General features: G+C 72.8%; 194 protein-coding genes, 1 tRNA gene and 5 pseudogenes (2 of these 200 cut by a window edge). 112 read left to right on the top strand and 88 right to left on the bottom strand.

The window, feature by feature from the left end; translation table 11 throughout:
* Positions 1-100, bottom strand: partial view of an RNA polymerase sigma factor gene (locus Saso_RS29845; RefSeq protein ID WP_189926015.1) — the 5' end (the start) only. The gene continues 1046 nt to the left of window position 1, outside the view; the window shows 100 of its 1146 coding nt (coding positions 1-100); it begins with the start codon at positions 98-100; its stop codon lies beyond the left edge, outside the window.
* An 8-nt stretch (positions 101-108) separates the two neighbouring features.
* Complete coding sequence (locus tag Saso_RS29840) at positions 109-516, bottom strand: YciI family protein (RefSeq protein WP_189925750.1); 408 nt, start codon at positions 514-516, stop codon at positions 109-111.
* Between the two features lie 141 nt (positions 517-657).
* Between Saso_RS29840 and Saso_RS29835 the strand changes: the two genes are divergently transcribed.
* Positions 658-858, top strand: coding sequence for a type II toxin-antitoxin system VapB family antitoxin (locus Saso_RS29835; RefSeq protein ID WP_189925752.1), 201 nt, complete (start codon positions 658-660; stop codon positions 856-858).
* 36 nt (positions 859-894) lie between these two features.
* Here Saso_RS29835 and Saso_RS29830 read toward each other — a convergent pair whose 3' ends face one another.
* Together Saso_RS29830 and Saso_RS29825 are read right to left on the bottom strand one after the other, a co-directional pair.
* Positions 895-1440 carry an NUDIX domain-containing protein gene (locus Saso_RS29830; protein ID WP_189925754.1) on the bottom strand — a complete coding sequence of 182 codons (546 nt, stop codon included), beginning with the start codon at positions 1438-1440 and terminating at the stop codon, positions 895-897.
* Between the two features lie 35 nt (positions 1441-1475).
* Positions 1476-3053 carry a protein kinase domain-containing protein gene (locus Saso_RS29825; protein WP_189925756.1) on the bottom strand — a complete coding sequence of 526 codons (1578 nt, stop codon included), beginning with the start codon at positions 3051-3053 and terminating at the stop codon, positions 1476-1478.
* Between the two features lie 504 nt (positions 3054-3557).
* Here Saso_RS29825 and Saso_RS29820 point away from each other — a divergent pair.
* Positions 3558-4676, top strand: coding sequence for a glycerate kinase (locus Saso_RS29820; protein WP_189926017.1), 1119 nt, complete (start codon positions 3558-3560; stop codon positions 4674-4676).
* Positions 4677-4764: 88 nt separating this feature from the next.
* Here the strand turns inward: Saso_RS29820 and pssA are convergent, their stop codons facing one another.
* The 9 genes from pssA to Saso_RS29775 all read right to left on the bottom strand — a co-directional run bounded on the left by pssA (position 4765) and on the right by Saso_RS29775 (position 15745).
* Complete coding sequence (gene pssA, locus Saso_RS29815; protein ID WP_189926019.1) at positions 4765-5583, bottom strand: CDP-diacylglycerol--serine O-phosphatidyltransferase; 819 nt, start codon at positions 5581-5583, stop codon at positions 4765-4767.
* Positions 5584-5605: 22 nt separating this feature from the next.
* Positions 5606-6262, bottom strand: coding sequence for a phosphatidylserine decarboxylase (locus Saso_RS29810; RefSeq protein WP_189925758.1), 657 nt, complete (start codon positions 6260-6262; stop codon positions 5606-5608).
* 170 nt (positions 6263-6432) lie between these two features.
* Entirely contained in the window at positions 6433-7638 is a 1206-nt protein-coding gene (locus tag Saso_RS29805; RefSeq protein WP_189925760.1) for an acyl-CoA dehydrogenase family protein, read from the bottom strand.
* 3 nt (positions 7639-7641) lie between these two features.
* Positions 7642-8148: a MaoC family dehydratase gene (locus tag Saso_RS29800; protein WP_189925762.1), complete on the bottom strand. Its 507-nt coding sequence runs from the start codon at positions 8146-8148 to the stop codon at positions 7642-7644.
* Positions 8149-8153: 5 nt separating this feature from the next.
* Positions 8154-9173, bottom strand: coding sequence for an HpcH/HpaI aldolase/citrate lyase family protein (locus Saso_RS29795; RefSeq protein ID WP_229901446.1), 1020 nt, complete (start codon positions 9171-9173; stop codon positions 8154-8156).
* Positions 9170-11197 (bottom strand): protein meaA, encoded by a 2028-nt coding sequence (locus Saso_RS29790; RefSeq protein ID WP_189925763.1) that lies wholly within the window; start codon positions 11195-11197, stop codon positions 9170-9172. The genes Saso_RS29795 and Saso_RS29790 overlap by 4 nt, the downstream gene beginning before the upstream one ends.
* A 17-nt stretch (positions 11198-11214) precedes the next feature.
* Positions 11215-12558, bottom strand: coding sequence for a crotonyl-CoA carboxylase/reductase (gene ccrA, locus Saso_RS29785; protein WP_189925765.1), 1344 nt, complete (start codon positions 12556-12558; stop codon positions 11215-11217).
* 426 nt (positions 12559-12984) lie between these two features.
* On the bottom strand, positions 12985-13800 hold the full coding sequence (locus Saso_RS29780; RefSeq protein WP_189925767.1) for a TetR family transcriptional regulator: 816 nt from the start codon (positions 13798-13800) through the stop codon (positions 12985-12987).
* Positions 13801-13936: 136 nt separating this feature from the next.
* Complete coding sequence (locus Saso_RS29775) at positions 13937-15745, bottom strand: 3-hydroxyacyl-CoA dehydrogenase family protein (protein ID WP_189925769.1); 1809 nt, start codon at positions 15743-15745, stop codon at positions 13937-13939.
* A 388-nt stretch (positions 15746-16133) separates the two neighbouring features.
* Here Saso_RS29775 and Saso_RS29770 point away from each other — a divergent pair, with 388 nt between their 5' ends.
* Entirely contained in the window at positions 16134-16709 is a 576-nt protein-coding gene (locus Saso_RS29770; protein ID WP_189925771.1) for an adenylosuccinate lyase, read from the top strand.
* 221 nt (positions 16710-16930) lie between these two features.
* A complete protein-coding gene (locus Saso_RS29765) occupies positions 16931-18058 on the top strand; it encodes a tryptophan dimethylallyltransferase family protein (protein ID WP_229901447.1) in 1128 nt (375 codons plus the stop codon).
* A 56-nt stretch (positions 18059-18114) separates the two neighbouring features.
* Here Saso_RS29765 and Saso_RS29760 read toward each other — a convergent pair whose 3' ends face one another.
* The 3 genes from Saso_RS29760 to Saso_RS29750 form a co-directional block, all read right to left on the bottom strand.
* Entirely contained in the window at positions 18115-18510 is a 396-nt protein-coding gene (locus tag Saso_RS29760) for a RidA family protein (protein WP_189925773.1), read from the bottom strand.
* 56 nt (positions 18511-18566) lie between these two features.
* Positions 18567-20156: an alpha/beta hydrolase gene (locus tag Saso_RS29755; protein ID WP_189925774.1), complete on the bottom strand. Its 1590-nt coding sequence runs from the start codon at positions 20154-20156 to the stop codon at positions 18567-18569.
* Between the two features lie 159 nt (positions 20157-20315).
* Positions 20316-21359, bottom strand: coding sequence for an Rv2578c family radical SAM protein (locus tag Saso_RS29750; protein ID WP_189925775.1), 1044 nt, complete (start codon positions 21357-21359; stop codon positions 20316-20318).
* A 212-nt stretch (positions 21360-21571) separates the two neighbouring features.
* On the opposite strand from Saso_RS29750, the gene Saso_RS29745 reads away from it, so the two are divergent.
* The 4 genes from Saso_RS29745 to Saso_RS29730 all read left to right on the top strand — a co-directional run bounded on the left by Saso_RS29745 (position 21572) and on the right by Saso_RS29730 (position 28154).
* The gene (locus Saso_RS29745) at positions 21572-22015 is read left to right on the top strand and encodes an SRPBCC family protein (RefSeq protein WP_189925776.1); all 444 of its coding nucleotides are present in this window, start codon (positions 21572-21574) and stop codon (positions 22013-22015) included.
* Positions 22016-22177: 162 nt separating this feature from the next.
* On the top strand, positions 22178-24604 hold the full coding sequence (locus Saso_RS29740; protein WP_189925777.1) for an MFS transporter: 2427 nt from the start codon (positions 22178-22180) through the stop codon (positions 24602-24604).
* A gap of 140 nt (positions 24605-24744) precedes the next feature.
* Positions 24745-27267, top strand: coding sequence for a SpoIIE family protein phosphatase (locus Saso_RS29735; protein WP_189925778.1), 2523 nt, complete (start codon positions 24745-24747; stop codon positions 27265-27267).
* A 161-nt stretch (positions 27268-27428) separates the two neighbouring features.
* Positions 27429-28154 carry a class I SAM-dependent methyltransferase gene (locus Saso_RS29730; RefSeq protein WP_189925779.1) on the top strand — a complete coding sequence of 242 codons (726 nt, stop codon included), beginning with the start codon at positions 27429-27431 and terminating at the stop codon, positions 28152-28154.
* 122 nt (positions 28155-28276) lie between these two features.
* On the opposite strand, the pseudogene Saso_RS38495 reads toward Saso_RS29730, so the two are convergent.
* Positions 28277-28420 (bottom strand): annotated as a pseudogene (locus Saso_RS38495) (sigma factor); the annotation flags it as partial.
* 201 nt (positions 28421-28621) lie between these two features.
* On the opposite strand from Saso_RS38495, the gene Saso_RS29720 reads away from it, so the two are divergent.
* The 6 genes from Saso_RS29720 to Saso_RS29695 all read left to right on the top strand — a co-directional run bounded on the left by Saso_RS29720 (position 28622) and on the right by Saso_RS29695 (position 34583).
* Positions 28622-29455: a M55 family metallopeptidase gene (locus Saso_RS29720; RefSeq protein WP_189925780.1), complete on the top strand. Its 834-nt coding sequence runs from the start codon at positions 28622-28624 to the stop codon at positions 29453-29455.
* Entirely contained in the window at positions 29448-30752 is a 1305-nt protein-coding gene (locus tag Saso_RS29715; RefSeq protein ID WP_189925782.1) for a M20/M25/M40 family metallo-hydrolase, read from the top strand. Before Saso_RS29720 ends, Saso_RS29715 begins: the two co-directional genes overlap by 8 nt.
* A gap of 14 nt (positions 30753-30766) precedes the next feature.
* Positions 30767-32755: a S9 family peptidase gene (locus Saso_RS29710; RefSeq protein WP_189925784.1), complete on the top strand. Its 1989-nt coding sequence runs from the start codon at positions 30767-30769 to the stop codon at positions 32753-32755.
* Positions 32752-33684, top strand: coding sequence for a S66 peptidase family protein (locus Saso_RS29705; RefSeq protein WP_189925786.1), 933 nt, complete (start codon positions 32752-32754; stop codon positions 33682-33684). The genes Saso_RS29710 and Saso_RS29705 overlap by 4 nt, the downstream gene beginning before the upstream one ends.
* 87 nt (positions 33685-33771) lie before the next feature.
* On the top strand, positions 33772-34017 hold the full coding sequence (locus tag Saso_RS29700) for a LapA family protein (RefSeq protein ID WP_189925788.1): 246 nt from the start codon (positions 33772-33774) through the stop codon (positions 34015-34017).
* 20 nt (positions 34018-34037) lie between these two features.
* The gene (locus Saso_RS29695; protein WP_189925790.1) at positions 34038-34583 is read left to right on the top strand and encodes a GNAT family N-acetyltransferase; all 546 of its coding nucleotides are present in this window, start codon (positions 34038-34040) and stop codon (positions 34581-34583) included.
* On the opposite strand, the gene Saso_RS29690 is transcribed toward Saso_RS29695, so the two are convergent.
* Positions 34561-34908: a DUF6204 family protein gene (locus Saso_RS29690; RefSeq protein ID WP_189925791.1), complete on the bottom strand. Its 348-nt coding sequence runs from the start codon at positions 34906-34908 to the stop codon at positions 34561-34563. The two genes, Saso_RS29695 and Saso_RS29690, sit on opposite strands and share 23 nt — an antisense overlap.
* Positions 34909-34995: 87 nt before the next feature.
* A complete protein-coding gene (locus tag Saso_RS29685) occupies positions 34996-35346 on the bottom strand; it encodes a VOC family protein (RefSeq protein ID WP_189925792.1) in 351 nt (116 codons plus the stop codon).
* 111 nt (positions 35347-35457) lie between these two features.
* Here Saso_RS29685 and Saso_RS29680 point away from each other — a divergent pair, with 111 nt between their 5' ends.
* The 13 genes from Saso_RS29680 to Saso_RS29620 all read left to right on the top strand — a co-directional run bounded on the left by Saso_RS29680 (position 35458) and on the right by Saso_RS29620 (position 43079).
* A complete protein-coding gene (locus tag Saso_RS29680) occupies positions 35458-35958 on the top strand; it encodes a phage holin family protein (RefSeq protein ID WP_189925793.1) in 501 nt (166 codons plus the stop codon).
* A 238-nt stretch (positions 35959-36196) separates the two neighbouring features.
* Positions 36197-36574 (top strand): NAD(P)/FAD-dependent oxidoreductase, encoded by a 378-nt coding sequence (locus Saso_RS39160; RefSeq protein ID WP_189925794.1) that lies wholly within the window; start codon positions 36197-36199, stop codon positions 36572-36574.
* Between the two features lie 57 nt (positions 36575-36631).
* Complete coding sequence (ligD, locus tag Saso_RS29670) at positions 36632-37564, top strand: non-homologous end-joining DNA ligase (RefSeq protein ID WP_189925795.1); 933 nt, start codon at positions 36632-36634, stop codon at positions 37562-37564.
* Between the two features lie 45 nt (positions 37565-37609).
* The gene (locus Saso_RS29665; RefSeq protein WP_229901448.1) at positions 37610-38041 is read left to right on the top strand and encodes a gas vesicle protein GvpO; all 432 of its coding nucleotides are present in this window, start codon (positions 37610-37612) and stop codon (positions 38039-38041) included.
* A gap of 58 nt (positions 38042-38099) precedes the next feature.
* Entirely contained in the window at positions 38100-38531 is a 432-nt protein-coding gene (locus Saso_RS29660) for a gas vesicle structural protein GvpA (protein WP_189925796.1), read from the top strand.
* Entirely contained in the window at positions 38528-39280 is a 753-nt protein-coding gene (locus tag Saso_RS29655) for a GvpL/GvpF family gas vesicle protein (protein WP_189925797.1), read from the top strand. The genes Saso_RS29660 and Saso_RS29655 overlap by 4 nt, the downstream gene beginning before the upstream one ends.
* 7 nt (positions 39281-39287) lie before the next feature.
* Positions 39288-39551, top strand: a complete 264-nt coding sequence (locus tag Saso_RS29650; protein WP_189925799.1) for a gas vesicle protein GvpG — start codon at positions 39288-39290, stop codon at positions 39549-39551.
* On the top strand, positions 39548-40225 hold the full coding sequence (locus tag Saso_RS29645; RefSeq protein WP_189925801.1) for a DNA primase: 678 nt from the start codon (positions 39548-39550) through the stop codon (positions 40223-40225). Before Saso_RS29650 ends, Saso_RS29645 begins: the two co-directional genes overlap by 4 nt.
* Positions 40222-41454: an SRPBCC family protein gene (locus Saso_RS29640; RefSeq protein WP_189925803.1), complete on the top strand. Its 1233-nt coding sequence runs from the start codon at positions 40222-40224 to the stop codon at positions 41452-41454. Before Saso_RS29645 ends, Saso_RS29640 begins: the two co-directional genes overlap by 4 nt.
* Entirely contained in the window at positions 41451-41798 is a 348-nt protein-coding gene (locus Saso_RS29635; protein WP_189925805.1) for a gas vesicle protein, read from the top strand. Before Saso_RS29640 ends, Saso_RS29635 begins: the two co-directional genes overlap by 4 nt.
* Positions 41795-42613 (top strand): GvpL/GvpF family gas vesicle protein, encoded by an 819-nt coding sequence (locus Saso_RS29630; RefSeq protein WP_189925806.1) that lies wholly within the window; start codon positions 41795-41797, stop codon positions 42611-42613. The genes Saso_RS29635 and Saso_RS29630 overlap by 4 nt, the downstream gene beginning before the upstream one ends.
* A complete protein-coding gene (locus Saso_RS29625) occupies positions 42610-42798 on the top strand; it encodes a gas vesicle protein (RefSeq protein ID WP_189925808.1) in 189 nt (62 codons plus the stop codon). Before Saso_RS29630 ends, Saso_RS29625 begins: the two co-directional genes overlap by 4 nt.
* Positions 42795-43079, top strand: a complete 285-nt coding sequence (locus Saso_RS29620; RefSeq protein ID WP_189925810.1) for a gas vesicle protein K — start codon at positions 42795-42797, stop codon at positions 43077-43079. The genes Saso_RS29625 and Saso_RS29620 overlap by 4 nt, the downstream gene beginning before the upstream one ends.
* Before the next feature lie 80 nt (positions 43080-43159).
* On the opposite strand, the gene Saso_RS29615 is transcribed toward Saso_RS29620, so the two are convergent.
* Complete coding sequence (locus tag Saso_RS29615; RefSeq protein ID WP_189925812.1) at positions 43160-43330, bottom strand: hydrophobic protein; 171 nt, start codon at positions 43328-43330, stop codon at positions 43160-43162.
* Between the two features lie 92 nt (positions 43331-43422).
* Entirely contained in the window at positions 43423-44244 is an 822-nt protein-coding gene (locus tag Saso_RS29610) for a methyltransferase domain-containing protein (RefSeq protein WP_189925813.1), read from the bottom strand.
* A 350-nt stretch (positions 44245-44594) separates the two neighbouring features.
* On the opposite strand from Saso_RS29610, the gene Saso_RS29605 reads away from it, so the two are divergent.
* The 3 genes and pseudogenes from Saso_RS29605 to Saso_RS29595 all read left to right on the top strand — a co-directional run.
* Complete coding sequence (locus Saso_RS29605; protein WP_189925814.1) at positions 44595-45254, top strand: histidine phosphatase family protein; 660 nt, start codon at positions 44595-44597, stop codon at positions 45252-45254.
* Positions 45255-45320: 66 nt separating this feature from the next.
* Positions 45321-46940, top strand: a complete 1620-nt coding sequence (locus Saso_RS29600) for an ABC-F family ATP-binding cassette domain-containing protein (protein WP_189925815.1) — start codon at positions 45321-45323, stop codon at positions 46938-46940.
* 177 nt (positions 46941-47117) lie between these two features.
* Positions 47118-47354 (top strand): annotated as a pseudogene (locus Saso_RS29595) (DUF6158 family protein); the annotation flags it as partial.
* A gap of 224 nt (positions 47355-47578) precedes the next feature.
* On the opposite strand, the gene Saso_RS29590 reads toward Saso_RS29595, so the two are convergent.
* The 3 genes from Saso_RS29590 to Saso_RS29580 all read right to left on the bottom strand — a co-directional run bounded on the left by Saso_RS29590 (position 47579) and on the right by Saso_RS29580 (position 50469).
* Positions 47579-48121, bottom strand: coding sequence for a type 1 glutamine amidotransferase domain-containing protein (locus Saso_RS29590; protein ID WP_189925816.1), 543 nt, complete (start codon positions 48119-48121; stop codon positions 47579-47581).
* A 74-nt stretch (positions 48122-48195) separates the two neighbouring features.
* Positions 48196-48576, bottom strand: a complete 381-nt coding sequence (locus Saso_RS29585) for a DUF2795 domain-containing protein (protein WP_189925817.1) — start codon at positions 48574-48576, stop codon at positions 48196-48198.
* 69 nt (positions 48577-48645) lie between these two features.
* Positions 48646-50469: a thiamine pyrophosphate-binding protein gene (locus Saso_RS29580; RefSeq protein WP_189925819.1), complete on the bottom strand. Its 1824-nt coding sequence runs from the start codon at positions 50467-50469 to the stop codon at positions 48646-48648.
* A gap of 253 nt (positions 50470-50722) precedes the next feature.
* Between Saso_RS29580 and Saso_RS29575 the strand changes: the two genes are divergently transcribed.
* The 4 genes from Saso_RS29575 to Saso_RS29560 all read left to right on the top strand — a co-directional run bounded on the left by Saso_RS29575 (position 50723) and on the right by Saso_RS29560 (position 55228).
* Positions 50723-51517 (top strand): RNA polymerase sigma factor SigF, encoded by a 795-nt coding sequence (locus tag Saso_RS29575; protein ID WP_189925821.1) that lies wholly within the window; start codon positions 50723-50725, stop codon positions 51515-51517.
* 178 nt (positions 51518-51695) lie between these two features.
* A complete protein-coding gene (locus Saso_RS29570; protein WP_189925822.1) occupies positions 51696-52442 on the top strand; it encodes a hypothetical protein in 747 nt (248 codons plus the stop codon).
* A 462-nt stretch (positions 52443-52904) separates the two neighbouring features.
* Positions 52905-54155 carry an aminotransferase class I/II-fold pyridoxal phosphate-dependent enzyme gene (locus Saso_RS29565; protein WP_189925824.1) on the top strand — a complete coding sequence of 417 codons (1251 nt, stop codon included), beginning with the start codon at positions 52905-52907 and terminating at the stop codon, positions 54153-54155.
* Positions 54152-55228, top strand: coding sequence for an MBL fold metallo-hydrolase (locus tag Saso_RS29560; protein WP_189925826.1), 1077 nt, complete (start codon positions 54152-54154; stop codon positions 55226-55228). Before Saso_RS29565 ends, Saso_RS29560 begins: the two co-directional genes overlap by 4 nt.
* Here Saso_RS29560 and Saso_RS29555 read toward each other — a convergent pair.
* Positions 55206-55835 carry a DedA family protein gene (locus Saso_RS29555; RefSeq protein WP_189925828.1) on the bottom strand — a complete coding sequence of 210 codons (630 nt, stop codon included), beginning with the start codon at positions 55833-55835 and terminating at the stop codon, positions 55206-55208. The two genes, Saso_RS29560 and Saso_RS29555, sit on opposite strands and share 23 nt — an antisense overlap.
* A complete protein-coding gene (locus Saso_RS29550; protein WP_189925830.1) occupies positions 55832-56605 on the bottom strand; it encodes an MBL fold metallo-hydrolase in 774 nt (257 codons plus the stop codon). Before Saso_RS29550 ends, Saso_RS29555 begins: the two co-directional genes overlap by 4 nt.
* 84 nt (positions 56606-56689) lie before the next feature.
* Here Saso_RS29550 and Saso_RS29545 point away from each other — a divergent pair, with 84 nt between their 5' ends.
* The 5 genes from Saso_RS29545 to Saso_RS29525 all read left to right on the top strand — a co-directional run bounded on the left by Saso_RS29545 (position 56690) and on the right by Saso_RS29525 (position 62755).
* The gene (locus tag Saso_RS29545; RefSeq protein WP_189925832.1) at positions 56690-57100 is read left to right on the top strand and encodes a hypothetical protein; all 411 of its coding nucleotides are present in this window, start codon (positions 56690-56692) and stop codon (positions 57098-57100) included.
* A gap of 83 nt (positions 57101-57183) precedes the next feature.
* Entirely contained in the window at positions 57184-59274 is a 2091-nt protein-coding gene (locus Saso_RS29540; protein WP_189925834.1) for a phage holin family protein, read from the top strand.
* A gap of 111 nt (positions 59275-59385) precedes the next feature.
* Positions 59386-60447: an ATP-binding protein gene (locus Saso_RS29535; RefSeq protein ID WP_189925836.1), complete on the top strand. Its 1062-nt coding sequence runs from the start codon at positions 59386-59388 to the stop codon at positions 60445-60447.
* A complete protein-coding gene (locus tag Saso_RS29530) occupies positions 60444-62240 on the top strand; it encodes a vWA domain-containing protein (protein WP_189925838.1) in 1797 nt (598 codons plus the stop codon). The genes Saso_RS29535 and Saso_RS29530 overlap by 4 nt, the downstream gene beginning before the upstream one ends.
* A gap of 89 nt (positions 62241-62329) precedes the next feature.
* On the top strand, positions 62330-62755 hold the full coding sequence (locus Saso_RS29525; protein WP_189925840.1) for an OsmC family peroxiredoxin: 426 nt from the start codon (positions 62330-62332) through the stop codon (positions 62753-62755).
* 95 nt (positions 62756-62850) lie between these two features.
* Here Saso_RS29525 and Saso_RS29520 read toward each other — a convergent pair whose 3' ends face one another.
* From Saso_RS29520 to Saso_RS29500, 5 genes are all read right to left on the bottom strand, one after another.
* A complete protein-coding gene (locus Saso_RS29520; RefSeq protein ID WP_189925842.1) occupies positions 62851-63258 on the bottom strand; it encodes a hypothetical protein in 408 nt (135 codons plus the stop codon).
* On the bottom strand, positions 63255-65030 hold the full coding sequence (locus tag Saso_RS29515; protein ID WP_189925844.1) for a right-handed parallel beta-helix repeat-containing protein: 1776 nt from the start codon (positions 65028-65030) through the stop codon (positions 63255-63257). The genes Saso_RS29520 and Saso_RS29515 overlap by 4 nt, the downstream gene beginning before the upstream one ends.
* Before the next feature lie 176 nt (positions 65031-65206).
* Positions 65207-66034, bottom strand: coding sequence for an SAM-dependent methyltransferase (locus tag Saso_RS29510; protein ID WP_189925846.1), 828 nt, complete (start codon positions 66032-66034; stop codon positions 65207-65209).
* Between the two features lie 59 nt (positions 66035-66093).
* A complete protein-coding gene (locus Saso_RS29505; protein ID WP_189925848.1) occupies positions 66094-66957 on the bottom strand; it encodes a helix-turn-helix domain-containing protein in 864 nt (287 codons plus the stop codon).
* Positions 66958-67066: 109 nt separating this feature from the next.
* A complete protein-coding gene (locus Saso_RS29500) occupies positions 67067-67909 on the bottom strand; it encodes a helix-turn-helix domain-containing protein (protein ID WP_189925850.1) in 843 nt (280 codons plus the stop codon).
* A 262-nt stretch (positions 67910-68171) separates the two neighbouring features.
* Between Saso_RS29500 and Saso_RS29495 the strand changes: the two genes are divergently transcribed.
* Entirely contained in the window at positions 68172-68477 is a 306-nt protein-coding gene (locus Saso_RS29495; RefSeq protein WP_189925852.1) for a 4a-hydroxytetrahydrobiopterin dehydratase, read from the top strand.
* Between the two features lie 140 nt (positions 68478-68617).
* Positions 68618-69382 carry a class I SAM-dependent methyltransferase gene (locus Saso_RS29490; protein ID WP_189926027.1) on the top strand — a complete coding sequence of 255 codons (765 nt, stop codon included), beginning with the start codon at positions 68618-68620 and terminating at the stop codon, positions 69380-69382.
* A 105-nt stretch (positions 69383-69487) separates the two neighbouring features.
* Here Saso_RS29490 and Saso_RS29485 read toward each other — a convergent pair whose 3' ends face one another.
* Positions 69488-69949 carry a hypothetical protein gene (locus Saso_RS29485; protein WP_229901449.1) on the bottom strand — a complete coding sequence of 154 codons (462 nt, stop codon included), beginning with the start codon at positions 69947-69949 and terminating at the stop codon, positions 69488-69490.
* On the opposite strand from Saso_RS29485, the gene Saso_RS39255 reads away from it, so the two are divergent.
* A complete protein-coding gene (locus Saso_RS39255) occupies positions 69851-70312 on the top strand; it encodes a WCX domain-containing protein (RefSeq protein WP_307822266.1) in 462 nt (153 codons plus the stop codon). The two genes, Saso_RS29485 and Saso_RS39255, sit on opposite strands and share 99 nt — an antisense overlap.
* 37 nt (positions 70313-70349) lie before the next feature.
* Complete coding sequence (locus Saso_RS29475) at positions 70350-72281, top strand: rhamnogalacturonan lyase (RefSeq protein WP_372442508.1); 1932 nt, start codon at positions 70350-70352, stop codon at positions 72279-72281.
* Between the two features lie 45 nt (positions 72282-72326).
* Here Saso_RS29475 and Saso_RS29470 read toward each other — a convergent pair whose 3' ends face one another.
* Together Saso_RS29470 and Saso_RS29465 are read right to left on the bottom strand one after the other, a co-directional pair.
* A complete protein-coding gene (locus Saso_RS29470; RefSeq protein WP_189925854.1) occupies positions 72327-74987 on the bottom strand; it encodes a cellulose binding domain-containing protein in 2661 nt (886 codons plus the stop codon).
* Between the two features lie 293 nt (positions 74988-75280).
* Entirely contained in the window at positions 75281-78196 is a 2916-nt protein-coding gene (locus Saso_RS29465; protein WP_189925856.1) for a glycoside hydrolase family 48 protein, read from the bottom strand.
* A 264-nt stretch (positions 78197-78460) separates the two neighbouring features.
* Between Saso_RS29465 and Saso_RS29460 the strand changes: the two genes are divergently transcribed.
* The 4 genes from Saso_RS29460 (at position 78461) to Saso_RS29445 (ending at position 83793) form a co-directional block, all read left to right on the top strand.
* On the top strand, positions 78461-79963 hold the full coding sequence (locus Saso_RS29460) for a cellulase family glycosylhydrolase (protein ID WP_189925858.1): 1503 nt from the start codon (positions 78461-78463) through the stop codon (positions 79961-79963).
* A gap of 118 nt (positions 79964-80081) precedes the next feature.
* Positions 80082-81806 (top strand): glycoside hydrolase family 6 protein, encoded by a 1725-nt coding sequence (locus Saso_RS29455; protein ID WP_189925860.1) that lies wholly within the window; start codon positions 80082-80084, stop codon positions 81804-81806.
* A gap of 162 nt (positions 81807-81968) precedes the next feature.
* Positions 81969-82922 (top strand): class I SAM-dependent methyltransferase, encoded by a 954-nt coding sequence (locus Saso_RS29450; RefSeq protein WP_189925862.1) that lies wholly within the window; start codon positions 81969-81971, stop codon positions 82920-82922.
* A 151-nt stretch (positions 82923-83073) separates the two neighbouring features.
* Positions 83074-83793, top strand: a complete 720-nt coding sequence (locus Saso_RS29445; RefSeq protein ID WP_189925864.1) for an SDR family oxidoreductase — start codon at positions 83074-83076, stop codon at positions 83791-83793.
* Positions 83794-83860: 67 nt separating this feature from the next.
* On the opposite strand, the gene Saso_RS29440 is transcribed toward Saso_RS29445, so the two are convergent.
* From Saso_RS29440 to Saso_RS29430, 3 genes are all read right to left on the bottom strand, one after another.
* Positions 83861-84697, bottom strand: coding sequence for an aldo/keto reductase (locus Saso_RS29440; RefSeq protein ID WP_189925866.1), 837 nt, complete (start codon positions 84695-84697; stop codon positions 83861-83863).
* Positions 84698-84854: 157 nt separating this feature from the next.
* Positions 84855-86681, bottom strand: coding sequence for an AMP-dependent synthetase/ligase (locus Saso_RS29435; protein WP_189925868.1), 1827 nt, complete (start codon positions 86679-86681; stop codon positions 84855-84857).
* A 269-nt stretch (positions 86682-86950) separates the two neighbouring features.
* Positions 86951-88471: an MFS transporter gene (locus Saso_RS29430; protein WP_189925870.1), complete on the bottom strand. Its 1521-nt coding sequence runs from the start codon at positions 88469-88471 to the stop codon at positions 86951-86953.
* A 124-nt stretch (positions 88472-88595) separates the two neighbouring features.
* Between Saso_RS29430 and Saso_RS29425 the strand changes: the two genes are divergently transcribed.
* Positions 88596-89585, top strand: coding sequence for an Lrp/AsnC family transcriptional regulator (locus tag Saso_RS29425; protein ID WP_189925872.1), 990 nt, complete (start codon positions 88596-88598; stop codon positions 89583-89585).
* A gap of 25 nt (positions 89586-89610) precedes the next feature.
* On the opposite strand, the gene Saso_RS29420 is transcribed toward Saso_RS29425, so the two are convergent.
* Positions 89611-90546, bottom strand: a complete 936-nt coding sequence (locus Saso_RS29420) for a LysR substrate-binding domain-containing protein (RefSeq protein ID WP_229901451.1) — start codon at positions 90544-90546, stop codon at positions 89611-89613.
* A gap of 152 nt (positions 90547-90698) precedes the next feature.
* Here Saso_RS29420 and Saso_RS29415 point away from each other — a divergent pair, with 152 nt between their 5' ends.
* Together Saso_RS29415 and Saso_RS29410 are read left to right on the top strand one after the other, a co-directional pair.
* Positions 90699-91712 carry a bile acid:sodium symporter family protein gene (locus Saso_RS29415; protein ID WP_189925874.1) on the top strand — a complete coding sequence of 338 codons (1014 nt, stop codon included), beginning with the start codon at positions 90699-90701 and terminating at the stop codon, positions 91710-91712.
* Between the two features lie 146 nt (positions 91713-91858).
* Positions 91859-92386 carry an isochorismatase family protein gene (locus Saso_RS29410; protein WP_189925876.1) on the top strand — a complete coding sequence of 176 codons (528 nt, stop codon included), beginning with the start codon at positions 91859-91861 and terminating at the stop codon, positions 92384-92386.
* Between the two features lie 98 nt (positions 92387-92484).
* Here Saso_RS29410 and fdhD read toward each other — a convergent pair whose 3' ends face one another.
* The 3 genes and pseudogenes from fdhD to Saso_RS38975 all read right to left on the bottom strand — a co-directional run.
* Positions 92485-93336 (bottom strand): formate dehydrogenase accessory sulfurtransferase FdhD, encoded by an 852-nt coding sequence (gene fdhD, locus Saso_RS29405; RefSeq protein ID WP_189925878.1) that lies wholly within the window; start codon positions 93334-93336, stop codon positions 92485-92487.
* A 7-nt stretch (positions 93337-93343) separates the two neighbouring features.
* Entirely contained in the window at positions 93344-93499 is a 156-nt protein-coding gene (locus Saso_RS38980) for a hypothetical protein (protein WP_307822356.1), read from the bottom strand.
* A gap of 93 nt (positions 93500-93592) precedes the next feature.
* Positions 93593-93823, bottom strand: a pseudogene (locus Saso_RS38975) (oxidoreductase); the annotation flags it as partial.
* Positions 93824-93949: 126 nt separating this feature from the next.
* Between Saso_RS38975 and Saso_RS29395 the strand changes: the two are divergent.
* The 26 genes from Saso_RS29395 to Saso_RS29270 all read left to right on the top strand — a co-directional run bounded on the left by Saso_RS29395 (position 93950) and on the right by Saso_RS29270 (position 120855).
* Positions 93950-95284: an OFA family MFS transporter gene (locus Saso_RS29395; RefSeq protein WP_189925880.1), complete on the top strand. Its 1335-nt coding sequence runs from the start codon at positions 93950-93952 to the stop codon at positions 95282-95284.
* Positions 95250-95387, top strand: a complete 138-nt coding sequence (locus tag Saso_RS29390) for an MFS transporter small subunit (RefSeq protein ID WP_189925882.1) — start codon at positions 95250-95252, stop codon at positions 95385-95387. The genes Saso_RS29395 and Saso_RS29390 overlap by 35 nt, the downstream gene beginning before the upstream one ends.
* 181 nt (positions 95388-95568) lie before the next feature.
* Positions 95569-96516 (top strand): beta-ketoacyl-ACP synthase III, encoded by a 948-nt coding sequence (locus tag Saso_RS29385; protein ID WP_189925884.1) that lies wholly within the window; start codon positions 95569-95571, stop codon positions 96514-96516.
* Positions 96517-96761: 245 nt separating this feature from the next.
* On the top strand, positions 96762-97439 hold the full coding sequence (locus Saso_RS29380; protein ID WP_189925886.1) for a GntR family transcriptional regulator: 678 nt from the start codon (positions 96762-96764) through the stop codon (positions 97437-97439).
* Positions 97440-97653: 214 nt separating this feature from the next.
* Positions 97654-98835, top strand: coding sequence for an ROK family protein (locus Saso_RS29375; RefSeq protein WP_189925888.1), 1182 nt, complete (start codon positions 97654-97656; stop codon positions 98833-98835).
* A gap of 131 nt (positions 98836-98966) precedes the next feature.
* The gene (locus Saso_RS29370; protein ID WP_189925890.1) at positions 98967-100508 is read left to right on the top strand and encodes a sugar ABC transporter ATP-binding protein; all 1542 of its coding nucleotides are present in this window, start codon (positions 98967-98969) and stop codon (positions 100506-100508) included.
* Positions 100505-101521, top strand: coding sequence for an ABC transporter permease (locus Saso_RS29365; RefSeq protein WP_189925892.1), 1017 nt, complete (start codon positions 100505-100507; stop codon positions 101519-101521). Before Saso_RS29370 ends, Saso_RS29365 begins: the two co-directional genes overlap by 4 nt.
* A gap of 17 nt (positions 101522-101538) precedes the next feature.
* Entirely contained in the window at positions 101539-102597 is a 1059-nt protein-coding gene (locus Saso_RS29360; RefSeq protein ID WP_189925894.1) for a substrate-binding domain-containing protein, read from the top strand.
* 455 nt (positions 102598-103052) lie between these two features.
* Positions 103053-104261 carry a Gfo/Idh/MocA family protein gene (locus tag Saso_RS29355; protein WP_189925896.1) on the top strand — a complete coding sequence of 403 codons (1209 nt, stop codon included), beginning with the start codon at positions 103053-103055 and terminating at the stop codon, positions 104259-104261.
* A 22-nt stretch (positions 104262-104283) separates the two neighbouring features.
* Positions 104284-105291 carry a sugar phosphate isomerase/epimerase family protein gene (locus tag Saso_RS29350; protein WP_189925898.1) on the top strand — a complete coding sequence of 336 codons (1008 nt, stop codon included), beginning with the start codon at positions 104284-104286 and terminating at the stop codon, positions 105289-105291.
* Between the two features lie 64 nt (positions 105292-105355).
* Complete coding sequence (locus Saso_RS29345) at positions 105356-106708, top strand: ThuA domain-containing protein (RefSeq protein ID WP_189925900.1); 1353 nt, start codon at positions 105356-105358, stop codon at positions 106706-106708.
* 106 nt (positions 106709-106814) lie between these two features.
* The gene (locus Saso_RS29340; protein WP_189925902.1) at positions 106815-108035 is read left to right on the top strand and encodes an inositol-3-phosphate synthase; all 1221 of its coding nucleotides are present in this window, start codon (positions 106815-106817) and stop codon (positions 108033-108035) included.
* Positions 108036-108271: 236 nt separating this feature from the next.
* Positions 108272-109309: an SCO3242 family prenyltransferase gene (locus Saso_RS29335; protein ID WP_189925903.1), complete on the top strand. Its 1038-nt coding sequence runs from the start codon at positions 108272-108274 to the stop codon at positions 109307-109309.
* Positions 109306-110385: a sugar phosphate isomerase/epimerase family protein gene (locus Saso_RS29330; protein ID WP_189925905.1), complete on the top strand. Its 1080-nt coding sequence runs from the start codon at positions 109306-109308 to the stop codon at positions 110383-110385. Before Saso_RS29335 ends, Saso_RS29330 begins: the two co-directional genes overlap by 4 nt.
* A complete protein-coding gene (locus tag Saso_RS29325) occupies positions 110382-111074 on the top strand; it encodes an EboA domain-containing protein (protein ID WP_189925907.1) in 693 nt (230 codons plus the stop codon). The genes Saso_RS29330 and Saso_RS29325 overlap by 4 nt, the downstream gene beginning before the upstream one ends.
* Positions 111074-111922 (top strand): TatD family hydrolase, encoded by an 849-nt coding sequence (locus Saso_RS29320; RefSeq protein WP_189925909.1) that lies wholly within the window; start codon positions 111074-111076, stop codon positions 111920-111922. The genes Saso_RS29325 and Saso_RS29320 overlap by 1 nt, the downstream gene beginning before the upstream one ends.
* A 3-nt stretch (positions 111923-111925) precedes the next feature.
* On the top strand, positions 111926-113095 hold the full coding sequence (gene eboE / locus Saso_RS29315; RefSeq protein WP_189925911.1) for a metabolite traffic protein EboE: 1170 nt from the start codon (positions 111926-111928) through the stop codon (positions 113093-113095).
* On the top strand, positions 113092-114552 hold the full coding sequence (locus Saso_RS29310; protein WP_189925915.1) for a nucleotide pyrophosphatase/phosphodiesterase family protein: 1461 nt from the start codon (positions 113092-113094) through the stop codon (positions 114550-114552). Before eboE ends, Saso_RS29310 begins: the two co-directional genes overlap by 4 nt.
* Before the next feature lie 71 nt (positions 114553-114623).
* The gene (locus tag Saso_RS29305; RefSeq protein ID WP_189925917.1) at positions 114624-115670 is read left to right on the top strand and encodes a sugar phosphate isomerase/epimerase family protein; all 1047 of its coding nucleotides are present in this window, start codon (positions 114624-114626) and stop codon (positions 115668-115670) included.
* A gap of 212 nt (positions 115671-115882) precedes the next feature.
* Positions 115883-116338 carry a MarR family winged helix-turn-helix transcriptional regulator gene (locus Saso_RS29300; protein ID WP_189925919.1) on the top strand — a complete coding sequence of 152 codons (456 nt, stop codon included), beginning with the start codon at positions 115883-115885 and terminating at the stop codon, positions 116336-116338.
* Positions 116339-116482: 144 nt separating this feature from the next.
* A tRNA-Leu gene (locus tag Saso_RS29295) sits at positions 116483-116567 on the top strand.
* Positions 116568-116996: 429 nt separating this feature from the next.
* Positions 116997-118163, top strand: coding sequence for a sensor histidine kinase (locus tag Saso_RS29290; RefSeq protein ID WP_189925921.1), 1167 nt, complete (start codon positions 116997-116999; stop codon positions 118161-118163).
* A complete protein-coding gene (locus Saso_RS29285; RefSeq protein ID WP_057601660.1) occupies positions 118160-118561 on the top strand; it encodes a roadblock/LC7 domain-containing protein in 402 nt (133 codons plus the stop codon). The genes Saso_RS29290 and Saso_RS29285 overlap by 4 nt, the downstream gene beginning before the upstream one ends.
* On the top strand, positions 118558-118935 hold the full coding sequence (locus tag Saso_RS29280; RefSeq protein WP_189925923.1) for a DUF742 domain-containing protein: 378 nt from the start codon (positions 118558-118560) through the stop codon (positions 118933-118935). Before Saso_RS29285 ends, Saso_RS29280 begins: the two co-directional genes overlap by 4 nt.
* Positions 118910-119503 (top strand): GTP-binding protein, encoded by a 594-nt coding sequence (locus Saso_RS29275; RefSeq protein WP_028806138.1) that lies wholly within the window; start codon positions 118910-118912, stop codon positions 119501-119503. The genes Saso_RS29280 and Saso_RS29275 overlap by 26 nt, the downstream gene beginning before the upstream one ends.
* 8 nt (positions 119504-119511) lie before the next feature.
* A complete protein-coding gene (locus Saso_RS29270; protein WP_189925925.1) occupies positions 119512-120855 on the top strand; it encodes a cytochrome P450 in 1344 nt (447 codons plus the stop codon).
* Positions 120856-121028: 173 nt separating this feature from the next.
* Here Saso_RS29270 and Saso_RS29265 read toward each other — a convergent pair whose 3' ends face one another.
* The 7 genes from Saso_RS29265 to Saso_RS29235 all read right to left on the bottom strand — a co-directional run bounded on the left by Saso_RS29265 (position 121029) and on the right by Saso_RS29235 (position 128341).
* Positions 121029-122315: a flavin-containing monooxygenase gene (locus Saso_RS29265; RefSeq protein ID WP_189926032.1), complete on the bottom strand. Its 1287-nt coding sequence runs from the start codon at positions 122313-122315 to the stop codon at positions 121029-121031.
* Between the two features lie 201 nt (positions 122316-122516).
* A complete protein-coding gene (locus Saso_RS29260) occupies positions 122517-123218 on the bottom strand; it encodes a GntR family transcriptional regulator (protein WP_189925927.1) in 702 nt (233 codons plus the stop codon).
* A 128-nt stretch (positions 123219-123346) separates the two neighbouring features.
* Positions 123347-124348 (bottom strand): proline racemase family protein, encoded by a 1002-nt coding sequence (locus Saso_RS29255; protein ID WP_189925929.1) that lies wholly within the window; start codon positions 124346-124348, stop codon positions 123347-123349.
* 41 nt (positions 124349-124389) lie between these two features.
* A complete protein-coding gene (locus Saso_RS29250) occupies positions 124390-125373 on the bottom strand; it encodes a dihydrodipicolinate synthase family protein (RefSeq protein ID WP_229901452.1) in 984 nt (327 codons plus the stop codon).
* A gap of 103 nt (positions 125374-125476) precedes the next feature.
* Positions 125477-126883: an NAD(P)/FAD-dependent oxidoreductase gene (locus Saso_RS29245; RefSeq protein WP_189925931.1), complete on the bottom strand. Its 1407-nt coding sequence runs from the start codon at positions 126881-126883 to the stop codon at positions 125477-125479.
* Positions 126876-127175 (bottom strand): (2Fe-2S)-binding protein, encoded by a 300-nt coding sequence (locus Saso_RS29240; protein ID WP_189925933.1) that lies wholly within the window; start codon positions 127173-127175, stop codon positions 126876-126878. Before Saso_RS29240 ends, Saso_RS29245 begins: the two co-directional genes overlap by 8 nt.
* A complete protein-coding gene (locus Saso_RS29235) occupies positions 127172-128341 on the bottom strand; it encodes an NAD(P)/FAD-dependent oxidoreductase (RefSeq protein ID WP_189925935.1) in 1170 nt (389 codons plus the stop codon). Before Saso_RS29235 ends, Saso_RS29240 begins: the two co-directional genes overlap by 4 nt.
* Before the next feature lie 161 nt (positions 128342-128502).
* On the opposite strand from Saso_RS29235, the gene Saso_RS29230 reads away from it, so the two are divergent.
* Together Saso_RS29230 and fusA are read left to right on the top strand one after the other, a co-directional pair.
* Complete coding sequence (locus tag Saso_RS29230; RefSeq protein ID WP_189925937.1) at positions 128503-129207, top strand: nucleotidyltransferase domain-containing protein; 705 nt, start codon at positions 128503-128505, stop codon at positions 129205-129207.
* A gap of 454 nt (positions 129208-129661) precedes the next feature.
* Positions 129662-131749, top strand: coding sequence for an elongation factor G (fusA, locus tag Saso_RS29225; protein ID WP_189925939.1), 2088 nt, complete (start codon positions 129662-129664; stop codon positions 131747-131749).
* 559 nt (positions 131750-132308) lie between these two features.
* Here the strand turns inward: fusA and Saso_RS29220 are convergent.
* Positions 132309-134174 carry a coagulation factor 5/8 type domain-containing protein gene (locus tag Saso_RS29220; protein ID WP_189925941.1) on the bottom strand — a complete coding sequence of 622 codons (1866 nt, stop codon included), beginning with the start codon at positions 134172-134174 and terminating at the stop codon, positions 132309-132311.
* A gap of 232 nt (positions 134175-134406) precedes the next feature.
* On the opposite strand from Saso_RS29220, the gene Saso_RS29215 reads away from it, so the two are divergent.
* The 5 genes from Saso_RS29215 to Saso_RS29195 all read left to right on the top strand — a co-directional run bounded on the left by Saso_RS29215 (position 134407) and on the right by Saso_RS29195 (position 140990).
* A complete protein-coding gene (locus tag Saso_RS29215) occupies positions 134407-135726 on the top strand; it encodes an ABC transporter substrate-binding protein (RefSeq protein WP_189925943.1) in 1320 nt (439 codons plus the stop codon).
* Between the two features lie 19 nt (positions 135727-135745).
* Positions 135746-136741 carry a carbohydrate ABC transporter permease gene (locus tag Saso_RS29210; protein WP_189925945.1) on the top strand — a complete coding sequence of 332 codons (996 nt, stop codon included), beginning with the start codon at positions 135746-135748 and terminating at the stop codon, positions 136739-136741.
* A gap of 7 nt (positions 136742-136748) precedes the next feature.
* On the top strand, positions 136749-137588 hold the full coding sequence (locus tag Saso_RS29205; protein WP_189925946.1) for a carbohydrate ABC transporter permease: 840 nt from the start codon (positions 136749-136751) through the stop codon (positions 137586-137588).
* A 29-nt stretch (positions 137589-137617) separates the two neighbouring features.
* A complete protein-coding gene (locus tag Saso_RS29200; RefSeq protein ID WP_189925947.1) occupies positions 137618-138976 on the top strand; it encodes a GH1 family beta-glucosidase in 1359 nt (452 codons plus the stop codon).
* A gap of 127 nt (positions 138977-139103) precedes the next feature.
* On the top strand, positions 139104-140990 hold the full coding sequence (locus Saso_RS29195; RefSeq protein ID WP_189925948.1) for a discoidin domain-containing protein: 1887 nt from the start codon (positions 139104-139106) through the stop codon (positions 140988-140990).
* 64 nt (positions 140991-141054) lie between these two features.
* Here the strand turns inward: Saso_RS29195 and Saso_RS29190 are convergent, their stop codons facing one another.
* Positions 141055-141447: an SCO5389 family protein gene (locus Saso_RS29190; protein WP_189925949.1), complete on the bottom strand. Its 393-nt coding sequence runs from the start codon at positions 141445-141447 to the stop codon at positions 141055-141057.
* A gap of 92 nt (positions 141448-141539) precedes the next feature.
* Entirely contained in the window at positions 141540-142493 is a 954-nt protein-coding gene (locus Saso_RS29185; RefSeq protein ID WP_189925950.1) for an ATP-binding protein, read from the bottom strand.
* Between the two features lie 126 nt (positions 142494-142619).
* Here Saso_RS29185 and Saso_RS29180 point away from each other — a divergent pair.
* The 4 genes and pseudogenes from Saso_RS29180 to Saso_RS29165 all read left to right on the top strand — a co-directional run.
* A pseudogene (locus Saso_RS29180) lies at positions 142620-143147 on the top strand (GNAT family N-acetyltransferase); the annotation flags it as partial.
* Positions 143148-143304: 157 nt separating this feature from the next.
* A complete protein-coding gene (locus Saso_RS29175) occupies positions 143305-144837 on the top strand; it encodes an ABC transporter substrate-binding protein (RefSeq protein ID WP_189925953.1) in 1533 nt (510 codons plus the stop codon).
* Between the two features lie 4 nt (positions 144838-144841).
* Positions 144842-146641, top strand: coding sequence for an ABC transporter permease subunit (locus Saso_RS29170; protein WP_189925954.1), 1800 nt, complete (start codon positions 144842-144844; stop codon positions 146639-146641).
* Complete coding sequence (locus tag Saso_RS29165; protein ID WP_189925956.1) at positions 146638-147972, top strand: MFS transporter; 1335 nt, start codon at positions 146638-146640, stop codon at positions 147970-147972. Before Saso_RS29170 ends, Saso_RS29165 begins: the two co-directional genes overlap by 4 nt.
* A 205-nt stretch (positions 147973-148177) precedes the next feature.
* On the opposite strand, the gene Saso_RS29160 is transcribed toward Saso_RS29165, so the two are convergent.
* Positions 148178-148933, bottom strand: a complete 756-nt coding sequence (locus Saso_RS29160; RefSeq protein WP_189925958.1) for a CDP-alcohol phosphatidyltransferase family protein — start codon at positions 148931-148933, stop codon at positions 148178-148180.
* A 108-nt stretch (positions 148934-149041) separates the two neighbouring features.
* Here Saso_RS29160 and Saso_RS29155 point away from each other — a divergent pair, with 108 nt between their 5' ends.
* The 5 genes and pseudogenes from Saso_RS29155 to Saso_RS38485 form a co-directional block, all read left to right on the top strand.
* Positions 149042-150031, top strand: a complete 990-nt coding sequence (locus tag Saso_RS29155; RefSeq protein ID WP_189925960.1) for a zinc-dependent alcohol dehydrogenase — start codon at positions 149042-149044, stop codon at positions 150029-150031.
* A gap of 111 nt (positions 150032-150142) precedes the next feature.
* Positions 150143-150541, top strand: coding sequence for a 6-pyruvoyl trahydropterin synthase family protein (locus tag Saso_RS29150; protein ID WP_189925961.1), 399 nt, complete (start codon positions 150143-150145; stop codon positions 150539-150541).
* The gene (locus tag Saso_RS29145) at positions 150538-151734 is read left to right on the top strand and encodes a glycosyltransferase family 4 protein (protein WP_189925963.1); all 1197 of its coding nucleotides are present in this window, start codon (positions 150538-150540) and stop codon (positions 151732-151734) included. Before Saso_RS29150 ends, Saso_RS29145 begins: the two co-directional genes overlap by 4 nt.
* The gene (locus tag Saso_RS29140; RefSeq protein ID WP_189925965.1) at positions 151731-152798 is read left to right on the top strand and encodes a trans-aconitate methyltransferase; all 1068 of its coding nucleotides are present in this window, start codon (positions 151731-151733) and stop codon (positions 152796-152798) included. The genes Saso_RS29145 and Saso_RS29140 overlap by 4 nt, the downstream gene beginning before the upstream one ends.
* Positions 152795-153856: pseudogene (locus tag Saso_RS38485) on the top strand (lysylphosphatidylglycerol synthase transmembrane domain-containing protein); the annotation flags it as partial. The gene Saso_RS29140 and the pseudogene Saso_RS38485, both read left to right, overlap by 4 nt.
* A gap of 95 nt (positions 153857-153951) precedes the next feature.
* On the opposite strand, the gene Saso_RS29135 reads toward Saso_RS38485, so the two are convergent.
* The gene (locus tag Saso_RS29135; protein WP_189925967.1) at positions 153952-154734 is read right to left on the bottom strand and encodes a creatininase family protein; all 783 of its coding nucleotides are present in this window, start codon (positions 154732-154734) and stop codon (positions 153952-153954) included.
* A 38-nt stretch (positions 154735-154772) separates the two neighbouring features.
* On the opposite strand from Saso_RS29135, the gene ribA reads away from it, so the two are divergent.
* From ribA to Saso_RS29115, 4 genes are all read left to right on the top strand, one after another.
* On the top strand, positions 154773-155432 hold the full coding sequence (gene ribA / locus Saso_RS29130) for a GTP cyclohydrolase II (RefSeq protein WP_189925969.1): 660 nt from the start codon (positions 154773-154775) through the stop codon (positions 155430-155432).
* Positions 155433-155544: 112 nt separating this feature from the next.
* Positions 155545-156690 (top strand): NAD(P)/FAD-dependent oxidoreductase, encoded by a 1146-nt coding sequence (locus Saso_RS29125; RefSeq protein ID WP_189925971.1) that lies wholly within the window; start codon positions 155545-155547, stop codon positions 156688-156690.
* A complete protein-coding gene (locus Saso_RS29120; RefSeq protein ID WP_189925973.1) occupies positions 156687-157751 on the top strand; it encodes a saccharopine dehydrogenase in 1065 nt (354 codons plus the stop codon). Before Saso_RS29125 ends, Saso_RS29120 begins: the two co-directional genes overlap by 4 nt.
* The gene (locus tag Saso_RS29115) at positions 157744-158922 is read left to right on the top strand and encodes a saccharopine dehydrogenase family protein (protein ID WP_189925975.1); all 1179 of its coding nucleotides are present in this window, start codon (positions 157744-157746) and stop codon (positions 158920-158922) included. The genes Saso_RS29120 and Saso_RS29115 overlap by 8 nt, the downstream gene beginning before the upstream one ends.
* A gap of 7 nt (positions 158923-158929) precedes the next feature.
* Here Saso_RS29115 and Saso_RS29110 read toward each other — a convergent pair whose 3' ends face one another.
* The 3 genes from Saso_RS29110 to Saso_RS29100 are packed head-to-tail and all read right to left on the bottom strand — an operon-like array spanning position 158930 to position 162268.
* On the bottom strand, positions 158930-160159 hold the full coding sequence (locus Saso_RS29110; protein WP_189925977.1) for a serine hydrolase domain-containing protein: 1230 nt from the start codon (positions 160157-160159) through the stop codon (positions 158930-158932).
* A gap of 58 nt (positions 160160-160217) precedes the next feature.
* Positions 160218-161576, bottom strand: coding sequence for an MFS transporter (locus Saso_RS29105; RefSeq protein ID WP_189926034.1), 1359 nt, complete (start codon positions 161574-161576; stop codon positions 160218-160220).
* 53 nt (positions 161577-161629) lie between these two features.
* Positions 161630-162268 (bottom strand): TetR/AcrR family transcriptional regulator, encoded by a 639-nt coding sequence (locus tag Saso_RS29100; protein WP_189925978.1) that lies wholly within the window; start codon positions 162266-162268, stop codon positions 161630-161632.
* 107 nt (positions 162269-162375) lie between these two features.
* Here Saso_RS29100 and Saso_RS29095 point away from each other — a divergent pair, with 107 nt between their 5' ends.
* Complete coding sequence (locus Saso_RS29095; protein WP_189925980.1) at positions 162376-162825, top strand: TIGR03618 family F420-dependent PPOX class oxidoreductase; 450 nt, start codon at positions 162376-162378, stop codon at positions 162823-162825.
* On the opposite strand, the gene Saso_RS29090 is transcribed toward Saso_RS29095, so the two are convergent.
* Positions 162822-163712, bottom strand: a complete 891-nt coding sequence (locus tag Saso_RS29090) for an NAD(P)-dependent oxidoreductase (protein WP_189926035.1) — start codon at positions 163710-163712, stop codon at positions 162822-162824. The genes Saso_RS29095 and Saso_RS29090 overlap by 4 nt on opposite strands.
* Before the next feature lie 116 nt (positions 163713-163828).
* Here Saso_RS29090 and Saso_RS29085 point away from each other — a divergent pair, with 116 nt between their 5' ends.
* Complete coding sequence (locus Saso_RS29085; RefSeq protein ID WP_189925982.1) at positions 163829-164443, top strand: TetR/AcrR family transcriptional regulator; 615 nt, start codon at positions 163829-163831, stop codon at positions 164441-164443.
* A gap of 57 nt (positions 164444-164500) precedes the next feature.
* Here the strand turns inward: Saso_RS29085 and Saso_RS29080 are convergent, their stop codons facing one another.
* On the bottom strand, positions 164501-165841 hold the full coding sequence (locus Saso_RS29080; RefSeq protein ID WP_189925984.1) for an MFS transporter: 1341 nt from the start codon (positions 165839-165841) through the stop codon (positions 164501-164503).
* 195 nt (positions 165842-166036) lie between these two features.
* Complete coding sequence (locus Saso_RS29075; RefSeq protein WP_189925986.1) at positions 166037-166708, bottom strand: TetR/AcrR family transcriptional regulator; 672 nt, start codon at positions 166706-166708, stop codon at positions 166037-166039.
* Positions 166709-166868: 160 nt separating this feature from the next.
* On the opposite strand from Saso_RS29075, the gene Saso_RS29070 reads away from it, so the two are divergent.
* Positions 166869-167765, top strand: a complete 897-nt coding sequence (locus Saso_RS29070; RefSeq protein ID WP_189925988.1) for a shikimate dehydrogenase — start codon at positions 166869-166871, stop codon at positions 167763-167765.
* A 292-nt stretch (positions 167766-168057) separates the two neighbouring features.
* Positions 168058-169911 (top strand): bifunctional sugar phosphate isomerase/epimerase/4-hydroxyphenylpyruvate dioxygenase family protein, encoded by a 1854-nt coding sequence (locus Saso_RS29065; protein WP_189925990.1) that lies wholly within the window; start codon positions 168058-168060, stop codon positions 169909-169911.
* Here the strand turns inward: Saso_RS29065 and Saso_RS29060 are convergent.
* The 8 genes from Saso_RS29060 to tkt are packed head-to-tail and all read right to left on the bottom strand — an operon-like array spanning position 169898 to position 180246.
* Positions 169898-171355: a translocation/assembly module TamB domain-containing protein gene (locus Saso_RS29060; protein ID WP_189925992.1), complete on the bottom strand. Its 1458-nt coding sequence runs from the start codon at positions 171353-171355 to the stop codon at positions 169898-169900. The genes Saso_RS29065 and Saso_RS29060 overlap by 14 nt on opposite strands.
* 42 nt (positions 171356-171397) lie before the next feature.
* Positions 171398-171991: a histidine phosphatase family protein gene (locus Saso_RS29055; RefSeq protein ID WP_189925994.1), complete on the bottom strand. Its 594-nt coding sequence runs from the start codon at positions 171989-171991 to the stop codon at positions 171398-171400.
* 8 nt (positions 171992-171999) lie between these two features.
* The gene (gene gnd, locus Saso_RS29050) at positions 172000-172881 is read right to left on the bottom strand and encodes a phosphogluconate dehydrogenase (NAD(+)-dependent, decarboxylating) (RefSeq protein ID WP_189926036.1); all 882 of its coding nucleotides are present in this window, start codon (positions 172879-172881) and stop codon (positions 172000-172002) included.
* 18 nt (positions 172882-172899) lie between these two features.
* Positions 172900-174540: a glucose-6-phosphate isomerase gene (gene pgi / locus Saso_RS29045; protein ID WP_203833567.1), complete on the bottom strand. Its 1641-nt coding sequence runs from the start codon at positions 174538-174540 to the stop codon at positions 172900-172902.
* Positions 174533-175468: a glucose-6-phosphate dehydrogenase assembly protein OpcA gene (gene opcA, locus Saso_RS29040; protein WP_189928756.1), complete on the bottom strand. Its 936-nt coding sequence runs from the start codon at positions 175466-175468 to the stop codon at positions 174533-174535. Before opcA ends, pgi begins: the two co-directional genes overlap by 8 nt.
* Positions 175465-177009 (bottom strand): glucose-6-phosphate dehydrogenase, encoded by a 1545-nt coding sequence (gene zwf, locus Saso_RS29035; RefSeq protein WP_203833566.1) that lies wholly within the window; start codon positions 177007-177009, stop codon positions 175465-175467. The genes opcA and zwf overlap by 4 nt, the downstream gene beginning before the upstream one ends.
* Complete coding sequence (gene tal, locus Saso_RS29030; RefSeq protein ID WP_189928613.1) at positions 177006-178151, bottom strand: transaldolase; 1146 nt, start codon at positions 178149-178151, stop codon at positions 177006-177008. Before tal ends, zwf begins: the two co-directional genes overlap by 4 nt.
* A gap of 19 nt (positions 178152-178170) precedes the next feature.
* Positions 178171-180246 carry a transketolase gene (gene tkt / locus Saso_RS29025; RefSeq protein WP_189928612.1) on the bottom strand — a complete coding sequence of 692 codons (2076 nt, stop codon included), beginning with the start codon at positions 180244-180246 and terminating at the stop codon, positions 178171-178173.
* Between the two features lie 168 nt (positions 180247-180414).
* Between tkt and Saso_RS29020 the strand changes: the two genes are divergently transcribed.
* Positions 180415-181317 carry a helix-turn-helix domain-containing protein gene (locus tag Saso_RS29020; RefSeq protein WP_189928611.1) on the top strand — a complete coding sequence of 301 codons (903 nt, stop codon included), beginning with the start codon at positions 180415-180417 and terminating at the stop codon, positions 181315-181317.
* A 36-nt stretch (positions 181318-181353) separates the two neighbouring features.
* On the opposite strand, the gene Saso_RS29015 is transcribed toward Saso_RS29020, so the two are convergent.
* The 4 genes from Saso_RS29015 to Saso_RS29000 all read right to left on the bottom strand — a co-directional run bounded on the left by Saso_RS29015 (position 181354) and on the right by Saso_RS29000 (position 185799).
* On the bottom strand, positions 181354-182745 hold the full coding sequence (locus Saso_RS29015; RefSeq protein WP_189928610.1) for a glycoside hydrolase family 16 protein: 1392 nt from the start codon (positions 182743-182745) through the stop codon (positions 181354-181356).
* A gap of 171 nt (positions 182746-182916) precedes the next feature.
* The gene (locus Saso_RS29010) at positions 182917-184188 is read right to left on the bottom strand and encodes a L,D-transpeptidase (RefSeq protein ID WP_189928609.1); all 1272 of its coding nucleotides are present in this window, start codon (positions 184186-184188) and stop codon (positions 182917-182919) included.
* 387 nt (positions 184189-184575) lie between these two features.
* Positions 184576-185355: an IclR family transcriptional regulator gene (locus Saso_RS29005; RefSeq protein WP_229901619.1), complete on the bottom strand. Its 780-nt coding sequence runs from the start codon at positions 185353-185355 to the stop codon at positions 184576-184578.
* A gap of 18 nt (positions 185356-185373) precedes the next feature.
* Positions 185374-185799 (bottom strand): MarR family winged helix-turn-helix transcriptional regulator, encoded by a 426-nt coding sequence (locus Saso_RS29000; RefSeq protein WP_189928617.1) that lies wholly within the window; start codon positions 185797-185799, stop codon positions 185374-185376.
* Positions 185800-186057: 258 nt separating this feature from the next.
* On the opposite strand from Saso_RS29000, the gene Saso_RS28995 reads away from it, so the two are divergent.
* From Saso_RS28995 to Saso_RS28980, 4 genes are read left to right on the top strand one after another with little or no spacing between them, the layout of a single operon-like run.
* On the top strand, positions 186058-186975 hold the full coding sequence (locus tag Saso_RS28995; RefSeq protein ID WP_307822265.1) for an SDR family NAD(P)-dependent oxidoreductase: 918 nt from the start codon (positions 186058-186060) through the stop codon (positions 186973-186975).
* 3 nt (positions 186976-186978) lie between these two features.
* A complete protein-coding gene (locus Saso_RS28990) occupies positions 186979-187863 on the top strand; it encodes an amidohydrolase family protein (protein ID WP_189928608.1) in 885 nt (294 codons plus the stop codon).
* A 13-nt stretch (positions 187864-187876) separates the two neighbouring features.
* A complete protein-coding gene (locus Saso_RS28985) occupies positions 187877-189382 on the top strand; it encodes an acyl-CoA synthetase (RefSeq protein WP_189928607.1) in 1506 nt (501 codons plus the stop codon).
* Between the two features lie 25 nt (positions 189383-189407).
* On the top strand, positions 189408-189863 hold the full coding sequence (locus tag Saso_RS28980) for a MaoC family dehydratase (RefSeq protein ID WP_189928606.1): 456 nt from the start codon (positions 189408-189410) through the stop codon (positions 189861-189863).
* A 96-nt stretch (positions 189864-189959) separates the two neighbouring features.
* On the opposite strand, the gene Saso_RS28975 is transcribed toward Saso_RS28980, so the two are convergent.
* The 7 genes from Saso_RS28975 to Saso_RS28945 form a co-directional block, all read right to left on the bottom strand.
* Complete coding sequence (locus Saso_RS28975) at positions 189960-191627, bottom strand: histidinol-phosphatase (protein WP_189928605.1); 1668 nt, start codon at positions 191625-191627, stop codon at positions 189960-189962.
* Positions 191628-191646: 19 nt separating this feature from the next.
* The gene (locus Saso_RS28970; RefSeq protein WP_189928604.1) at positions 191647-193491 is read right to left on the bottom strand and encodes a LamG-like jellyroll fold domain-containing protein; all 1845 of its coding nucleotides are present in this window, start codon (positions 193489-193491) and stop codon (positions 191647-191649) included.
* Positions 193492-193530: 39 nt separating this feature from the next.
* Positions 193531-196458 (bottom strand): glycoside hydrolase family 2 TIM barrel-domain containing protein, encoded by a 2928-nt coding sequence (locus Saso_RS28965; protein ID WP_189928602.1) that lies wholly within the window; start codon positions 196456-196458, stop codon positions 193531-193533.
* Positions 196455-197318 (bottom strand): carbohydrate ABC transporter permease, encoded by an 864-nt coding sequence (locus tag Saso_RS28960; RefSeq protein WP_189928600.1) that lies wholly within the window; start codon positions 197316-197318, stop codon positions 196455-196457. The genes Saso_RS28965 and Saso_RS28960 overlap by 4 nt, the downstream gene beginning before the upstream one ends.
* Before the next feature lie 15 nt (positions 197319-197333).
* Positions 197334-198296 (bottom strand): carbohydrate ABC transporter permease, encoded by a 963-nt coding sequence (locus Saso_RS28955; RefSeq protein WP_189928598.1) that lies wholly within the window; start codon positions 198294-198296, stop codon positions 197334-197336.
* The gene (locus tag Saso_RS28950) at positions 198296-199582 is read right to left on the bottom strand and encodes an ABC transporter substrate-binding protein (RefSeq protein ID WP_189928596.1); all 1287 of its coding nucleotides are present in this window, start codon (positions 199580-199582) and stop codon (positions 198296-198298) included. Before Saso_RS28950 ends, Saso_RS28955 begins: the two co-directional genes overlap by 1 nt.
* 93 nt (positions 199583-199675) lie before the next feature.
* A complete protein-coding gene (locus Saso_RS28945; protein ID WP_189928594.1) occupies positions 199676-200695 on the bottom strand; it encodes a carbohydrate kinase family protein in 1020 nt (339 codons plus the stop codon).
* A gap of 156 nt (positions 200696-200851) precedes the next feature.
* Here Saso_RS28945 and Saso_RS28940 point away from each other — a divergent pair, with 156 nt between their 5' ends.
* From Saso_RS28940 to Saso_RS28925, 4 genes are all read left to right on the top strand, one after another.
* Positions 200852-201616, top strand: coding sequence for a DeoR/GlpR family DNA-binding transcription regulator (locus Saso_RS28940; RefSeq protein ID WP_189928615.1), 765 nt, complete (start codon positions 200852-200854; stop codon positions 201614-201616).
* Positions 201613-202950, top strand: coding sequence for a 6-phospho-beta-glucosidase (locus tag Saso_RS28935; protein ID WP_189928592.1), 1338 nt, complete (start codon positions 201613-201615; stop codon positions 202948-202950). Before Saso_RS28940 ends, Saso_RS28935 begins: the two co-directional genes overlap by 4 nt.
* Positions 202951-203067: 117 nt before the next feature.
* Positions 203068-206139 (top strand): alpha-mannosidase, encoded by a 3072-nt coding sequence (locus Saso_RS28930; RefSeq protein ID WP_189928590.1) that lies wholly within the window; start codon positions 203068-203070, stop codon positions 206137-206139.
* 641 nt (positions 206140-206780) lie between these two features.
* Positions 206781-208031: an alpha-L-fucosidase gene (locus Saso_RS28925; protein WP_189928589.1), complete on the top strand. Its 1251-nt coding sequence runs from the start codon at positions 206781-206783 to the stop codon at positions 208029-208031.
* Between the two features lie 276 nt (positions 208032-208307).
* Here Saso_RS28925 and Saso_RS28920 read toward each other — a convergent pair whose 3' ends face one another.
* Both Saso_RS28920 and Saso_RS28915 read right to left on the bottom strand, forming a co-directional pair.
* Entirely contained in the window at positions 208308-209990 is a 1683-nt protein-coding gene (locus Saso_RS28920) for a carbohydrate binding domain-containing protein (protein WP_189928587.1), read from the bottom strand.
* 146 nt (positions 209991-210136) lie between these two features.
* Positions 210137-211297: an ATP-grasp domain-containing protein gene (locus Saso_RS28915; RefSeq protein ID WP_189928585.1), complete on the bottom strand. Its 1161-nt coding sequence runs from the start codon at positions 211295-211297 to the stop codon at positions 210137-210139.
* Between the two features lie 350 nt (positions 211298-211647).
* Here Saso_RS28915 and Saso_RS28910 point away from each other — a divergent pair, with 350 nt between their 5' ends.
* Positions 211648-212508, top strand: coding sequence for a metallophosphoesterase family protein (locus Saso_RS28910; protein ID WP_189928583.1), 861 nt, complete (start codon positions 211648-211650; stop codon positions 212506-212508).
* The gene (locus Saso_RS28905; protein ID WP_189928581.1) at positions 212505-213215 is read left to right on the top strand and encodes a 4'-phosphopantetheinyl transferase family protein; all 711 of its coding nucleotides are present in this window, start codon (positions 212505-212507) and stop codon (positions 213213-213215) included. The genes Saso_RS28910 and Saso_RS28905 overlap by 4 nt, the downstream gene beginning before the upstream one ends.
* 16 nt (positions 213216-213231) lie before the next feature.
* Here Saso_RS28905 and Saso_RS28900 read toward each other — a convergent pair whose 3' ends face one another.
* The 3 genes from Saso_RS28900 to Saso_RS28890 form a co-directional block, all read right to left on the bottom strand.
* On the bottom strand, positions 213232-213492 hold the full coding sequence (locus tag Saso_RS28900) for a hypothetical protein (RefSeq protein ID WP_189928579.1): 261 nt from the start codon (positions 213490-213492) through the stop codon (positions 213232-213234).
* Between the two features lie 391 nt (positions 213493-213883).
* Positions 213884-214414, bottom strand: coding sequence for a toxin-antitoxin system, toxin component (locus tag Saso_RS28895; RefSeq protein WP_189928614.1), 531 nt, complete (start codon positions 214412-214414; stop codon positions 213884-213886).
* A gap of 32 nt (positions 214415-214446) precedes the next feature.
* A complete protein-coding gene (locus Saso_RS28890; protein ID WP_189928577.1) occupies positions 214447-215100 on the bottom strand; it encodes a helix-turn-helix domain-containing protein in 654 nt (217 codons plus the stop codon).
* A 242-nt stretch (positions 215101-215342) separates the two neighbouring features.
* Between Saso_RS28890 and Saso_RS28885 the strand changes: the two genes are divergently transcribed.
* Positions 215343-216011 carry an MmyB family transcriptional regulator gene (locus Saso_RS28885; protein ID WP_189928575.1) on the top strand — a complete coding sequence of 223 codons (669 nt, stop codon included), beginning with the start codon at positions 215343-215345 and terminating at the stop codon, positions 216009-216011.
* 135 nt (positions 216012-216146) lie between these two features.
* Here the strand turns inward: Saso_RS28885 and Saso_RS28880 are convergent, their stop codons facing one another.
* The 5 genes from Saso_RS28880 to Saso_RS28860 all read right to left on the bottom strand — a co-directional run.
* Positions 216147-217100, bottom strand: coding sequence for a PDR/VanB family oxidoreductase (locus Saso_RS28880; protein WP_189928573.1), 954 nt, complete (start codon positions 217098-217100; stop codon positions 216147-216149).
* The gene (locus Saso_RS28875; RefSeq protein WP_189928571.1) at positions 217097-217270 is read right to left on the bottom strand and encodes a hypothetical protein; all 174 of its coding nucleotides are present in this window, start codon (positions 217268-217270) and stop codon (positions 217097-217099) included. Before Saso_RS28875 ends, Saso_RS28880 begins: the two co-directional genes overlap by 4 nt.
* A complete protein-coding gene (locus tag Saso_RS28870) occupies positions 217267-218334 on the bottom strand; it encodes an aromatic ring-hydroxylating dioxygenase subunit alpha (protein ID WP_189928569.1) in 1068 nt (355 codons plus the stop codon). The genes Saso_RS28875 and Saso_RS28870 overlap by 4 nt, the downstream gene beginning before the upstream one ends.
* Positions 218335-218508: 174 nt before the next feature.
* A complete protein-coding gene (locus tag Saso_RS38835) occupies positions 218509-219831 on the bottom strand; it encodes an RICIN domain-containing protein (protein ID WP_189928567.1) in 1323 nt (440 codons plus the stop codon).
* An 86-nt stretch (positions 219832-219917) separates the two neighbouring features.
* Positions 219918-230686, bottom strand: the 3' portion of a protein-coding gene (locus Saso_RS28860; RefSeq protein ID WP_203833565.1) for a hypothetical protein. It continues 3796 nt past the right edge of the window; only the last 10769 of its 14565 coding nucleotides appear in the window; the start codon falls outside the window, past its right edge — the gene reads right to left on this strand; the stop codon is at positions 219918-219920.

Here is a 230686-nt window from a genome sequence, read left to right as displayed (position 1 = left end):
CGTCCTGCACGGCGTCCTCGGCCGCCGCGAAGTCGGCTCCGCGGCGGACGAGGATCCCGAGCACGCCCGGGGTGAGGCTGCGCAGCAGGAGTTCGTCCACCGGGGACGTCACTCCGTGACGGTGGGCGGCGCCGCGAGGAACGGGCGCAGCTCGATCGACTCGTGGATCGGCTTCCCGCCCGCTCCGGGGGCGGCCGACAGCTCTCCGGCCAGCTCGACGGCGCGCTCGTGGCTGTCGACGTCGATCACCATCCAGCCGGCGATGAGGTCCTTGGTCTCGGCGAACGGGCCGTCGGTGACCGGCGGGCGGCCCTCGCCGTCGTACCGGACGAAGGTGCCCTCGGGGGCGAGCGCCTGCGCGTCGACGAACTCGCCGGTCCCCTCCAGCCTGGCCGCGAACTCCTGCATGAACCTGATGTGTGCCGTGACCTCCTCGGGTGTCCACTGGTCCATGGGGACGCAGTTCTGCGCGGCCGGGGCGCCGCGGTAGTGCTTGAGCAGCAGGTACTTGGCCATCGTGGTTCTCCTCGACGCTGGTGCGGCCCATTGTGGCCGCCTTCACCACGGGGACGGAGCGGGCCACGGATTCTCGACATCGCCGCCGAAAGTTTTTTTGCGGCCCTCTCCGGGGTGCCGTGCCGGTGCTACCGTCCCGGCATGGCCAAGGTCGCAGTCCCGCTCGACGCCGAACTCGTCGTCGAGGTCATGGTGCTCACCGGCGTGGGCAACCCCCGGGACGCCGTCGAGCTCGTCGTGCGCGACTACATCGCGCGCGGCCACCGCACGGAGGCGCGGACCGCCGCCCGTGACGAGGTCCTGCGCGACGCCGACGGCACACCGCGCGACGTCCAGGGCTGAGCGCCCCGCGGCCCGGCCGCCGTCAGTGGACGGCCGTCAGTCGACCGGGCGGCCGTTCTCCAGCTCCGCGGTCGTCGAGCCGTCGGCCAGCGCGTCCAGCGCGGCCAGCACCCGGTGTCCCAGCGAGCCGAACAGATGTTCCGTGAGCCGCGCGCGCGGGACCAGCCGCCAGGACAGCAGCTCCGCCTCCTGCAACCGGATCGCGGCGAAGTCGTCCTCCCCGAGGACCCCGCCGTCGTACACGTACGCCACCAGCGGCGGCCGGTCCGGACCGGGCACCCAGTCCACCGCGAGCAGCCGCCCGAGCGGGCGGTCGAGACCGATCTCCTCGAGCGTCTCGCGGCGCGCCGCCTGCCGGGGGCTCTCCCCGTCGTCGGACTCGATCGTGCCCCCGGGCAGGGCCCAGCCCGGCCGGTAGTTGGGCTCGACCAGCAGGACCCGCCCCTCGGCGTCACGGAACAGCGCGGCGGCGCCGGCCAGGACCCGGGGGAGGGTCGCGACGTACGCCGCGAAGTCGGACGCGGTTGGCGCGGCGGGCGTGCCGGAGGCGGCGGGGACGCCGGAGGTACCGGGGATGCTCATCCGGACAGCGTAGGCGGCGGCGGACGGGAAGCGGCTCAGTCCTGCGAGCCCGCGGCCCACAGCACCGTGTCGCCGGACTTGATCACGACGTTCCCGTCGGCCTGGAAGACGAGGACCGCTCCGTCGTGCCCATTGGTCTGCGAGGCCCACAGGGGCTGCCCGCCGCTGTTGTAGACCACCAGGTTGCCGTCCGCCTGGAAGCGGGCGGTGTTGCCCTCACCCGTGGTCCTGGAGGCCCAGCGCGCCGTGTGGTCGGCGTCGTAGATCACCAGGTTGCCGTCCGGCTGGATGACCAGGCTCCGGTTCCCGCCCGTCACCGAGGCGCCCGTCGCCAGTTCCAGCGTGGCCTGCACGACCTTGAGCGCCGTGTCCTTCGCCGGGGACTCCTGAGGCTGCGGGGACTCCTGCTGCTCCTGGGTCTGCCGGGGCGAGGCGGACGCCGTGCCGTCCCCGCCCGCCGGCGCGACGGAACCCGACGCACGGGCCCGCGAGCCGGACGAGGGCGAGGACCCGGAGGACTCCTGCGTACCGACGTACACGGTGGCGGCCACGGCGGCCAGGACCGCGACCGCCGCGACGCCCGCCGTCACCGGCCAGGCGGGCCGGCGGCGGCCGGGCACGGCCGGGACGGCCGGGACGGTGTCGGACCTCGCCGTGCCCGCGACGGCCGTCCGGTCGTCCGGCGCCGCGCCGGACGCGGGCGCCAGGTCGACCAGGGTGCGCGCGGAGTGCTCCGCCTCGGTCAGCTGCCCGCCGAGGAGCGTGGGACAGGCCTCGGGCCAGCCGCCGGTCCGGGCGCCCCGCTCCTCCAGCCAGGCGCCCAGCCGGTCCGCCGTCGGACGGGCGGCCGGGTCCTTGGCGAGGCACGCGGTGAGCAGCGGCGCCAGCTCCGCGGGGACCCCCGTCAGATCGGGCTCCTCGTGGACCACCCGGTACAGCAGGGAGGCCGCGGGGATCTGCTCGCCCGCACGCGAGAAGGGGCTGTGTCCCGTCGCGGCGTACACCAGCACGGCGGCCAGCGAGAACACATCGGCGGGTTCGGCCGCCACCCCGCCCACGGCCTGGTCGGGCGCGAGGAAGCCGGGGGATCCCACGGAGACGCCGAGCCGGGTGTGGCGGCTGTCGTCGGCGGCCCGCGCGACCCCGAAGTCGATCAGCCGGGGCCGGTCGCGTGCCAGCAGGATGTTGCCGGGTTTGACGTCCCGGTGCGCCAGACCGGCCTGGTGCACGGCCCGGACGGCGGCGCACAGCTCGGCGGCGAGCGAGAGCAGCGCGGGCGTCGGCAGCGGACCGTGCGCCGCGACCCAGTCGGCGAGCGACGGCGCGGGCACGTACTCGGTGGCCAGCCACTGCGGGCGCCGGCCCGGAGGGCTGTAGTCGACGACCGTCACCGTCCAGGGCGAGCGGACGCGGTCGCTGCTCTCTATCTCGCGGGCGAACCGCTCCTCGAAGCCGGGGTCCGAGCTCAGGTCCTCGCGGATCGTCTTGAGCGCGAGCAGCCGGCCCGACGCCGTACGGGACAGGTACACCTGCCCCATGCCGCCCGCGCCGAGCCGGCCGAGCAGCGGATAGCCGCCGATGGACGTCGGGTCCGAAGGCTGGAGGTTGTTCATGACGACTGTTCCCCGGAGGTGTGCGTCAGCGCGCGAAGGACGCGCCGGGCCTTGGCTGGCTTCTGGTGGGCAGGGCGGCTCGCGCCCGCAAGTATGGCGGAAGGATCCACCGTTCAACTTTCCGGCCGGCCCGGCGGCGCACCCCGGCGGGCCTGCGCGGCCGGGGGATTCCGGGTGGCCCCCGACCCCGGAATGCGGGAACCCGCCGACGGAACGCCCGCGCTGCTCCGGGAGCGGGCCCGTGCGCACCCGCACGTCTGCCCCGGCGCCCGGCCCTTCCTGCCCTTTCGGTCCCGGCCCCGGGCGCCGGTCCGTCGGGGAGGGCGGTCCTGCGGGCGGGCTCACAGGCGGCGCTCAGGGTCGGTCCAGGCTCCGGTCACCGCATGACGGCGGGGGCGCCTTGCGGTTAAGGTCACAGCGGCGCGACTGGCCCTGACGTGCGCGGGGCCCGGAGAGCAAGGGGATGGCAAGGTGACGGACGCTCCAGCGCGGGGCACCCGACGGGTGCTCGTGGCCGCGGACAAGTTCAAGGGCTCGCTGACGGCCGTGGAGGTCGCCGAGCGGGTGACGGCGGGCCTGCGCCGGGTCGCTCCGCACGTCGAGGTCGAGGCGCTGCCGGTGGCCGACGGCGGCGACGGGACGGTCGCCGCGGCGGTCGCGGCCGGGTTCGACCGCCGGGAGGTACGGGTCGCGGGCCCCCTCGGCCAGGAGGTGACCGCCGCCTTCGCCGTACGGGGTGACACCGCCGTCGTGGAGATGGCGGAGGCGAGCGGTCTGCAACGGCTCCCGGCCGGTGTCTTCGCCCCCCTCACGGCGTCGACGTACGGATCGGGCGAGCTGCTGCGGGCCGCGCTGGACGAGGGCGTGCGCACGATCGTGTTCGGGGTCGGCGGCAGCGCCACCACGGACGGCGGCGCGGGCATGCTGTCCGCGCTCGGCGCGCGGTTCCTGGACGCGGACGGCGAACCGGTCGCCCCGGGCGGCGGCGGCCTCGCCGCACTGGCCCGCGCCGACCTGTCCGGGCTCGACCCCCGGCTGGCCGCCGTGGAACTCGTGCTGGCCAGCGACGTCGACAACCCGCTGACCGGCCCCAAGGGCGCACCGGCGGTGTACGGGCCGCAGAAGGGCGCCTCGCCGGACGACGTCGCCGCGCTGGACGCGGCGCTGGCCCACTACGCGAAGGTGCTGGAGACGGCGCTCGGGTCGAAGGCCGCGCAGTACGCCGCCGCGCCGGGCGCGGGCGCCGCGGGCGGCATCGGCTACGGCGCGCTGCTCGTCGGGGCCCGGTTCCGTCCCGGGATCGAGGTCATGCTCGACGTGCTGGGCTTCGCGCCGGCCCTCGAACGGGCCGAGCTGGTGATCACCGGTGAGGGGTCGCTCGACGAGCAGACCCTGCACGGCAAGGCTCCCGCCGGTGTCGCCGCGGCCGCCCGGGCGGCAGGCAAGGAGGTCGTCGCCGTCTGCGGCCGCCTCGCCCTGCCGCCGGTGGAGCTGGGCCGCGCCGGCATCCGCCGGGCGTACCCGCTGACCGACGCCGAACCGGACATCGCCCGGTGCATCGCCGACGCGGGGCCCATCCTGGAACGGGTGGCGGAGCGGATCGGCCGTGACTTCCTGAGCTGAGGGCGGCCCGCCGCCCGCCGGACACCGAGAAGGGGCCCGAACCAAGTGGTTCGGGCCCCTTCTTCCGTCGTGACGCGCGCGGTCCGCGCTACGGCAGCTGGGCCGCCCGGGCCTCGCGCCGGTTGCCGCGGAAGTTGTTCACCCGGCGCGCCGTGGCGAACAGGGGGATCACCGCGCCCATGACGAGCTGGAGCGCGCAGCCGGTCTGGAGCAGCAGCTGTCCGCTCGGGGCGTCGAACGCCCAGGCGGCCAGCAGGCCCATCGACAGCACGATCCAGGAGAGCATCGCGCCGGCGAGGCGGCCCCGCGGCTTCGGGTACTCGACCCGGCTCACCATCAGCCAGGCGGTGCCGATGATCGCCATCAGCGTGGCGACGAACGGCAGCTCGAGGAGCACGATCGAGACGACCGTCAGTGCTCCGAACGGCGAGGGCATGCCCTGGAAGGTGCCGTCCTTCACGGTGACGCACGAGAACCTCGCGAGCCTCAGCACCACCGCCAGCAGCACCACGATGCCGCCGACCGCCGCCACCCGCTGGTGGGCGTCGTCGGCGACCATGCCGTAGACCAGCACGAAGTAGGCCGGGGCCAGACCGAAGCTGATCAGGTCCGAGAGGTTGTCCAGCTCCGCGCCCATCGGGGAGGAGCGCAGCTTGCGGGCGACCAGGCCGTCGAAGAGGTCGAAGACCGCCGCGCAGAGCATCAGGATGACCGCCGTGGCCGCGCTGTGGCGGGCCATGCCGGATTCCTGGCTGCCGGTGAGGTGCGGGATCAGGATGCCGGTGGTGGTGAAGTACACCGCCATGAAGCCGCACGTGGCGTTGCCGAGGGTGAGCGTGTCCGCTATCGACAGACGCAGAGAGAGGGGCATCTCCTCTTCTTCGTCCACCTCGTCGGCCTCGGGCACCCAGCCCGCCTGGGTCTCAGGGTCAATCACGGTCAATGCGAGTCACCCCTGCCACCGTCTTCTGCCCCACCTCGACCGCGACGTCCACGCCCTCGGGCAGGTAGATGTCGACGCGTGAACCGAAGCGGATCAGGCCGATCCGCTCGCCCTGCTCGACCTTCGTGCCCTCGGGGATGTAGGGGACGATGCGGCGGGCCACGGCTCCGGCGATCTGGATCATCTCGATGTCACCGAGCTCGGTGTCGAAGTGCCAGACGACGCGCTCGTTGTTCTCGCTCTCCTTGTTGAACGCCGGCACGAACCCGCCGGGGATGTGCTCGACCGACGTCACGGTGCCGGCCAGCGGCGCGCGGTTGACGTGGACGTTGAGCGGGCTCATGAAGATCGCGACGCGGGTGCGTCCGTCCTTCCACGGCATGATGCTCTGCACCACACCGTCGGCGGGGGAGATGACCCGGCCCGGGGCGATCTCGCGCTCGGGGTCGCGGAAGAACCACAGCATGCCCGCCGCGAGAGCGGTGGCGGGCACGGCGACGGCCTTGGCGGCACCCGAGCGGCGGGCGCGCAGCAGGCTGACGGCTGCGGTGGCGACGGTCGGCAGGAGCCACGGCGATGCTCCGCGCGCGAGGCGTGCGCCTACCAGGCTGTCGCGGTGTGCAGAGGTTTGGCTGTGGGGCATGGATGACCTTCGTAGCGGATGATGCCGCGCTTCGACGGGGGGACGGCGGCTTTCCGCGATCGTAGCGGTTCGGGGCCACAACTGGGTAAGCAAGGAAGCCGAGTCGACGGCTGAGCGAAGTTGACGGGGTGTGATCTTCTTCTCGAAGAAAACACCCCCAACCCGGACAATCAGCCCTGGAACCGGTACTCCTCGAGCAACCTGCGCCCGATGATCATTTTCTGGATTTCTGCGGTGCCTTCACCGATCAGGAGCATCGGGGCCTCGCGGTAGAGGCGCTCGATCTCGTACTCCTTGGAGAAGCCGTAGCCACCGTGGATCCGGAAGGAGTCCTCCACGACCTCCTTGCAGTACTCGGAGGCGAGGTACTTCGCCATCCCCGCCTCGAGGTCGTTTCGCTCCCCCGAATCCTTTTTGCGTGCGGCGTTCACCATCATGGCATGCGCGGCCTCGACCTTGGTAGCCATCTCGGCGAGCTTGAACTGGATCGCCTGGTGCTGGGCGATCGGCTTGCCGAACGTGTGCCGCTGCTGGGCGTACTGCACGCCGAGTTCGAAGGCACGCTGGGCGACGCCGCAGCCACGCGCCGCCACATTCACGCGCCCAACCTCGACGCCGTCCATCATTTGGTAAAAACCTCGGCCGGTGACCCCGCCGAGCACCTGACCGGCGGGAAGGCGCAGGCCGTCCATGATCAGCTCGGTGGTGTCGACGCCCTTGTAGCCCATTTTGTCGATCTTGCCCGGGATGGTGAGTCCGGGCCGCACCTCGCCGAAGCCGGGCTCCTTCTCGATCAGGAAGGTCGTCATCGACTTGTGGGGAGCGGTGCCCTCAGGGTGTCCTTCGTCACTTCGGACCAGAACGGCCACCAGGGACGACGTGCCCCCGTTCGTCAGCCACATCTTCTGACCGTTCAGGACGTACTCGTCGCCGTCCCGCACCGCCTTCGACGTGATCGCCGACACGTCCGAGCCGAGGGCCGGCTCCGACATGGAGAAGGCGCCGCGGACGTCGCCGGCTGCCATCCTCGGCAGGTAGTGGTCCTTCTGCTCCTGTGTGCCGTGCTGCTTGAGCATGTACGCCACGATGAAATGCGTGTTGATGATGCCGGAGACCGACATCCAGCCGCGGGCGATCTCCTCGACGCACAGGGCGTACGTCAGGAGCGACTCGCCGAGGCCGCCGAACTCCTCCGGGATCATCAGGCCGAACAGGCCCAGTTCCTTGAGGCCGTCGACGATCTGCTGCGGGTACTCGTCGCGGTGTTCCAGCTCCGTGGCGACCGGGATGATCTCCTTGTCCACGAAGTCGCGGACGGTGGAGAGGATCTCCTGCTGGACGTCGGTCAGACCAGCGGTCCGGGCGAGGCGCGCCATCGATCAGCCTTCCTGGAGTTCCGGGCGGCCGGGCTGCTCGCCGCCGCGTTCCTTGATGTACGTCTCGGTCGGCACCATCACCTTGCGGCGGAAGACGCACACGAGCGTGCCGTCCTGCTTGTAGCCCTTGGTCTCGACGTGGACGATCCCGCGGTCGTTCTTCGACTTCGACGGCCACTTGTCGAGCACGGTCGTCTGACCGTAGAGCGTGTCCCCGTGGAAGGTCGGCGCGACGTGCTTGAGGGACTCGATCTCCAGGTTGGCGATGGCCTTGCCGGAGATGTCCGGCACCGACATGCCGAGCAGGAGCGAGTAGATGTAGTTGCCCACCACGACGTTCTTGCCGAAGTCGGTCGTCTTCTCCGCATAGTTCGTGTCCATGTGGAGGGGGTGGTGGTTCATGGTGAGGAGACAGAACAGGTGGTCGTCGTACTCCGTGACCGTCTTTCCCGGCCAGTGCTTGTACGTCGCCCCGACCTCGAACTCCTCGTAGGTGCGTCCGAACTGCATGGCGCTCAGCCCTCCGGGATCTCGAACTTGCCGGTGCGCCGCATGCCGGCGGCGCGCCCCTTGCCGGAGATGACGAGCGCCATCTTGCGGCTGGCCTCGTCGATCATCTCGTCGCCGAGCATCGCCGAGCCCTTCTTGCCGCCCGCCTCGGACGTGTAGTAGTCGTACGCGTCCAGGATCAGCTCGGCGTGGTCGTAGTCCTCCTGCGACGGCGAGAAGATCTCGTTGGACGCCTCGACCTGGCCCGGGTGCAGCACCCACTTGCCGTCGAAGCCGAGGGCCGCGGCGCGCCCGGCGACCTCGCGGTAGCCGTCGACGTTGCGGATCTGGAGGTAGGGGCCGTCGATCGCCTGGAGGTCGTTGGCGCGGGCGGCCATCAGGATCTTCATGAGGATGTAGTGGTAGGCGTCCGCCGGGTAGCCGGGCGGCTGCTCGCCCACGACCAGCGACTTCATGTTGATCGACGCCATGAAGTCGGCCGGGCCGAAGATGATCGTCTCGATGCGCGAGGAGGCCTGCGCGATCTCGTTGACGTTGTTGAGGCCCTGGGCGTTCTCGATCTGCGCCTCGATGCCGATGCGGCCGACCTCGAAGCCCATCGTCTTCTCGATCTGGGTCAGCAGCAGGTCCAGCGCGACGATCTGCTGGGCGTTCTGCACCTTCGGCAGCATGATGCAGTCGAGGTTGGGTCCGGCGCCCTCGACCACCGTCACGACGTCGCGGTACGTCCACTCGGTCGTCCAGTCGTTGACGCGCACGACCCTCGTCTTGCCGGTCCAGTCGCCCTCGTTGAGGAACTTGACGATGGTGTGCCGCGCCTCGGGCTTGGCGAGCGGCGCGCACGCGTCCTCGAGGTCGAGGAAGACCTGGTCGGCCGGGAGGCCCTGCGCCTTCTCCAGGAAGCGGGGGTTGCTCCCGGGGACCGCGAGACAGGAGCGTCGCGGACGCAGACGGTTGACAGAGGGGAGGGGGGCGGCGGAGCCGCTCGCCGGCAGGGCGGCGGTGGGCGACGGGCGGGCGGTCATGCGGGGACCTCCAGGGGGTCGAGCTTGTTCGCTTTCCGGATCTCGTCGACGATGCGGCCGATGATTCCGGTGATGTCGAAGTCCTTCGGGGTGAAGACCGCGGCCACGCCGGCGGCCCGGAGCAGTTCGGCGTCTCCATTCGGGATGATGCCACCGGCGATCACCGGGATGTCTGTGGCACCGGCCACACGCAGCCGTTCGAGGACGTCCGGCACCAGTTGGGCGTGCGAACCGGACAGGATGGACAGGCCGACGGCGTGCACGTCCTCCTCCAGCGCGGCGTCCACGATCTGCTCGGGCGTCAGCCGGATGCCCTGGTAGACCACCTCGAAGCCGGCGTCACGCGCGCGTACGGCTATCTGCTCCGCGCCGTTGGAGTGACCGTCCAGGCCGGGCTTGCCGACCAGGAAGCGCAGCTTGCCCACGCCCATGTCCTTCGCGGTGACCTCGACCCTGCGGCGGACGTCGGCCATGGCCGAGCCCTCCTCCGCGGGCACCGCCACGGGCGCCGAGGAGACCCCGGTCGGCGCGCGGAACTCGCCGAACACCTCGCGCAGCGCCCCGGCCCACTCGCCGGTCGTGACCCCGGCGCGGGCGCACTCCAGGGTGGCCTCCATGAGGTTGGCGGTGCCCTTGGCCGCCTCCTTCAGCTTCTCCAGCGCCTTGCACGGGCGCGGGTGGTTGAAGGGCGGCTGGTAGCGGGTGTCCCGCCAGGTGCCGAGGGAGGCCACGACCCTGGCCTCCACCGCCGGGTCGACCGTCTGGATGGCCGTGTCGAGGTCCGCGGTCAGCGGGTTGGGCTCGGTCGTCTCGAAGATGTTGACGCCGATGATCTTCTCCTGCCCGGACTCGATCCGGGCCCTGCGCTCGGCGTGCGAGGAGACGAGCTGCGACTTGAGGTAGCCGGACTCGACGGCGGCCATCGCGCCGCCCATCTCCTGGATCCGCTCGATCTCCGCGAGGGACTGCTCGACCAGCTCGGCGACCTTCGCCTCGACGACGTGCGAGCCCTCGAACAGGTCCTCGTACTCCAGCAGGTCGCTCTCGTGGGCCAGGACCTGCTGGATGCGCAGGCTCCACTGCTGGTCCCAGGGCCGGGGCAGACCCAGTGCCTCGTTCCAGGCGGGCAGCTGGACGGCACGCGCGCGTGCGTCCTTCGACAGCGTCACCGCGAGCATCTCCAGCACGATCCGCTGGACGTTGTTCTCCGGCTGCGCCTCGGTCAGGCCGAGGGAGTTGACCTGGACGCCGTAGCGGAAGCGGCGCTGCTTGGCGTCCTCGATGCCGTAGCGCTCGCGGGTGATCCTGTCCCAGATACGGCCGAAGGCGCGCATCTTGCACATCTCCTCGACGAAGCGGACGCCCGCGTTCACGAAGAAGGAGATCCGCGCGACGACGTCGCCGAACTTCTCGGCCGGCACCTGTCCGGAGTCGCGGACGGCGTCCAGCACGGCGATCGCCGTGGACATCGCGTACGCGATCTCCTGCACCGGCGTGGCCCCGGCCTCCTGAAGGTGGTAGCTGCAGATGTTGATCGGGTTCCACTTCGGGATGTGCGAGACCGTGTACGCGATCATGTCCGTCGTCAGGCGGAGCGAGGGTCCCGGCGGGAACACGTGCGTGCCGCGGGACAGGTACTCCTTGACGATGTCGTTCTGGGTCGTGCCCTGGAGCCGGGTGACGTCCGCACCCTGCTCCTCGGCGACGACCTGGTAGAGCGCCAGCAGCCACATGGCGGTGGCGTTGATCGTCATCGAGGTGTTCATCTGCTCCAGAGGGATGTCCTGGAACAGCCTGCGCATGTCACCGAGATGGGCCACCGGCACGCCGACCCGGCCGACCTCGCCGCGGGCGAGGACGTGGTCGGAGTCGTAGCCGGTCTGGGTGGGCAGGTCGAACGCGACCGACAGACCCGTCTGGCCCTTGGCGAGGTTGCGCCGGTACAGCTCGTTGGACGCCTCTGCCGTGGAGTGACCGGCGTACGTGCGCATGAGCCACGGCCGGTCCTTCTGACGCTCAGTCATCTATGACCCCGGGTGTCTCAGATGTTGCGGAAGCGGTTGATGGCGTCGAGGTGCAGGGCGCGCTTCTCCTCGTCGCGCACGCCCAGGCCCTCCTCGGGCGCCAGCGCGAGGACGCCGACCTTGCCCTGGTGGAGGTTGCGGTGCACGTCGTACGCGGCCTGGCCGGTCTCCTCGAGCGAGTAGACCTTCGACAGGGTCGGGTGGATCTTGCCCTTCGCGATCAGCCGGTTGGCCTCCCAGGCCTCGCGGTAGTTGGCGAAGTGCGAGCCGATGATCCGCTTCAGGGACATCCACAGGTAGCGGTTGTCGTACTCGTGCATGTAGCCCGAGGTCGAGGCGCACGTGGTGATGGTGCCGCCCTTGCGGGTGACGTACACGGAGGCGCCGAAGGTCTCGCGGCCGGGGTGCTCGAAGACGATGTCGATGTCCTCGCCGCCGGTGAGTTCGCGGATGCGCTTGCCGAAGCGCTTCCACTCCTTGGGGTCCTGGGTGTTCTCGTCCTTCCAGAACCGGTAGCCCTCGGCGTTGCGGTCGATGATCGCCTCGGCGCCCATGGCCCGGCAGATGTCCGCCTTCTGGGGCGAGGACACGACGCAGATGGGGTTGGCGCCGCCGGCCAGCGCGAACTGGGTGGCGTAGCTGCCGAGGCCGCCGCTGGCGCCCCAGATCAGGACGTTGTCGCCCTGCTTCATGCCGGCGCCGTTGCGGGAGACCAGCTGCCGGTAGGCGGTGGAGTTGACGAGCCCGGGGGCCGCCGCCTCCTCCCACGACAGGTGGTCCGGCTTGGGCATCAGCTGGTTGGACTTGACCAGGGCGATCTCGGCGAGGCCGCCGAAGTTGGTCTCGAAGCCCCAGATGCGCTGCTCGGGGTCGAGCATCGTGTCGTTGTGGCCGTCCGAGGACTCCAGCTCGACCGACAGGCAGTGCGCGACGACCTCGTCGCCCGGGTTCCAGGCGTTGACGCCCGGGCCGGTGCGCAGGACGACGCCCGCGAGGTCGGAGCCGATGATGTGGTACGGCAGGTCGTGCCGCTTGCTGAGGTCGCTGAGCCGGCCGTAGCGCTCCAGGAAGGAGAAGGTCGACACCGGCTCGAAGATCGAGGTCCAGACCGAGTTGTAGTTGACCGAGGAGGCCATGACGGCCACCAGGGCCTCGCCCGGTCCGAGCTCGGGAAGGGGGACGTCGTCCAGGTGGATCGACTTGCGCGGGTCCTTGTCGCGGCTCTCCAGGCCCGCGAACATCTCCGCCTCGTCCTTGTGCACGGTGATCGCGCGGTACGACTCGGGGAGCGGCAGGGCGGCGAAGTCCGCCGACGTGGAGTCCGGTGACTGGATCGCGTCGAGAATGGCCTGTGTGGTCACGGTGTCGCCTCCGGCGATGAGCGCCCTGAGGGCGGGGCGCTGAGGGTTACGTCGGTGTGCTGCTGAGGGTGGTGGTGAGGTGCCGTCGGTTCGGCGGGTGTGCTGTTCGGCAGCGCTTTGTGGCGCGGGAGGTTGCCTGTGACGCAGGCGTCCGGGCGCGCAAATCAGGTGCTTGCGGGGACAGCCGGCGTACGCATGGTCTCTGCACGCCGGCCGCCCGGACACCTTCAACGTATGACACCGCGTGTCACCCCGCAAGGCACTGAGTGCCAGAACTTCCACTCAGATGAAATCTTTACGTAACACATGAGCGATGATCGATCGAACGGGCTCCGGATTTCGCGCGAAAAGGTGCCCTGACATGCCAAAACGGCCACCCCGTGGGGGTGGCCGTCGTCACAGCGGAAGGCGGGCGGCGAGCGGTGCTCAGCGCTCCTTGAGGGCCTGCTCGATGGTGCGCATGACCTCGTCGAGCGAGGCGTCGGTCCGGGCGACCGTCACCAGGACCTCGCCGTGCGCCGAGACCGCCGCCGGAGCCTGCCGGGGTGCGCCGGCGCCGCTGCGGCCCGCGCCGATGCCCGTCCCGAAGGTCTTGCGCACGATCGCGAAGGCGTGGTCCAGCTGGCTCTCCACGTCGCCCTGGCCGTCCGCCCGCAGCCAGCGCCGCAGGACGTGGTTGTGGGCGGTGACCACGGCGGACGCGGCGACCTCGGCGAGCAGCGGGTCGTCGTTGGCGTCGTCGTCATGGGCGTGCTCGTCGAAGTGACCGAGCAGGTAGCGGGTGAAGAGGCGCTCGTAGCGGGCCACCGAGGCGATCTCCGCCTCGCGCAGGGTGGGCACCTCGCGGGTGAGGCGGTAGCGGGCGACCGAGATCTCCGGCCGGGCCGCGTACATCTTCATGACCTCCTTGATGCCGCGGCACACGGTGTCGAGCGGATGCTCGTGCGCCGGGGCCGCGTTGAGCACGGCCTCCGCCCGGATCAGGGTGTCGTCGTGGTCGGGGAAGATCGCCTCTTCCTTGGAGCGGAAGTGGCGGAAGAAGGTGCGGCGGGCGACCCCGGCCGCGGCCGCGATCTCGTCGACGGTGGTCGCCTCGTACCCCTTGGTCGAGAACAGCTCCATCGCCGCCGCCGCCAGTTCTCGGCGCATCTTGAGCCGCTGGGCGGCCGCGCGGCTTCCCGCGGCACTCTCCGGCGCGTCGGGCGTGGCTGGTGTACGTGAGGACCTGGCGGGCTGGGGCATGACCCGAACGTACTGCATGTGCGCAGCTCGGTGCGTCTGTCCGCGGTTTCCCCCGACCCGGGCGGGCGGGGGCGCGCCGGTCGGGTCGAGCAGCCCGCCCCAGTCCTCTTCTCCTCGGAACCAGTCGCCGCCGCCGTCAGCGGCGGGCATATTCGCGGAAACCGCGGCCGGTCTTGCGGCCGAGGCAGCCCGCGGCCACCAGGTGCTCCAGAAGCGGTGCCGGAGCCAGGCCGGGGTCGCGGAACTCGCGGTGCAGGACCTTCTCGATGGCGAGCGAGACATCGAGCCCGACGACGTCCAGCAGCTCGAAGGGGCCCATCGGATAGCCGCCGCCCAGCTTCATCGCAGCGTCGATGTCGTCCAGGGTCGCGTAGTGCTCCTGGACCATCTTGATCGCGTTGTTGAGGTAGGGGAAGAGCAGCGCGTTCACGATGAAGCCCGCCCGGTCCCCGCAGTCGACCGCGTGCTTCTTGATCCGGCCGCACACCTCGCGCACCGTCGCGTGGACGTCGTCGGCCGTCAGCACCGTACGGACGACCTCGACCAGCTTCATGGCGGGTGCCGGGTTGAAGAAGTGCATCCCGATGACGTCCTGCGGGCGCGAGGTGGCGCGGGCGCAGGCGACGACCGGCAGCGAGGAGGTCGTCGTGGCGAGGATCGCGCCGGGCTTGCAGACCTTGTCCAGGGCCGCGAACAGCTGCTGCTTGATCTCGAGGTCCTCGGCGACGGCCTCCAGCGCCAGATCGACGTCGGCGAAGGCGTCGTAGGAGCCCGCAGGGGTGATCCGGTCGAGGATCAGGGCGGCGGCCTCGGCGGTCAGCCGGCCCTTGTCGACGGAGCGGGCGAGCGACTTGCCGATCCGGGCCTTGGCGGTCTGCGCCTTCTCCTCGCTGCGGGCGGCGAGGACGACGTCGTAGCCCGCCTTGGCGAAGACCTCGGCGATGCCGGAGGCCATGGTGCCCGAGCCGGCGACGCCGACCGAGGAGACGGCGCGGGAGCCGGTGCCGCCGGCGGCACCGGACAGAGGCGTCAGCGCGTCCGGGACGACCGTCGCGCTGCCGGGCGCCTCGTAGGTGTAGAAGCCGCGGCCCGACTTGCGGCCGGTCAGACCCGCCTCGCTGAGCTGCTTGAGGACCGGCGCGGGGGCGTGCAGCCTGTCGTGCGACTCGGCGTACATGGCCTCCAGCACCGTACGGGCGGTGTCGACGCCGATCAGGTCGAGCAGGGCGAGCGGCCCCATCGGCAGGCCGCAGCCCAGCCGCATCGCCGCGTCGATGTCCTCACGGGAGGCGTACCGGGCCTCGTACATCGCGGCGGCCTGGTTGAGGTAGCCGAACAGCAGGCCGTCGGCGACGAAACCGGGGCGGTCGCCCACCGCGACCGGCTCCTTGCCGAGGTCGAGGGCGAGGTTGGTGACGGCCGTGACGGCGGCGGGCGCCGTCAGCACCGAGGAGACGACCTCGACCAGCTTCATGGCCGGCGCCGGGTTGAAGAAGTGCAGGCCCAGCACCCGTTCCGGGCGCGCCGACTCGGCGGCGAGGCGGGTCACGGAGAGCGCGTTGGTCCCGGTGGCGAGGATGGTCTCGGGCCGCACCAGCCCGTCCAGTTCGCGGAAGATCTGCTGCTTGATCTCGTACGACTCCGGAACCACCTCGATGACGAGGTCGGCGTCGGCCGCCGTGCGCAGGTCGGTGGAGACCCGGACGCGGGCCAGCACGTCCGCGCGCTCCTGCTCGGTGAGCCGGCCGCGCTCCACGGCGCGGGCGGTGGAGGCCTCCAGCGCGGCGAGGGACCGCGCGGCCTGGGCCTCGCTGATGTCGACACCGACCACCTCCCGGCCGGCCTTGGCCAGGACCTCGGTGATGCCGGTGCCCATGGTGCCGAGGCCGATGACGGCGATCGAACGGAGCGGGGACAGAGGGGTGTCGGACAGGGGAGCGGCCATCGCGGGACTCCAGGAATGAGTGACGACTGGGAACGCGCCCGGCGCGCCGGGGGTCTTCGACAGACCTGGGCGCACCGGGGGCGGAGAAGGGTGCGGGTGGTGCCGGGCTGCGAGCGCACACGCCCGGTTCCGTCGCCGCGGGCGCGCACACGCCCGGAGGACGAACGGAGGATTCCGACCGGCCCTGTCCCGTGGCCGGGTCGTACAGCGGTACACGGAGTACCGAACCGACTTCACTCGCGGCGACTGCGTCACCAGGCCACCGCGAGGAGGTGCAGCGAGTGGGTAACTCGCTCGTCTGAGCTTAACCGGTGGGTAACGAGCGCGCCAGCCCCTGTTCCTGTGACGTGGTCCGCATCCGCGCCCGCCCAGGCCCTACGCTCGGCCCATGGACGAAGAGTTGCGATCACTCACGGAGCGCTTACGGCGCGAGGCCGGGGCGACGGCGGCGTTCGAGCGCCTGGCGCGCACCGAGGACCTCGGCGAACTCGCGGGCGTGCTCACCGAGTCGGGGCAGCCGCTGTGGGCGCGCGAGCTGGCCGCGTTCCGGCTGGGGCTGGCCGGCGACCGGCGCGCGTTCGAGGCGCTCGTCCTGCTCCTCAACCACCGGGACCCCCCGCGCTGCTCCGGCGCCGCATACGCGCTGGCCCGGCTCGGCGACCCGCGCACGGCCCGTGCCGCGGCCACCCTGGCCACGAACGAACTGCGGGTCGCCTACGCGCTGCACCCCGTACGGCTGCTGGTGGAGCTGCGCGCGCCCGAATCGGTGCCCGCCCTCATCACGACCCTGCGCCGGCGGCTGCGGCCGCACGACCCCTACCGGCGGGTGGCCCTCGCGTGCGTGGAGGGCCTGGGGACGCTGGGCGACGACCGGGGGCGTCCGGTGCTGGAGGACGCCCTGGCGCATCCGGCGCTCGCCGAGGCGGCCGTCCACGCGCTCGCGCGGATTCCGGGGCAGCGGTGAGCCGGCGCCCCACGCGCCCCGCGGCACGACACTGACGACAAAGGCGCCATTGACCCGCGATTCGGAAGGTGAGTACGTGTCGCTCGTTAGTTCGTGATTCGAATACCTTCACGTGGGGAAGATCGCCCTCCGCCGAACTGCGAAGGCTTGGCGCGCCCGTCGGGCTGCCGAAGTGACCGCGGACGAGGCCGAATTGGTCCGGCTATGGAGGGTGACCGAAAGTGACCAGTGCGCAACTTCCCGACGAGATATCCGACCTGAGCGCACGTCGAGATCCGGACATCACGTTCGGGGGGTTCCTGGAGGAGAAGTGGACCGAGGTCTGCCGCGGCCTCGGAGTGGACCAGTGGGAGACCGAGACCGTCCTGCGCGACCTGCGCGAAGTGATCCACCCCTGGGGCTCCCGTCCCGTCGGGACGCGCTGTGACCCGCCCTCGTTCGTCTCGGCGGACGGATTCCCCGCCGAACTCTCCGTCAGCTGGAAGGGCGGCCGTCCCGAGGTCCGCATCCTGTTCGAGTCGCTCGGCGACGACCGCACTCCGCTCGGCTGTCAGGAGGCGGGCCGGGAGCTGACCCGTCGGCTGGCCGGGAGCCCCGGCACCGACATCTCGCGCTACCTCGGCATCGAGGACCTCTTCCTCACGTCCGCCCCCGACCGCTACCGGGCGACCCTGTGGCACTCCCTGGCCTGGCGGCCGGGCAAGCGCCCGCACTACAAGGTCTACCTCAACCCGCAGGTGCACGGCCTCGACCACGCCTACGACGTGATGGCGCAGGCCATGGAGCGGCTGGGCCTGGCGGACGCCTGGGAGCCGGTGGGCCGGCGCGGGGCCGAACTCGCGCGGCGCGGGCACGAGCTGGAGCTGATGGCCCTCGACCTCGACGCCGGCGACGCCCCCCGGGTCAAGGTCTACTACCGGCACCGGCCGATGCCGATGGACGAGCTGGACACCGTGGCGGAGCTGGCGCACCGCTACGAGCCGGTCCGGGCGGCCCGCGCGCGCGGCGTCATCTACGGGCGGGACGGCGGCACGGTGAGCAACGAGCCGATGACCTGCCTGGCGTTCCGCGAGGACACCTCGGGTCCGCAGGAGGCCAACGTCTATCTGCGGCTGCCGGACAACACCGCCTCCGACGCGGAGGCGGCCGAGCGCATCGCCCGTCTCATGGAACTGGAGGGGATCGACCCGCGTCCGCACGCCGAGATCGTGCGACGGCTGACGGCGGGCAGGCCCGCCGGTGCCGGCGGGTTGCAGGAGCTGTGCAGCTACCGGACGATCTCGCCGGAGATGCCCGCGGACATCGGGGTGTACCTGCGCTTCGGCACCTACGGCGGTCCGGTGCTCTGAGCGGTCCGGCGCCCGGAGCGGTCCGGCGCCGGGAGCGGTCCGGCGTGTGGTGGGCGTCAGCCCACCACCGCGAACGCCTCGATCTCCATCAGGAACTCCGGGCGGACCAGCGCGGCGACCTGGACGGCCGAGGCGGCGGGCAGCCGGTCGTCGGGTATGTGGCCGGCCCGGGCCGCGCGGATCGCCGGCATGTGGGCCATGTCCGTGACGAAATAGGTCAGTTTGACGACGTCGTCGAAGGTCGCGCCGGCCGCGGCGAGGCAGCGGCGCAGGTTCTCGAAGACCTGGCGGGCCTGGGCCCGCGGGTCGCCCGCGCCGACCGGCCTGCCGTCCTCGTCGAGCGGGAGCTGGCCGGCGACGGCCACGAAACGGCCGGTGCCCATGACGACATGGGAGTACTGGGTCGCCGCGGCGACTCCGTCGGGGGCGGTGATCCTGGTCGTTGCGCTCATGCGTCCATGGTGGACCACGGGTGTGACAACGCCCCCGACGGGCGGTGGCCGACGGCTCAGCCGCGGAAGCCCAGCAGCCCGTGCAGCACCGAACCGTGCGTGCGGGACGCGACCTTCGAGGTCGTCGGTACGGGATCGGGCTGCGCCGCGCACACCGCGTCGACCCCGGCGGTCCCGCGCGGCACCGTGCCGTCCGTCAGGTAGGCGGCCAGGTGCTTGTCCAGGCAGGGGTTCCCGCTCAGCGTGATCCCGTGGTTCTGGCCGCCCTCCTCGACGACCAGGCTGGAGCCGCGCAGCAGCGCGTGGACCGTCGCACCGCCCTCGTAGGGGGTGGCCGCGTCCTCCGTCGCCTGGAACAGCAGGACCGGCGGCAGCGCGCCGTTGGTGATGTCGACCGGCCCCACCGGGCGGGTCGGCCAGAACGCGCACGGCGCGTTGTACCAGGCGTTGCTCCAGGTCATGAACGGCGCCTTGGCGTACAACGACCAGTTGTCGGTGCGCCATTCGTCCCAGTCGCGCGGCCAGGAGGCGTCACGGCACTGCACCGCGGTGTAGACGCTGTAGCCGTTGTCCCCGGCGGCGTCCACGGCGGCCAGGTTCTTGTACGCCGCGATCAGCGGGTCGGCGTTCTTGTCGTTCACGTACGCGGCGAACGCCTCGGCCAGCCGGGGCCAGTAGCCGTTGTAGTAGCCGCCGGGCAGGAAGGTGTCCTCCAGCTCCGAGGCGCCCACCTGCCCGCCGGCCGGCTTCGCGCCGACGGCCGCCCGCATCGCGTACCACTCGGTCTCCACCTTCTCGGGATCGGTGCCGAGGCGGTAGGTCTTGTCGTACTTGGCGATCCAGGCCATCAGGGCCCGGTGCCGGTCGTTGAACGCCAGGTCCTGCGTGAGGTTGTCCTCGTACCAGACGCCCGAGGGGTCGACGACGGAGTCCAGGACCAGGCGCCGTACCCGGTGCGGGTAGAGCTTGGCGTACACCGCGCCGAGGTAGGTGCCGTACGAGTAGCCGAAGTAGTTCAGCTGCCGGGCGCCGAGCGCGGCCCGGACGGCGTCCATGTCGCGCACGGTGCTCAGCGTGTCGATGTGGGGCAGCACGTCCGCGTACTTCTTCGCGCAGGCCGCGGCGAAGGACTTCGCGCGGGTGAGGTTCGCCCGCTCGACGGCCTCGGTGTCCGGTACCGAGTCCGGGCGGACGGGTGCGAAGTGGCCGGGCTCGCAGTCCAGCGCGGGCGTGCTCCTGCCCACCCCGCGCGGGTCGAAGCCGATGACGTCGTACTGGGCCGCCACGGCCTTCGGCAGCGCCGAGGCGACGAACCCGGCGAGGCTCAGGCCCTGGCCGCCCGGGCCGCCGGGATTGACGAGCAGCGGGCCCTGGAACGTCTTGGCGGTGTGCGGCACCCGCGACAGCGCGAGGGTGATGCGTCTGCCGTCCGGCCGGGCGTGGTCGAGCGGTACCTCCAGGGAGGCGCACTGGAGCTTCGGCCGGCCGGTGATGCCGCAGCTCTTCCAGTCGAGCCGGGCCGCCGGGGCGGACGGCGCGGGGGCGGACTGCGCGGGGCGTGAGGGGTCCGCGGCGGCGGGTACGGCCGTGACCGTCCCGGCCACGACGGCGGCGGCAGCGCACAGCACGGCTGCGCGTGGGTTCATGGACTGCTCCCGGGACGACGACGAGGCCGCGGACGGCCGGACCGCGCAGGTCACGGCCCTTGCCGCATCGTCCCGGGAACAGCACCGGCCGGAACCTGTTCCGGCCCTGCGTGACCCGTTCGGGCCGCGGGATGCGCTCGAACGCCCCTGTGAGCCCCTCTAGATCAGCGTGAGCTGGGTCGGCCCCGGGCCGGTCGGTTCCTCCACCGGTTCCGGCGGCGGTACCCGGCGTGGCATCCCCGCGCGCGTGGGGCCGATGCCGTACTCCTCCGCCAGCTCGTGCACCTGCCGGGTGATCCGGCGCTGGTACCACTTCGGGGCGTAGGCGCCGTCCGCGTAGAGCCGCTCGTAGCGGCGCACCAGGTAGGGGTGGTGCCGTGCGAGCCAGGCCATGAACCACTCGCGGGCGCCGGGGCGCAGATGCAGCGCGAGCGGTGTGACCGAGGTGGCGCCCGAGGCGGCGATCGCCCGCACGGTCGCGCGCAGCCGGTCCGGCTGGTCGCCGAGGAAGGGGATCACCGGGGCCATCAGGACCCCGCAGCCGATGCCGTGGTCGGTGAGGGTGCGGACGACGTCCAGGCGCCGTTCGGGAGCCGGGGTGCCGGGTTCCACGGTCCGCCACAGCTCGGTGTCGATGAAGCCGACGGACACCGAGACGCCGACGTCGGTCACCTCGGCGCACTGCCGCAGCAGATCGAGGTCGCGCAGGACGAGCGTGCCCTTGGTCAGGATCGAGAAGGGGTTCGCCCGGTCGCGCAGGGCGGTCAGGATGCCCGGCATCAGCCGGTAGCGGCCCTCGGCACGCTGGTAGCAGTCGACGTTGGTGCCCATCGCCACGTGCTCCCCGTGCCAGCGGGTCGAGGCCAGCTGACGGCGCAGCAGCTCGGGCGCGTTCACCTTGACGACGATCTGGGTGTCGAAGCCGGTGCCGGTGTCCAGGTCGAGGTAGCTGTGGGTCTTGCGGGCGAAGCAGTACACGCACGCGTGCGTGCAGCCCCGGTAGGGGTTCACCGTCCACTCGAACGGCATCCGTGAGGCGCCCGGCACCCGGTTGAGGATCGAGCGGGCCCGGATCTCGTGGAACGTGATGCCGGCGAACTCGGGCGTGTCGAAGGTCCTGGTCGTGACCGCGTCCGCGCCGAACAGCGCGGCGTCCGCCGGCCGGTCGTGGCGGGTCTCCACGGTGAGGTTCTCCCAGCGCATGACGCCTCCTCGGTAGCACTGCCCCCACAATAGAACATCTGTTCCCATGATCGTGCGAAGGACTCTTCGGCAGCCGTTTCCGATCGCCCCGCGATCGCTTCCGGGGTGCTTGGGGCACCCCGATTTGGGCGGCCGTGGACCGGGGTGGTTGGCTTGCCCCGAACTTGAGGAACCCCGAACAACCCTGAACGACACGGACCTGGAGGAACCCCATGGCGCAGGTCGAGGCCACCACCGAGCGGGTCGTCGCCGCGGACCCGGAGAAGGTGTTCGACACCATCGCCGACTACAGCGACGCGCGCGGAAAACTGCTGCCCGAGCACTTCAGCGAGTACGAGGTGCGCGAGGGCGGCGACGGCGAGGGCTCCCTCGTCCACTGGAAGCTCCAGGCCACCAGCAAGCGCGTGCGGGACTGCCTCCTGGAGGTCACCGAGCCGACCGACGGCGAACTCGTCGAGAAGGACCGCAACTCCTCCATGGTCACCGTTTGGCGGGTCACCCCGGCGGGCGAGGGCAGGTCCCGCGTCGTGGTCACCAGCACCTGGAACGGCGCGGGCGGCATCGGCGGTTTCTTCGAGAAGACGTTCGCGCCCAAGGGCCTCAACCGGATCTACGACCTGATCCTCGCGAACCTCGCCGCCGAGGTCGAGAAGTAGCCCGGCAGGTCAACCCCTTTGCGGTCCCCGTGCGTTGACCCTTTCACCGGTTCGGGTGGATCTCCCTCGTGACCGGGATGGCGCCGTAACTCGTCGCACTTGCTCACAGTTGTCGCATTGAGCGGCAATTGTGTGGCAGGTGCGACGAGGGGAGCGGCTCACATGGGGGGCATCACGCCGGTGCGGGACGAGCCGGTCACGGCGGCCCCCGCGGAGGACCCGCCCGCCGCGCCGGACACCCCGCGCACACCCGGCCCGCGCGGGGTGCGGCTGGTCTTCTTCTCGCTCGTGCTCGCGCTGCTCCTCGCGGCGCTGGAGCAGATGATCGTCGCCACCGCCCTGCCGAGGATCGTCGGCGAACTGCACGGCGCGGACCGGATGTCCTGGGCGATCACCGCCTACCTCCTCACCGCCACCGTCGGACTGCCGGTGTACGGCAAGCTCGGCGACCTCCTCGGCCGCAAGGGCGTCTTCCAGTTCGCGATCGCCGTCTTCGTCATCGGCTCCGCGCTCGCCGGACGGGCGGGGACCATGGACCAGCTGATCGCCTTCCGCGCCGTCCAGGGCATCGGCGCCGGCGGGCTCATGATCGGCGTGCAGGCGATCATCGCGGACATCGTCCCGCCCAGGCGGCGCGGCCGGTTCATGGGACTCGTCGGCGCCGCGTTCGGCCTGGCCTCGGTCGCCGGGCCGCTGCTCGGCGGCTACTTCACCGACCACCTCTCCTGGCGCTGGTGCTTCTGGTTCAACGTGCCCCTGGGCCTGATCACCCTCGCCGTGGTCGGCGTCGCGCTGAAACTGCCGAAGCCGACGGCGCCGCCCCGCTTCGACGTGCTCGGCGCCCTGCTGCTGGCCGCCGCCTCGACCTGCCTGGTCCTGCTCACCAGTTGGGGCGGCACCGAGCACGCCTGGGACTCCGGCGTCGTCCTCGGCCTCGGCGCGGGCGCGGCCGTCGCCACCGCCCTGTTCGTGGTCGTCGAGCGTATCGTCGCCGAACCCCTCATCCCCCCGCGGCTGTTCAAGGACCCCGTCTTCAACGTCACCGCTCTGGTGGGTCTGGTGACCGGGGTCGCCCTGTTCGGCGCCGCCGGCTATCTGCCGACCTTCCTCCAGATGGTCGACGGCGCCACCGCCACCGGGTCCGGGCTGCTGATGCTGCCCCTGATGGGCGGTGTCGTCGGCGCCTCGGTGCTGTCCGGACAGCTGGTCTCGCACACCGGCCGCTACAAGCTCTACCCGGTTCTCGGCAGCGCCCTCGCCGTCCTCGGCATGGCGCTGCTGTCCCGGCTCGACGCCGACACCCCCCGGCTGCGCTACAGCCTCTGGATGGCCGTCCTCGGCGCCGGCATCGGTCTGGTGCTGCCCGTCCTCGTCCTCGCCGTGCAGAACTCCGTGCGTCCCGCCGACCTCGGCGCCGCCACCAGCGCCACCACCTACTTCCGGCAGATCGGCGGCAGCATCGGCGCCGCGGTCTTCGGCACGCTCTTCGCCGGCCGGCTCACGGACGCCCTGCGCACCGGGCTGCCGGCGCACGCGACAGGAGCCCTCCCCGACCCCGGATCCCTCACCCCGCAGCTCGTCCACGCCCTGCCTCCGGCGCTGCGCGACGCCTACGTCCGCGCCTACGCCGACGCGATGCCGAGGGTCTTCCTCTACCTCGTGCCGGTGCTGGCCGTCGGCCTGCTCATCGCCTGCTTCCTCAAGGAGAGACCGCTGGTGTCCCAGAACGCCGCCGAGGCGGAACCCGCGCCCGGGAACACCCCGCCGCCCCAGGCCCTGCCCCACCGCTCGGGACGGGGGAGGGCCATCTCCTCCCGCTCGCCGCACGCGTCCGGCCTCCCCGTGCGCGGCACCGTCCGGCACCCCGACGGCACCGCCGTGCCCAGCGCGGCGCTCACCCTCGTCGACGGGGGCGGACAGCAGGTCGGCCGGGGCGCCAGCGGCCCGGACGGACGGTACGCGCTGTCCACCCCCGGCTCCGGCGCGTACGTCCTGATCGCCGCCGCGGGCGGCCACCAGCCGCAGGCGGTCTCGGTCACCGTGGGCGAACGCCCCGTCGAACTGGACGTCGTCCTCGGCGGCGCCGGACGGCTGGCCGGCCAGGTGACGACGGCCGACGGCGCCCCCGTCCCGGAGGCCACCGTGACCCTCACCGACGTGCACGGCGAGGTCGTCGCCGGCACCCGCAGCGGACGCGACGGCGGCTACCTCATCACCGAACTGGTCGCCGGGGAGTACACCCTGGCCGCCGCGGCTGCCGGACACCGCCCGGCCGCCGTGCCGGTCAGCGTCCAGGCCTCCCGCGAGACCCGCCAGGACGTCGAGCTCGCCGGCGGCGCCCTGCTGCGCGGCACCGTCCGCGCCCCCGGCGGCAGGCCGGTCGAGGACGCGCGCGTGACGCTCCTGGACGCGGCGGGCAACGTCGTCGACACCCTCACCACCGGGCCCGACGGCACGTTCCGCTTCGTCGACCTGTCGTCCGGCGAGTACACCGTCATCGCCACCGGCTATCCGCCGGTCGCCACCGTCCTGCGCATGGCGGGCGGCGGACGCACGGAACGCGATCTGCGGCTCGGGCACGAGGACTGACCTGCCGGGAAGGGCGGCGTACCCCGGCGCGCCCGGGTGAAACCAATTCCAGGATTGCCCCACATCCCGACGGAAGTGCGCCGTACGGTGGTGACGGCGCGACAGATCTTGCACAGCTCTGGGGAGAGAGGGCCTGGGCCATGGACCGTGGCACCGAGAGGGACGCACCTCCCAGCCGCGGAGCCGACGGCGGCGCGGCCGACGGGCCGGCCGGCGCCGGCCGCGTCCCGCTGGCCGTGGTCGTGGTGGACCGCGAGGGCCTCGTCTCGCACTGGAGCACCGGCGCACGCCGGCTCTTCGGCGTCGCCAAGGAAGAGGCGATCGGCCGGCCCGCGATCGACCTGCTCCCCGTCTCCGGCGCGCTCCCCGATCCCGAGGACGACCTGCCGGACGGCGGCCACGGGGGATACGAGGGGTACGCGGCCTACGACGGTCTCGGCCCCGGTCTCGACTCCTCCCTCGACCGGGGCCTCGGCTACCCGGCCGCCGGACGCGCCCGGCTGAGCGTGCCCGGCGGGAGCGGGAGCGCGGCCCGCGTGCCCGGGGGCCGCGGCGGCAGCGAGCGCGTCGACGTGCTGTGGTGGGCGTACCCGCTGGTCGGCCCGGGCACGGAGCGGCTGCTGGTGCTCGCCGCGGACGCGGCCGCACTGCGGCGCGACGACCCGGCCGACCCGCTCGCCGTGGAACGCATAGCCCCCGCCTTCGCCCTGCACACCGACTTCCCCGGCGCCACGGAACTCGCCCGCCGGCTCCCCGAGATCCTGCCCAGCATGAGCGTCGGCGACAGCGCCCGCATCGTCGGACAGGTCCTCGAACTCGGCTATCCGGTACTGGAGTTCAGTCAGAACGACCGGATCCCCGTGACCCCCGACTGGGGGGTGGCCAGACGCGTCGAGCGCAGGGCGCGCCGTGAGCGGGCCGCGCGTGCGGCCGCCGAGGGCGCCGTCGTGCCCCAGGACCCCGACGACGAGGGCGAGGACCTGGAGTACGTCGCCGTCCGCGAGCGGCTGGAGTTCCTCAACGAGGTCAGCGGGAAGATCGGCACCACCCTGGACCTGTCCCGCACCATCGAGGAGGTCAGCAGGGCCGTCGTCCCCCGCTTCACCGACGTCGCCGGCACCTATCTGCGCGAACAGGTCGTCGCCGGTGAGGGATTCCCCGACGGGGTGCCGGACACGACCACCCTCTGGCACCGCGTCGCGGTCGAGCACACCGACGAGCCGGGCCGCTGGGACGACGTCGTGCCCGTCGGCGAGGCGATGCCGTTCCCCGCGCACACCCCGTTCTTCCAGTGCATGACGACCGGCCTGCCCGTCCTCGTGCCGCGCATCGGCGAGGAGCTGGGCCACGCCATCGCCTCGCAGTTCGAGAAGCGGGACATCCGGCCCCTGATCACCGGCCGTTCCATGCTCGTCGTCCCGCTGAAGGCCCGTGACGTCGTCCTGGGCTTCATGATCCTGCTGCGCCACCCCGAACGCGCCCCCTTCGACGACATGGACCGGGTCACCGGCGCCGAACTGGCCGCCCGCGCGGGCCTGGTGCTCGACAACGCGCGGATGTACACCCACCAGGAGAGCGTCGCCGAGACCCTCCAGGACAGCATGCTGCCGCACATCCCGCCGCGCATGGCGGGCTGCGACATCACCACCCGCTACCTGCCCGGCACCCTGCTCGGGCGGGTCGGCGGCGACTGGTTCGACTCCGTGAAACTGCCGGGTGCGCGCACCGCTCTCGTCGTCGGCGACGTCATGGGCCACGGCCTCAACTCCGCCGCCATGATGGGGCAGTTGAGGACGGCCGTGCAGACCATGGCCGCCCTCGACCTGCCGCCCGCCCAACTCCTGCGCAATCTCGACGACCTGGCCCAGCGACTGGGCGACACCTACCTCGCGACCTGCCTGTACGCCGTCTACGACCCGATCGGGGGCGAGCTGCACCTCGCCAACGCGGGCCACATCCCGCCCGTGCTGGTGCGCGCCGCCGACGGCCGCAGCGAACTCCTGGAGCTGCCCACCGGCGCGCCCATCGGCGTGGGCGGGGTGCCCTTCGAGGCGGTACGCGTGCGGGTGCGGCCGGGCGACCGGCTGGTGATGTGCACCGACGGTCTGGTGGAGGTGCGCGGCGAGGACATCGGAGTGGGGCTCGCGACCCTGTGCGAGTCGGCCGCCCACCCGGCCGCCTCCATGGACGACGCCTGCGACACCGTCATCCGGGCCCTCAACACCCGCGGCGGCCGCAAGGACGACGTGGCCCTGCTCCTCGCCCGGCTCAACGGCATCGCCCCGGACGACGTCGCCGAACGGCGCTTCCCCCGCGCCCCCTCGCAGGTGGGCCCCGCCCGTGCGGTGGTCCGTGAACAGCTGCACGTCTGGGGCCTGGACGAGCTCGCCGACGCCGCAGAACTCATGGTGAGCGAACTCGTCACCAACGCCGTGCGGCACTCCCGCCAAAACCCGGTCGCCCTGCGTCTCGTGCGCGGCGACACCCTGCTGTGCGAGGTCGAGGACGACGACCACGAGCTGCCCACCCTGCTGAGCGCCGGGCCCGGCGACGAACGGGGGCGGGGACTGCGGGTGGTGAGCGCGCTGGCCCGCGAGTGGGGAGCCAGCCGTACCGCCGCGGGCAAGTCCGTGTGGTTCGAACTGGCGCTGCCGCACCGCTGAGCCCCGGCCGGCCGAGGGCGCGCGCAGGCGCGAGAGGCGCGCACGGAGCGCGGACACGGTGTGAAGGAACGCGCGGCCCGCTTGTCGCGCCGCCCCGGGAGCGATAGACCGTACTCGCCCGTCACCCACGGCGGTTCGGTCCGGCGACCAGGGGGTTGTGCATGAGCGTGACGAGTCGGTACCGCGAGGCCTGGGAGGGCTTCTGGCGCGAGGCCCCGCGGGAACCGGGCGGGGTGTTCTGGGACGCCGACCCGAAGGTCACCGCGGCCCTCCACCTGGCCCTGTTCGAACCCCATCTCGCCGACCCGGGGCTGACGTTGCTGGACCTCGGCTGCGGCAACGGCACCCAGACCCGGTACTTCGCCGACCGCTTCCCCCGTGTGGTCGGCGCCGACCTGTCCGCCGCGGCCCTCGATCACGCCCGCCGCGCCGACCCCGCGGGACAGGCGGCCTACCGGCTGCTCGACGCGGCCGACCAGGGCGCGGCCGAGGCACTGCACGCCGAACTCGGCGACGCCAACGTGTACATGAGGGGGGTGCTGCACCAGTGCGAGCCCGCGGACCGGCAGCCGCTGGCGGACGCCCTCGCGGCCCTGGTGGGGGAGCGCGGCCGGGTCTTCCTCGTCGAACTCTCGCAGGCCGCCCGCCCGGTGCTCGGCGCGCTGGCGCAGGGCCCGGCCGGTCCGCCGCCGAAGCTCGCACCGATCCTGCGCCACGGCATAGCCCCCGGCGAGGTCGCCGACGAGGCGGTGCCCGCCCATCTGCGCGCCGCGGGCCTCACGGTGCTGGCCGCGGGCGAACTGCCGCTGACGACCACGGAGTCCGCCCCCGACGGCGGCCGCATCGAGCTCCCCTCGCGGTGGCTGGTCGCCGCCCGCACCGGGTGACGCGATCACATCGAAGAACGGGGCGCGGCTGTCCCACGCGCGCGGCGCGGCGGGTCAGGGGGGTGAAGGAACACCACCGGAACATCACCGACCCCGAGGAGCCGCTGAGATGTCCGTCGACCATCCGCGCGGGCCGCCCTCAGCCAGGTCTCCTGCACGGCGTCCTCGGCCTCGCCGAGCGAACCGAGCATGCGGTAGGCGATCGCGCGCAGCCGGGGCCGGTCCGCCTCGAAGCGCTCCGCCGCCAGGGTGGTGTGCGTGGTCATGAAGGGTCCCCGTTCGTGTCGCCGCGGCGCGGTCCGGCACGCCGGCCGGTGGGCCGGCTCGTCCGCCCCGATCACAGCACGTCGGCGGGGCCGGGCGCACCGGCGTGTCCGGGGAAGCGAGCGCGCGGGAAGGGAGTCGCTCCCGGGGAATCCGGGACGCGGGCCGATAAGCTCGGGTCTCCTCGAGCGGACGGGGTGGACGTGAAGATCCTCATCAGCGCCGACATGGAGGGCGCCACCGGCGTCACCTGGCCGGCCGACGTGCTGCCCGGGACACCGCAGTGGGAACGCTGCCGGTCGATGTTCACCTCCGACGTCAACGCCGCGGCGCTGGGCTTCTTCGACGGCGGGGCGGACGAGGTCCTCGTCAACGAGGCCCACTGGAGCATGCGCAACCTGCTGCTCGAACGGCTCGACGAGCGGGTGCAGATGCTCACCGGCCGGCACAAGGCGCTGTCCATGGTGGAAGGCGTCCAGCACGGCGACGTCGACGGCATCGCGTTCGTCGGCTACCACGGGGGCGCCGGCATGGAGGGCGTCCTCGCCCACACCTACCTCGCCAACTCCCTCACCGGTGTCTGGCTGAACGACGTACGGGCCAGCGAGGGGCTGCTCAACGCGCGGGTCGTCGCGGAGTACGGGGTCCCGGTCGTCCTCGTCACCGGTGACGACGTGGCCTGCGAGGACGCCCTCGGGTACGCGCCCGGGGCACTGAAGGTCGCGGTCAAGGACCATGTCTCCCGGTACGCGGCCGTGTGCCGTACCCCGGCCCGCACCGCCGCCGACATCCGGGCGGCGGCCGAGGAGGCGGCCGGGCTGGCGGTCCGCGGCGAACCGGTGCGCGGGGGGCCGTTCACCGTCGCCGCGGAGTTCGACGCCGAGCACCTCGCGATGGCCGCCACCGTCGTCCCCGGCGTGACCCGGGCGGGCGAGCGCAGGATCGCCTACACCAGCGGCACCATGTACGAGGCGATCCGCACCTTCAAGGCGGTCACCACGATCGTCTCCGCCGCGATCGAGGAGCAGTATGGCTGACGCCCGGGCGTGCGACGAGGTGGTCGCGTTCACCTCCGACCTCATCCGCATCGACACCACCAACCGGGGCGGCGGCGACTGCCGGGAACGCCCCGCCGCCGAGTACACGGCCGCCCTGCTCGCCGAGGCCGGTGTCGAACCGGTCCTCCTCGAACGCACCCCGGGGCGCACCAACGTGGTCGGCCGGATCGAGGGCACGGATCCGGCCGCGGACGCGCTGCTCGTCCACGGTCACCTGGACGTCGTCCCCGCCGAGGCCGCCGACTGGAGCGTCCACCCGTTCTCCGGGGAAGTGCGCGACGGGGTCGTCTGGGGACGCGGCGCGGTCGACATGAAGAACATGGACGCGATGATCCTGGCCGTGCTGCGGTCCTGGGCCCGGGAGGGCGTGCGGCCCCGGCGCGACCTGGTCGTCGCCTTCACCGCGGACGAGGAGGCCAGTGCCGAGGACGGCGCCGGGTTCCTCGCCGACCGGCACCCGGAGCTGTTCGAGGGCTGCACCGAGGCCGTCGGCGAGTCGGGGGCGTTCACCTTCCACGACGGGGCCGGCCGCGAGATCTACCCCATTGCTGCGGGAGAACGCGGCACCGGGTGGCTGAAGCTCACCGCGCGCGGACGCGCCGGGCACGGCTCCAAGGTCAACCGGGAGAACGCGGTGACCCGGCTGGCCGCCGCCGTCACCCGGATCGGCGAGCACACCTGGCCGGTGCGGCTCACCCCGACCGTGCGGGCCGCGCTCACCGCACTGGCCGCGCTCCACGGCGTCGAGCCGGACCTGGACGATGTCGACGCGCTGCTGGCGAAGCTCGGCCCGGCGGCCGCGCTGGTCGAGGCGACCGTGCGCAACAGCGCCAACCCGACCGTGCTGGAGGCCGGTTACAAGGTCAACGTGATCCCGGGGGAGGCCGTCGCCCTGGTGGACGGCCGCTATCTCCCGGGTACCGAGGACGAGTTCCGTGCGACGCTCGACCTCCTCACCGGCCCCGGCGTCGACTGGGAGTTCCACCACCGCGAAGTCGCCCTGGAGGCACCGCTGGACGTCCCGCTGTTCGCCGGAATGCGGGCCGCCGTCGAGGAGTTCGCGCCCGAAGGCCACGTGGTGCCGTACTGCATGTCGGGGGGCACGGACGCCAAGCAGTTCTCACGGCTGGGCATCAACGGTTACGGCTTCGCCCCGCTGAGACTCCCGGAGGGCTTCGACTATCAGGCCCTCTTCCACGGCGTCGACGAACGCGTCCCGGTGCAGGCCCTGCACTTCGGCGTCCGGGTGCTCGACCGGTTCCTGCGGACGGCCTAGGGGAGGGGGAGAACGTGCAGGTCCTGCCGTACGGTTCCTGGCCCTCACCCGTCGACGCCACCCTCGCGGCCTCGCACGACGGGCGCCCCGAGTACGTCGGTTTCGTCGGCGACGAGGTGTGGTGGACCGCGCCCCGGCCCGCCGAACAGGGCCGGCGCACCCTGGTCAGACGGCGCGCGGACGGCACGCAGGAGTCCGTGCTGCCCGCGCCGTGGAACGTCCGCAGCCGGGTCGTCGAGTACGGCGGACACCCGTGGGCCGGTGTCCTGCGCGAGGGCCGGCCCCTCGTGGTGTTCGTGCACTTCACCGACCAGCGGCTGTACCGGTACGAGCAGGGCGTCCCCCCGCGTCCGCTCACCCCCCTCTCCCCGGTGGGCGGCGGACTGCGCTGGGCCGAGCCCCAGGTGTCGCCGGCGGGGGACGAGGTGTGGTGCGTGCTGGAGGAGTTCACGGGCGGGGTGCCGACCGACGTGCGCCGCGTGCTGGCCGCGGTACCGCTGGACGGATCCGCCGCCGACGACCGCGCCGCCGTACGTGAACTCACCGACGACCGCCGCCGGTTCGTCACCGGCGCCCGTCTCTCGCCCGACGGCCGCCGCGCGGCCTGGCTGGCCTGGGACCATCCCCGGATGCCCTGGGACGGCACGGAGGTGATCGTCGCCGACGTCACCGACGACGGGAACCTGAGCGGCGCCCGGGTGGTGGCCGGCGGACCGGGCGAGTCGATCGCGCAGGTCGACTGGGCGCGCCCGCCGCAGGACGCCGGCGCCACTGCGCCGACGGCGGAGGACGGCCTGCTGTACACCAGCGACCGCAGCGGCTGGTGGAACCTGTACCGCGACCACCGCCCGCTGTGCCCCCGCGACGAGGAGTTCGGCGGCGCCCTGTGGAAGCTCGGGCAGCGCTGGTTCGCGCCGCTGGACGGCGGCCTCGTCGCCGTCGTGCACGGCAGGGGCGCCACCGCGCTCGGCGTGCTCGACCCGGAGTCCGCGGAGCTCGTCGACGCGGCCGGACCGTGGACGGAGTTCGCGCCCACCCTCGCGGTGCGGGGCGGCCGCGTCGTCGCCGTCGCGGGCAGCCCGCGCAGCGCCTACGAGGTGGTCGAGCTGGACACCGCGACCGGCCGGGCCCGGGTGATCGGGGCCGCGCACGAGGACGCCGTGGACCCCGCCCACTACCCCGAGCCCCGGATCCGCACCTTCACGGGCCCCGACGGCCGGGACGTCCACGCCCACGTCTACCCGCCCCACCACCCCGGGCACGCCGCCCCGGACCACGAGCTGCCGCCGTACGTCGTGTGGGTGCACGGCGGTCCCACCGATCGCGCCACGCTCGTCCTGGACCTGGAGATCGCCTACTTCACCTCGCGCGGCCTCGGGGTCGCCGTGGTCGACTACGGGGGCTCGACCGGATACGGGCGGGAGTACCGCGAGCGGTTGCGCGAGCAGTGGGGGGTCGTCGACGTGGAGGACTGCGCGGCCGTCGCCCTGGCCCTGGCCGAGGAGGGCACCGCCGACCGCCGGCGGCTGGCCGTGCGCGGCGGCAGCGCGGGCGGCTGGACGGCCGCCGTCTCCCTCACCCGGACGGACGTCTACGCCTGCGCCACGATCCGCTACCCCGTGCTGGACCTGACGGCCTGGGCGACGGGGGAGACCCACGACTTCGAGTCCCGCTACCCGGACGGTCTCGTCGGGCCGCCGGACGACGTGCCGGCCCGCTACGCGCAGCGCTCGCCGATCGAGCACGCGGACCGGATCACCGTCCCGTTCCTGCTGCTCCAGGGGCTGGACGACGTGATCTGCCCGCCCGCCCAGTGCGAGCGGTTCCTGGCCCGGCTGGCGGGGCGGGCGCTGCCGCACGCGTACCTCGCCTTCGAGGGCGAGGGCCACGGCTTCCGGCGGACCGCGACGATGGCGCGGGCGCTGGAGGCCGAGCTGTCGCTGTACGCTCAGGTGTTCGGGCTGTGCCCGCCAGGAATCCCCAGGTTGGAGCTCATGCGGTGAAGGAACTCGTGCGGCCGTCCCGGCTGGCCCCCGGCGCCCGGGTCGCGGTCGTCGCGCCCAGCGGGCCGGTGGCGGAGGAGCGGCTCCAGGCAGGACTGGACCTGCTGCGCGGCTGGGATCTCGACCCGGTGGTGGCGCCCCACGTGCTGGACCGGCACGGCCGGCTGCCGCACCTCGCGGGCACCGACGCCGACCGGGCGGCCGACCTCCAGCGGGCCTGGTGCGATCCGCGCGTCGACGCCGTGCTGTGCGCCCGCGGCGGTTACGGCGCCCAGCGGGTCGTCGACCTGCTCGACTGGGACGCGATGCGGGCTGCCGGACCGAAGGTGTTCGTCGGCTTCAGCGACGCCACCACCCTGCACGAGGCGTTCGCGGTCCGGCTGGGTCTGGTCACGCTCTACGGGCCGGTGGCCGCCGGCATCGACTTCATCAAGAACGCCCGAGCCCAGGAACACCTCAGGGCCACCCTGTTCGCCCCCGAGACCGTGCGGACCCTCGGCGCCGCCCGCCCCGTGCGCCCCGCCCTGGCGTCCGGACGGGCACGCGGTGTCACCCTGGGCGGCTGTCTGACGCTGCTGGCCACCGGCCACGGCACCCCGCACACCCGGTCCGGCGCCCGCGGCGGGCTGCTCCTGCTCGAGGACGTGGGGGAGCAGCCGTACGCCGTCGACCGGGCCCTGACCCAGCTCCTTCGCACCGGATGGCTGGACGGCGTCCACGGTGTCCTGCTCGGCTCGTGGGACCGCTGCGGCTCCTACGAGGCGCTGCGCCCGGTCCTCGTGGACCGGCTCGCCGGCCTCGGCGTGCCCGTCGTCGAGGAGTTCGGCTTCGGGCACTGCGAGGGGGCGCTGACCATGCCCCTGGGCGTGCCCGCCACCCTCGACGCCGACGAGGGCACGCTGACGCTGGACGAGCCGGCCCTGCGCTGACGCCCCGCCGTGCCGGGCGGGCCCGCGGCCTCACCCGGGGGCCGGGCTCACCGTGCGTGAGCGGGCTTCGGGGCTCACCCTGGACCTATGAGCCCGAAGACCTCGAAGGCCTCCGTGAACGGCAGGCGCGGAGCGCTGACGCCAGGCCGGATCGCCGTCCTGGTGCTCGCCGTCCTCGCCCTGATCTTCATCTTCGAGAACACCCGCCCCACCAAGATCCGCCTGCTGATCCCCGAGGTGACGGTGCCGCTGTGGACGGCGCTGCTGGCCATGGGGCTCATCGGCGCCCTGTGCGGCGCCCACTTCGTGTATTTCAGGAAACGGCGCAGGTGACCCGGCCGTAGGCTGTCCCGATGCCGCACACCGCTTCGCGCCATCTCGCCGAGGGCCCCCGCGTGGGGATACGCCACTTCACCTACGAGGACGGGCCGGAGTTCACCGCCCGCGCGTGGGAGAGCCAGGACCTGCACCGTCCGTGGCTGTTCCCGCCCGTGACCGCCGACGCCTACACGGCCTATGCCGGCCGGCTGATCGAGGACCCGTCCAAGGCGGGCTTCCTCGTCTGCACCCTGGAGGACGGAGCCGTCGCCGGATTCGTCAACATCAACAACATCGTCCAGGGCGGCTTCCAGTGCGGCGCGCTGGGCTACGGCGTCTTCGCGCACGCGGCCGGACGGGGGCTGATGCGGGAGGCGCTCGGCCTCGTGGTGGACCATGCCTTCACCGCGATGCGCCTGCACCGGCTGGAGATCAACGCGCAGCCCGGCAACACCGCCTCGATCGCCCTGGCCCGCAGCTGCGGGTTCCGGCTGGAGGGCTTCTCCCCGAAGATGATCCACATCGACGGGGAGTGGCGCGATCACGAGCGGTGGGCGATCACCGCCGAGATGCGGGCTTGAAGTTGATCTTCATGGTGTCGAGGTCCGTGACCGTCGACCGCAGCCCGGTGTGACCGAGCTCCAGCTCGCGCAGGGTCGTCTCGGCGCGCTCCTCGGCGAGCGCGCCCGCCATCTCCTCGCCGTCCGCCGCGTCCGACACCACCACGTACCGCATCGAGAAGTGCTTCAGGGGTGACGGCTCGTAGGTGAGCGTGCCCTCCTCGGTGAACCGCATGCTCGTCAGGCCGTGATCGGCCGCCTCGGCGACCAGACGGGCGCGCGCCTCGTCGGTGAGACCGTCCCACGTACCCCGGACGATCACCCGGTAGGTGTGCTGCTCACTCACTGTCGCTCCTTCAGGCGTGCCGTCGAACGCCCGACTCTACGTCCGCGTCCGCGAGCCCCACCCGGAATTTCGGCGCGGCCCGGCGGTTCAGGACGCGCGGCGGTCCACGTACTCGTACACCGCGCCGTCGGGGTGCCGGGCGATGAGGTTGCGGCCCACCGGCGTCGGCACCGGACCGGCGATGACGTCCGCGCCCAGCGCGGTGAGGGTGCGGTGGGCCTCGTCGACGTCCGCGACCGCGATCGTCGCGGCCACCTTGCGCAGCAGCTCCAGCTCGGCCGGCGGACCGCTCATCAGCAGGAAGCAGCCGACCGCCGCCACCTGTACCCCGCCCCGCTCGAAGCGGAGCGCCCCGGTGCCCGCGAGCCGCTCGTAGAAGGAGACCGAAGCCTCCAGGTCGTCGACACAGACACGCAGCGTGGCTCCCAGAATGTCCATGCGCACGAGCCTAGTTGGGCGGCTGCGACGGGGTGATCCCTTCCCCCGATCCCCGGCTCGGCGCGCCCGTCACCGGAGTTAAGCGTTCATGACAGGGGGTACCCGCCGGTCATGGAGCGCATCGAGCATCTGGAGCATCTGGACAGGCATCTGGTCGACGAACTCGCCCAGGTGGCGCGGGAGACGATCCGCGAGGAGCTGCGCGAGCAGACCCGCAAGCAGCGCCGTACGGCCATGCTGTACGCGGCGTCAGGCGCCGTCGCCCTGTACGCCGGCGCGGCCGTCGCGCTCGCGGTGGGTCTGGCCCTCGACGTCCCCCTGCCCGGCTGGGCCGCCGCCCTGATCACCGCGGCGATCCTCGGAGCCGCCGCCTACCTGCTGCGCGGCGCCGCCAGGCCGCACACGTCGGCCCCCCGACCCACCGGGGCGCAGGCGCACCACGGTGCTCCCGACCGGGTCATCGGCGGCACCGCGCCGGCCGCTCCGCCGAGCGGCACCGGGGTGCCGTACCCGCCGATGCCGCCCGTCGCGCCCGGCGCCCGGCTCCCCGAGCCGGGTGCGGCGCCCCGCGCCGACGACATCGACCCCGAGGGCCCGCACCACCGGTCCTGACGCGCGCACCGCGCGTCCGCCGAGGTGACCTCCCCCCGTCACCCTCGGAATCGCCGACGGCCCCGCGGCACCTGCCGCGGGGCCGCTCGCACGCGGAAGCGGCCGTTCGGGTCGCGCCCCGAGTGCCCGGCGCCCCCGCGGAAAGCCGGCGCACGTTTGGCGGCTGCGGCCCGGGGGACGCGGAAACCCTGGCGGGACGGCCGCAGCAATCCCTTCGGAGGCCCACCGTGAGTCGGTCGTGATCGTCGGAGCCGGATTCGCCGGTTACCGGGCGGCCCGCACCGTCGCGCGCGCCTCCCTGGGCCGGGCCGACGTCACCTTGCTCAACCCGACCCACCAGTTCCTGTACACCGATGAGGGGAACGACGTGAAGGACACGAACGACGTGAAGAAGACGGCCGACGCCTCCGGCGAGCACCACCCTTCCCCGGAGGACGGCTCCCAGTCGATCGACGTGCCGACCCCCGAAGTGGGGCGGGACAGCGGCGGCGAGGACGGCTCCCCCGCGGAACAGTCGTCGCCCGAGGACGGCTCGCAGTCCATCACCGCCCCGACACCGCAGGTGGGGCAGCACAGCTCCGGACCGGCGGCGGCGCGGGGCGAGGGAGACCGTTAGTCCGATGGACGGCGCCGAACTCCCGCAACCCCGACAGCGGTCGCGCGCGGGCGCCCCGTGAGCGGCGGCGACGTCCGCCGGGTACGGGCGGGCCGGCGCACCGTCGAGGTCCACCGGCCGGACAAGGTGCTCTTCCCGGCGGGGGAGCGGAGCGGGGCCTGCTCGAAGGAGGACCTCGTCTCGTACTACCGCGCGGTCGCCCCGCTCATGCTGCCGCACCTGCGCGGCCGCCCCCTGATGCTGGAGCGGCATCCCGACGGCGTCGGCGGACCCCGTTTCATGCAGAAGAACACCCCCGACCACTATCCGGAGTGGATCACCCGGGCCGAGGTGGCGAAGGAGGGCGGCACCGTGTGCCACACGGTCTGCGACGACACGGCCACCCTGGCCTACCTCGCCGACCAGGCCTGCGTCACCCTGCACCGCTGGCTGTCACGGGCCGGCCGGGCCGACCGCCCGGACGTGATGATCTTCGACCTGGACCCGGCCGACGGCTCGGCCTTCGACGCGGTCCGCGAGGCGGCCGGACAACTGGGCGAACTCCTCGACGAGCTGCGGCTGCCCTCGGGACTGATGACGACGGGCTCGCGCGGACTGCACGTGGTCGTCCCCGTCGACGGGGGCGACGACTTCGACACCGTGCGCGCCTTCGCCCGGGACGCCGCCGACCTGCTGGTCACCCGGCATCCCGGCCGGCTGACCACCGCCGCCCGCAAGAAGGACCGCGGCGACCGGCTCTACCTGGACGTGCAGCGCAACGCCTACGCGCAGACCGCCGTCGCCCCCTTCACCGTGCGGGCGCTGCCCGGGGCGCCCGTCGCCACCCCGATCACCTGGGAACAGCTGCGGGACCCGGATCTCGGCCCGCGGCGCTGGACCGTCGCCGACGCCGCCGACCAGGGCCGTACCCGCCCCTGGTCCGGGCTGCCGGGCCGCGGACGCGCGCTGGGACCCGCCCGGCGACGGCTCGACGCACTTCGTCAGGCGTGAAGGTTTGGCCAAGAACTCTCGGGCCACCCGGTAGGAGAGGTGGCCGTGATGGACACAGAAAAAACATCAGAGTCACAAAAATCTCGCAGATCTCATATTTCGCATAAATCAACTAGATCGCACAGATCGAGCAGGCCAGCTGATGCGCGGGACCCGCACGGGTCCCCGGCGGACGAGGAAGGCAAGGACGACGTGGCGGAGAACCGGCCGGGCCCGATGGAGGTGCTGCGGCACGCCCGCACCCAGCTCGCCGAGCTGACCGGGATGACCGCGGAAAGCGTCTCCTCCTTCGAGCAGACGCAGGACGGCTGGTCCCTGGAGATCGAGGTCCTGGAGCTCTCCCGCGTGCCCGACACGATGAGCCTGATGGCGAGCTACCAGGTGGACCTCGACGCGGAGGGCCAGCTCACCGGCTACCGCCGCGTCCGCCGCTACGAGCGCGGGCGGGCCGACGCACATCGGTCCGGCGGCCGCTAGGCCGCCGGCCCGCAGCACTGTCCGATCAACCAATCCGAGACAAGGAGGCGCGGTAGACATGACCGTTGTCCCGGCACAACAGTCCGGCGGTGGGGGTGGCTCGAGCGGCCTCTACGACGTGCTGGAGCTCGTCCTCGACAGGGGTCTGGTCATCGACGCGTTCGTGCGGGTGTCGCTGGTCGGCATCGAGATCCTCAAGATCGACGTACGGGTCGTGGTCGCCAGCGTCGACACGTACCTGCGCTTCGCCGAGGCGTGCAACCGGCTGGACCTGGAGGCGGGGCCGCGCAAGGACCCCGGCCTGCCCGACCTGGTCGGCGAGATCACCGAGTCCGGCGCGCGCGGCAAGTCCAAGGGCGCTCTGTCGGGCGCCGCGGAGACCATATCCGACGCCTTCAAGCAGGCCCGTGACGACGGCTCCGAGGAGCGCCAGACCAGGCCGCGGGCGCGCAAGAGCACCGCTGCGCGCAGGAAGGAGGAGTCGGAGTGAGCACGTACGTGTACGGCATCGTCGCGAGCTCGCACCCGGCCCTGCCCGACGGCCTGGCGGGCGTCGGCGACCCGGCCCTGCCGATCCGCGTCCTGAAGGAGGGCGCGCTGGCGGCCGTCGTCAGCGACGCCCCCGAGGGGCTGCGGCCCAAGCGCCGTGAACTCCTCGCCCACCAGGCCGTGCTCGCCGAGGCGGGCGCCGACGGCTGCGTGCTGCCCATGCGGTTCGGCAGCGTCGCCCCCGACGACAGCTCCGTCACCGGGGTGCTGGCCGAGCGCACCGAGCACTACGAGGAGCGCCTGCGGGCCCTCGAGAACAAGGTCGAGTACAACATCAAGGCCACCCACGTGGAAGAAGCCGTCCTGCATCTGGTGATGGCCGAGAACCCCGAGCTGCGCTCCCTCGCCGAGGCCAACCGGCAGGCGGGCGGCGGCAGCCACGAACAGCGGCTCCAGCTCGGCGAGATGGTGGCCGCCGCGGTCAAGACCAAGGAGGCCGAGGACGCGGCCGACGTGCAGCAGCACCTCGAGTCGCTCGCCGCGGCCACCAGCGTGGGCCCCGAGTCCACGGGCTGGCTGCTCAACGTCTCGTTCCTGGTGGACCGTGACGCCGCGGCCGGCTTCCTGGAGACGGCGGAGGAGGTCCGCAAGGGCCGTCCGCACCTGGAACTGCGGATCAACGGGCCGCTGCCGCCGTACAGCTTCGTCGAACCCGGACCGGCCGGACCGGCGGGATCCACCACGAAGTAGGTGCGTCATGGGACTCATCTCAGAGGTCCTGCTGCTGCCGTTCGCCCCCGTGCGCGGCAGCGGCTGGGTCATCGAACAGGTGGTCAAGGAGGCCGAGCGGATCTACTACGACCCGGGCACGGTCCGGGCCGAACTCGCCCGGCTGGAAGAGCGCCTGGACGCCGGAGAGATCTCGGAGGAGGAGTTCGACCGTGAGGAGGACGCCCTCCTCGACCGGCTGGAGAGCGCGACGCGCAGGAGCGCGGGAACGGACGACGGGTGGACAGGATGAATCGAGTGGGACTGGGCCTCGCGGTGGGGGCCGGGTACGTCCTCGGACGTACCAAGAAGATGAAACTCGCCTTCGCCGTGGGTTCGTTGGTGGCGGGCAAGAAGATGAACCTGACGCCCAAGGGCATCGCCGACCTGCTCTCCCAGCAGCTGCGCGACAACCCGCAGTTCAAGGAGATCGGGGACCAGCTGCGCCAGGACCTGCGCGGGGTCGGCAAGGCCGCCTCCGGTGCGATGGTCGAGCGGCAGATGGAAGCCCTCGCGAACCGGCTGCACGGCCGCACCGCCGAGGTGCGTGACCAGATCGAGGGCGTCGTTCCCGGCCGGGGCGGCAACCGCTCCGACGACGAGGCCGACGACGCCGACGAGGACGAGTACGACGAGCCCCGCGACGCCCGCGGCGACGACGCCGAGGACGCCGACGACACGGACGAGTCCCGCAACGACGCGGACGACGGGGACGACGAGGAGGAGCCGCCGAGGAGGACGGCGGCGAAGAAGGCGCCGGCCAAGCGGGCGGCCAAGAAGGCCCCCGCGAAGAAGGCGCCCGCCAAGAAGGCCGCGGCCCGCGGCACGGCCGCGAAGAAGACCGCCTCGGCGAGGAAGACGGGCGCGAGGACCGCCTCGGGCGCCGCCTCCCGGACGCGGCGCACGAAGGAAGGCGGCGACCGATGACCGACACCCTGGGATCCGCCACCTCCACGGCGGGCAAGGCGGCCGGAGGCAGTCCGCTGTCCGGACTGGCCCACAGCGAGGCCGCCGACCGGCTCAAGGAAGAGGTACAGGAGTACCTCGCCGCCCAGGCCACGCGCCTGCTGACCGGCGTCGGCACGAAGCTCGGCGAGACCACGTCCAAGCTGAACGACATCGCCGAGGGCAACAGCCCCGGCTTCGCCAAGCTCGCCCTCGACGGCGGTAAGAAGATCGCGGAGGGCAAGGGACCCCTCCGCTCCGCCCTGGAACTCGGCGCCTCGCGCGCCAAGGACAAGGTGACCGGCGCCTTCAAGAACATCGGCGGCGGCAAGGGCGGCAAGGGCAAGAAGAGCGCGGGCAAGAAGCCGACCGTCATCATGGAGACGATCGACGTCGGCGTCTCCCTGCGCACCGCCTACGACCAGTGGACGCAGTACCAGGACTTCAGCACCTTCGCCAAGGGGGTCAAGAGCGCCAACCGCGCCGACGACACCACCAGCGACTGGCAGGCGAAGGTCTTCTGGTCCAACCGCAGCTGGAAGGCGAAGACCACCGAACAGATCCCGGACGACCGGATCGCGTGGACGTCGGAGGGCGCCAAGGGCACGACCAAGGGCGTCGTCTCCTTCCACGAGCTCGCCGAGAACCTCACCCGGATCCTGCTGGTCATCGAGTACTACCCGACCGGCCTCTTCGAGAAGACGGGCAACATCTGGCGTGCCCAGGGCCGCCGCGCCCGTCTCGACCTGAAGAACTTCGCCCGCTTCATCACCATCAAGGGAGAGGCGAAGGACAGCTGGCGCGGGGAGATCCGCGACGGCGAGGTCGTCACGTCCCACGAGGACGCGATCGCGGAGGAGGAGGAGAACGAGCGGGACCGGGAGGACGAGGAGAACGGCGGTCCCGAGGAGGGCGACGAGCCGCGGGATGCCGAGGAAGGCGCCCCGGAGGACGATGAGGAGTACGGGGAAGAGGCCCCGTACGCCGAGGACGAGCCCGAGGACGACGAGGAGTACGACGCCGAGGGCGAGCCCGCGGACGAAGGCGGCGGTGAGGCCGCCGAGGACGAGTACGAGGACGAGGAGTACGACGAGGAGGAGCCCGAGGACGAGCAGGCCGAGGCCGAGTACGAGGACGAGGACGAGCCCGAGGAGACGGAGGAGGAGCTCCGGGACGAGGACGCACCCGCCAGAGGCCGGGGCCGGCGATGAGCATGGCGAGCCGGCTTCCGGAGCCGTACGGCCAGGGCGGCGGGTCCAACCTCGCCGACATCCTGGAACGCGTCCTCGACAAGGGCGTCGTCATCGCCGGAGACATCCGGATCAACCTGCTCGACATCGAACTGCTCACCATCAAGCTCCGCCTCATCGTCGCCAGCGTCGACAAGGCCAAGGAGATGGGCATCGACTGGTGGGAGGACGACCCGGCCCTGTCCTCCGGCGCGCGCCGCAACGAGCTCGCGCGGGAGAACGCCGAGCTGCGCGAGCGGCTCGCGCGTCTGGAGGAGCTGGAGCCGGGCCGTGCCCCGAAGGACGTGCGGGAGGAGTCCCCATGAACGGGCTGCGTTACGTGTACGCCGTCTGCCGCCCCCTCGGAGCGCCTCTCCAGGCCGACCTTCCGGGGGTGGCGGGCGATCCGCCCCGGCTGCTCGCTCACCGCGGCCTGGTGGCCGTGGTGAGCCGCGTGCCGGAGCGGGACTTCGCCGAGGAGCCGCTGCGGCGCCATCTGGAGGACCTCGACTGGCTGACGGACACCGCCCGCGCCCATCAGCAGGTGATCGACGCGCTGACGGCCGTCGGCACACCGCTGCCGCTGCGGCTGGCCACCGTGTTCCGCGACGACAGCGGCGTGCGCGTGATGATGGAGGAGCGCGAGGCCGACTTCCGGCGCACCCTGGACCGGCTGGAGGGCCGGGTCGAGTGGGGGGTGAAGGTGTACGTCGAGCCCGAGGCGCAGGAGCCCGCGCCGACCGCGACGAAGCCCGCCTCGGGGCGTGACTACCTGATGCAGCGGCGCCGCAAGGCCCAGGCACACGAGGACACCTGGCAGCGCGCCGAGGGGTTCGCGGGGCGCCTGCACACCACGCTGGCCGCGCGCGCCGACGCCTCCCGGCTCCACCCGCCGCAGAACCCCGCCCTCTCCAAGGCGACAGGACAGAACGTCCTGAACGCCGCCTATCTCGTGCCCCGGGCCGAGTCCGAGGAATTCGTGGAGATCGTGGACCGGACCAAGGACGAGGAACCCGGGATGCGCGTGGAACTCACGGGGCCGTGGGCCGCCTATTCGTTCGTCGAGGCCGCCGGGCGGACCGGGACCCCGGGGGACAGGGCGGCCACGCCGGCCCCCGCGGGCGAGGGGGAGGGCGCATGACCGTGGTGGAGCGCCGTGAGGTGGCCCTCGTCGACCTGCTTGACCGGCTGCTGGCCGGCGGGGTCGTCATCACCGGGGACATCACCCTGCGCATCGCGGACGTCGACCTCGTCCGGATCGACCTCAACGCGCTGATCAGCTCGGTCAACGAACAGGTGCCGTCGCCGTGGGGGGAGCTGCTGTGACGGAACGACGCAACCATCTCGACCTCGAGCCCGACACCGTCGAGCGGGATCTCGTCAAACTCGTCCTGACCGTCGTGGAGTTGCTGCGCCAGCTGATGGAACGGCAGGCGCTGCGCCGCTTCGACACGGGCGATCTCAGCGAGGACCAGGAGGAGCGGATCGGGCTCACCCTGATGCTGCTCGACGACCGTATGACCGAGCTGCGCGAACGCTACGGACTGCGGCCCGAGGACCTCAACCTCGACCTCGGGCCGCTGGGACCGCTGCTTCCCCGGGAATGAGAGCGGGCCGGCTCGACCGGGAACGGAAAACAGGTCGGCCGGCACGTCGTGCGACGTGCCGGCCGACCTGTCGTCTCAGATCACCACCGGTACCAGCGTCCCCTGCCTCCCGAGGCATTCGTGCCGCGGGCCAGGAATCCGATCAGCCAGAGGACCAGAACCGCGAGCGCGATCCACCAGAGCAACTTCACCGCGAATCCGGCGCCGAAGAGAATCAGCACCAGCAGCAGCACCAGCAGGATGGGAACCATGTCGACCTCCTGCTGTGCGGGTTACCGGAATTCCCGCGATCATTCGCCGTTCGTCCACGGACCGGGCCGCGGGCGCCGCGCGGACACGGGGATCAGACGGCTTTGCGGCAGAGGATCTCCCCGTGCAGCACGGCGAACCAGCCGTCCTCGCGGCGCCCCCACTCCCGCCAGGCCTGCGACACGGCGCGCAGCTGCTCCGCCGACGCGTGCCCGCCCTGGGTGGCGCGCTCCGCGTACGCCGAGGCCACCGTGCGCTCGGCCCACAGCCCGCTCCACCAGGCCCGCTCCTCGGCGGTGCCGAAGGTCCAGGTCGCGGAGGTGGCCGTGATGTCGGTGCAGCCCGCCGCCTGCGCCCACGCCTTCAGCCGCCGCCCGGCGTCCGGCTCGCCGCCGTTGGCCCGGGCCACCCGGCGGTACAGCTCCAGCCAGTCGTCCATCCCGGGGGAGGCGGGGTACCAGGTCATCGCCGCGTAGTCCGAGTCGCGGGCCGCGACGAGGCCGCCGGGCCGGGTCACCCGCAGCATCTCGCGCAGTGCCTGCACGGGGTCCCCCACGTGCTGGAGCACCTGGTGGGCGTGGACGACGCAGAACGTGTCGTCGGGGTACGGCAGGGCGTGCACGTCGGCGACCGCGAAGTCGGTGTTGGCCAGACCCCGCCCGGCCGCCGTGGCCCGCGCCTGCTCCAGGATCTCCGGGGCCCGGTCCACCCCGGTGACGTGCCCGTCGGGGACCAGGGCCGCCAGGTCCGCGGTGATGGTGCCCGGTCCGCAGCCGATGTCCAGGATCTTCATGTGCGGCTTCAGCGAACCGAGCAGGTAGGCGGCGGAGTTGGCGGCGGTCCGCCAGGTGTGCGAACGCAGCACCGACTCGTGGTGTCCGTGCGTGTAGACGGCCGTCTCCTGTGCGTGCGGCATGGCTCCACCCCTTCTCGACGTACCGGATCCCCGGTGGTCACACCGTACGCCTCCGATCGGATGGTGAGACAGTCTGTATCGCATCGCGGACTGAGAGGCCGTCAGGAGCGGCGGGCGCCCCGCTCCTGCGCCGGGGTCGGGGAGCGTGCCGGACCACCAGGGCGGTGCCCACCCCCGGCGCCGCTCGGCGGCGAACCGGAACAGGTGCCCGTCGAGGGCGAGGAGACGGTGGCCCGGGCTCCGGCGGCCGGGCGGCCGGGCGGTGAGGAGACCTTGGGCGATCATTCGCTACGGGTACTCTGAAGTGGCCGTTTCCCGTGCGGGCGGCCATCGAGACGGAGGGGCACTGCATGCGACTGCTGCTCGTGCGACACGGCCAGACACCCGCGAACGTGGACTACCTGCTGGACACGGCCGTCCCCGGGCCCGGCCTCACGGAGCTGGGAGTGCGGCAGGCCGCGGTCCTGCCGCAGGCCCTCGTCGAGGAGGACATCGAGGCGCTCTACGCCTCCACGCTCATACGCACCCAGCTCACCGCCGCCCCGCTGGCGGCCGCGCGCGGCCTCGACGTCCTGGTCCGCGACGGCATCCGGGAGATCACCGCGGGTGATCTGGAGATGCTGCCCGGTGACACGGAGCACGGCGAGCTCTACATGCGCACGGTGTTCGCCTGGGCGGCCGGCGACCTCGGTCTGCGCATGCCGGGAGGGGAGGACGGCGCCGAGTTCCTGGCACGCTACGACGCGGTCGTCGCCGAGGCGGCGGCGAGCGGCGCGCAGAGCGTCGCGATGGTCAGCCACGGCGCCGCGATCCGCACCTGGGCGGCCGCCCGCGCCCACAACGTGGACGTCCCCTTCGCCGCGGCCCACCGGCTGGCCAACACCGGCACCGTCGTCCTGGAGGGCTCACCGGCCGACGGCTGGAAGGCCCTGTCCTGGGCGGGCGCCACGGTCGAGCCCGCGGGTGAGGCCGGCCCGACGGGCCGGCCGCTGACGGACCCCGCCGACTGACGTCCGCCGACCGACGTCCGCATAACGGTTTGCCGCATCCCGCGGGCGGCCCGCAGAATGCGCCTCATGGGACACCTGGAAGCCGCGCACCTCGAGTACTACCTCCCCGACGGGAGGGCGTTGCTCGGCGACGTGTCCTTCCGGGTGGGCGAAGGGGCCGTGGTCGCCCTGGTCGGACCCAACGGCGCGGGCAAGACGACCCTGCTGCGGCTGATCTCGGGCGAGCTGAAGCCGCACGGCGGCACCGTCACCGTGTCCGGCGGCCTCGGCGTGATGCGCCAGTTCGTGGGCTCCGTCCGCGACGAGACGACCGTACGGGACCTGCTGGTGTCCGTCGCCTCGCCCCGCATCCAGGAGGCCGCGCGGGCCGTCGACAAGGCCGAGCACGAGATCATGACCGTCGACGACGAGGCCGCCCAGCTCCAGTACGCGCAGGCCCTCGCCGACTGGGCCGAGGTGCGCGGGTACGAGGCCGAGACCCTGTGGGACATGTGCACCACGGCCGCGCTCGGCGTCCCCTACGACAAGGCCCAGTTCCGTCTGGTGCGGACCCTCTCGGGCGGTGAGCAGAAGCGGCTCGTCCTGGAGGCGCTGCTGCGCGGCACCGACGAGGTGCTGCTGCTGGACGAGCCGGACAACTACCTCGACGTCCCCGGCAAGCGGTGGCTGGAGGAGCGGCTGAAGGAGACCCGCAAGACGGTCCTGTTCGTCTCGCACGACCGCGAACTGCTCTCCCGCGCCGCCGAGAAGATCGTCTCCGTCGAGCCGGGGCCGGCCGGTGCCGACGCCTGGGTGCACGGCGGCGGATTCGCCACCTACCACGAGGCCCGCCGGGAACGCTTCGCCCGTTTCGAGGAGTTGCGCCGCCGCTGGGACGAGAAGCACGCCCAGCTGAAGAAGCTGGTGCTGAGCCTTCGTCAGGCCGCCTCCATCAGCCACGAGCTGGCCTCGCGCTACCAGGCCGCCCAGACCCGGCTGCGCAAGTTCGAGGAGGCCGGACCGCCCCCGGAGCCGCCCCGCGAGCAGGACATCACGATGCGCCTGAAGGGCGGCCGCACCGGCGTACGGGCGGTCACCTGCAAGGGCCTGGAGCTCACCGGCCTGATGAAGCCCTTCGACCTGGAGGTCTTCTACGGCGAGCGGGTCGCCGTCCTCGGCTCCAACGGGTCGGGCAAGTCGCACTTCCTGCGGCTGCTGGCCGGTGACACCGTCGCGCACACGGGGGAGTGGAAGCTCGGCGCGCGGGTGGTGCCGGGGCACTTCGCCCAGACCCACGCCCACCCCGAGCTCCAGGGCCGCAAGCTCCTGGACATCCTGTGGAGCGAGCACTCCCAGGACCGCGGCGCCGCCATGTCCCGGCTGCGCCGCTACGAGCTGACCCAGCAGGCGGAACAGTCCTTCGACCGGCTCTCCGGCGGCCAGCAGGCCCGCTTCCAGATCCTGCTGCTCGAACTCCAGGGCGTCACGGCCCTGCTTCTCGACGAGCCGACCGACAACCTCGACCTGGAGTCCGCCGAAGCCCTCCAGGAGGGTCTGGAGGCCTTCGAGGGCACGGTGCTCGCCGTCACCCACGACCGCTGGTTCGCCCGCTCCTTCGACCGCTACCTGGTCTTCGGCAGCGACGGCCGGGTCCGCGAGACGGCCGAGCCGGTGTGGGACGAGCGGCGCGTGGAGCGGGCCAGGTAGCGGGGCGCGCCGGGAGGGGGCGTCCGGGCGGAGGCCCGAACGCCCGAATGTTCGTACAGTGGGATGCAGCAACGTGCCCTCCACGGCTCCCGCCGGGGCACCGCTGCGGCGAGTGCCGAGCGCGCCCCGGACGGGTACCCGGACCGTACGGACGAACACGACGAGCGGGGCAACACCATGACCGGAGTCGACCCGGACAGGCTGGACGACCAGCAGCTCATGAAAGAGCTGGAGACCATCCACCGCACGCGCCACGACACCCTGCTGCACGGATCGAACGACGCCCTGCGCGCCCACAACGACCGCATGGCCCAGCTGGAGGGCGAGTACCTGCGCCGCAACCCGCGCCGCTTCGTCTCGCCGGGCCGCACCCGGGAAGGCGCGCGGGAGCGGGCCGTGGGCGCGGAACCGGCCCGGGCCGGGATCCGGTCGACCGGGGAGGGCGGGCCCGTGGGCACGCCGGTCGGCAAGTGGGGCCCGGGAACGCAGAACGGCCCCGGCCGGGCCTGAGCCCACCGGAGCCGTCGACCGGTACGTCGAGCCGTACCGAGTGATCAGTACGCCGTCCGGACCGGCCCGCGGCCGGCCGCCCCGGCGGTGGGGCGTGACCGGCGCGGATCAGGCGTGAGCGGCGCGGGTCAGGCCGCCTCCTTCGTGAAGACGTCCAGGTAGGTCTCGCAGAAGGCCTTCAGGTCGTCCGGCTTGCGGCTGGTGACGAGCTTGTTCGAGCCGTGGTCGCAGATCTTCACCTGCTCGTCGACCCAGGTGGCGCCCGCGTTGCGCAGATCCGTCTCCAGGCTCGGCCACGAGGTCAGTACCCGGCCCCGGACGACGTCCGCCTCGATCAGGGTCCACGGGGCGTGGCAGATCGCCGCGACCGGACGGCCGCGCTCGAAGAATTCCCTCACGAAGGCCACGGCCTTGTCGTCGGTGCGCAGGAAGTCGGGGTTCGCGACACCCCCCGGCAGGACCAGCCCGCCGAAGGACTCCGCGGACGCCTCGCCGACGACCTCGTCCACCCGGAACGTGTCCGCCTTGTCGAGATGGTTGAACGCCTGGACCTCGCCCGGCGCGGTCGACACCAGGACGGGCTCGTGGCCCGCGTCCACCGCCGCCTGCCAGGGGTCGGTGAGCTCGACCTGCTCGACGCCTTCGGGTGCCGTCAGAAACGCGATGCGCATGAGAGTTCAACGTCCTTTCCGTGTGCTCGTCCTCGACGCGTGTGCTGTGGTGCTGCGCGCCGTGTGCCGCGCGGTCACCGGCCGCTGCCGACCAGTGCCTCGGTCAGCTCCTGGACGTTCCCGTAGTGGTCCTTGCCGGGGAGCCGCCGTACGGCCTCCACGAGCGCGTCCGGCGCGTTCTTGCGGCGCAGCCCCGCCACCAGCGCGGTCGTGTCCGCGGGGAAGGAGCTGCGCCCGAGGAGCCGGGCGAGCTCCAGCCGCACCGACTCCAGCGTCGCCCCCGGGTTCCCCGGCACCACCGGTCCGCCCCAGATCTCGGGGTCGTCCTCGGCGGACGGCTCGGGGTCGTGCCACTCCTCCACCCGCGTGGGGTGTCCGGACCTCAGCAGGCCCTGCAACTCGTGCTTCATCTCGTCGTCCCGGTGCACGCTCAGCCGGTCGCTGCCTCGCTGCATGTCCTTCCCTCCAGATCGTGTGCGGTGGCCACCGCGTACCCGAGGACAGGACGCCGACACGGGACCGGACTACTTCGTCTCCCGGTCCGTCTCGGGGTCCGTCTCCCGGTTCGGCTCCCGGTCCGGCAGGAACTCCTGGATCTTCGCCCGGAAGCCGTGCCCGAGCTCGGCGACCGCGCCCGCGTCGCCCCTCAGCACCGACGCGGCCGTCGCCTCCACCTGCTCCCACGTGGCGTGCGGCGGGACCGGTGGGACCGTCGGGTCGGTGAGGAACTCGACGACCGCCGGGCCGTCCGCCGCCCACGCCGTGCGCCAGGCCGCCTCCACCGCGTCCGGGTCCTCCACGCGCACCCCGGTCAGCCCCAGGGAACGGGCGAACTCCGCGTACCGCCCGTCCGGCAGCTGCCGCGGCGGCGGGGACGCCGGGGCGCCGTCCCCCGCGTGCGTCTCGCCCGTCGCCTCCTCCGGATCACCGCCGTTCCACACCGCGACGACCAGGCGCCGGTCCGCCCAGCGGTCCTGGTACCGCGCCGCCGTGATCAGTTCGGCGAGCCCGTTGCGCCGCATCGACGCGCTCCCGGCCAGCGCGATCACCGGCCGGTCCGGGTGGGCGAACTTCGCCCCGATCGCGTACGGCACCGCGCCGCCCGCCGACCCCGGCGTACCGCAGAGCGCACCGCGCATGCCGGAGCGCATCGTGACGTGGCGCGCGTACCAGCTCGCCACCGGGCCCGGGTCCGAGACGACGAGGACGTCGGGCGGCAGCAGCGGGTCCAGCGCCCGGGCCACGTGCTCCGGGTTGATCGGGTCGGCCGACAGCCGCGCCCGCCGCTCCAGCACGTCGTGCCAGTGCCGTACGTTGTCGCGGACCGTGTCCGGCCACTCCCGGCCGCGTTCCTCGCCCCTGATCATCGGGATCAGCCGGCGCAGCGTCTCCCCGGCGTCGCCGACGAGGTCCACCTCGTGGGGGCCGTGCGTCCCGGCCGGGAGCGGGTCGACGCCGATCCGGACGCCGCGCGCCTTGCCGGGATCCGGAAGGAACTCCGGGTCGGCGAACGACGAACCGATCGTCAGCAGGGTGTCGCAGTCGCGCGTCAGCTCGTACGAGGGACGGGTCCCGAGGGGGCCGATCACCCCGGTGACGTAAGGGAGTTCGTCACCGACCACGTCCTTGCCGAGCGGATCCTTCGCGATCCCCGCGCCGAGCAGCCCGGCGATCCGCTCGACCTCGGAGCGCGCGTCGGCGGCGCCCCGGCCGACCAGGATCGCCACCTTGTCACCGGAGTCGAGGATCTCCGCGGCGCGCCGCAACGACTCCTCGGACGGTACCGCCGTCCGGCCGTCCGGACCGGGATCCGACGGGACCGCCGCGAACTCGTCCGCGGGGGTGCCCCCTTCGCGTTCCTGCACCTCCCCGGGCAGCACGACCACGGCCGGAGCGCGGCGGGCGTACGCCTCGCGGATCGCCCGGTCCAGCACGCCCGGCAGCTGTTCCGGGGCTGTGACCGTCTCCACGAACTCCGGGGACCGGTCCCCGAACAGCGCATGCGGGTCCGCTTCCTGACGGTGCGTCGCATCCCGGGGCGGGCGGCCCACGATCGCGAGGACCGGCACACCGTCGGGTTCCGCCCCGTACAGGCCGTCGAGGAGGCGGACCGCGCCCGGCCCCGAGCCGGCCACGCACACCCCGAGCCGTCCGCCGAGCACGGCGTGGCCGACCGCCTCGAACGCGGCCGCCTCCTCGTCCCGCGCCCGCACGAAGCGGGGCCCGTCCGCAGCCCGGCCCCACGCGGCGAGCAGGCCCTCGACACCGTCACCGGGGCACCCGAAGACCTGCTCCACACCCCACGCGCGCAGCCGGCGCAGGACATGGTCGGAAACCTTGGTGCTCATGGAGGGACCTCCTGTGCGGGGGACACGGGCGTGCGGTGGAGTCCCTGTGACAAGTGACCGCCCCGAGCGCCGGAAAACCCGGCGGGTGTTTGGCGGCCGGGGCCCGGGGCAGGCGCAGCCACAGTGCTTCGGACCGGAGGCACGCCCGTGGGAGGCCGCGTGTCGCGAGCCCCGCAGGCCCGTCCGGGCCGCTGTGGCGCCTCCCCGGGGACCGGCCGATCCCGAGCCCAGCCCAGGGAGTTGTCCCAACCCCATGCCGAACCGAGCGAACGCCCACCGCCGTGCGCACGACGACGCCCCCGACACCGCCGACGCCTTCCGCAGGCTGGTGGCCCTGCCCCCGGGGCCCCGGCGCGACGCGCTGCGCAGCCGGGTCGTCGAGGCCTGGCTGCCGATGGCCGACCGCCTCGCCGGGCGCTTCCGCAACCGCGGCGAGTCCCTCGACGACCTGCGCCAGGTCGCCGCCCTCGGCCTGGTCAAGGCCGTCGACCGCTACGACCCCCGGCTCGGGAACGCCTTCGAGAGCTACGCCGTCCCCACCGTCACCGGGGAGATCAAGCGGCACTTCCGCGACCACATGTGGGCCCTGCACGTGCCGCGCCGCGTGCAGGAACTGCGCAACCGGGTCCGTTCCGCCGGCCAGGAGCTGGCCGGGAGCGTCTCCGGTCGGCGGCCCACCGTCGGCGAGATCGCCGAACGGGCGCAGCTGAGCGAGGACGACGTCCGCACCGGGCTGGAGGCGCTGGAGAGCTTCACCGCGCTGTCCCTCGACGCGGAGCTGCCGGGCAGCGAGGACGGCTACTCGCCGGGCGACGCGCTCGGTGAGGCGGACCCGGCGCTGGACACGGTCGTCGACCGCGAAGCCGTCCGGCTGCGGATCGCCGCGCTGCCCGAACGGGAGCGGACGATCCTGTACATGCGCTTCTTCGGCGACATGACGCAGAGCCGGATCGCCGAACAGCTGGGCATCTCGCAGATGCACGTGTCCCGGCTCATCAGCCGCTGCTGCACCCGGCTGCGGGACCAGGTGATGCAGGACACGGCGTAGCAGGGCCGTTCCGGCGCCGGGGCGGGGTCCGCGAGGCCGGGTCGCCGGTCACCCGGTCGGGGGCCCGTGTCCCGCCAATGGCCTCCGGCCGCGCGCGTCCGGACGGACCCCGGGCTCTGATGGCTGTGGGGCGGCGCACCGCCCCGATCCGCAGTCGTCGGCCGAAGGAACCCGTCCCATGCGTGGCACCGTCCACTTCCTCTCCGCCCTCGCCGCGGCCGGTGCCCTCCTGACCGCCGCCGGTCCGGCCGCGTCCGCGGACCCGGCGGCCGAGGTCAGCCCGGGCAGCGTGGCCCCGGGCGGCAGCGTCACCGTGTCCGTCTCCTGCGGTGCCCTCGGCGGCGCCGCGCCCGAGAGCCTCGACGCCAGCTCGCAGGCCTTCGCCGAGGGCACCGTCAAACTCGCCAAGGTGCCGGGCGGCGACGACGCGCAGTCCGGCGCCGCCTACCGGGGCACCGCCCGGATCGCGCCCGCCGCCGATCTCGAGGTGAGCCCGGACGCGGTCGGACCCGACGCCGCCTGGACGGTCGACGGCACCTGCCCGGCGGCGCCCGGCGGGCAGGGCAGCCCGTGGAGCGCCACGCTGGACGTCTCGCGCGTCCGGCCGCAGCCGTGTGCCTCGGCGTCCGCCGCGGCCTGTGCCACCGGCCGTCCGTGCCCGCCGTCCCCGGGCGCCGACCCGGGACGCGCCGAGAACTGCCGCACCGCCCCGCCGTGCCCCCCGGCCGAGGTGCGGCCCCGTGCCGGCGCGTCCCGTGACCCCGGCTGCGCCCCCGCCCCCGTCGAGCACGGCGTCCAGGCCGGTCAGGGCGGCGCCTTCACGGACTCCGTCCCCGCGCTCGCCGCCGGCGGCCTGCTGATCGCCGGCGCGCTCGGCGCCGCCGTACACCGACTGCGCCGACGTGCCCCGACGACCGACGCGTGACCCCCACACCGTCCCCCACACCACCCCCGCCCGGCACGGGGCCTCCGGGGGAGGGACCTGCCGGGGGCCGGGCGGCTCGTGGGGGCCGGGTGCGTGAGGAAGGCGGCCATGGGGCGAGGTCCCACGGGGTACTCGTCTCCCCGGGGCACGATCCGCCTCGTACGAGCGTCCGGTCCCACGCGAGGGACACGCCCCTCGGGCCTCGTACGGGCCGTCGGGCGCACGGGCCACGCGGACCGGGTCGGCCCACCGGGTCGGGCGGGGCGGCCCGGTGGCCGCGTGCGGGCCGTACGGCGCGGGGTGCGGCACGGCAGACGCAGTCACGCGTCGCCCGGGGCGGATGCGCACCGCGTCCGGACGACGAGGCGCCGGGAACCGGGCGAAGGACGGTCTCCGGCGGGGAACAGGCACCGCACCCGGCCGGGAGCGGGCGCAACCGAGGCGGACCGGGCGGAGGAGCACATGCGGCGGACGGAAGCCGAGGACCACGGGCCCGTCCGCTACGGCCCGTCGCCGCCCTCCGACGGACTGCCGGTGCTGCCGGAACTCGTCCGGGTGCTCACCGAGGCCGCCGGCCGCCGCCCCGACGGCGAGCCGGTCGGCGGGGGCACCGCCCTCCTCGACGCCGCCCGCGGCTACTGGGAGCGGCGCGGCGTCCCCGCGGGAGCGGGCCGGGCCGTCGCCGGACCGGGCGCCCCCGCGCTGCTGCTCGCGCTGACCGCGGCCATCGGCGGCGACGTCCTCGTGCCCCGTCCCTGCGCGGCCTGGTGGGCGCCGTACGCGCGCCTGCTGGGACGACCGGTCTTCCACGTACCGACCCCCGCCGAGTGCGGCGGTGTCCCCGACCCGTACGCCCTGCTGGAGACGGTGCGCCGGGTGCGGGCCGAGGGCGGGGACCCGCGCCTGCTGGTGCTGTCCGTCGCCGACGACCCCACCGCCACCGTCGCACCGCCCGAGGTGCTGCACGAGGCGGTGGAGGCCGCCGCGGGCGAGGGCCTGCACCTGGTCAGCGACGAGACCTGGCGCGACACTCTGCACGCCCCGCACGAGACCGTGCTGGTCGGCCCCGCCGAGATGCTGCCCGAGCGGGTCACCGTCGTCGGCGACCTCGCCGGCGCGCTGCTGCCCGCCGGCTGGCCCGCGGCCGTCGCGCGGTTTCCCGCCACGGCCGACGGCGACGACCTGCACGCGCGCGTGCTCGACGTGCTGACCGCGCTCGGCGCGCGGGTGGCCGCGCCGGTCGCCGCCGCGGCCGCGTACGCCCTGACCGAGCCCGGCCCGGTCACCGCGCGGGTGGCCGCCGCCGTACGCCTGCACGCGTGCGTGGCCGACGCCCTGCACGGTGTCGTGGTCGCCGCGGGCGGCCTCGCGCTCCCGCCCCGGGCCGGCCGTCACCTGTACGTCGATCTCGAACCGCTGCGCGCCGCGCTCGCCGCGCGCGGCGTCGACGACGCCCAGGACCTGGAGGACCACCTCGGCGCCCGGCTCGGGATGCCCGCGCCGGGCGGTCACCGCTTCGGGGACGACCTCGCGGCCCTGCGGGTCCGGCTGTCCACCGGGGTGCTGCTGGACGGGACGGACGCGCAGCGCGCGGAATGCCTCACGGCTCCCGCGCCGTTGGAACTGCCGCACGTGCAACGCGCGTTGGCACTCGTGAGGTCGTTCTTCGACGATCTCCGTGACGACGCCCGGCGACGGGAGCCCCCTCGATGACGCAGCGGTCCGAGTCGACCACCGCCGGCACGGTGCCCCCCGGGGGTGCCTCGTCCCCGCTCGTGCCCTCCCCGCCCCCGCTCGCCGAGCCGCGCCGGCACGGGGAGCCGCGGGTGTGGCCGCGGTCGTTCCACGACCGGCTGACCTCGCCCCTGCCCGGCCTCAAGACCCTCGCCCGCTTCGCCCGCGAGGGCTCCGTCCGCCCCGGCAAGGAGGGCCTCGCCGACATCGCGCGACTGCCGTACGCGCCCGCGCCGCTGCCGCACGCCGACGCCCGCACGATCGCCGTCTCCTGGGCGGGACACGCCAGCTGGGTGATCCGCATCGGCGGTCTCACCGTCCTGACCGACCCCGTCTGGTCCCGCCGGATCCTGGGCACCCCGGCGCGGATCACCCCCGTCGGGATCGCCTGGGAGGCGCTGCCGCGCGTCGACGCGGTCGTCGTCAGCCACAACCACTACGACCATCTGGACGCCCCGACCCTGCGCCGACTCCCGCGCGACACACCGGTGTTCGTGCCGGCCGGGCTCGGACGCTGGTTCCTGCGGCGCCGGTTCACCCGGGTCACCGAGCTGGACTGGTGGGAGGCGGCCGAACTGTCCGGTGTGCGCTTCGACTTCGTGCCCTCGCACCACTGGTCCAAGCGGACCCTGACCGACACCTGCCACTCGCTCTGGGGCGGCTGGGTGCTCACCGCGCCCGACGGGCGCAGCGTGTACTTCGCCGGGGACACGGGCTACGGCCACTGGTTCTCGCGCATCGGCCGGCGCCACCCGGGCATCGACCTGGCCCTGCTGCCCATCGGCGCCTACGACCCCCGCTGGTGGCTCAGGGACGTCCACTGCGATCCGGAGGAGGCGGTCCGCGCCCATCTCGATCTCGGGGCCCGCCGCATGGCCCCGATGCACTGGGGCACGTTCGTGCTGTCCGCCGAGCCCGTTCTGGAGCCCCTCACGCGCGTGCGTGCCGCCTGGCGGAAGGCGGGACTCGACCGGGACGACCTGTGGGACCTGCCGGTCGGGGGCGCTCGCGTGCTCGAGCGCGACGCGGTCACGCGGCCCGTGTCCCCCTGAACCGGCGCCACAGGCCCGGGGCCGCCCCGACCAGCACGGTCAGCACGATCGCGGCGAGCACGCCCTCCCAGGGCTCGGGGAAGAGCGAGCCGCCGAGTATCCCGATCAGCTGGTAGGTCAGCGCCCAGGCCAGACACGCCGGAAGGTTCCCCCGCGCGAAGCGGCGCAGCGGCCACTCCGCCATCAGACAGGCCAGCATCACCGGTATGCGGCCCGCCGGGACCAGCCGGGACAGCACCAGCACGGCCGTGCCGTGGTCGGCCAGCTTGCCCTGCGCCTGCTCCAGCCGCTCCTGCGGGGCCCGCGAGCGGATGGCCTCCAGCCAGCGCGAGCCGTGGTCCGACCGCATCCCGCGCCGCCCCAGCCAGTACAGCGCCGCGTCCCCGCAGAACGCCGCGAGCGACGCCGTCACGAAGACCGCCGCCAGCGCGAACGGCACCGTCTGATGGACGGCGACCACGGCCGCCGAACTCACCAGCGCCCCCGTCGGGATCACCGGCACCAGCGCCCCGATCAGCACCAGCAGGAACAGCGACGGGTAACCGAGGGCCTGCTGCGTGGACTGCGTCGGCACGACGGTCACGGCCGTGGCGAGCCACCACTTCACCGGGAGACCTCCGGGCGCACGCTCTCCCCGTGCGCGAGCCGGTACACCGACACGCGCGGCGCCCGCTGCGCCGCGAACCGCACGAACTCCTCGCCGGGAGCATGGAATTCATGGGGGCGCACGGCGTCCATCCCGATCGGCCAGTACGTGCCGTAGTGCACCGGTACCGCGCTGTGCGGCGCCAGCCGGGCCAGCGCCTCGGCCGCGCGTCCCGCGTCCAGGTGCCCCTCGCCGAGATACGGGCCCCAGCCGCCCACCGGCAGCAACGCGACGTCGACCGGCCCGACCTCCTCGGCCATGTCGTCGAACAGGCCGGTGTCCCCGGCGAAGTACGTCCTGGCCAGGCCCTCGACGACGTACCCCAGCGCGGGGGAGTGGTGCCGTCCGACCGGCAGCCGCCTTCCGTCGTGGTGCGCGGGAACGGCCCGCACGCGCACCGCGCCGACGGTGGTCTCGTCGCCCGGCGCCATCTCGCTGATCCGCAGATGCCGCAGGCGCCGCAGCCCGGGGACGGCGCGCGGTGCGCCCCGGGGCACCAGCAGGCGCGTGCCCGGCGCAAGGCGCGCCAGCGAGGGCAGATGCAGATGGTCGGCGTGCAGGTGCGAGACGAGCGCCACGTCCGCCTGCCAGGCGCCGGGCGGGGGCAGCGCGCCGCGGCGGCGCCGCAGATGGGCGAGGCGGCGGGCGAACAGAGGATCGGTGAGCACCCGTACGTCCGAATCCTCGACCGTGCAGGTGGCGTGCCCCCACCACGTGATCTCCACCGCCACCTCTTTGCCTCCTTCGCGCGACTCCCCCGAAGCCTACGGGCAGGAGTAGGGTCGGCGGCGAAACCCGGAGGTGAGGGGGACGCCATGGGACCGGTGCGGGTCGTGCGGGTCACGGCGATCGCGAGTCTGACGCCGCTCGAGGAACTGGACGCCGATCCCTTCCTGGTCGATTCCCGCAGCCAGCACGCGATGTGCGCGCGCTGGGCCGCGGAGCGCGGCTACGTGGTCGGCCGGGAGCTGCTGGTGCGCGGACTGCGCCCCGACCACTGCGTGCTGTGGGACGGCGTCCGGGCCGGCGCCGACCTGTTCGTCGCCCCCAGCCACCGGGTGCTGGAGAGCGCGCTGTCGTCGGTGGAGGAGTTCACGGCGGAGTGCGCGCGGCGCGGTGTGCGGGTGGAGACCGTCGGCAGCGCCGAGCCCGCCTACGACGCGCAGATGAAGGCCCGGGTCCACCGGCGGCTGTCGATGCCGACGGCCGGCTACGACGGGCGGTAGTCCCGGGGGTGCCCGTCGGCCCGGTATGACAAGGTGGAGGGCGGTCGCCGCGGGCGTCGGGGCCGGAACGTGAGGTACGGGGCGTGCGTGCGGTGCGGTGGCGGCGGGCCGCCAGTCAGGTCGGACGGAGCGTCGCCGTCTGGGCGGTCTCCACCCTGACGATGCTGGTGCTCGCGGGGATCCTGCCCGACTTCCGGCTCCAGTCCGCCGACGGGGACAGCGCCACCACCATCGCCATGACCGCCGCCGTCGCAGCCGGGGTCTTCGGTGTCCTGTCGGCCGTGGTCTGGCCGCTGCTGGTGCGGCTGCTCCTGCTCGTCCCCGCGCTCGTCCTCGGCCTGCTGGTCTTCTTCCTCAACGGCTCGCTGCTGCTGCTCGCGCTGCGGCTGAACCCCTCCGGGCAGAGCGAGGCGGCCCCCGAGACCGCCGTCATCGTCGCCGCGGTGATGTCCGCCGTGGCCTCCGCGACGGGCGGCGCCCTGGCCGTACGCGACGACGAGGCCTACCGCCGCCGTCTGTACCGGCTCGCCGACCGCCGGCGAAGAAGCGACCCCGCCTGCCCCGCGACCCACGGCACCGTCTTCCTCCAGCTCGACGGCGTCGGCCACGACGTCCTCACGGCGGCGGTGGGCAAGGGACTGATGCCCACCGTCGCGAAGTGGCTCGGCCGGGCCCCCGCGGCGGACGGCCGCCCCGGGCCCAGCCACCGGCTCACCTCGTGGCGCACCGACTGGTCCAGCCAGACCGGCGCCAGCCAGCTCGGCATCCTGCACGGCAGCAACCACGACGTGCCGGCCTTCCGCTGGTACGAGAAGGACACCGGGGAGGTGATGGTCTGCAACCGTCCCACCAGCGCCGCGGAGCTCCAGCGCCGGGCGGTCGAACACACCGGGGACGGCGGGCTGCTCGGCGCCGACGGCGCCAGCCGCGGCAACCTCTTCGGCGGCGGCGCGGACGAACAGGCCCTGGTGCTGTCCATCGCCACGCGCCGACGCAGCCCGCAGACCCGCTCCAGGGCCGGCTACTTCGCCTACTTCTCCGACCCGGCCAACGCCGTGCGCACCGCACTGTCGTTCGTCGCCGAGGTCGTCCGCGAGATCGCGCAGTCCACCCGGGCCCGGCTGCGCAAGGAACGCCCGCGCGTCGGGCGCGGCGGCCTCTACCCCTTCGTACGCGCCTTCGCGACCGTCGTCGAACGCGACGTCGTCGTGGCCGCCGTGACGGGCGACATGCTGGCCGGGCGCACCGCGGTCTACGCCGACCTGGTGGCGTACGACGAGGTCGCGCACCACTCCGGGCCCCTCGGCCGGGACACCGAGCAGGTCCTCGGCCGCCTCGACCGGGCCCTGGCGTTGCTGGAGAACGTCGCCGAGCACGCCCCCCGCCCGTACCGGATCGTCGTCCTGTCCGACCACGGCCAGAGCCCGGGCGAGACCTTCCGCTCCCGTTACGGCCTCACCCTGGGTGACCTGGTGCGGGCCGGCTGCGGGCTGCCCGTGCCGCGCCGGGCCGAACGCACCCACAGCGGCGCCGAGGCCCGGGCCGCCGTCCGCGCCGCGCTGCGCCGGCCCGTCGAGGAGGGCGGCGGACGACACCTCCCGGCCGCCCGGCGCCCGGAGCCGCTCGTGCTGGCCTCGGGCAACCTCGGCCTGGTCTCCTTCCCCGACGTGCCGCACCGGATGAGCAAGGAGGAGATCGACGCCCGCCACCCCGGCCTGCTGACGACACTGGCCAACCACCCCGGAATCGGCTTCCTCCTGGTGCGCAGCGAGGAGCACGGCGGTGTCGTGCTCGGCGCGTTCGGCGCGCAGATCCCGCTGGCCGAACTCGACCGGACGCCCGGCCCGCTGGCCGCGTTCGGGCCGGGGGCCGCCGACGCGGTACGCCGCACCCACTCCTTCCCGCACACCGCCGACATCATGGTCAACTCCTTCCACGACCCCGCCGACGGCGAGGTCCTCGCCTTCGAGGAGCAGATCGGCTCGCACGGCGGCCTCGGCGGCGCCCAGGCGAGACCGTTCCTGCTCTCGCCGCTCGCGCTGTCCGCGCCCGTCGGGGACGACGAGGAGCTGTCCGGCGCGGAGCACGTCCACCGCGTCCTGCGCCGCTGGCTGCGCGAGTCCGACGGACCCCAGGTGCCGCTGGAGACGGCGCCGGAGGAACGCGCCGCCTGAAAAACCGGCTGCGTCCGAGGAGCCGCGGGCCCACACTGTCCGTACCGGTCCGTCCGACCGGATCCCGCGCGTGTGCGCCTCCCTCCCCGATTCCTCCTCCAGGAGCCCTTGTTGCAGGCTGCCGTCACCGTCACGCCCTCCCGCGTCCCCGACCTGCTCCTCGGACTCGCCACCGTGCGGCCGGTGTTCCTCTGGGGCGCCCCCGGCATCGGGAAGTCCTCCCTGGTCCGGGAGTTCGCCGAGTCCCTGGGACTGGAGTGCGTGAGCCTGCTGGGGACGCAGCTCGCCCCCGAGGACCTGATCGGCGTGCCGCAGATCCGGGACGGCCGGTCGGTGTTCTGCCCGCCGCAGGCCATCGCCCGCGACGAGCCGTACTGCCTGTTCCTCGACGAGCTCAACGCGGCCACCCCCGACGTCCAGAAGGCGTTCTACTCCCTCATCCTGGACCGGCGGATCGGCGACTACGAGCTGCCCCCGGGCTCCATCGTCATCGGCGCCGGAAACCGCGCCACCGACAACGCGCTCGCCCGGCCCATCGCCTCCGCGCTCGTCAACCGCCTCACCCACGTCCACCTCGAGGCCTCCGCGAAGGACTGGCTGAAGTGGGCCGCGGGCAACGGCATCCACCCCTGGATCCTCGACCACCTCACCGACCGGCCCGACCACCTGTGGTCCAAGCCGCCCAAGACCGAGGAGCCGTTCTCCACCCCGCGTTCGTGGCACATGCTCTCCGACGCCCTGCACTCCTTCGGCCCCGACCTCGACGAGGACACCCTCGCGGTGCTCACGCACGGCACGCTGACGCCCGCGCACGCCACGGCCTTCGGCGGCTACGTCAAGATCGTGCGCAGCCGCTACGGCATCGAGGCCGTCCTCAAGGGCGAGGCCTCCTGGCCCCGCCGCGTCGAGGACCGCGACCTGCTCTACTACCTCGCCGACTCCTTCCGCGGCCGGCTCGTCAAGGAACTCCCCGCCGTCCGCGAGCACATGTCGGCCAAGGGCCGGCAGACCGCGTACCGCGCCAAGTCGCTGCTCGTGCAGCTCGCCGAGATATCCGTCGAGGTCGCCCAGACCGTCATCGCCTCCGACGCCGACGGCAACCCCGTGCTGCCCGCCTGGTTCCTGGTCGAGGCGGCGCGGGACATGCCCCGCCTGGTGGAGGCGCGCCGGTGAGACGCGAGGACCGCGACAAGAAGAAGCGGGACCTCGCGGCCGAGGCGTTCGAGTCCGGGCTGGCGGTGCTGCGCGGCAACCCGGCGCTGGCCGCCGTCGACTTCGACACCTGCCGCCGCGAGGAGTGCGCCATGGCGCCCCGCGACGGACTCGTCCGCGCCGACTCCAACGGCACCCTGCACGCCCACCCCACCCGGATCGCCGACCCCGCCCGCTGGGCCTGGGCCCTCGCCCACGCCGCGCTCCACCTCGGCTTCGGTCACCTCCCGCCCTCCCCGCACGAGCGCGCCCAGCCCGACCGCTACGACCTCGCCGCACGCTGCACGGTCGTCAACCGCTTCCTGCTGGCCTTCCCCGTCGGCAGCCCCCCTGACGAACTGCCCCCGTCCTACCCCGGCGGCGAGGAGGAGCAGCTCGCCGGCCGCTGGCGGCGCACCGGACTCCCGGCCGCCCACGAGCACTGCGGCACCGCGGGGACGGACCCCGACCAGGTGCTCGTGCGGTGGCCCCGCACCGGACATCCGATGCCGGACCGTCCGCTGGCCTTCGCCACCGCCCTGACCCGGACCGTCTCCGCCGCGATGGACATGGCGGGCGGCCGCCGTGCGTCCCTGGACGGCGAGCTGACGCCCCTGCGCCCCTGGGAACGCGCGCTGAGCTGGTTCGTCTCCTCCTATCCGCTGCTGGGCGGCATCGCGGCCGGCATCACCCTCGTCGCCGACGCCGAACTCGCCCGCGCGCACGGCATCTCGATCGCCGCCGTCGACGCGGAGGCGGGCGAGATCTACGTCAACCCGCTGCGCCGCCACACGGACGAGGAGTGGCGGTTCGTCCTCGCGCACGAGATGCTGCACGCCGCCCTGCGCCACGGCGACCGCTGCGGACCCCGCGACCCCTACCTCTTCAACGTCGCCTGCGACTACGTCGTCAACGGCTGGCTGCGCGAGATGCAGGTCGGCACCATGCCCGAGGGGCTGCTGTACGACGCGGAACTCGCGGGCCTGTCCGCCGAGGAGGTCTACGACCGGATCACCGTGGACCTGCGCCGGATGCGGCGGCTGGCCACCCTGCGCGGCAAGGGGCTCGGCGACATCCTCGGCGCCCCGCTCGGCCCGCCCCGCGACCACGTGGACCTCGACGGCTTCTACCGCCGCGGCCTCGCCCAGGGCCTCGACCTGCACCAGCGGCAGGAACGGGGCTTCCTGCCCGGCGGACTGGTCGAGGAGATCCGCGCGCTCAGCCACCCGCCGCTGCCCTGGGACGCCCGACTGGCGCGCTGGTTCGAGGAGTTCGTGCCGCGCCCCGAGCCGCTGCGCACGTACGCCCGGCCGGCGCGGCGGCAGGCCTCCACCCCCGACATCCCGCGGGCGGGCCGGTACTTCCCGCCCGAGGAGGTCGCACGCTGCACCTTCGGCGTCGTCCTGGACACCTCCGGCTCCATGGACCGCACCCTGCTCGGCAAGGCGCTCGGCGCCATCGCCTCCTACGCCGAGGCCCATGACGTCCCTGCCGCCCGGGTGGTGTTCTGCGACGCGGCCGCCCACGACGCCGGCTATCTGCCGGTGACCGAGATCGCGGGCCGCGTCCGTGTGCACGGCCGCGGGGGCACGGTCCTGCAACCGGGGATCGACCTGTTGCAGCGCGCCGACGACTTCCCGCCGGGCGCGCCGGTCCTGGTCATCACCGACGGCTGGTGCGACGTGCTGCGGGTGAAGCGCGAGCACGCCTACCTCGTCCCGCAGGGCCGTCGACTGCCGTTCACCGCGCGGGGGCCCGTGTTCCGGGTGCAGTGACGCGGAGTGTGATCGGATGGGGCACGGGTTCCCGTCCGGCGGGCACCCGCGCACCACCGCAAGCAGAACCTCATGGGAAAGGACGAACCGTGGCTACCACGCGCTCCGCACACACGGTCTGGGAAGGCAACCTGCTCGAGGGCAACGGGGTCGTGACCTTCGACTCCTCCGGCATCGGCCAGCAGCCGGTGTCGTGGCCGTCGCGCGCCGAGCAGGCGAACGGCAAGACCAGCCCGGAGGAGCTGATCGCGGCCGCCCACTCCAGCTGCTTCTCCATGGCGCTGTCGCACGGCCTGGCCGGTGCCGGCACCCCGCCCACCAAGCTGGTCACCTCGGCCGACGTCACCTTCCAGCCGGGCGAGGGCATCACCGGCATCCACCTGACGGTGGAGGGCACGGTCCCGGGCCTCGACGCCGACGCGTTCGCCGCGGCCGCCGAGGACGCCAAGAAGAACTGCCCGGTCAGCCAGGCGCTCACGGGGACGACCATCACGCTGTCGGCCAAGCTCGCCTGAGTCCGCCGCGCCGCGATCCGGGGCGCGCAGGCCGGTACGCGGCAACGGGTACGCCCGTATCCGCACGTACCCGGCCTGCGCGCCCCGCCGTGCGTTCAGACGAGTCCGGTCAGTGCCCGGATCGCCGACTGGGCCCACTCCTGCGCCCCCACCGCCGTCCCGGCCGCGAGGCCGGTCGCCACGGGTGCCAGGGCGCCCTTGAGCATGGTCACCGAGCGGCGCAGCCTGCCCGGTTCGGGAGACTCCGGGCCGGTGATCTCCGCGAGGACCTCCTCGGCCGCGCTCCGCGCCTCCTCGCGCTCGCGGTCGCCGAGACCGGCTCGCGGCAGCTGCCGCAGCAGGTCGCCCACCAGCGTCGCGAGCGCCTCGTGCCCCGGGGCGACCGCGGTGTTGAGCTGCTGGTTCTGGGTCGCCGTCTCGTTGTTCCAGGCGAACTGGGAGTTGCTCACACCCCCGTTGAACACCGGTCCGTCGTGATGGTGCACCTGCCGCGGGTCGTTCATCGCCCGGCTCCGTCCTGATCGCTCGAACCGTTCCGGCCGTCCCCGCCGTCCGGCGTCCCCCGACCCTGCGGACCGGTATGATCGCCGCGCTGCTGGACGACGTTGGTGTTGTTCCACGCCAACTGGGCGTTGTGGACCGCCTCCACGAAGACGGGCCCGTGATAGTGGTTGACGACCGTCGGTGGCGCGGCCGGCTCGGTGATCTCCTCGACCGGCAGCGACGTGCTGAGCGAGACCAGCTTCACTCGGCCGTTGTGCTGCACGGCCACCGCCGTCGTCCCGGTCACCGCGCAGTCCGCCAGCCGCCCGCCGCACGTCTCGTCGAAACGCAGGCCGGTGGCCGCGCAGTCGTGGAACCGGCTGTCGGCCACGTCCAGGTACGCGGAGCCCGTCGCGCACAGACCGTACGACTCCGCGCCGGTGACCTCCAGACCGCGCGCCACGAGCCGGGCGGTGCCGAACGCCAGGGCCCCGCCGGTGCTCACGGCCGAGACCGCGCTGTCGCGCACGTGCAGCTGCGCCTCCTCGCCGGCGCCGAACCCCAGCAGCCCGCGCTGCGCGCGGACCCCGCCGAGCGTCACCCGGGACTGGCCCACGGCGGCCACGGCGGCCATGTCGAAGTCGAGGATCCTCGCGTCGGTGAGCTCGGCCGTCGTCCCGCCGTTGCCGCGCGTCTCCAGACCGAACGGGCAGTTCTCGAGATGGACCTGCGCGAAGGCGGCCTTGCTCTCGTCCCAGACCCGCAGCGCCACGCCGGTCAGATCGCGCATGTCGACGCGGGTGAAGGTTCCCCTGGCCTTCTCGGTGACGGCCACGCCGACGTTGCCGCCGCGGACCCGGCAGCCGTCCACCCGCGGGGCGCCGCCCCGGGTCGACAGCACCGCGACATTTCCCGCGCGCAGGATCTCGCAGTCCTCGAACGTGCCGCGGCCCGAGTCCTGGACGTGGATGCCGGTGTCCCGGCAGTCGGCGAAGACGCCGCCGTGCACCGAGGGGTCGGCGCCGCTCGCCACCAGGATGCCGTTCTCGGCGTCGGTGACGCGCGTGGCGCGCACGAGGCCCCTGGACTGCTCGACGAAGGCGAGTCCCGCCATGTGGACGGAGTCCACCGTGCAGTCCTCGACGGTCAGTTCGGCCCGGGTGTCCGCCATCACGGCGGCCTTCCCGGTGCCGGTGACATGGCACCGCACGACGTGGGCCCGGGCGTCGCTGACGCGCACGCCGTGGATCCGGGCGCCGTCGATCCGGCTGTCCAGGACCGTCACCCGGGCGCTCTCGATGACCGCGACCGCGTTGTCGGCGGCGTCGGTGAACCGGCACCGCTCGACGTGTCCGGCGCAGCCCGCGAACACGGCGCGTCCGTAACGGAGCTCACTGTCCGTCAGCGTCAGGGACGTGCCCGGCCTGGCGTGCGTGCAGACCCCGTCGTGGGCCCGGACGGCGACCTGGGCGAGCGTGAGGGCGGCGCCGTCGTGGCAGTCGACGACACCGGCGTCCGCGTCCCGGCCGATCAGGACGAGCCCCCGGACCACGACCGATCCGCCCGAGACGTCGAGCACGGTGCCCCGGGGCCGGCTCACCGTCACGGACCCGGGGTCGCCGAGCGCGATCAGCTCGATGTCGCCCCGGACGGCCAGGGCCTCCTCGTAGTGACCGGGAGCGATCTCCACCCGGGCGGCCCGGCCCCGGGCGCTCGCGGCGCGCAGCGCGGACCCGATGCCGGGGTGGGCGCCGCGACCCCCGTGCGGCGCGACCACGTACTTCCTGACCATGCGCGCTTCCCCCGCAGTGCCCGTCCGTGAGGTTCCGTCCACTCAAGGTCACCGATGCTACCGGAGCGCCACCGCCGTGCCGGGCCGGTGAGCGGGGCCTTCACGGGACCTCCCGACGTGCCGGGGCGCCCGTGGGCCGATGCCCCCGGGAGCCCGTGGGCGGGCGCGGCGGCCGTTCACGGCTTGCGGGCGACTCCCGCGTAGACGGGCACGATGCCCTCGGCCTGTACCGCCACGTCCTGCGGTTCCGGCCGCCAGCCGGAGACCGGGATCACCCCGGGCCCGAGGATCTCCAGGCCCTCGAAGAAGCGGGCGAACGCGGCCAGCGGACGCGGGTGGAACGGCGTGCCGCTGCGCCGGAAGTTCTCGGCGGCCTTCTCGATGGACTCCGGGTTCAGGTCGGGGGTGACCTGGGAGAGGATCAGCCAGCTGCCCGGCGCGAGCGCGGCGACGTACTTGCCGAGCAGTCCGTACACGTCGTCGCCCGCCGGGTCGTCGCCCAGGTAGTGGGTGAGGGCCACCAGCGACAGCGCGACGGGCCGCGCGAGGTCCAGGGTGTCCGCGGCCCGGTGCAGCAGGGTGTCGATGTCGCGCACGTCGGCATGCACGTAGACGGTGGAGCCCTCCGCCGAGCCGTGCAGCAGGGCTTCCGCGTGCCGCAGCACGATCGGGTCGTTGTCCGCGTAGACGACCTTGGCCTCCGGCGCCACGCCCTGCGCCACCTGGTGCAGGTTGGGCTCGGTGGGGATGCCGGTGCCGATGTCCAGGAACTGGCGTATCCCGGCCTCGGCGGCGGCGCGGACCGCCCGCTGCATGAACCGGCGGTTGGCCCGCGCCCCGCGCAGCACCGTGCCGTCCACGGCCAGGATCCTGCGGGCCAGTTCCTCGTCCACGGGGTAGTTGTCCTTGCCGCCCAGCCACCAGTCGTAGACCCGGGCCGGGTGCGGCCTGCTGGTGTCGATGCGGGAGATCGCGGATGCCTGCTCGGGCTCGGATCCGGTCATGCGGGTCTGCTCCTCGGGGCGTCGGGCGGGAGTGCGGGCGAGGCGGTGCGGCGGGGTGCTCAGAGGTTCTCGCGGGCGTCCCGCAGGATCTTCCTGGTCTGCTGCGCGGACGCGGCGTGCGTCGTCATGTGGTCGAGGACCTCCAGATGGGCGGAGACCTCCTTGCGGTCGTCGAGGTAGAGCGCGCCGGTCAGGTACTCCGTGACGACCATGTCGGGCAGCTCGGGCTCGGCGAAACGGAACAGCGAGAACGGCGCGGACGTCCCCGGATGGGGGCCGGTCGCGAACTCGGAGACCTGGAGGGTGATCCGGTCGCGCTCGGCGAGCTCCATCAGCCGGTCGAGCTGTCCGGCCATCACGGCGGGGTCCGCGCTCACCGGGCGGCGCAGTACCGTCTCGTCCATCACCACCCACAGGTGGGGCGGGTCCTCGCTCTCCAGCAGCCGCTGCCGGGCGAGGCGCAGCGACACGTGCCGCTCGATGGACTCCGGCGTGGTCTGCCCGACGGTCCCGGCCTCCAGCACGGCGCGCGCGTAGCCTTCCGTCTGGAGCAGGCCGGGCACGAAGTGCGGTTCGTACGAGCGGATCAGCCGGGCCGCGCCCTCCAGGCTCACGTAGAGGCTGAACCACTCCGGCAGCACGTCGTGGTAGCGCTGCCACCAGCCGGGCCGGTTCGCCTCCTCGGTGAGCGAGACGAACGCCTCGGCCTCCTCGTCGGAGACGCCGTAGGTCTCCAGCAGCACCTGTACGTAGGGGACTTTCAGCCCGACGTCGGCCGTCTCCATGCGCCGCACGGTCGCCGGGGCCACCCGCAGTGCGCGGGCTGCCTCCTCGCGGCCGAGGCCGGCGGCCTCCCGCAGCTCCTGGAGCCGTCTGCCCAGTACCACCTGGCCCACCGTGGGTGCGGGCCGTCGCTCACTCACCCCACGTCTCCCCTACGCGTCGAGGCACGCGGGCCAGTGTGTCACGTTCCCGCCCCGTTGCCACCGGAACGGAGTCGTACGTTCATCCGGTTCTCCGCATGAGTGACCGTCAGCCGGCCAGCGTCCGGAGGTACTTGACCGTGGCGGGGTCCGCGGGGAGGAACGTCTCGATGGCCAGCTCCGCGACGGTCACGTCCATCGGGGTGTTGAAGGTCGACACCGACGAGATGAAGGACAGGACGCGCCCCTCGTGCTCGATCCGCATCGGCAGCGCGAAGTACGGCACGGGGTCGGCCGCCCCGTCCGCCGGGTCGTCCCCCGTCCCCGGCCGGTCCTGCGGCACGGGGTAGGCGGCGACCTCCTCGTACAGCTCCCGCAGGGGCGCCGAGCGGTAGAGGGCGATCTGCCGCTCCATCTGCGCGAGGAGGTGACCGCGCCACTCGCGCAGGTTGTGGATGCGCGGTGCGAGGCCCCGCGGGTGGAGGGTGAGGCGCATCGCGTTGAGCGGGGGTTCGAGCAGCGACCCGGGGACGCCGTCCAGCAGCATCGCGATGCCCCGGTTGGCCGCCACGACGTCGTAGCGCGCGTCCATCACCAGTGCCGGGTACGGCTCGTAACCCCGCAGCAGCCGCTCCAGGCCGTCGCGCAGCGCGTCCAGCGCCGGATCGTCCAGCGGGGTCTGCGGGTACCGGGGGGCGTGACCGGCCGCCAGGAGGAGTGCGTTGCGCTCGCGCACGGGCACGTCGAGGTGCTCGGCCAGTCGCAGCACCATCTCCTCGCTGGGCCGCGACCGGCCCGTCTCGACGAAGCTGATGTGCCGGGCCGAGGAGTCGGCGCGCAGGGCGAGGTCCAACTGGCTCATCCGACGCCGCTCGCGCCAGGCCCGAAGCAGCGGGCCCGCGCCCCGGGGGGCGGCGGAGGCGGGTTCCGTACCGATGGCGACAAAGGTCATACGGACGACCGTAGTTGAGGAGCGCGACGAAGAGGGCGCGGCCGGCCGGGTCCGTGCCGGCGCCCCCGCCCGGCCGGTCCACCGGGGTGTCCGCGACCGCCGCCATGACCGCCGCCGCGACCGCCGCCGCGTCCGTACGGAGAGCGGCCGGGCGGTCGCACCGCTCCGGGACCGTCCCGCGCGCGGGCCGGGTGCGCCCAGGGCCGCGACGGGCTTCCTGTGGCACGCTGGACAGGTACGCGATCAGGAAGGGAGCCCTGCCATGGCCGTCGAACCGCTGTCGCAGAAGGAGATCGAGGAGCGGCTGTCCGAGCTGCCCGGCTGGTCCCTGGACGACGGCCGCCTCACCCGCGCCTACCGGCTCGGCTCCCACTTCGCCGCGGTGTCCCTGGTCGTCCACGTGGCGCGGATCCAGGACGAGCTCGATCACCACAGCGAGCTCACCCTCGGCTACGACACGGTGTCCCTCGCGGTGAACACCCACAGCGCGGGCGACGCCGTCACCGGTCTCGACGTGGAGCTGGCCCGCCGGGTGGAGGCCGTGGCCCCCGCACACGGGGCGCGCTGATCCGCGGGGCGGGACGCGCGGACGGGGCCGTGCGCGGCGGGTCCCTCCCGGCGCGGCGGTGGAGAGGGACGGCACGGAGGGTGCGGGCACGCGGCCGGCGGGTACGGCTCGGACAGGGCGGTGACGGAACGGGGGCGCAGGTGCTCGACTACGACGAGGAAGCCGAACGGTACGACGCGTGGCGCGGCGGCGAGCCGAGGGCGGCGGCGGCCGCGGAGGCCGTGCTCGGTCTGCTGCCGGGCGGTACGCGCTCGGTGCTGGACGTGGCCTGCGGCACGGGCATCGTCACCCGGCGCCTCGCGGCCGGCCGCCCCGGGCTGCGGGTGACCGGCCTGGACCGGTCGCCCGCCATGGCCCGGCACGCCGCCGCGCGGCTGCCCGGCGCGGTCGTCCTCGCCGACGGCCGCCGGCTCCCCTTCCGGCCGGGGCGCTTCGACGCCGTCAGCAGCGTGTGGCTGCTGCACCTCGTGGACGACCCCGCGGACGCGCGGCGGATCGTCGCCGAGTGCGCCCGGGTGCTGCGGCCGGGCGGTGTCTACGTCACCACGGTCGACAAGGGCGCCTCCCACAATGTGGGCAGCGACATCGATGTCGTACTGGCCGGGCGCCCGCACCGGCCGGCCTCCGACACCCCGGCGCTGGTGGAGTCCTACGCCCGTGCGGCGGGCCTGGTGCCCGCCGGGGAGGCCGGTTTCGACGGGCGGGGCCAGGGCCGCAGTCCGCGCCGGGCCATCACGGACCTGCGGCGCGGCTGGTTCGTCACCCTGCCGCCGGGCGACCCGCTGGCCGACGAGTTCGCCGCCCGCCTCGCGGCCCTGCCCGACCAGGACCGGCCCCGCCCGGACCCGGCGTTCACCCTGAGGGCGTTCCGGAAACCGGCTCCGGGACCGCTCACGGACGGCTGAGGTCCATGACCCCGTCGGCCGGTCGGTCTGTGCGGCGACCACCGGCCGGACTCCGGGTCGAAGAGCCCCACTCGCCGGGCGGGAAGCCGAAGCCGTGCGGGCCGCTCAGGAGCGCCCGCCCGTGGTCCCCTCGGCCGCCGAGTCGGCCAAGTAGGCTGCGAGATCCGGGACTTCGGGGGCTCTCGGGGCGAGCATGTGCCGTACCCAGGCGTCCCGTTCGTGCAGGATCGGCGGCAGTTCCCAGACGCAGCCGATCCAGGGCCGGTCGGTCGGCACGAAGTGGGTGGGGTCGTCGTCCGGGCAACCGAGCACCGGCTGGCCCGCGGCGGCGCCCCGGAAGTGCAGGACGTTGTCCCACACCCAGCTGTACACGTTGAGGTAGGCGCCGTCGCCGCCGCCCCGGTGCAGCACCGTGAAGGCGGCGGGCGGTGTCCCGTCCGGCTCCGGCAGCAGCCCGGGCAGGACCGCGTGGGCAGCCAGCGCCACCTCGGGCGCGATGCCCGCCGGGTCGGCGGTGACGTGGTAGCGCTTGATCCACCGCCCCGCCACCTCGACCGGCGGGAGCACCGTCAGGAGCTTCTCGGCGAACGGCGGCGCGGCGGGCGCGGTGATGTCCGGCCCCGCGTGCGGGGCCGCGGGGGAGAGCGGGGAACGGAACGGCTGTACCGGGACCGGGCGGAGGCCGTGGTCCGCCTGGCGCCGGGGGTGACGCTTCCCCGCGCGGTGCCGCTGGACGGACCGGCCGGGCCGGACGGCCGCACGGTGGTCAGGGTCCCCATCGAGTCGGTCGAGCACGCCCACGCCGACTTCCTGCGCCTGGGCACGGACATCGAGGTGCTCGGGCCGCCCGAACTGCGCGAGCGGATCGCCCGGACGGTGACGGAACTGGCCGCCCGGTACGGCAACTCACCCGTCGGCGGCGGCGACTGAAGGAGCGGAACCCCTCCGACCCCCCGGGAGGCACGTCGTGCAGCACCCGCACCCGCATCCGTCCCCGCACCCCGACCCGCACCCCCCTCGCCGTCCGCACCGGCACCGCGGCCGGTGGGCCGCCCTGGCCGCGTCGGCCGCGGCGGTCACCCTGGTCGGCGCCGGCACGTACGCCACGCCCGCCGCGCAGAGCGAGGCGGTCCCCGTCGCCGCCACGGCACGCCAGGTCGAAGCCCTCGACCGGGGCGTGGTCAGCGTGCACACCGACAGCGGCAACCTGGTCAGCTGGCGCTGGCTCGGCACCGACCCCGACAGCGTCTCCTTCAACGTCTACCGGGCCGGCACCAAGGTCAACTCGGCCCCGGTCACCGGCTCGACGAACTGGTTCCACTCCGGCGCCCCGGCGCAGGCCGACTACACGGTCCGCGCCGTCGTGAACGGCGTCGAACAGGCAGACTCCGTCCACGCCGTGCAGTTGCGCACCGGCTACAAGGACGTGCCCGTCACCCCGCCGGCCGGCGGCACCACCCCGGACGGCGTCGCCTACACCTACGAGGCCAATGACGCCTCCGTCGGCGACCTGGACGGCGACGGCGCCCTGGACATCGTCCTGAAGTGGCAGCCGACCAACGCGAAGGACAACTCCCAGTCGGGCTACACCGGCAACACGGTCCTCGACGGCGTCAGGCTCGACGGCACCCGCCTGTGGCGGATCGACCTCGGCCGCAACATCCGCTCCGGCGCCCACTACACGCAGTTCCAGGTCTACGACTACGACGGCGACGGCGAGGCCGAGGTCGCCGTGAAGACGTCCGACGGCACGGTGGACGGCGCGGGCACGGTGATCGGCAGCGCCTCCGCCGACCACCGCAACTCCAGCGGCTACGTGCTGACCGGCCCCGAGTACCTGACCATGTTCAACGGCCGCACCGGCAGGGCGATGAGCTCCGTCGACTACGTCCCGGCCCGCGGCACGGTCTCCTCCTGGGGCGACTCCTACGGCAACCGCGTCGACCGCTTCCTCGCGGGAACCGCCTATCTGGACGGCTCCCGGCCCTCGCTGATCATGGCGCGCGGCTACTACACGCGCACCGTGATCGCCGCCTGGGACTGGCGGGGCGGCGCCTTCACCCGCCGCTGGACCTTCGACACCAACTCCTCCACCAACTCCGGCAAGGGCTTCGACGGGCAGGGCTCGCACAGCCTGTCCGTCGGGGACGTCGACGGCGACGGCAAGGACGAGATCGTCTACGGCGCGATGGCGGTCGACGACAACGGGAACGGACTGTGGACCACCAGGACGGGCCACGGCGACGCCCAGCACCTCGGCGACCTCGACCCCTCGCACGCCGGCCTCGAGTACTTCAAGGTCTCGGAGGGCACCGGCCAGCCCGCCGAGCTGTACATCGACCCGGCGAACGGCACGGTCGACTGGAAGCTGGCCGCCTGCTGCGACAACGGCCGCGGGGTCGCCGGCGACATCTGGGCGGGCAACGACGGCGCCGAGGTCTGGTCGGCGTCCGACACCTCGATCCGGGACGAGGCGGGCGCGACGAAGGGCCGGGAGCCGTCCTCCGTCAACTTCCTTTCCTGGTGGGACGCCGACCCCGTCCGTGAGCTCCTCGACGGCACCCACATCGACAAGTACGGCCCGTCCTCGGACACCCGCCTGCTGACCGGTTCGGGCGTCCACTCCAACAACAGCACCAAGGCGACGCCGTCGCTGTCCGGCGACATCCTCGGCGACTGGCGCGAGGAGGTCGTCTGGCCGACCACCGACAACACGGCCCTGCGGATCTACTCGACGCCGTACGAGACGACGACCCGGATCACGACCCTGCTCCACGACACGATGTACCGCACCGGTCTGGCCTGGCAGAACACCGCCTACAACCAGCCCCCGCACCCGAGCTACTTCCTCGGCGACGGCATGGCGACGGCCCCCCGCCCGCTGGTGTACGCCCCGTGACCGACGGGTGCGCGCCTCGCCGCCGCGGGCGCGCACCCACCGGGGTCATCCCACCGTGCAGCTCCGGTCGCCGAGCCGGAACGCCGTGGGCTTGCCGTTCGTGCCGGTCCAGGTGCCCGTGAAGCCGAACGCGACGGACGAGCCGGCCGCCACGTTGCCGTTCCAGCCGACGTTCTTCACCGTCACCGCCGCACCCGACTGGGTGTGGTCGGCGTTCCACAGCTGGGAGACGGTCTGGCCGCCCGGGAAGCTCCAGCCGAGGCTCCAGCCGGACCAGGCGCTCGTGCCGGTGTTCGTCAGCTTGACGTCCGCCTGGAAGCCGCCCGACCACTGGTTGGTGATCGTGTACGTCACCGCGCAGGCGCCGCTCGGGGTCGGGTCGCCTCCGCCGCCTCCGCCGCTCCCGCCGCCGGTGTCCGAGGTGTCCCCGTAGACGACCCCCCGGCCGTTCGTGGAGACGTAGACGCGGCCGTAGACCCGCGGGTCGCCGGTGATCGCTGCCCCGGTCCAGCCCCACTGGTGGGCGTCGTCGTTGACCCGCGTCCAGCTCACGCCCTTGTCGGTCGACCGGAAGATGCCGCGGACCCCGGCGATCTTCGCGCTGGTGTACAGCGTCTGGTACGACGCGCCCGTCGCCGCCTTCCCGAAGCCGATCGTGTCGGCCTGCTCGACCCCCGCCAGGCGGGTGAAGGTCGCCCCGGAGTCGGTGGAGTGCCACAGCCCGTACGCCCCGTCACTCGCCCCGCCCGCCAGCCAGACGTCGCCCTTCGTGCCCGGCAGCGCCTTGAACCGCACGCTGTCCCCGGCGGGCAGACCGGTCGCAGCGGAGCCGGTGAACGTCGCCCCGCCGTCCGAACTCACGTAGAACTTGCCGGACTTGAAGCCGTAGAACGTCTTGGGGTCGACCCGGTCCGACTCCACCACCGCACCCGAGGGGATGCCGCTCGAGGCCTGCCACGCGCTGCCGAACCCGGTCGTGTACTGCACGCCGGTGCCCGCCGGGCTCCACACGAAGCGGCTGCCGTCCGCCGCCGCGGCGACCGTGCCGCCACCGCTGACCCCCGAAGGGTCGGTGCCCGCGAACCAGTTGGCGCCGTTGTCCGTCGAGAACGCCACATGCGGGCCCGAGTCCAGATCGCCGACCCGTACCACCGTGTTCGGGTCGCTCTCCGCGTAGTCCAGGCTCGTCGTCGTCGTGAAGTTCGGGGAGGTGTACATCATCGACGGCACCTTGGTCAGGTCCGTGTGCCGGAAGCCGCCGATGTCACCGAGCGCGCTGAGCAACGGGGCCCCGGAGGGCGGCGAGGCCAGGTCGTTGACCGCCGTCTCCTCCAGCCCCTGCACCATCGGCCGGACGGTGAACTGGCCGCCGGCGTCCCAGGCGGTGAGGTTCTCCGTGCCGTAGATCGTCGCGCCCGTCCCGTACATCATGCGGGCGGAGTCGAACGGGTCGATCTCCAACGCCTCGGTCATCCAGCCGAGTTTGGGCGTCTGCTCCGGCGGCGACGGGTTCGCGCCCCAGGTCAGCCACGGCGACGAGGAGACGTCCATGGTGAACCGGTTCGCGCGGTTCGGGTACGACGTGTAGTCCCAGGCCTTGGTCCAGGTGCCGCCGCTGTCGGTCGAGCGGAAGATCTGCGTGTCGGGCCACCAGGAGCTGTACGCGGTGGCCATGACCGTGCCGGGTTTCTGCCGGTCGACCGTCAGCCCGCTGAAGCCGTAGTACGTGTCGGCCTCCGCCACCGGGCTGATGTCCGTCCAGGCGCCGGTGGCCGTCGCATACCGCCACAGGCGGCCCTTGCCGCCGTCGTAGGGCCCTCCCTTGTCGCTGTAGGCGAGGTACAGATAGCCGTTGACGCTGTCCAGCACCCCCTTGTGCGCCAGGTATCCGGTCGGCTGCCCGGCCAGCCGGGTCCATGTCGCCCCCGCGTCCGTCGAGCGGTACACCGCGTTGTCCTTGTCCGCCACGCCGACGTAGACCGTCTTCGTCGCGGTGCCGGACGTCCCCGTGGACTCGTCGAAGGTGACCCAGACGATGCCCTGGTTGTCGGAGGCGTACCCGCTCGTGTCGGTCGGATCCTGCTGGTAGTTGCCGACGTTGGGGAAGTTCGCCACCTGGGACCAGGTGACGCCCGAGTCGGTGGACCGCCACAGGCCCTTCCCGCTCGGCGCGCCGAGGTAGAGCACGCTGTTGCGGTTCGGGTCGACCGCGAGGCGCTCGCCCATGCCGCGGCCGGGCATGTTGCCGCCCAGCTTGAAGGGCAGGTCCGTCTTCTGCCAGCTCGCGCCCCGGTCGGCGGAGCGCAGCACGGCGCCGTTGCCGGGGTCCCAGCTGTTGGTGTACGTGCCGACCGCCGCGTACACCTTGTTCGGGTCGACGGAGTCGGAGGCCAGGCTCACCACGCCCGTGTGGCCCCAGTCGGCCCAGCCCACCGAGTCCAGCAGCGGGGTCCACGTCCTGCTCGCCTGCTGCCAGCGGTACGCGCCGCCGATGTCGGTGCGGGCGTAGGCGAGGTTCTTCTCCTTGCGGTTGAAGACGATGCCGGGTACGAAGCCGCCGCCGTCGATCCGGGCGTTCTTCCAGGTGTACGACTCTGCGGCGAGCGCGGGCCGCGGGGCGCCGTCCGCGGCCAGCACGGGCGGGCTGCCCGCGATCAGACCGGCGGCGAGCGCCAGTACGGCCGTGAGGATGCGGGTTCTTCGCACGGTGGGGGTCCTTCCTCGCGGAGCCATGGGTGGGGGGATGGTCGGTGCGGGGGTGGGAACGGGGACGTACGACTGCCGGGCGGCCCCCTGTGCGGGTGGGGGCCGCCCGGCCAGGGCCCCGTCGTCCGGTGACGGGGCCACGTACGCGAAGCCTCGAGCGGTTCCGCGAGCGGGAGGGGCCGTCCCGCGCCCCGGGACCCCCGGAGGGGACCCGGGGCGCGGGGACCCGCGCGACCGGCCTCGTCCGGTGCACGGCCCGGCCCCGCCCGGCCCGCGGAGCGCTCAGCGGGGATTCATTCGAGAAGCTCCGCGTACGAGCCCATGGCCAGGGCGATGTCCGCCTGGGCCCAGAACCGGTGGTACGTGAACACGGGCGCGGCTCCACCCGCGAGATAGCTCTGGATCTTCGACCAGGCCGGGTCGTTCTTGTAGAAGGAGCGCAGCGAGGCGAAGGTCGAGGACGCGTTGATGGTGTCCCCGTTGGGCATCTTGCCGCTGAAGGTGCTCGGGACGTACACGCCGTCGTCGAAGCGGTTGTAGTCGGCGCGGGTCTCCGGCACGGCGATGCCGAGGGCGTCCTGGTCGTGCGCCCACATCCCGTCCAGCAGTGCCTTCGCGGTCGTCTTCGCCTCCGTGTCACCGGACCTGGCGGCGTAGTACGTCAGGGTCTTGGCGTACGCGGCGGCCACTCCGACGTCGTCGGTGTAGTCGGCGACGGTGACGTGGAGCCCCGTGTTGGCGCCCGGGCTCGACGCGTTCCAGGTGTCGGGCTGGCCCGACCACTGGAGCGTGGAGGGGATCCGGAAGGTGCCGTCCGGGTTGATCGTGGTCTTGGACAGCGCCCAGTCGACCCACTTGTCGAGGACCGCCTTGGCGCTCGCGTTCCCCGTCTGCTGGTAGTACTCCGCGACCCGCTCCATCGACCACGCCTGGAAGCCGAACCACTGGTTGGACGGCGGGTCGTGGTAGACGGGCTGCTGGTCGTAGTACATGCCGTAGAAGGTCGACGTGCCGGCCGGCGGCGTCGCGTAGCGGCCCGCCCAGCTGTTGGTGGCCCCGCCCGCGATGGCGCCCTCGCTGGACTGGAGCCAGCGGTAGAACTCCAGCTGCCGGGTCAGCGACTTCGCCCAGTCCGCCTGCCCCGTCGCCGACTTGGGCTTGAGGTCGGCGTAGCTGCTGAGCGCGTAGGCGGCCAGGGGGTTCTGGTAGCCGCCGTGGGTGTGGCTGGAGCCGATCCGCCAGGCCCAGCCGGCGCTGGTGTCCGTGGCGCCGCCCCAGGCGTAGTACCAGGAGAGCAGGTAGTGCGAGGCGTCCTTGCCGGTGCCGGCCGCGCAGGCGGTCGGTCCGACACAGTTGCCGATCTTCTTGAAGTACTTGTCGTACATCGCGTACCGCAGGTAGTCGCCCATCTTCGCCGCCTTGCCGACGGCGGCGGAGACGTCGCTTCCCTTGCCCTGGGCCTTGGCCCAGACGTCCGCCCAGTACGCGGCCTGCACGACGCGTGCGTCGGCGTCCGGGGCGTTGGTGAACTTCCACTGCTTGGCGTAGGAGGCGTCACCGGTGAAGAGGTCGAGATACCCGTTCGTCCCGCCGTACTTGAAGGCGTCGCAGGTCGGCTGCGGCACCGTCTCCCACACCGACTCCTGCGCGCCGCGCTGGAAGGTGTTGATGTACGACGGACCGGTGTCCGCCGGACCGGCCTCGCACTTGCCGGGCGCGTTGCCGTAGCCGTAGGTGTTGTCGACGTCCTGGAGCCAGTGCATGCCGTAGACGTCGTCCGTGCCGTAGGCGCTCTTCAGCTCGGCCGCGATCGGGTCCGATCCCACGGACACACCCGTGTCCAGCTTCGCCGGGTACTCGTTCGGGGTGTCCAGCTCCGGCGCGTACGTGGCCGGTTTGGAAGCGTTGTAGAACGAATTCGTCGGCTGGTCGGCGTGGGTGGGGATCATGTACTTCTCCATGATGTCCCAGGCGCCGTTGAACTTGGTCCAGTCGCCGGTGATCTTCCCGTACATCGCCTGGAGCCAGAGCAGGTAGCTGTAGGCCTCCGACGTCGTCTCATGGCCCTGGTCGGGAGCCTCGACGATCAGCGTCTCGACCGAGTGGTACGGGATGCCCTCGGGGGAGAAGTAGCCGTTCGCCGGGTTGGTGATCTTGCCGTAGAGGTCGAGGAACCGGGCGTCGTACGCCTTGGCGCCCGCGATCTCGGTGGCCGTGACCGACGCCTTCGCGTGCCCGATGGCCGTCGACTCGAAGGTGGCGGCGCCCGTGCCGGAGGCGTTGGCCGTGAGGGTCACGTTCTGCGCCGTGTTCCAGTTCGACGGCGTGAAGACGAGGCTCGCGCCGCCGGTCACCGTCAGGCCCGTGTTGCCGGTCGTGCGGGCCGTCGTGACGGTCACGTTCGCCGACGGCTGGGTCGACAGCTTCAGCGAGTAGGTGCCCGTCTTGCCCTGCTGCACGGCCAGTTGGTTGGCGGAGGCGACCACGGCCGGTCCCGAGGCGACCGTGATGCCGACCGGGGTCGACGACGCCGACGCGCCCAGGCTGTCGTACGCCTTGGCGACCAGGGAGTGACTGCCCACGGCCAGCCCGGCGGCGGACAGGGTGTACGGCGCGGTCGTGTCCGTGCCGAGCAGGGTGGTGTCGTCGTAGAACTCGATCTTGCCGATGGTCGCGCCGTCGGCGGCCGCGGCGGTCGCGGCGAGCGGCACCGCGTCCCCCTGGGTGTAGACGGCGCCGGCGGCCGGGCTGGTCAGCACGGTGACCGGCGGCTGGTGCGCCCCGGCGCAGGTCGTGCCGTTGACCGCGAAGTCCGTGGGCGCGGCGTTGGTCCCGCTGTAGGTGAACTGCGCGCCCGTGCCGACGGCGGCCCCGGCGGCGACCGTCCCGTTGTAGGAGGCGTTGGTGACGGTGATCCGCTGGCCGGACTGCGACCAGCTGCCGTTCCAGCCGCCTGACAGCTTCTGGTTGCCCGCGTAGGAGTAGGTGAGGGTCCAGCCGTTGATCGGGTCGGTGCCACGGTTGGTGAGGGTCAGGTCCGCGGTGAACCCGGAACCCCAGTCGTTGGTCTTGTAGTCCACGCTGCACTGGAGTGCGGCCGCCTGGGCGGGTGTCGAACTCGTGCTGAGCATGGCGAGGGGGAGCGCGAGGGCCGCCAGGGCGGCGGTCCACAGGCGCCGCGCCCCGCGGCGTCTGCGTGAGGGTTCCATGGTGCTGGTTCCTCCTTGCGGCTCGGAGAAGTGGGGGAGGAGCAACAAGCCTTGAACCAGTGGGAGCGCTCCCATAGTGGGGATGGGGGTGAGAGCGGTCAAGGTGCTTGAAGAGTCGAAAAGATTCGACGGCGAGGGTTGAGTAAAAGTCAGTGACGCCTCTGTTCTTTGCCAGCACTTGGCGCTAGCTTCGAGACACCAGTGGGAGCGATTCCATCAGTCGACGCGTCCGTCACGATGCGCCTGATCTGCAAGGAGTCGCTCATGCGACACCCCCCGCGTTCAGTACTTTTAGCCGTCGCCGGTACGGTCGCCCTCGTCGCGGCCGCCCTGACGCCGGTCGTCACGGCCCAGGGAGCCGTGCCCGCGTGCACGGTGGAGTACTCGGTCACCGGCCAGTGGGACGCCGGCTTCCAGGGCGCCGTGAAAATCACCAACAACGCGTCGGCACTGAGCAGTTGGAACCTGACCTTCGACTTCGCGAACGGCCAGAAGGTCACCCAGGGCTGGAGCGCCCGATGGTCCCAGTCCGGCACCACCGTCACCGCGTCGAACGAGAGCTGGAACGGAGCCCTCGGCACCGGCGCGAGCGTCAGCGCGGGCTTCATCGCCTCCACCGCGGGGGCGAACGCCGTGCCGGCCGCGTTCAAGCTGAACGGAACGACCTGCAACACCGACACCCAGCCCGGCCCCACCACCCCCACACCCACCCCGACCGCACCGCCCACCACGGACCCGCCCGGCACCGGTGACGGCCCGCCCGCCCTGCACGTGCAGGGCAACAAGCTCGTGGACGCGGCCGGCGGGACCCGCCGTCTGCTCGGCGTGAACCGCTCGGGCGGCGAGTTCATGTGCGTGCAGGGGCGCGGGATCTGGGACGGGCCGGTCGACGACGCCGCGGTGCGGGCGATCGCCGACTGGGGCGTCGGAGCCGTCCGTATCCCGCTCAACGAGGAGTGCTGGCTGGGCCTTTCCCACATCGACGCCGCCTACCGGGGCGCCGCCTACGTGAACGCCGTCAAGGAGCTGGTCGCCCGGGTCGAGGCGCACGGCATGACGCCGATCGTCGAACTGCACTGGACCTACGGGCAGTACACCGGTAACTCGGCCGGCTGCTCGGACGTGCACGCCGGCTGCCAGAAGCCGATGCCCGACATGCAGTACACCCCGTCGTTCTGGACCTCGGTGGCCGACACCTTCAAGAGCGACCAGGCCGTCGTGTTCGACCTGTTCAACGAGCCCTACCCGGACCGCGCCACCTCCACGACCGCCCAGGCGTGGCAGTGCTGGCGGGACGGCGGCACCTGCCCCGGCATCGGCTACCAGGTCGCCGGCATGCAGGACCTCGTCGACGCCGTACGGGCGACCGGCGCCCGCAACGTCGTCCTGGCCGGCGGCCTCGCGTACTCCAACGACCTGAGCCAGTGGCTGACCTACCGGCCCAGCGATCCGACTGGCAATCTCGCCGCCGCGTACCACGTCTACAACTTCAACAGCTGCGCGAACGCGAGCTGCTGGAACTCCACCCTGGCCCCCGTGGCCGCCCAGGTGCCGCTGGTGGCCGGGGAGATCGGCGAGAACACCTGCTCGCACGGTTTCGTCGACCAGGTCATGAAGTGGTTCGACGACCGCGGTCTGTCGTACCTCGGCTGGACCTGGAACGCCTGGGACTGCTCCAGCGGACCGTCCCTGATCACCTCCTACGACGGGACGCCCACCGCGTACGGCACCGGCCTGCGCGACCATCTGCGCGCACTCGGCGGATAGGCGCCACCGGTCCGGACCGCCGGACCCGACCACCGGCCGGACCTCCCGGACCGGAGAAGCGGAACAGAGCGACCGAAGCAACGGACAACACCCGCGACCGAGAAGGAAACCCGCACTCATGAGCCGTAGCAGAACAGCGGTACTCGCCGCGCTGGCGCTGGTGGCCGGCGCCTCCGGGACGGCACTGGCCGTCGTCCCGGGCGATCCCGGCATCGCCGCCATCCCGTGCAGTGTCGACTACAAGGTGCAGAACGACTGGGGCAGCGGCTTCACCGCCGCCGTCACCGTGACCAACAATTCGGCCGCGAAGTCGAGTTGGTCGGTCAAGTGGGCCTACGCCGGAAGCCAGAAGGTCACCAACGCGTGGAACGCGAAGGTCACCCAGTCGGGCACGGCCGTCACCGCCAACAACGAGACCTACAACGGGACTCTGGCGACCGGCGGTTCGGTCAGCTTCGGGTTCCAGGGCACCTACAGCGGCAGCAACGCGATCCCCACCGCGTTCACCCTGGACGGCGTGACCTGCAACGTCGACAACGGGACCGGCACCCCCACCGACCCCGGCACCCCGACCGACCCCGGCACCCCTTCCACCAAGGTCGACAACCCCTACGCCGGCGCCAAGGTGTACGTGAACCCCGAATGGTCGGCGCTGGCCGCCGCGGAGCCGGGCGGCAGCCGGGTCTCCAACCAGCCCACCGGCGTCTGGCTCGACCGCATCGCCGCCATCAACGGCGCGAACGGCCGCATGGGACTGCGTGCCCACCTGGACGCGGCCCTCGCCCAGAAGGGCAGCGGCGAGGAAGTCGTGCAGCTGGTCGTCTACGACCTTCCCGGACGCGACTGCTCGGCCCTCGCCTCCAACGGCGAGCTCGGCCCGACGGAGATCGACAAGTACAAGACACAGTTCATCGACCCGATCGCGGCGATCCTCGCGGACAGCAAGTACGCGGGCCTGCGGATCGTCACCACCGTCGAGATCGACTCGCTGCCCAACCTGGTCACCAACACCGGCAGCCGCGCCACCGCAACCCCGGCCTGCGACACCATGAAGGCCAACGGCAACTACGTGAAGGGCGTCGGGTACGCGCTGAAGAAGCTCGGCGCGATCCCCAACGTCTACAACTACATCGACGCCGGTCACCACGGCTGGCTCGGCTGGGACGACAACTTCGTGCCGTCCGCCCAGATCATGTACCAGGCCGCCACCGCCGAGGGCGCGACCGTCGCCGACGTGCACGGCTTCATCACCAACACGGCGAACTACAGCGCCCTGAAGGAGAACAACTTCACCATCAACGACTCGGTGGCCGGCAAGTCGGTCCGTGAGTCCAAGTGGGTGGACTGGAACCGCTACGTCGACGAGCAGTCGTACGCCCAGGCCTTCCGCAACCAGCTGGTCACCGCCGGCTTCAAGTCGGACATCGGGATGCTGATCGACACCTCCCGCAACGGCTGGGGCGGCACCGCCCGGCCCACCGGACCGGGCGCCACGACCACCGTGGACACCTACGTCGACGGCGGCCGCTACGACCGCCGCATCCACGTCGGCAACTGGTGCAACCAGGCCGGAGCCGGTCTCGGCGAGCGCCCCAAGGCGGCCCCGGCCGCCGGGATCGACGCGTACGTGTGGATGAAGCCGCCGGGTGAGTCCGACGGTGCCAGCTCCGCCATCGCTAACGACGAGGGCAAGGGCTTCGACCGGATGTGCGACCCGACGTACACCGGCAACCCCCGCAACAACAACAACCTGTCGGGCGCCCTGGCCAACGCGCCGCTGTCCGGGCACTGGTTCTCGGCCCAGTTCCAGCAGCTGATGCAGAACGCGTACCCGCCGCTGTAGGACCCAGCACCTGTCCGGCCGCCCCGGCACCACCGGGGCGGCCGGACAGGCACGACCCGGTTTGCCGTGGGCGGCCCGCTTGTTGCCGCACCGGCAACAAAGGTGGCCCCGGTCCGGTGCGTCGGCGCACGCTGTCGGCACACCGGACGAGAGGCTGACCCCATGGCGCACCATCCACAGGAACCGCACGGCGACCGGGCGGGGCGGGGTCACGCCCACGGGCACGGCCATGCCCCGGCCCCCGCCCACCGTCACGGTCACGGCGACGGCACCGACATCGACTGGGCCGAGATGGCCCCGCACCTCGAAGCCCAGGCCGAACTGTTCACGCCCCTGTACGAGCGGGCCCTGTCCTGGCTGGGCAAGGAGGTGACCGAGCCGGGCCTGATCGTGGACGTGGGCAGCGGCCCCGGGGTCGTCTCCTGCCTGTTCGCCGAGACGTTCCCCGGTGCGCGGGTCGTCGCCGCCGACGGCTCGGCACCCTTGCTGGAGCGGGCGCTCCGGCGCGCCGACCGGCTCGGGTACGGCGACCGTTTCGGCACCCTGGCCGGTGAACTGCCCGACGCGCTGGGCGAGCTGGACTACCCGGCCGACCTGCTGTGGGCCGGCCGCAGCCTGCACCACCTGGGCGACCAGCGCGCCGCCCTCGCCGCCTTCGCGGAGCGCCTCGCGCCCGGCGGAACCCTGGCGATCATGGAGGGGGGCCTGCCGCCCCGGTTCCTGCCGCGCGACCTCGGCTTCGGCCGCCCCGGCCTGGAGGCACGGCTCGACGCCCTCCAGGAGGAGTGGTTCGCGCGGATGCGGGCCGAACTGCCGGGTTCCGTGGGCGAGACCGAGGACTGGTCGGCACTGCTCGCCGCCGCCGGCCTGACGCACGCCAGGGCCCGCACCTTCCTGCTCGACCTGCCCGCGCCCGCCTCCGACCGGGCCCGCGCCTACGTCGCCGCGACCCTGGCCCGGCTGCGCGACGTCCACGGCGACGCCCTCGACCCCGCGGACCGCGCCGCGCTGGACCGGCTGCTCGACCCGCGGGACGAGGCGGGCGTGCAGCGCAGGGCGGATGTGTTCGTGCTCGCGGCCCACACCGTGCACACGGCGGTCAGGCCCGTTCAGTAGCGCCCGCGAGCGGGTCGAGTCGGCCTGCCCGCACTTGACTTGAAGAGCGCTCCAAGTGATGGACTGCGTGCCGGGCGAGGCGCGCCGCGCTCCGCGGCACGGCCGGGACACGCCCGCGGTCAGCACACGCAGCCACACATGGGGGCACATCATGGGCAGCGCATCGGGCGCTCCGCACTCTCCGGTCGCACTGATCACCGGCGGGGGCAGCGGCATCGGCGCCGCCGTCGCGCGGCAGTTGCTGGAAGCCGGGTACCGGGTCACCGTCACCGGACGGGGAGAGGAGCGGCTGCGCGCCTTCGCCGCGGACCTCGGGGACCCCGAGGACCTGCTCACGGTGACCGGGAACGCCGCCGACTACGCCTCCGTGGAGTCGGCGGTCGGCCGTACGCTCGACGCGTTCGGCCGGCTGGACACGGTCGTCGCCAACGCGGGGACCGCCACCCACGACTCGGTCGCCGAGGGCGACCCGGCAGGGTGGACCGACATGGTGCTGACCAACGTGCTCGGCCCCGCCCTCCTCATCAGGGCGTCGGTCGACGCCCTGAGGCAGACCCGGGGCCGGATCGTGCTGGTGGGCAGTGTCGCCGGGTTCGTGCCCACTCCGGGCAACATCTACGGGGCGACGAAGTGGGCGGTCACGGGGCTGGCGGAGAACACCCGCCGCCAGGTCACCGAGTGGGGCGTCGGCGTCACGCTGGTGGCGCCCGGCCGGGTGGAGACCCCGTTCTGGGACGGCTACGGCAGTCTGCCGCCGGGGCACCTGCTGACCGCCGACCAGATCGCCGACTCCGTCGTGTGGGCCATCCGGCAGCCCGCGGGGGTCGACGTGAACACCGTCGTCGTCCGGCCCATCGGGCAGCCCAACTGACCCGCGGCCGTCTGCGCGGAGGGCGCCCCCCGGACCCGGGGGGCGCCCTCCGCGCAGACGGGTGACCTCAGCCGACGTCGAAGGCCGCCGGGTCGGGACCGATGCGCCGGTCCTCGTTCAGCGCGCTGATCGCCGCCAGGTCCTCGGTGTCCAGGCTGAAGTCGAACACGTCGATGTTCTCCTTGATCCGCGACGGCGTCACGGACTTCGGGATCACGACGTTGCCGAGCTGGAGGTGCCAGCGCAGCACCACCTGGGCCGGGGTGCGGTCGTGCTTCTGCGCGATGGCCACGATCGCCGGGACCTCCAGGAGGCCCTTGCCCTGGCCGAGCGGCGACCAGGCCTCGGTGGCGATGCCGTGCGCCGCGTGGGCCTCGCGCGAGGCCTGCTGCTGGAGGTGCGGGTGCAGCTCGATCTGGTTGACCGCCGGGACGACCGACGTCTCGCCGATCAGCCGCTCCAGGTGCTCCGGCAGGAAGTTCGACACGCCGATGGCGCGCACCCGGCCGTCCGCCAGGAGCTTCTCGAACGCCTTGTAGGTGTCCACGTAACGGTCGCGGGAGGGCAGCGGCCAGTGGATGAGGTACAGGTCCAGATAGTCCAGGCCCAGCTTCTCCAGGGAGGTGTCGAACGCGCGCAGCGTCGAGTCGTACCCCTGGTCGCTGTTCCAGAGCTTGGTGGTGACGAAGATGTCCTTGCGGGGCACGCCGGAGGAGGTGATGGCCTTGCCGGTGCCCTCCTCGTTGCCGTAGATCGCCGCTGTGTCGATGCTGCGGTACCCGGCCTCCAGCGCGGTGGAGACCGCCTGCTCCGCCTCGTCGTCCGGCACCTGCCAGACACCGAAGCCCAGCTGGGGCATCTCCACGCCGTTGTTGAGGATGATCGGGGGGACCTTGCTGCTCACGAGCTCTTGATCCTTCGGTTGTCCGTCAAAGTGGTACGCCCATCGTCAACGATCACGGCGAGTGATGCATTCCTGACCGTCGAATTACGTCCTCGGGTACCCGGTGGGACACCGTCTCACGCCGCCCCGGGACGTCCCGGGTCCCGCGCCGCGGATCTCAGGTGCGGTACAGCGCCTCGACCTCGTCCGCGTAGGCGTTCTCGATGGCCTTGCGCTTGAGCTTCAGCGACGGCGTCAGCAGCCCGTGCTCCTCGGTGAAGGGCTGGGCGAGGATCCGGAAGGTGCGGATGGACTCGGCCTTCGACACCAGCGTGTTGGCCGCCACGACCGACCGGCGCACCTCCGCCTCCAGGTCCGGGTCGTGCACCAGGTCGACCGGGGGCAGCTGCGGCTTGCCGCGCATCTGGAGCCAGTGCTCGACGGCCTCCTGGTCCAGGGTGACCAGGGCCGCCACGAAGGGCCGGTCGTTGCCGACGACGATGCACTGGTTGACCAGCGGATGGTCGCGCACCCGCTCCTCCAGCAGCCCGGGCGAGACGCTCTTGCCGCCGGAGGTGACCAGGATCTCCTTCTTGCGGCCGGTGATGGTGAGGTAGCCGTCCTCGTCGAGCGATCCCAGGTCACCGGTGGCCAGCCAGCCGTCGTGCAGGCTCTCGTCGGTGGCCTTGGGGTTGTTGAGGTAGCCCTGGAACACGTTGTCGCCCCGCAGCCAGATCTCCCCGTCGTCGGCGATGTGCACGGTCATGCCGGGGATGGCCTGGCCGACCGTGCCGTACCTGGTGCGCCCGGGCGGATTGGCGGTCGCGGCCGCGGTCGTCTCGGTCAGGCCGTAGCCCTCGTAGATCTGGACCCCCGCGCCGGCGAAGAACAGGCCGAGTCTGCGGTCCATCGCCGAGCCGCCCGACATCGCGTGCCGCACCCGGCCGCCCATCGCCGCGCGCACCTTGGAGTAGACGAGCTTGTCGAACAGCTGGTGCTGCATGCGCAGCCCCGCCGACGGGCCGGGCCCGTCGCCCCACGCCTTGGCCTCGATCGCCTCGGCGTAGTTCACCGCCACCTCGACGGCCTTCTCGAACGGCCCCGCCCTGCCTTCGCGCTCCGCCTTGCGCCGGGCCGCGTTGAAGACCTTCTCGAAGATGTAGGGCACGGCGAGGAAGAACGAGGGGCGGAAGGCCATGAGGTCGGGCAGCAGCGCGGCCGCGTGCAGCTGGGGCTGGTGGCCGAAGCGGACCTTGCCGCGGATCGCGGCGATCTGCACCATCCGCCCGAAGACGTGCGCGAGGGGCAGGAACAGCAGCGTCGCCGCCTCGTCGCCCTTCCTGGAACGGAACACCGGCTCCCAGCGCTCGATGACGGTGTCCGCCTCGAACATGAAGTTGCCGTGCGAGACGACACAGCCCTTCGGCCGGCCCGTGGTGCCCGAGGTGTAGATGATCGTCGCGGTCGATTCGGGAGTGACCGCCTCCCGGTGCCGGTGCACCACCTCGTCCTCCAGGGAGGCGCCCGCGTCGTACAGCTCCTGCACACAGCCGGAGTCCAGCTGCCACAGCTGCCGCAGCCGGGGGAGGCGGTCGATGACGGTGGCGATCGTCATCGAGTGGTCCTCGTGCTCGACGACCGCGGCGGTGCACTCCGCGTCGTAGAGCATCCAGAAGCACTGCTCGGCCGACGAGGTCGGGTAGACCGGCACCACCTGGGCGCCGATGGTCCACAGCGCGAAGTCGAAGAGCGTCCACTCGTAGCGGGTGCGGGACATGATGGCGACCCGGTCGCCGAAGCGGATGCCCTGGGCGAGGAGCCCCTTGGCGAGGGCGAGGACCTCGTCGCGGAACTCGCCCGAGGTCACGTCCCGCCATTCACCGCTGTCGTCCTTGCGGCCGAGGGCGATGTACTGCGGGTCCTCCTGGGCGTGCCGGAACACGACGTCGGCCAGTCCGCCCACCGGTGGTGCCAACGCCGACGGAGGGTTGGTGAACTCGCGCAAACCCGCACCCCGCTTCTCATGGCCGCACAGCGCCGTGAAAGCTACCCCACCCGACGGGCGGAAGGGAGGGGGGCCGAAGACGAGCGATGCTCTCGTCCGCGCTGGTCACCGCCGGAAAATGGGCGCACATGGGGAAGGGTCGGACAGAAAACTGACGGATGAGTAAGTTTCGGTCCCGTAATCTCCACCGAATCTGCCCGACCCGCTTACGCTGTCCGACCCCTCGAAAGCCCCCGCGGCCCGAGCCGTGCGCGGGCCGCCCCGTGCCGTCAGGGACGGGCCGCCGCCCCGCCGCCCGCCGGGTCCCCGGACGCCTCACGCGGCGCGGGACCGGCCGCTGCCGTCACCCCGGCCGCGGCGGCGCGCGGCGGCCTGACCAGCACGAGGACGAGGAGCGCGGCGACGACGCCCGCACAGCCCGCCGCCACCAGCGCCGCGTCCAGCCCGGAGGCGAACGCGGAGCGCAGGACGTCCTCGGGGAACGAGCCGCGCAGCGCCCCCGCGCCCCCGCCCGCCAGCGTGTGGGACGCGTCCTGCGGGAGGGTGCCGGACATCTCGGAGGTCACCACGGTGCCGAAGACCGCGACGCCGAGCGCGTACCCCAGCTGCCGCACGGTGTTCACCGCCCCGCCCGCCATCCCCGCCCGCGCCGGTTCCACCGCCGCGAGCGCCGCCCCGGCGACGGTGGGCGCGACGAAGCCGGTCCCCACGCCCACCAGCACGAACCCGGGCACCAGGGCCGTCCGGTCCGACCCCGCGTCCAGCACGGCCTGGCAGAAACAGCCCGCGGCGATCAGCAGGAGCCCGCCGCCGACGGTCAGCCGGGCCGGCACGCCGTGCAGCCGCTTGCCCACCACGACCGCCGTGACCATGGCGGCCACCGTCATCGGCAGCAGCGTCAGCCCGCCGCGCACCGGACTCATGCCGAGCAGCGTCTGCATCCAGATCGACAGGTACGGCGTCACCCCGAACGCCACGCCGTTGAAGGCGAGCGCGCCCACCATCACCCCCACGAACGCAGGCCTGCGCAGCAGGGACAGGTCGAGCAGCGGATGGGCCGCCCGCCGCTCCGCCGGTACGAAGCAGGCCAGGGCGAGCGCCGCCAGCGCGAACGAGGCGAGCGTCGCCGGCGCCGTCCAGCCGTCCGTGCCGGCCCGTACGACGGCGTACGCCGTCCCGCCCGCGAAGGCCGCGAAGGTCACCGTGCCCGCCCAGTCGACCCGCATCCCGCGCGGGCCCCTGGACTCCGGCACCGCCTTCAGCGTCAGCCACACCGCGACCACGCTCACCGGCAGATTGACGTAGAAGATCCAGCGCCAGCCGGGCCCCTCGGCCAGCAGCCCGCCCACGACCGGCCCGACCGCCGCGGCCGCCCCGCTCACCGCGCCCCACACCCCGAGCGCGGCCGACCGCTGCCGGCCCTGGTAGACCGAACCGAGCAGCGGCAGCGTCGTTGCCAGCATCGCCGCGGCGCCCACCCCCTGGAGGGCACGCGCCGCGACCAGCGCGTCCGGTCCGTGCGCCAGTCCGCACAGCAGCGACGCCGTCGCGAACAGCACGGTGCCCGCCACGTGCACCCGCCGGCGCCCCAGGATGTCGGCGGTGGCCCCCGCCCCCAGCAGCAGCGCGGCCAGCGCGAGCGCGTACCCGTCGACCACCCACTGAAGATCGCTCAGCGAGGCGTCCAGCGCCCGCGCCATGTCCGGCAGCGCCACGATCACGATCGTCACGTCCAGCAGCAGCATGAACGTGCCCAGACACACCGCCGTCAGCGGCCCCCATGTGCGCATGTCCCGCCCCTCCGTCCTCTCGACCCGTCCGATGAACCGCTCCGTACGATGGACCGGCAACGGCCGATCACCGCGGTGTCCGGCACCGGAGCGACAGAACCCGACACGGAGGGGGCGCACAGGGATGGAATTCGACTTCCGGGGCGGACTGGACCGGCTGGACCTCCAGCTGCTTGCGGCACTGGAGGCGAACGGGCGGGCCTCCTTCAGCAGGCTGGGCGCGGTCCTGGGCGTCTCCGACCAGACGATCGCGCGCCGCTACCGTCGGCTGCGCGCCGAGGCCGGGCTGCGGGTCGTCGCCGTCCGGGACGCGGAACGCCTCGGCCAGGACCAGTGGATGCTGCGCCTGCGCTGTGTGCCCGACAGCGCCGCCGTCATCGCCGAGGCGCTCGCCAGACGGGACGACACGCAGTGGATCGGCCTGGCGTCCGGCGGCACCGAGATCGTCTGCATGTCACGGCCCCGCCATCCCGGCGACCACGACGACCTGCTGCTCGGCAAGCTGCCGCGCACCCCGAGCGTCGTGGAGATCCGCGCCCAGCAGCTCCTGCACCGCTTCTACGGCGGCCCGAGCGGCTGGCTGCGCAAGGCCGGCGTACTGGACGCGGAGCAGACCGCCGCCCTCGCGCCGCCGCACGACCCCGCGGCCACCGTGGGGCGGGCCCGTATCGAGCCCGAGGACGAACCTCTCCTCGCCGTGCTGGAACGCGACGGCCGTGCCGGTCACCCCGAGCTCCAGCGGGCCACCGGACGTTCCGAGTCCGCCGTCAAACGACGCCTCGCCGCCCTGCTGGCCTCGGGCGCCGTCTACATCGACGTCGAATACCGCTCCGAGCGCCTCGGGTACCCCATCGCCGCCGTCCTGTGGATCACCACGGCGCCCGCCGCGCTGCACTCCGTCGGGGAGGCGCTCGCGGCCCACGACGAGATCGCCTTCGCCTCGGCGACGGCCGGCCCCTCGCACATCGTCGTCACCGCGGTCGTCGCGGACACGGCGGGCCTCTACGCGTACCTGCGCGGACCGCTGGGGCAGCTGGAGGGCGTCCAGCACGTGGAGGCGACGCCCTTCATGCGCCGGGTCAAACAACTGACCTACCAGCGCCCCGGCCGCTGAACGCAGACGCCCGCTGCCTCTCGCCTCAGGCGGTGCCGTCCGTCGAGCGGGTGGTGGCCGGGCCTTCCCGGGGGTGCCGTCGTCCGGGTGGGCCCGGTGGCCGCCGGTGCAGCCGGTCGCCGCCCGCCAGGATCGCGGCCGCCAGCGCGTCCGCGGCACCCTGGGCGGAGGGGCGCCGGCGTCCGTGCACCAGCACGAAGTCGACCCGCCCCAGCTCGGGCAGTCCCGCCCGTTCCGGGACCCGCACCAGGCCCGGCGGGATCAGGCCCCGCGAGTGGGCCATCACGCCGAGCCCGGCCCGTGCCGCCGCGATGAGGCCGTTGAGGCTGCCGCTCGTGCAGACGATCCGCCAGGGCCGCCCCTGACGTTCCAGCGCCTCCAGGGCCAGGGCCCGGGTGATGCCCGGCGGCGGGAACACGATGAGCGGGACCGGACGGCCGGCGTCCAGGCGCAGCCGCTCCGCGCCGATCCACACCAGCGAGTCGTGCCACACCAGCTCGCCGCGCGGTTCCTCGGGGCGGCGCTTGGCCAGCACCAGGTCCAGCTTCCCGGCCGCGAGCCGCTCGTGCAGCGTGCCCGACAGCTCCACCGTCAGCTCGAGGTCGACCTCGGGATGGTCGTGCCGGAAGCCCTCCAGGATCTCCGGCAGTCGCGTCAGCACGAAGTCCTCGGAGGCGCCGAACCGCAGCCGGCCGCGCAGCCGGGTACCGGTGAAGAACGCGGAGGCCTGTTCGTGGACGTCCAGGATCCGGCGGGCGAACCCGAGCATCGCCTCACCGTCCTCCGTGAGCTCCACGGAGTGGGTGTCCCGGGTGAACAGCGTCCGCCCGGTCGCGTCCTCGAGGCGCCGCACGTGCTGGCTGACCGTGGACTGCCGCAGGCCCAGCCGCCGCGCCGCCTGCGTGAAGCTCGACGTCTGGGCGACCGCGAGGAAGGTGCGCAGCTGGGAGGGCTCGTACACCCCGCCACAGTAGCCTCTGCCGTCCGCGGTCATCGCGTTTCGTGATGACAGTGAGAGCGGTATACGGGATTCCCGATCACGGCACGCGGGAGGACGATGGGCAGGGGCCCTCCGGCCCCGTCGCAAGCCCGCCGAACCGCACGTGGAGCACCGTGAAACGCCTGCACTGGCCGAGTTGGATGCCGGTCGACCCCTACATCCTGCTGCTGCTCGGGACCGTCGGCCTCGCGGCGCTGTTCCCGGCCCGGGGCACGGCGGCCGACGTGGCCTCCGGCGCCTCCACGGCGGCCATCGCCTTCCTGTTCTTCCTGTACGGGGCGCGGCTCTCCACCCGCGAGGCACTGGACGGACTGAAGCACTGGCGGCTCCACCTGACCGTCCTCGGCTGCACCTTCCTCGTCTTCCCGCTGCTGGGTCTGGCCGCGCGCGGTCTCGTCCCGGTCCTCCTCACCCAGCCGCTCTACCAGGGGCTGCTCTTCCTCACCCTCGTCCCGTCGACCGTCCAGTCGTCGATCGCCTTCACCTCGATCGCCCGGGGCAACGTGCCGGCCGCGATCTGCGCGGGCTCCTTCTCCTCGCTGGTGGGCATCGTCGTGACCCCGCTCCTGGCGGCCGCCCTGCTCGGCAGCGGCGGCGGCTTCTCGGCGGACTCCCTGGTGGAGATCGTGCTGCAACTCCTCGTGCCGTTCCTCGCCGGGCAAGTGCTGCGCCGGTGGATCGGCGGGTTCGTCACCCGGCACAAGAAGGTGCTCGGGCTGGTCGACCGCGGCTCGATCCTCCTCGTCGTCTACACCGCGTTCAGCGAGGGGATGGTCCAGGGGACATGGCACCAGGTCAGTGCCGTACGGCTCGGGGGACTGCTCGTGGTCGAGGCCGTGCTGCTCGCGGTGATGCTGACCCTGACCTGGTACGGCGGCAAGGCGCTGCGGTTCGGCCGGGAGGACCGCATCGCGATCCAGTTCGCGGGGTCCAAGAAGTCCCTCGCCTCGGGACTGCCCATGGCGAGCGTCCTGTTCGGCGCGCACGCCTCGTTGGCGGTGCTGCCGCTGATGCTCTTCCACCAGATGCAGCTGATGGTGTGCGCGGTCATCGCCCGACGCCGGGCGAAGGACCCCCTGGAGGCGGAACACGAACCCGCCGGCGAACGTTCGGCCACCTTGGCGTGACCCGGCCACGGGAGGCCACCCGGCCCCCGACCGACGGGACCACGGCCGGGTGCTCGCCCCGCTCCGCGCCGCCGAACGCGAGCACTTCACGGGCATGTTGATCCGGATTTCCGGTACGGACGGCTGACGGCGGATAACGTTCTGTCATGACCGCAGCTTTCCCCCTCGCCCCCGCGCGCAGCGCCCTGATCCTCGTCGATCTGATGGACCGCATCGTCGCGCTGCCCCTGGAACCCCGCAAAGGCACCGAAGTGCTCACCGCGGCCGAGGAGTTGGCGTCGGCCTTCCGGTCGGCGGGCGCGCTCGTCGTCCTGGTCCGCGTCGAGCGTCCCGGCGTCGCCGAACAACCGCCCGGCAGCGCGCTGGTGCAAGGGCTCCGGCGGGACGGCGATGTGGAGATCGTCAAGCGGACGATCGGCGCCTTCCAGGGAACGGGGCTGGACGACCTGCTGCGGGAACGCGGGGTGACGACGCTCGTCCTCGCCGGCATCGCCACCAACCTCGGTGTCGAGTCCACCGCCCGGGCGGCCGGGGACCTCGGGTACGACCTCGTCTTCGTCGAGGACGCGATGTCCGCTCTCACCGGCGCCGAGCACGAGGCGTCGGTGAAGCTGGACTTCCCCCGGCTGGGCACCGTGACGCGTACGGCCGACGTGCGCTTCACGAGCGGCTGAGGCGCCACCGGGGCGGGACGGGTCGAGGCGGGGCCCTCGCGGCGCAGGGGGCGCTCCCCGCCGTTCGCGGCCCCGCCGCCGTGCCGCGGGGAGCCGGGTCAGCCCTGGGCGGCCGCGGTCCGCAGGGTGATCCGGTCCTCGCCCGCGTACACGTTCATGGAGCTGCCCCGCAGGAAGCCCACCAGGGTCAGTCCGGTCTCGGCGGCCAGGTCCACGGCCAGGGAGGAGGGCGCCGAGACGGCCGCGAGCACCGGGATGCCCGCCATCACGGCCTTCTGGGCCAGCTCGAACGAGGCCCGGCCCGACACCATCAGGATCGTCCGCGACAGGGGCAGGTCGCCGTTCTGAAGCGCACGGCCGACCAGCTTGTCGACCGCGTTGTGCCGGCCCACGTCCTCGCGCGCGTCCAGCAGTTCGCCCTCCTCGGAGAACAGGGCGGCCGCGTGGAGCCCGCCGGTCCGGTCGAAGACCCGCTGGGCCTCACGCAGCCGGTCCGGCAGGCTCGTGAGGAGCGCGGGCGCTATCCGGAGCGGGGGAGTGTCGGCGATGGGCCAGCGGGTGGCCGTCCGGACCGCGTCCAGGCTCGCCTTGCCGCAGAGCCCGCACGACGACGTCGTGTAGACGTTGCGCTCCAGGGTGATGTCGGGGATCTTCACGCCGGGCGCCGTGCGGACGTCCACCACGTTGTACGTGTTGGCGCCGCCGTCACCCGTCGCCCCCGCGCAGTAGACGATGTTCAGCAGGTCCGACGCGCAGGCGAGCACGCCCTCGCTGACCAGGAAGCCCGCGGCCAGCGCGAAGTCGTCACCCGGCGTGCGCATGGTGATGGCGAGCGGCTTGCCGTCGAGCCGGATCTCCAGCGGCTCCTCGGCGACCAGGGTGTCCGGCCGCGCGGAGACCGCTCCGTCCCTGATCCGGATCACTTTGCGTCGTTCGGTGACTCGTCCCATGTCGTGATCAGCCCCGGTTCTGTACGTGCTGGTAGCCGAAGCGGCCCTTGATGCAGAGGTTCCCGTGGGTCACCGGGTTGTCGCGCGGTGAGGTGACCTTCACGATCTCATTGTCCTGCACATGGAGTGTGAGGTTGCAGCCCACCCCGCAGTACGCGCACACGGTGGTGGTCCGGGTCTGCGCCGACTCGTCCCGGTTCCCGGCCGCCCGCCGGTCGTACTCGGACCGGAACGACAGCGCTCCGGTCGGGCACACCTCGAGTTCGGTGGCCGCGTAGACCACGCAGCCGACGGCCCGTTCGGGCGCGAGCACCGCACTGACCGCGCCGTCCGGGTCCACGCTCGTGACCCGCAGACCGTCGTAGGGGCCGCCGTGCCGGTGGAAGTACCACCAGGGGATGCCGTTCTGGGCGGCGACCACCGCCGTGGAGCCGTGCAGCAGCGGCTCGATCAGCGGCCCGCACGCCGCGTACGCGTGGGCCTTGAGGACCGGGCCGGCAGGCCGGGCGCACCGGTGGATCCGACCGTTCGGCGCAGCCTGGATACCGTTCACCGCATACGGTCGACCCGGCTCCTTTCCAACACCCGCACCGGTTCCTACCGTTCAGGACTCATGAGTCCCCCTGTCGCACCGGCCGACTGGAGCCGCTGGCTCGTCCCCCCGGCCGCCCTCTCGGTCCACCTCTCCATCGGCCAGGCCTACGCGTGGTCCGTGTTCAAGCCCCCGCTGGAATCCGCCCTGGGCCTCAGCGGCACCCAGAGCGCGCTGCCCTTCCAGCTCGCCATCGTGATGCTGGGCCTGTCCGCCGCGTTCGGCGGCACGCTCGTCGAGCGCAACGGGCCACGCTGGGCGATGACCGTCGCCCTGGTCTGCTTCACGTCCGGGTTCCTGATCTCCGCGCTCGGCGCCGCCACCGAGCAGTACTGGCTGATCGTCCTCGGCTACGGCTTCGTCGGCGGGACGGGCCTCGGAATCGGCTACATCTCGCCGGTCTCCACGCTGATCAAGTGGTTCCCCGACCGCCCCGGCATGGCCACCGGCATCGCCATCATGGGCTTCGGCGGCGGCGCCCTCATCGCCTCGCCCTGGTCCGCGCAGATGCTGGAGTCGTTCGGCTCCGACAGCTCCGGCATCGCCCTCGCCTTCCTCGTGCACGGACTCTCGTACGCCGTGTTCATGACGCTGGGCGTGCTGCTGGTCCGGGTGCCCCGCGGTGCGGGAACGGCGACGAGCGGATCGCCGGTCGGGCAGGGGGTGCAGGTGTCGGCGAGAACTGCGGTGCGCACCCCGCAGTTCTGGTGCCTGTGGGTCGTGCTCTGCATGAACGTCACCGCGGGCATCGGCATCCTGGAGAAGGCCGCCCCGATGATCAAGGACTTCTTCGCCGACACCTCGACCCCGGTCTCGGTGTCCGCCGCCGCCGGGTTCGTCGCCCTGCTGTCCGCCGCGAACATGGCCGGCCGGATCGGCTGGTCCTCGACCTCGGACCTGATCGGACGCAAGAACATCTACCGGGTCTACCTGGGCGTCGGCGCCCTGATGTACGCCCTCATCGCGCTGATCGGCGACTCGTCGAAACCCCTGTTCGTCCTGTGCGCGCTGGTGATCCTCTCCTTCTACGGCGGCGGTTTCGCGACGGTCCCCGCCTATCTGAAGGACCTGTTCGGGACCTACCAGGTCGGCGCGATCCACGGGCGGCTGCTCACCGCCTGGTCCACCGCCGGCGTGCTCGGCCCGCTCATCGTGAACTGGATCGCCGACCGCCAGGAGGAGGCGGGCAAGCACGGCTCGTCGTTGTACACCCTGTCCCTGTTCATCATGATCGGGCTGCTGGCCGTCGGCTTCGTCGCCAACGAACTCGTCCGGCCCGTCCACGCCCGTCACCACGTCCCCGCCCAGAGGGAGGCCACCGATGCCGAACGACAGCAGCCCGAGTCCGCGGCCTGACCGGCGGCCGCTGATCGCCCTCGCCTGGCTGTGGGTGGGCGCCCCGCTCGCCTACGGACTGTACGAACTGGTGCGGAAGGCGACGCAGCTGTTCACCGGGTAGCGGTGCCCGTGGGGCGGGTGTGCGGCGGGTACGTGTTCGGCGGTTGCCCGTGCGTCCGAGGGCTATGGGGAAGCCGACAACCAGGGGGCCCGATTCCTGTCGCTTCACGCGCCCTCGTACCCGTGAGTCACTGATCAGACTGGTGGATCCCGCTACCCAAGGCAACGAGGGGACCCCCCAGATGAACGGCTCGCGCATCGCCGCCGTCGGCCACTACCAGCCCGCCAAGGTGCTCACCAACGAGGATCTGGCGGGCCTGGTCGACACCAGTGACGAGTGGATCAGGAGCCGGGTGGGCATCCGTACCCGCCACATCGCGGGCCCCGACGAGCCCGTGGACGAGCTGGCCGCGCACGCCGCCGCCAAGGCGCTCGCGGCGGCCGGGCTCACCCCGGGCGACATCGACCTCGTGCTGGTCGCCACCTCCACGGCCGTGGACCGCTCGCCGAACATGGCCGCCCGGGTCTCCGCCCGGCTGGGGATCCCGGGACCGGCGGCGATGGACGTCAACGTCGTCTGCGCCGGCTTCACCCACGCGCTGGCCACCGCGGACCACACCGTCCGCGCCGGCGCCGCCACCCGGGCCCTGGTCATCGGCGCCGACAAGATGTCGGAGGTGACCGACTGGAGCGACCGCACCACCTGTGTGCTCGTCGGCGACGGAGCGGGCGCCGCCGTGGTCGAGGCCTGTCCGGACGGGACCGGGCCCGGCATCTCGCCGGTGCTGTGGGGCTCACTGCCCGAGATGGGGCACGCGGTGCGCATCGAGGGACAGCCGGCCCGGTTCGCCCAGGAGGGGCAGAGCGTCTACCGCTGGGCCACCACCCAGCTGCCGCCGCTGGCGCGCAAGGCCTGCGAGCGGGCGGGCCTCGGCCCCGAGGACCTCGCCGCCGTCGTCCTGCACCAGGCGAACCTGCGCATCATCGAACCCCTCGCGCAGAAGATCGGCGCCGTCAACGCGGTGGTCGCGCGGGACGTCACCGAATCGGGCAACACCTCCGCCGCCAGCATCCCGCTCGCCTTCTCCAAGCTCGTCGAGCGCGGCGAGATCTCCACCGGGGATCCGGTCCTGCTGTTCGGTTTCGGCGGCAACCTGTCCTACGCCGGTCAGGTCGTCCGCTGCCCGTGAGCGGGAGGCGAGCACCGGGATCGTCCCCCCGAGGCCGGTGCGCGCGGCATAGTGTGACGCGATCGACCGCGCCCGGCCCTGGCTCCTGTGCGCCGTAGACTGTAGACGAAAGACAATCGATACCCGGCTGCGGACCACCGGCACCGGCCGCGGCCGGTCCACCGGCCACGGCGGCCGGGTACGTCGATCGCCACGTGGCCCTCCGGCCACGGTCGACCGGTGTTGCCCAGGAGGGGGACCGACCGATGTTGTCGCCAGGACTGCCGCAGGGTGCGGTGCCCAGACTCGAACGGCCCGGCCCGCTGCGCGACCGCGTCTACGAGGCGCTGCTCGAACTCATCACCACCCGCGCCCTCCAGCCCGGCCAGCACCTCGTCGAGAGCGAGCTGGCCGGCCACCTCGGGGTGTCGCGGCAACCGGTGCGCGAGGCGCTGCAACGGCTCAACACCGAGGGCTGGGTGGACCTCAGGCCCGCCCAGGGCGCCTTCGTGCACGAGCCGACCGAGGACGAGGCGGACCAGCTCCTCACCGTGCGCACGCTGCTGGAGGCGGAGGCCGCCCGGCTCGCGGCGGCGCACGCCGACCGGGCGGGCGTCGAGGCGCTGGAGGAGATCCTCGAACAGGGACTGCTGGCCGTGGCGGGCGACGACGTGGACGCGGCGGTCGCCCTCAACGCCCGCTTCCACACGAAGGTCATCGAACTCGCGGGCAACGCCGTACTGGCCGAACTCGCCGCCCAGGTCGACCGCCGGGTGCGCTGGTACTACACACCGGTCGCCCGGCAGCGCGGCCAGCAGTCCTGGATCGAGCACCGCGACCTGATCGCCGCGATCGCCGCCCGCGACGAGCAGCTGGCCACCCGGCTGATGCGCGAGCACACCGAGCACACCCGGCGCTCCTACCTCGACCGCCCCAAACCCTGACTCCGGCGCTCCCGCCCGACTCCGCGGAGCCTGCGGCCCGTTCGCCCGCCGCGGTCCGCCGGCCCCTCCGCGCGACACCCTTTGTCCTGTGAGTGGGAAAAGCCGACGGTAATCCGCGCACTCCTTCTTCCCAGGTGCGGCAGGCACTGCTACGTTCCCTTCGAAAGCCCGACACTGGCGGCCGGACCGAGGCGGGGAGGGGTTCGTGAGGCGCATGACGGCACGACCCGCGAACGCCCATCAGGCCCGTCTGCTCAGGCTGTTGCGGGACGGCGGCCCCAACTCCCGTGCCCAGCTGGGCGACCGGATCGACCTGTCACGGTCCAAACTGGCCGTCGAGGTGGACCGGCTCCTGGACACGCGACTGGTCGTGGCCGACGGACTCGCCGCCTCGCGCGGCGGACGCCGCTCGCACAACGTCCGGCTCAACCCGGACCTGCGCTTCCTCGGCGTCGACATCGGCGCGACCTCGGTGGACGTCGCCGTCACCAACGCCGAACTGGAGACCCTCGGACACCTCAACCAGCCCCTCGACGTACGTGAGGGGCCGGTCGCGGTCTTCGAGCAAGTCCTGTCCATGGCCGCGAAGCTGAGGGCGACGGGACTCGCCGAGGGCTTCGACGGCGCCGGCATCGGGGTACCCGGTCCGGTCCGTTTCCCCGAAGGCGTACCGGTCGCACCGCCGATCATGCCCGGCTGGGACGGCTTCCCCGTACGGGAGGCGCTCAGCCAGGAACTGGGCTGCCCGGTGATGGTCGACAACGACGTGAACCTCATGGCGATGGGGGAGCAGCACGCGGGAGTCGCCCGCACCGTCGGCGACTTCCTCTGCGTCAAGATCGGCACCGGTATCGGCTGCGGCATCGTCGTGGGCGGCCAGGTCTACCGCGGCACGACCGGCAGCGCGGGCGACATCGGGCACATCCAGGCCGTGCCCGACGGCCGTCCGTGCGCCTGCGGCAACCGCGGTTGCCTGGAGGCCTACTTCAGCGGCGCCGCCCTGGCCCGTGACGCCGTGGACGCCGCCCAGCAGGGACTCTCGGCCGAACTCGCGGCACGGCTGGCCATGAACGGCGGCCTCACGGCCGTCGACGTCGCCGCCGCGGCCGCCGCGGGGGACGCCACCTCCCTGGAGATGATCAGGGAGGGCGGCAACCGCGTCGGCCAGGTCATCGCCGCACTCGTCTCCTTCTTCAACCCCGGCCTGGTGGTGATCGGCGGCGGGGTGACCGGCCTCGGTCACACCCTGCTCGCCGCGATCCGCACCCAGGTGTACCGCCAGTCACTGCCGCTCGCCACGGGCAACCTGCCCATCGTGCTGGGTGAGCTGGGTCCCACCGCCGGCGTCATCGGCGCGGCCCGGCTGATCAGCGACCACCTGTTCTCACCCGCGTAAGCCCCACCCGCCGCACGCATCTCGTCCGCACGGAGTGCCGCCCCGCCCTGCCCGGGACCACCGTCCGTTCCGCTCCTCCTGCCCCGAGCTCGCCCTGACACCGGCCCGCCCGCCCGCCGAGGGGAACCCGCATGGCAACAGAACAGCCTCTTCTCAGCATGTCCGGCATCACCAAGTCGTTCCCCGGAGTCCGGGCGCTCGACGGCGTCGACCTCACGGTCCAGGCCGGTGAGGTGCACTGCCTGCTGGGCCAGAACGGCGCCGGGAAGTCCACGCTCATCAAGGTCCTCGCCGGCGCCCACCAGCCCGACGACGGTGCCATCCGCTGGCAGGGCGAACCGGTCACCCTGCGCTCCCCGATCGCCGCGATGCGCCTCGGCGTCGCCACCATCTACCAGGAACTCGACCTGGTGGAACACCTGTCGGTGGCCGAGAACGTCCACCTCGGCCATGAGCCCACGACCGCCGGATTCGTCGTCCGCGGCAAGGCGGCGCGGGCGGCGACGACGGCCCTGCTCGAACGGCTCGGGCACACCGAGATCGATCCCGCCCGGCTGGTGGGCGAGCTGTCGGCGGCGCAGCAGCAGATCGTCTCCATGGCGCGGGCCCTCTCGCACGACGTACGGCTCATCGTGATGGACGAACCCTCGGCCGCCCTCGACCCCGACGAGGTCGACAACCTGTTCCGCATCGTCGGCGACCTGACCGCCGACGGCGTGGCCGTCGTGTACATCTCGCACCGCCTGGAGGAGATCCGCTGCATCGGCGACCGCGTGACCGTGCTCAAGGACGGCCGCGCGGTGGCGGGCGGGCTGCCCGCGAAGACGACGCCCACCCGTGAGGTCGTCGCGCTGATGACGGGACGCAACGTCGAGTACGTCTTCCCCGAGCGGCGGCCCGCCGACGCGGGCGGCGGCGACGACGCGGTACCGGGCGGGGCGCCGCTGCTGGAGGTGCGCGGGCTCGCCCGGCAGGGCGAGTTCGCCCCGCTCGACCTGGCCGTGCGCCCCGGAGAGATCGTCGGACTCGCCGGACTGGTCGGCTCGGGACGCTCGGAGATCCTGGAGACGATCTACGGAGCGCGCAGGCCCAGCGCCGGCCATGTCCTCGTCGACGGAAGCCCGTTGCGACCCGGCAGCGTACGCGCGGCCGTGCGGGCAGGGCTGGGGCTCGCCCCCGAGGAACGCAAGGCGCAGGCCCTGCTGATGCTGGAGTCCGTCACCCGCAACGTCTCCGTGTCGTCCATGTCCCGCTTCTCCCGCGGCGGTTGGATCGACCGCCGCGCCGAACGCGAGGCCGCGCGGGCCGCGACGCGCGAACTCTCCCTGCGCCCCGACAACCCGGCCGTCCCCGTGCGCGCGCTCTCCGGCGGCAATCAGCAAAAGGCCGTCCTGGCCCGCTGGTTGCTGCGCGGCTGCCGGGTCCTGCTCCTCGACGAGCCGACCCGCGGCGTCGACGTCGGCGCCCGCGCCGAACTGTACGCGGTGGTCCGCCGGCTGGCCGACGAAGGCCTCGCCGTCCTGCTCGTCTCCAGCGAGGTCCCCGAGGTGCTCGGCCTCGCCGACCGCGTGCTCGTGCTCCGCGAGGGCCACGTCGTCCACACGGCGCCGGCCCGTGAACTGGACGAACACCGCGTCCTCGATCTCGTCATGGAAGGAAGCCCGGCGTCATGACGCAGCCCGTCTCCCCACCGCGGGACGGCACCGGCAAGGTGCCGCAGGTCCCGCTCCCCGCCTGGCGCGCCGCGATCGGCCGCGCCGACGTCCGCACCCTGTCCCTGCTCGGTGTGCTCGCCGTGCTGGTCCTGATCGGCGGGATCACCAAGCCGGACGAGTTCCTCGACACCCGCAACCTGCAACTCGTGCTCACCCAGGGCTCGGTGATCGGTGTCGTCACCGTCGGGATGACCTTCGTCATCACCTCCGGCGGCATCGACCTGTCCGTCGGGGCGATCGTCGCGCTGGCGTCCGTGTGGGCGACCACCGTCGCCACCCAGGACTACGGATTCCTGGGCATCCTCTTCACCGCGATGATCGTCGGGGTGGGCTGCGGCCTGGTCAACGGCCTGCTCATCGCCTACGGCGGGATGGTGCCCTTCATCGCGACCCTGGCCATGCTCGCCTCCGCTCGCGGCCTGGCCCTCCAGATCACCGACGGCCGCACGCAGATCGTGAGCGTGGAGAGCGTCCTCGACCTCGGCGAGCGGGACGCCTATGTGCTCGGGGTCCCGCCCCTCGTGATCGTCTTCGCGATCGTGACGGTCATCGGCTGGCTGGTGCTGAACCGCACCACCTTCGGCCGCCGCACGGTGGCCGTCGGCGGCAACGCGGAGGCCGCCCGGCTCGCCGGTATCGACGTGCGCCGCCAGCGGCTGTACCTCTACCTGCTGTCCGGCCTGTGCTGCGGCATCGCCGCCTTCCTGCTGATCATCCTCTCCGGCTCGGGCCAGAACACCAACGGCAACCTCTACGAACTCGACGCCATCGCGGCCGCGATCATCGGCGGCACCCTGCTCAGCGGGGGCCGCGGCACCATCACCGGCTCCGTGCTCGGCGTACTGATCTTCACCACGATCACCAACATCTTCGCCCTGAACAACTTGCAGAGCGACGTCCAGCAGATCGCCAAGGGCGCGATCATCGTCGCCGCCGTGCTGGTCCAGCGCCGTACCGCGAGCACGACCTGAGGAAAGGGTTCACCGCCATGCCAGAGCCGACACCTTTCGCACACCGCCTCACCAGTCGCAGAGGGATGCTCTTCGGGGCCGCCGTCTCCGCCGGCACTCTTCTCGTGGGTTGCACGAGCAATGAATCCAAGGACGAGGAGCCGGCCGCGAACGACCGGCCGGCCGCCGACGACAAGCCCGGCAAGCCGGTCACCATCGGCTTCGCCGGCCCGCAGGCCGACCACGGCTGGCTCAACGCCATCAACGACAACGCCAAGTCGCGGGCGAAGAAGTACTCCGACGTGACCCTGGAGATCACCGAGGGCTCCAACGACACCGCCCAGCAGATCGGCCAGATCGAGACCCTGATCAACAAGAAGGTCGACGTCCTGGTGGTGCTGCCCGCGGACGGCAAGGCCCTCACCCAGGTCGGCCTGAAGGCGATGCGGGCGGGCATCCCGGTCGTCAACCTCGACCGGATCTTCAACACCCCGCAGGCCTACCGGTGCTGGGTCGGCGGCGACAACTACGGCATGGGCCTCAACGCCGGGCACTACATCGGGGAGAAGCTCAAGGGGAAGTCCGACGCCCGCGTGATCGAGCTGGCAGGCCTGGACAACCTGGAGCTCACCAAGCAGCGCACTCAGGGCTTCGACGACGCCCTGAAGAACTACCCCAACATCAAGAAGGTCGCCCGGCAGGCCGCCGAGTTCACGGTCGAGTCGGGGCAGGCCAAGATGGCCCAACTCCTGCAAGCACAGCCCAAGTTCGACGCGCTGTGGAACCACGACGACGATCAGGGCGTGGGCGCCCTGCGCGCCATCGACCAGGCCGGACGCGACGACTTCCTGATGGTCGGCGGCGCGGGCGCGCTCGCCGCGTTCCAGGCGATCAAGCAGGACAGCGGGGTCCTGAAGGCCACCGTCCTGTATCCGCCGACCATGGCCGCCTCCGCCATCGACCTCGCCCGCGCCCTCGGCCAGGGCAAGGGGGTCGGCGGCCTCGCCGAGTTCGAGATCCCCGCGTCGATCACCCTCTACTCGGCGGTCGTCGACAAGACGAACGTCGACCAGTACATGTCCACGGGCTTCAAGTAGACGGGCCCGCGATCCGCATCCGCGAGCCGCGTCCGCGGCGGGGACCGCGAGCCGGGTCCGGGTCCGGGGTCGGCCCCCGGACCCGGACGCGGATCCGAGCTCGGGTCGCACCGGGTCGCACCGGGTCGGCAGCCCGAGCCGGACCCGGGCCGGGGCCTGGAGCCGGACCCGGACTGGAACCCGGTGCCGGATCCGAACCCGGTGCCGGACCGCTGTCTGCGGCCGGACTCGGGCCGGAGCCCAGGGTCGGACTCGGACCCGGCTCCGGGCCGGATCGGGACCGGAGTGCGGATCCGCGGCTCGGGCGGGCCGGCCGGAGCCGGGTTCCGGGCCGTCCCGCGGGCGGGGCTTCGGGGGCTGTGGGGCGGCCGGGGGCGCCCGGGCCGAGGACGGGGGGGGGGACGGGCCCGTGACGGGGTCGGGCGTCGTGCCATGACGACTAGGAGGACAACCGCATGGAACAGCCGCATCAGTCAGCGGGACCGGAGGCCGGCAAGCCGCCGCTCCGGGTGGGGATGGTCGGTTACGCCTTCATGGGTGCCGCCCACTCCCAGGGCTGGCGCACGGCGGGCCGGGTCTTCGACCTTCCCCGCCGCCCGGTCCTCGCCGTGCTCTGCGGACGCGACCCCTTTGCCGTGCGGTCGGCGGCGGACCGGCACGGCTGGGCGGCCACCGAGACGGACTGGCGTGCGCTGATCGCCCGGGACGACGTCGACCTCGTCGACATCTGCACCCCCGGCGACTCGCACGCCGAGATCGCCACCGCGGCCCTGGCCGCAGGCAAGCACGTGCTGTGCGAGAAGCCCCTCGCGAACAGCGTCGAAGAGGCGCTGGCGATGGCGGCAGCCGCCGAAGCGGCCTACGAGCGCGGTCAGTTGGCCATGGTGGGCTTCAACTACCGCCGTGTCCCGGCGACGGCCCTGGCCCGCAGGATGGTCGCCGACGGCAGGCTGGGCGCCCTGCGCCACGTCCGCGTGACCTACCTCCAGGACTGGCTCGTCGACCGGGAGTTCCCGCTGACCTGGCGGCTGCGCCGGGAGCTCGCCGGATCCGGCTCGCTCGGCGACCTGGGCGCACACATCGTCGACCTCGCACAGCACCTGTCGGGGGAGCGGCTCGCGGGCGTGTCGGCGCTCACCGAGACCTTCGTACGGCGGCGACCGCTGCCCGGTGGCCCGACCAGCGGCCTGAGCGCGGCCTCCGCCGGCGGCATCGGCACCGTCACGGTCGACGACGCCGCCCTGTTCACCGGCCGGTTCGCCTCCGGGGCGCTCGCCTCCTTCGAGGCGACCCGGTTCGCCACCGGCCGCAAGAACGCCCTGCGCCTCGAACTCAACGGCGAACGAGGCTCGTTGGCCTTCGACCTCGAACGCCTCAACGAACTCTGGTACCACGACGGCACCGAGCCCGGTACCCACGCCGGCTTCCGCCGCATCCTCGTCACCGAACCCGACCATCCGTACCTGGACGCCTGGTGGCCGCCGGGTCACGCCCTCGGCTACGAGCACACCTTCGTGCACCAGATCCGCGACCTGGTGCACGCGGTGGCCGAGGGCCGGGCCCCGCAGCCCTCCTTCGCCGACGGGCTCCAGGTGCAGCGGGTCCTCGCGGCGGTCGAGGAGAGCGCCGCCAAGAACTCCGTCTACACGCCGATCGCTGGCTGAAACCCCGAGGAGGGCCTGGAGCATGCCGCGTACGTTCACACTCTTCACCGGTCAGTGGGCCGACCTGCCCCTGGAGGAGGTCTGTCGCCTCGCCCGGGACTTCGGCTACGACGGATTGGAACTCGCCTGCTGGGGTGACCACTTCGAGGTCGACAAGGCGCTCGCCGATCCCGGATACGTGGAGTCCCGGCACCGGCTCCTCGACAAGTACGGCCTGAAGTGCTGGGCCGTCTCCAACCACCTGGTGGGCCAGGCCGTCTGCGACGCCGTCATCGACGAGCGGCACCGGGCCATCCTGCCCGCGCGCATCTGGGGCGACGGCGAGCCGGAGGGCGTCCGGCGGCGGGCCGCCGCCGAGATCGCCGACACCGCGCGGGCCGCGGCCGCCCTCGGCGTGGACACGGTGATCGGTTTCACCGGCTCCGCCATCTGGCACCTGGTCGCCATGTTCCCGCCCGCGTCCGAGGCGATGATCGACCGCGGCTACGAGGACTTCGCCGAACGCTGGAACCCGATCCTCGACGTCTTCGACGCGCAGGGCGTGCGGTTCGCGCACGAGGTCCACCCCAGCGAGATCGCCTACGACTACTGGACGACCGTACGCACCCTCGACGCGATCGGCCGGCGACCGGCCTTCGGCCTCAACTTCGACCCCAGCCACTTCGTCTGGCAGGACCTGGACCCGGTGGGCTTCCTCTACGACTTCCGGGACCGGATCTACCACGTGGACTGCAAGGAGGCCCGCAAGCGGCTGGACGGCCGCAACGGGCGGCTCGGCTCCCATCTGCCGTGGGGCGACCCGCGGCGCGGCTGGGACTTCGTCTCCGCCGGACACGGCGACGTGCCCTGGGAGGACGTCTTCCGCATGCTGCGCTCCATCGACTACCGGGGCCCGGTCTCCGTGGAATGGGAGGACGCCGGAATGGACCGCCTCCAAGGCGCGCCCGAGGCCCTCACCCGCCTGCGGGCCTACGACTTCGAGCCGCCGTCCGCCTCCTTCGACGCGGCGTTCGGCTCCGGGCCGACGTAGCCGGGCCGACCGACGACACGCGCCACCCCACCCCCTTCACCACCGGCTGAACGGAGGCAACGTGATGCGTACGACCCGTCTGGCGGCGACTGCCACCGCGGGAGCGGCGCTGCTCCTCGGCGGGGTCGCGAGCCCCGCCGCCCCGCACCCGGCACACGACGGCAGACACGTCCTGGTCTTCTCCAAGACCGCCGGATTCCGGCACGACTCGATCGCCGACGGCGTCACGACGGTACGCGAACTCGGCGCGACGGCCGGCTTCACGGTCGACGCCACCGAGGACGCGGGCGCGTTCACCCCGGCGAACCTGCGCCGCTACGACGCCGTCGTCTTCCTGTCGACGACCGGAGACGTGCTCGACGCCGCCCAGCAGAAGGCCTTCGAGACGTACATCCGCCACGGCGGCGGGTTCGTGGGAGTCCACGCGGCAGCCGACACCGAGTACGACTGGGCGTTCCACGGCGGTCTCGTCGGCGCCTGGTTCCGGTCCCACCCGGCGGTCCAGCCGGCCGCCGTCGTCGTCGAGGACCGGGCCCACCCGGCGACCTCGGGCCTCGGCCCCACCTGGAACCGCACCGACGAGTGGTACGACTACCGCACGAACCCCCGTGAGCGCGTCCATGTCCTGGCCTCGCTCGACGAGGACTCGTACACCGGCGGCACCATGGACGGCGACCACCCGATCGCCTGGTGCCGGACCTACCAGGGCGGCCGCGCCTTCTACACCGGGGCCGGTCACACCAAGGAGTCCTACGCGGACCCGGCGTTCCGCGCCCACCTCCTGGGCGGCATCCGGTACGCCGTCGCCGACGTCCACGCGGACTGCCGCCCGGAGAACGGGTACCGGCCGCTCTTCGACGGCACCACCCTCGACGGCTGGCGGCAGGCCGGACCGGGCTCCTTCACCCTCTCCGACGACGGCACGCTGACGTCGTCGGGCGGCATGGGACTGCTCTGGTACGCCGGCCGGTCCTTCGGGGCGTACTCCCTGAAGCTCGACTGGAGGACCACGGCGGGCGGCCCCGGCGACCCCGGTGACGACAACTCCGGGGTGTTCGTCGGATTCCCGCCGTCGGACGACCCGTGGTCCGCGGTGGACCACGGCTACGAGATCCAGATCGACACCACCGACGTCCCCGAGAAGACCACCGGCGCCGTCTACGGCTTCCGGTCGGCCGACCTGGACGAGCGCGACCGCGCGCTGAACCCGCCGGGGGAGTGGAACACCTACGAGATCCGTGTGGAGGGCGAACGCCTGCGCGTCTGGCTCAACGGCGTGAAGATCAACGATTTCACCAACACCGACCCGGCGCGGAGCCTGCGCGACGGACACCTCGGCCTCCAGAACCACGGAGCCGACGACCAGGTGTCCTTCCGCCACCTCCGCATCAAGGAACTGCCCGTCGAGGGCCACTGAACGGCGGCGGGCGGGGGAGCCGGACCACCGCCCGCCGTCACCACCCCGACGCTTCGCGGCGCCGCCACCTCGGCCGCGAAGTCCGCGCACGACAAGGAGGCTTCCCATGTCCGTGTCCCCTTCCCACCCCCCGCGAGTGGGCGTCTGGCTGATCGGAGCCCGCGGCTCCGTGGCCACCACCGTGATCGCCGGCTGCGCAGCCCTCACGGCCGGCCTGAACCCGCCGACCGGCCTGGTCACCGAGGCGCCCGCGTTCGCCGGCAGCGGCCTGCCCGCCCTGTCCTGCCTCGTCTTCGGCGGACACGACACCACCGACTGCCCGCTGCCCAAGCGTGCCGAACAGCTCGCGGCCGGAGGCGTCCTCCCGCCGGGCCTGCCCGCGGCGGTCGAAGCGGAACTGACCCGGGCCGACCAGGAGATCCGACCGGGCGGTCCCCTCCCGGGCGACACCCGCGGCGACGAGGAACTCATCGACGCGTTCGCCGCGGACCTGCGGGACTTCATGCGCCGGTGCGGTCTCGCCCGGGCCGTGGTGGTGAACGTGGCCTCCACGGAGCCCGCGGCGACCGGCACCGCGCTGCCGCCGAGTTCGCTCTACGCGGCCGCCGCCCTGCGGGCCGGCTGCCCGTACGTGAACTTCACCCCGTCGACCGGGCTGCACCACCCGGCGCTGGCGTCCGCGGCGGAGTCGAGCGGGCTGCCGTACGCCGGCCGCGACGGCAAGACCGGCCAGACGCTGCTGCGTTCCGTCCTGGGCCCGATGTTCGCCCAGCGGGCGCTCGCGGTCCGGGCCTGGTCCGGCACCAACCTGCTGGGCGGCGGCGACGGAGCGGCCCTGGCCGACCCGGCGGCCGCCGAGGCCAAGAACGCCGGGAAGGAACGCGTCCTCGCCGACACCCTGGGCAGTGTGCCCGAGGGCCGGGTCCACATCGACGACGTGCCCGCACTGGGGGAGTGGAAGACCGCCTGGGACCACGTCGCGTTCGACGGCTTCCTGGGCACCCGCATGGTCCTCCAGACCATCTGGCAGGGCTGCGACTCCGCGCTGGCCGCGCCCCTCGTCCTCGATCTGGCCCGCCTCACCGCCCGGGCCCACGAGGCCGGGTTGTCCGGCCCGCTCGCCGAACTCGCCTTCTTCTTCAAGGACCCCGTGGGCGACGCGCCGCCGTCCCTGGCGGAGCAGCACGCGCAACTGGAGCGGTTCGCCCTGCGGCTGAGCGAGGTCCGGGCACCGGACACCGGGCACGACGGGAACGGGACGGCTCCCGGGATGCCTCCCGGGACGCGACACGATCGCCCGGCGGCTCAGGGCGGCGGGCAGGCATGAGCGAAGCACGAGAGGCGGACGCGGTGCCCAACGCCCCCACGACGGTCCGGCAAACGCCGAACCGGCCCGACGCCGGCGGGGCGGAGGAAGGGCCTCCGGAGGAGGGGCGTCCGGGGGAGGAGCGTCCCGGGGAGACGCGGCGGGAGGTGAGCCGACCGGAGGTGAACCGGTCGGAGGTGAGCCGGTCGCCGGGAGATCGGTCGGAGGGCAGCCGGTCGAAGGAGGGCCGGTCGGAGGTGCACCCGTCCGAGGGGGATCGGGCGCAGGACCGGTGGGCTCGGGCGGCTGCCTGGGCCGAACTGCTGCGACTGCCCGCCCTGTTCACCGTCCCCGGCGACGCGCTGGCCGGCGCGGCGGCGGTCGCCGCGCGGCCCGACCACCGGACCCTGCTCGCCATCGGATCCTCGGTCTGCCTCTATGAGGCCGGCATGGTCCTCAACGACTGGGCGGACCGTGCCGAGGACGCCGTCGAACGCCCTCACCGTCCCCTTCCCTCCGGCCGGGTGAGCCCCGCCGCCGCGTTCACGGCGGCCTGCGCCCTCACCGCCGCCGGTCTCACCCTGGCGGGCCGGGCGGGACGCCCGGCACTGGCGGTGGCCGCACCCCTCGCGGCCACGGTCTGGTCCTACGACCTGGTCCTGAAGCACAAGCCGGTGGGTCCCCTCGCCATGGCGGCGGCCCGCGGTCTGGACCTCCTCCTCGGCGCCTCGGCGACCGCGGGCCGTACGCGTCCGGCCCTTCCCGCCGCCGGGCTGCTGGCCACGCACACGTTCGCGATCACGACCCTGTCCCGTCAGGAGACCCGCGGAGGCACCCCGGCGCCCGCCCTCGCGGCCCTGGCCACGACAGCCGGCCTGACCTGGTGGCTGCGGCGACCCCCGACCGCCGGCCCACGGGTGGGCGGCCCACGGGCCGGCAGCCCACCGGGTCCGCTCTCACCCGTCCGGGCGGCGCACCTCCTCCGGACGCTGCCGGGCCGGGAAGGGCAGCGCTCCGCGCTCCACCCGTCCGTGCCGCTGTCCGAGCCGCTGTCCGCCCCGCTGACCGCGGCGCTGGCCGCCGCCTACGCCGGCACCACGGCCCGTCCCTATGCGCACGCCGCCCTCAACCCGTCGGCGCCTCTCACCCAACGGGCCGTCGGCGCGGGCATACGGGCGATGATCCCCCTCCAGGCCGCGCTCATGGCCCGTTCCGGAGCCACTGCCGGCGCGGTGCTCACGGCAGCCCTGGCGCCGGTCGCCCGGCGGCTCGCGAGGCGGGTGAGCGTCACATGAACCTCGGCCACGCAGGCAGCGGGGACCGCCGGTGGGAGACGGACCCGCACGGGAGCGCCCCGCCGCCCCGGCCCCCGTTCCGTTTCGGCTACGGCACCAACGGACTCGCGGACCTCCGCCTCGACGACGCCCTGGACCTCCTCGCCGACCTCGGCTACGACGGTCTCGGACTCACCCTCGACCACATGCACCTCGATCCGTTCGCCCCCGGTCTGGCCGCCCGCACCCGGCACATCGGCCGCCGGCTGACCGCGCTGGGGCTGGGCGTCACCATCGAGACCGGGGCCCGTTACGTCCTCGACGCGCGCCGCAAGCACGGCCCCTCGCTGCTGGACCCCGAACCCGACGACCGGGCCCGCCGCGTCGACCTGCTGCTGCGCGCCGTCCGGATCGCGGGCGACCTCGGCGCCCACGCCGTGCACTGCTTCAGCGGCACCCTTCCGCCGGGAACGGACCCGGACACCGCGTGGCAGCGCCTGGCCGAGACCCTCGCCCCCGTCCTGGACGCCGCGACGGCGGCCGGTGTGCCCCTCGCGGTGGAGCCCGAACCCGGTCACCTCCTGGGCACCCTCGCCGACTTCCACCGGCTGCGGCGCACCCTGGGAGACCCGGCGTTCCTCGGACTCACCCTGGACATCGGGCACTGCCAGTGCCTGGAGCCGCTGCCGCCCGCCGACTGCGTGCGTGCCGCCGCCCCCTGGCTGTGCCACGTCCAGATCGAGGACATGCGCCGCGGCGTCCACGAGCACCTCCCCTTCGGCGACGGCGAGATCGACTTCCCGCCCGTCCTCGCCGCGCTGGCCGACACCGGCTACCGCGGGCTCACGGTGGTCGAACTGCCCCGTCACTCCCATGCCGGCCCCCACCACGCCGAGACCTCCCTCCCGTTCCTCCACCGCGCGGCCGCGTCCGTCCGCGCGGCAGGCCCCTCCGGCCGGCAGCCCCTGCCCGCTTCCTCGCGCACCGCCGGCCTCGCGGGCGAGGCAGCAGGCCACGGTACGAGCGCCGGTCCCGGCACGGACCCCGCCGTCACCCCGGGCGAGCCCTCCGCCACCCCCGAAGGGAGCACGCTGTGACCCGTCCCGAGGCCGCCCCGACGGACCAGGAAGCGGAACTCCAGGGCACCGCCCTCGCCCGGACCCCCCTCGACACGATCCACGGCCGTCTGGAGTCGCAGCTGGACCCGAGCGCCCGCGTGTGGCTCCGGCAGGCGCTCGACGACGCCGCGACCCACCCGGGCACCCACGGCCCCCTCCCGGTGTGGGAGCTGCGGCTCGCCGAGGCAGGGCGCCGCTGCGGCAGCCGGTACGCCGACGCCGCCCGCGTCCTCGTCCTGCGCGCGGCCCGTGCCGACCTGGACGACATGTCCCGCGTCTACTTCCAGGGCACCGCCGACGAACGCCGCGCGGTCCTGCACGCCCTGGCCCACCTGGTGCCCGGGCCCGAAGCCCTTCCCCTCGTCGAGGACGCGTTGCGCACCCACGACACCCGCCTCCTCTCGGCAGCCGTCGGCCCCTACGCCGCCCGCCACCTCGAGGCCCACGCGTGGCGCCACGCGGTCCTGAAGTGCCTGTTCGTCGGCGTGCCCGTCGACGAGGTGGTGGACCTCGAACGGCGCGCCCGCGCCGACGGCGAACTCGCCCGCATGCTGGCCGACCACGCCGACGAACGCACGGCCGCGGGCCGGCCGCTCTCCCGGGACCTGCGACGCGTCCTGGCCCTCGCCGACCCCGGCACACCCTCCCCCCACGGCAAGGAGTCCTGATGCGCATCTTCGACCCCCACATCCACATGACCTCGCGCACCACCGACGACTACGAGGCGATGCGCGCCGCCGGTGTCCGTGCCGTCGTCGAGCCGTCCTTCTGGCTCGGCCAGCCCCGCACCTCGGCCGCCTCCTTCCTCGACTACTTCGACGCGCTCCTCGGCTGGGAACCCTTCCGGGCGGCGCAGTACGACATCGCCCATCACTGCGCGCTCGCCCTCAACCCCAAGGAGGCCAACGACCCGCGCTGCGCCGCCGTCCTGGACGAGCTGCCGCGCTATCTCGTCAAGGACCACGTCGTCGCGGTCGGTGAGATCGGCTACGACTCGATGACCCCGGCCGAGGACACCGCCCTGGCCGCCCAGCTCCAGCTGGCCGCCGACCACGCCCTGCCCGCCCTGGTGCACACCCCGCACCGCGACAAGCTCGCCGGGCTGCGCCGCACCCTCGACGTCGTCCGGGAGTCCGCCCTGCCCCCGGACCGGGTGCTCCTCGACCACCTCAACGAGACGACCGTGAAGGAGGCCAAGGACGGCGGCTGCTGGCTGGGCTTCTCCGTCTATCCCGACACGAAGATGGACGAGGGCCGCATGGTCGAGATCCTCCGCATGTACGGCCCGGACAAGGTCCTCGTGAACTCCGCCGCCGACTGGGGCAGGAGCGACCCCCTCAAGACCCGCCGGGTCGCCGACCTGATGCTCGCGGAGGGCTTCACCGAGGACGACGTCGATCTCGTCCTGTGGCGCAACCCCTGCGCCTTCTACGGCCTCAGCGGCCGCCTCACCCTCGACGTCACCGCCCCCGGGTCCACCCACGAGGGCAACTCCGTGCTGCGCGGCGGGGAGTGAGCGATGCGCTTCCGGCACCCCGACGGCACCGTCGTCCACCTCGCCTACTGCACCAACGTCCACCCCGCCGAGACCCTCGACGGCGTCGTCGCACAGCTGCGTGACCACTGCGAACCCGTCCGGCGCCGGCTCGGCCGCGACCGGCTCGGCATCGGTCTGTGGCTCGCCAAGGACGCCGCCCGGTCCCTGGACACCGACCCGTCGGCTCTGCGCGCGCTGCGCGCCGAACTCGACCGGCGGGGCCTGGAGGTCGTCACCCTCAACGGCTTCCCGTACGAGGGGTTCGGCGCCGAGGAGGTCAAGTACCGCGTCTACCGTCCCGACTGGGCCGACGGCGAACGCCTCGAACACACCACCGCCCTGGCCCGGGTCCTCGCCGGGCTGCTCCCGGACGACGTCACCGAGGGCACGGTCTCCACCCTCCCGCTCGGCTGGCGCACCACCTGGGACGCCGGACGCGACGAGACGGCCCGCGACGCCCTGCGCACCCTCGCCGAACGGCTGGACGCGCTGGCGGAACTCACCGGCCGATCCGTCCGGGTCGGTCTCGAACCGGAACCCGGCTGCACGGTCGAGACCACCGCCGACGCGCTCGCGCCCCTCGGCGCCGTCGGCCATCCCCGCATCGGGGTCTGTGTCGACACCTGCCATCTCGCCACCTCCTTCGAGGACCCGCGGGCCGCTCTGGACGCACTGGCCGCAGCCGGTGTCCCGGTCGTCAAATCCCAGCTGTCGGCCGCCCTGCACGCCGAACACCCTCATCTCCCCGCCGTCCGCGAGGCACTCAGCGCGTTCGACGAACCCCGCTTCCTGCACCAGACCCGCACCCTGACCGCCGACGGCCTGCGCGGCACCGACGACCTGGGCGAGGCCCTCGGCGGCGCCGCCCTGCCCGACGGCACGCCCTGGCGCGCCCACTTCCACGTCCCCCTGCACGCGGCCCCGGCCGCGCCCCTGACCTCCACCCTCCCCGTGCTCAAGGCCGCGCTGACCCGTCTGGTCGGCGGACCGCGCCCGCTCACCCGTCACCTCGAGGTCGAGACGTACACCTGGCAGGCGCTCCCGCCCGAGCTGCGTCCCCGGGCCCGTCCCCAGCTCGCCGACGGCATCGCCGCCGAGCTCTCCCTCGCCCGCGACCTCTTGTCCGATCTCGGCCTCAAGGAGCTCCCATGAGCAGCCCAGTGCCGTCCGGCACCCAGCACCACGGCCGCCCCGAACCCGGCGCCCGCGGCTCCGGACCGGGCGAACCTCCCGGATCCCCGGTCCCTCTTCTCGTCCTCGACGTCGTCGGTCTGACCCCCCGTCTGCTCGATCACATGCCCCACCTGAAGACCCTGGCCCAGGCAGGCTCCCGGGCGCCGCTCGGGACCGTCCTGCCGGCCGTGACCTGCGCCGCGCAGTCCACCTTCCTCACCGGCACCCATCCCGCGGAGCACGGCATCGTCGGCAACGGCTGGTACTTCCGTGAGCTCGGCGACGTCCTGCTGTGGCGGCAGCACAACGGTCTCGTCGCCGGCGACAAGCTCTGGGACGCCGCCCGCCGGGCCCACCCCGGCTACACGGTCGCCAACATCTGCTGGTGGTACGCCATGGGCGCCGACACCGACTACACCGTCACCCCCCGTCCGGTCTACTACGCCGACGGCCGCAAGGAGCCCGACTGCTACACCCGCCCCCCGGCCCTGCACGACGAACTCACCGAGAAGCTGGGCACCTTCCCCCTGTTCCACTTCTGGGGCCCCGGCGCCGACCTCGTCTCCAGCCGGTGGATCATCGACGCGACCCGCCACGTCCTGCACACCCGCCACCCCGACCTCGCCCTGTGCTACCTCCCTCACCTCGACTACGACCTCCAGCGCTTCGGCCCCGACGACCCGCGCTCCCTGCGGGCGGCCGCCGACCTGGACGCCGCCATGGCCCCGCTGCTGGCCGACGCCCGGGCCGAGGGACGTACCGTCGTCGCCCTGTCCGAGTACGGCATCACCCCGGTGAGCCGGCCGGTCGACATCAACCGCGCACTGCGCCGCGCGGGGCTGCTCGAAGTGCACACCCAGGACGGCATGGAGTACCTCGACCCGATGGCGTCCCGTGCCTTCGCGGTCGCGGACCACCAACTCGCCCACGTCTACGTGCGCCGCCCCGAGGACCTCGAAGCCGTCCGCTCCGCGCTCGACGGGCTGCCCGGCATCGAGCAGCTCCTCGACGACGAGGGCAAGAAGGCGCACCACCTCGACCACCCGCGCTCCGGCGAACTCGTCGCCGTCGCGGAGCCGGACGCCTGGTTCACGTACTACTACTGGCTCGACGACGCCCGCGCGCCCGACTTCGCCCAGCTCGTCGAGATCCACCGCAAACCCGGCTACGACCCGGTCGAGCTGTTCATGGACCCGCTCGACCCCTATGTGAAGGTCAAGGCGGCCACCGCCCTGGCGCGCAAGAAACTGGGCCTGCGCTACCGCATGGCGGTGGTGCCCCTCGACCCCTCACCCGTCCGTGGCAGCCACGGCCGTCTTCCGGCGAGCGACGACGACGGTCCGCTCCTCATCTGCTCCACCCCCCGTTCGCTCGGCGACCGTGTCGCGGCCACCGACGTGAAAGCACTGCTGCTCCGGCTGGCCGGCCTCTCCTGAGAGGTTGCCGACCGCTCACAAGTCAAGCACTCACCACTGACAACGCCCGCCGATCGTGAGGAGTTCCAGACATGAGCCGCATCTCCGACACCGACCCCGCACTCACGCACCGTCTGACCAGACGAGGCATGCTCGGTGTCGCCGCCGGCGCCTCCGCGGCCGCTCTGCTCGGGGCGGCCGGCACGCCGGCGGCCGCGGCACCCGGTACCGGCACCGCCGCCTCCGCGGCCGGCCGGGGCCGTCCCGTCCTGCCTCCGGGCCGCCTCGGCATCCAGCTCTACAGCCTGCGGGACAAGGTCTCCACGCTGGGATTCGCGCCCGTCTTCGCCGAGCTGGAGAAGTACGGGTACGACGAGGTCGAGTTCGCCGGATACACCCAGGGCTCCGCGGGACCCATCACCCTCGCCCGGCTCAAGCGGCTGGCCCGCGACCACGGTCTGACACCGATCGGCAGCCACGTCGGCTACTACTCCGACGACCCGAACGCCTACACCTTCGCCCAGAACCTCACCAAGGTCCTCGACGACGCCCAGGCACTGGGCCTGAAACACATAGGCACCGCCTCGGGGCCGTTCCGCTACGGCTCCACCGTCGACGCGTGGAAACGCGCGGCCGAGGAGTTCAACACCTACGGCGCGGCGGCCAGGGCCCGGGGCATGAAGTTCTACCAGCACAACCACTCCGACGAGTTCGGCTTCGCGAGCGACGACCCCAAGGTCCGTCTCTACGACGTCCTGCTCGCGGAGACCGACCCCGACCTGGTCTTCCTGGAGATGGACATCTTCTGGGCGTACGCCGGCCGGTTCCGCTTCTCCCGGCGGCCCGACGGCACGGCCGCGCCTTTCGAACCGCTGGACTACGTGCTGAAGCAGCCGCACCGCTATCCCCTCTTCCACGTGAAGGACGGTGTCAGCGACCCGAGCGACCAGTTCGGCTACCGGATGGTCGACGTCGGCGACGGCGACATCGACTACCGGCGGTTCCTGTCCGCCGTCACCCGGCTGCGCGGCGAGCGCCTGGCCCACCACTGGCAGGCCGAGCACGACAACCCGGTCGAGTCCTTCGCGTTCGCCCGGAAGTCCAGCGCGCACCTGCACTCACTGCGCGAGAAGTGCTGAGCACGGCGGTGCGGGCCGGCTGAACCGGCGCACCCGCGCGTGGTGGCCCGTCCCGGTCCCTGCCGGGGTGGGCCACCACACGCGGGTGCGCGTCGCCGGTCGGCGGACCCCCGGCGCCCGCCGTCCGCCGCGGGCTCGCCGCACCCGCCCCCCCCGCTGATCATCGCGGGAACCGGCGATCAGCGGCCCCTGCGGTCGCTACCCTCGATGCCATGGTCGGTGATCGGCGCGCGGAGCCCGTGCCGCTGGAGCCCCGGCTGGGGCACCTGCTCGAGCGGGCCGGATCCGCACTGGCGCGGGCCTCGGCACGGGCGCTGGTGCCGTACGGGGTGGACGTCCGCGAGCTGGGGGTCCTGGCGGTGCTCGCGGGGGAGGAACCCCTGTCGCAGGGCGAGGCCGCCGGGCGGCTGGGTGTCGACCGCACCACGATGGTCTCCCTCCTCGACGGTCTCGAGGACCACGGTCTGGTGGAGCGGCGGCGGGGTGCGCCGGACCGCCGCAGGAACATCGTCGGGCTCACGGACGCCGGCCGGGTCTGCCTGGAGCGGGCGCAGGCGGCGCGCTCGGCGGCCGAGCGCCGGTTCCTCGCCCCGCTCGAGGAGCGGGCGGCCGCCGCGCTGCTGGACGCACTGCGCACCCTCGTGGCCGCGGACCCGGCGGGGAGGTGACCGGGCGGTCACCGTGGGCGAGGACCCGGCCGCGAGGCCGCGGTACCCGCCCGGCCAGCGGTTATGCAGGTGAAAGGCACTCCGAAAGCTTGGTATTGTTGTCCTTGTCGCCGGGCGGGAGACCTCGCACAGCGGCTACACCTGGTCCGGGTGGCGGAATGGCAGACGCGCTAGCTTGAGGTGCTAGTGCCCTTTATCGGGCGTGGGGGTTCAAGTCCCCCCTCGGACACTCTCACTCTCCGTGCCGGGCGGATTCCGCTCGGTGATTCCTTGATTGCCCGTATTCGGCGTACTGCCGGGTACGGGTTTTGTTGTTTCCGGGCCCTTGTCTCCGTAATGTCGCGGAAGCCCGTTTATCGGTTGTTCCCCGTGCGTCCCGGCGACCCCTTTGCGGATGACACTTCCCGGCTACTTCCCGGCCGCTCTCCCGTACTGCTGACGAACCGTCAATGTTCAACCAGGCACGCATCTTGACGGTCTGTGACTCCATCTTGTGGTGATACGATCACGCTCGCTTGTAGAGCGGGCGGATGGGTGCAAGACGACATCTCCGACTACGGGGACAGTCCGGGCGGTCACCCCGGTGCGGGCAGTCCGCCGGTCCACCCGCGTTGACGGGAATTCAGCAACTGGCCCGCAGTCGCCTGAAGAGAGTCTTATGACGCATTACATACAGAACCCGGTAATCTGGGCTCTCCTCGTGGCCGTACTCGTCGCAGTCGCCCTCATAGTTCGACAGCGCAGGGCGGCGCGTGCTTTGAGGCAGGAGATCACGGGGCTCAGGTCCCACTACTCCGCGCTGGAAAACGAGTACGCGCAATCCGTCGAGGCAGCTCGGGAACGAGCCGAAGATGCTACGAAAACGGTCCTGAAGTCCGCGATGCGGACCCTCCAGGGCCTCGCCGCGGAACAGCAGTTGATTGTCTCCCGGCTACAGAACAAATACGGCGAGTCGGTGATTCTCCAGGACCTTCTGGAGATCGACCACACGAACTCGCAGTTCGGCCGGCGAGCCCAGTCCATCGCCGTGCTCTGCGACGGCTGGCTCGGACGCGCACGTGACGTCGCCTCCGTGTACGACGTGGTGCGCAGCGCACAGGGCAGGGTCCGCCACTACCGGCGGGTGGAGATCCTCTCGCAGGTCGACTTCGGCATCACGAGCCGCGCCGTGGAACCGGTCGCGCTCGCCCTCGCCGAACTGCTCGACAACGCGACGAGCTATTCGAGCCCGGACACCGTCGTCGAGATCAACATCCGCACCGTGCCCAAGGGCATTTGTATCGTCGTCGACGACGCGGGTGTCGGTATGAACGACGAGGAGCGCGCCCGCGCCGACCGGCTCCTGTCGAGCCAGCGGGTCTCGGGCGTCTCCGCGCTCGGCAACCCGCCGCAGTTCGGCTTCGCGGTGATCGGTGTGCTCAGCGAGCGCTTCGGCTTCGAGGTCTCGGTGGACTCCACCTCCCCCTACGGAGGTGTCCGTGCGGTCCTGCTCCTGCCGCACGACCTGCTCACCAGCGCGCCCGAGCAGAAGGAACCCGCTCCCGCCGTGCCCGCCGTCGCCGGCACGGGCCGCGGCGGCCCCGAGAGCGGCCACTCCACCAGCACCACCGCCGACGGTCTGCCGAAGCGGCGCCGCAAGCGGCCCATGGCCATCGTGCCCGGCAGCGCGTCCTCGTCCACTCCCGCCCGCACGGGCGCCGAGACCGCGGCGATCATGGGCGCCTTCCAGCGGGGCACCCAGTCGGGCCGGGCCACGCCTGCGAATCCCGCGGAAAAGTCGAGCAGCACCCGTGGTGCTGGCAGCGAAGGGCATGAGGTCTCGTGAACGACGATCTGTCATGGATGCTTGACAGTGCCTTGGAGATCCCCGGGGCCCTGCACGCCGTCCTCATCTCCGCGGACGGTCTGCTGATGGCGCGGACCCAGGACTTCGACAAGGACGACGCCGACCGGGTCGCCGCCGCGATGAGCGGTGTGCAGTCGCTCAGCCGGTCGCTCGCGTTCTTCTGCGAGGACCCGCAGATGGGGTGGCGCCAGACACTGGTCGAGTTCGACGGCGGCTGGGTCTTCCTGATCTCCGCCGGCGAGGGTGCCTATCTCGGCGTCTCGGCCTCGCCCGACGTCGACATGGCGGACATCACCTTCCGGATGCAGCAGCTCGTCGGCCAGCTCGGCAAGGCCCTGACGACACCGCCGCGCGAGAACCTCGGCGTGCGGTCATGAACGGGTTCGACGAACTGGAGCCGCAGACACCGGAATTAGTCCGTCCGTACGTCATCACCAAGGGCCGCGGGCTGCCCGACGAGGGACAGCTCTCGCTCATCACCCTGGTCACGGCGGCCGCCGATCACGAGCAGCGGCCCACCCGGCTGTCTCCCGAGGAGCAGAAGCTGCTCGACCTGTGCTCGGCCGGCTACCTCTCGGTCGCCGAGATCGCCGGGCACACCCAACTTCCCCTGGGCGTGGTGAAGATCCTCCTCGCCGCCCTCACCGAAGGCGGATATCTCATCACCCGCCCGCCGGTCCAGCGCGCCCCGCTGGCCGACAGGGACATCCTGGAGGAGGTGCTGAATGGTCTCAGGGCCAAGTTTGGATGAGCAGGCCTACGTCCGCGACGGAGCGACGCAGACGGCGGTCAAGATCCTCGTCGTGGGTCACTTCGCGGTCGGCAAGACCACGTTCATCGGGGCGATCTCCGAGATCGAACCGCTGACCACCGAAGAGACGATGACACGGGCCGCCGAGTCGGTCGACGACCTCAAGGGCGTCCAGGGCAAGACCACCACCACGGTCGCCATGGACTTCGGGCGTCTGACCATCAGCGACCGGGTCGTGCTGTACCTGTTCGGGACGCCGGGCCAGCAGCGCTTCGTCCAGATGTGGGAGGACATGGCGCGCGGCGCCCTCGGCGCGCTGGTGCTCGTCGACCCCGAGCGGCTCGCGGACTCCTTCGCCGTGATCGACCTGATCGAGCAGTACGGACTCGACTACGCCATCGCCGTCAACCACTTCGACGGCGCCCCCCTGCGGGACGAGATGGCTCTGCGCGACGCACTGGACCTGCTCGACGACACCCCCGTCGTCACCTGCGACGCGCGAGACGAGCGGTCATCGGCCGACGCGCTGATCACCCTCGTCCGCCACCTGCAGGACCGTGCACACTAGGAGCAGACATGGACCGACCCACCGCACCCGTGCCCCCGCCCGGGTGCCCGGCGCACCAGCCCGGCGGCAGAGTGCCGCTGTACGGGCCGGAGTTCGCGGCCGACCCGCAGGCCTACTACACGTACCTGCGCCACTACGGGCCCACCGCGCCCGTGGAGATCGCCCCGGGAGTCGAGGCCACCCTCGTCACCGAGTACGCCACCGCCCTGCAACTCCTCCAGGACTCGGGGTCCTTCCGCAAGGACGCGCGCCGCTGGCGTGACTTCAACGAAGGCCGGATCGCGCCCGACAGCCCGGTCCTTCCCGTGCTCGCCTACCGGCCCAACTGCATGTCCTCCGACGGCGCCGAGCACCTGAGGCTGCGTCAGCCGATCACGGACAGCATGGCGCGCATCGACCCGATGCGGCTCAGCCAGAGCGTCGAGCGGATATCCGACTTCCTCATCTCCCAGTTCAGCGAGCGCGGTTCGGCCGACCTCGTCGGCTCCTACGCCAAGCAGCTCCCGCTGTTCGTGTTCAACGAGCTCTTCGGCTGCACCGCCGACATCGGCGACCGCGTCTTCTTCGGCATCTCCGGCATGTTCGACGGGGTCAACGCCGACAAGGCCGCCGAGGTGCTGTTCCAGGCCGTCGGCGAACTGATCGCCCTCAAGCGGCGCAAGCCCGGCGAGGACGTCACCTCCTGGCTGCTCAAGCACCATGTCGGCCTGTCCGACGAGGAGATGCTGCACCAGGTGTCCCTGCTGCTGGGCGCGGGGGCCGAACCCCTCGTCAACCTGATCGGCAACACCCTGCACCGGCTGCTCACCGACGACCGGTACGCGTACGAGGGCGGGCTGATCGAGGAGGCGATGGACGACACGTTGTGGGAGAACCCGCCCATGACGAACTTCGCCGCGCACTACCCCGTGGCCGACATGGAGTTCGCCGGTCAGAAGCTCACCGCCGGCGACCTGATGCTGGTCAGCATCGCCGCCGCCAACACCGGCCCCACGCTGTCGGCGGCCCGCAAGGCGGGCAGCAACCGTGCGCACCTCGCCTGGAGCGCCGGACCGCACGCCTGCCCCTCGAAGGAGCCCGCCCGGCAGATCGTCGTGACGGCGATCGAGAACCTCCTCAACCGGCTGCCCGACGTCAACCTGAGCGTTCCCGAGGAGAGCCTGGCCTGGCGCCAGGGAGCCTTCAGCCGCGGCCTCGTGACGCTCCCGGCGCGGTTCACGCCGACCAAGCCGGTGAGCCGGCCGGGCCGCCAGAGCGCGGTCCAGGAGCCGCCGCGCGTGAGCACGGGAGCCCCGCGCCAGGCCGAACAGTCCGGTGTGTGGAGCAAGTTCCTCAACTGGCTGACCAAGTGACACTCGCGTCGCCCACGGCGTCGCCGACGACCGCCTGACGCCTTCGCCGCACCGGCGAGGCCACGGCACCGGCTGCGGGGAGCCGGGTCCCGGTGCCACCCGATACCCGCCCTCCGGGGCGGGTATCTCCGTCTTCGGAGGGGTCCGCGGTTTCGGCGCGGGCCCTCCCGCCCTCACTCCTCGCGCAGCTCCTGGAGGTAGGGCGCCACGTTGACCTGCGTCGACGCCCCCTCGCGCCGGCCGTACTGGCCCGCTACGCCGCTCAGGTACGCGGCGATCTCCTTGTGCATGACCTCCGCCTCCGGCAGTACGGCGGCGCCGGTGGCGAGCCGTCCGATCCACCGTGCCTGGGCCTCCACCAGCCGGGTGATCGAACCGACGGGGCGGATCAGCCCGGCGAAGAACAGACCGGGACGGTCCGGGGCGACGACCCGCTTGTACAGCTCGACCGAACCCCCGGCGCCCACCGGGCAGCCCGGCTCCAGGAAGGGGAACGTCATCCGGTAGCCGGTGCAGTACACGAGGGCGTCCGCCCTGACCGACGTGCCGTCGGTGAAGGAGACCCGGTCGCCGTCGACGGCCTCGATCGCCGGCTTCGGCGTGACCGCCCCGTGGCGGATCCGGCTGAGGATCTCGTCGGAGATGGTGACGGCCGAGGAGAAGACCGGATGGTCCGGCTCGGGCAGCCCGTGATCACGGAGCTTGCCGCGGGCGACGAGCAGGGTCTGCTCGATGAAACGGCGCTGCTCCTCCAGGGACATGCTGATCCACCAGGGCGCGTCCGCGATCTCGTCGAGGGCCATGCCGAACAGCTGCTTGGGCATGACGTGCAGTCCGCGGCGCACCGAGAGAACGGTCTGCCCGGCGTGCCGGGAGAGGTCCGACGCGATGTCCACCGCGGAGTTCCCGAGCCCCACGACGACGACGCGCTGTCCGGCGTAGTCGCTGCCGTCGCGGTAGTCGACGGAGTGGTGAATCGTTCCGGTGAACGTCTCGGCGCCTCGCGGGAGCGCCGGCATCGACGGTTCCGAGTTGTGCCCGGAGGCGACGACGACATGCGAGAAGGCCCGGGACGAGACCGTACCCTCGGCGTCCCGGCCGACGACCGTCCACCCGCCGTCGGCCTCCTGCCGTACCGACTCCACCGTCGTCCCCAGTTCGACGCTGTCGAGGACACCGGCCCACTCGGCGAACGAGCGCAGATAGGCGGCTATCTGACTGTGCCGGGGGTACAGCGGGTAGGAGGCGGGCATCGGGTAGTCCGAGTAACCCGTCAGCGCCTTGGCGGTGTTGAGGTGGAGGGACAGATAACCGGGCCCGCGCTCGCCCGCCTGCGGCCGGCGCCACAGCCCGCCGACGTCGCTCGCCTGCTCCAGGCAGACGAAGTCGACACCGGCGCTCTTCAGGGCGTGCGCCACAGCCAGCCCCGACAGCCCCGCACCGATCACGCACAGCCGCACGGATTCCCCCACAGTTCGGCCACCCACTCCTCATACTCCGGCACATGGCTGCCCATCCCGCGCGTACGTCACTCTTGGCCCGTTCGCGACAAGAATCACAGCGTGGTCCGGGAACGGACGAGGTAGGGCAGGCGGGAGGCGGGAGGCGGGAGGCGGGAGGCGGGAGGCGGGGCGGGGCGGGCGGCCCGGCCGCCGGGCGGGCTAATCCGGTGCGGAGGCCCACAGGTGCCGGACATGGCCGAGATGCCTGGTCATGACCTCGTGGACGGCCCGTTCGTCGCGGGCCAGCAAAGCGTCCAGCAGCTCCAGGTGTTCCTCGGCGGAGGAGAGCAGCCGGCCGGACGCGGCGAGCGCGGTCAGCCCGTACAGGCGGGCGCGGCCGCGCAGCCCGCGGACCACCTCGACCAGATGCGTGTTGCCCGCGAGCGCGAGCAGTCCCAGGTGGAAGCGGGTGTCCGCCTCGACGTAGGCGATGAGGTCGCCCGCGACGGCCGCCGTGACGATCTCCCGGGCGGCCGGACGCAGCGCCTCCAGGGACACCGGGTCCGCGGTCGTCGCCAGCGCGACCACGGTGGGGATCTCGATGAGCGCGCGGACGTGCGTGTACTCGTCGAGCTGCCGGTCGGAGACCTCCGTGACACGGAACCCCTTGTTGGGCACGGCGTGCACCAGGCCCTCCTTGGCCAGGTCGAGCATCGCCTCGCGCACCGGGGTCGCCGAGACGCCGAAGCGGGTCGCCAGGGCGGGCGCCGAGTACACCTCGCCCGGCCGCAGTTCCCCCGCGATCAGCGCCGCGCGCAGCGCGTCGGCGACCCGCTCGCGATAGCTGCTGGGCCGGCCGCCGAGCACCGGCAGCGACAAGGGGGCGGGCTGCTGGCTGCTGCTCTCCGGCAGGGCGGCCATGGGGGATCTCCTCGGATGCGGGCTGTGCCTTCTGCGGCCTCTCGACGCGGACCGTGCCGTGTCGAAAGGCCGACGTGTGGCGGTGACGCAGGCACCTGTGCCATATCACGTGCCACCATTGTCCACGGTCACAGGACGAAGCCCGCGGGGAACGGGTCGGTCGGATCCAGCAGGTACTGCGCCGTACCCGTGATCCAGGCGCGGCCGGTGAAGCTCGGCAGCACCGCCGGGCGCCCCGCGACCTCCGTGGTGCCGAGCAGCCGGCCCGTGAAGTGCGTCCCGATGAACGACTCGTTGACGAACTCGGTGTGCAACGGCAGCTCGCCCCGCGCGTGCAGCTGCGCCATGCGGGCGCTCGTCCCCGTGCCGCAGGGCGAACGGTCGAACCAGCCCGGGTGGATGGCCATCGCGTGCCTGGACCGCCGGGCGGTGGAGCCCGGCGCGTACAGGTGCACGTGGTGACAGCCACGGATGGAGGCGTCCTCGGGATGGACCGGCTCGTCGTTCGCGGCGATCACCTCCATCAGCGACAGCCCGGCCCGCAGGATGTCGTCCTTGCGTGCGCGGTCGAAGGGCAGCCCGAACTCCGACAGCGGCAGGATCGCGTAGAAGTTGCCGCCGTACGCGAGGTCGTACGTCACCGTGCGTCCGTCGGGCAGGGTCGCCCGGCGGTCCAGGGCGACCACGAAGGAGGGGACGTTGCGCAAGGTCACGGACGTGGCCGCGCCGTCCCGGACGGCCACCTCGGCGACGACCGGTCCGGCCGGGGTGTCCAGGCGGACGGTGGTGACCGGTTCGACCACCTCGACCATGCCGGTCTCCACCAGTACCGTCGCGACCCCGATGGTGCCGTGCCCGCACATCGGGAGGTATCCCGAGACCTCGATGTAGACGACACCCCAGTCGCAGTCGGCCCGTGTCGACGGCTGGAGGATCGCGCCGCTCATGGCGGCGTGTCCGCGCGGCTCGTTCATCAGCAACCGCTTGACGTCGTCGCGGTGTTCACGGAAGTACAGCCGCCGCTCGTTCATCGTCGCGCCGGGCACGGTGCCGATCCCGCCGGTGATCACGCGGGTGGGCATGCCCTCGGTGTGCGAGTCGACGGCGTGCAGGACGAGCTTGCTGCGCACGGAGTGTCCCTCTCTGTCGTGCTCGGTCGTGGGCCGGGCGGTCAGGCCAGGCCCGCCGCGACGGCCTTCTCGGTGGCCGAGCGGACGGTCGCCTCCTGGTCCGGCGTCAGCGGCACCCGTGGCGGGCGGCAGCGACCGCCGTGACGGCCCACGACGTCCATCGAGAGCTTGATCGCCTGGACGAACTCGACGCGCGAGTCCCAGCGCAGCAGCGGGTGCAGTCGGCGGTAGAGGGGAAGCGCGGTGGTGAGATCACCGGCCACGGCCGCCCGGTAGAGCTCGACCGAGGCCCTCGGAAGCGCGTTGGGGTAGCCGGCCACCCAGCCCTTGGCGCCGGCCACCGCCAGTTCCAGCAGGACGTCGTCGGCCCCGACCAACAGGTCGAGTTCCGGAGCGAGTTCGGCGATCCGGTAGGCGCGGCGTACATCGCCCGAGAACTCCTTGACCCCTTGGACGTGTCCCTCGCCGTGCAGCCGGGCCAGCAGTTCGGGCACGAGGTCGACCTTGGTGTCGATCGGGTTGTTGTACGCCACCACCGGCAGGCCCGCCCCGGCGACCTCCGCGTAGTGGGCCACGACGGCCCGTTCGTCGGCGCGGTAGGCGTTCGGCGGGAGCAGCATCACCGCCCCGCAGCCCGCCTCGGCCGCCTGCTCGGCCCAGCGGCGGGCCTCCGCCGAGCCGTAGGCGGCCACGCCCGGCATCACCCGCGCCCCGCCGATCGCGGCGACCGCGGTCCGCACCACCGCGGCCCGTTCCTCGGGCGTGAGCACCTGGTACTCGCCCAGGGATCCGTTCGGTACCACGCCGTCGCAGCCGTTCGCCACCAGCCAGGCGCAGTGTTCGGCGTAGCGGTCGTGGTCGACGGAGAGGTCCTCCCGGAGCGGGAGAGCGGTCGCGACGAGGACACCGCGCCAGGGCCGCGGCGCGGCGGCGGCCGCCGCGGCCGGAGCGGGAGCCGGGGAGCCGGCAGCCGGGGAGCCGGGTGCGGGGAAGTCCGGGGCGGATGCGGATGCGGACGCGGTCATGAGGCGGGCCCCTTCCGTGGGAGGACATACGGGATGTGCGGGATGTGCGGGATGTGCGTGGCCCGAGCGGGACGCGCACCGTACGAGGTGTGACATTGCACTGTCATGAGCTGTCCATGGGGTCGTCCGGCGCGGCCAGCACGCCCAGGGGCACGGGCCGGGCCAGCAGCCGTCGGGCCGGCCGGAGTTCGCAGCCCGCGACGCCCGCGACACCGGGCTCGCACATCCTTCCCTGGCACCAGCCCATGCCGGCCCGGGTCAGCAGTTTCACGGTGCGCAGATCGCCCGCGCCGAGCGTGTCCACGGCCTCGCGGACGGCGCCGGCGGTGACCTCCTCGCAGCGGCACACCACCGTCCCGTCGGTCACCTGCTCCGTCCACCGCACGGGCCGGGCGGCGTACGCGGCGTCCAGTGCCGCGAAGAACGCCCGCGCGCGGGTACGCGCCCGGGCGGCCGGAGCCCAGGCGCGCGGGTCGGGGACGGCGCCCGTCAGCCGGGCCGCTGCCGATCGCCCGGCGATGTGGCCCTCGGCGAGCGACAGTGCCGCGCCGCCGATGCCCGTGGTCTCACCCGCGGCCCACACGCCGGGGACGTCGGTGCGCTGTTCCTCGTCGACGACGACGCGCGGCCCGTCCAGACGGCAGCCGAGCCCGTCCGCGAGGTCGGTGTGCGGCAGCAGCCCGTGGCCGACGGCGAGGGTGTCGCAGACGACGCGCCGCCGCGTGCCGGGCACCGGCCGGCCCTCGCGGTCGAGCGCGGCGACGGACACGGCCTCCAGACGCTCGTCGCCGTGCGCCGCCAGCACCGTGTGCCGGGTCATCACCGGCACACGACGGCCCAGGAGCCGGGTCGCGTAGGCGATTGCCTCCGTGACCTTCGCGGGGGCGGCTGCCCAGGTCCCGGCGCGGCGCACGAAACCGGCGGCCCCCGCCGACTCGACCAGGGCGACGACGTCGACGCCCGCGGCCGCGAGGCCGGTGGCCACGGGCAGCAGCAGGGGCCCGGTGCCGGCCACGACCGCGGTGCGGCCGGGCACGGCGAGCCCGCCCTTGAGCAGGGCCTGGGCGCCGCCCGCGGTGACCACGCCGGGCAGCGTCCAGCCGGGGAACGGCAGGACCTTCTCGTAGCCGCCCGTCGCCAGCAGAACTCCGTCGACGCGTACCGCGACGGACTCCTCCTGGTCGGGACCGGCCAGCGCGTGCACGGTGAATCCGTGTGAAGCCCGTTCCACGCACCACACATGACGGTCACTCAGGTACGTGACCCGGCCGATGCCGAGCTGGGCGTCGAGCCCGGCGCGCAGTCGCTCCCAGGTGCGCGACCGGTGGCGGAGGGCCGGTGGGCGCCGGGCGGCCGTTCCCGGTGCGGGCTGCCGGTGGAACTGTCCGCCCGGCCCGGGCTCGGAGTCGACCAGCACCACCTGTACGCCGTGCGCGGCGGCCGCCAGGGCGGCGGCGAGGCCGGCCGGGCCCGCGCCGATCACCGCGAGTACCGGACGGTCCTCAGTCATCGTGACCCGTCCCGTGCTGGGTGCGGACCTCGGCGCCCGGCACCGCCGGCACCAGGCAGGCGCGTCGGCCGGGACGGCCGTCGACGGTGACCAGGCAGTCGAAGCACACGCCGATCCCGCAGAAGACGCCGCGCGCCCGCCCCGAACCCCGGGTGGTGCGCCAGGCCGTGACGCCGGACGTCCACAGCGCGGCGGCGATCGTCTGCCCGGGCAGTGCCTCGATCTCCCGGCCGTCGAAGGTGAGGGTGAACGGGTCGCCGGGGTGGTCCCGGAGCGGCTCGCGCGGATTCACGGGGTGTCCTCCTCGTCATGGCGGTCGTCGTCGAAGCGGTCGGGCCGCAGCGGTGTCAGGTCGAGGTCCGGGCGCTCGCCGGCGAGGACCTGCGCGATGAGGTGGCCGGTGCCGGTCGCGAGCCCGATGCCCGCACCCTCGTGCCCGCAGGCGTGGAAGAGCCCCGGCACCCGGGGATCGGGTCCCACGGCCGGGAGATGGTCGGGCAGGTACGGGCGGAAGCCGAGGTACGTGCGCATGGCCCGGACCCGGGCCAGGAAGGGAAAGAGGCGGGTCGCGCCCGCCGCCAGCGCCCGCACGACCGGCAGGGAGAAGGACCGGTCGAAACCCACCCGCTCACGGCTCGCGCCGATCAGCACCGGTCCGGCCGCGGTCCCCTCGACGACCGGTGAGGTCTGCAACGCGGCGGAATCGCTCGCCACGTCGGCCACGTAGTCGGCGGCGTACACCTTGTGCCGGATCCGGCGCGGCAGCGGCTCGGTGACCAGGACGAAGCCCCGGCGCGGGAGCACGGGCAGCCCGACCCCGGCCAGCGCGGCGACCTCGGCACCCCAGGTCCCCGCCGCGTTCACCACGGCCGGGGCGAGGATGTCGCCGCGGTCCGTGCGGACGCCCCGCACCGCGCCGGTGGTGTCGCGCAGCACCCGCGTCACCGTGCGGCCGGTCTCCAGGCGCGCGCCGCTCGCCCGGACGAGACGGGCCGCGGCCAGCGTCGGCATGACCTGGGCGTCCTGCGGATACAGCACACCGCCCGCGAGGCCCCGCGCCAGGTCCGGCTCCAGGTCGTGGAGTTCGTCGGCGCCGACCGGTACGGCCGTCACCCCGGCCGCGCGCTGTCCGGCCGCGAGACCGGTGAGGGAGCCGAGCGCCTCGGGCGTGGCGGCGACGACGAGCCCGCCCTTGGCCTCGTACTCGACGGCCGGACCCGTCTCCTCGGCGAGCTCGCCCCACAACCGGGCCGACAGCAGGGCGAGTCGGAGTTCCGGCCCGGGCTCCTTGTCGGACACGAGCAGGTTGCCCTCACCGGCGCCGGTCGTGCCCCCGGCCACCGGACCCCGGTCGACCAGGATCACGTCCAGCCCTGCTCGGGCCGCGTACAGGGCGCAGGCGGCGCCCACCATGCCGGCACCGACGACCACGACGTCACCACAGGATCGCTTGGTCACGACAGTAATATGTCACATGGCGCCGATGCCGAAAAGAAGGCCGACCCGGGGCCGACCCGGGAAAATGCGAGGTCGTGCGGGCCCCGGCCGGGGCATCATGGCGGTCCCGCCACCCGGCCGTCGGGGGCGGGACCAGCACCAGGGAACGACCGGGGGCACCTGTGACCGTCACCAACATCCTGCTGTCCGGCATTGTCGGCTCGACCGCCTACGGACTCGCGCGCGAAGGCTCCGACGTGGACCGCCTCGGCATGTTCGCCGCCCCCACCGAGCAACTGCACGGGCTGCACCAGCCGAAGGAGTCGTACGTCAGCACGGCGCCCGACCGCACCCTGCACGAGGCGGCCAAGTGGTGCAGGCTCGCCCTCGGCGGCAACCCCACGGTGATGGAACTCGTCTGGCTGCCCGACGAGTTGTACGAGGTCCGCACCCCGCTCGGCGACGAACTCATCGCCCTGCGCGAGACGCTGCTCAGCGCCCGTCGGGTGCGCGACGCCTACCTCGGTTACGCCACCCAGCAGTTCCGCAAGCTCCAGAACCGCACCGGCGGCACCCCCTCCGAGGACACCCGCGGCCGGATCGCCAAGAACGCCCGCCACCTCAAGCGGCTGTGCACCCAGGGCTACGAGCTGTACTCCACCGGGCGGTTGACGATCCGCGTCGACGACCCGGAGAGCTACCACAGGTTCGGTGAGCAGGTCGCCGACGACCCCGAGGCCGCGCTGCCGCTGCTGCGCGGCTTCGAGGAGGCGTTCGCCGGGACCCGCAGCGTGCTGCCCGAACAGCCCGACGAGACGGCGGCGGACGCCTGGCTGCGGCGGGTACGCGAGGAGTTCTACCCGGCGGCGCGGACCACGCCCGTGTGATCCGCCCGCCAGGCGGCGCGCACCCCGCGCCCGCCGCCGTGCACCCCGTGTCCGCCGCCGCGCCCGGGGACACCCCCGGCGCGGGTGCGACAAAATCATGTGCGGTGCCCGCGCCGGCGCCCCTACACTCGCCGTCACCGAGCGCGGCCCACGAGTGGGGCGGCGCGTACCGAGACGAACGAGGGGAGCCCGGCCATGCGTGACCACACCGCTGCCGTCGCTCCCCGGTCCCGCTACGAGGTGATCCTCGTGTCTTCGTCCGTCCGGTGCTCGCTGCGCGGCCGGCACCGGGCCTCCTGACGAAGGTCCGACCACAGCAGACCCACCCGTGACCTGGTGCGTCGCCCTGCGCGGCGCACCGACGCCGACTGCACGCCGGCGTCCGTCACGTGTCACGACCTCGTCCGGGAAATCGCGCCGCCCGTTCCCGCAACACCCCGAAAGGCCAAGGGCCGTGCGCAACAACCTCGACCGTCAGCTCTCCACCGTGCGCAACCTGGGCATCCTCGCCCACGTCGACGCGGGCAAGACCACCGTCACCGAACGGATCCTGTACGCCACCGGGACCACGCACAAGCGCGGCGAGGTCCATGACGGCACGACCGTCACCGACTTCGACCCCCAGGAGCGCGACCGTGGCATCACCATCTTCGCCGCGGCCGTCAGCTGCGAGTGGGCGGGGCACCGCATCAACCTGATCGACACCCCCGGGCACGTCGACTTCGCCGACGAGGTCGAACGGTCCCTGCGGGTGCTCGACGGCGCGGTCGCCGTCTTCGACGCCGTCGCCGGCGTGGAGCCGCAGAGCGAGTCCGTGTGGCGTCAGGCGGACCGGCACGGCGTGCCGCGGATCGCGTTCGTCAACAAGCTGGACCGGGTGGGCGCCGACCTCGACACCGCGGTGGCGTCGATCCGTGACCGCCTCCATCCGGTTCCGCTGGTCGTCCACCTGCCGATCGGCGCGGAGGACGGCTTCACCGGCGTCGTCGACCTGCTGAGGATGCGCGCGCTGACCTGGAGCGACGGCAGCGACGCGGCCGTCGAGGATGACGTCCCGGACGACCTTCTGGCGGAAGCCCTGCGGCGGCGCCGGCTGCTGGAGGAGACCGTCGCGGAGCGGCATCCGGCCGCCCTGGAGGAGTTCTGCGACCGGGAGACCCTCTCCGCCGGGACCCTGGCGGCCGCCCTGCGCGACCTGACCCGGACGGGCGACGGCGTGGTCGTGCTGTGCGGTTCGGCCTACCGCAACCGCGGCGTCGAACCGCTGCTCGACGCCGTCGTCGCCTATCTGCCGTCCCCGCTGGACGTGCCGCCTGTACGCGGTGTGTCTGGGGCTGCGGGCGGTGTGCCCGGCGGTGAGGAGCGGACGGCCGACCCGTCCGCGCCGTTCGCCGCCCTCGCGTTCAAGGTCACCGCCACGGCGACCGGCCGTCTCACCCATCTGCGGGTGTACTCGGGCACGATCGGGAAGGGAGACGCGGTATGGGACTCGGGCGCGGGACGCACCGAGCGGATCGGCCGGATCCTGCGGGTGCAGGCCGACCGGCACGCCGGGCTGGAGCGCGCGGTCGCCGGGGACATCGTGGCCGTGGTCGGGCTGAAGTCGGCCCGTGCGGGCTCGACCCTCAGCGCGCCGGACGCACCCGTCGTCCTCGAACCGCCCGGCGTCGCCACGCCCGTGGTCTCCGTCGCGGTCGAGGCGCGCACCGGCGGGGACACCGACCGGCTGGCCGTGGCCCTGGCCCGGCTGGCGGAGGAGGATCCGTCGCTCGTCGTCCGGACCGACCCGGAGACCGGTCAGACCGTGCTGTCGGGCATGGGTGAACTGCACCTGGAGGTCGCGGTGGAGAAGATCCGCCGCGGTCTCGGCCTGGACGTCCAGGTGGGCCGCCCCAGGGTGACCTACCGCGAGACGGTCGGCCGCGGCGTGTCCGGCGCGGTCTTCCGGCACGTCAAACAGGACGGCGGAGCAGGCCAGTTCGCGCATGTCGTCCTCGACGTCGAGCCGCTCGGCGCGGACGAGGCGGGAGACGGCGCGGCGGCCGGGTTCGCCTTCCGGTCCACCGTCGTCGGGGGCCGGGTGCCGCACGAGTACGTCCGCGCGGTCGAGGCCGGCTGCCGGGACGCCCTCGCCGAAGGACCCATCGGCGGCCATCCGGTCACCGGGTTGCGGGTCACCCTGACGGACGGGGCGACCCATGTGAGGGACTCCTCCGAGACGGCCTTCCGCACGGCCGGCCGGCTCGGGCTGCGAGAGGCGCTGCGCGCCTGTGCGATGGTCCTGCTGGAACCCGTCGTCGAGGTCGCGGTCACCGTCCCCGAGGACGCCGTCGGCGGGGTCCTCGGTGACCTGGCCGCCCGGCGCGGCCGGGTCACCGACTCGGCCGTCCGCGGCGGCTCGGCGGTGGTCACCGCGACCGTGCCGCTGGCCGAACTGTTCGGCTATGCGACCCGGTTGCGCAGCCGGACGCAGGGCCGGGGCACCTTCTCGGTCCGCCCGACGGGCTACGCCCCGGCCCCGACACCGGTGACGCCCCGCTAGCCCCGCTCCGCCGCCCCACGGCCCCGCACGGCCGAGGGAGGGCGGCCGTGCTCACGGTCTCCGACCCCGGAGGCCATGGGCCCGGCGGTCACTTCTTGCCGACGGGCGGACCCGCGGGGTCGGGGTGCAGGCCCAGGGCCGGTGCCCGGCGTCACGGAGGTGTCGGCCGAGCCACGGCCCTGCCCGTCGCTCCGTGTTGACGGGCCAGGGCGCAGATTCCGGGCCGGGTCCGGCCGGCGCCCGGACCCGTGGGTCCCGGGTCGCAGGTCCCCGACCCGGTCCACAGCCGGTCGTAGGGCAGGCAGCGGGTGCGCCCGTCGCCTCGCGCGGACGGGCGGCGGGCCCGCGGTCCCGGGGACCGGCCCCCGAGGTCCAGGGGCCGCGGCCCGGTACTCACGAAGGCGTCGGTCGAGCCTCGGACCCGCCCGTCGCTCCGTGCGGACGGGTGGGCCCGTGGCCGTGCTTGCGGGCGCGGGGATTCCGGCCCTCGGGCCCCGGCCACGGCATGGCCCCCGTGGCCGTCGGGGACCTCACCGAGGGCGGCGGGCCGGTGGACGGGTCAGGGGTAGGACACCACGGTCGAGGGGACCGTGGAGGTGCCGGAGGTCGGGGCCCCGAGGTCGTTGATCACGTGCTCGTACTGGCCCTGGCCGCCCAGCGAGACCACCAGCAGGTCGTGGAACTTCACCCCCGGCACGTCCGGGGCGGCGAACCCGTGGTGCTGGACGATCGTCGGGTCGACGTTGTAGAAGCAGTAGCTGCCGAGTCCCCAGCCCTCGTGCGTGGTGACGCCCGCGCCGACCTTGTACGCGGCGTACCCCTTGACCGGGCCGTTCTGGATCGCGGCCTGGTCCGGCGCGTCGTAGGCCTTCTCGTTCTGGAAGAAGATCGTGCGGCCGCGCTGTCCGTTCCACTGCACGTCGTACTTGTTGAAGTGCTCCACGAACAGGCCCGTGGCCAGCACGTCGTCACCGTTGACGACGACCCCGTAGTCGGCCCGGTTGGTCTCCCACCCGACGCCCTCCCCGTGGTCGGCGCGCCAGACCCAGGTGTGGTCGACGATCGTGTGACGGTTGTTGACCACCATGCTGGTGGTGGCCCGTCCGGCGCCGGCCCCGCCGATCCGGACGAACACGTCCTGGACGGTGGTCGGGTCGGCGCTGTGGTCGCGCCGTGCCCCGGGCGGACCGATCTCCAGCAGGGTCCTGGAGTTGACCGGTCCCGCGTCGACGAGGAAGCCCGCGAGGCGGACCCCGTCGACGTCGGCCACCTTCAGCGCGGTGACGCCGTTGTCGGGGATCAGGGTGGCGTACCCGAGCCCGAGGACGACCGTGCCCGCCCTGTTCACCCGGACCGGCCGGTCGAGATGGTAGACGCCGGGCGTCAGCAGCAGGTGGAGGCCCTGCGCGAGCGCCTGGTTGAGCGTGGCCGCGGACACTCCCGGCCGGGCGACGTAGAACCGCGACAGGGGCAGCGAACTGCCGCGCGGGGTGCCCTTGCCCCACGTGACCCCGCGGGCGCCTGTCCGCTTCGCCGGCAGGAACACCCGGAAGCCGCCGCGGCCGTCGACGTACAGGAACGGCTTCTCCCGGGAGACCGGTGTCGTGTCGAGCGTGGTGTACGGCGGGGCGGGGAAGCTCTGCGCGGGGGCGCCCTCGACCCCGGAGAACACCATGTTCCACACGCCGTTGAGCCAACTGCCGATCGCGCTGTCGCGGGTGTACCACTGCTGCTGCGAGTACGGGCCGACCTGGCCCTCGATACGGCTGTCGGCGATGTAGCCGCCGCTCGCCCAGCCGTAGCCGGACGGCGCGAGGTCGAGACCGCCGTGTACGTGCATCCGGCGGAACGGCGCCGCCTGGGCGACCGCCCACCGGTTGGTGCCGCTCGCCGGCACGAGCGCGAGGTTCTCCGCGGAACGCCAGAAGTTCTGGGTGGCGTTGCCGCCGAACCAGCCGGCGTCCACGGTCACGTCCCCGTGGACGGTCGTGTCGTCGGGGGAGAGGCCGAGGCCCGCGATCGAGGTGTAGAAGCCGAGTTGGGCGTTGAGACCGTGGTACGTCCCGGGCCGGAACAGCAACGCGTACCGTCCGGTGCCGAACTGGGCGGACTCCTGCTGCCGGAACACCGCGTCCAGCCGGGCCTGGATGTCCGGCGTCGACGGGTCGAAGACCAGGACGTTCGGGCCGAGGTCACCGCCGCCCGGAAGGGCACGCGGCCGCTTGCCGTGCGCCGCTGCGGCGGCCGGAGCACCGGAAGCCGCAGTGGCGGCCGGAGCACCGGAAGCCGCAGTGGCGGAGGGCGGCGCCGCGGAGGCCGGCGTGACGGCGGCCGCGGTGAGGACGGGGACGGCGGCGGCCGTCGCGGCGGCGAGGACTGCTCTGCGGCGCACGGCGGGCGTCCCGGGCGGCGGGGTGTCGGGCATGGGCGGCTCTCCTCGGTCCAGGCCGCTCGAGGTGTGAACGGCTGATTTAAGGAAGTGAACGGTTGCTGGCTTGAGAGCGCTCTCTCAGCGCTGAATGCTTCAACTACCCGAACGTGCGCGTCAAGTGGTGCGACCGGAGTTGCCCGGACCGTGCCGCAACTCTTGACGTGCTCGCGTTCCGGGGATTAACTCACGTCCTAAATTAAGCCCTGATGACACCGGGAGCCGACCCATGCGCACCATCCGAGCCGCGGCCACAGGAGCCGTCGTCATGTCACTCGCCCTCGCGGCCACGGCCTGCGGAGGCGGAAGCTCGACGGACGGCGGGGGCTCCAACGACTCGCCCAAGACCCTGACGTACTGGGCCTCGAACCAGGGCGCGAGCATCGAGGTGGACAAGAAGGTCCTCCAGCCGGAGCTCGACAAGTTCGAGAAGCAGACGGGGATCAAGGTGAAGCTCGAGGTCGTCCCCTGGTCGGACCTGCTCAACCGGATCCTCACCGCCACCACGTCCGGTCAGGGCCCCGACGTCCTCAACATCGGCAACACCTGGTCCGCCTCGCTCCAGGCCACCGGCGCGCTGCTGCCCTGGGACGACGCCAACTTCGCCAAGATCGGCGGCAAGGACCGCTTCGTGGCCTCCGCGCTCGGCTCGACCGGTGCCCAGGGCAAGGACCCGGCGGCGGTGCCCCTGTACTCGATGGCGTACGCCCTCTACTACAACAAGGCGATATTCGCCGACGCGGGCATCAGCAGGCCCCCGGCCACCTGGGCCGAGCTGGTCGCCGACGGCAAGAAGATCCAGGCCAAGGGCAAGCAGGTGCTGGGCGCCGAGGGCGCGAACGTCTCGGAGAACATCCACCACACCTTCGTCTTCGCCAAGCAGCACGGCGCCGACTTCTTCACCGCCGACGGCAAGCCCGACTTCACCTCCGAGGGCGCCGTCGCCGCGGTCAAGCAGTACGTCGACCTGATGGCCAAGGACAAGGTGATCCCGCAGGGCAACGCCGAGTACGCGCAGAACCAGTCCGTCAGCGACTTCGCCAAGGGCCGGACCGCGATGCTGCTGTGGCAGTCCGCGTCGTCCAACCTCAAGTCCCAGGGAATGAGCGAGGACCGGTACGGCATCGCGCCCGTGCCCGTGCAGTCCGGCGTCCCCGGCACCGGGGCGCGGACCAACTCGATGGTCGCCGGCATCAACCTGGCGGTCTTCAAGAACACCGACAACCTGGACGGCGCGACGAAGTTCGTGAAGTTCATGACCGGCGACGAGGAGCAGAAGATCCTCAACACGGCCTACAGCACCATCCCGCCGGTCGCCACCGCCCAGTCGGACACCGCCTTCAACTCCCCGTCGAACGCCGTCCTGAAGGACACCCTGGCCAAGAGCGCGGCCGCGCTGCCGCAGGTCGCCGACGAGTCCCAGTTCGAGACCACGGTCGGCACGGCCGTCAAGGAACTGTTCGCCGACGCGGCCGCCGGCCGGCCGGTGACCACCGCGTCGGTGAAGGCCAGGCTCGCCAAGGCCCAGCAGCAGATGCCGACGAAGTGACGCCGACGAAGTGAGCCAGATGACCACCACAGCCGAGGCCGGCACACCTCGCGTACACCCCGACGCCGGGAGGAAGGATCCGAGCCCGCGCCCGCGCCCGGGCCGGATCCGCCGGATCGGACTGCCCTACCTGCTGCTCCTGCCCGCCCTGGTCCTGGAACTCCTCGTCCATCTGGTGCCGATGGTGATCGGCATCGTGATGAGCTTCAAGGAGCTCACCCAGTTCTACATCCGCGACTGGGGCACGGCCCCCTGGTCCGGCCTCGACAACTACCGCGTCTCGGTGGACTTCGACGCCCCCGTGGGCGAGGCGTTGCTCCACTCGTTCTTCGTCACCGTCGGCTTCACCCTGCTCTCGGTCGGCCTGTGCTGGCTTATCGGCACGGCGGCGGCGATCTTCATGCAGGACACCTTCCGCGGACGGGGGCTGCTGCGGGCGCTCTTCCTGGTCCCGTACGCGCTGCCGGTCTACGCGGCCGTGATCACCTGGGTGTTCATGTTCCAGCACGACAACGGCCTGGTGAACCACGTCCTGCACGACCAGCTGCACCTCACCGACGAGCCCTCCTTCTGGCTGATCGGCGACAACAGCTTCTACGCCCTGCTCACCGTGTCGGTGTGGAAGGGCTGGCCCTTCGCCTTCCTCATCGTCATGGCCGGCCTCCAGAACATCCCGCGCGAGCTGTACGAGGCGGCCGCGCTGGACGGCGCGGGCATGTGGCAGCAGATCCGCCGCATCACCCTGCCGTCCCTGGGCGCGGTCAACCAGGTGCTGATCCTCGTCCTGTTCCTGTGGACCTTCAACGACTTCAACACGCCGTTCGTCCTGTTCGGCAGGGCAGCCCCCGAGGCCGCGGACCTCATCTCGGTCCACATCTACCAGGCGTCCTTCGTGACCTGGAACTTCGGCACGGGCTCGGCGATGTCGGTCCTGCTGCTCCTCTTCCTGCTGGCCGTGACGGGCGTCTACCTCGCCGTCACCTCGCGCGGACGGAGGACCTCCCGTGCGCGATAACTCACCCATGTCACCACCGGGTTCGTTCCTGTGGTCCCGGCGGATCTTCCTCACCCTGCTGACCGGCTTCGTCCTGCTGCCGGTCTACGTGATGGTCTCCAGCTCGCTGAAGCCCCTCGCGGACGTCACGGGGAAGTTCCGCTGGCTGCCCAGCGGCCTGACCGTCCGCCCGTACATCGACATCTGGTCGACCGTCCCGCTCGCCCGCTACTTCGTCAACTCGCTGATCGTGGCGGGTGCGGCGACAGTCTGCTCGGTCGTGATCGCCGTGTTCAGCGCCTACGCGGTGAGCCGCTACGACTTCCGCGGCAAACGGGTCTTCACGGTGACCGTCCTGTCGACGCAGATGTTCCCCGGCATCCTCTTCCTCCTCCCGCTGTTCCTGCTCTACGTCAACATCGGCAACGCCACCGGCATCGCGCTCTTCGGCTCGCGCGGCGGACTGATCCTGACGTATCTGACGTTCTCCCTGCCCTTCTCCATCTGGATGCTGATCGGGTACTTCGACTCGGTCCCGCGCGATCTCGACGAAGCCGCGCTGGTCGACGGCTGCGGACCGCTCGGCGCGCTGTTCAGGATCGTCGTCCCGGCGGCGATCCCGGGCATCGTGGCGGTGGCCGTCTACGCCTTCATGACCGCGTGGGGCGAAGTGCTGTTCGCCTCCGTCATGACCAACGAGACCACCCGCACGCTCGCCGTCGGACTCCAGGGCTACTCCACCCTCAACGACGTGTACTGGAACCAGATCATGGCCGCTTCGCTGGTCGTCAGCGTGCCCGTGGTGGCCGGCTTCCTGCTGCTCCAGCGCTATCTCGTCGCCGGACTGACGGCCGGAGCCGTGAAGTGAGCACCCACCAGGACCCCGAAAGGACTTCAGTGACCATCGACCTCGCCGCCCTGCCCCAGGACTTCCTGTGGGGGACCGCCACCTCGGCGTACCAGATCGAGGGAGCCGTGGCGGAGGACGGCCGTTCGCCGTCGATCTGGGACACCTTCTCGCACACCCCCGGGAAGATCGCGGGCGACGACCACGGCGACACCGCCTGCGACCACTACCACCGCTGGCCCGAGGACATCGGCCTGATGCGTGAACTCGGCGCCAACGCCTACCGGTTGTCGCTGTCGTGGCCCCGTGTGGTGCCGGGCGGCGACGGACCGCCCAACCCCAAGGGCCTGGACTTCTACGACCGGTTGATCGACGGCCTGCTGGCGGCGGGCATCACGCCCTCCGTCACGCTCTACCACTGGGACCTGCCCCAGGTGCTCCAGGACCGCGGAGGCTGGCCCGAGCGCGACACCGCCGAGCACTTCGCCGCGTACGCCGCGGTCGTCGCCGAGCGGCTCGGCGACCGGGTCACCCACTGGGCCACCCTCAACGAACCGCTGTGCTCGGCCTGGATCGGCCACCTCGAGGGCACGATGGCCCCCGGGCTGACCGACCTGACGGCCGCCGTCCGCGCCTCCTACCACCTGCTCCTCGGTCACGGACTCGCCGTCCAGGCGATCCGGGCGGCCGTCCCGCGGGCCGGGATCGGCATCGTCAACAACCTCTCCACCGTCCACCCGGCGTCCGACCGCCCCGAGGACCTGGCCGCCGCCGCCCGCATGGACGGCCACACCAACCGCTGGTGGCTGGACCCGGTGCACGGCCGCGGCTTCCCCTCCGACATGCGCGAGGTGTACGGCGTCGAACTCCCCGAGCGCGAGGGCGACCTGGCCACGATCGCCGCACCGCTGGACTGGCTGGGCCTGAACTACTACTTCCCGGCCTGGGTGAGCGACGACCCCGACGGTCCGGCGCCGCACGCCCGTTCCGTGCGCCGGTCCGGAGTCCCGCGCACCGGCATGGACTGGGAGGTCGACCCGAGCGGCATCGAGACGCTGCTGCTGCGCCTGACCGACGAGTACGGCGCCCGCCGTCTGTACGTCACGGAGAACGGGTCGGCCTACCCGGACGTCGTCCGCCCCGACGGCACGGTCGACGACCCCGAGCGCCAGGCCTATCTGAGCGGTCACCTCGCGGCCTGCGCCTCCGCCGCCCGCAAGGGTGCCCCCCTGGCCGGCTACTTCGCCTGGTCGCTGCTGGACAACTTCGAGTGGGCGTACGGCTACGACAAGCGGTTCGGTCTCGTCCACGTCGACTACCGGACCCAGGCGCGGACGATCAAGGGCACGGGCCGCCACTACGCGGACATCATCCGCCGTCACCGCGAGGGGGTGGCGAAGGCCGCCTGAGAGACCGGGGCGCGGCGGGCGTGGGTGCGGGAGCGCGCGCCCGCCGCGCCCCTCCCTCTATGAATGTCATGCACCTGACAGTCCTGCCAGGCCTGTCCCTACCGTCCGTTTCCCCGAGGAGAGCCGCATGTCAGCACGCACCGCTCGCACGCCCCGCACACTCCTGACGGCCGTGGCGGCCCTGGCGCTGCTGGGCGCGGGTCCGGCCCTCGCGTCGCCGTCCGCGGTGTCCGCCGCCGACGCGACCGCCTGGGACACCGACCGCGCCGCCGCCGCGTACGCCGCGAACCCGGCCGCCGTCACCGCGTCCGGCAGTGAGAACGGCGGTACCGCCCCCGGCCTCGCCTTCGACGGGAACGGCGCCACCCGCTGGTCCAGCGACTTCGCCGACGGCGCCTGGATACGCCTGGACCTCGGCACGACCCTGCGCGTGGACCGCGTCGTCCTGGACTGGGAGGCCGCCTACGGCAAGCGCTACGTCCTGGAGGTGTCGGGGAACGGCTCCGACTGGACGCCCTTCTACACCGAGACCGCCGGCACGGGAGGCTCCGTCACGGCGCACACCTACCCCCAGGAGGTGACGGGCCGGTACGTACGGCTGCGGGGCCTGGAGCGTGCCACGCCCTACGGCTACTCGCTGTACTCCTTCAAGGTCTACGGCGGCGAGCCCGCCCCCGCCGCCACCGTGCGCTCCAACCTCGCCCTGAACCACCCGGCCTACACGAACTACTACCAGCACGCGGGCAACTCACCGGCGTTCGTCACCGACGGCGGTCACCCCGCCGACCTGAAGGCCGATGCCACCCGTTGGTCGAGCGACTGGAACGCGGACCGCTGGGTCGCCGTCGACCTCGGCGCGGCCTCGGTGATCGACACGGTCGAGCTGTACTGGGAGGCGGCCTACGCCGTCGACTACCGGCTCCAGGTCTCCGACGACAACCGCACCTGGCGCACGGTGTACCAGCCGTCGGCCGCCGAGGTCGCCGCGCGCCGGGCGAACGTGAAGTCCCCCGCCGAGGCGACCGGCGTGCACGACAGCGTGCGACTGCCCCAGCCGGCCACCGGCCGCTACGTCCGGATGCTCGGCACGGAACGCCGGTCGTTCTACAACCCCGCGCCCGCCACGGCGCATTTCGGCTACTCCCTCTACGAGTTCGAGGTCTGGGGCACCGGCGGCAGCGCCCGGGCGGCCTACCCGGCCGTGCCGGGCGAGCAGCAGGGCACGTACCGCACGACGTTCTTCGACGACTTCACCACCGCGTCCCTCGACCGCTCCAAGTGGCGGGTCGTGCGCACCGGGACGGAGATGGGCTCCGTCAACGGCGAGGCACAGGCGTACGTCGACTCGACGGACACCGTGCGCACCGAGAACGGCGCGCTCGTCCTGCGGGCCGGGTACTGCAAGGGCTGCACCCGCGCGGGCGGCGGCACCTACGACTTCACCTCCGGCCGGGTGGACACCCACACCAGGTTCGACTTCACCTACGGGCGGGTCAGCGCCCGGATGAAGCTGCCCGTCGGTGACGGGTTCTGGCCCGCCTTCTGGCTGCTGGGCAGCGATGTCGACGACCCTTCGGTGTCCTGGCCGGCCTCCGGCGAGACCGACATCATGGAGAACATCGGCTACGCCGACTGGACCAGCTCCGCCCTGCACGGCCCCGGCTACTCGGCGGACGGCAACATCGGAGCCCGGCAGACCTACCCGAACGGCGGCCGGGCCGACGACTGGCACACGTACGCCGTGGAATGGACCCCGACGGCCATGCGGTTCCAGGTCGACGGCCGCCTGGTCCAGGAGACGACCCGCAACGTCCTCGAGTCCACCCGCGGCCAGTGGGTCTACGGCCACGACCAGTACGTGATCCTCGACCTCGCCCTCGGCGGCGCCTACCCGGCCGGCTGGAACCATGTGACGACCCCGTACTGGGGGCTCCCGCAGCCGAGCGTGGACCGGATCGCGGGCGGGGGAGTGCGGGCCGAGGTGGACTGGGTGCGGGTGGAGCAGAAGGGCTGACCCGCCTGCCCCTCACGCACGGCGCTCGCCCCCGCCGGTGAGCCACCCGCCCGGTCCGCCGCTGTCAGCAGTCCCGCAGCTCCGCCGACTGGTTGAGGACCTGCGCCCGCGTGGAGGTGAAGCGACGGTAGGTCTCGCCGTCCCGGGCGCCGGGGCGGAAGGCCGCGACGCGGTGGCAGTTCTGGAAGGCCAGGGTCACGCCGAAGTGGCGCTCCAGGCTGCTCCTGATGGCATCGCTGGCGAGGGCGCGCAGGAGCTGGCCGCGCTCCCGTTCCGACGGCGGCGGGGTCCGGTTGTCGGTGAACTCGGCGGTGCCGCCCTTCAGTTCCGCCGCGAGGGCGGCCACGAGGTCGTAGGCGTAGGGGAGCGAGGTGCGGACCGTGTCCACGAAGTCCTCCTCGCGGACGGGACCGGCTTCGGCCGCGGAGAGGAGCTCGGGGGAGACGTCGAGAGACATGGGTGTCCTGTTCCTGTGGAGGGTGGGGGAGGAGACGGAGCCCCGGAGAGGGAGGAGGGGCGTCCGGCGGTGTGAAGGGGGGGCGGGGGCGCTCAGGAGGGCCGGACCGGGCCCGGGACGAAGTCCGGGTCGACCTGCGCCGCCAGGTCCTGGCCCGTGGCCTCGTCCGCCCAGGCCCGGGCGTTGCGCAGATGGAACTCCACGGCGTGGCGGTGCAGCCGCGGCCGGTCCTGCTCGCGGGCGTCGACCGTCTCGCGCAGGACGCGCAGGGCGTGGCGGTTGGGTTCCTCCAGTTCGCCGCGTGGGCTGCCCCGTTCGGCGGAGCGGACCCAGGGAGACAGGACGAGGTGGGTGAGCAGGTCGTCGCCCACCTCCTCCTTGAGGAACAGCAGGTCGTCCTCGCCGGTCACCTTGTTGCCGACCACGGCGAGGGGGATGCCGAACTCCCGTGCGTGGTCCCGGTACTGGCGGTAGACGGAGACGCCCCTGCGGGTGGGTTCGGCCACCAGGAACGTCATGTCGAAGCGGGTGAAGAGGCCGGAGGCGAAGGCGTCGGCGCCGGCCGTCATGTCCATCACCAGATACTCGCCGGGGCCGTCCACCAGGTGATTCAGGTAGAGCTCCACCGCGCCCAGCTTGGAGTGGTAGCAGGACACGCCGAGGTCGTTCTCGTCGAACGCGCCCGTCACCATCAGCGGCACGTCACCGACCCGCTGGACGTGGCGGGCGTGGAGTTCGTCGTCGCCCAGCAGGCGCAGCAGCCGCGAGCCGCGCCCCGGCGGGGTCGTCTTGACCATCGCCTCGCGGGAGGTGATGCGCTCGTTGGTGCCGCGCAGCAGGTCCTTGATGTCACCCAGATGGGCGGCCAGGGGCGGAGCGCCGAAGGCCGTCGGCCCCGCCGTGGGGTCCAGGGCCTCGGACAGGTGCTGGTTGATGTCGCCGTCCACGGCGAGGACCGGTGCGCCGGAGCGCGCCAACTGCCCGGCGAACAGGGCCGAGAGAGTCGTCTTGCCGCTGCCGCCCTTGCCGACGAATGCGACGCGCATCACCACACCCCCTTGTTGAAAATGAATGTCATGTCGCTAGATTTAGGGGCGCACGGTGATCTCTGTCAAATCCGGGAGGGGTGGTCAAGTGATCAACCTTTGGCGCTTGCTGCATATGATGTGCAAGTGCATGACTACTGCATCAGGCCCGCGGGCCCCGAGGACCTGGACGGCGCACGCGCCGTCATGCTGGACACCGTCTACCGGGACTTCGCCACCGGCTACGTGCCGCGCTGGCACGGCGACATCGTCGACCCGGCCACCGCCTACCTCGCCCCCGACCGCCACCTCCTGCTGGTCGCGCTCGACGGCGAGGACGGCGAGGTCGTCGCCACGGCCGCCCTGGACTCCCGGGGGCCCGCACACCCGCCGAACCCGCGAGCGGTCGCCGAGCGGTATCCCTCCGGAGCAACCGCACAGCTGCGCCGGGTCTACGTCCGTGCGGAACACCGGCGGCGCGGTCTGGCCCGGCGGCTGGTCGCCGAACTCCTGGCCTTCGCGGCGGCGGACGGCGGCTACCGGGCCGTCTACCTGCACACGGATCCGTCCGTGGAAGGGGCCGAGGCGTTCTGGCGGTCACTCGGCACCGTCGTGCTCGACGAGCGGGACCGCGGCGCCGGCGGCCAGGGCATCGTCCACTTCGACGTCCCCCTGCCCGGCCCCGTCCCCGCGGCGGGCCCCGGCCGCGGGCCCGTCACCCGTCCCGCCCGCGCCGGAACCTCCCGCTCCCTCACCGCAGGCGACCCCCGCGGCGCTCTCCCCGCCCGCTCCTGCGCCCCCCGTCCCCGTCGTCCCACAGGCCGGTAACCCCATGCGCTTCCCCCGCCGTTCGCACCCTCCCCGTGGCTCCCGTCCGCCCCGGCTGCTCGCCTCGCTCCTGCTCACCCCCTTCCTGGCGGGCTGCTTCGCCTCCTCCGCGGGCGGCGACGGCGCGGCCGGCGAGGGCGCCGGTGACGGCTCCCGGCTGCGGGTCGCCCTCGCCTTCCCGCCCACCGGGCACCTCTCCCCCCACGGCGCCGACGCCACCCTCCTCAGCCGGCTCGGCGTCACCGAGGGACTGACCGCCCTCGACGGCAACGGCGCCGCCGCCCCCGCGCTCGCCGCCTCCTGGCGCCGCGCGGACGACCGCACCTGGCTGTTCACCCTGAGCGAGGCCGTGTTCCAGGACGGCACGGACGTCACCCCCGCCGCCGTCGCCGCCTCCCTCACCCACGCGGCCGAGGCCCGGCCGGCTCCGGCGGCCCTCTCCGGCATCACCCTCACCGCGAAGGCCGAGGGCGCCGACGGCGTGCGGGTCACCACCGGCGAGCCCGACCCGGTCCTGCCCCTGCGGCTGTCCAGCCCCTCCCTCGCCGTGCTCGCCCCGAAGGCCTTCGCCAAGACGGGCGCCGTCGACCCCGTCGGCACCGCCACCGGCCCCTTCCGGATCACCCGGCTCACCGGCGCCACCGCCGCCCGCCTCGACCGCTTCGACGACTACCGGGGCGGCCGGGCCCAGGCCTCCGGCATCGACGTGCGCTTCATCGCCGACGGTGCCGCCCGCGCCAACTCCCTGCGCACCGGGCAGGTGGACATCGCCGAGGCGATACCCGTGGCCCAGGCCGCGAGCCTCGATGCCGGCACCCGCCGCGAGACCGCCACCACCCGCACCACCAGCCTCCTCCTCAACACGAGGTCGGCCGCCTTCAGGGATCCGGCCCTGCGCGCCGCCGCCCGCGCCGCCGTCGACACCTCCGCCCTCGCCGACGGTGTCCACGAGGGGCACGCGGACCCCGGAGCCGGCATCTACGGGCCCGCCGTCACCTGGGCCGCGGGCAAGCGCGTCCCGCCCACCGGGCGCACCTGGTCCGCCGCGCCCGGCCGGACCTCTCTGACGCTCGCCACCTACGACAACCGTCCCGAACTCCCGGAGATCGCACAGGTGCTGAAGCAGCAGCTGGAGAAGGCCGGGTTCACGGTGAAGCTGGAGGTGCGCGAATACTCCCGGCTGGAGAGCGACGCCCTCGCCGGGAAGTTCGACGCCTTCGTCGGCGCCCGCAACAGCCTCCTCGACACCGGTGACCCCGTCTCCCTGCTCGCCAGTGACTTCACCTGCGGCGGCGGTTACAACCTCGCCCTGCTGTGCGACAAGGCGGTCGACCGGGCCGTCGCGAAGGCGCGGGCGGTGGCCGGCACCGGCGAACGGCAGGACGCCGTCATGGCCGCCGAGGCCGCGGTCCTCGGCACCGACGCCGTCGTCCCGCTCGTCCACCAGCGCGTCATCACGGGCGTCGGCGCACACGTGGGCGGCGTGCTGCTCGATCCGTACGAGCGCACTCTCGTCGGCACCGGCACCCGGCGCTGACCGTATGGGAAGCAGAACGGGCACGCTGCTGTGGCGTGCCGTGCCGGCCGCGGCTCTGGTGTGCGCCATCGGGCTGCTGCCCTGGCTGTCGCACACCGACCCGGCGCTCACCGTACTGAGGGCGCGGTCCGCCGAACGGGACGCCACACCCGAGGTCCTCGCCGGTATCCGCGCCGAACTGAACCTCGACGACGGACCGTCGACGCTGCTTGGGCGGTGGCTCGCCGGGCTGCCGCGCGGGGACGCCGGACGCTCGTGGATCTCCGGCGACGCGGTGCTCCCCACGGTCCTGGAGGCCCTGGGCGCCTCCCTGCTGCTGATGGCCGCCGCGTCGGCGGTCGCGGTGGCCACCGCCGCCGCCGTGTGCGCCCGCACCCTCCGCCGCGGCGCACGGCGGAGCCTGGAGGGCCGGCCCGCCGGGGGGTCCGGCGCGGCCGTGCTCGCCGCGCTGCCCGAGTTCCTGACCGCCTCCGTGCTCGCGACCGTCGTGGGCGTGCAGTGGGGATGGCTGCCCGCCCTCGGCTGGTACGGCCCGCAGTGGACCGTACTGCCCGCGCTCGCCCTGGGGCTGCCCGCCGGCGCGGTGCTCGGGCGTCTCCTGGACGAGCAGCTGCCCGGCGCCTTCGCCGAGCCCTGGGCGCAGGCCGCGGCCGCCCGGGGACTGCCCGGACACAGCGTCGCGCGCAAGGCGCTGCGGCGCTGCGTGCCCGGACTGCTCCCCAACGTGGGCCTGTTCGTGGTCGGTCTGACCGGCGGCTCGGTCGCCGTGGAGCAGATCTTCGACATCCCCGGGCTCGGCCGGACCACCCTGCGGGCCGCGATCGCACAGGACCTGCCCGTCCTCCAGGCGGGGACCCTCGTCCTCGTCGTCCTCGCGGCCGTGGTCACCCTCGGCGTCCGCATCGCCACCCGGCTGCTCGTCGGGCCCGCCCTGCGGGACGGCGCCCTGTCCACCCCGCACCGGCCGGTGCCCCCCGGCCGCCGGGTCCTGCCCGCCGTGTACGCCGCCGTGCCGGCCGCCGTCATCGCCCTCGGGCTGCCCCGCGATCCGCTCGCGCTCGACACCTCGGCCCGGCTGCGGCCGCCCTCCGCCGCCCACCCGTTCGGCACCGACGCGCTCGGCCGCGACGTCCTCGCCCGGGTCGCGCACGGCGCCCTCGACACCCTCCTGCTCGCCCTCGCCGTCAGCCTGACCGCCCTGGCGGCCGGGGTGCTGCTCGGCCTGCTGCCCCGGTTCTCCGGACCGCTCGTCGACACCGTGAACGCCGTACCGCCCGTGCTGGCCGCCCTCCTGGTCACCGCGGTCCTCGGCGGCGGTCCCACCGCCCCCGCACTGGCCGTGGCCGTCGTGGCCTGGGCGCCGCTCGCCGCGCACACCTCCGCACTGCTGAGTCAGGAGCGGGCCACCGTCCATCTGACGGCCACCCGCGCCCTGGGCGCCGGTCCCGTCCAGCTGCTCAGGAGCGAACTCCTGCCCGCCGTCCTCCCGCCCGTGACCCGCCACGCCCTGCTGCGCCTGCCCGGAGTCGCCCTCGCGCTGGCCTCGCTCGGCTTCCTCGGTCTCGGCGCGCAGCCACCGTCCCCCGAGTGGGGCCTGCTCCTCGCGGAGAACCAGCCCTACGCCGAACGCGCGCCCTGGGCCGTCCTCGCCCCCGCCGCCGTCCTCGCCCTCCTCGGCGCACTCGCGGTGACGGCGGCCGGCGGACCGCGGCGGCCTCGGCCGCGGCGACCGGGACGCCGTAGGGACAGGGCGGCGGCCGGTGGACGGGCGCTCGTCCACGAGGAGCCGGTGGGGGCGGGATGACGGCGTCTCGTCCCGCGCCCCGGCCCGCCCAGGGACCGGCCCCGCGACCCGACCCGCGACCGGCCCCGCGCCGGCTCCGGCGCCGAAGTCCCCGAGGGGCCGCCGCGCCCCCGGTTCCGCTCCCGCCCCTGCTCCGTCTGCTGATCGCCACTCAACTCGCTTTCAACGTCGGCTTCTTCGCCGTCCTGCCGTTCCTCGCCGGGCATCTGGGCGGCGCGGTCGGCATGGCGGGTTGGCTGGTCGGGTTCGTGCTGGGGCTGCGGACCTTCAGCCAGCAGGGCCTGTTCGTGGTCGGGGGAGCACTGGCCGACCGCCACGGCATCCGGCCCGTCGTCCTCGCCGGGTGCGCGCTGCGCGTCGCCGGGTTCGCCTGGCTCGGGTACGCGGAACGGACCTGGACGGTCGTCGGGGCCGTCCTGCTCATCGGGTTCGCGGCCGCGCTGTTCTCGCCCGCCGTCGAGTCCGAAGTGGCCTGGCAGGCCGTCGCGTTCGAGAAGGCGGGCGGCAGGCCGCGCACCCGGGTGCTCGCGCTGTTCACGGTCGCCGGTCAGGCCGGGGCGTTCGTCGGACCGCTGCTCGGCGCGCTGCTCCTCGCCGTCGACTTCCGCGCGGTGTGCCTCGCCGGAGCCGGTGTCTTCGTCCTCGTGCTGGCCGGCCACGCCCTCCTCCTGCCGCGGCGCGTCCCGGGCCGTACCCGGGTCCCGGTGCGCGGCGCCGTCGCACCGCTGCTGCGTGACCGCGGCTTCCTCGCCCTGTGCGGCGCGTACGGCGCCTGTCTGCTCGCCTACAACCAGCTCTACCTCGCCCTGCCCGCCGAGGTGGAACGGGCGGCGGGGTCGCAGGCGCCGCTGGCCTGGCTGTTCGCGCTGTCGTCGGTGCTGGTGGTCACCGCGCAGCTGCCGGTCACCCGGTGGGCGGGGGAGCGGCTCGACCCGCGCCGCTCGATGGCGGCCGGACTCGCGCTGATCGCCGCCGGGTTCGCCCTGGTGGCCGCCGCCCTGCCCGCCGGACGCACGGGTGCGGCGGGGCTGCTGCCCGCGGCCGGTTTCGTCGTGCTGCTCACGCTCGGCCAGATGCTCGTCGTGCCCGCGGCCCGCGCCCGGGTGCCGGACCTGGCCGCCGAGGGACGGCTCGGCCTGTACACCGGTGCGCTGTCCTCGGTCTCCGGACTCGTCGTGCTGCTGGGCAGCGCCGCCGCCGGCACCCTGCTGGACGCCGGGCTCCCCCCGGCCGTCCCCTGGCTCCTGCTGGCCGCCGTACCGGCCGCCGCCGTCGCCCTGCTCCCCTCGGCGACCGCCGAGGAGGGAACCGGCGGGAAGGAGGGCCGATGACCGTGGGACCGGTGGGCGAGGGGGCCGGTGAACCGGGCCGGGCGTGAACGCGGGGCGGCCGCCGCCGGCTCATCCGGCCGAGGCCTTGCCGCAAGACCGGCCGGAAGTCCCGCCGGAAGACCCATGGGGCAGGGCCCGCACCGCGAAACCGGTCCGGGCCCTGCCCCATGGGGGTGGGAAGGAGGAGCCGTGACGGCTCCCGGGGTCACACCAGTTCCAGCACCTTCGCCACCGGGGCCTGCGCCGCGACGCGCGAGGTCCGCCACAGCCACAGCACGTCCCGGCCGAACGACCACACCAGCGAACCCAGTGCGAGCAGGACGACGGCGAAGGTGGCCGCGTAGGGCAGCAGGTCCGCGCCGGCCAGCAGCAGGAGCACGCCCTGGAGCGCGGCGACCGTCTTGCGGGCGGTGCTCGGCGGGAGCGGGGCGTTCAGCCAGGGGGCGACACGGGCCGCCGCGACGAACACGTAGCGCATCGCGCCGATGAGCAGCACCCACGGGCCCAGCGCCATCGACACGTACACGCTGAGCACCAGGATCAGGAACGCGTCGACCTCCATGTCGAACCGCGCGCCCAGGGCCGTCGAGGTGTTGGTGCGGCGGGCGACCTTGCCGTCGACGCCGTCGAGGATCAGGGCCACGGCCGTCAGACCCACCAGCAGCGTCACCGGCGGCGCGCTCTCGAAGGAGTCGGCCACCAGCGCGGTCACCCCGCCGACCAGGGTCGCCCGGCCGAGCGTGACCCGGTTGGCCATGCCGAACGAGCGCAGGGCGGAGCGGTGCAGGGCCCGGGACAGGACCGCCCAGGTGGCGATGGCGAAGACGAGACCGGTCACCCAGCCCGCCGGCCCGAGGCCGATCGCCGAGCCGAGCAGGGCCAGCAACAGGATCTGAACGCCCGCTCCCACAGCGGTCTCCTGCTGGACCAGCCTTGCGTCGTAAGTGTTGTTCAGGGCCACCGCACATTCCTCCGGCCAGATGACAAAGATGATCAGCGCCGCGTACTGTGCGCGGACTGTGCACACCTCGGTACGTGGGCCGGTCGCAGATCGTTCAGGAGGATTCCGATGTCCGTCACCGCTCGTGCGTTCTGGGTCGGTTCCCCGGGCACCGGGGAGATCCGCGACGTCGTCGTCCCCGACCCGGCCGACGACGAGGTGCTGGTGCGCTCGCTGTGGTCCGGCGTCAGCCGCGGCACGGAGACCCTCGTCTTCCGCGGCGGGGTGCCCGCGAGCCAGCACGCGGCGATGCGGGCACCGTTCCAGGAGGGCGACTTCCCGGCACCCGTGAAGTACGGCTACCTCAACGTCGGCGTGGTGGAACGGGGGCCCGCCGCGCTGGTCGGGCGCACGGTCTTCTGCCTCTATCCGCACCAGACGCGCTACGTCGTCCCGGCCACGGCGGTCACGGTCGTACCGGACTCGGTGCCCGCGCCCCGGGCCGTCCTCGCCGGCACCCTGGAGACGGCCGTCAACGCGCTGTGGGACGCGGCGCCGCTGGTCGGCGACCGGATCGCGGTGGTCGGCGGCGGCATGGTGGGCTGCTCGGTGGCGGCGCTGCTGGCCCGCTTCCCCGGCGTCCGCGTCCAGCTGGTGGACGCCGATCCCACCCGCGCGAAGGTCGCCGACGCCCTCGGCGTCGAGTTCGCCACCCCCGGCGAAGCCCGCGACGGCCTCGACCTCGTCGTGCACGCCAGCGCCACCGAACAGGGCCTGACCCGTTCGCTGGAACTGCTGGCATCCGAGGGCACGGTCCTGGAACTGAGCTGGTACGGCGACCGGAAGGTCTCCCTCCCGCTCGGCGAGGACTTCCACTCCCGGCGGCTGGTCGTGCGCAGCAGCCAGGTCGGCACCGTCTCCCCGGCCCGCCGCTCCAGCCGTACGTACGCCGACCGGCTCGCGCTCGCCCTGGAACTCCTGGCCGACCCGGCGCTCGACGCGCTCGTCACCGGAGACAGCGCTTTCGAGGAGCTCCCGGAGGTCATGCCGAAGCTCGCGTCGGGCGAGATCGCGGCCCTGTGCCACCGTGTCGGGTACGGGCAAGAGGGCCTGACCTGAGAAAAGAGTGAGATCAGGCTGAACACGGGGAACCGAAGAGCCGTACTACACGGCATCCCCCGGCGGCCAACGGCCGGGGGACCAGACGCGCCGCACCTGGAGGGTCGTCCGTTGTTCAGTGTCACGGTCCGCGATCACATCATGATCGCCCACAGCTTCCGCGGCGAGGTCTTCGGACCCGCGCAGCGCCTGCACGGCGCCACGTTCCTGGTGGACGCGACGTTCCGCCGCGAGCAGCTGGACGACGACAACATCGTCGTCGACATCGGGCTTGCCACGCAGGAACTCGGAGCGGTGGTCAGCGAGCTGAACTACCGCAACCTCGACAACGAGCCCGACTTCGCCGGGGTCAACACCTCGACGGAGTTCCTGGCCAAGGTCGTCGCGGACCGGCTCGCGGAGCGGATCCACAAGGGCGCGCTCGGCGAGGGCGCCCGCGGTATCGCCGCCCTCGCGGTCACCCTGCACGAGTCGCACGTCGCCTGGGCGAGTTACGAGCGTGCGCTGTGACCGACGTGACCCTGGAGAAGGCCGCCGTGCAGCAGGCCCCGCTCGCCTACGTGCCCGCGCAGGCGGCGCTTCCCAAGATGGGCGGGATCATCCCCATGTCCCTGCGCTCCGTGCAGTTCGTGATGCCCGGCGGCGTCGACGACCCGGCGAACCCCAGCGGTGGCAACGCCTACGACCGGCGGCTGTGCCTGGACCTGCCGGGCTTCGGCTGGCAGGTGCACAAGCACCAGGTGGCCGGTTCCTGGCCCCGCCCGGAGGCGGCCGCCCGCGCGGAACTCGCCCGGACCCTGCGTGACTTCCCCGACGGCACGGTCGTCCTCATCGACGGCCTGGTGGCCTGCGGGGTACCCGAGATCATCGCCCCCGAGGCGGAGCGGCTGCGGCTCGCCGTCCTCGTCCACCTGGCGCTCGGCGACGAGCGGGGTATCGCCCCCGAGGTCGCCGCCGAGCTCGACGCCAAGGAGCGGGCGGTGCTGCGGGCCGTCCCCGCCGTCGTCGCCACCAGCGAGTGGGCGGTCCGCCGCCTGGTGTCCCACCACGGCCTCGCCCCCGAACGGGTGCACGTCGCCGCCCCCGGCGCCGACATCGCCCCCCTCGCCTCCGGCACCGACGGCGTCTCCCGCCTGCTGTGCGTGGCCGCCGTGACCCCCCGCAAGGGCCAGCACCGGCTGGTCGAGGCGCTGGCCGCGGCGCGGGACCTGCCGTGGAGCTGCGTGTGCGTGGGCGGCCTCGGCCAGGACCCGGAGTACGTGGCCCATCTGCGCGGCCTCATCGCGCGCTACGGCCTCCAGGACCGGCTGGAGCTGGCGGGCCCGAAGGCCGGCGCAGAACTCGACGCCGCCTACGCCTCGGCCGACCTGATGGTCCTCACCTCCTACGCGGAGACCTACGGCATGGCCGTCACCGAGGCACTCGCCCGCGGCATCCCCGTCATGGCGACGGACGTCGGCGGGCTGCCCGAGGCGGTCGGACGCGCCCCCGACGGCGGTGTCCCCGGCATCCTCGTCCCGCCGGAGGACCCGGCCGCCCTCGCGGCCGAACTGCGCGGCTGGTTCGGCGAGGCCGACGTACGACGCCGTCTGAAGGCCGCAGCGCGGGGCCGCCGGGCGGCCCTGAACGGATGGGCGACGACCGCCCAGAGCCTGGCCGGCGTCCTCGGCAGGCTTCCCGGCGAGCCCCGGAGGGCGGCATGAGGAAGACGACGGCGACCCCGGCCGACGTGGCACGACGCGTGGGCGGAATCCCGGCACAGCCGGTCCGGAAGGAGTCTGGTCCCGTGGTGGAGTCCCTGGTCCCCGGTGACGGCTCCGCGTCCCACGGGGGGACCGCAGCCGACACCTCGGGCGACGCGGTCATCGCCGGTGCAGGGCCGGTGGTGCGCGCCGGAGAACGGCCCACGGTCCGGCTGCGGGACGTCGGACCGGAGGACCAGCCGCGGTACGCCCCCGAGTGGCTCGAGCTGCGCGAGCCGGCCGACGCCGCCGCCCGGTCGATGGAGCTGCTCGACCCGCTGCGGATCCGGCTCGCCAACCTGCCCGGACGCAGCGGGTTCGCCATCCACGACCTGGGCTGCGGCACCGGCTCGATGGGCCGCTGGCTGGCCCCCCGGCTGGACGGCGCCCAGCACTGGATCCTGCACGACCGTGACCCCTACCTCCTGCACTTCGCGGCCGTCGCCTCCCCGAGGGCGGCCGCCGACGGCAGCCGGGTCACCGTCGAGACCCGGCGCGGCGACGTCGCCCGGCTCACGCCGGACGCGCTGCTCGGCGCCTCGCTGGTCACCGCCTCCGCGCTGCTGGACGTCCTCACCCGCGAGGAGATCGAGACGCTCGCCGCGGCCTGCGCCGGCGCGGGCTGCCCGGCGCTGCTGACGCTCTCGGTCGCCGGACGCGTCGAACTCAGCTCGCCGGACCCGCTGGACGACGAGATCGCCGCCGCCTTCAACGACCATCAGCGGCGCGACGGCCTCCTCGGCCCCGACGCCGTGAGCGTCGCCTGCGAGGCGTTCGGCGCCCACGGCGCGACCGTCAAGGTGCACCCCAGCCCCTGGCGGCTCGGCCCCGAGAACGTGGGCCTGACCGCCCAGTGGCTGCGCGGCTGGGTCGGCGCGGCCGTGGAGGAGCGCCCCGAGCTGGCCGAGCGGGCCGAGGCCTACCTGGCCGCCCGGCTGGCGGCCTGCGCGGCCGGCGACCTCCAGGTCACCGTCCACCACAGCGACCTGCTGGCCCTGGCCCGGCCGACGGGCACAGCCCGATGAGCGCCGAGACGGTGGGCCCGAGGGTGACGGCCGCGCCGCCCGTGCTGTGGGCCGAGCAGGCCGCGGCGGTCGCGCGGCGCTCTCCGCGCGGCCCGGCGCCGGCCCGCACCGGCGCCGCCGTGTCCGACGCCCGGATCGGTGTCGTCGTGACCGGGCCGCCCGTGAAGAAGCCCTCCCGCCTGGGGGCCCTGCTCGCCGACCGCGCCGTGCGCACCCACGCCGGGACGGTCGCCGGAGTGCTCATCCTCGGTGTGCTGCTGTGGCGCCTGGGCACCGGGGTCTTCCTCGACGGACTGCGCCGGATCGACACGCCGACCCTGCTCGTGGGGCTCGGCATCGGCGCGGTCACCACGGTGTTCAGCGCCTGGCGGTGGGCGCTGGTGGCCCGCGGTCTGCGGATCCGGCTGCCGCTCGGCCCGGCCGTCGCCGACTACTACCGCGCGCTGTTCCTCAACGCGGCCCTGCCCGGCGGCGTCCTCGGCGACGTGCACCGCGCGGTGAAGCACGGCCAGAGCGCCGGCGACGTCGGACGCGGCGTGCGGGCCGTGGTCCTGGAGCGCACCGCGGGCCAGCTCGTGCTGGCGGTGGCAGGCGTGACGGTTCTGCTGACCCTGCCCTCCCCGGTCATGCAGGACGCGCGGCAGATCGCCCCGCTGGTGCTGCTCGCCGGCGTGGGCGCCGTCGCCGTCGTCCTCGCGGTCCGGATGAACTCCTCGGCACCGCGTCGCGGCGGGCGGCTGCGGGCGGGACTGGCCGAAGCGCGCGAAGGACTCCTGTCGCGGCGCAACGGACCCGGTGTCGCCCTGTCGTCGGCCGTCGTGCTGGCCGGACACCTCGGCATGTTCGTCGTGGCCGCGCGGGTCGCCGGCTCCGGCGCCTCCGTGCTCACGCTGCTGCCGATCGCCGTCCTCGCCCTGCTCGCCATGGGCCTGCCGCTCAACGTCGGCGGCTGGGGCCCCCGCGAGGGCGTCACCGCCTGGGCGTTCGGCGCCGCCGGACTCGGCGCGAGCACCGGACTCACGGTCGCGGTCGTGTACGGCGTGCTCAGCTTCGTGGCGGCGCTGCCGGGGGCGGTCGTACTGGCCGTCCGCTGGTACACGGGACTGCGGTCCGGCGCCGGCGAAAGCGCCGGCCCCGGACATGGCGGGCACGGTCAGGAAGACCCCGCGTCGTTCTCCGCCCCGGTTTCCGAAGTCAGCAAGGAGAAATACGCGCCGAAGGAATCCGTGAGGCTCGCGAGGAGTTCCTTCCCCTTTTCCGCCGACCCCATGGAAGGACGGCCGATGACGCCCGAATCGGTATAGGCGGACATTCCCAGCGTGAGCAGATGACGGCGGTCGTCCGCGACCAGATCGGCCGACTCGTAACCGGGCCGGACGAGTTCGGGGTGGGCGTGCAGCAGGATCGAGGTCTCGATCTCCCCGGCGTGCATGTCGGTCAGCAGCGAGGTCGACACCCCGGACCGCTCCAGCGCCGCCTCCCAGTCCTCCGGGGCCGGGAAGAGCGCCATCCGCTCGCCTTCGGCGGAGGACTCCTGGACGACGTTGCCCAGGACGTAGTTCCCGCCGTGTCCGTTGACCAGCACCAGGGCCTCGACGCCCGAGCGGCGCAGCGACGCCGCGATGTCCCGTACCACCGCGTGAAGGGTCACGGAGGAGATGCTGACGGTTCCCGGCCACGCCGCGTGCTCGTGCGAGCAGGCGATGGTCACCGGCGGGAGGAGGTGCACCGGGTACGCCCCGGCGATCTCCCGGGCGACGGCACAGGCGACCAGTGTGTCGGTGGCCAAGGGCAGGTACGGTCCGTGCTGTTCGAAGCTTCCGACGGGCAGGACGGCGACCTGTACCGGGACGCCCGCGCCCCGTCGGCGCACGTCTTCGGTGGTGTCCGCCGGCACCAGTCCGTACGCCGCCGACCGTATGTCCGAACCACTCATTTCTTCCCGGCCCTTCGTCTCTGCTTAGGAACCAGATCATGACAGAAAAAATTGGCGTACTCGGCACGGAGACCGCGCAGCGCACCGGTGTGGAACGCGTGGTGAATGCACCCCTGCCCACCGTGTACGGGAAATTCCAGGCGATCGGCTATATGGACCACGACCGCGGTGACGAGCAGGTCGCCCTGGTCTACGGGGACATCGGCACCGAGAACGTGCTGACCCGGCTGCACTCGGAGTGCCTGACCGGCGACGCGTTCGGCTCCCAGCACTGCGAGTGCGGCGACCAGCTGGCGTCCGCGCTGCGGGCCGTCGTCACCGAGGGCCGGGGCATAGTCGTCTACCTGCGCGGCCACGAGGGCCGGGGGATCGGGCTGCTCGGCAAGCTCCAGGCGATGGCGTTGCAGGCCGAGGGCCTGGACACCGTCGAGGCCAACGTGGCGCTCGGCTTCCCGGTCGACGCCCGCGACTACAAGGTGGCCGCCGACATCCTGCGCGACCTCGGCGTGGACTCCGTCCGCCTGATGTCGAACAACCCGCGCAAGCGCGAGGCGCTGGTCGACAACGGCATCAGGGTCGCCGAGGAAGTGCCGCTGCTCATCGAGCCGTGCGAGAACAACATCACCTACCTGCGCACCAAGCGGGAGCGCATGGACCACCGGCTGCCCCACCTGGACGCCGTCGCCCACTGGTCCTGAACACGCTTCGCACCACCCTCCGGGCGGGTAGGGATCGGGGCGGCCACGGCGCACGACAGCCCCGGTCCCGGCGCGAGGGCCGGGGCCGCCGCCGCGGGAAGGAGCCGCCCGGGTGAACACGCATGCCTCGGTCGTCGTCATCGGCGGCGGGGTGATGGGCACGAGCATCGCCCGTCACCTCGCCGCCGCCGGCGTACCCGACGTCCTGCTGGTCGAACGCGACGAACTCGGCGCGGGCTCGACCTCGAAAGCCGCGGGCGGGGTGCGCGCCCAGTTCTCCGACGAGGTGAACATCCGGCTCGGGGCCCGCAGTCTGGAGGCGTTCGGACGGTTCGGTGAGGAGATCGGAGCCGACATCGGACTGCGCCGCGTCGGCTACCTCTTCCTGCTGTCCACGCCCGAGGAGGTCGCCTCCTTCCAGGCGGGCGTGCGCCTCCAGAACGCGCTCGGTGTGCCCAGCCGGATGATCGACCCCGCCGAGGCACGGCGGCTGTCCCCGCTGATCCGCACCGAGGGGCTCCTCGCGGCCGCGTTCTCGCCCGACGACGGCCACTGCACCCCGGAGGCCGTCGTCCACGGGTACGCGGCCGCCGCCCGCCGCCACGGGGCCCGCATCCTGCGGCACACCGCGGTCACCGGCATCGAACGCCGCGGCGACACGATCACCGCCGTGCTGACCACCGCCGGGCGGATCACCACCGACACGGTGGTCTGCGCGGCCGGCGCCTGGTCCCGGGGCGTCGGCGCGATGGCCGGCGTGGACCTGCCGGTGCAGCCGCTGCGCCGCCAGATCGCGGTCACCGGACCGGTTCCCGGCCTGCCCCCGGACCTCCCCATGACCATCGACTTCACCAGCAGCCTCTACTTCCACGCCGAGGGCCCCGGCCTCCTGGTCGGCATGTCCGACCCCGACGAGCGGCCGGGCTTCGCCACCGACACCCACGAGCGGTGGATCCCGCGCCTCACCGCCGCCATGGAGCACCGCGCCCCGGCCCTGCTCGACCTGCGCCGCACCGGGGGCTGGGCGGGGCTGTACGAGATCACGCCGGACCACAACGCGCTGATCGGCGAGGCGTCCTCGGTGTCCCGGTTCCTCTACGCGACGGGCTTCTCCGGCCATGGTTTCCTCCAGGGACCGGCCGTCGGCGAGGTCGTCCGTGACCTCGTTCTCGGCCGCGTACCCTTCGTGGACGTCACGCCCCTGAGCGCCGACCGTTTCGCGGCCGACGCCCCGCGTCCGGAGGTCAACCGCGTATGACCGAACTGCACCTGTGGCTGCGTCACGAGACCCGCTCCACCGAACGGCGCACCCCGGTCGTCCCCGACGACGCCCGCCGCCTGGTCGCGGCCGGTGTACGACTGACCGTGGAGGACTCCCCGCAGCGCGTGTTCCCGGCATCGCGGTACGAGGCCGCCGGCGCCCGGATCGTCCCCGCCGGCACCTGGGTGTCCGCGCCCCCGCAGACCGTCGTCCTCGGCCTGAAGGAACTCCCCGACGATCCGGACCGGTTGCCGCACCGGCACATCCTCTTCGGCCACGCCTACAAGGAACAGCCGGGCGCCGAGGCGCTGTTGACCCGGTTCGCCGCCGGGGGAGGGGCGCTGCTGGATCTGGAGTACCTCGTCGACGACGCCGGGCGCAGGCTCGCCGCCTTCGGCTTCTGGGCGGGCTACCTGGGCGCGGCACTGGCGGTCCTCCACCACCGCGGGTCCTTGACCGCCCCCCTGCACCCTACGGACCGGGAGCAGTTGGACCGGACCCTGCGCGCGGCCCCCGGCGACGCGGACTTCACCGCCCTCGTCGTCGGCGCCCTCGGCCGCAGCGGCCGCGGCGCCCTGGCGGCGTTCACCACGGCCGGCGTGGATCCCGTCCGCTGGGATCTCGCCGAGACCCGCGACCTGGACCGCGCCGCCCTGCTGGCCCACGACGTCCTCGTCAACTGCGTCCTGGCCACCACCCCGGTGCCGCCGTTCGTCCGCGAGGAGGACCTCGACGATCCGGCCCGCCGGCTGCGCACCCTGTGCGACGTCACCTGCGACGTCGGCTCGCCGCTCAACGTCCTGCCGGTGTACGACCGCACCACCGAGTGGTCGGACCCCGTGCGCCGGCTGCGCAAGGAACCCCCGCTCGACCTGATCGCCATCGACAACCTGCCGTCCCTGCTGCCGAGCGAGTCCAGCGCCGACTTCTCGGCGGCCCTGACACCGTGGCTGCTGGAATTCCGGACGGACGCCGGCCCGTGGGCCCGCTGCCTGGACCGCTACCGCCGGGCGTGCCACGCCTACGGCCTCACCGAGGGGAGGCCCGGCCGTGACTGAACCGGCCGCACCGACCGGCACCGTCCACTGGGTCGGCGCCGGGCTCTCCACCGGCAGCGGCCTGGCCGCCCTGTGCGAGCACACCGACGGCGTACGGCTGTGGCACCGCACGGCGGAGCGGGCGGCCGGGGCGCTGGACCGGCTGGGACTGACCGGACGTGCCGAGCCGTGCGCGTACACCCTCGACGCGCTCACGGCCCGGCTGGCCCCGGGGGACGTCGTGGTGTCGATGCTGCCCGCTCCCGAGCACGCGGGGCTGCTGGCCGCCTGCGTCGCCCGGCGGGCCCACTTCGCGTGCTCCAGCTACGTCTCCGACGCGGTGCTGGAGCAGGTGCCCGCCGCCACCGGGGCGGGGATCGTCGTGCTCACCGAGGCCGGCCTCGACCCGGGCGTCGACCACCTGTTCGCGCACAGCCTGGTGGGCCGCGCCCGGGCGGCGATCGGCGACGACACGGCTGCCTCGTACCGCTTCACCTCGTACTGCGGAGGCGTCCCCGCGATCCCCGACGACTTCCGCTACCGCTTCAGCTGGGCCCCTCTCGGCGTCCTCAACGCCCTGCGCTCTCCCGCGCGTTACATCGAGGACGGCGCCGAGGCCGTCGCCGAGCGGCCCTGGGAGGCGACGCGCGGGCACCGCCTGGACGGCGAGGACTTCGAGGTCTACCCCAACCGCGACAGCGTCCCCTTCGTCCGGCAGTACGGGCTGCCGGACGCCTGGCGGCCGCTGACCTTCGTGCGCGGCACCCTGCGCCTGGACGGCTGGCTGCGGGCCTGGGACGCCGTCTTCGCGCAGGTGAGGCAGGGCGACGACGCCGCGATCGCCGCACTGGCCCGGGAGCTGGCGGCGGCCCACCCCACCACGCCGGACGACCGCGACCGTGTGGTCCTCGCCGTGTCACTGGAGGTCCACCCGCCCGGCGCCCGCGGGGACGCCGGCGGCGAGGGTGCCGCGTGGGCCGGCAGCTACCTCCTGGACCTGGTGGGCGACGAGGAGGAGAGCGCGATGGCGCGCTGTGTCTCGCGGCCGCTCGCCCTGGGCGTACGGCACATCCTGGACGGCTCGCTGCCGCCGGGACTGAGCCGGGCCGCCGGGACGGCGGCGCGCTCCGAGCAGTGGCTGCGCGAACTCACCGACGACGGACTTGAGTTCGCCTTCAGGGAGGGCGGGTGACGGGACGTCAGTCGACAACGGCCTCGTGGACGAGCCGCTTGAGCTCGGGGTAGAGCTTCAGGGACTTGCGGGGCCGCAGCTGGGTCAGGAACTGGACGCTCAGATCACGGCTCGGATCGACCCAGAACGTCGTCGTGGCGACCCCGCTCCAGCCGTAGGTGCCCAGGCCGGTGGGCGCCTGGGTGCGGCTCGGGTCGATGACGACGGAGACCCCGAGGCCGAAGCCGACGCCGTCGTTGCCCGGCTCGTCGTGGGCCGGGCGGCTGCCGAAGGTGCGCAGGTCGACGCCGCCGGGGAGATGGTTGCGGGTCATCAGGTCGACCGTGGCGGGCGCCAGCAGCCTGACGCCGTCGAGTTCGCCGCGGCGCCGCAGCAGTTCGCTGAACCGGTGCACGTCGTACGCCGTCGCGACCATGCCGCCGCTGCCCGACAGGAACCGCGGACGGCCGCGCAGCGGCAGCCCGGGGATCGGCTCGATGCCGCCGGCGTCGGTGTCGCCGTACAACTCCGCGAGCCGTCCGGCCTGTTCGTCGGTGACCTGGAAGCCCGCGTCCCGCATGCCGAGCGGGCGCAGGATCCGGTCGGTGACGAACTCGTCCAGCGGCCGGCCGGACACCACCTCGATGATCCGGCCGAGGACATTGGTGGCCACCGAGTAGTTCCACTGCGTGCCCGGCTCGAACTGGAGCGGCAGCCGCGCGTACGCCGCCACGGTGCCGGCCAGGTCGGAGCCCGGCAGCACCGCCGACTCCAGTCCCGCCTCGCGGTACAGCGCGTCCACGGGGTGGCAGTGGTAGAAGGCGAAGGTCAGCCCGGCGGTGTGGGTCATCAGGTGTCTCACGAGCAGCGGCCGGCGCACCGGGCGGGTGGAAGGTCCGCCGCCCGGACCGCCCGTGTGCACACGCTGCTCGGCGAACTCCGGGAGGTGGTCGGCGACGGGGTCGTCCAGGCCCAGTGCGCCTTCCTCCACCAGTATCAGCGCGGCGACCGAGGTGACCGGCTTGGTCATCGAGTAGATCCGGTACAGGGTGTCGGCCTCGACGGGCAGCCCGGCGGCGATGTCGCGGTGCCCGTGCGTGGTGAGGTGGGCGACCCGGCCGCCGCGCGAGACGGCCACCAGGAACCCGGGCAGGCGTCCCTCGTCGACGAGGTGGGCGACATGCTGGTCGAGACGGTCCAGCGCCTTCGCGTCCAGCCCGGCCTCGCCCGGGTCGACCTCTTGCCGCAGCAGTGCCATCTCATCCTCCGGTGCGCTCGTTCAAGGTGCGGTCCGGGCCTACCCCGCCCGGACGACCTCAGACCTCATGGTCGCGCAGGGAACGCGTGTGCGGACCCCTTTCGGCGTCAAGATCGGTGTGCGTTGCGTCGCTCCCCGCACCCGGCCCGGCCGCGTCCGGCCGGACGGGAGCCGGCCGCCCCGGCAGCGCCCGGCCGAGCGGCAGTGCCGCGGCCACCACGAAGGCCAGCAGCACGAGCGGCGAGCGGGCCGCGCCGAAGCCCATGAGCACGGTCGCCGAGGCCACGCCCAGCACCGGCCCGACGTTCATCGCGGTCTGCTGCAACCCGCCCGCCACCCCCGCCGACTCCGCGGGGGACCACCGCACGACGACATGGGTCGCGGCGACCATCACCGTGCCGAATCCGGCGCCCACGAGCGCGAATCCGGCGCCGACCGCCACCGGCCCCGACACGGCGGCCAGCGCCAAGAGCCCGGCGGCCAGGACGCCCATCGCCGCGGTGACCGTGACACGCGCCCCGCGGCGGCGCAGCAGGACGGCGGACACGGGCGCAGCGGCCACCAGCAGCACGGCCAGCGGCAGAGCGAGCAGCGCGCTGCGCAACGGCGTCAGCCCCTGCTCGTCCTGGAGGACGTAGACGCAGGCCAGCAGCCCGCCGTTGAGGGCGGCGGACGCGGTCACGAGCACGCCGAGCGCCCCGCCCACCGCCCGCGAACCCACGACGTCCGGCGGCAGGAGCGGCGCACCGGTGCGGCGCTCGTGCCGTACGAAGGCGGCTCCGGCGAGGACGGCGACCGGCGCCGACCAGGTGATGCCGGGGAGGGTGACGAGCGTGTGCACCAGACAGGCCAGGCCGGCGGCGAGCAGCAGGGCGCCCGGCACGTCGAGCGGGACCTCGGCGGGCGGACGCGGGGCGTCGCGGACGGTGAGGGCCAGGACGCCGAACAGCAGCGTCGGCACGATGTTGAGGAGGAAGACGGACCGCCAGCCGAACTGCGTGGTCAGCGCCCCGCCCAGCACCGGTCCGGCCGCTGCGGCCACGCCGATGCAGGCGGTGCGCACGGCGATCGCCGTCCGCAGCCGCTCGGGCGGACAGGCGGCGCGCAGCATGCCCAGGGTGGCCGGTTGCAGCAGCGCGCCGCACACGCCCTGCGCGATCCGCAGGGCGATCACCCAGCCGATGCCGGGCGCGAGCGCGACACCCGCCGAGGTGACGCCGAAGCCGATCATGCCCAGCGCGAAGGTCCGGCGGTGACCGTAGCGGTCCCCGAGCCGCCCGGCGAACACCAACAGGCCCGCCACCGCGACGAGATACCCCGTACTGGTCCACTGGACCTCGTCGAATCCGGCGTGCAGGTCGCGGCGCAGGGCGGGCTGGGCGACCGTGAGCACGGTGCCGTCGAGGGCGACCACCATCGCACCGGCCGCGCTGCTCGCCAGGGTCAGCGGCGGCGTGCGCGCGGACCGCCTCACCGGCCGGTCCCGGGTCCGAGGTGGGCGTCCAGGGCCGTCCGCAGAAGGGGCGCGAGGTCGTCCGACCCCGTAGCGAGTTGCAGGCTGCCCCAGCGCCGGAGCTGGACGATGCCGTGCAGGTTCGCCCACAGGGCGCCCGCGACCGTCCGGGCGTCACAGCCGGGCCGGACCCGGCCGACCAGGTCCACCAGGACGCCGAACAGCGGAAGACTGGTGTCGCGCAGCCGCAGATGACCGCTCTCCAGCAGGTCATGACGGAACATCAGCTCGTACATCCCCGCGTTGTCCGCGGCGAAGTCCAGATAACAGGCGGCCAGTTCGTCGAGCCGGGCGCGGGGCCCCGCGGTGTCCGCGCCGGCGGTCGCCGCCACCCGGGCGCCCAACCGGGCGAAGCCGCGCTGGGCGATGGCCGACAGCAGCTCCAGGTGGGTGGGGAAGTAGCGGCGGGGCGCGCCGTGCGAGACGCCGGCCCGGCGGGCGATCTCCCGCAGGGTGAGCGCCCCGGCACCCTCCCGGGCCAGCAGGTCCACGCCGACGTCGACGAGACGCGTGCGCAGGTCGGGGTCGGCCTTCCCGGCGCCGGTGCTTTCCGGTGCGGGCTTCTCGGGTTCCTCAGGACTCACGGAGTCGCTCATAGACACTGTCTACCAGGCGTCGTAGACAGTGTCTACTCGCGGTCGCGGGAGTCCGGGGGAGTGTGTCGGCGGGAATGCGCCCCGGGGCGGCGCCGGTTGTGACGGGCATGACTCAGGACAGGACGCGCAACGCGCTGCTCGCACTGCTCTCCGAGGGGCGCGACGGGGTGCTGGTCACCCTCAAGCGCGACGGACGCCCCCAGCTGTCGAACGTCAGCCACCACTACCACCCGGACGAGGGCGTCATCCGGATCTCCGTGACCGACGACCGCGCCAAGACCCGCAACCTGCGCCGCGACCCCCGGGCCTCGTACCACGTGACGGTCCCCGGGCACCGCGCCTACACGGTCGTCGAGGCCACCGCCGACCTCACGCCCGTCGCACAGGACCCCTACGACAGCACCGTCGAGGAACTGGTCCGGCTCTACCGTGACGTCCAGGGCGAGCACCCCGACTGGGACGACTACCGCGCCGCCATGGTCCGCGACCGCCGCCTGGTGCTGCGCCTGCGGGTGGAACGGGCGTACGGCATCCCCGCGGGAGCCGACGGCCCCTAGCGCGCGGGCCCGTCGCCCTCGTCGCTGCGCGCCCGCAGGGCGTGCAGTACGGCGACCATGTCCGCGCTCCCGTGGCCCAGCGCCACGGTCTCCTCGAACAGGGCGTGACAGGTGTCGAGCAGCGGGGACGCCAGTCCCGACGCGCGTGCGGCACCGGCGATCAGGCGGTTGTTCTTCAGGACGTCCAGCGCCGCGGCCTGCACCGCGAAGTCGCCCGCCAGCAGCTTGGGCGCCTTCATGCGCGAGACCCCGCTCGACAGCGGCCCGGCCGCCACGACGTCCAGGAACAGCCCCCGGTCCAGCCCCTGCCGCTCGGCGAAGTGGAACGCCTCGGTGAGGCCGGTGACCTGGGTGATCAGGAACAGGTTCACCGCGAGTTTCATGAACAGCGCCCCGGGCGCCGGTCCGCAGCGGAACGTCTCATGGCACAACGGCGCGAGCAAGGGCCGCACGGTGTCCACGGCCTCGTCGTCCCCGGCCAGCATCGCCACCAGCCGCCCCTGCTCGGCCGGGACGCGCGAGCCGGAGACGGGCGCCTCGACGTACCGCCCGCCCGCCTCGCGTACGTCCGCCTCCAGTCCTCGTGAGTACTCGGGCGAGGTCGTGCCCATGGTGACGACGGTCCGCCCGGCCACGCGCGCGCCGAAGCCGGGGGTGCCGCGGCCGAGGACGGCGTCGACGGCGGACCCGTCGGCGAGCATGAGGACGACCACGTCCGCGCGGGCGAACACCTCGGCGGCGTCCGCCGCCACGTCGGCGCCCGCCTCCCTCAGGGCCTCGGCGGCGGCCGCCGTGCGGTTCCACACCACCAGGGGCGTCCCGGCGCGGGCCAGGCGCAGCGCCATGGGGCGGCCCATCACGCCGAGACCGATGAATCCGACCTGCACGGGGCGCCGCCTTCCGCTCGGTTCCATGACGGTGGTCATAGTAGCGAGGTCCATGACGGCGGTCATAGGATCCCGTGCGGGGGAGTGGCCCGACGCGCGGTGAGAAGGAGGCGGCCATGCCGGTGCCCGAGCGCGGCCCGCGGGAGCGGATGGTCTTCAGCGCGGCCCAGCTGATCCGGCGCGACGGGGTCGGCGCCACCGGAATGCGGGAGGTCGCCGCGCACGCCGGGGCGCCCCGGGGCTCGCTCCAGCACTACTTCCCGGGCGGCAAGCAGCAGCTGGTGGGCGAGGCCGTCACCTGGGCGGGCCGCTACGCGGGCAGGCGCGTCGCGCGCTTCCTGGCGGAGCTGTCGAAGTCCGGCGAGCCCACACCGGCCGGGCTCTTCGCCGCGATGGTGGCGCAGTGGACGGACGAGTACGCGACGGCCGGGTTCGCCACCGGCTGCCCCGTGGCCGCGGCGACCGTCGACCGCGCGGCCTCGGGCGAGGCCGCCCGCCGGGCCGCGGCCGCCGCGTTCGCGGACTGGACCGCCCCGGTCGCCGGGGCCCTGACCGGCATGGGCGTCCCCGCGGCGCGGGCCGGCTCGCTCGCCACCCTCATGATCAGCTCCCTGGAGGGGGCCATCCTGATCGCCCGGGCGGAGCAGGACGCGAGGGCCCTGACCGCGGTCGCGACAGAGCTGGGCCCCTTGCTCGACGCGGCCGTGGAAGGAGACCCCTGCGGAGGCTGAGCAGGACCGGTGTGCCGGTACCCCGCCGGGGGGCCCGACGGGGTGTCGCGGTCCGGGTCAGGCCGTGACCTTCTCCGGCTGTGCGCGCTCGTGCGCACCGCGCTCGCCGAGCCGTTCGGTCGGGATCTTCGCGGTCTCCCGGGCCGACAGGGCCGCGATCACCGGCGGGACGCAGAGCGCCGCGGTGAAGAGGGCCACCGCCGACCAGCCGTCGCCGTCCGGACCCGAGATCTGCGCGGCGAAGGTGACCGCGAAGCCGGCCACCGCGAAGCCGATCTGGGTGCCGATCGCCATGCCGGACAGCCGCACCCGGGTGGAGAACATCTCGCCGTAGAAGGAGGGCCACACGCCGTTCGCGGCGCTGTAGACGACACCGAAGGTGACGATCCCCAGCACGAGGACCAGCGGGTAGGAGCCGGTGGAGATCGCCCACAGGTAGGCGAACATCATCACCGCGCTGCCGGCCGCGCCGACGAGGTACACCGGACGGCGTCCGACGCGGTCGGAGAGCATCGCCCACGCGGGGATGGCGGCCAGTGCGACCACGTTGGCCAGCGCACCCACCCACAGCATGGAGGTGCGGCTCATCCCGACCGAGTCACCGGTCGCGTAGGCCAGCGCCCACACCGTGAAGATGGTGCTGACGGAGGCGACCAGTGCGCCCGCGACGACCCGCAGCACGTCGGCCCAGTGGTCGCGCAGCAGCACCGCCAGCGGCAGCGCGACGACCTCGCCGGTGGCCTGCTGGGCGGTGAACGCCGGGGTCTCCTCCAGCTTGCGGCGGATGACGTAGCCGACGACGGCGACCGCGATGCTCAGCCAGAACGGGACGCGCCAGCCCCAGGAGAGCAGCTGGTCCTCGGGGAGCGCCGCGATCGGGATGAAGACGAGCGTGGCGAGGAGCTGGCCGCCCTGGGTGCCACTGAGGGTGAAGCTGGTGAAGAAGCCCCGCCGCCCGGACGGCGCGTGTTCCAGCGTCATCGAGTTGGCGCTCGCCTGCTCACCGGCCGCGGAGATGCCCTGGAGGACGCGGCACAGCACCAGGAGCACCGGCGCGAGGGAGCCGACCTGGGCGCGGGTGGGCAGGCAGCCGATGAGGAACGTCGACACGCCCATCAGGATCAGCGTGAAGACCATGATCTTCTTGCGGCCCACCCGGTCGCCGAAGTGCCCGAGGAAGAGCGCGCCGACCGGACGCGCCGCGTACGCGACCCCGAACGTGGCCAGCGACAGCAGGGTCGCCGTGGCCGGGTCGGACTCGTCGAAGAAGACCTCGGGGAAGATCAGGGCTGCCGCGCTGCCGTAGATGAAGAAGTCGTAGTACTCCAGGGCGCTGCCGATCCAGGCAGCCAGGGCGGCTTTCCTCGGCTGGCCGGGAGGTGCGGCGGGGACGGACACGGCGGGCTCCTTCGAGGGGACTCCAGCACGGACGGGTGGAGTGGGGCAAGGGGGAGTAGGGCCGGTCCCCTGGGGTGCGGGGCGGCTGCGCCGGGTGCGGGCCCGGCTAATTAACCCACTGGGTAGTTAGTAGCGGATGGCTACGGATGCTGCGCCCATGTTTCCCCGCTGTCAATAGGAGGTGTCGAAGGATCTTCAGTCCGCCGAGCGCTCCGCCGTCAGATAGGCGATCACCATGTCGCCGAGCATGGTGCGGTAGTGCTCGCGCCGGTCCGGGTCGACCAGGTCGCGGCCGAACAAGGCGCCGAACGTATGCCGGTTGGCCACCCGGAAGAAGCAGAACGAGCTGATCAGCGCATGCAGGTCCACGGCGTCCACGTCGGCCGTGAACAGGCCGGACTCCCGCCCGGAGGCGAGGATGCGGCGGATCACGTCGAGCGCGGGGGAGCCGATCCGGCCGAGCTTCTCGGACGCGGCGATGTGCTCGGCCTCGTGGATGTTCTCGATGCTCACCAGGCGGATGAAGTCCGGGTGCCGCTCGTGGTGGTCGAACGTCAGCTCCGCCAGCCGGCGGATGGCGGCGACCGGGTCGAGATGCTCGACGTCGAGCCGCTGCTCCGCCTCGCGGATCACGCCGTACGCCCGCTCCAGGACGGCGGTGAACAGCTGCTCCTTGCCGCCGAAGTAGTAGTAGATCATCCGCTTCGTGGTGCTGGTGCGGGCGGCGATGTCGTCGACCCTGGCCCCCGCGTAGCCGACCCGTGCGAACTCCTGCGTCGCGACGTCGAGGATCTCGGCCCGGGTACGGGCGGCGTCGCGCAGGCGGCCGTTGCCGTGCGGGCGTGCCGGTTCGTCGACGCTGGTCATCCGGGTTCCTTCGGGCGGCGTGGGTGCAGTGCCGCGATTCTAGAAGCCCGCTCCCGGCCTCCGGGGCGCGAGGGCTTCCCCCGGAGTCCGCCTCGGTGCTATGACTGAAGACGACTAACTCACCAGTTCGTACATTAGCCGCCCGATCAGGAGGTCCGCCGTGGCCGTCGTCGTCCAGGACTCGTATCTCGTCGGGCTGATCGGTTCCGGCATCGGCCCGTCGCTCAGCCCGGCGCTGCACGAGAGGGAGGCCGAACGCCAGGGACTGCGCTACGACTACCGCCTCCTCGACATCGACGTCCTCGGGGTCCGTCCCGAGGCGGTCGGGGAACTGCTGCGCACCGCCCGCGACCGCGGCTTCGACGGGCTCAACATCACGCACCCGTGCAAGCAGCTGGTCGTCCCGCACCTCGACGCGCTCGCCCCGCAGGCCGAGGCGCTGGGCGCGGTGAACACCGTCGTCGTCGAGGACGGCCGGACCGTCGGCCACAACACCGACGTGACCGGATTCGCCGCCTCCTTCGCGCGCGGTCTGCCCGACGTTGCGCTGGAGCGGGTGGTGCAGCTGGGCGCCGGCGGGGCGGGCGCGGCCGTCGCGCACGCCACCCTCACCCTGGGCGCGGGCCGGGTCACCGTCGTGGACGCGCTGGCCGACCGCGCCGCCGCACTCGCCGCCTCCCTGAACCGGCACTTCGGGCCCGGCCGCGCCGAGGCCGCCGCCCCGGACCGGCTGGCCGCGCTGCTCGCGCACGCCGACGGCGTCGTGCACGCCACCCCCACCGGCATGGCCGCCCACCCCGGCCTGCCCTTCCCCGCACAACTGCTGCGCCCCGGACTGTGGGTCGCCGACGTCGTCTACCGGCCCCTGGAGACGGAGCTGCTGCGCACCGCACGCGCGACGGGCTGCGCCGTCCTCGACGGCGGCGGCATGGCCGTCTTCCAGGCCGTGGACGCCTTCCGGCTGTTCACCGGCCGCGAGCCCGACAGCGCCGCGATGCTCGCCGACTTCGCGGGGATGGCGGGGGGCGCGCAGCACTCCACGGGGCACGCCCTCTGACGGCCCCCGGACACCCGTCCCGGCCGGTCACTCGTCCGGGCCGGTCACTCGTCCCGGCCGGTCCCGGCAGGTCCCGCCGGTCCGGGGCCTGCGGCCGTCTCCCGACAAGGCCGGGCCGGCCTCGGGACCTGCGGCCGGCTGCCGACACGGGCGGCCCGGTCCCGACCCCCGCGGGCCCCCCGGCAAGGCCGCCCCGCCCTGGACCCCGCGGCCTCGCAGGCGGCCCGACCTCGACCCGGCCCCCACCCCGGCCCCACCTCAGCCCCCGTCCCGGCCCCGAAGGAGCACGACCGTGCGTACGTCCATAGCCACCGTCTCCCTCAGCGGATCCCTCACCGAGAAGCTCACGGCCGCCGCCCGCGCCGGGTTCGACGGCGTCGAGATCTTCGAGAACGACCTGCTCGCCAGTCCGCTCGCGCCGCGGGAGATCCGCGCCCGCTGCGCCGACCTCGGTCTCGGCATCGACCTCTACCAGCCGATGCGGGACATCGAGGCGCTGCCCGCCGGGGAGTTCGCCCGCGCCCTGCGCCGCGCACGGCACAAGTTCGAGGTGATGCGCGGGCTCGGCGCGGACACCGTCCTGGTCTGCTCCGGCGTCTCCCCGCGCGCGGTGGACGACGACGCCCTCGCCGCCGCACAGCTGAGCCGACTCGCCGACCTGGCCCAGGACTTCGGCATCCGCGTGGCCTACGAGGCGCTCGCCTGGGGGCGGCACGTCAGCACCTACGACCACGCCTGGCGCATCGTCGAGGCGGCCGGCCACCCCGCGCTCGGCACCTGCCTGGACAGCTTCCACATCCTCTCCCGGAGCCGCGGCCCCGAGGACCTCGACGGCATCGGTGACATCCCCGGCGAGAAGATCTTCTTCCTCCAGCTGGCCGACGCCCCGCTGCCCGGCATGGACGTCCTCCAGTGGAGCCGCCACCACCGCTGCTTCCCCGGCCAGGGCGGCTTCGACGTCGCCGGGCTGCTGGAACGCGTCCTGCGCACCGGGTACGGGGGGCCGCTCTCGCTCGAGGTCTTCAACGACGTCGTCCGGCAGGCCGGGGCCGGCCCGACCGCGGTGGACGCCCGCCGTTCCCTGCTGCTCCTCCAGGAGGAGACCGGCATCGAGGTCCTGCCCGCGCCCGCCGTCCCCACCGGGGTCGCCTTCGCCGAACTGGTCACCCGGGACGCCGAACCGGTCACCGGCCTCCTCACCGGCCTCGGCTTCGCCCGCACCGCCCGCCACCGGGGCAAGCCGGTCGACCTGTGGGAGCGGGGCGAGGCCCGGATCCTGGTCAACACCGGTCCGGCCGCACCGGCCCACCCCCTGCCGCACGGGAGCGGGGCGACCCCCGCCGACGGCACCGCCCTCACCGCGATCGGCCTGGAGTCACCCGATCCGGCGGCGGCCGCCCGCCGCGCCGAGGCGCTGCTCGCCCCCGTCCTGCCCCGCCGCCGCGCCGCCGAGGACGTCCCGCTCGACGCCGTGGCCGCCCCCGACGGCACCGAACTCTTCCTGTGCGCGACGGACCGGCCCCGGCTGCCCGACTGGCGCGCCGACTTCCAGGACGCCCCCGGACAGCACCCCGCGGCCCCGGACCGTCCCGCGGCCTTCCGGATCGACCATGTGGCGCTCACCCAGCCATGGCACCGCTTCGACGAGGCGGTCCTCTTCCACCGGGGCGTCCTGGGCCTCGACGCGCAGGAGAGCGTCGACGTCGCGGATCCTTACGGGCTGCTGCGCAGCCGTGCCGTCACCAGCGCCGACGGCCGGGTCAGGTTCCCGCTCACCGTGGGCGCCGCCCCCGGCGACGACACCGCACAGGCCCGGCACATCGCGCTGGCCACCGACGACGTGGTCGCCGACGCCCGCCGGCTGACCCGGGCGGGCGGACGGCTGCTGCCCATACCCGCGAACTACTACGACGACCTCGCGGCCCGCTTCGAGTTCGCCGACGGCGAGCTGGAGACCTACCGCGACCTCGGCATCCTCTACGACCGCGACGCGCACGGCGCCTTCCGGCACTGCTACACGCACACCGTCGGCCGGGTCTTCTTCGAACTCGTCCAGCGCGACGACGGCTACCGGGGCTACGGTGCCGCCAACGCGCCCGTGCGGCTGGCCGCCCAGCACACCGCGCGATGGGCTACTGCCGGCTGACCGTCCTGGTGACGCCCGCGGCGACCGTCGTCGCCAGGATCCAGCCGGTCACGATGAGGACGTACGACAGGGTCTGGTACCAGCCGGTCGGCGCGAACGCGCTCTCCTGCCCGAACGAGATCACGGGCAGCAGCAGGTCGAGGGTGTAGAAGACCGGGTGGAAGGGCGGCGCCTCGCCCGCCTTCAGCGCGGGCGGATGGTGCCCGGCGTAGGCCACCGAGCCGACGGCCAGCAGCGACAGCAGCCAGACGGCCGCGCGCAGCGGACGGAACCCGTAGCCCACCGCCGCGTCCTGGAGATGGCCCCACACCCGGCCGTACCAGGACAGGGTGGAGCGGTGCCGGCGCTGCTTGGCGAGCTGCACCACCCGGGCCGCCCGGTCGTCGCCGATACGGCGGTACGCGGCCGTCAGCTGCTCGTAGGCGTGCGGGTCGAAAGCGCCGTCGTCGCGCTCCAGCATCGGCAGCCGCCGTTCGGCGGGCTCGTGCGGGGTGAGGAAGGTGTAGGTGAGGTCCAGCAGCCGCACCTGGTCGGGCAGCATCTCCGGCTCCAGCTGGAGCTGGCCCACCGAGGCCCGGCGCAGATTCAGCCGGCCCTCGATCCGGGTGCCCTCCCGCAGCCATATCTCCCCTATGACGCAGCTGCTGGCCCGCAGCGCGGTGCCGCCGGGATTGGACAGGGACGTGCCCAGCAGGTCCACCCGGCCCGGGACGCGCGAGCCCCGCAGATCGATCCGGCCGCGGGCGCGCATCCGGCGGCCCAGCAGGTTGGCGCCCACGTCGAGGGCCTCCGCCGCCAGGACGAAGCCGCCGGGATTGCTCAGTTCGGCGTCCTCCAGGTCGATGGAGCCGGCCACGGTGGCGCCGTCGAGCCGGACGGCACCGTGGGCGCGCATGCCCCGGGCGCAGAGGTCGTCGTCGATGGTGACCTGGTTCAGGGCGAGTACGGCCGAGGAGGGATCCGCCGTGCTCAGTTCCGCCCGCTCCAGGAACAGTGCTCCGGAGATCTGCGCTCCGCCGAGGTGCACCGGGCCGCCGATGCGGCAGCGCGTCAGGCGCAGACTGCCGTCGATGCGGCTGCGCGCCGCCGCCAGCCCGGGCAGGACGCAGTCGCGCAGGTTGAGATAGTTGAGGTGGGCGCCGGCCAGGCGGGGCACCGCGTCGAAGTGACAGTGGTTGAGGCGGACGACACTGTCCACGGTCGCGTACCGCAGGTCCAGTTCGCCGGTGATCCGGGCGCCCATGAGCTTCAACGCGGCCACCTCGCCCGGCCGGTGGGGCCCGTCGAGGAGCAGGGCGCGCAACACGCGGGCACGTACGGTGCGTTCAAGGCCCCAGTCGGGCGACACGGCCTCGTCGGGGGCCTCGCGGAAGTCGACGGTCGTCCCCGTGGCGAAGGCCCGCCACAGTCGCCGTTCGGCCGGTGTCAGATCGTTGATCTCCATCAGCCGCGACTCTGGCGGGCCCTGTCGAGTGGTGTCAACCGGCTATGCCCGTGCGTTCCATTCGGCTATCACGGGCCGTCCGTGCTCGGTCGACAGCCGGCTGACGGTGCCCGTCGCCAGCTGGAACAACCGGCCCTCGGCGGGTGGCAGTCCGAGCCGACGCGCCGTCAGGACGCGCAGGAAGTGGCCGTGCGCGACCAGGACGACGTCACCGCCCCGGTTCTGGAGCGCCGCGTCCACCCGGGACAGCACCAGGTCGGCGCGCAGCCCCACCTCCTCGGGCGACTCGCCGGGATGACCGTCCGGACCGGGCGGCACCCCGTCGGTCCACAGGTCCCAGGTGGGCCGGGTGCGGTGGATCTCGACGGTGGTGACGCCCTCGTAGCCGCCGTAGTCCCACTCGTGCAGGCGGGGCTCGGTCACGGCCCCGGTGACGCCCGCCAGTTCGGCGGTGCGCACCGCGCGGTGCAGCGGACTGGTCAGGGCCAGGCAGAAGGGCCGGCCGGAGAGGAGCGGGGCGAGGGACTTGGCCTGTTCCTCGCCCTGTTCGGTGAGGGGCAGGTCGGTCCAGCTGGTGTGCTGTCCCGACGCGCTCCACTCCGTCTCCCCGTGGCGGACCAGCAGCAGATCCCCCACGGCCGGGCCTACTTCTTCGCCGACTCGACGGCGTGGCCGCCGAACTGGTTGCGCAGCGCCGCGATCATCTTCATCTGCGGCGAGTCGTCCTGACGGGACGCGAACCGCGCGAACAGCGAGGCCGTGATCGCGGGCAGCGGCACGGCGTTGTCGATGGCGGCCTCGACGGTCCAGCGGCCCTCGCCGGAGTCCTCCGCGTAGCCGCGCAGCCGGTCGAGGTGGACGTCCTCGTCGAGGGCGTTGACGGCCAGGTCGAGCAGCCAGGACCGGATGACCGTGCCCTCCTGCCAGGAGCGGAACACCTCGCGCACGTTCTCCACGGAGTCGACCTTCTCCAGGAGCTCCCAGCCCTCGGCGTAGGCCTGCATCATGGCGTACTCGATGCCGTTGTGGACCATCTTCGAGAAGTGCCCGGCGCCGACCTTGCCCGCGTGGACGTAGCCGTACGGGCCCTCGGGCTTGAGCGCGTCGAAGATCGGCTGCACCCGGGCGACGTGATCGGCTTCGCCGCCGACCATCAGGGCGTAGCCGTTCTCCAGGCCCCAGACACCGCCGGAGACACCGGCGTCGACGAAGCCGATGCCCTTGGCGCCGAGCTCCTCGGCGTGCTTCTCGTCGTCCGTCCAGCGGGAGTTGCCGCCGTCCACGACGGTGTCGCCGGACTCGAGCAGTCCGCCGAGCTCGTCGATGACGGACTGGGTGGCGGCGCCGGCCGGGACCATCACCCAGACGGTGCGCGGTGCTTCGAGCTTGCCGACGAGCTCGGCGAGGCTGCCGACGTCGGTGACCTCGGGGTTGCGGTCGTAGCCGATGACGGTGTGGCCGGCGCGGCGGATGCGCTCGCGCATGTTGCCGCCCATCTTGCCCAGACCGATCAGGCCCAGCTGCATGGATGTCATGTCGTTTCTCTACTTCCTGAGTTCGCGGTAGGCGGCGACGAGTGCGGCGGTGGAGGGGTCGAGGCCGGGGACCTCGGTGCCTTCGGTGAGGGCGGGTTCGACCCGCTTGGCGAGCACCTTGCCGAGCTCCACGCCCCACTGGTCGAAGGAGTCGATGTTCCACACCGCGCCCTGGACGAACACCTTGTGCTCGTAGAGGGCGATGAGCTGGCCGAGCACCGAGGGGGTCAGCTCACGGGCGAGGATCGTGGTGGTCGGGTGGTTGCCCCGGAAGGTGCGGGGTGCCACCTGCTCCTCCGGTACCCCCTCCGCCCGGACCTCCTCGGCGGTCTTGCCGAAGGCGAGGGCCTGTCCCTGCGCGAACAGGTTGGCCATCAGCAGGTCGTGCTGGTCGGCGAGTTCACCGCTGAGCTCGTCGACCGGGCGGGCGAAGCCGATCAGGTCGGCGGGGATCAGTTTCGTGCCCTGGTGGATCAACTGGTAGTAGGCGTGCTGTCCGTTGGTGCCGGGGGTGCCCCAGACGACGGGGCCGGTCTGCCAGTCGACCTGGCGGCCCTCGCGGTCCACGGACTTGCCGTTGGACTCCATGTCGAGCTGCTGGAGGTAGGCGGTGAACTTGGAGAGGTAGTGGCTGTAGGGGAGCACGGCGTGCGACTGGGCGTCGTGGAAGTTGCCGTACCAGATGCCCAGCAGGCCCAGCAGGAGCGGGGCGTTGGCTTCGGCGGGCGCGGTGCGGAAGTGCTCGTCGACGAGGTGGAAGCCGTCGAGGAGTTCACGGAAGCGGTCGGGGCCGATGGCGATCATCAGCGACAGGCCGATCGCCGAGTCGAAGGAGTAGCGGCCGCCGACCCAGTCCCAGAACTCGAACATGTTGGCCGTGTCGATGCCGAAGCCGGCCACCTTCTCGGCGTTGGTCGACAGCGCGACGAAGTGCCGGGCGACGGCCTTCTCGTCGCCGCCGAACCCGTCGAGGAGCCAGCCGCGCGCCGAGGTGGCGTTGGTGATCGTCTCGATCGTGGTGAACGTCTTCGACGCGACGACGAACAGCGTCTCGGCCGGGTCCAGGCCATGGACGGCCTCGTGGAGGTCGGCGCCGTCGACGTTGGAGACGAACCGGAAGGTCAGCGAGCGGTCGGTGAAGGCCCGCAGCGCCTCGTAGGCCATGGCCGGGCCCAGGTCCGAGCCGCCGATGCCGATGTTGACGACATTGCGGATCCGGCGGCCCGTGTGACCGGTCCACTCACCCGAACGCACCCGCCCGGCGAAGCCGGACATCCGCTCCAGGACCGCGTGCACCTCGGGGACCACGTTCTCCCCGTCGACCTCGACCACCGCGTCCGCGGGCGCCCGCAGCGCGGTGTGCAGGACCGCACGGTCCTCCGTGACGTTGATCTTCTCACCGCGGAACATGGCGTCCCGGAGACCGAAGACGTCCGTCGCGGCGGCCAGTTCACGCAGCAGGGCGAGGGTCTCGTCCGTGACCAGGTTCTTGGAGTAGTCGATGCGCAGGTCGCCGACGCGCACCACGTACCGCTCCGCGCGGCCCGGGTCCTCGGCGAACAGCTCCCGCAGATGTGCCGTCCACCGGGCGCGGTGGTCCTTCAGCGCGGTCCACTCGGGCCGCTGGTCGAGCCGGGGGGTGTCAGACATGGGAGGGGGTCTCCTTGGTGCCTTCGCCGCGCAGGGCGACGGCGTACATCTCGTCCGCGTCGAGGCGCCTGAGCTCCTCGGCGATGAGTTCGGAGGTGGCGCGGACCTTCAGCGCGAGGGTGCGCGAGGGCTGGCCGGGCAGGGTGAGCGTGGCCAGCGGGCCCTCGGGGCGGTCGATGACGATCTCGCCGTTCGCGGTGCCGAGGCGGACGGCCGTGACGACCGGTCCCGCCGTGACCACCCGGTCGACCGTGACGTCGAGCCGGGCCTCCAGCCAGCGCGCGAGCAGCTCGGCGCTGGGGTTGTCGGCCTCGCTCTCCACGGCCGCCGTGGTGATGGGCACCTGGGCCTGGTCCAGGGCCGCCGCGAGCATCGAACGCCAGGGGGTGAGCCGGGTCCAGGCGAGGTCGGTGTCGCCGGGGGCGTACGACTTCACGCGGGCCGCGAGCGCCGCCAGCGGCCGCTCCACGGCGTACATGTCGGTGATCCTGCGCTGCGCGAGGGCGCCCAGCGGGTCCTTGGCGGGGTTCTCCGGCGCGTCCACCGGCCACCAGACCACCACCGGGGCGTCGGGGAGCAGCAGCGGCAGCACGACGGAGTCGGCGTGGTCGGACACCTCGCCGTAGGTCCGCAGGACGACCGTCTCGCCGGTGCCCGCGTCGGCGCCCACCCGTACCTCGGCGTCGAGGTGGGAGTTGGTGCGGTCGCGCGGGCTGCGGGCGTGCCGCTTGATGACGACCAGGGTGCGCGAGGGGTGCTCGTGCGAGGCCTCCTCGGCCGCCTTGATCGAGTCGTAGGCGTTCTCCTCGTCCGTGACGATCACCATCGTCAGGACCATGCCCACGGCCGGTGTGCCGATGGCGCGGCGACCGTGCACCAACGCCTTGTTGATCTTGCTTGCCGTGGTGTCGGTCAGGTCGATCTTCATGGCCTGCGCCAGCTCCGTCCGTCTCGTGCGAGCATCTCGTCGGCTTCCTCGGGTCCCCAGCTGCCCGAGGAGTACTGCGCGGGCCTGCCGTGCCGTGCCCAGTACTCCTCGATCGGGTCGAGGATCTTCCAGGACTCTTCCACTTCCTGGTGGCGCGGGAACAGGTTGGCGTCGCCGAGCAGCACGTCCAGGATGAGCCGCTCGTAGGCCTCGGGGCTGGACTCCGTGAAGGACTCGCCGTAGGCGAAGTCCATCGTGACGTCCCGGATCTCCATGGAGGTGCCGGGGACCTTGGAGCCGAAGCGGACCGTGATGCCCTCGTCCGGCTGGACGCGGATGACGATCGCGTTCTGGCCGAGCTCCTCGGTGGCGGTGGAGTCGAAGGGGGAGTGCGGGGCCCGCTGGAAGACCACCGCGATCTCGGTGACCCGCCGGCCGAGGCGCTTGCCGGTGCGCAGGTAGAACGGGACGCCCGCCCAGCGGCGGTTGTCGACGTTCAGCTTCACGGCCGCGTACGTGTCCGTCGTGGAGGCCGCGTCGATGCCGTCCTCCTCGAGGTAGCCCCGCACCCTCTCGCCGCCCTGCCAGGCGCCCGCGTACTGGCCGCGCACGGTGTGCCTGCCCAGGTCGTCCGGCACCTTCACCGCCTTGAGCACCTTGAGCTTCTCGGTGAGCAGCGCGTCGGCGTCGAAGGAGGCGGGCTCCTCCATGGCGGTGAGGGCCATGAGCTGGAGCAGGTGGTTCTGGATGACGTCACGGGCGGCGCCGATGCCGTCGTAGTAGCCGGCCCGGCCGCCGATGCCGATGTCCTCGGCCATGGTGATCTGCACGTGGTCCACGAAGGACCGGTTCCAGATCGGCTCGAACATGGTGTTGGCGAAACGGAGCGCCAGGATGTTCTGGACGGTCTCCTTGCCGAGGTAGTGGTCGATGCGGAAGACCTGGTCCGGTTCGAACACGTCGTGCACGACCGCGTTGAGTTCCCGCGCGCTGTCCAGGTCGTGCCCGAACGGCTTTTCGATGACCCCGCGCCGCCAGGAGCCCTCCGGTCCCTTGGCCAGGCCGTGCTTCTTGAGCTGCTCGACCACCTTGGGGAAGAACTTCGGAGGCACGGAGAGGTAGAAGGCGAAGTTGCCGCCGGTGCCGCGCGAGGCGTCGAGCTCCTCGACCGCGTTCTTGAGCTGCTTGAACGCCGTGTCGTCGTCGAAGTCGCCCGGGACGAACCGCATGCCCTCGGCGAGCTGCTGCCAGACCTCCTCGCGGAAGGGGGTCCGGGAGTGCTCGCGCACCGCGTCGTGGACGACCTGCGCGAAGTCCTGGTCCTCCCAGTCGCGGCGGGCGAAGCCGACGAGCGAGAAGCCCGGCGGCAGCAGACCCCGGTTGGCGAGGTCGTAGACCGCCGGCATCAGCTTCTTGCGGGACAGGTCGCCGGTCACGCCGAAGATGACGAGGCCGGAGGGGCCCGCGATGCGGGGCAGGCGCCGGTCGCGGGGGTCCCGCAGGGGATTCTCCCAGGCCGCGCCGAGACTGCTGCTGCTCATTCCGCGTCAACTCCCTTGCTCATCAGCGACTTCGTGACCGCGTCCAGAAGGTCCTGCCACGCCACCGCGAACTTGGCGACACCCTCCTCCTCCAAACGGGTGACCACCTCGTCGTAGGAGATGCCCAGCGACTCCACGGCGGCGAGGTCGGCACGCGCCTGCGCGTAGCCGCCGGTGACCGTGTCGCCGGTGATGTCACCGTGGTCGGCGGTGGCCTCCAGCGTGGCTTCGGGCATGGTGTTGACCGTGCCCGGTGCCACCAGTTCGTCCACGTACAGGGTGTCCTTGTATGCAGGATCCTTCACACCGGTGGAGGCCCACAGCGGACGCTGCCGGTTCGCACGGGCCCCGGCGAGCGCCGTGAAGCGGTCGCCGCCGAAGAGCTCCTCGTACGCCTCGTAGGCCAGCCGCGCGTTGGCGAGGGCCGCCCTGCCCTTCAGCGCGAGGGCCGCGTCGGTGCCGAGCAGCGTCAGCCGCTTGTCGATCTCGGCGTCCACGCGGGAGACGAAGAACGAGGCCACCGAGTGGACGGCGGACAGGTCCAGGCCCTTCGCGGCGGCCCTCTCCAGGCCCGCCAGATAGGCGGCGACGACCTCGCGGTAACGCTCCAGCGAGAAGATCAGCGTGACGTTGACGCTGATCCCGAGGCCGATGACCTCGGTGATCGCCGGGAGACCGGCCTTCGTCGCCGGGATCTTGATCATGACGTTGGGGCGGTCGACGAGCCAGGCGAGCTGCTTGGCCTCGGCGACGGTGGCGGCGGTGTCGTGGGCCAGCCGGGGGTCGACCTCGATGGAGACCCGGCCGTCCCGGCCGTCGGTCGCCTCGTACACGGGACGCAGGACGTCGGCCGCGGCCCGCACATCGGCCGTCGTCATCATCCGTACGGCCTCGTCGACGGTCACGCCCCGCACCGCCAGGTCGGCGAGCTGCTCCTCGTAGCCGGCGCCGGAGCCGATCGCGGCCTGGAAGATGGACGGGTTGGTGGTCACGCCGACGACGTTCCTCGTCCGCACGAGGCCCGCCAGGTTGCCGGACGTGATCCGCTCACGCGACAGGTCGTCCAGCCAGACGGACACGCCCTCCTCGGACAGGCGGTCCAGCGCTCCCGCGGTGGCGGTTGCTTCGGTCACTTCGATCATCTTCTTTCTGGCGGTCGGATCAACCACGCGCGGCGGCGAGGGATTCCCTGGCCGCGGCGGCGACGTTCTCGGCGGTGAAGCCGTACTCGGCGAACAGGGTCCGTGCGTCGGCGGAGGCGCCGAAGTGCTCCAGGGAGACGATGCGTCCGGCGTCGCCCACGTAGCGGTACCAGGTCAGGCCGATGCCGGCCTCCACGGCGACGCGGGCCCGCACGGACGGCGGCAGGACCCGGTCGCGGTACTCGCGGGGCTGCTCCTCGAACCACTCCACGGACGGCATCGACACCACCCGGACGCCGATCCCCTCGGCCTCCAGCGACTCGCGCGCGGCCACGGCGAGCCGCACCTCGGAGCCGGTGGCGATCAGGACGACGTCGGGGGTCGTGGTCGAGGACTCCGCCAGGACGTAACCGCCCTTCGCGGCGTCCTGGTTCGGCGCGTACGTCGGGACGCCCTGCCGGGTGAGGGCCAGCCCGTGCGGGGCCGGCCGGGTGGCGTGCCGCTTCAGGATCTCGGCCCAGGCCACGGCCGTCTCGTTGGCGTCGGCCGGGCGGACGACGTTCAGGCCGGGGATGGCGCGCAGCGAGGCCAGGTGCTCGACCGGCTGGTGGGTGGGGCCGTCCTCGCCGAGACCGATGGAGTCGTGCGTCCACACGTACGTCACCGGCAGCTGCATCAGCGCCGACATCCGCACGGCGTTGCGCATGTAGTCGGAGAACACCAGGAACGTGCCGCCGTAGATGCGGGTGTTGCCGTGCAGCGCGATGCCGTTCATCTCCGCGGCCATCGAGAACTCGCGGATGCCGAAGTGCACGGTGCGGCCGTACGGGCCGGCCTCGGGCAGCGGGTTGCCCTCGGGCAGGAACGACGAGGTCTTGTCGATCGTCGTGTTGTTCGAGCCGGCCAGGTCGGCGGAGCCGCCCCACAGCTCGGGCAGGACCGCGCCGAGCGCCTGGAGCACCTTGCCGGACGCGGCACGGGTGGCGACGTCCTTGCCCGGCTCGAACACCGGCAGCGCGTCCTGCCAGCCGTCGGGCAGCTGGCCGGCCAGGATCCGGTCCAGCAGGCGGGACCGCTCGGGGTCGGTGCCGCGCCACTGCGCCACCCGCTTGTCCCAGGCGGCGTGGGCCTGCGCACCCCGGTCCAGTGCGCCGCGGGTGTGGGCGAGGACCTCGTCCGCGACCTCGAAGGACTTCTCCGGGTCGAAGCCGAGCAGGCGCTTGGTGGCGGCGATCTCCTCCGCCCCGAGGGCCGAGCCGTGGGAGGCCTCGGTGTTGCGGGCGTTCGGTGCGGGCCAGGCGATGATCGTGCGCAGCGCGATGATCGACGGGCGGCCGGTCTCGGCCTGCGCCGCCCTGAGGGCCGTGTGCAGGGCCGCGACGTCGACGTCACCGTCCTCGGCCGGCTCGACGCGCTGCGTGTGCCAGCCGTAGGCCTCGTAGCGCCCCAGCACGTCCTCGGAGAACGCGGTGGCGGTGTCGCCCTCGATCGAGATGTGGTTGTCGTCGTAGACCAGGACGAGGTTGCCGAGCCGCTGGTGGCCGGCGAGGGAGGAGGCCTCGGCGGAGACGCCCTCCTCCAGGTCGCCGTCGGAGACGATCCCCCAGATCGTGTGGTCGAAGGGCGACTCGCCCACCGGGGCCCCGGGGTCGAACAGACCGCGCTCGTAGCGGGCGGCCATGGCCATGCCGACGGCGTTCGCGAGGCCCTGGCCGAGCGGGCCGGTGGTGGTCTCCACACCGGCGGTGTGCCCGTACTCGGGGTGGCCGGGCGTCTTCGAGCCGTGCGTGCGGAAGCGCTTCAGGTCCTCCAGCTCCAGCTCGTAGCCGGCGAGGAAGAGCTGGGTGTAGAGGGTCAGCGAGGTGTGCCCTGGGGACAGGACGAAGCGGTCGCGGCCCGTCCACTCCGGATCGGCCGGATCGTGCCGCATCACCTTCTGAAAGATCGTGTACGCGACCGGGGCCAGGCTCATCGCGGTTCCGGGGTGGCCGTTGCCCACCCGCTGTACGGCATCCGCGGCGAGCAGGCGGGCGGTGTCGACGGCACGCCGGTCGATGTCGGTCCACTCGAAGGGGTGCGGTGTCTGCGTGCTCATCTTCAAGAAATCCTCGACGGGAGCGGGTCTGTTGCTCTGATGTGTTCAAACCTAAAAGTCTGACTTTTACGAAGGAAGGTCTCCCTGTGTCAGCCTGTGGTGAATGTGGGACACCGGCGGGCGACATATGAGCACCCCCGGGCGGCAAGCGGGCGGTACGAGGCGGACATGGCGGACACACACACCCAAGACGGCGCCGGTGAGGGCATCAGGACCTTTCCCTTTCCCGTCGAGCACAGCGTCGGCGGCGTCGGCATGCAGGTGGGGCCCATGGACGTGGGACGCACCTGGCACTCTGATGCCCCGCTGGACCGCGTCCACCGCATCGACTTCCACGTGGTGATGCTCTTCGACGACGGCCCCGTCCGGCACATGATCGACTTCGCCGAGCACGAGGCGAGGGCCGGCGACCTGCTGTGGATCCGCCCGGGCCAGGTCCACCGCTTCTCGAGGTCGGGCGGGTACCGCGGAACGGTCCTGACCATGCAGCCAGGCTTCCTGCCGCGCGCCACCGTCGAGGCCACCGGCCTCTACCGCTACGACCTGCCCCCGCTGCTGCGCCCCGACGGGCCGCAACTCGCTGGACTGCGCGCGGCACTGACCTATCTGCGCGGGGAGTACGACGACGGCGGCGCCGGCGCGACCCTGCCGCTGAGCCTGCACACGGCGGTGCTGCGGCACTCCCTGACGGCGTTCCTGCTGCGCCTCGCCCACCTCGCGGCGAGCAGCGAGGAGGCGGCGCGCCGCCAGGGCGACACCACGTTCACGCTCTTCCGGGACGCGGTGGAGCGCGACTTCGCCACCAACCACAGCGTCAGCGCGTACGCCGACGCCCTCGGCTACTCCCGCCGCACCCTCGTGCGCGCGGTGCGCGCGGCCACCGGCGAGACGCCCAAGGGCTTCATCGACAAACGGGTCGTCCTGGAGGCGAAACGGCTCCTGGCCCACACGGACCTGCCGATCGGCCGGGTCGGCGCGGCGGTGGGCTTCCCCGACCCGGCGAACTTCTCCAAGTTCTTCCAGCTGCACACGGGCAGCACCCCGGTCGCCTTCCGCGCGGAACTGCGCTGAGGCGACCGGGGTGTGCCGTGCCGGGGAACGGGCCGGTCAGTGACCGAAGGTGAACCAGTTGACGTTCACGAAGTCCGCCGGCTGGCCGCTGGTGAAGGTCAGGTAGACGTCGTGGGTGCCGGTGACGGAGCTGATGTTCGCGGGGATCGTCCGCCACGACTGCCAGCCGCCCGTGTTGCCGACGGCGAAGCTGCCGACCGGGGTCGCGGTCCGGCTGTCGAGGCGCACCTCGACCAGCCCGCTGACGCCGCTCGCCGCCCCGCCGGCGACCCGTGCGCTGAACTGGGTCGCGGGCGTCGAACCGAAGGTGACGCCCTTGTAGAGTGCGTAGTCGCCGTTGGCGAGGGCGCCGATGTTCTGGCCGCCGCCGGTGTCGGTCGTCGTCTCGGTGATGGTGCCGGACTGGCTGTCGTACGACTCGGCCTGGATCGTGCCGTAGGCGTCACGGCTGCCGGTCGGCGGAGGCGTGGTACCGCTCCCACCGCCCGCGGCCTGGAGCACCTGCACGTAGTCCACCACCATCGGGTGGCCCGGGACGGTGTCCCCGTCGAGGCCGCCGCCGAAGGCGTCGGGGAAGCCGCCGCCCATCGCCACGTTCAGGATCACGAAGTAGCCGTGGTTGGTGGCGTTGGTCCAGGTCGTCGCGTCGACCTGGTTCGCGGTGACGGTGTGGTAGTTGACGCCGTCGACGTAGAAGCGGATCGCCTCGGGGGTCACCGAGCGGTCCCACTCCATCGCGTAGGTGTGGAAGCCGGACTGGCAGGTCGTGTTCGGACAGGCGACGGAGTTGCCGATGCCGGAGGTCTCGTTGCACGGGCCGCCCGGGCTGGTGCCGCAGTGCATGGTGGCCCACACCTTGTTCAGGCCCTGGACGTTCTCCATGATGTCCAGCTCGCCGACGCCCGGCCAGTTCTGGTAGTTGCCGCGGTAGGGCGCGCCGAGCGCCCAGAACGCGGGCCAGTAGCCCTCGGCGGCGGTGCCCGTCACGTTCGGCATCTGGATCCGCGCCTCGACGCGCAGCTTGCCGCCGGACGGGGGCTGGAAGTCGGTCCGCTTGGTCTCGATACGGCCCGAGGTCCAGCGGCCCGCGGAGTCCCGCAGCGGCGTGATGCGCAGGTTGCCGTTGCCGTCGAGCGAGACGTTGCTGGTGCTGTTGGTCATCGTCTCGACCTCGCCGGTGCCCCAGTTGGCGGGTCCGCCCGGATACGAAGTCCCGGTGCTGTACTGCCAGTTGGTGGAGCTGACCGCGCTGCCGGCGGCGCCGGTGAAGTCGTCGAGGAAGACCTGCGACCAGCCGGTGGGGGGTGTGGGCGCGGAGGCGTTCGCGGGAAGGGTGACGGCGGCCGCCGCGGCGGCCGCCAGGCCGAGGGTGCTGAGCACGGCGACGAGCGCGCGTCGCCGTCGCGGTATGCCGGAGGTTGCGCTCATGGAGGGGTGCCTCTCGGGTACGGAGTGATGGGCGCGGGTGTCTTCGACAGCGCTTTGAGAGCGCTCTCAAAGTGGGCCCAATGTGCTCTCCGTCCCGGGGGCCGTCAAGAGTTAAAGCAAGGAAAGTCCTTGAGGGGTAAGGAAGTTCAGGGCTTGAACCACGCAAAGGGGCTAAAGCGCGCTGCCCGCCCGCCAGTCGGCCCAGGACAGGTTCCAGCCGTTCAGCCCGTTGGCCGGGTCGACGGTCCGCTCGCCGGAGTTCTTCACGACGACCACGTCGCCGAGCATCGAGCTCGCGTAGAACGCGGAGCCCGCGACGGAGGGGTCGTCCGCGCCCTTGGCGTCGTGCAGGCCCACGCAGCCGTGACTGGTGTTCCGGCTGCCGAACACCGAGGAAGCCGCCCAGTAGTTGCCGTGGATGAACGTGCCCGAGGTGGTCAGCCGCTGGGCGTGCGGCACGTCGGAGATGTCGTACTCGTCGCCGAGGCCGACCGTGGAGGACTCCATCCTGGTCTCCCGGAACCGCTCGCTGATCACCATGATCCCGGACCAGGTGGTGTGGTCGGCGTCGCCACCCGTGACCGGGTAGGTGGCCAGGGTCGTCCCGCCGCGCTCGACCGTCATCTTCTTGGCCCTGAGATCGACGGTGCTGATCTGCGCGCGGCCGATGTGGAACGTGACGTCCTTCGACTGCGTCCCGTACACGCCGTCCGTCCCCTCGACGTCCTTGAGGCGCAGGGCGAGGGTGATCGTCGTCCCGGCCGCCCAGTACGTCCGCGGACGGAAGTCCAGGCGGGTGTCGCCGAACCAGTGTCCGACGATCTCCACGGCCGGTTCGGCGGTCACCGTGATCGCCTTCTGCACGGCCGCCTTGTCCGACACGGCGTGCGAGAAGTTGATCGAGACCGGCATGCCCACGCCGGAGGTGGAGTCCGCCTCGGGCGTGAAGCGGCCGACGAAGGTCTCGCCGGGGGCCCTGGTCGTGAAGGTGGCCGTGCGCGCCCCGGCGCCCTGCGCCCGGGCGGTCACCGTGTACTTGGTTCCCGAGTACGGGTGCGCCGTGGACGTCCACGTGGTCCCGGCCGCGTCCAGGGAGCCGGCCAGCGTCGAGCCGTCGTTGCCCGTCACCGTCACGGAGGCGAGGGTGCCGTCGGTCACGGTGACCTCGACGGGGCCGGTGAAGGCCGCCTTCCTGGTGCCGTCGGCCGGGCTGAACGAGATCACGGGCTCCTTGGCGGCGGGCGAGGCCTTCGCGGACGCCGACCCCGACGTGCCGGTGCCGGTGCCCGTCCCGGTCGGCGTGTTCTCCGAGGCGTCCGCGGACCCGGAACCGCATCCGGTCAGCGCGACGGCCGGGACGGCGCCCAGCACGCCCAGGATCCCGCGCCGGGACCATCCCCCCTGCTGCTTCCCGGACCGGTTCGATATGTGCGACACGCCCACGGCACGCCTTCCTGAGTTGTCCACCTTTGCGCCTGCATCCTGCGCCGCGCAGATGGGGCGACCCTGTGAATCCCACGGTCGGGACCTGAGATTCCGGTGAGGACGAGATGAGAGACGCCGACGCCGAGCCGTCGTCCCGTACGGGCACGGCGCCCGTGGGGCCGGGTTGCCGCCCGTGACGGTGCCGGGGCGGTCCGGGCGGTCGCGGTATGTGTCCGGCGGCCCTCGGCCCGGACCCCGCCGAGCCGGTACCGCCCGGGCGGGGCCTGCGATGCGGGAGCGCCCCCGACTGTGCCGGGCCCGCCGCCCCACCCCGTCCGGGGTCGGCCGCGAGCCCGACCCCGGACGGGGTGGGGCAGGGGCGGGCGGGGGTGGTGGTCGGGGGGTTCAAGGGGTCCGGGGTTCCGGGTGCCAGCCCAGGGCGCGGGAGATTCCGCGGGCCGCGAGGCGTACGGCCGGGGCCAGGACCGGGACCCGGGCGTCGGCGTGCGGGACGACGACCGAGACGGCGGCGACCACCGCTCCGCCGGGACCCCTGACCGGCGCGGCGACCGACAGGGCGTCCTCGGTGACCTGCCGGCTGCTCACCGCGACGCCCGTGCGCCGGACCTCGGCGAGGACCCGGCGCAACCGCACCGGATCGGTGATGGTGTGGGCGGTGCAGGAGACCAGCGGGCCCGCGCAGTAGGCCTCGCGCAGCGCGGAGTCGCCGTGCGCGAGCAGTACGAGGCCCACGCCGGTGACGTGCAGGGGCCAGCGTGCGCCCACCCGGATGTGGACGCCGACCGCCGAACGGCCCGACAGCCACTCGGTGTAGACGACCTCGGACCCGTCCCGCACCGCGAGCTGGACGTTCTCGTGCGTGGCCTCGTACAGGTCCTCCAGGTACGGCAGCGCGACCTGCCGCAGTGCCAGGCCGCGCGGCGCCAGGGCCGCCACCTCCCACAGCCGCAGCCCCACGTGGTAGACGCCGGACGGGTCCCGTTCGAGGGCGCCCCACTCGGTCAGGGCGCTGACCAGCCGGTGCGCGGTGGTGAGCGGCAGCCCGGCGCGGCGGCTGATCTCGGTGAGCGACAGCGCCGGATGCGCGTGGTCGAACGCGGCGAGCACCGCCAGCAGCCGGCCGGGCGCGGAGCGGGCGGTCACCGCGGGGGTACCCGCGTCCATCGGGTCCTCCTCACGGCGTCAGCCGAGACCGTCCTCGGCGATCCGCCGCAGCAGCGTGTGCAGCGTCTCGCGTTCGGCCGGGTCCAGGGGGCCGAGCAGTTCGTTCGTCACCCGCAGACCCGCCTCGTCGGTGCCGCGCAGGAACGCCCGGCCGTCCTCGGTGAGGACCACGATCCGGCTGCGGCGGTCCTCCGGGGCCGGCCGGCGTTCGGCGAATCCGAGCTTCTCCAGGTCGTCGACGAGGCCGACGATTGCGCTGGGGTCGTACCCGAGCCGCGTGCTCAGCTCGCGCTGGAGGGCGCCCTCGGACGTGGCGAGGAAGCGCAGCACCGCGTAGTGCCGCAGCCGTACCCCGGACTCCTGGAGGGAGGTGTTGAACAACTGGCCCGAGCGCAGTCCGAGGCGGTACAGCAGGTATCCGGTGTCCGCGTGCAGTCCGCGCATCCACGGCTCGTCCACGTCGATCGGGGCGGCGTTCACTGCGTTGTCCTGGCGGGCGATGGCTGGCTCCCTGGGTCCTGTCCCCTCTGCGGGGCGGTGCGGCGTGCGGCGTGCGGCTGATTCCAGCATGACGCACCGGAAGGACGACAACAACTATTGACGTCAACAATTATTGCTCTTAGCTTCGATCTCGCAGCCGCACCTCCGCACCTCGTACCTCCGTATCTCCGCACCCCGCACTCCCCGGGAAGGGACACCGCCGTGCCCAGCATCGATCTCACCGGCAAGGTCGCCGTCGTCACCGGCAGCGGCCGGGGCCTCGGCCTCGCCTACGCACACGCCCTCGCCGCCCGCGGCGCCCGCGTGGTGATCAACGACGTCGACGAGGCCGTGGCCGAGGCGGCCGTCAAGTCCGTCGCCGAGGCCGGCGGCACGGCCGTCGCGGAGGTGGTCCCGGTCGGCACCGCCGAGGCCGCCGAACGGCTGGTGGGCCGGGCCGTCGAGGAGTTCGGCCGGCTCGACGTCCTGGTCACCAACGCGGGCATCCTGCGCGACAAGGTGCTGTGGAAGATGAGCGACGACGACTTCGACGCGGTCGTCACCACCCATCTCAAGGGCACCTTCACCTGCGCCCGCGCCGCCGCCGTGCGGATGCGCGAGCAGGGCGAGGGCGGCACGCTGATCCTCGTGGGCTCCCCGGCCGGACAGCGCGGCAACTTCGGGCAGACGAACTACGCGGCGGCCAAGGCCGGCATCGCCGCCTTCGCCCGGACCTGGTCGATGGAGCTGGGCAGGGCGGGCATCACCGTCAACGCCATCGTGCCCGTGGCCGCGACCGCGATGACCGAGACCATCCCCGCCTTCGCCCCGTACGTCGAGGCCATGCGCAACGGCGAGCCGCTGCCGGACTTCCTGCGCAAGGGCGAGGGCTTCGGCACCCCCGAGGACTGTGCCGCCCTGGTGCCCTTCCTGGCCTCCGAGGCCGCCCGCGGCATCACCGGCCAGGCCATCGGCATCGGCGGCGACAAGGTGGCACTCTGGTCGCATCCGCAGGAGATCCGCACGGCCTACGCCGACGGCGGCTGGACGCCCGAGACCCTGGCCGACGTCTTCCCCGCCTCGGTCGGGGCCGAGCTCCAGACCGTGGGCATCCCGGCTCCCCGGTTCCCGGAGGCCTGACCCATGAAGACCCTCGACGTCGAGGAACTCGTCGCGATCGACGTCCACACCCACGCCGAGGTGTCCTCCCGGGGCCACTCCTCGCTCGACGACGACCTGCACGACGCGTCCTCCGCCTACTTCAAGGTGGAGGGCAAGCGGAAGCCGACCATCGAGGAGACGGCCGCGTACTACCGCGAGCGGAAGATGGCCGCCGTGATCTTCACGGTGGACGCCGAGTCCGCGACCGGCACGGCGCCCGTCCCCAACGAGGAGGTCGCCGAGGCCGCCGCCGCCAACTCCGACGTGCTGATCCCCTTCGCCTCCATCGACCCCTTCCGGGGGAAGGCCGGGGTGCGGCAGGCCCGGCGGCTGGTCGAGGAGTACGGGGTGAAGGGCTTCAAGTTCCACCCCAGCATCCAGGGCTTCTTCCCCGACGACCGCGCGGTCGCGTACGGCCTGTACGAGGTGATCGAGGAGACGGGGACCATCGCCCTCTTCCACACCGGTCAGACCGGCATCGGCGCCGGAGTGCCGGGAGGGGGCGGCATCCGCCTCAAGTACTCCAACCCGCTGCACGTCGACGACGTCGCCGCCGACTTCCCGCACCTCAAGATCATCCTGGCGCATCCGTCCTTCCCCTGGCAGGACGAGGCACTCGCCGTCGCCACCCACAAGCCGGGCGTGCACATCGACCTGTCCGGCTGGTCGCCGAAGTACTTCCCGCCGCAGCTCGTGCAGTACGCCAACACCCTGCTGAAGGACAAGGTCCTCTTCGGCTCCGACTTCCCCGTCCTCACCCCGGACCGCTGGCTGGCCGACTTCGACAAGCTGGCGATCAAGGACGAGGTGCGGCCGAAGATCCTCAAGGAGAACGCCGCCCGTCTGCTCGGGCTGACCACACCGTGAAGGGGCGTGGAAGATGCGCAACGAGGGACTGGGGTCCTGGCCCGCTCGCCGGGCCCGCAAGACCCCGCACCGCACCGCCCTGGTCCACGACGGCCGGCCGGCGGACTACCGCACCCTGCACACCCGCACGACCCGGCTGGCCCACGCCCTGCGCGCCCGGGGCGTGCGGCGCGGCGACCGCATCGCCTACCTGGGCCCCAACCACCCCTCCTACCTGGAGACCCTGTTCGCCGCCGGAACCCTCGGCGCGGTGTTCGTCCCCCTGAACACCCGTCTCGCCGGACCCGAGATCGCCTACCAGCTCGCCGACTCCGGAGCCAAGGCCCTCGTCTTCGGCCCCTCGCACGCGGGCCTGGTCGCGGGACTGCCCGGCAACACGGACGTCCGCACGTACGTCGAGGTCGGCGGCGAGTACGAGGAGGCGCTCGCCGCGGCCTCCGACGAGCCGATCGACACCCCGGTCGCCCCCGACGACACCTGCATCATCATGTACACCTCGGGCACGACCGGCCGTCCCAAGGGGGCCATGCTCACGCACGGCAACCTGACCTGGAACGCGGTCAACGTCCTCGTCGACACCGATCTGATCGCCGACGAACGCGCCCTGGTCTGCGCACCGCTGTTCCACACGGCCGGCCTGAACATGCTGACCCTGCCGGTGCTCCTCAAGGGCGGCTGCTGCGTCCTGGTCGAGGCCTTCGACCCGGAAGCCACCTTCGACCTGATCGAGCGCCACCGGATCACCTTCATGTTCGGGGTGCCGACGATGTTCGAGCAGGTGGCCCGGCATCCGCGCTGGGCGGAGGCGGACCTGTCCAGCCTGCGGATCCTGACCTGCGGCGGCTCCCCGGTGTCCACCCCGCTGATCGCCGCCTACCAGCGGCGCGGGCTCACCTTCCTCCAGGGCTACGGCATGACCGAGGCGTCCCCCGGCACGCTGTTCCTGGACGCCGAGCACGCCATCAGCAAGGCGGGCTCGGCCGGCGTCCCGCACTTCTTCAGCGACGTGCGGGTCGTGCGCCCCGACCTCGCGCCCGTCCGCACCGGCGAGACCGGCGAGGTGGTGGTCCGCGGACCGCACGTGATGCCCGGCTACTGGGGACTGCCCGAGGAGACCGCCGCGTCCTTCGCGGACGGCTGGTTCCGCAGCGGCGACGCGGCCCGGGTCGACGAGGACGGCTACGTCCACATCGTCGACCGCATCAAGGACATGATCATCTCCGGCGGGGAGAACATCTACCCCGCCGAGATCGAGGACCTCCTGCTCGCCCATCCCGACATCGTGGAATGCGCGGTCATCGGCGTGTCCGACGACAAGTGGGGCGAGGTCCCGCGCGCGGTCGTCGTCCTGCGGGACGGCGCCTCGACCGACCCCGACGCGCTGCTGGCCTCGCTGGCCGGGCGGCTCGCCAAGTACAAGATCCCCAAGTCCGTGGTGGTGGCGGACGCGCTTCCGCGCACCGCCTCCGGAAAACTCCTCAAGTCCCGGGTGCGCTCCCGGTTCGGCACCGACTCCTGAACAACCATCCCGTGAGGAACGGCACATGAGCATCACCGTCAACGGCCTCGAAGAGCTGAAGAAGCTGGCCGGCAGCGACCTGGGCACCAGCGAGTGGATCGAGGTCACCCAGGAGCGCATCGACACCTTCGCCGACGCGACCGGCGACCACCAGTGGATCCACGTCGACCCCGAGCGGGCGGCCGCCGGGCCCTTCGGAGCGCCCATCGCCCACGGCTACCTGACCCTCTCCCTGTTCATCCCGCTCTTCACCGCACTGCTGGACGTGCAGGGCGTCACGACGAAGGTCAACTACGGGCTGAACAAGGTCCGTTTCCCCTCGCCGGTGAAGGCCGGCTCGCGCATCCGGCTGGTCGGCAGGCTGTCCGCGGTGGAGGACGTGCCGGGCGGGGTGCAGATCACCGTCGACGGGGCGATCGAGATCGAGGGGGGCGCCAAGCCCGCGGCCGTCCTCCAGAGCCTGTCGCGGTTCTACGCGTGAGGCGTTCCCCGTGACGCGGCCGGGGCGCGGTCCCGGGGATCCGCCGAGCGGCCGAGGCCGGTCAGCGGATCCCCCGCGCGCCCGCGGAGAGGCCATTCAGCCGACGACGTCCACGAAGACCGGGTTCGAGTAGAACCAGGTGTCGGCCCACGGGTCGCCGTCGCCCGGCTCGTGGGGGACGGGACCGTGCGGGTCCACGGACGCGCCGAGGTACCCGGTTCCGTGCCGGTTGCCGTCGCTGCCGCGCAGGCGGACGTAGAAGGACTCCTCGCCCACCGTGAGCGGGACGCGCAGGGTGTACGTGCCCTTGCGGCCGCTCACGTCCGTCGTGCGGACGACCTTCGTGTCGGGCGCCTTCCACGTGTCGCGGTCGGACACCGCGCCGCGCACCGCGCCCCTGATCACGTCCACATGCGCCAACTCCGGCAGGATCCCCTGGGGGTTGGGCCGGGAGGCGGTGGTGACGGTGATGTCCAGGGTGAGCCTCTCGCCCCTGCGGACCCGCAGCCGGCCGCCGAGCGTGACGCCCCGGCCGCCGCCGTGCTCCCGGCGCAGCCGGACCTCGAGCCCGTCGAGCAGATGACCGTGGTCGAGCCAGACGCGGCCCTCGCGCAGCCCCGTCATCACCGCCCGGTAGCCGTACCGGGTGACGCCCACGTGGGTCCGGCTGAACTGGCCCGGCCAGAAGTCGCTGCCCGGCTGCGCGGTGTCGGTGTCCACCGGGTCCGGCAGCCTGCCGGTGTTGTCGAAGTTCCGCCCGGCGGGCCAGTCCCCGTTCTTCCAGGTGTCGAGGACGGTCCGGTGGTTGTCGGAGTTGGTCGTGATCGAGAACAGCCGGCCCTCGGCCAGCATCGAGTCCCACAGGCCGCCCACGGTCGCGGTGGCCCAGTCGAAGCCGCCGTAGGTGAGGTAGGCGTCCGCCGGGTAGCCCGCCCAGGACTGGGCCGACGGCTTGTTCTCGTACTCACCGCGGACGGACGTGGCGCCGCGCAGGCCGGGCAGCGCCGCGCCCTGGGCACCGGGCGCGCCCTCCATGCCGATCATGATCTCGGGTGCCGCGTCGCGCCAGCCCCGCAGCTCGTGCGGGGAGTCGATGCCCAGCCGCAGCGGGTGGTTGGCGAGGACGAGGACGTCGTCGACGTAACCCGAACGGCGCTGCTCGGCCAGCCACTTGATCGCCCTGACGGCGTGGGCCTCGTTGCGGGCGGTGTCGGCCGCGCCGGCGGCGCCCTCGGTGTAGCCGAGCAGCTTGCCGTCGTAGGCGAGCTCGAACCGGGTGAGCAGGTCGACCTCGTGCGGGCCGGGCGCGGCGAACACCGTGCAGTGCTCGGCGGCCGGGATGTACCACTCCAGGCCCTGGAAGATCAGCTGCCGCGGGTTCGCCGCGCGGGCCGCGAGGATCTCCTTGTGCTCGAGCGCGGCGCCGTAGGCCGCGTGCCCGAAGTTGGAGTGCTCGTTGAACACCATCCAGTCCAGGCCGTACCGGGCGGCGGCCCGGGCCTGCTGGGCGAAGGTGTACTTCGCGTCATGGCTGTAGACGGAGTGGACGTGGTGGTCGCCGACCAGGTAGGCGAGGCGCGGGTCCTCGCCGCCGTGGCCGCGGCCGGCGGCGGCCGCCGCCGGGGTGGCCGCGCCGCCGAGGGCGAACGCGGCGCCGAAGAGTCCCGCGCGGCGCAGGAGGGCGCGCCTCGACACGCCCTGGGCGTCGAGGTCGGCGGGCGGGACGGACGGGTCGGCCCAGACGGGCAGTTGCTGCTCGGTCACGGTGATCCTCGTACAGGCGTCAGTGGGTCATGAAGGAGGTGACGGGCAGCGCCCGGGAGACGATCCGGACGTCGCCGAGGCGGCCGTGCAGGATCTGGTCGATCCGTCCGCCGTACTCGTAGCCGCCGAGCAGCCAGGGCAGTCCGACGGAGGTGATGCCCACGGCCGCCGCCCTCGGGTTGCGCACCACCGGGCAGCCCTCGACGTACAGCGTGGTGTGCCGGCCGTCGTTGACGACCGCGAGATGCCACCAGGTCTCCAGCGGCGTCTCCTGGCCCCAGTTGGTGGCGATGCCCTGCTGGTTCAGCGGACGCATCGCCCACTGCGGTTCCCGGTCGTTCGACAGGGACAGCGTGGCGAGCGGCTCGTCGGGGTCGTCGCCGGTCTTCCCCGCCGCGCCGCCCGTTCCGCTCCGGCCGAGCAGGCCCGACCAGGCGTGGTGCGAGGGGTCCCAGTCGGCGGGGAGCCGGTAGAACGCCTCGATGGTGTAACCGGCTCGGAAGGTCGCCGAGTTGAGCGGGGCGCCGTCGACGGTACGCAGATAGGCGCCCTTCAGCGGCGACTTGTAGCCGCTGAACTCCAGGCTGCCGTGTCCCGGCTGGTCGGGGTGGTGGTCGGACGACCAGGTCAGGGCGCCGCCGCCCACGGTGACGAGCGCGAGGTCGTTGCCCTGTCCGGACAGGTCGCGGACCGTGGCGCCGACCGCGGTGCCGTCGGCGTGTCCGTCGAACCGCCAGTAGGCGACGGTGTCGCGCACCAGCATCTTGGCCGCCGGACGGGCGGCGCGCGCGGGGACCGGGTCGAAGCCCGCGAAGCGCTCGGCGAAGTCGATGCCGACCGTGAACCGGTCGGCGTCACCGCTCAGTTCGATCTCCTGCCGCTCCAGCTCGTCGAGCCCCTCGGCGGCCCGGCCCATGATCCACGGGGAGACCGTCTCCACGTCGATGACGCCGCGGTCGAGGTCGAACCGGTAGAGGCGGATCATCGCCGCGCCGCCGAAGTAGCGGTTCTGGTAGTTCGTCAGATGCAGGTGGACATCGTGTCCCGCCGCGTTCTTGCGGACCGCCCGCGCGGCGGGCCAGTAGTGCCCGTTGAGCGTCAGGAAGATCTGGTCGTGGTCCTCGATCAGCCGGTCCCACAGCTGCTGCCCGTACGCCGAGAGGGAGTCGTCCCCGGCGACCAGTTCGTGCGTGGTCAGGACGACCGGTGTCCTCGGATGCCGGGCGAGGACGTCCGCGGCCCAGACGTACCCCTGCTCCGACAACCGCCAGTCCAGCGCCAGCACCATCCACTCCCGCCCGGCCGCCCGGAACAGGTGGAAGGAGTTGTAGCCGTCGGGGGAGGCCCCGCCGAACGTGGACTTCCCCCGGAAACGGGACGGGCCGAACGCCTCCAGGTACGGGGTCGTGCCCCGCTGGTCGGTCGTCGACGACTTCACGTCGTGGTTCCCGGCCAGCACGCTGTAGCCGACCCCGCGCCGGTCGAGCAGCCCGAACGCCGCACTGATCGCCCCGACCTCGTCCTTCGCCCCGTTCTGGGTGAGATCACCGAGGTGGGAGAGGAACACCAGGTTCTCCGGCCCGCCCTCGCCGCGCTCCAGCAGGTAGCGCAGCGAGGCCTCCACCGGCGCCCTGTCGATGCTCGGCCCGTCGAAGAGGTACTGCGTGTCGGGCATCACGGCGAGCGTGAAGCGGCGGCTGTCGGGGTCCGGCCGCCACTTTCCGGAGGCCGCCGCGGCCGTGGCCGGCAGCGTGAGGCCGGCCGTGGCGGCGGCGCCGAGCAGCGCGGTGGCGCGCAGGAAGCCGCGCCGTCCGGCACCGGCCTGCGCGGCCTCGCCCGGCTCATGGGCATGCGAAGTACACACGTGTGCTCCGTAGGGGAAGTCCGTTGCTGGGAACGGGGTTCAGAGAACGCGCAGGGTCCAGCTCCAGCGGTGGACACCCGGTGCGACCAGATAGGAGGGGAAGGTGTCGGGGCCGCACGACGCCGTCCCGAGACCGCGGTGCGCGGCGTCGAGGTGCACCACACAGCCGGCCCGCGGCACGAGTTCGTCGTGGTGGGCCACGGCGGTCAGGTCCTCGGCACGATGGCGTGTGACGGAGACCTGGCGCGGCTCGTCCAGGGCGACGGCGAGTCCGGTGGCGTCCGGCGCCGAGAGCGTGAAGTGCCGTACCCCGTGCCGGCCGCCGCTCTCCTGCGGACGCAGGTAGGGGGTGAACAACTCGTCGACCCCCGCGCTGTGGTGACCCACCGGGGCGCCCCCGCTGCGGTCGGGGTAGGACTCCCAGGGGCCCTGTCCGAACCACTCGAGCCGGTCCAGGCCCGCCACCGTCTCGAAGACCGTGCCGACCCGGGCCACGTCGTCGAACTCCTCCGGCAGCTCGGCCTCTTCGTCGACACGGATACCGCCCTCGACCGGGGTGAAGACCTGCCGGTGGCGCACCACGCCGGTGGGGCCCGCGTACTCCGCGAGCACGCTCACCCCGTCGCCCTCCTGGCGCACGCCGACCAGCCTGCGCACGAGGGTGTCCAGACCCCAGGCACGCCAGCGCCCGGCCGCCCCGCCCAGCTCGTCGTTGTCGGTGGGCGCGCGCCACAGCGACAGCGCGGGCGCGGTGCTCAGCAGCGGATGCACGAGGAGCCCGTCGGCGTCGATCTCGACGCGGCCGGAACCCGTGCGGTCCTCCACCGGCACCGGGGCGCGCAGCCGGACCTGGGGCGCGCACACCTCGGTGTCCGCCGGCGCCCACGGCAGCTCCCGCGCGGTCCTGACCCGCAGGGTCAGCCACGCCTCGCCGCCGTCCTCCGGCAGGGCGAACGGCAGCGGGACGACCGCGGTGGCGCCCGGCGCGAGCTCGGGCAGCTCGGCCGGGGCGGTGAGCGTCCCGCCGTGCGCGAGCGACAGCTCCCACTCGCCGGTGAGCCACTCCAGGCCGAGGAAGTGCTGGTGGTTGGAGAGGGTCAGCCCCTCCGGGCCGACGCCCTGGATCCGCACGGGCGCCGCGAGTTCGCGGTGCTCGTACATCACCGGCTTCGGGGTGCGGTCGGGGAAGACGACACCGTCCGCGATGAACGCGCCGTCGTGGTCCTTCTCGCCGAAGTCGCCGCCGTACGCCCAGCGGTACCCGGGTGCGGCGACACCGTTGTCATAGTGCCCGGCGCCCCCACGCCCGACCGGTCTTCCGTCGTTCACACGCTGAAGGATGCCGTGGTCCCAGAACTCCCAGATGAACCCGCCCTGAAGACCCGGGGTGGCCTCGATGGCGGCCCAGTGGTCCGCGAGCGTGCCGTTGCTGTTGCCCATCGCGTGGGAGTACTCGCACTGGATGAGCGGCTTGGTCTGCTGCCCGGACAGCGCGTGCGCCACACAGTCCTCCAGGGGCGCGTACATCGGGCAGGCGATGTCGGAGGCGACCCGCGGGTCGGCCCAGCCGCGCTTGGCGGCCCCCTCGTACTGCACCGGGCGGGTCGGGTCGTGGCGGCGCACCCAGCCGGCGGCGGCGTCGTGGTTGGCGCCGTAGTCGGACTCGTTGCCCAGCGACCAGATGATCACCGACGGGTGGTTCTTGTCCCGCAGCACCATCCGCGAGACCCGGTCGACGAAGGCGCCCAGGTAGCGGGGGTCGTCGGCGATCTCGTGGGCGTGGTCGTGGGACTCGATGTCCGCCTCGTCGACCACGTAGAAGCCGAGCTCGTCGGCGAGGTCGTACAGCCCGGGGTCGTTCGGGTAGTGCGCGGTGCGGATCGCGTTGAAACCGAAGCGCTTCAGCAGCACCAGGTCGGCGCGCATGTCCTCGTACGACACCGTCCGCCCGGTCAGCGGGTGGAAGTCGTGGCGGTTCACGCCCCGGATGAACACCCGCTCGCCGTTGACCAGCAGATCCCGGCCGACGATCTCCACGTCGCGGAAGCCGACCCGGTGGCGGGAGGTGTCGGCGACGGTGCCGTCGGCGCGGTGCAGCCGGACCGTCAGGCCGTACAGCTCGGGCGTCTCGGCCGTCCAGGCCCGCACCCCGGGCACCCGCGCGCGCAGCCGCGCCTCCCCGAGGAAGGCGGAGACGCGCTCCTCCTCGGCGTTGGCCCGGTCGAACTCCGTGTCCCGGGTCAGCTCCAGCCCGTCCAGGTCCGCGGCGACGTACCACCCCTCGGGCAGCGCCCCGCCGGAGTCCCGCACCAGGCAGTCCACCCGCAGCTCGCCGTCGCGCGACGCCCGGACGGTCACGTCGGCCAGCCGCAGCGGGTCGGTGGCGTACAGCAGCACCGAGCGGGTGATCCCGCCGTGCCACCACTGGTCCTGGTCCTCGATGTGCGAGGCGTCCGACCATTTGACGACCGTCAGCCGCACCACGGACCGCCGGCCCGGACGCACGACGTCGGTCAGGTCGAACTCGGCCGCCAGATGCGAGTCCTTGGAGATGCCGACGGGCCGCCCGTCCACGTGCACCAGCAGCACGCTCTCGGCGGCGCCCACCTGGAGCACGATGCGGCGCCCGGCCCACTCGGCGGGGATGTCGGCCTCCCGCTCGTACACGCCCGTCGGATTGGCGGCGGGGGACAGCGGCGGGACCTCCGCGAACGGCATGCGGATGTTCAGGTACAGCGGGAGGTCGTCCACGCCCTCGACGGTCTGCATGGTCCACACGCCGGGCACGGCCGCCGTCGACCAGGGACCGCCGACCGGCGCGTCCGGAGCGGACAGCAACCGGAAACGCCAGTCGCCGTCCAGGGAGTGTGCTCCGGAGCGCCGGTCGACGGCGTTCATGGGCAGCCGTCCCCACGAGGTCACCTCGGGTGCCTCCCAGGGGCGGAGCGTCAGCAGCGGATCGCTCACTTGATCGCTCCCTTCGCGAGGTCGCCGATCATCTGGCGGGCGCCGATCGCGAACACGATCAGCAGGGGGACGAGGGCGAGCAGTGCGCCGGTCATGACCATTCCGTAGTCCGTCGTTCCGTGAGTGCCGTTGAGCTGGGACAGCGCGACCTGGAGGGTCACGTTGTCGGGGTTGGTGAGGGCGATCAGGGGCCAGGCGTAGTCGTTCCACTGGCCCATGAAGGTGAAGATGCCGAGGAAGGCCAGACCGGGGCGGACCACGGGCAGGGCCACGTGCCAGTACTGGCGCAGGAAGTGCGCGCCGTCGATGCGTGAGGCGTCGAGGAGTTCGTCGTGGATGGCGCCCTTCATGTACTGCCGCATCCAGAAGATGCCGAACGCGTTGGCCGCCGCCGGCACGATCAGCGCCGTCATCGAGCCGATCCAGCCGAGCTTGGCCATGATGACGAACTGGGGGATCGCCTGGAGCTGCGCGGGCACCATGAAGATGAACATCAGCAGCACGAACAGCAGCCGCTTGCCGGGGAACGCGAACTTGGCGAAGACGAAGGCGGCCAGCGAGTCGAAGAACAGGACCAGGAAGGTCACCGTTCCCGCCACCAGCAGCGAGTTGAACATCGAGCCGAAGAAATCGATGTTGTCGAACAGGCTGCGCAGGTTCTCCGGGAAGTGGGTGCCCGGCAGCAGCTTGGGCGGATAGGAGAAGATCTCCGACGACGTGTGCGTCGACATGATCACGGCCCAGTAGAACGGGAAGGCCGAGAGCAGGACGCCGAGGACGAGCCCGGCGTGCAGTGCGACGCCCCTGCGGGCCGTCCCGTCGATCCTCTTGGTACGCCGGTTTCCTTGGGTGGATGCCATGGTGTGCGGGCCTCCCTAGTCTTCGCCCCGGCGCTGCACCAGGCGCCAGTTGATGATCGAGAAGAGGACGACGACGAGGAAGATGCCCCACGCCACGGCGGCGCCGTAGCCGAAGTCGTTGTTGTCGAAGGTCTGCTGGAAGAAGTACAGGACCATGGTCCGTCCGGCGTGGCCGGGGCCGCCCGAGAAGGTCGAGTCGTTCGAGGTGTTCTGGAGCAGCACCTGCGGTTCGGAGAAGCTCTGCAGACCGGTCACCGTCGAGACGACGAGCACGAACAGCAGCACCGGCCGCATCATCGGCAGCGTGATCCGGAAGAAGGTCTGCACCGGGCCCGCGCCGTCCATCCGCGCCGCCTCGTACAGCTCGCCGGGGACGGTCTGGAGGCCGGCGAGGAAGATGATCGCGTTGTAGCCGGTCCACTGCCAGGTCATCAGCGTGGCGATGGCGATCCTGATGCCCCACGGGGTGTTCAGCCAGGCGATCTGGTCGAACCCGACCGCCTGGAGGAAGGCGTTCACCAGGCCGAAGTTGGTGGAGAACACCGAGCCGAAGATGATCGCGATCGCCACGACCGAGGTGACGTTCGGCAGGAAGTAGGCGACGCGGTAGAGGTTCTTGAACCGGACGGCCGAGTTGAGCATCACGGCCGTCACCATCGCCAGGAAGATCATGGGGAAGGTGGCCAGCGCCCAGATGACGATCGTCGTCCCGATCGAGCTCCAGAACTCGGTGTCGCTCAGCAGGTACCGGTACTGCGACAGTCCCGCCCACTCCATCGAGCCGAGGCCGTCCCAGCGGTGGAAGGAGAGGTAGAGCGAGAAGCCGACCGGTATCAGACCGAAGCAGAGGAAGAGCAGGTAGAAGGGGGAGATCGCGGCGTAGAGGTGCCAGTACTTGCGCCAGCCCGTGCGGGGCCGGCCGACGGGGAGGTCCGCCAGGGCGGCGGGGGGCTTCTCCAGCGTGGGGAGGGCGGCCATCAGTAGCTCACCCCCAGGTGCTTCGCGATGCGCCGGCACTTGCTCATGGCGTCTCTCCAGGCCTGCTCCGGGTCCTTGCCGAGGACGCCGACGTTCTTGATCTCGTCCTTGACGGGCTGCCCGAGCGCGACGTCGAACGGGCTGTTGTAGGCGACCGCGATCTTCTGTGCGGCGGGCCCGAACACGTCCATCGTGATCTGGCCCCCGAAGAACTCGTCGGGTTCGCGCACCTGCTTCAGACCGTACGAGGCGGGGGTGGAGGGGAAGAGCCCGGCGTCCACGAAACCCTGCGCCTGGTTCCCCGCGTCGAGCATCCAGCTGATGATCCGGAAGGCCCGTTCGGGTTCCCGGCACGCCTTGGTGACCGACAGGAAGGACCCGCCGTTGTTGGAGGGCCGCACGGGCATGTCGGCCACCCGCCAGCGGCCCTTGGTCTTCGGCACGCCGTTCTTGAGGTCGCTGGTGGCCCAGGAGGCCCCCAGCTGGCTGGGCAGCTTGCCGTCCTCGACCGCCGACAGCTGGTCCGGGGTGCCGGTGACCAGGTTGGACACGATCTTGCGCTGCTTGGCCTCCACGGCGAGCGCCCAGGCGTTGCGCACGTGCTCCTGGTCGCCGATGAAGTGGCGGTCCTTGTCGACGTAGCGCGCGCTGCCCTGCTGGACCACGTTCTCGAAGACGCTGTTGATGTCCGTGAGCAGGTAGCTCCCCGGGATCCGCTGCCGCAGCCGCTCGCCCGCAGCGAAGAACTTCTCCCAGGTGTCGAGCTCCTTCGACACGTCGGCGGGCTCGTAGGGCAGGCCCGCCCGGCGGAAGACGGCGTACTGGTAGAAGTGCGCCACCGGCCCGCAGTCGATGGGGAAGCCGACCATCGTGCCGTCGTCCGCGATGCCCTGCTCCCACTTCCAGGGCAGGTACTGCTCCCGGTACCGGTCGGCGCCGAGGGTGCGCAGGTCGACGAACTGGTCGGCGTTGGGCAGGTAGGACGCCATGTCCTCGCCCTTGAGACCCGCGATGTCGGGGATGTGCGCACGGCCGGCCATCGTCGTGATCAGCTTCGACCGGTAGTAGCCGCCGATCTTGATGGCCTGGAGGTCGACCGAGCTGTCGTAGCGGGTCCGCGCGTTCTTGACGACCGTGTCGCCGAGTCCTCCGTCCCAGTACCACAGGACCATGTTCCGGCCGGTGGAACCGGTCGGAACGGCACAGCCGGACGCCAGGCCGCCGAGCGCCGTGGCGGCCGAACCGGCCAGGCCCGCGCGGAGCAGGCCTCTACGTGAGAGCCGCACAGCTCCCACCGCCTTTCGGATCTGTTCGCGTCTTCGCAGACGGGGTGCCATTCGAGGGGCAGGTGTGGGGTTGTCTTTCGTGGCCCGCCGCGGTCAGTGCCGCGGGGCGGGCGGGGTGACCGGGGCGTACCGCACGGGCGGGCCCACGTCCGCCGGGATGCGGTCGGCGAGGAAGCCGTGGGCGCGCCGCAGCGCGGGGTCGCGCAGCGAGCGCCACCAGCGGTCGACGCCGTACCAGCCGGGGGCCGCGAGCGCCCCGCCGTGGTGCCCCACCGAGAGTCCGGCGGCGAGGACGGCGAACCGCAGCCGTTCCTCCAGCGGCCAGCCGCCCAGCGAGGCGGCGACGAAGCTCGCGCCGAACACGTCGCCGGCGCCCGTGGCGTCCAGGACATCGATGTCAAGGGCGGGCACCTCCGCGAACTCCCCGGTCGTCTGGTCGACCGCGACCGCGCCGTCCGCGCCCCGGGTGACCACGGCCACCGGCACCAGATCCGAGAGCGTGCCGAGGGCCGCGACCGCGCTGTCGGTACGGGTGTACGCCATCGCCTCGGTCTCGTTGGGCAGGAACGCGTGGCACAGGGAGAGCTGGTCGAGCAGCTCGGTGGACCACCGTTCGGTCGGGTCCCAGCCGACGTCGGCGTAGATCCGGGTGCCGTTCGCGGCAGCCTTGGCGAGCCAGGCGCGCGGCTCGGCCTCCAGGTGCACGAGGGCCGTGAGCGCGTCGGGCGGGTCGCCCATCAGCGTGTCCTGCGAGTACGGCGGCTCCTGGCCGTGGGTGACCAGGGCGCGGTCCTGGCCCTGCGCGAGGGCGACGGTGACCGGGGTGTGCCAGCCGTCCGCGACGCGGGACAGGCCGAGGTCGACGCCCTCCTGGCCGGCCAGGACCTCATGGCAGTGGGCGCCGTAGAAGTCGTCACCGAAGACCGTGGCCAGCGAGGTGCGCAGGCCGAAGCGGGAAGCGGCCACCGCGAGGTTGGCGATGCCGCCGGGGCCGCAGCCCATGCCGGCCGTCCAGATCTCCTCGCCGGGCCTGGGCGGCCCGCCCAGTCCGGTGAGGACGAGGTCGTAGAAGAGCAGCCCGGTGAGCAGCACCTCGGGCCGGTCGTCGTCCACTACATCCTCCTCGCAGGAGAGCCCGCCCCGTGCGGGGGAGCCCGTCAAACCTCTTCAATTCGGTGACCGGAATCGTGCGCCCCTCGGCGAGATTGGTCAATACCTCAGCAGAAGTGAGCATAGATTTGATTGAAGATGACGAGTAGTGTTCACGCCGTGCTGGCAGAACGACGACATCAACTCATCCTGCGGGCCCTGCGCTCCGGTGGCCCCGCAGCCGTGACCGATCTCTCCGAGCAGCTGGGTGTGAGCCCCGCCACCATCAGGCGCGACCTGGTGAAGCTCGAGGAGGACGGCCTGCTCACCCGGGTGCACGGCGGCGCCGTCGCGGAGGAGGGTGACCAGCCCTTCGCCGAGGTCGCCGAAGTGCGCGTGGGCGAGAAGGACGCCATAGCCGCGCACGCGGCGGCCCTGGTCGCCGACGGGCAGTCGGTCCTCCTCGACATCGGCACCACCGCCTACCGCCTGGCCAGGCAGCTGCACGGCCGCCGGCTGACGGTCATCACCAGCAACCTCGTGGTCTACGAGGAGCTGGCCGACGACGAGGGCATCGAACTGGTGCTGCTCGGCGGCATGGTCCGCCGGGAGTACCGCTCCCTGGTGGGCTTCCTCACCGAGGACAACCTGCGGCAGCTGCACGCCGACTGGGTCTTCCTCGGCACCAGCGGGGTGCGCCCCGGCGGTCAGGTGATGGACACGACGGTCGTCGAGGTGCCGGTGAAACGGGCCATGATCAAGGCCGGTGACAAGGTCGTCCTGCTCGCCGACTCGGCGAAGTTCCCGGGCACGGGCATGGCGAAGGTCTGCGGTCCCGAGGACCTGGACGTGGTGGTGACGGACACGCCGGTCGACCCGGCGACCCGGTCCTCCCTGGAGGAGGCGGGCGTCGAGGTGGTCGTGGCAGGAAAGGTGCGAGAGTGAAACTGACGATTCTGGGCGGCGGCGGGTTCCGGGTGCCGCTCGTGTACGGGGCGCTCCTGACGGACCGCGCCGAGGGCCGGGTCACGGACGTCGTGCTGCACGACCTCGACGACGGCCGGCTCCACGCGGTCGCCCGGGTGCTGGCCGAGCAGGCGGCCGCCGTCCCCGACGCCCCCCGGGTCACCGCCACCACCGATCTGGACGAGGCGCTGCGCGGCGCCGACTTCGTCTTCTCGGCGATCCGCGTCGGCGGCCTCGAGGGCCGGGCGGACGACGAACGGGTCGCCCTCGCCGAGGGCGTCCTCGGGCAGGAGACGGTCGGCGCCGGAGGCATCGCGTACGGACTGCGCACGGTCCCCGTCGCCGTCGACATCGCCCGCCGGGTGGCCCGGCTGGCCCCCGACGCCTGGGTCATCAACTTCACCAACCCCGCAGGCCTGGTCACCGAGGCCATGTCCCGCCACCTCGGGGACCGGGTGATCGGCATCTGCGACTCGCCGGTCGGGCTCGGCCGCCGTATCGCCCGCGTGCTCGGCGCGAAGCCCGAGGAGGCGTGGATCGACTACGTCGGTCTCAACCACCTCGGCTGGGTGCGCGGCCTGCGGGTGGCCGGCCGCGACGAGCTCCCGCGGCTGCTCGCCGACCCGGACCTGCTCGGCTCCTTCGAGGAGGGCAAGCTCTTCGGCACCGACTGGCTGCGCTCCCTCGGCGCGATCCCCAACGAATACCTGCACTACTACTACTTCAACCGGGAGGCGGTCCGCGCCTACCAGCAGGTCGACAAGACCCGCGGCGCCTTCCTGGCCGAGCAGCAGGCCCGCTTCTACGAGGAGATGAAGCGCCCCGGCTCCGCGGCCCTGACCGCCTGGGACCGCACCCGGGCGGAGCGCGAGGCCACCTACATGGCCGAGAACCGGGAGAGCGCCGGCGCCGGCGAGCGGGACGCCGACGACCTCTCCGGCGGCTACGAGAAGGTCGCCCTCGCCCTGATGCGGGCCATCGCCCGCGACGAGCGCGCGACCCTGATCCTCAACGTCCGCAACCAGGGCACGCTCTCCGTGCTGGACGCCGACGCCGTCATCGAGGTGCCCTGCCTGGTCGACGCCAACGGCGCGCACCCGGTCTCGGTGGCCCCGCTGCCCGACCACGCCACCGGGCTGGTCTGCGCGGTGAAGGGCGTCGAGCGCGAGGTGCTTTCCGCCGCCGAGTCCGGCTCGCGCGCCACGGCCGTGAAGGCGTTCGCGCTGCATCCGCTGGTCGACTCCGTGAACGTGGCCCGCAAGCTGGTCGAGGGCTACACCGACGTCCATCCCGGCCTGGCGTACCTTAAGTGAGCACCGGAGGGAAAGCGCTTTCTCGATCTGCTTCCCCTCCGCCGCTCCCTCCGGTGCGCCCAGCCCCGGCCCCCCGGCCTCCCCGCCCCACGTGGTCCCTCTTGTTGGAGACAGCCCATGCATGACGAACGCCGCCGCATCGAGGAGCGCGTCGAGCGCGTCCACAACCAGCGCGTCAAGCCCGCCATCTACGCCGCCGCCGTGCCCTTCGAGGTCGAGGCCTGGCAGGCGCCGGGAGAGCCCGTCCCCTTCGCGGAGGCCGCCGCCGCCGCTTACGAGCCCTTCGCGATGGACACCCCGTGGGGGCCGCCCTGGGGCACCACCTGGTTCCGGATGCGCGGACAGGTGCCCGCCGAGTGGGCGGGCAGGCGGGTCGAGGCCGTCATCGACCTCGGCTTCGTGGGCGACTGGCCGGGCAACCAGGCCGAGGCCCTCGTCCACCTCACCGACGGGACGCCGCTGAAGGCGGTCAACCCGCTCAACCAGTACGTGCCGATCGGCAACCCGGCGACGGGCGGGGAGGTCATCGACTACCTGGTCGAGGCGGCCTCCAACCCCGACATCCTGGCGAACGACTTCGCGGGCCCGACCCCGCTGGGCGACGTGCTGACGGCGGGCGACCGCCCCCTGTACACGTTCCGCCGGGCCGACATCGCGGTGCTCGACGAGGAGGTCTGGCACCTCGACCTCGACCTCCAGGTGCTGCGCGAGCTCATGGTCCACCTCGGCGAGCACGAGCCGCGCCGCCACGAGATCATGCACGCCCTGGACCGCGCGATGGACGCCCTCGACCTCGACGACGTCTCCGGCAGCGCCGCGGCCGTCCGCGCGGTCCTCGCGCCCGTCCTGGCCAGCCCCGCCCACGCCAGCGCCCACACCATCTCCGGCGTCGGGCACGCCCACATCGACTCCGCCTGGCTGTGGCCGATCCGCGAGACGAAGCGCAAGACCTCCCGCACCTTCTCCAACGTCACCTCGCTCGCCGAGGAGTACGACGACTTCATCTTCGCCTGCTCCCAGGCCCAGCAGTACGAGTGGGTGCGCGACAACTACCCGCAGGTGTGGGCGCGCATCCAGGAGTCGGTGAAGAAGGGGCAGTGGGCGCCGGTCGGCGGCATGTGGGTCGAGTCCGACGGCAACCTGCCCGGCGGCGAGGCCATCGCCCGCCAGCTGGTGCACGGCAAGCGGTTCTTCATCGAGCACTTCGGCATCGAGACCAAGGGCGTCTGGCTCCCGGACTCCTTCGGCTACAACGCCGCCTACCCGCAGCTCGCCAAGCTCGCGGGCAACGACTGGTTCCTCACGCAGAAGATCTCCTGGAACCAGACGAACAAGTTCCCCCACCACACCTTCTGGTGGGAGGGCATCGACGGCACCCGCATCTTCACGCACTTCCCGCCCGTCGACACCTACAACGCGCGGTTCAGCGGCGAGGAGATGGACCGCGCCGTGCGCAACTACTCCGAGAAGGGCGGCGGTTCACGCTCCCTGGCGCCCTTCGGCTGGGGCGACGGCGGCGGCGGCCCCACCCGCGAGATCATGGAGCGGGCCCGCCGGCTCGCCGACCTGGAGGGCTCGCCCAAGGTCGTCGTCGAACACCCCGACGCGTTCTTCGCCAAGGCCCGCGAGGAGTACCCGGACGCGCCCGTCTGGGTCGGCGAGCTCTACCTGGAGCTGCACCGGGCCACGTACACCACCCAGGCCCGCACCAAGCAGGGCAACCGGCGCAGCGAACACAAGCTGCGCGAGGCCGAGTTGTGGGCGACCACCGCGGCCCTGCACGCGCCGGGCTACGCCTACCCGTACGCCGCGCTCGACCGGCTCTGGAAGACGGTGCTGCTGCACCAGTTCCACGACATCCTGCCGGGCTCCTCGATCGCCTGGGTGCACCGCGAGGCCGAGGCCGAGTACGCGCGGGTCGCCGAGGAGCTGGAGGTGCTGACGGCCGAGGCGGTCGCCGCGCTGAGCGGCGGACGCGGCGGTGACACCGCCCGGGTGTTCAACACCAGCCCGTACGACCGCGCCGAGGTGGTCCGCACCCCCGCGGGCGCACCGGCCTACGTCGAGGTGCCCGCCAACGGCAGCGCCCCGCTGGCCGGCGCGGAGCCCGCACGGCCGGTGACCGTCTCCGGGCGGGTCCTCGACAACGGGCTCGTGCGGGTGGAGGTCGCCGAGGACGGCACCCTGTCGTCCGTGTTCGACCTGCGGGCCGACCGCGAAGTCCTCGCCGACCAGGGCAACCTGCTGCGCCTGCACACCGACCTGCCCAACTACTGGGACGCCTGGGACATCGACAAGCACTACCAGAACCGGTACACCGACCTCCTGGACCCGGACTCCGTGACGGTCGTCGAGGAGGACCCGCTCGTCGGCGCGATCCGGGTCACCCGCTCGTTCGGCAAGGGCTCCACGATCACGCAGACCATCACCCTGCGCGCCGGCAGCCCCCGCATCGACTTCGAGACCGACATCGACTGGCACGAGGCGGAGAAGATCCTCAAGGCGGCCTTCCCGGTGGACATCCGGGCGGCGCACTCCTCCGCCGAGATCCAGTTCGGGCACATCCAGCGCCCCACCCACACCAACACCAGCTGGGAGGCGGCCCGGTTCGAGGTCTCCGGCCACCGCTGGGTGCACATCGGTGAGCCCGGCTACGGCGTCGCGGTCATCAACGACTCCACCTACGGCCACGACGTCTCCCGCACGGTCCGCGAGGACGGCGGCACGACCACCACCGTCCGGCTCAGCCTGGTCCGCGCCCCGCGCATCCCGGACCCGGAGGCCGACCAGGGCCGGCACCGCTTCGCCTACGCCCTGCTGCCGGGCGCGAGCATCGAGGACGCGGTCGCCGAGGGCTACTCCCTCAACCTGCCGCTGCGCGTGGCCGACGCGACGGACGCCGCTCCCGGCCCCGTCGTCTCGGTGGACGGCGACGGCGTCACCGTCGAGGCGGTCAAGCTCGCCGACGACGAGTCCGGGGACGTCGTCGTCCGGCTCTACGAGTCCCGTGGCGGCCGGGCCACCGGGGTCCTGCGCACGGGCTTCCCGCTCGCGGGCGCCCGGGTGACGGACCTGCTGGAACGACCGCTGGAGCCCGCGGTGGTCGGCGAGGACGGCTCCGTCGCCGTCGCGCTGCGCCCCTTCCAGATCCTGACGCTCCGCCTGGAGCGGCAGCCCTCCGGCCGCTAGCCCCCGGCCCGCCCGCGCCGGCCCTCGGCCGGTCGGACGGCCCGCGACGCGCCGCCCCGGCGGCCGTCGCGGGCTGGGTCTGCCGGGCTGGGTCTGCCGGGCTGGGTCTGCCGGGCTGGGTCTGCCGGGCTGGGTCTGCCGGGCTGGGTCTGCCGGGCTGGGTCTGCCGGGCTGGGTCTGCCGGGCTGGGTCTGCCGGGCTGGGTCTGCCGGGCTGGGTCTGCCGGGCTGGGTCTGCCGGGCTGGGTCTGCCGGGCTGGGTCCGCCGGGTCGGGTCCGCCGGGCCGGGTCCGCCGGGCCGGGTCCGCCGGGCCGGGTTCGTCGTGTCGGGTCCGCCGGGCCGGGTCCGCCGGGCCGGGTCCGCCGGGCCGGGTTCGTCGTGTCGGGTGTGCTGGGTCGGGTCCACATGGTCGGTGTGCCGGGTCGGGTCCGCCGGGTCGGGTCTGCCGGGCCGGGGCGCCGGGCGGCAAGCCCGGGACACGGGCCTTGTCCGGCACGCGGAGCTCGTCCGGCACCGGACCACGTCCGGCGTGCGGAGTTTGTGCGGCACCGGGTCACGTCCGGCGCCGGACCACCGGGCGCGTGCCGTGGTGCGCGCCCTTCTTTCCCATGAAGTGCCCTGCTGCGCGGAGGAGTTCAGCTGTGCCCATGCAACCCTGGTTCACCGACGCCAAGTTGGGGATCTTCGTCCACTGGGGGATCTACGCCGTCGACGGCGTCCAGGAGTCCTGGTCGTTCTACGACGACATCGTGCCCCACGAGCAGTACATGTCCCAGCTCGACCGCTTCACCGGCGCCCGCTACGACCCGCGGGCCTGGGCGGACCTGTTCGCCCAGGCCGGCGCCCGGTACGCCGTCCTCACCAGCCGCCACCACGACGGCGTCGCCCTGTGGGACACCGCCCACGGCGACCTGAACCTGGGCCGCGACTACCTCACCGGTTACGCCGACGCCCTGCGGGAGAAGGGCCTCAAGGTCGGCCTGTACTACTCCCACTCCGACTGGAACCACCCGGACTACGCCAGCACCCGCAAGCCGGGCCGCCCGCCGGAGATGGAGGACAACCGCTACTCGGAGTGCTCGGCACAGGACGAGGACCTGGTGGCCTGGGAGCGTTTCCTCGCCTACCGGGACGGGCAGGTCCGCGAACTGGCCTCGCGCTACCGGCCCGATCTGATGTGGTTCGACGGCGAGTGGGACCGCAGCGAGGAGCAGTGGCGCATCAAGGAACTCGCCGCGCTGATCCGCTCGTACTCCCCGGACGTCGTCTTCAACGCCCGCATGCTCAGCGAGGGCGACTACGCCACCCCCGAGCAGGGCGCCCCCATCGAACCACCGTCCGGGCCCTGGGAGTTGTGCCTCACCATCAACGACTCGTGGGGGTACCGGCACGACGACCACCACCACAAGTCGCTGACCCAGCTGGTCCGCTACTTCACCGAGACCATCGGCGGCGGCGGGAACCTGCTGCTGGACGTCGGTCCGATGGAGGACGGCACCGTGCCGCGGCCGCAGGCCGAGCGGCTGGAGGGGCTGGGGGAGTGGATCCGCAAGCACGAGGCGGCCGTGTACGGGACGGTACGGGGTCTCCCGGCCGGGCACCACTACGGGCCCAGCACCTTGTCCGCGGACCGGCGCACCCTCTACCTCACCCTGTTCGACATCCCGCGCTCCGAGATCGGCGTGCGGGGTCTGGTCACGCCGGTGCGCAGGGTCTCGGTGCTCGGCACCGGGACGGAACTCGCCCACCGTGTCGTGGGCGGTCTGCACGAGGCGGTCGGCGTGCTGTGGATCGACCCTCCCGCGGGCTCCGACCTGGACCCGCACGCCACGGTCCTCGCGGTGGAACTGGACGGCGAACTGGAGCTCTACCGGGGCTCCGGACGGTTCTGAGCGCCGGCGGCGCCGCACGGCGTCCGGGCCGGCCGGCCGCTCCCCGTGACAGCGGCCGACCGACCCGGTCCCCCATGACGCCGGGAATCCCCCGTCGATTCCCGGGTTTCCCCCGTCGATCCCTGTGCTTCCCCCCGGACCCCGGATCTTTCCTGTCGTTCCCCCGTGGGGTCCTTCACCCATAAGAGGGGGCTTCCCGGGTCCTGATACACCCCGCGCCGAAAAAAGTCCCCCGGACCGCGGTCCGGGGGACTTCTGCGTGATCGGTCGGCCGGGTCAGCCGGTGAAGCCGGCCGTGATCGAGGTGAACTGCCAGGTGCTCTGGCTGATGCCGGAGCAGTTGCTCACCACACCGCCGCCCGGGCACGGCCGGTCGCGGTTGACGGCCCAGTAGGCGAGCCGCGCGATGTGGTGGGAGTTGGCCCAGTCCCTGATCTGGGTCCAGATCGCCGGGGTGGTGTTCTCCTGCTGGTCGGACAGGCCGTTCATGCCGGAGATGCCGATGTGGGCGTAGGCGGTGGCGTCGTCCCAGCCGAAGGTGGACTTCAGCTTGTTCTTCAGCCCCTCCGTGGCGTTCACGGTGTTGCCGTACATGTCCGAGCCGCCGCCGAAGTCGAACGGCATGATGGTGAAGACGTCGATGTCGGCGCCGAGCGACTTCGCCTGCTCGATGAGACGGTTGCCGTAGTAGGTGGGGCCGGTGGTGGACGTCCCGAAGGTGACGATCGTCTTCAGGCCGGGGTTGTTGGCCTTGACCGTCTTCAGCGCGGTGAGGATCCGCGCCTGCACGGCCTCGTTCTCGAACTCGTCCGTGTTCTCGATGTCCATGTCGATCGCCTTGAGCGAGTAGGCGTCGATCACCTTCTGGATGGCGCCCGCCAGCGCGCTCGCCGAGGAGCAGTTGGCGCCGAGCTTGCTGCCCTGCCAGCCGCCGAACGAGGGCACGATGTCACCGCCCGCCGAGCGGACCTGGTTGATCACGCTCTGGTCGACCCCGCCGGTCAGCGGCCGGTTGCTGTCCCACATGGGGTTGCAGCCCCCGCCGTCCAGCATGAACGCCATCGTGAACCACTTGACGCCGGTGGAGCTCATCACCGTGGACACGCTCGGCGGGTCGCCCCAGCCCTCGAACAGATAGGGCGCGGCCTGCTTGAACCCGGTCCCGCCCCCGCCGCCGGCGCTGGTCGTGACGCTCACCGCGTTGGAGGCCGCGGAGGTGTTCCCCGCGGCGTCGCGGGCCTTCACCGTGAAGGTGTAGCCGGTGCTCGCGGAGAGCCCGCTCACGGTGGCGGACGTGCCGGACACGGTGAGCACCTTCGCCGACCCGCTGTACACGTCGTAGCCCGTGACCCCGACGTTGTCGGACGAGGCGTTCCAGGCCAGCGACACGCTGGAGGAGGTCTTGCCGGTCGAGGTGAGTGCGCCGGGCGCGCTCGGTGCCTGGGTGTCCGAGCCGCCGCCCGGGCCGTCGAGGCTGATGTCGTCGGCGTAGTAGGTGCCCTGGGCGTACCAGCCGTGGACGTAGATCTTGGCGCTGGTCTGCGCGGCCCCGGTGGTGAAGGACACTGACAACTGGCTGTACGCGGAAGGCGACGACGTCCAGGTGGAGGCGCCGCCGTCGACGCCGAGGTAGACGTAGGAGCCGCGTACCCAGCCGGTCAGCGCGTAGGTGGTGCCGGGCTGTACGGAAACGGTCTGGCTGCACTGCGCGGTGTCGCTCGCACTCACCGCCCCGGCAAGGGCCTTGGACCCGCTGTGGGTCGGGGAGGAGACGACCGACCCGAGGTTGCCGGTACAGGACCAGGGCGAGAGGGACCCCGATTCGAGACCGGGGTTGGTGAGGATGTTGGCCGCCTCGGCGGTGCCGGGCAGGGCGACCGCCCCGGCGAGGGCGAGTCCGGCGGTGCCGAGCAGGGCGAGGAAGCGACGCCAGGGGCGTCCGAGGGGTCTGGTGCGCACGCGATCTCCCTGGAGGAATGGGGGTGTTCGGGAGTGCAGGGGACTGCAAGGGGGTGCGCAACAAAGTTGGTATGGACCAATCCGCCTGTCAAGGCGGCCGACGGAATTGGTCCATACCGGTGAGTGATATGTCTGTTCTGCTCCTGCTAGAGCGGCAGCGCCTGCGCGGCGCCGGCGGTGGTCACCCGCGCGCTCTCCACGGAGTCGGCGGGCGCGGGCACCGCCGGCAGCAGCGGCTCGGCGCTCTCCTCCACCCGCTGGTGCGGCAGCGTGACCGCACGCAGCGGTCGCGGCCCCGACACCACCGTGTAGTCCTGCCCGAGGAACGGCGGCACGATCACCCCCGGGTCCTCACCGAGCGCCAACTGCACAGCCGCCCAAGGGGCGTTGACCCCGCACAGCGACAGCTGGTGCAGGCCGCCGGCCGGACGCGTGTTGACGTCCATCAGAACCGGCCGGTCGCCGAACATCCGGAACTGGATGTTGGACAGGTAGTGCAGCCCGAACCCCTCGGCGATGAGCCGCGCGGGCTCCAGCCACTGCTCGTGCAGGGTGAAGCCGCGACGGCGGCCGTTCTTCGTCCGGCCGATGGCCATCCGCAGCCGGTTGTCGGGGCCGGTCAGGCAGTCCACGGACACCTCCGGCTGCTCGAGGCGCGGCATGACCAGCCAGTCGACCTGCTCCTCGCCGCTGTCCTCGGCCTGCCGCAGCGCCTCCACCACCATGTCCAGCTGGACGTACGGGCTGGGGAAGCCGCTGAGGTGGGTCAGCGAGAACGGCGCGCGGGTGATCATCCGGAAGCCCACCCCGCCCGCGCCGGACGCCGGTTTGAAGCAGGCCCGGTGCCCCGCCTCCTCCAACTCCTCGACAGCCGCGATGAGTTCGTCGGCCGTGCGGACCCGGTGGTAGGGCGGAACGGGCACGCCGATCGCCTTCACGGCCTCGTAGGCGATCACCTTGTCGTGGAAGACGGCGACGGCTTCGGGCGGCGGGGCCAGCAGCGCGGTGCCCACCGCGTCGAAGTCGGCGCGGTGCGCCACGACGGCCGCCTGGTGCAGCCGGGGCACGAAGACGTCGATGCCGCGGCGCTCGCACTGCGCGAGGGCGTACTCGACGTACGCGGCGGGGGAGAGGCCCTCCGGCTCCAGCTCGGCGGTGTCGGCCGCGGCCAGTACGGGGGAGTCGGCGTCACCGTGCGTGGCGTGGATCTCGACGGCGCGGTCGCTGGGATTTCGTCGCAGCTGATCCGTGAAGAACACGTTCTCCGCGTACGTGCGGTTGAGCCAGACGCGTACGCGAGAGACCATGCAGGCCGCCTTTCACGGTTCGCGGGCAGGGCGAAGCAGGCCCGGCCCGGGCAGGGGGATTGGTGGGTCACCAAACCGCCCTGCGTGAAGGGACGTCCATGGCGGTGGTGTTGGGGCGATCATACGGCTTCCCGGGGGTGCATCGTGCAACGCGCGTGTTACGGATTTTCCGATCTTGTTCACGTGAGGCCCGTGTTCGGGTAGAGGCGGGCTCAGCCGCAGGTGGGGCCGTGTCCCGGCGCGGTGGGGGGCCGGATCCCGTCTTGTACCGCCCGCGGGGATGTGTTCTCGTGGTGACACTGGTGCGGGCGTGAGGATACGGAGCGTGGACTCGTGAGCGGGGGCGCAGGGTGACGTCGACGGCCGGGGGCGGCGGGCAACTGCTGGCCATCAGTGATCTGCACATCGGCTACCCGGAGAACCGTGCGCTGGTCGAGGCGATGGCCCCGGAGTCGGACGAGGACTGGCTGCTGGTCGCCGGGGACGTCTCGGAGAACGTGGCCGACATCCGCTGGGCGCTGAAGACCCTCGCGGGCCGATTCCGCAAGGTCGTCTGGGCCCCCGGCAACCACGAGCTGTGGACCCACCCCACGGACCCGGTCACCCTGCGCGGGGTCGCCCGCTACGACCACCTCGTCCAGGTCTGCCGCGACCTGGGGGTCATCACGCCCGAGGACCCCTACCCGGTGTGGGAGGGCCCGGGCGGCCCGGTCGTCGTCGCACCGCTGTTCCTGCTGTACGACTACTCGCTCCTGCCGGCCGGCTGCGCCACCAAGGAGGAGGGCCTGGCCTACGCGCACGGCACCGGGATCGTCTGCAACGACGAGTACCTGCTGCACCCCGACCCCTACCCGAGCCGCGAGGCGTGGTGCCGGGCGCGCGTCGCCGAGACCGAACGGCGGCTGGCCGAGGTCCCCGACGGCCTGCCCGTCGTCCCCGTCAACCACTACCCCCTGCACCGGCACCCGATGGACGTGCTGTGGCACCCCGAGTTCGCCATGTGGTGCGGCACCGCGCTGACGGCGGACTGGCACCGCAGGTTCAGGATCGGGACCATGGTCTACGGCCACCTGCACATCCCGCGGACCACCTGGCACGAAGGCGTCCGCTTCGAGGAGGTGTCGGTGGGCTACCCCCGCGAATGGCGGGGGCGCCCGCAGCCGCCCGGCCGGCTGCGCCGGATCCTGCCCGCGCGGGAGGAGAACGCGTGATCGACGACCTGCTGCCCGAGTCGGTGGTCGCGGTGGAGGCCTTCGGCGAAGCGGGCGCACACGAGTTCGGCGGCGCCGCGCTGTACCCGCAGGAGGAGGCGCTGGTGGCGCAGGCGGTCGCCAAGCGCCGCCGCGAGTTCACCGTCGTACGCGCCTGCGCCCGGCGCGCCATGGAGAAGCTCGGTGTGCCCGCCCAGCCCGTGCTGCCCGGCGAGCGGGGCGCCCCGCAGTGGCCGCAGGGACTCACGGGCAGCATGACCCACTGCGCGGGCTACTGTGCGGCGGCCCTGGTCCGCGCCTGCGACCTGGCCTCCCTCGGCATCGACGCCGAACCCCACGAGCCCCTGCCCGCGGGCGTCCTGTCGGCCGTCGCCCTGCCCGCCGAGCGGGAGCGGATCGCCCGGCTGGCCGCGGAACGTCCCGAGGTGCACTTCGACCGGCTGCTGTTCAGTGCCAAGGAGTCCGTCTACAAGGCGTGGTTCCCCCTCACCCGCGAGTGGCTGGACTTCAGCGAGGCCGACATCGATCTGGTGCCGGCCGCACCGGCCGGCGCCGGCGGCCCCGCCGGGGGCCCGCACGGGGCCTTCCGCGCCCGGCTGCTCGTGCCCGGACCGGTGGTCGGCGGCCGCCGGCTCGGGCACTTCGAGGGCCGCTGGACCGTCCGGCGGGGCCTGGTGGCCACCGCGGTCGCCGTGCACCACGGCTGAGACGGCCGCCCGCGGCTCACGGCCCCGGGTACCAGCTGTGCAGCAGCCGGAAGAACTCCTCCTCGTTGCCCGCGAGGCCCGCGTCGGCCAGGGCCTGTTCCGCCTCGGCGAGGACGGCGGGCGGGACCACCGGGGGCAGCCGGTGGGGCCCCGGGCCCGCGGCACCCGCACCCCTGGCGTCCTCCTCGTCGCCGAAGGCGGCCCGCACGGTGTGCAGCAGCCGCAGGTACGCCTGTACGGCCGTGCGCTCGCGGTCGGTCAGTACGGCAGTGGGCATCGGTCGGCTCTCCCCGTGTCGGCGTCGTGTCCCCCGCGCCCTGGCGGCGCGTGCGCCCCCGTACGGCGGCGCACCCCCCAGCTTGCCGCCCCCCACTGACAATCCGGCGTGACCCGGACCCGGTTCGCCCGCTCAGCGCAGGCACGCCCCCCGCCGGGATCGGCGGCGGGGGAGCGGATTCACGCCCGTGAGCGGGACCTTCGGCGGACCTGCCCGGAGACGGGAGCGGACGCGACCGGGGCGGCCCGCCGGTCGCGGGCCCGCTGGGAACGCGGCTCGGACGGCGTGACCGGGACGTCCGGGGCCGGACGCCGTGCGGGTGCGGCGAGGACGCCGGGAGCCGGGCGCGTGGGGCGGCCCGGGACGGACCGGGTCCCTGGCGGCCGGGAAGTCAGTTCTGGGGCCCCAGATAGCCGAGGGACGCCTCGATGCGGCCCGCCAGATGGTCGCGCTGCCCCCGCTCACGGGGCGACGAACCCGGCAGCCAGCCCCGGCACTTGCTGGCCAGCAGCAGCCCGAAGCTCTCGGCCTCCCTCTCGTCGGCCAGATCGAACCGCGTGCGCGCCGCGACACTGCGCACCGTGGCCTGGAGATCGGCCCCGTCGCTGAGTAAACGGGCGGCGACCGCGGTGCCCTCGACGTGCTCGCCGCAGTGGCCCGCCTTCATGTGCCACAGCTCGTGGCCCAGGATCACCAGCTGGTGGTCGGGGGCGGTGCGTTCCTCGACGACCACGAGATCCTGGTCGGCCATGTCGAGCCACAGTCCGCTGGCCGTGTCGGTCGGGAAGCAGGCCATGCGGAAGTGCACCGGGCGGCCGCGCCGTCTGCTCATCCCGTCGCACAGGGCGGTGTACAGGTCGACCGGCGCCGCCGGGGCGGGGAGGGCCAGTTCCGCGACCAGCTCCCCGCTGAGGCGGCGCATTTCCTTGGCGATGTTCACGCTTCTCCCCCGGATCACGACTCGGGCCGCTTCACGCTCTCCAGGAGCATGTCCAGCCATTCCGCGACCTTGTCCCGGTGCTGGTCGGTGGGCAGCTGAGCGGCCCGCCAGGCGATCCCGCGCACGCCGTGGTCCTGGAGCAGGCGCTCCAGCGGATCCTCGGCTGCCGCGGCCGCCTCCCGTGCGGCGAGCTTCTGGAGCAGCTCCTGCTCGATGTGTTGCAGGGCGCCCGAGAGCGCTTCCGGGTCCTCGGCCGTGAGAAAGCCGGCGTGGACGCGGAAGAACCGCTGGAGGGCGTCGCAGTGCTCCATCGTGGGACGCCGGTCGCCGTTGATCAGGGCGCCCGCCTGCTGGCGTGACATCCCGGCGCCGTCCGCGATCTCCTGCTGGGTGTACTTGCGGCCGTTCGTCTTCAGCCGGGTGCGGCGCAGCAGGTCCAGGCGTTGCAGGAAGCGGGCCTGGACATCCGGCTCACCGGCGGGACGGCCGCTCAGCAGCGCCCTGACCACCGGCTCCGGGACGCCCGAGGCGACGGACAGCCGCCCGGTGCCGAAGACCTCCGCGTGCGGTACGCCGAGCCGGTCGGCGAGCACGGCGACACGGGCGACGACGGCCGACAGCAGCAGCGTCGCCGCGGTGCCCGGAACCTCGAAGCCATCCTCCGCCACCGACAGGTCTCCTAGGTCTCTCACGTCCCTCTCACCGACACACGATCACCAGAACGGTCGGTCGCCGTGAACTTGGTGGAGAGTAGCCGGTCTTTCGAACTCACATCCAGGTCTCGCCACAACTGTGGCCAATTTCAGCCGTCAACAAGCATGGAATGCCACGATAGTTGACACCGTCCGCGGCGGGCAGCAGGATCGGGGCGCCGCGTGAAGGCCGCAGAGGCAAGAGGGGTGACCTCCCGATGGCATATCAGGCAGGAGGGCAGCGGTCCGTACCGCGGCCCGTCCCCGAGAGTCTCGAGGCCCAGGCGTACCTCCAGGACTACGCCACGTACCTGGAGGCCGTGCCCTTCCCGTCCGTCGTCCTCGACCACCGCTGGGACGTCGTTCTCTCCAACGCCGCTTTCGCGTCACTCTTCCGGGACGTGGGCCCGCACCCCACGGCCCTGCCCGGCGACAACTTCCTCCGGTTCGTCCTCTTCCATCCCGACGCGCCCTCCGTCCTCGGCGACCACGAGGCCGGCTGGTGCCTGCCGATGCTCGCATGCTTCGCCGCGGCCATGGAGCGCCAGGGCCACGACCACGGGCTCCAGGCGATCCGCCGGGACATCGCCCAGGACCCGATCATGGAGGCCGCCTACCGGCAGGGGCTGCCGCACTGGATGCGCGTGGTGGGGGAGGGCGCCGTCGAACACGACGGGGCGGTCCGCCCGCTGCTGCACCCCGACCCGCGCTGGGGCGCCACGGAGTGCCGTATCGTCGGTGACACCCCCAGGACCCTCCAGGACATGGGGTACACCCGGCTCACCATGGTGCTGCGCGCGACCCGCCCGGCCGCCGCGCCCCGCAGGACCCGCGCCCCGCGCCGCACGGCGGGCCATCTCAGCGTGGTCCGCACCTCCGAGTCCTGACCGGGCACCGTCGGCGTTCAGGTCGCCGACGGCGCCCGGGTCGGCGCCCTCCGCCGCCGCCCCCCTTGCGGCACGGCGCCGCCCGGCGAGCGTCCGGGCGCCCACGTCGATCAGCAGCGCCAGCACCCGCCGGCGTCACAGGTCCAGGACGAGCTTCTTCCCCCGGCACCGGGACACACAGATCATCATCGTCTCCCCGGCCTCCCGCTCCTGGGCGTCGAGCACGCAGTCACGGTGCTCCGGCGTGCCCTCGAGGACGTCGGTCTCGCAGGTGCCGCAGGTGCCCTCCGTGCAGGAGTAGAGCACCTCGACCCCCGCGGCCCGCACGGTGTCCAGCACGGACACCCCCGGCGCGACGGTCAGCGTCCGCCCGCTCCGGGCGAGCTCGACCTCGAACTCCTCGTCCTCGTCCCCCGGTTGCTCCTTCGCCCGGAACCGCTCGACACGGAGGGCGTCCGCCGGACACAGCCTCTCCACGGCGTCCAGCAGTGGCCCAGGACCGCAGCAGTAGACCAGGGCGTCCCCCGGCAGCGCGTCGAGCGCGCGGGCGAGGTCGAGCAGCCCGGTCTCGTCCTGCGGCGCGAGGGTGACCCGGTCCCCGTAGCGCGCCAACTCCCCGGCGAACGCCATGGATGCGCGGGTGCGAGCGCCGTAGAGCAGGCTCCACTCGACGCCCGCCGCCTCGGCCGCGGCCAGCATCGGCAGGATCGGCGTGATGCCGATGCCGCCCGCGAGGAACAGGTAGCGGCCGGCGGGACGCAGCGCGAAGTGGTTGCGGGGGCCCCGCACCCGTAGCTTGCCGCCCACGCCCACCTGCTCGTGCACCTGGACGGATCCGCCCCGCCCCGCCGGTTCGCGCAGCACCGCGATCCGCCACGCGCTGCGGTCGGCCGGATCCCCGCACAGCGAGTACTGCCGCTCCAGGCCCGGACCCAGCACGAGGTCCACGTGGGCTCCGGCCTCCCAGGCCGGGAGCTCCTCGCCCAGGGGGTGGCGCAGCGTGAGGGCGAGCACGCCCTCGGCGGCGAACTCGCGTTCCGCCACGAAGAGTTCGGCTTCGTACTCGCTCTCGCTCTCGCTCTCGCTCATGCGTCGTCTCCTGGCGGCCGGTGTCCTTCGGGGTGGCCGAGCATCCACTCCCACATCTCGACCGGGTCCTGCGCGGTGTGCTCGGCACCGCAGTGACAGGTGCCGTGCAGCACGTCGGTGCCCGGCAGCCAGTCGACGCGGTAGATCTCGCCGGTGGGGCCGGTGCTCACAGGACCTTCTCCACCGGCTTGTCGCCCTCCTCCACGAGCCGGGCGAGGATACGGCGGGCGGCCAGCCCACCGGTGTCGATGTTGATGCTCAGCTCCTGATAGCCGGCCCGCTCCGAACCGAGCGTGCGCTGAAGGAGGTTGAGCGCGTCGACGTCCTGCATGACCACCGTGTGGTTGTTGCCGCGCAGGAACCCGCTCACCTCCTCGTCGTCCGTCGCCCAGTCCCGCGAGACCATCCAGAAGTCGTACACCTTGCCGTCGGCGGACGGGGTGATCGCGTACGTGATCTCGGTGTGGAAGCCGTTCGGGTCGCTGCCGTCCGCCTCGGGCACGACGCCCACCGGCGCGATCCGGCTGTGCAGCAGATACAGACAGGGCGCGTGGTACTCGATGTCCTGCCAGCGGGTGATCCGGCCCTCGATTCCGGTCGAACGGGCGTAGAACGGGGGGCACTCGGCGTCGTCCATGTGCCGGCTCACCCGGACGATCCCCGCGCCCTCGTCGACCTCGGTGGTGATCGGCGTCTCGGCGACCTCGGGCGTGCCGATGTAACCGCCGTGCAGATACGTCTCGTGGGAGAGGTCGAGCAGGTTGTCGACGAGCAGCCCGTAGTCCGCGTCGATCGGCTCCATGCCGCGCACGGTGGTCCAGCCGGGGGAGTCGAGGTGCCGGGCGCGCGGAACGGCCTGCGGGTCGGCGAGCGCCGGGTCGCCGATCCACACCCACACCAGAGAGTCCTGCTCCACGACCGGATAGGCGGCGACCCGGGCGGTGCGGGGGACGCGTTTCTGCCCCGGTACGTACACGCAGGCGCCGGTCGTGTCGTAGGTGAAGCCGTGGTAGCCGCACACGACTCGGTCACCGTCCAGCCGGCTCTGCGACAGGGGGAAGCGCCGGTGCACACAGCGGTCGTGCAGCACGACGGGCGTCCCCTCCTCCTCGGTGCGGTAGAGGACGAGCGGCTCCCCGAGGACCGTACGGCCGAGCAGTTCCTCCCGCCCGACCTCACTGCTGTAGGCGGCGACGTACCACTGGTTCCTGGCGAAGGCGGTCGTGTGAGGCATGGGCTTCCCGTCCCTGAGAGCGGGGCGCCGTCGCCCCGCGTGCCGTGGTTGCCCTCAGGGTCGTGAGGCTCGTGCCGGCCGGGCAAGGCGGCTTCTGTCAGGCGGAAGGACTTCTGGGGGTCCGGCGGGACGACGGCGGCCGGGCGGTCGTCCCGCAGGGTCCTCACCGTGCCGTCAGCGCTTGCTCCACTTCTGGTTGTCCTGGCCGTTGCAGGTCCACAGCTGGAGCCGTGTGCCGTTGGCGGTCCCGGTGTCCTTGACGTCGACGCACTTGCCGATCGCCGTGTTGACCAGGTCGTGCGACGCGTTGACCTTGAACTTCTGGGCCCAGCCCCCGTTGCACTTGGCGAGCTGGATCACGGCCCCGTTGGCGGTCGAGGCCCATGCGATGTCCATGCACAGGCCCATGGAGCGGGCGGTGCCGTCGGACCGGAAGTCCCACTTCTGCCAGTTCTTCCCGTTGCAGTCCCAGATCTCCAGCGGGGAGCCGTCCTTGCCCTTGTCGCCCACGATGTCGACGCACCGGCCGCCGCCCGCATGGCTGTAGACCAGAACGCCGGCGGCGACCTGCGTGGTCGTGCCTCCGGAGGTGGCGGACTGCGCCGTCCCGCCGCCGCTGGAGGACGAGGACGAGGACGAGTGGGAGGACGAGGACTTGGCGGGGGGCTTCGACGAGGTGCCGCTCGCCGCCTTGCCGCCGGTCGTCGAGGACGAAGTGCCCGACGCGGCGTCCTCCTTCACCGATCCGCTCCCGCCGGAGCCGGACGAGCCCCCGGCCGTGCCGGAACCCGGGGCGCCCGCCTGCTTGCCGCCCGCCGTACGCGGCGCGGGGGAGCCCGAGTGGGGCTTGCCCGCCACGGGAGCGGCCGACTCGAAGGCGCCGGGGGCGCCGTCGAGGTCCTTCAGGACGGAGTCCGCGGTGCTGCCCGAACCACCGGCCCGGGCACCGCCGTTGCCGTCGTCACTGGTGTTGATCAGGAAAGGGACGGACACCAGCAGGGCGCCCGCTATGGCGGCGGCCGCCAGGATGGTGCGCGGCGGCCGGCCGGGCTGCCCCTCCCGTGCGGCGTCCGCGCCGGAGCCGTCCCCGGAGGTGACGGTGGCCAGTTCGGCGTCCGCCCCCCGGACCTGGGCGGCGCCTTCGGAAGTGCCTGTGGCAGCGGCGGCGGCGCCGTCGGCGCGGTCCGCGCCCTCGGAACCGGGGGCGGCTCCGGAGTCGGGTGCGGCTCCAGCGGAGCCCGGCGGCGCTGCTTCCGGCTCCGAGGCTTGCGGCGCTTCTGCCTCCGGTTCCTCTGCCTCCGGCTCCTCCGTGTCCGGATCCGGTTCCGGCTTTGCGCCGCCGGCAGGTCTGCCGACCGGCTCACCGCCCGGTTCGACGCCCGGGGCGGTGACCGCGGCGGCCGGCTCCGAGGTTCCGTCCGGCGTGGTGGCGGCCGTGGTGGCGGCCTCGCCCTCGGAACCCTGCGGGGACCCGGCGGTGTGCGGTGCGGTGGTCAAGACGTCCTCCTGGCGAAGCGGCTGTGGGGGTGGCGGGGTCCAGTGGTTCCCGTGGAGTGCCGGCGGGGGGCCGCACAGGTCATGGCTCAGATCTCCTGCGCGAGTCGAGGCGGCGCGGGGCGAGGCGACACGGGGTGAGGCGGCACGGGTAGCGGGTGCGTCGCATACCGCACGCCGTCGAAGACGATCCGGATCGGATCACCGGTTCCGTCCCCATGGCTGTGCTCGACTCCGTCCTGGCCGACGATCACGACGTCGCGGCCGGAGGCCGCCGCCGTCAGCGCGGCCAGCGTCTGCGGACGGGAGCCGGGCGCGGTCCGGTGGACGAGCAGCCGGATCCGCTGCCCGATGTCCAACTGCGCCGCGGACACGGAGATCCGGCCGCCCAGAAGGCTCGCCTCGGCCGCCTGGCCCGGTCCGAGGACGACGCCCAGTGCGTGCATCTCGTCCAGGTCGGCCGTGTCCGTACCGGTGGGCAGACCGGGCACCGGGGGCGCTCCGTCCGCCTCGAGGGCCGAAAGGCGTTCGGACAGCCAGCGGTCGAGGGCGTCACGGTGTCCGCCGTCCCGCGCCGGGTCGGACTGCGGGCTGACCTCCCGCAACAACGCTGCCGAGAACGATTCCTCGGGCGACGGCGCAATGATGTCGGCAGTGTCGACGGCGTCGCCGTCCGTGACCTGAACGGAGTTCGTGGTGACGCCTCTTGGCGGGTTGGGCCGGGAACCCGGGTCGGGCCACCCGGCCGGTGTGCGCGCGAGGGACCCTGTCGGCATCTCGATGGACGAGGTGGTACCCCGCAGGTCGTTCACGTCGGCCGCGAGCCCCGCGAGGCGACCGGCGGCGACCTTCTGCGCGCGGGCCGCGGTGCGCTGCCGTTCGCGCGCCGAGTCGAGCAGCTCCCGCAGCTCGTCGACACGTCGGCCCGCTTCCTCCAGGGCCTTCTCCGCGGCGTACCGGCGTGCCTGGGCGGCCTTGGCGAGTTCGCTCTGCTGCGCGTCGTCCCCGGTCGGCTCCGTGCCGGGAGACTCCACGGTCCTGCGCAGCCGTTCGAGCGAGTGCCGGGCCTGGCGATCACGGAGCTCCTCGTTCGAGGCGGCCGACCCGCCGGACGACCCCTGGTCGGTGAAGGGGGCCCGGGCCGCGACGTCCTGGGAGGGGGCGGCGGTGACGGACAGCCGTGGTGGGGTGGTGGTGCCGTGGTAGGTGATGGGCGCGCCCTCGCCCAGCGCGAGGAACTCGTTCTCGTCCTCGCGCAGGAAGAGCGTGTGCTCCGACCAGGGCTCTCCGTCGGGGACGGCCCGGCTCTGGAGATAGGTGCCGAACACATGGTGCAGCGGCACCTCCTGGGACGTCACCCAGAAGGGGCCGAGCATGGCCTTGTCCTCGTCCGCTTCCGTCTTCGTGGCGTCCTTGTACGGCTCCATGAGGCTGTACGACTCCGCCGGGCCGCGCTTCATGTGCACCGAGCCGCCCTCCGCGGGCATGGTCTCGTTGTACTGCGCGAGCAGCTTGCGCTCCTCCAGGCGGATCAGCTGGACGACCCCCCGCCGCGGGTCGACGTTCGGCAGGCTCACCCGCTTCAACATCTCGTAGGTGAAGGCGTGTTGAGCCGCCATGCTGCGGACGTACTCCTGGGAGAACATGGTCACCGGGAATTCCCTGCGGCGCTCGTCCTCCCACACGTCGCTGCGGACGAGGTCGCTCCCCCTGCTGAGGGTGGACATGTGATAGCCCTCCTCGGCCCGTGGAGGCCGGAAGTGACTGACCATCACCTTGAAGTACTGCGAACTGGCGTGGATGGAACCAGCTCCCTGACCGATCGCCCAGTCGGCCAGCCAGGAGCTGTCCCCGCCGTTCTCCTTCAGCCAGGAGTGGAACCGGGAGGACACCCCGTGCTCACCGCGCAGGGAGCCGCCCACCTGGCGGTCCGCCGGCAGGGCTGGATCGGTGGGATCCGTGAGCGCCCAGGGAACGCCGAGGCTGCTGTCCGGCTCCAGCCGCGCCGGAAGCCCGGCCAGCAGGTCGCTCTCCCCGAGGAGCATCTGCATCCGCAGGAACTCGGTGCGGTACTCCGGGAGCCATCCGCTCGTCTCCAGCGCGGTGTTCGTGTTCAGGAGCCTCTGGGCGGCCTCCTTCTCGACCGGGGAGGCGTCGGCGTCGGCGACGACGCTTTCGGCGCGCCGCACGATGAGCGTCAGGTACTGACCTGTCGCCACCATGCCCTGGTCGTAGGCGTTCACCCCCTCGTACGGATCCGTCCAGTCGGCGATCCCCCGGTTCTCCGGGTAGAGCATCGGGTACGTCTTGCCATCGCCCAAGGTGATCACGCCGAAAGCGGGCAGCTCGGGAGCGTTCGACCAGAGTGTCGCCGCGGTGAAGGGACCGGTGGGCAGGGCGTCGGGCGAGAGCGCGGCCGGCGCCGAGGGCGCACTCGCCGCGGTGTCTGCCTCGTCGTCCGGTGCGGGCTCCGGTGAGGGGGGTGTCTCGGCGGGGGTCTGTGCGGCGACGGGTGGTGGGGCGGTCCAGGTGAAGTGTGAGGCGGTGGACGTGGTGGCCTGGGTGGGGGCGGGCGCGTCCCAGTCGGAGTCGTCGGAATCGGCCGCGTCGGAGTCGTCGGAGTCGTTGTGCTGGAGTCCGCTCGGCATCGCCCACATGCGGGCGGCGACGGTGTCGGTCTCCGGGCGGTCGCTGTTCTCGTCTGCGGGGCCGAGGGGTTGGGAGACGGGGTCGATCCATTTGTGGGAGCGGGGGGTGGGGGTGGTGGTGTGGCGGGCCTGTTCCCAGTCTCCGTCGACGGTCTGTGTGGGGGTGTCGGTGTCGCCGATGAGTGCGGCGAGGAGGTGGAGGTGGCGTTCGCGGAGGTGGCCTTGGGGGAGGTGGTCGGGTGCGGGTCGGTGGTAGTTGCCGAGGAGGCTGCCGGTGATGTCGGGGCGGTGGGGGGTGGTGTCGTCCTGGTATTCGTCGCGGAGACCGAGTTGGTGGCCGAGTTCGTGGGCGTAGTCGATGGGGTCGGCGTCGTGGTGCCAGGTGCGGTGGTCCATCGGCCGTGAGTGGTCGCTGAGGTCCACGGTGAGGTGGGGTTCGCTGCCAGGTGCGGCGGCTTGGACGGTGATGTGGAGGCGGTCGCCGTTGGGGAGGCGGTGGCCGGGGGTGTTGTAGTACTCCTCGACGCCTTGGGCGAGTTTGGTGTGGACGGCGGTGCTGTCGCCGCCGCGGTAGGCGACGGTGACGGTGAGATCGGTGATCGTGTCGCCTTCGTGGCGGAAGCGGCGGACGTCGAAGCGGGAGGGCACGGTGAAGCGGGGTGTGCGGTCGAGGCGCATCCGGGGCCGTGTGGTTGGTCCGGCCTCGGCGGTCGTGCCGTCTTGAGCTGCCGCGGGTCGTGATGCGGCGAGGGCGAGGTCGACCTCGCGCAGGGCCTCGGCGACGACGTCGGCGTGCTGGTCCAGTTCTGCCTGGAGTGCTGATTTCTGCTGAGGGTCGAGGGTGGTGTCGATCCTCTGCTGGAGTTCGTCGGCGCGCAGGCCGGCTGCTTCGAGAGCCGCTTCCGCTGCGCGCAGGCGAGTGCGGTCGGCGGCCGGCTCCTCGCTCGCCGCTTCCGCGGGGTTCTGCGGGTAGGACTCTGCGACCGGCGCAGGAGCGGTCCGCTGTCCGGGTCGGGGTGCCCTGGCGGCGACTTCGCCGGGGGTGGCGGTGGGCAGCCGGGGTGGGGTGTCGGTGCCGTGGTAGGTGATGGGGGCGCCTTCGCCCAGTGCCAGGAACTCGTTCTCCCCTTCGCCCAGCAGGAGCGAGTGGTCCGGGTCCGTCTCCGCCCGGCTCTGGAGGTAGGTGCCGAACACGTGGTGCAGCGGCACCTTCTGGGAGGTCACCCAGAAGGGGCCGAGCGTGTGGCTGCTCTCGTCCGTGGGGTCCTTGTACGGGGTGAGGAGGCTGTACGACTCCGCGGGCCCCCGTCGCATCTCCACCGACTGGCCCAGGGACAGCGGGCCGCCGCCGTTCTGCTCCTCCAGCAGGCTCCGCTTCTCCAGGCGGATGAGCTGGACGATGCCCTGTTCGGCGTCGACGTTGGGCATCCTGACCCGGTTGAGCACCTCGTAGGTGAAGGCGTGCTGGGCGACCATGCTGCGGATGTACTTCGCGTGGTCGTCCAGGTACCGCGGGTCGAACCGGGTGACGGGCAGGTCGCGGCCGTTCCACTGCCAGGTGTCGTGCGTCAGGCCGCTGTTCAGTCCGGCCAGGTAATAGCCCTCGGACGACTTCGGCGGTCGGAAGTGGCTGACCATGACCTTGAACCGCTGGGACTCGGTGTTGATCGAACCACCGGCCTGATCGGACGCCCAGGCGGCCAGCCATTTGCTGTCCCCGCCGTTGTCGTTGAGCCAGGTGTGGAATGCGGCGGACACCCCGCCCGGGCCGCGCAGCGAACCGCCCACCGGGCCGGTCCGGTCGGCCGGGTCGACCAGGGCCCATGGCGTGTCCTCGGGGTCCACCATGTCCTGATCCCGCGACCAGTCCGGGTTGGCGACCAGTTCGCGGGGCAGGGCGTCGAGCAGTCCGCTCTCTCTGAGGAGCATCTGCATCCGCAGGAACTCGCTGCGGTACTCGGGACGCCAGCCGTCGTCCTCCAGCAGCTTGTTGGTCTTCAACAGGTGCTCAGCGGCCGCTTTGTCCTCGTCGGAGGCCGCGGGATCCGCTTGGGTGCGTTCGGCGCGCTCGACGACGAGGGCGAGGTATTTGTCGGCCGGTTCCATCACGGCGTCGAAGGCTCTGTTGCCGTCCCACGGATCATCCCAGTCGACGGTCACGCGGTCGTCCATGTACCGCAGCGGAATCGTCATGCCGAAGGAGGAGGAGGTGACCACGGCGAAGGGTTCCGGCTCGGGTGCCAGCGACCACAGGGTCGCCGCGTCGAAGGCTCCCTCCGGGATGCTGTCCGGCAGCACGTAGGTCACCAGAGAGGAAGGGTCGAACGGTTCGCTCTGCTCTGCCTCGTCGTCCGGTGCGGGCTCCGGTGAGGGGGGTGTCTCGGCGGGGGTCTGTGCGGCGACGGGTGGTGGGGCGGTCCAGGTGAAGTGTGAGGCGGTGGATGTGGTGGCCTGGGTGGGGGCGGGCGCGTCCCAGTCGGAGTCGTCGGAGTCGGCCGCGTCGGAGTCGTCGGAGTCGTTGTGCTGGAGTCCGCTCGGCATCGCCCACATGCGGGCGGCGACGGTGTCGGTCTCCGGGCGGTCTGTGTTCTCGTCTGCGGGGCCGAGGGGTTGGGAGACGGGGTCGATCCATTTGTGGGAGCGGGGGGTGGGGGTGGTGGTGTGGCGGGCCTGTTCCCAGTCTCCGTCGACGGTCTGTGTGGGGGTGTCGGTGTCGCCGATGAGTGCGGCGAGGAGGTGGAGGTGGCGTTCGCGGAGGTGGCCTTGGGGGAGGTGGTCGGGTGCGGGTCGGTGGTAGTTGCCGAGGAGGCTGCCGGTGATGTCGGGGCGGTGGGGGGTGGTGTCGTCCTGGTATTCGTCGCGGAGACCGAGTTGGTGGCCGAGTTCGTGGGCGTAGTCGATGGGGTCGGCGTCGTGGTGCCAGGTGCGGTGGTCCATCGGCCGTGAGTGGTCGCTGAGGTCCACGGTGAGGTGGGGTTCGCTGCCAGGTGCGGCGGCTTGGACGGTGATGTGGAGGCGGTCGCCGTTGGGGAGGCGGTGGCCGGGGGTGTTGTAGTACTCCTCGACGCCTTGGGCGAGTTTGGTGTGGACGGCGGTGCTGTCGCCGCCGCGGTAGGCGACGGTGACGGTGAGATCGGTGATCGTGTCGCCTTCGTGGCGGAAGCGGCGGACGTCGAAGCCTGAGGGCACGGTGAAGCGGGGCGTGCGGTCGAGGCGCATCCGGGGCCGTGTGGTTGGTCCGGCCTCGGCGGTCGTGCCGTCTTGAGCTGCCGCGGGTCGTGATGCGGCGAGGGCGAGGTCGACCTCGCGCAGGGCCTCGGCGACGACGTCGGCCTGCCGGTCCAGCTCCTCCCGGAGCTCGAACTCCCTGCGGCGGTTCTCCTGTTCCTCCCGTGCCGCGCTGGTGAGGTCCGACGCCTCGGTGTGGAACCGCTGCCACGCGGCCCTCGCCTCCGGGTCGAGCCCCGAAGGGCGGCCGGCGGAGTCGAAGTTCCAGAAGTGGATCGTGCCGTCGTCGTACCGCACGGCCAACTCGACGGGCTTCTCGGCCGTGACAGCCGTCTGCGACGCGGCGAACAGGGCGCGGCCCAGCTCCTGCGGATCCGGCCGGGCGGAGGTCCCGTCCACGGCCGCCGGGTCGGCGCCGATCGCCAGCCACAGCTGGGCCTCCGGGTCGGCGGGGTCGATCTGCGCCGCCAGCAGATCGGGCAGGGCGTCCAGCGGATGCGTGCGCCAGTCCCTGAGGTCCGCGGCGGCCGTTCCCCCGGACGGCGCCGCCCGGTCGGCGCCTGCCCGCACCATGGAGGCCAGGTCGTAGACCTGCGGATGGGTGCGGGGCGGGGTGATGCCGTGGCCGAGGACGTCCCGCTCCGCGACGCGCACGGTGGCGGTACCGGTGACGAGCCTGGTTCCCTCCGGTCCCCGCACGGTCAGAAGGGTGTCCACCAGCGCCTCATAGGTACGGGTGCCGCGCGAGCCGTCCGCGGGTGCCGTCGTCGTCCCCGTCTTCAGCCATTCGCGACGTCCCCCGGACGTACCGGTGGTGCCGCCCGTCGTGCGGGGCTGACGGGCCAGGACCGGGATGGTCGCCCCGCCGGCCGCCTGGTTGTCGTCGTCGTGGCTGTAGACGCCCTGGAAGCTGATCCCGCCCGTCGTCGCACCGCCGGACGAGGAGCCGCCCGCGGTGTTGCTGACCCGGAGCCGGTCCAGGGTCACGTCGGACGCCTCGGTGACCCGGCGCGGGTTGTGCAGGGTGACCGACAGGGACGGCGGGGTGCCGGGGGCCGACTCGAACGGATAGGCGCCGGGCATGCTGTCCGTCAGCCCGGCCGCGGTGCGCGGGTGGTCCAGAGCGATCTCGCCGGCCTGGATCAGCTCACCGATCCGGACCGCGGTGCTCTCGGCGGAGGTGGATGTCTCCAGCGACCGCCAGGTGCGGTTCTGCCCGGGGGCGACGGTGTTCAACGCGGTGGTCAGTTCCGGCCAGGCGTTGAAGTCGAAGACGGGGGCCGGTCCGGTCGGGACGTAGCGGTTGCCCCGCATGACCGGCGGGGTGCGCAGGACCTCGGGCGCCAACGGCGGGTCCACCCGAGCGCCCTCGGCGGCCTCGCTGCCGGTGAACCGGAGCGTCACCCGGGCGGGCACGACGGCCGAGCGGGCGGGGCGGTTGCCGAGCGTGCGGCTGATCCAGCCGCCGACCCCGGATCCCGATCCCGCCTCCGGCTCGCCGGCCGACGGCAGGAACCAGCCCTGCACCATGCCGCCCAGCACGTTCGGCGGCCAGTCCGCGACCAGCTCGGAGCGGACCCCGACCTGGTAGTCGTACTCCAGGTCGAAGTCGGCGACGCTGTCGGTGCGCAGCCAGAACCGGTCCTCGGCGGTGGCGGTGGACTTCGTGCCGTGGCTGCGGGTGGTGGCGGCGCTCAGCGCCGGGCCGGTGCGGTCGGTGCGGGTGTCGTGGCCGGGCTGCGGATAGCGGGTGGTGGGGTTGAAGGCGAGACCGTGCTGGACGGTGTCCGTCGTCCCCGTGACGACCCCGGCCGGCTGGTGCGCGTGGTAGTGCTCGAGTCCGGTGCCCGCACCGGCGTTCCGCCCGCGGACGGTGCGCCGCTCCTCGGCGTCGGCGCGCGGTCCGGCGGACAGGGTGACCTCGACCAGGCGGGCGCCGCCCTTGGCCAGATAGCGGAAGTGGAAGCGCTGCACGCCTCTCGGGCCGCGTCCGGGCAGGGCGCGCAGACCGGTGGGGGAGGTGTAGTCGGCGATCCGGGACGCCACGCCGGGAAGGTAGGCGGAGTGCCCCGGCCGGGTGACGCCGGGGGCCTCCGCCTCGACCAGCGCGATCAGCTCGTCGTAGAGGCGGTTGCGGCGTTCCACCGGCTGCGGGGCAGCCGGGCGGTCGCCGGACTCGGCGGGGACGGGGTCGCCCGTGGCCGCGGGGGCGTCGGGGCGCGCGGCGGACGCGGGTGCCGCGGTCGGGTCCGCCTGGGTGTCCGCCGTCGTGGGCGTGGGGCCAGTCGGCTCGTCGCCCGGGGCGTTCGGCGGGGCGCCGAGCTGGGTGACGGACAGTACACCGGCCAGACCAGGCTCTCCCGTGCGGGCGAAGCGGCCGGGCAGGGGTATGTCCGCCTCCGCCCGCTGCGGGCGGGGAAGACCTTCGACTCCGGTGAACCACTCCTGATGGCGGGCGAGTTGGCCGTCCGTCATCAGGAACTGGACGGCCTGCGGCAGCTCCACGGCGACGGTGACCGGCTGACCGCTGCCCAGGCCGAGGGTGTTGCCGACCAGGTTGCGGGTGCCTCCCCGCACGGTGACCAGGAGCAACGCGTCGGCCTCGATGCGGTGTTCGTCGCCGCTCTCGGTGCTCGTGCGGTTCACGGCGGTCGCGGTGGACAGGGTGGCCGAGTCCTCCGACTTCGCGGTGTACGTGTACTTCGCGGACGGCCCGAAGACGTCCGGCCGCTTCGGCGGGGCGACGGCGGGATCCGCCGGCCTGGCCGCCGCGGGCGTCCGGGTGCCGGTCAGGGCCGCCCCGCCCTGATGGGAGCCGGAGACGGACTTCTGCTGGGCGGCGGTGTCGGAGGAGGAGACGCCGGTCTCCAGATACTGCTTGGCGCTGTGCATCAGCCGGGGGTTGCGCAGGACTCCGCTGATCTCCAGGGAGTACTCCTGGTCGGCGCCGAGGCCGGGCAGGGTGACCCCCTCGATCACATAGCTGCCCTTGAAGATCTGGTGCCCGCGCGCGGTGAGGTTCGCCGGGGAGAGAGCCGCGTGCCGCACCTCGGCGGCGAGCGTGGTCGGGTCGGCGGCGCTCCGGCCGGCCGCGGCGGCGGCCACCAGGGACGCGGCCGACTTCAGGACGTCCGGGCTCATACCGCTGACGGCGGCGCCCAGGCCGGCCGCCCAGCCGGGCTGCGGACGGCCGGGAAGGGTGCCCGCCGCTGTCCGGCGCACCGCCTCCTGGAGGACGCCCGAGCCGTGGAAGACGTCCAGGACCGCGTCGTCCGGGAGTCTGACGATCCCCTCCAGCGGGCGGCCGTCGGGCCCGGTGGTGGCCAGCGTCGCCCGGTCGTCCGCGGTCGCCTCGCGGATCCGCGCGTCCTGCGGGTGCGGCGCGGGTTCCGCCACGGCCGTGCGGGTGCGGTGGTGCGGTACGGCGACCCGGACCGTGCCGGTGACGGCCGTCGGCGGGGGACCGGCCGGGGGCGGGGTCTCACCCGGCGGGACGTACGAGGTGGCGGCGGTGTGCTCGGCGAAGCGCACGGCGGGCTCCGCGCCCGGGCCGTCGTACAGGTCGAGCGTGAACCGCGCCGGGATGTCGAAGACCTCGCTGCCCTGGTTCGAGCCGATGAAGAGCTGGTCGTGGCCGAGACCCGCGCCGACGGTGCCGGTGTGGGAGATCTGGGCGGCGTAGGCGTAGTCGGCGCCCGGGCCGAGGGTGCCGGAGCCGCCGCCGGGAGAGCCCACGGGGCCGCTGACGGCGCCGCCGAGACCGGCCGTCCAGCCGTAGCCGGAGGACTGCTGTTCCGTGCCGCTCATGCCGAAGGAGGTCAGGCCGATGTGCTGGACGGCGGGCAGGGTGCGCACATGCCGTGCGGGCGGCGGGCCGGAGGGGCGCGCCGGCGCCTCGGCCGGGCCCGGGTCCGCGGGCTCCTGCTGCGGGGTGGTGTCACGGGCGGCGTTCAGGTCGAGCCGGATGCGACGGGTCCCGGTCGGGGTGGGCTTGTCCATCCACAGGGCGTGACCGCCGTCGACCATCGCGTCGGCGGCGGCCAGCAGCCCGACGTCCGAGCGGGCCTGCTCGAACCGGCGCAGGTTGTTCAACTGGGCCTGGGTCAGGGCTTCGTCGGGCAGCAGCGTGGTGCGGCTGGTCGTGGTCGCGGACGCCGGCAGGAACCCGTTCGCCCGCAACCAGACCTCGGCGTGGGCGAACAGCTCCTGCGGGCCGTCGACGGCCAGCGGGGCCGCGGTGACGCCGATGCTCCGCAGATGCTCCAACTCCGGTGGCAGGGTTCGGACTTCCTCACCCTCCGGTGTCTTCCCCGCGGCATCGGACTTGGCCAGCAGACGCAGTTGCATCCCCTCGGCCCAGGGCCCGAAGCTGCGAGGACTCTCCCCGCCGCCGGGGCGCACGAGGGTGACGGTGTGCCGCACCTCCGCGGGCGTCAGCAGGTGGCTGCGGTTGCTGCGCAGGGCGTGCAGGACGGACGCGCTGCCCCCGCTGCCGAGGGAGTCGCTGGTCTGCCAGCGCACCCCGCCCTTGCCCATGACGGAGCCCGCCACCTTGCCCGCGGCGGCGGGATGCCCCGTCGCGCGGCTGCCGGTGAACGCCGGTCCCACACCGAGGTCGACGCCCACGGCGTTGGTGACCTTGGCCTGCCCGTCCACCTTGACCGTGCTGACGAGATGACTCTCCAGGTTGATCTTGGTGTCCTGGCTCTGGTGCGTGGGCGTGCCCGGGGTGACCTCCGTGGTCACCTTCAGCATGCCGACGGCCCGCCCGCGCGCGTCCAGCAGCAGCGGCGAGAAGATGCCGCCCGAGCGCTGCATGGGCAGCGTGCCGCGCAGCACCGGCTCGGAGAGGAACGCCTCCAGCGCCTCGGCGGACGAGTCGGAGAGGGTGGCGAGATCGTCGTGGAAGGCGCTGTTCACCATCTCCAGGAGCTGGTGCGGCTCCTTGACGGTGTCCACGCCCCAGACCGGCAGCTCGTCCA

Source organism: Streptomyces asoensis, assembly GCF_016860545.1.
Taxonomy (GTDB): Bacteria; Actinomycetota; Actinomycetes; order Streptomycetales; family Streptomycetaceae; genus Streptomyces; species Streptomyces asoensis.
The sequence above is the reverse complement of the archived record's forward strand: the minus strand, read 5'-3'. Positions and strand labels throughout refer to the sequence as shown.

What these genes read in the sequence shown, in the direction of transcription:
- Saso_RS29840 (WP_189925750.1), bottom strand. Translation starts at nt 516, where the DNA reads ATGGCCAAGTACCTGCTGCTCAAGCACTACCGCGGCGCCCCGGCCGCG.
- Saso_RS29835 (WP_189925752.1), top strand. Translation starts at nt 658, where the DNA reads ATGGCCAAGGTCGCAGTCCCGCTCGACGCCGAACTCGTCGTCGAGGTC.
- Saso_RS29830 (WP_189925754.1), bottom strand. Translation starts at nt 1,440, where the DNA reads ATGAGCATCCCCGGTACCTCCGGCGTCCCCGCCGCCTCCGGCACGCCC.
- Saso_RS29825 (WP_189925756.1), bottom strand. Translation starts at nt 3,053, where the DNA reads ATGAACAACCTCCAGCCTTCGGACCCGACGTCCATCGGCGGCTATCCG.
- Saso_RS29810 (WP_189925758.1), bottom strand. Translation starts at nt 6,262, where the DNA reads ATGCCCCACAGCCAAACCTCTGCACACCGCGACAGCCTGGTAGGCGCA.
- Saso_RS29805 (WP_189925760.1), bottom strand. Translation starts at nt 7,638, where the DNA reads ATGGCGCGCCTCGCCCGGACCGCTGGTCTGACCGACGTCCAGCAGGAG.
- Saso_RS29800 (WP_189925762.1), bottom strand. Translation starts at nt 8,148, where the DNA reads ATGCAGTTCGGACGCACCTACGAGGAGTTCGAGGTCGGGGCGACGTAC.
- Saso_RS29795 (WP_229901446.1), bottom strand. Translation starts at nt 9,173, where the DNA reads ATGACCGCCCGCCCGTCGCCCACCGCCGCCCTGCCGGCGAGCGGCTCC.
- Saso_RS29790 (WP_189925763.1), bottom strand. Translation starts at nt 11,197, where the DNA reads ATGACTGAGCGTCAGAAGGACCGGCCGTGGCTCATGCGCACGTACGCC.
- Saso_RS29780 (WP_189925767.1), bottom strand. Translation starts at nt 13,800, where the DNA reads ATGCCCCAGCCCGCCAGGTCCTCACGTACACCAGCCACGCCCGACGCG.
- Saso_RS29775 (WP_189925769.1), bottom strand. Translation starts at nt 15,745, where the DNA reads ATGGCCGCTCCCCTGTCCGACACCCCTCTGTCCCCGCTCCGTTCGATC.
- Saso_RS29770 (WP_189925771.1), top strand. Translation starts at nt 16,134, where the DNA reads ATGGACGAAGAGTTGCGATCACTCACGGAGCGCTTACGGCGCGAGGCC.
- Saso_RS29760 (WP_189925773.1), bottom strand. Translation starts at nt 18,510, where the DNA reads ATGAGCGCAACGACCAGGATCACCGCCCCCGACGGAGTCGCCGCGGCG.
- Saso_RS29755 (WP_189925774.1), bottom strand. Translation starts at nt 20,156, where the DNA reads ATGAACCCACGCGCAGCCGTGCTGTGCGCTGCCGCCGCCGTCGTGGCC.
- Saso_RS29750 (WP_189925775.1), bottom strand. Translation starts at nt 21,359, where the DNA reads ATGCGCTGGGAGAACCTCACCGTGGAGACCCGCCACGACCGGCCGGCG.
- Saso_RS29745 (WP_189925776.1), top strand. Translation starts at nt 21,572, where the DNA reads ATGGCGCAGGTCGAGGCCACCACCGAGCGGGTCGTCGCCGCGGACCCG.
- Saso_RS29740 (WP_189925777.1), top strand. Translation starts at nt 22,178, where the DNA reads ATGGGGGGCATCACGCCGGTGCGGGACGAGCCGGTCACGGCGGCCCCC.
- Saso_RS29735 (WP_189925778.1), top strand. Translation starts at nt 24,745, where the DNA reads ATGGACCGTGGCACCGAGAGGGACGCACCTCCCAGCCGCGGAGCCGAC.
- Saso_RS29730 (WP_189925779.1), top strand. Translation starts at nt 27,429, where the DNA reads ATGAGCGTGACGAGTCGGTACCGCGAGGCCTGGGAGGGCTTCTGGCGC.
- Saso_RS29715 (WP_189925782.1), top strand. Translation starts at nt 29,448, where the DNA reads ATGGCTGACGCCCGGGCGTGCGACGAGGTGGTCGCGTTCACCTCCGAC.
- Saso_RS29700 (WP_189925788.1), top strand. Translation starts at nt 33,772, where the DNA reads ATGAGCCCGAAGACCTCGAAGGCCTCCGTGAACGGCAGGCGCGGAGCG.
- Saso_RS29695 (WP_189925790.1), top strand. Translation starts at nt 34,038, where the DNA reads ATGCCGCACACCGCTTCGCGCCATCTCGCCGAGGGCCCCCGCGTGGGG.
- Saso_RS29685 (WP_189925792.1), bottom strand. Translation starts at nt 35,346, where the DNA reads ATGGACATTCTGGGAGCCACGCTGCGTGTCTGTGTCGACGACCTGGAG.
- Saso_RS29680 (WP_189925793.1), top strand. Translation starts at nt 35,458, where the DNA reads ATGGAGCGCATCGAGCATCTGGAGCATCTGGACAGGCATCTGGTCGAC.
- Saso_RS29660 (WP_189925796.1), top strand. Translation starts at nt 38,100, where the DNA reads ATGACCGTTGTCCCGGCACAACAGTCCGGCGGTGGGGGTGGCTCGAGC.
- Saso_RS29650 (WP_189925799.1), top strand. Translation starts at nt 39,288, where the DNA reads ATGGGACTCATCTCAGAGGTCCTGCTGCTGCCGTTCGCCCCCGTGCGC.
- Saso_RS29645 (WP_189925801.1), top strand. Translation starts at nt 39,548, where the DNA reads ATGAATCGAGTGGGACTGGGCCTCGCGGTGGGGGCCGGGTACGTCCTC.
- Saso_RS29640 (WP_189925803.1), top strand. Translation starts at nt 40,222, where the DNA reads ATGACCGACACCCTGGGATCCGCCACCTCCACGGCGGGCAAGGCGGCC.
- Saso_RS29635 (WP_189925805.1), top strand. Translation starts at nt 41,451, where the DNA reads ATGAGCATGGCGAGCCGGCTTCCGGAGCCGTACGGCCAGGGCGGCGGG.
- Saso_RS29630 (WP_189925806.1), top strand. Translation starts at nt 41,795, where the DNA reads ATGAACGGGCTGCGTTACGTGTACGCCGTCTGCCGCCCCCTCGGAGCG.
- Saso_RS29625 (WP_189925808.1), top strand. Translation starts at nt 42,610, where the DNA reads ATGACCGTGGTGGAGCGCCGTGAGGTGGCCCTCGTCGACCTGCTTGAC.
- Saso_RS29615 (WP_189925812.1), bottom strand. Translation starts at nt 43,330, where the DNA reads ATGGTTCCCATCCTGCTGGTGCTGCTGCTGGTGCTGATTCTCTTCGGC.
- Saso_RS29610 (WP_189925813.1), bottom strand. Translation starts at nt 44,244, where the DNA reads ATGCCGCACGCACAGGAGACGGCCGTCTACACGCACGGACACCACGAG.
- Saso_RS29605 (WP_189925814.1), top strand. Translation starts at nt 44,595, where the DNA reads ATGCGACTGCTGCTCGTGCGACACGGCCAGACACCCGCGAACGTGGAC.
- Saso_RS29600 (WP_189925815.1), top strand. Translation starts at nt 45,321, where the DNA reads ATGGGACACCTGGAAGCCGCGCACCTCGAGTACTACCTCCCCGACGGG.
- Saso_RS29590 (WP_189925816.1), bottom strand. Translation starts at nt 48,121, where the DNA reads ATGCGCATCGCGTTTCTGACGGCACCCGAAGGCGTCGAGCAGGTCGAG.
- Saso_RS29585 (WP_189925817.1), bottom strand. Translation starts at nt 48,576, where the DNA reads ATGCAGCGAGGCAGCGACCGGCTGAGCGTGCACCGGGACGACGAGATG.
- Saso_RS29580 (WP_189925819.1), bottom strand. Translation starts at nt 50,469, where the DNA reads ATGAGCACCAAGGTTTCCGACCATGTCCTGCGCCGGCTGCGCGCGTGG.
- Saso_RS29575 (WP_189925821.1), top strand. Translation starts at nt 50,723, where the DNA reads ATGCCGAACCGAGCGAACGCCCACCGCCGTGCGCACGACGACGCCCCC.
- Saso_RS29570 (WP_189925822.1), top strand. Translation starts at nt 51,696, where the DNA reads ATGCGTGGCACCGTCCACTTCCTCTCCGCCCTCGCCGCGGCCGGTGCC.
- Saso_RS29565 (WP_189925824.1), top strand. Translation starts at nt 52,905, where the DNA reads ATGCGGCGGACGGAAGCCGAGGACCACGGGCCCGTCCGCTACGGCCCG.
- Saso_RS29560 (WP_189925826.1), top strand. Translation starts at nt 54,152, where the DNA reads ATGACGCAGCGGTCCGAGTCGACCACCGCCGGCACGGTGCCCCCCGGG.
- Saso_RS29545 (WP_189925832.1), top strand. Translation starts at nt 56,690, where the DNA reads ATGGGACCGGTGCGGGTCGTGCGGGTCACGGCGATCGCGAGTCTGACG.
- Saso_RS29520 (WP_189925842.1), bottom strand. Translation starts at nt 63,258, where the DNA reads ATGAACGACCCGCGGCAGGTGCACCATCACGACGGACCGGTGTTCAAC.
- Saso_RS29515 (WP_189925844.1), bottom strand. Translation starts at nt 65,030, where the DNA reads ATGGTCAGGAAGTACGTGGTCGCGCCGCACGGGGGTCGCGGCGCCCAC.
- Saso_RS29510 (WP_189925846.1), bottom strand. Translation starts at nt 66,034, where the DNA reads ATGACCGGATCCGAGCCCGAGCAGGCATCCGCGATCTCCCGCATCGAC.
- Saso_RS29500 (WP_189925850.1), bottom strand. Translation starts at nt 67,909, where the DNA reads ATGACCTTTGTCGCCATCGGTACGGAACCCGCCTCCGCCGCCCCCCGG.
- Saso_RS29495 (WP_189925852.1), top strand. Translation starts at nt 68,172, where the DNA reads ATGGCCGTCGAACCGCTGTCGCAGAAGGAGATCGAGGAGCGGCTGTCC.
- Saso_RS29465 (WP_189925856.1), bottom strand. Translation starts at nt 78,196, where the DNA reads ATGGAACCCTCACGCAGACGCCGCGGGGCGCGGCGCCTGTGGACCGCC.
- Saso_RS29460 (WP_189925858.1), top strand. Translation starts at nt 78,461, where the DNA reads ATGCGACACCCCCCGCGTTCAGTACTTTTAGCCGTCGCCGGTACGGTC.
- Saso_RS29455 (WP_189925860.1), top strand. Translation starts at nt 80,082, where the DNA reads ATGAGCCGTAGCAGAACAGCGGTACTCGCCGCGCTGGCGCTGGTGGCC.
- Saso_RS29450 (WP_189925862.1), top strand. Translation starts at nt 81,969, where the DNA reads ATGGCGCACCATCCACAGGAACCGCACGGCGACCGGGCGGGGCGGGGT.
- Saso_RS29445 (WP_189925864.1), top strand. Translation starts at nt 83,074, where the DNA reads ATGGGCAGCGCATCGGGCGCTCCGCACTCTCCGGTCGCACTGATCACC.
- Saso_RS29430 (WP_189925870.1), bottom strand. Translation starts at nt 88,471, where the DNA reads ATGCGCACATGGGGGCCGCTGACGGCGGTGTGTCTGGGCACGTTCATG.
- Saso_RS29425 (WP_189925872.1), top strand. Translation starts at nt 88,596, where the DNA reads ATGGAATTCGACTTCCGGGGCGGACTGGACCGGCTGGACCTCCAGCTG.
- Saso_RS29410 (WP_189925876.1), top strand. Translation starts at nt 91,859, where the DNA reads ATGACCGCAGCTTTCCCCCTCGCCCCCGCGCGCAGCGCCCTGATCCTC.
- fdhD (WP_189925878.1), bottom strand. Translation starts at nt 93,336, where the DNA reads ATGGGACGAGTCACCGAACGACGCAAAGTGATCCGGATCAGGGACGGA.
- Saso_RS29395 (WP_189925880.1), top strand. Translation starts at nt 93,950, where the DNA reads ATGAGTCCCCCTGTCGCACCGGCCGACTGGAGCCGCTGGCTCGTCCCC.
- Saso_RS29390 (WP_189925882.1), top strand. Translation starts at nt 95,250, where the DNA reads ATGCCGAACGACAGCAGCCCGAGTCCGCGGCCTGACCGGCGGCCGCTG.
- Saso_RS29385 (WP_189925884.1), top strand. Translation starts at nt 95,569, where the DNA reads ATGAACGGCTCGCGCATCGCCGCCGTCGGCCACTACCAGCCCGCCAAG.
- Saso_RS29380 (WP_189925886.1), top strand. Translation starts at nt 96,762, where the DNA reads ATGTTGTCGCCAGGACTGCCGCAGGGTGCGGTGCCCAGACTCGAACGG.
- Saso_RS29375 (WP_189925888.1), top strand. Translation starts at nt 97,654, where the DNA reads ATGACGGCACGACCCGCGAACGCCCATCAGGCCCGTCTGCTCAGGCTG.
- Saso_RS29370 (WP_189925890.1), top strand. Translation starts at nt 98,967, where the DNA reads ATGGCAACAGAACAGCCTCTTCTCAGCATGTCCGGCATCACCAAGTCG.
- Saso_RS29365 (WP_189925892.1), top strand. Translation starts at nt 100,505, where the DNA reads ATGACGCAGCCCGTCTCCCCACCGCGGGACGGCACCGGCAAGGTGCCG.
- Saso_RS29360 (WP_189925894.1), top strand. Translation starts at nt 101,539, where the DNA reads ATGCCAGAGCCGACACCTTTCGCACACCGCCTCACCAGTCGCAGAGGG.
- Saso_RS29355 (WP_189925896.1), top strand. Translation starts at nt 103,053, where the DNA reads ATGGAACAGCCGCATCAGTCAGCGGGACCGGAGGCCGGCAAGCCGCCG.
- Saso_RS29350 (WP_189925898.1), top strand. Translation starts at nt 104,284, where the DNA reads ATGCCGCGTACGTTCACACTCTTCACCGGTCAGTGGGCCGACCTGCCC.
- Saso_RS29345 (WP_189925900.1), top strand. Translation starts at nt 105,356, where the DNA reads ATGCGTACGACCCGTCTGGCGGCGACTGCCACCGCGGGAGCGGCGCTG.
- Saso_RS29340 (WP_189925902.1), top strand. Translation starts at nt 106,815, where the DNA reads ATGTCCGTGTCCCCTTCCCACCCCCCGCGAGTGGGCGTCTGGCTGATC.
- Saso_RS29330 (WP_189925905.1), top strand. Translation starts at nt 109,306, where the DNA reads ATGAACCTCGGCCACGCAGGCAGCGGGGACCGCCGGTGGGAGACGGAC.
- Saso_RS29320 (WP_189925909.1), top strand. Translation starts at nt 111,074, where the DNA reads ATGCGCATCTTCGACCCCCACATCCACATGACCTCGCGCACCACCGAC.
- eboE (WP_189925911.1), top strand. Translation starts at nt 111,926, where the DNA reads ATGCGCTTCCGGCACCCCGACGGCACCGTCGTCCACCTCGCCTACTGC.
- Saso_RS29310 (WP_189925915.1), top strand. Translation starts at nt 113,092, where the DNA reads ATGAGCAGCCCAGTGCCGTCCGGCACCCAGCACCACGGCCGCCCCGAA.
- Saso_RS29305 (WP_189925917.1), top strand. Translation starts at nt 114,624, where the DNA reads ATGAGCCGCATCTCCGACACCGACCCCGCACTCACGCACCGTCTGACC.
- Saso_RS29300 (WP_189925919.1), top strand. Translation starts at nt 115,883, where the DNA reads ATGGTCGGTGATCGGCGCGCGGAGCCCGTGCCGCTGGAGCCCCGGCTG.
- Saso_RS29290 (WP_189925921.1), top strand. Translation starts at nt 116,997, where the DNA reads ATGACGCATTACATACAGAACCCGGTAATCTGGGCTCTCCTCGTGGCC.
- Saso_RS29280 (WP_189925923.1), top strand. Translation starts at nt 118,558, where the DNA reads ATGAACGGGTTCGACGAACTGGAGCCGCAGACACCGGAATTAGTCCGT.
- Saso_RS29275 (WP_028806138.1), top strand. Translation starts at nt 118,910, where the DNA reads ATGGTCTCAGGGCCAAGTTTGGATGAGCAGGCCTACGTCCGCGACGGA.
- Saso_RS29270 (WP_189925925.1), top strand. Translation starts at nt 119,512, where the DNA reads ATGGACCGACCCACCGCACCCGTGCCCCCGCCCGGGTGCCCGGCGCAC.
- Saso_RS29260 (WP_189925927.1), bottom strand. Translation starts at nt 123,218, where the DNA reads ATGGCCGCCCTGCCGGAGAGCAGCAGCCAGCAGCCCGCCCCCTTGTCG.
- Saso_RS29250 (WP_229901452.1), bottom strand. Translation starts at nt 125,373, where the DNA reads ATGACCGCGTCCGCATCCGCATCCGCCCCGGACTTCCCCGCACCCGGC.
- Saso_RS29245 (WP_189925931.1), bottom strand. Translation starts at nt 126,883, where the DNA reads ATGACTGAGGACCGTCCGGTACTCGCGGTGATCGGCGCGGGCCCGGCC.
- Saso_RS29220 (WP_189925941.1), bottom strand. Translation starts at nt 134,174, where the DNA reads ATGCCCGACACCCCGCCGCCCGGGACGCCCGCCGTGCGCCGCAGAGCA.
- Saso_RS29215 (WP_189925943.1), top strand. Translation starts at nt 134,407, where the DNA reads ATGCGCACCATCCGAGCCGCGGCCACAGGAGCCGTCGTCATGTCACTC.
- Saso_RS29210 (WP_189925945.1), top strand. Translation starts at nt 135,746, where the DNA reads ATGACCACCACAGCCGAGGCCGGCACACCTCGCGTACACCCCGACGCC.
- Saso_RS29205 (WP_189925946.1), top strand. Translation starts at nt 136,749, where the DNA reads ATGTCACCACCGGGTTCGTTCCTGTGGTCCCGGCGGATCTTCCTCACC.
- Saso_RS29195 (WP_189925948.1), top strand. Translation starts at nt 139,104, where the DNA reads ATGTCAGCACGCACCGCTCGCACGCCCCGCACACTCCTGACGGCCGTG.
- Saso_RS29190 (WP_189925949.1), bottom strand. Translation starts at nt 141,447, where the DNA reads ATGTCTCTCGACGTCTCCCCCGAGCTCCTCTCCGCGGCCGAAGCCGGT.
- Saso_RS29185 (WP_189925950.1), bottom strand. Translation starts at nt 142,493, where the DNA reads ATGCGCGTCGCATTCGTCGGCAAGGGCGGCAGCGGCAAGACGACTCTC.
- Saso_RS29175 (WP_189925953.1), top strand. Translation starts at nt 143,305, where the DNA reads ATGCGCTTCCCCCGCCGTTCGCACCCTCCCCGTGGCTCCCGTCCGCCC.
- Saso_RS29170 (WP_189925954.1), top strand. Translation starts at nt 144,842, where the DNA reads ATGGGAAGCAGAACGGGCACGCTGCTGTGGCGTGCCGTGCCGGCCGCG.
- Saso_RS29165 (WP_189925956.1), top strand. Translation starts at nt 146,638, where the DNA reads ATGACGGCGTCTCGTCCCGCGCCCCGGCCCGCCCAGGGACCGGCCCCG.
- Saso_RS29155 (WP_189925960.1), top strand. Translation starts at nt 149,042, where the DNA reads ATGTCCGTCACCGCTCGTGCGTTCTGGGTCGGTTCCCCGGGCACCGGG.
- Saso_RS29140 (WP_189925965.1), top strand. Translation starts at nt 151,731, where the DNA reads ATGAGGAAGACGACGGCGACCCCGGCCGACGTGGCACGACGCGTGGGC.
- Saso_RS29135 (WP_189925967.1), bottom strand. Translation starts at nt 154,734, where the DNA reads ATGAGTGGTTCGGACATACGGTCGGCGGCGTACGGACTGGTGCCGGCG.
- ribA (WP_189925969.1), top strand. Translation starts at nt 154,773, where the DNA reads ATGACAGAAAAAATTGGCGTACTCGGCACGGAGACCGCGCAGCGCACC.
- Saso_RS29120 (WP_189925973.1), top strand. Translation starts at nt 156,687, where the DNA reads ATGACCGAACTGCACCTGTGGCTGCGTCACGAGACCCGCTCCACCGAA.
- Saso_RS29110 (WP_189925977.1), bottom strand. Translation starts at nt 160,159, where the DNA reads ATGGCACTGCTGCGGCAAGAGGTCGACCCGGGCGAGGCCGGGCTGGAC.
- Saso_RS29105 (WP_189926034.1), bottom strand. Translation starts at nt 161,576, where the DNA reads ATGGTGGTCGCCCTCGACGGCACCGTGCTCACGGTCGCCCAGCCCGCC.
- Saso_RS29100 (WP_189925978.1), bottom strand. Translation starts at nt 162,268, where the DNA reads ATGAGCGACTCCGTGAGTCCTGAGGAACCCGAGAAGCCCGCACCGGAA.
- Saso_RS29095 (WP_189925980.1), top strand. Translation starts at nt 162,376, where the DNA reads ATGACTCAGGACAGGACGCGCAACGCGCTGCTCGCACTGCTCTCCGAG.
- Saso_RS29085 (WP_189925982.1), top strand. Translation starts at nt 163,829, where the DNA reads ATGCCGGTGCCCGAGCGCGGCCCGCGGGAGCGGATGGTCTTCAGCGCG.
- Saso_RS29075 (WP_189925986.1), bottom strand. Translation starts at nt 166,708, where the DNA reads ATGACCAGCGTCGACGAACCGGCACGCCCGCACGGCAACGGCCGCCTG.
- Saso_RS29060 (WP_189925992.1), bottom strand. Translation starts at nt 171,355, where the DNA reads ATGGAGATCAACGATCTGACACCGGCCGAACGGCGACTGTGGCGGGCC.
- gnd (WP_189926036.1), bottom strand. Translation starts at nt 172,881, where the DNA reads ATGCAGCTGGGCCTGATCGGTCTGGGCAAGATGGGCGGCAACATGCGC.
- pgi (WP_203833567.1), bottom strand. Translation starts at nt 174,540, where the DNA reads ATGTCTGACACCCCCCGGCTCGACCAGCGGCCCGAGTGGACCGCGCTG.
- opcA (WP_189928756.1), bottom strand. Translation starts at nt 175,468, where the DNA reads ATGAAGATCGACCTGACCGACACCACGGCAAGCAAGATCAACAAGGCG.
- zwf (WP_203833566.1), bottom strand. Translation starts at nt 177,009, where the DNA reads ATGAGCAGCAGCAGTCTCGGCGCGGCCTGGGAGAATCCCCTGCGGGAC.
- tal (WP_189928613.1), bottom strand. Translation starts at nt 178,151, where the DNA reads ATGATCGAAGTGACCGAAGCAACCGCCACCGCGGGAGCGCTGGACCGC.
- tkt (WP_189928612.1), bottom strand. Translation starts at nt 180,246, where the DNA reads ATGAGCACGCAGACACCGCACCCCTTCGAGTGGACCGACATCGACCGG.
- Saso_RS29020 (WP_189928611.1), top strand. Translation starts at nt 180,415, where the DNA reads ATGGCGGACACACACACCCAAGACGGCGCCGGTGAGGGCATCAGGACC.
- Saso_RS29015 (WP_189928610.1), bottom strand. Translation starts at nt 182,745, where the DNA reads ATGAGCGCAACCTCCGGCATACCGCGACGGCGACGCGCGCTCGTCGCC.
- Saso_RS29005 (WP_229901619.1), bottom strand. Translation starts at nt 185,355, where the DNA reads ATGGACGCGGGTACCCCCGCGGTGACCGCCCGCTCCGCGCCCGGCCGG.
- Saso_RS29000 (WP_189928617.1), bottom strand. Translation starts at nt 185,799, where the DNA reads ATGCGCGGACTGCACGCGGACACCGGATACCTGCTGTACCGCCTCGGA.
- Saso_RS28990 (WP_189928608.1), top strand. Translation starts at nt 186,979, where the DNA reads ATGAAGACCCTCGACGTCGAGGAACTCGTCGCGATCGACGTCCACACC.
- Saso_RS28985 (WP_189928607.1), top strand. Translation starts at nt 187,877, where the DNA reads ATGCGCAACGAGGGACTGGGGTCCTGGCCCGCTCGCCGGGCCCGCAAG.
- Saso_RS28980 (WP_189928606.1), top strand. Translation starts at nt 189,408, where the DNA reads ATGAGCATCACCGTCAACGGCCTCGAAGAGCTGAAGAAGCTGGCCGGC.
- Saso_RS28960 (WP_189928600.1), bottom strand. Translation starts at nt 197,318, where the DNA reads ATGGCATCCACCCAAGGAAACCGGCGTACCAAGAGGATCGACGGGACG.
- Saso_RS28955 (WP_189928598.1), bottom strand. Translation starts at nt 198,296, where the DNA reads ATGGCCGCCCTCCCCACGCTGGAGAAGCCCCCCGCCGCCCTGGCGGAC.
- Saso_RS28930 (WP_189928590.1), top strand. Translation starts at nt 203,068, where the DNA reads ATGCATGACGAACGCCGCCGCATCGAGGAGCGCGTCGAGCGCGTCCAC.
- Saso_RS28915 (WP_189928585.1), bottom strand. Translation starts at nt 211,297, where the DNA reads ATGGTCTCTCGCGTACGCGTCTGGCTCAACCGCACGTACGCGGAGAAC.
- Saso_RS28900 (WP_189928579.1), bottom strand. Translation starts at nt 213,492, where the DNA reads ATGCCCACTGCCGTACTGACCGACCGCGAGCGCACGGCCGTACAGGCG.
- Saso_RS28895 (WP_189928614.1), bottom strand. Translation starts at nt 214,414, where the DNA reads ATGCGCCGCCTCAGCGGGGAGCTGGTCGCGGAACTGGCCCTCCCCGCC.
- Saso_RS28885 (WP_189928575.1), top strand. Translation starts at nt 215,343, where the DNA reads ATGGCATATCAGGCAGGAGGGCAGCGGTCCGTACCGCGGCCCGTCCCC.
- Saso_RS28880 (WP_189928573.1), bottom strand. Translation starts at nt 217,100, where the DNA reads ATGAGCGAGAGCGAGAGCGAGAGCGAGTACGAAGCCGAACTCTTCGTG.
- Saso_RS28870 (WP_189928569.1), bottom strand. Translation starts at nt 218,334, where the DNA reads ATGCCTCACACGACCGCCTTCGCCAGGAACCAGTGGTACGTCGCCGCC.